Here is a 227,432-nt window from a genome sequence, read left to right on the forward strand (position 1 = left end):
CGTTGCCTGCAGCGGCGTCTCGTCGATGGGCGCCACAAAGTGAATGTCTCTACTGGTCATAACGAATCCTCGGGTCCAGCCAGGCGTACAGGAGATCAACGAGCAGGTTGGCAACCACAAACACCAGAACCAGCACACTGACGATGGAAACAATGGTGGGGCCCTCAGTCCGCAAAGTGGCCTGATAGAGCTTGTTGCCCACGCCTGGAACGTTGAAGATGGCTTCCGTGACAATCGCACCGCCCATCAGACCGCCTAGGTCTGCGCCAAGGAACGTCACGACGGGGATCAGCGAGTTGCGCAGGATATGTGCCAGCACAACGCGGGGCCGCGAAAGGCCCTTGGCGGTGGCTGTCCGCACATAGTCGGCATTCATGCTCTCGCTAACGGAAGCACGCGTCAGACGGAGTACATATGCGAATGACACGAGGCCAAGCACCGTTGCCGGCAGCAACAAATTTCCCCAATCAGCGTTAGCGCCGACTGTTGGTTTAGCCCAGCCCAATTGGACTCCAAAGACCAACTGGAAAACAAAGCCGAGAACGAAGGTGGGAACAGCGATGACCACGAGCGAGGCCACCAGCACGGTGGAGTCGAACCAGCCACCGCGACGCAGGCCAGCAAAGACACCAAAGGCCACGCCGAAAACAGTCTGGATAACCAGCGCCTCCAGTGCCAGCATCGCCGTTACCGGAAAGACCCGTGCAAGGGACGCCGAGATGGGCTGGCCCGTGAAGTCGTTGCCTAGATTGAAAGTAAAGATGTTCTGAAGGAAGAGGCCGTACTGGACCCAGAACGGTTCATCCAGGTGGTACTGGCTGCGCAACGTGTCGATGACAGCCTGCGGTGGCTGGCGGTCACCGAAGAGGGCCGCAATGGGGTCGCCGGGAAGGGCGAAGACCATGTAGTACACCAAGAGGGTGGTGCCAAGGAAGACGGGGATTGCCTGAAGAAGCCTGCGAAGGATAAAGCGGACCACTGGATCACCAGCCTTCGGGGAGCGAAGAGAGGGGGTTCATTTGTGCCTTCCTGCCGTACAGGAGAAATGGGGGCCCGGCTTTTGGCCGGACCCCCATAAGCCTGGCGGCAAGTTAGATCCTGGTGATTACTTGGCCGTGATGTTGTAGTAGAGGATTCCGCCATTCCAGCCGGTCTCGGCCTTCACAACGTTTTCACTCCATACGATCGCGCGTGCCTGGTCCCAGAGCGGCAGGCCGGGCAGGTCCTTGAAGAGGATCTCCTGGGCCTTGTTGAACTTGTCGTTCGCCTCAGTGGTGGACTTCGCAGCGAGGCCCTCCTGGAGCAGCTTGTCGAACTCAGGGTTCGAGTACTTCTCGTAGTTGGAGGATGCACCCGTTGCCCAAACTGGTCCGAGGAAGTTGTAGAGCGACGGGTAGTCGCCCTGCCAACCGGCGCGGGTCAGGCCCGGAAGGGACTGGGACTTGCGCAGGTTGAGTACTTCAGCGAACTTGGCGAAGGGCTGGATTTCAGCCTGGATGCCGAGGTTGTTCTTGAAGCCGTTTGCCACGGCGTCAATCCATTCCTTGTTGCCGCCGTCGGTGTTGGAGGCAATCTGGAGCGGCTTGGAGCCGTCGTAAGGCTGGATCTTCTCAGCCTGGGCCCAGAGGTCCTTGGCCTTGGCGGCGTCAAACTTCAGGACTTCGCTGCCCGGGATGTTGTCCTTGAAACCATCGATGACCGGCGGGGCGAAGGCCTTGGCCGGAGTGCGGGTCCCGTTGAAGACCACCTTGGCGATTTCTTCACGGTTGATGGCGTAGGAAAGGGCCTGTCGGCGCAGCTTTCCGGCTTCGCCCTGGAAGTTCGGGTTGTAGCCCGGAATGTTCAGCGTGGAGTCGGTGGCAACCGGCTTGGTGGAGTTGCGGTCCGGGAAGTCCGCGACGTAGGTCTTCAGTGCGTTGGAGGGCAGCACATCGGTGATGTCCAGGTTGTTGGCCTGAAGGTCCGTGTATGCGGGGCCCGGATCAGTGTAGAACTTGAAGCTCACGCCACCGTTCTTCGCTGCGCGGGGTCCACTGTAGTCAGCGTTCTTTACGAGGGAAATCGACTGGTCATGTACCCATGAGCCGGTCTTTTCGAACTTGTAAGGACCGTTGCCGACCGGGTTTTCGCCGTACGTCTTCGGATCCTTCAGCGCTGCGGAAGGCAGGGGGAAGAAGGCGGAGTAGCCGAGACGCAGCGACCAGTCAGCTTCCGGCTGGGCCAGCTTCACCGTCAGGGTGGAGTCGTCAGTGGCCTTCAGGCCGGACATGGTTTCGGCCGTAGGAGCCGGAGTTGTGGTGGTCTTGCCATCGGCGGACTTCTCGGTGGTCACTGCCGAGACATCTGCATAGCCCTCGATGGACTCGAAGAAGAATCCATTGTTCTGGAGGTTTTTGGAGTTTGCGGCGAAGTTCCAGGAATCAACGAACGTCTTGGCGGTGATCGCTTCCCCGTTGGTGAACTTCTGGCCCTGCTTGACCTTGATGGTCCAGTTCTGGGCGTCCGGCGACTCAATGGACTCGGCCATGGCGTTGACCGGCTTGCCGTTGGCGTCGTAGCTGCGAAGCCCCTCGAAGAGCAACTCAACGACGCGACCGCCATAAACTTCATTCGTGTTGGCCGGCAGCAACGGATTCTGTGGTTCGTTGCTGTACGCGGTGATGACCTTGTTGGGGTCGCCAGCGGATTGGCTGGCACCGTCATTGCTGCCGCCTCCAGCGCCGCAGCCGGTCAGGGCGAGCGCGGCGATTGCCACGATGCCCAGTGCTTTGGAAGTGCGCGTCAAACGCATTCCGCCTCCTATGAGTTGTAAGAGATATTCAGGGGAAATCTTTTGCTTCCCCGCAGCCTCGCCACAGTTTTCCACTGTGACGCAGACTACATATACGAGTAGCCTAACCGCATAGAGTCCAAATACTGGTACTCCGTTGCCAAACCGTAACCGGTTAATGATCATTAGCTAGCCGGGTCGCGGAAGTTGTGCAAGTCACATGCTACTCGCAGGTAGGGGTGACGGCGAATCGGCCCCGATATCTCCCTCTTGGCCGCTGTGCTGGCGGCTGGGCGCCTACTTCTGGCGCCACTCCCACACGTTCCACCACACACCCAGTGGGCCGCCACTGGGCTTCACGCCGGCGATGCGCCCTGCAACAGCGGTGGTTCCCGTGGTCTGGTATAGCGGCAGGCCGTAGTCGCTTTCCCACACCCTTTTATCGATGTCGGCCATCAGTTCGTCCTGCTTGGCCAGGTCCGTGGTGGTGGACAGCTGTTCCATCATCCTGTCCGCGTCGCCGTCGGAATAGCCATTGAAATTGCTGCCCGCACCGGTCCGGAAAATCTGCGGGACGCGGCCGACGCCCACGCCTGTGCTGATCCAGCCCAGAATGGCGGCATCGTACGTTCCACTGCCGAGGGTCTTGGCCCAATCGGCGCTGCCCTGCCCGGCGTCCAGGACACGGAATCCGGCGAGGGCCGCCGAGCTCCGGATGAGCTCAAAGGCCCGCGCCCGGTTGGGATTGTCCCGGTTGTACAGGATCCGGATGGTGGGTGTCGTCCCGTCCAGGAGCGAAGCGGCTCCTTCGATGTCCACGTCCGCGTATTCTTTGGAGCCGTTGTCCTTCACTGTGTCCGCGTATTTGGGGTGGGACGGCAGGAAAACGTGGGAGTCCAGGGGTTTTGCGTCGGGCACCAGGTCGCCGACGATTTCGTCCACGATGTCCTGCCGCGGGACGGTCTTGAGGAACGCCTCGCGGATCTTGCGGTCGGCGAACGGACCGGCAAAGTTCAGGTCGAGATGGTCATATCCCGCCTGGCTGTACCGTTGCACAGTGATCCCCTGCGCTTTCAGCCCGCTGAATAAACCCTCGGAGCCTGCGGATGGCTGGGGCGAGATGATGTCGGCCCGGCCAGTCTTGAGCGCGTCCACGGCAGCCGGCACTGCACCGGTGAACTGTATGGTGATGTCATCCAGGTAGGGTTCCGGACCCCACACGTAGTCCTTGTTCCGCACCAGCGTCACCGACGATTCCGGGACGATATCCCGCACGAGATACGGCCCGTTCGACAGGTACACCGCCGGATCCCCTGGCAGCGTCTTGGCGTCGAATCCGGAGTTCCAGAAGTTGCTGACCACTTGCAGGTCCGTATTCAGCGCCGGTTTTTTCGCGTCACCGCGTGGCGCATCGCGCAGCAGCTCAATGAGGTCGTCTTCGTCGTTCAGCCCGGCTTTGGCAGCCACCACGTGGGCCGGGAGACCGACGTCGAAGGCTACTTCCCAGTCGGCGTACGGCGATCCGTACTCCAGCGTGATGGAGCGGCCGTCTCCCCCGATTTCGGGAAAGCCGGTGGTGGCCAGGCCGCTGGTGTCCGATGCTGCCGAAAAGTACTTGGTTCCCGTGCCTGCAGCGGCGTCTGCATCGTCAAAGAAGCCGGACCCTGCGGCCCACGCCAGCACAAGGTCCCCGGCATCAACGGCCTCCCCGTCGGACCATTTCACGCCGTCATTGACCGTGTATTTCACCTTCAGCGGCTGGTCGGAGACCTTTTCATACCGCCCGAATTTCTCGTTCCGGACCACTCTCGCGGAGTCGTCCACATAGTAAAACCCGGAGTGCGTGGCGTACCAGACCTTCGAATTTATGTCCGTGTTGCCGTCCGTGCTGAACGGGTTGAACGAAGAGAGTGCGTTGACTTCAGCCACCGTGGCGCTGCCACCGCGTTTTGCCTCGCCCACCACGACGGGCACGGCTCCTCCGCCGCTGGAGCAGGCCGCAAGAAGCAGGGCCGCCGCCGCTGCACCGCTGATGAGCTTGACCAGACGCCTGAGAGGCATGCCGTCTCTCCTTATGTGTTCCCTCTGCCGGAGGGGCCCTGGAGTCGCCAGGATCACGTCCAATGTCCTTCAGTAAGGATACTTCGTATGGTGCGGGGCCAGCACCAAAAAGCTGCCCGGTTCATTGAACCGGGCAGCTGCCTGACTACACGTTGAAGCGGAACTCCACGACGTCGCCGTCGGCCATCACATATTCCTTGCCTTCAATGCGGACCTTGCCGCGGGACTTGGCCTCGGCCATGGAACCGGCCTCGATCAGGTCGTTGAAGGAAACCACTTCGGCCTTGATGAAGCCACGCTGGAAGTCAGTGTGGATGACGCCGGCCGCCTGGGGGGCGGTGTCTCCCTGGTGGATGGTCCACGCACGTGTTTCTTTGGGACCGGCCGTGAGGTAGGTCTGCAGGCCCAGCGTGTGGAATCCTACCCGGGCCAGCTGGTCAAGGCCGGACTCGTCCTGGCCGTTCATTTCGAGCATTTCCCGTGCTTCTTCCTCGTCCAGTTCCACGAGGTCGGACTCGAGCTTCGCGTCGAGGAAGACGGAGTCCGCTGGGGCCACCATGGCCCGCAGCTCTTCCTGCTTTTCCGGGCTGCCCAGGATGCCTTCGTCCGCGTTGAAGACGTAGATGAAAGGCTTGGCCGTCAGGAGGCTGAGCTCCTTGAGGTGTTCCATTTCCAGCTTGTCGCTCGTGATGGATGCGAAGATTGTGTCGCCGCGTTCCAGGACCGCCTGCGCAGCTTTGATGGCTGCCAGCTCGGCAGCTTCCCGCTTCTTGATCTTGACTTCTTTTTCGATCCGGGGAATGGCATTTTCGATCGTCTGCAGGTCAGCCAGGATGAGCTCGGTGTTGATGGTTTCCATATCCGAGCGGGGATCCACCTTGCCGTCGACGTGGATGACGTCGGGATCATCAAACACCCGGACCACCTGGGCGATGGCCTCGGCCTCACGGATGTTGGCAAGGAACTTGTTGCCCAGGCCTTCACCCTCCGACGCGCCCTTCACGATTCCGGCGATGTCCACGAAGGACACCGGCGCGGGCAGCAGGCGCTGCGAGCCGAAGATCTCCGCGAGCTGCTTCAGCCTCGGGTCCGGCAGGTTCACGACGCCGACATTGGGCTCGATCGTGGCGAACGGATAGTTCGCTGCGAGCACCTGGTTGCGGGTCAGTGCGTTGAAGAGAGTTGATTTGCCGACGTTGGGCAGTCCGACGATGCCAATAGTAAGAGCCACGAGCATTGATTCTACCCGCAGCAGGCCGCGAACCTTCCAGCGGCCGTCAATGGAGGCCGGCTGCACCGTGCGGACATACCGCCCGCCGGATTGGCGCTGCCCTAAATTGTCACAGGGGCATGCCAAAGTGAGGATATGGATGCTTTCGCCCTGATTCTTGCCCTATTGATGCTTCTGGTGGGCGCCTTTGCCGGTGCCGCCGCCACCTACTTTTCGTTCCGCCAGCGCGCACACGCGCTGGAGGAGGATTTCGACGCCGTCTCGTCCCGCCTTTCCGAGGTCAGCGCCCAGTTCGCGGCCGCCGACGCCGAACGCCGCCTCCTCAGCGTCCAGAACCGGGAGCTGGGCGACTCGCGCAGCCAGGACGGGAATGTGCTGCGTGCGCTCGCGCCGGTGGCGGAAAAACTGACTGCCGTGCAGCAGCAGGTGGCACTGCTGGAGCGTGACCGCCTCGAGCAGTACGGGCAGCTGGCACAGCAGCTCCAGGAAGCCCGGCTGTCCGATGCCCAACTGATCCGCTCCACGCACGCCCTCGAGTCCGCCCTCCGCTCCAACAGCGCCCGGGGGCAGTGGGGCGAGGTGCAGCTGCGCCGCGTGGTGGAGGCCTCAGGGATGCTCAAGCACGTGGATTTCCTGGAGCAGGTCCACAGTTCCGGAGCGGACTCCGCTATCCGCCCCGACCTCGTGGTCCAGCTGCCCGGGGAAAAGCAGCTGGTGGTGGACGCCAAGGTGCCATTGTCCTCCTACCTCGCCGCCCAGGAACTTGGTTCCGGATCAGGCACGGAACACCACAACCACTCGGAGAACTCCCAGCAGGCCCTGCTGGCCGCCCACGCAAAAGCCCTGCGCGCCCACGTGGACGCCCTCAGCAATAAGAAGTACTGGGACATTCCCGGCAACACGCCCGAGCTGGTGATCTGTTTCCTGCCTGCTGAATCGATTCTGGCGGCCGCGCTCATGGCGGACGCGACGCTCCTGGACCATGCCTTGTCCAGGAATGTGGTCCTGGCTTCGCCGAGCACGCTGCTTGCTGTGCTGAAATCGGTGGCCTTCACCTGGCGCCAGGATGTGCTGACGGACAGCGCCCGCGAACTGTTCGAGCTCGCCCATCAGCTGTACGAACGGATGGGAACCCTCGGCGATAGCGTAGGCAAGCTGGGATCATCGCTGAAGTCCTCAGTGGACCGCTACAACTCGATGATCGGCACGCTTGAGGCCCGGATCCTGCCGACCGCACGAAAGCTCAACGCCATGGACGGATCCGGCCTGGCGACGCCGCCTGCCCTGGAAGTGACGCCGCGTTCACTCGCGGCACCGGAACTTCAGCAGGACGAGGCCGCGGCCTGACGCTGGCCGGACTGGTCAGTCGCGCGGGCGGCGTCCGCCGAGCGCGCGACTGACGTCGCCGGCTTCCTTGAGTGTTGCGCGGAGCTCCTTCGGCAAGGAGAAGAGCAGGTCTTCCTCGGCCGTGACGACTTCTTCCACGGCACCGTAGCCATAGTCGGCGAGCAGCCGCAGGACATCCTTGACCAGGACCTCGGGCACGGAGGCGCCGGAGGTGACGCCAACGGTGGCCACGCCTTCAAACCATGCCTCGTCCACTTCGTTGGCAAAGTCCACGCGGTAGGAGGCCTTGGCGCCGTACTCCAGGGCGACTTCCACCAGGCGGACCGAATTCGAAGAGTTGGCCGAACCCACCACGATGACCAGCTCCGCCTGGGGCGAGATCTTCTTGATGGCCACCTGCCGGTTGGTGGTGGCGTAGCAGATGTCGTCGCTGGGCGGATCCTGCAGCGTGGGGAACCGTTCCTTGAGAAGCCGGACGGTCTCCATGGTCTCGTCGACGCTCAGGGTGGTCTGGGACAGCCAGATGACCTTTTCGGGGTCGCGGACTGTTACCTTGTCCACTTCATGCGGGCCGTTGATGATCTGGATGTGTTCCGGGGCTTCGCCCGCGGTGCCCTCAACTTCCTCATGGCCGTCGTGGCCGATGAGGAGGATGTCGAAGTCGTCCTTGGCGAACCGGACGGCTTCCTTGTGGACCTTTGTCACCAGCGGGCACGTGGCATCGATGGTGCGCAGTCCGCGGTCCTCTGCGGACTGGACCACGGCCGGCGATACACCGTGGGCGGAGAAAATGACCAGGGCACCTTCGGGCACCTCGTCGGTTTCGTCCACGAAGATGGCGCCCTGTTCCTCGAGCGAGCTCACCACGTGGACGTTATGCACGATCTGCTTACGCACATACACCGGCGGGCCGTAGTGCTCCAAGGCCTTTTCGACCGCTATCACAGCCCTGTCCACACCGGCGCAATAGCCGCGGGGGGCAGCGAGCAGGACCTTCTTGGGGCCGGTCACCGGTGCAGCGGCGGATACTTCCTCAGGGGAGCGCCGCCTTCGCGGGACGGTTGGCATCGAAAGGGAAACAGCAGAGGAAGTCATTTCTCCATGCTACCGGCTGAGGGCCCGGCGCCCCCGCGAAGCGATCCCGATCACAAAGCCGGCCGCGAGAAGCAGACCGCCGGCAACCGCGGCTCCGGCCGTCCAGGCCTGGAAGCTGCCGGACGCCGCCGCGGCAAACGTGTCCTTGAACATGTCGGCAACCTCGTTGCCACTGGGCGTCCCCACGACGGCGTCCCGAGCCAGCTGCGAGCCGTAGGTCCACAGCGCGGCCAGCAGAAGCGCCCCAACGCCCGCGCTGAAAACCACGGTCCAGCGCCGGCGTGCGGCCACCAGGGCAAGCGCCAAGGCGATTCCGGCGCCGATTGCCAGGGAATAGCCCAGTGGCGCGTACGCGGACACTCGTTCGATCCATTGCCGGTGTTCCGGCTGTCCAACGTTGATCAGGGTCTGCTCCGGCGCTTCCAGCGGCAGGCGGGTGGTGCGTGCAAGCTCCTCCGTCGCGAGCGCCACAAGTGGCGCCACGTCCAGCGTGAGAGATGTGGAGGTCTCCGCATCGGCCGGCGGCGACGCAGGGTCGGGAAAGCTCAGCCGATGGCTCTTCCTGAGCGTCTCCTCCCAGGCGGCCGGGTAACCCGGCAGTCCGGTCAGGGAACCGGCCGCCGCTTCGACCACCGGCCGGACGACGTCCGCCAGGGCATCCGGGACGGCGCCAGTGTCGATGGTTCCGACAGCTGCGGCCGCGAGCCGCTGCTGGAAGTCTGCGTCCTGGCCCAGCGGGCCCGACAGCGCCACAAAGCCGTCCTCGTGCACCACGTTGCGGTCAACCCAGATCGCGGGGACGGCGACGGCGGTCAGCAGGACGCCGATGATGAGGGCCACGGCTGAAACGAAGGTGCGCAAAGCAGGTCCTAACTGGTGGGAGGCTGAGGAGCCATCCTACGCATGAAGGCTGGACAGTGAATGTCCGCCTCCGGTGATAGAGCTTATGGATAAGGTTGATGACAGCCGCCATTCAACCACGAGCCACCATCTGCCCAGCAAAGGACCGCCATGCCGCCAGCCACAGCTTCCCGGGGCAGGGCGCATGCCTGAACAGGCTGCCCTGCCGGACACTGCTGCCAGCACGCTGCCTGCGACAGCCGCTGAAACCAGTCCGGACAATCCCTGGCCATTGCAGCTGCTGTCCCAGAAACTCAAGGCGCACATCGACCGGACGCCGTCGGCGTGGGTCGAGGGCCAGGTCATCGAAATGAACCGCCGCGGCGGAAATGCTTATCTGACCCTGCGCGATGTGGACGCGGAGGTTTCCCTTCCGGCCTCCGTCTGGACCAAAGTACTGGACCGGCAGAACATGCCGCTGGAGCGTGGATCCCGGGTGGTCGCCCTGCTCAAGCCCGAGTTCTGGCTGAAGACCGGCCGCCTCAACATGCAGGTCAGGGACATCAGGCCGGTAGGGCTTGGCGACCTGCTGGCGCGGATCGAACGCCTGCGCCAGGCCCTCGCAGCCGAGGGCCTGTTTGCCGACTCCCGCAAGAAGCCCCTGCCCCTGCTGCCCCACCGCATCGGCCTCATCACCGGTCGGGATTCCGATGCCAAGAAGGACGTCCTGCAGAATGCGGCGCTTCGGTGGCCGGCCGTCGAATTTGAGATCCGCGAGGTGGCCGTCCAGGGAAACACCGCCGTGTCCCAGATCGTCCGGGCACTCAAGGAGCTCGATTCCCGTCCCGACGTTGACGTCATTGTCATCGCCCGGGGTGGCGGCGCCCTGGAGGACCTGCTGCCGTTCAACAGCGAAGAGCTGATCCGGGCTGTCGCCGCCGCGGTGACACCCGTGGTCAGCGCCATCGGCCACGAAGCGGACCGGCCTCTGCTCGACGACGTCGCCGACCTGAGGGCTTCAACGCCAACGGATGCTGCAAAGCGGATCGTCCCGGACGTGGCAGAGGAACTGGCGGGCGTCCGCCAGGCCCGGGAACAGCTCCGCCGCTGCATCAGCCGGCTCGTGGACCGGGAGACCGACCGCCTGCACGCCCTGCAGTCCCGCCCGGTCCTGTCGGCGCCCGAAACCATGGTGACCGGCCGCTCCGAGGAGATCGAGCGCCTGCTGCGCCGGTCGTCCGCCGCGGTCAGCTCACTGGTGGTGCGTGCCGCCGACCAGCTGGTCCACCTGCAGGCCCAGGTGCGGGCACTTTCACCGCAAAAGACCCTCGATCGCGGCTACGCAGTGGTGGAACTTGCCAACGGCCGCCCGGCCCGGGCAACAGAAGCCGCCGGCCATGCCGTCGTCCGCGACCCGTCGGAGGCGCCGTCCGGAACCGCGCTGTCGGTGCGCGTCGCCCACGGCCTCTTTGGGGCCACATCCACAGGGGAACTTCAACAAGGAGAAGCACATGCCCGAAACAAAGCCTGATCCGGAAATTGACGCGCTGAGCTACGAGGAAGCCCGCGAGCAGCTCATCAGTGTAGTCGGCAAGCTGGAGGCCGGCGGGGCCAGCCTCGAGGAGTCACTGGCCCTTTGGGAACGCGGCGAAGCCTTGGCCAAACGCTGCGAGGAATGGCTCGAAGGCGCCAGGAAGCGCTTGGCTGCGTCCCGGGACCAGCCCCTCTGACCAACCCTCGGACCACCAAGTGCGGGACTACCCTTTGGAACAACCCGCCCCAGGTCAGGACCGATCAACCAGTTCCCGTTCGATGGGGACATCGAACTCAGCTTTGGGCCAATCCAGCTTCATGTCGGACAGCGCGCCCAACACCAACTGCTGCACCGCGATCCTGGCATACCATTTTTTGTTTGCCGGAACCACATGCCATGGTGCTGCTTCCGTATTGGTCTCATCGAAGGCAGCCTGGTAGGCGCCCATGTAGTCGCCCCAGAACGCCCGTTCCTTGAGGTCACTGCCGCTGTACTTCCAGTGCTTGGCGGGGTTGTCCAGCCGGGCAAGGAGCCGGGTCTTTTGTTCATCCTTGCTGATATTGAGCATCACCTTGATGATTTTGGTTCCGGCATCGGTCTGGCGCGCCTCGAACTCATTGATGGCCCGGTAGCGGCGCTTAAGTTCGCTAGGCGTGGCCCAGTTATGGACCCGGTGGATCAGGACGTCCTCATAGTGGGAACGGTCGAAGATGCCAACCATGCCGGCTCCGGGCACCTCTTTCTCGACCCGCCAGAGGAAGTCATAGGACTTTTCCTCCTCGGTGGGTGCCTTGAAAGCCTTGAACTGGACGCCCTGCGGATCCATGGCGGCCATGACATGCTTGACGATTCCGCCCTTGCCAGCGGTATCCATGGCCTGCAGGATCAGCAGAAGCCGTTTTTTCCCGCCAAAGCGCGACTCCGCGAACAGCTTTTCCTGAAGTTCGGCCAACGCGCCGTCCAGTTCAGCGAGGATTGTCTGGCCATCGGCTTTGTTGCCCTTGTAACCCGGCGTCGCGTCAGGGTCGGCGTCGGCCAGCGAGAAGCCTTTCCCGACTCTCAGCGTATCGACGGGGTGCTGCTTGAACTCAACCAAGTCGGCCATCGGTTTCCTTTGTCCGCAGTTTACGCGCGGGATGGCGCGTGAGGACAGGCTAGTTCCCCTGGTACCTGCTTAGGAAGTCCCCCATGCGGCCCACGGCTTCCTCGATGTCCTTGACGTTGGGCAGGGTGACCATCCGGAAGTGGTCCGGGCGCACCCAGTTGAAGGCACGGCCGTGGGATACCAGGATTTTCTGCTCGCGCAGCAGGTCCAGCACGAATTTCTCGTCATCGCGGATGTGGTAGACCTCGGGGTCCAGCCGGGGGAAGAGGTAGAGCGCGCCCCTGGCCTGCTGCGTGCTGACTCCGGGAATGGCGTTCAGCATGTCGTAGGCCTTGTTGCGCTGTTCCAGCAGCCTTCCGCCGGGAAGGATGAGGTCGTTGATGCTCTGGTATCCGCCCAGCGCTGTCTGGATGGCGTGCTGGGCGGGCACGTTGGCGCACAGGCGCATGTTGGCCAGCAGGTTGATGCCCTCCAGGTAATCGGCGGCTTCCTTTTTGGGTCCGGAAATGGCCATCCAGCCAGCGCGGTAGCCGCAGACACGGTAGGCCTTGGAGAGCCCGCTGAAGGTGAGGCACAGGACGTCGTCGCCGGTCAGCCCGGCCAGGTTTATGTGGACGGCGTCCTCGTAGAGGATCTTTTCGTAGATTTCATCGGCGAAAAGGACCAACCCGTGCTTCTCGGCAAGGGCCACGATCTTCTTGAGCGTCTCTTCGGGGTAAACAGCGCCCGTGGGATTGTTCGGGTTGATCACCACGATGCCCTTGGTGCGGGGCGTGATCTTGGCTTCCATGTCTTCAAGGTCGGGCTGCCAGCCGGACTCCTCGTCGCAGAGGTAGTGCACGGGCTTGCCGCCGGCCAGGGCCACGGATGCCGTCCACAGCGGGTAGTCCGGCGTGGGAATGAGGACCTCGTCGCCGTCGTCCAGCAACGCCATGAGCGACATGGTGATGAGCTCACTGACGCCGTTGCCGAGGTAGATGTCGTCAACGTGGATGTTCTGGATGCCGCGGGTCTGGTAGTACTGCGAGACGGCGGTGCGGGCCGAGAAGATGCCGCGGGAGTCGCTGTACCCCTGAGCATGCGGCAGGTGGCGGATCATGTCCACCAGGATGGCGTCCGGGGCTTCAAATCCAAACGGCGCGGGGTTTCCGATGTTCAGTTTGAGGATCCGGTGACCCTCCGCCTCCATCTGCTGGGCGGCCTGAAGAATCGGTCCACGGATGTCGTAAAGGACGTTGTGAAGCTTGGTGGACTGCCTGAATTCTGCCATCCATCAAATATGCCACAGGAAGGATGTACTTCCGTTGAGACCTCGCCCACACCCGCGGCGCATGTACGACGGCGGCTGCCGGACTGGCGGAAGGCCGGCAGCCGCCGTCTTGGTGCTTCATCAAGGGTCAGGCGTTACTTGACGATGCCCTTGTCCTTGAGCCAGGCCGCCGCGGCGTCCTTGGCGTTCTGCTTCTGGCTGCCGCTGACCGCCCGGTTGAGGTTGACCAGGTCATCAGTGGTGAGGACGCGCGAAACGGCGTTGAGGGCTTCCTTGGCCTTGTCGGTCATCTTTGCCTTGTTGTACAGCGGCAGGACCTGCTGGGCCTTGAAGTTGTTCTTCGGATCCGCCAGCACCACAAGGTCGTTGTCCGCGATGGACGGGGTGGTGGTGTAGATGTCGGCCACCTGGACGTCATCGGTCAGCAGGGCCTGCAGCGTCAGGTTGCCGCCGCCGTCGCTGAAGGGCTTCAGCGCCTTGAGTTCACAGCCGTAGTTCGCCTTGAGCCCCGGGAAGCCGTAGGCGCGGGTTTCAAACGTTGCCGGCGCAGCCATTGTCAGGTCCTTGCAGACCTTGGCGAGGTCCTCGATGGACTTCAGCTGGTACTTCTCGGCCGTGGCCTTGGTGACCACCATGGCGTCCTTGGACTCAGCCTTTGCTGCTTCCAGGACTGCCAGTCCGTCGGGGAGCTTCCCCGGCAGGGCCTTGTAGATGTCGTCGGCCGAGACCTCTGCGGCCTCCGGGTCCACGTGCGAGAGCAGGTTGCCGGAGTAGTCCGGGACGAGATCCACGGAACCGTCCTGCACGGCCTTGAAGTAGATCTCGCGGGAGCCGATATTTGGCTTGGTGGTGGCCGTGACGCCGGCAGCTGTCAGCGCGCCGGCGTAGATCTCGGCCACGATCTGGCTTTCCGGGAAGTCCGCCGATCCCACCACCAGCGAGCCGCCGGTTGAACCACCGGTTCCGGTGGTGCTGGGCGTCGACAGCGGGTCGCCGCCGCCACAGGCGGAAAGAGCGACGGCGATGCCGACGCCCGCCGCCAGGCCGGCGAGGCCCCGGCGGGTAATGGTTGTCCGGGCGGTTTTCTTCATGGGGTGCCTCCTTGAACAGCAGCTGCCGCAGGCGCGGCAACTGTGAGATCGGCGGTGGCCTTGTGGCCGCCGTGGGGATCGGTGGACAGGCCGGGCGACAGAAGCATTCTCTGCACCGCGGCGAGGATAAGGTCAACGGCGATGGCCAGGCCGGCGATGAGCAGCGAACCGGCAAGCATCCGGGGGAAATCCTGCAGGACCAGGCCGTCGAAAAGATACCGGCCGAGGCCGCCCAGCGGCAGGTACGCCACAACGGACACCGTGGCGATGACCTGGAGCACGGCCGTCCGGATGCCACCGAACATCACTTGCAAACCGTTGGGTACTTCCACCCGGAACAGGATCTGCAGTTCGGTCATCCCCATGGCCCGGGCAGCATCCACCACCGTCCGGTCAACGCTGGAGATTCCGGCATAGGTTCCCGCGAGCAGCGGCGGAACGGTGAGGATCACCAGCGCCCACACCGGTGGCATCAGGCTGCTGCCCGCGAGCAAGGCGAACAGGACCAGCAACCCCAGGGTGGGCAGCGCACGGAGGGCGCCGGCCAGAGCAACGGCAACCACCCGGCCGCGGCCGGTATGGCCGATGTAGAGCCCCGCGGGGACTGCGATGGCTGACGCGATCAGGAGCACCAGTCCGCTGTACTGGAGATGCTCCAGCAAGCGCACGCCGATGCCGGAGCTTCCGGACCAGTGCGCGGGGTCGGTCAGCCAAGCCAACGTATCAACGAAGATGTTGCTCATCCGGCCGCCCCCGCAATCCCGGGCAGGCCCGCGGCGTCAATCCGGTCCGCATCCCCTGCCGGCGATTTTGCAGCCCGCGTCCACGGCGTCAGCAGCCGCTCCAGCAGCACCAGCACGCCGTCCATCAGCAGGGCAAGCACCAGGATGGCAACAATGCCCACCACCACTTCGGTGACGAAGGTCCGCTGCAGGCCGTCGGTAAACAGCATGCCCAGGTTGCCCACGCCCAGCAGCGCGGCAACGCTGACCAGGGAGATGTTGCTGACGGAGACCACCCGGAGTCCGGCGAACATCACGGGGAGGGAGAGCGGCAGGTCGATCTGGAAGAAGCGCAGCCAGGGCTTGTAGCCCATGGCCACGGCGGCCTGGCGCAGGTTTTCGTCCACGGAGTCAAAAGCATCGAGGGCGGCCCGCACCAGGAGGGCCACCGCGTACAGGGTGAGGGCAACAATGACGTTCACCGGGTCGAGGATCCGCGTCCCGAGGAGGGGAGGCAGGATGATGAACAACGCCAGCGACGGGATGGTGTACAGCAGCGAACTCGCGGTCACCACAACGGACCTCAGTGTGGAATTCATCCGGGCGAGCTGGGCAAGCGGAATGGAAATGACCAGCCCGAGGACCATCGGAATCAGGGCAAGGACCAGATGCTGGCCTGCCCGTTCCAGGACCATGCCGCTGTTTGCCAGGAACCAGTCCATCAGAGTGCAGCCTGCCGGACCTGGCGGGCTTCCTCAATGACGGCAAGGACTTCGTGGGCCCTGATGGTGCCCAGGACGCGGCCCTCCCGGTCAACAGCCACGCCCAGGCCCGACGGCGAGGAGAGCGCCGCGTCCAAGGCCCGGCGGAGGGTGTCGCCGGGGCGGAACAGGGAGCCGCCGGGAATGAGTTCGGTGTCCGTACCCGGGCTCGCCCAACCCAGGGGACGCATTCCGGCGTCCACCACCAGCTGCCAGCCGGACACGGCGTCGGGATCCCCGGCGAAGGCTGAGTCCTCCTGGACGAGCGTGGGCACCGGGTGGATATTCACGCCGTCGGACGCTGTGAATCCCAGGTGGCGGAATCCCCGGTCCCTGCCGACGAAAGCCGCGACGAAGTCGTTGGCGGGGGCACGCAGGATCTCCTCGGGCGTGGCGTACTGTGCCAGTTTGCCGCCCACGGCAAACACTGCCACCTTGTCCCCCAGGACCGTGGCTTCGTCAATATCGTGCGTGACAAAAACGATGGTCTTGGCGAGGTCTTTCTGCAGCCGGAGGAGCTCCTGCTGAAGCTCGTCCCGCACCACGGGATCCACGGCACTGAACGGCTCGTCCATCAGGAGCACGGGCGGGTCGGCGGCGAGCGCGCGGGCCACGCCTACGCGCTGCTGCTGTCCGCCGGACAGCTGGGAGGGGTAGCGCCTTCCGAGGGTGGAGGCCAGGCCGACGACGTCGAGAAGCTCTTCGGCGCGTTTGCGCGCCGCTGCCTTGGAGACGCCGTTGAGCCTGGGAACGGTGGCGATGTTGTCCAGCACTGAACGGTGCGGCATGAGCCCGGAAGACTGCATCACATAGCCCATGGAACGCCGGAGTTCCGCCGCGGGAACGGACGTGACGTCCTTGCCGTCCACGGTGATGACGCCGGACGTCGGCTCGACCATGCGGTTGATCATCCGAAGCGACGTTGTCTTGCCGCAGCCGGACGGGCCCACGAAGACGGTGATCGCACCCCGGTCGATGGACATGGTCAGCTGGTCCACGGCCGGGTGTCCGCCCTGATACTGCTTGGTGACGCTTTGGAACTCAATCATGGCCTGGTCCATTGCGGGACTTACCTGTTCTGTTGGACGGCATCGGAGTGGGGATCGACTCGATCACAAGCGCACTGATGATCACGGTAACCCTCATCCGACCCCAGCTTAACCAGTGGCGCACCGAAAGTGGGCGAAGGAATCCCTACTGTAATCATTCGGAGACCTCGACTGTGCGGATGGGCCGTCCGGGGAAGTACGCCGGCGGCGGCGCCCGCAGGCGGCTTGGAGCCGGCACCGACCGGGGGCGGCGGTGGGCCTAGAGTTGGACTGTGACCAATCTCGAAGTGACTCCCGAGCAGGAAATTTGTCCCCCGGCGGCCCCGGAGGAGAGCTCGGGCCCTTGCCTGCAGCTCTGGCCGGAACGGGAAGTTCCGCTGGGCGGAGTGCGGGCCATGAATGTCCGGCGCACACTGCCCCAGCGCGGACTGCCTACCATCGGAGCCTGGTGCTTCCTGGACAGCTTCGGCCCGGACCGCACAGCCATGTCGGTGCTCCCGCACCCGCACATCGGGCTGCAGACCGTGACGTGGCCGCTGGCAGGGAACATCCGGCACCGGGACAGCGTCGGCAGCGACGTCGTGGTCCGCCCCGGCGAGCTGAACATCATGACGGCGGGGCGGGGCGTATCCCACTCGGAGTTCGCTGTTCTTCCGTCGCCTCTGCCGGCGTCCGACGGCGGCGGGCGGCTGCCGCTGCAGCGTGGCCTTCAGCTCTGGGTGGCGCTCCCGGACAGCCAGCGGCACCGGGAGCCTGCCTTCGAGCAGCACCGCGAACTTCCCACCGTGACCGGTGAAAATTTCACGGCCACCGTAATGGTGGGCGAATTTGCCGGCGCAACGTCGCCGGCAACCATGTACTCCCCCATTGTCGGCGCAGACATCACGTGCGCGGGCCCCGTCGTCCTGCCGCTCAACCAACACTTTGAACATGCCGTCCTGGTACTCGATGGCGGGCTGGTGGTGGACGGGCAGGAGATTCCGCCCGGGCCCTTGGGCTACCTGGGCGTGGGCCGCTCCCTGCTGTCCATCCAGGCACTCCCGGACACACGCTTCGTGATCATCGGCGGTGAACCGTTCCAGGAGGAACTGCTGATGTGGTGGAACTTCGTGGCCCGCACCCATGAGGAAGTGGAGGAAGCCCGCGAGGCCTGGCAGGCCCAGGACGGCTTAACCGATGCGGAGGCCCGGGGCGCCCGTTACGGGCTGGTCGACGGGCATGGGCCGGAGGCGGGCGCTGAGGCCGGCCGCATCCCGGCGCCTATGCTGCCCACCGTCAGGCTGACGGCGAGGAAGCGAGCGCACCCCTGACCGGCCGGTCCACCGGACTTTATTCCTGCTCGGAGACCAGCTGCAGGACACCAAACACCGGTTCCTGGTCCAGTACCCGCACGTCGGTGATGCCGGCCGCGGCCAGGTGCCTGCGGAAGGCATCCTGGAGCGAGACCACGTTCATGCCGAGACCGCCACCCAGGATGACAGGACCAGCAATGCCGAGCTTTCCGAGTGCCTGCGCGGCCAGGCCGGCAAGGTCGCTGCCCGCCTGGTCCAAGAGCTCCAGGCTCGCCAGGTGGCCGGCGGCGGCGGTTTCCACCACGGGACGGGCCTGCTGTGCCCAGAAGCGGCGGCCCGTGTCAGGGGAATGGAACAGGGAGATCAGCCTGTTGGGATCATCCACGCCGCAGGATGCAAGGAGCGCCGCCGTCAGTCCGTCGACAGGCAGGCCCTGGTTCATCCGGCGCAGGCTGTAGCGGACCGCTTCGCGCCCCAGCCAGTAGCCGCTGCCTTCATCACCAAGGAGGTAGCCCCAGCCGCCGGCCCGGGCCTCGTCTCCGCCGGCGTTCCTGCCCCACGCGGCTGAACCCGTTCCGGCAATCACCGCAACGCCTGTGCTGGCGCGTCCGGCCGCCAGGAGCAGGCGGGAGTCATGGACCACGGTGATCCTGGCTCCGGGAACATGGGGTTCGATCAGCGCTGCGAGCGCTGCGGCGTCGTCGTCCGTGTCGATGCCGCCGGCGCCGGCATAGACCTGGGACACCTGGCCGCCGCCGATCCGGGCGAACAGGTCAGCCAGGTTGAAGGCAGCGTCCTCACGGCTGACGTTCTGGACGTTGGAGCTGCCGGCGGACTCATCCGCGACTGCCTTCCCGTCCTCGAAGCGCACGCCGCGGGTCTTGGTGCCCCCGATGTCCAGTCCGATGATGACTCCCGACAGCGGGCCAGGCCTCACGGTGCCGTGTGCTTCAGAAGGTGCGGTGTGTGGGTTTTCGGTGTAAGTCACGTCACCAGCCTACTGAGGCTGACGCTGGAAGCCCGTGCCGCCGTCGCCATATTTCACACGCCGCCGGACCGGGACCGGACCAGGCCTGCCAGCAACTGGGGACCCTCCTGGAGCACCATCTCGCGGAAAAGCCGGACAGCGTCGGATTCCGCATCGGGGCCAGGCTTCCGAACCCGCCATGCCAGCCCGATCTCGCGGGATGCCAGGTCCGACTCAATCGCGAGTTCAACCCAGCCCAGGTTGCCAGTCTCCGGGCTGACCTCACGCCCCGGGCCGTTGCCGCCGGGCGGGAGGATGCTCACGCCGAGCCCGGCCGAGACCAGCCCCCGCACCGTGTGCGAGTCCTGGCTTTCAAAGGCGATGCGCGGCCGGAAACCCGCTTCGCGGAATAATGCATCCGTCAGGGACCGCAGGCCGTACCCGGACCCCATTGCCACAAAGGGATCGCTCCTGATGTCCCGGATCCGGACGCTGCGCCGGGACGCCAGCGGGTGGGCGTGATGGACCACCAGCCGCAGCGGTTCACGGTAGAGGGCTGCCGACGAGACTGTGCGGCCCGCCGGCGCCACCGGAGCCGTCAGGGCAAGGTCAGCCGCGCCGGATGCGAGTTCCGCGAGGCAGCTGTCCCGGGCACCCTGGCTGAACGTGAAGCCGGCTTCCGGATGCCTGCCCCGGAAGGCGCTGATCAGCAGCGGCAACGTGGCCTCACCGAAAGTGTGCTGGAACGAGATGGAAATCCTTCCCCGCACCACATCCGATTCGTGCCGGACCAGGTCCAGCCCGGCCTGGAACTCAGCCAAAGCCGCTTCGATGAACGGCAGCAGCGTCCGGGCGGCGGACGTCAGCCGCACTCCCCTGCCGTCCCGGATCAGGAGTTCGGTTCCGACGGCGGCGCTGGCGCGGCTGAGCGCACGGCTCACGGTGGACTGCGGCACGCCCAGCAGCTCCGCCGTTTCGGTGACGTGCTGTGTCCGGCCCAGCTCAGCGAGCAGCGGCAACAGGGGCAGCAGTTGGGCCAATTGTTTGTGGTCAGCGTCCATGGGGCCGCCCTTCCAGGTCGGTTTACTGTTCCATATTTGATATGAAATTTTATTCAACCATGCATTGGAAGCATACATTCCCCCGGGTCTAGGGTGGAGAAATGGGCACACATCCGCGTACAGCAGGCAATGGGGCGTCTACTCCGAAAGCGTGGGACGGCCACCCGAAGGGTTCTGCTGCGTACGGCAAGGTGCTGGCCGGCCTGGCCTTTGCCGGCGTGGCCACGTTTGCCCAGCTCTATTCCACCCAGGCGGTGTTGCCCATCATGGCGGCGGAGCTGCAGATTACGGCTGCCGAAGCAGGCCTGACCATTTCGCTGGCCACCGTCGGACTGGCGGTCACAGTTATCCCGTGGTCCTTCCTGGCGGACAGGATCGGACGGGTCAAAGCCATGGCCATGGGGATCACGGCGGCCACGGTCCTCGGCCTGCTGGTGCCGCTCGCCGGAAGCTTCGGGATGCTCCTTGGGCTGCGGCTGCTCGAGGGCATGGCGTTGGGAGGGATCCCCGCGATCGCCATTGCGTACCTGAATGAGGAAGTAAACAAGGCACATGCTGCCCTGGCGGCCGGCAGCTACGTCGCGGGAACCACCCTGGGCGGCCTCGCGGGGCGGCTTGTTGCCGGACCCGTCGGCGAACTGTGGGGCTGGCGGGCGGCCGCGCTTGCCGTTTCCCTGCTGGCCACCCTCGCAGCGGTACTGTTCCTGCTGCTCGTCCCCAGGGCGCGGGGATTCACGCCGGCCAAGGCGGCCGGTTTGCGGGGTGCGTGGCGGACCCTCGCCGGGCATGTCCGCAACCGCAGGCTGCTGGCCCTGTACGTCCAGGCCTTCCTCCTGATGGGCGGCTTCGTGGCGGTCTACAACTACCTCGGCTTCCGCCTGGCCGGTGCGCCCTTCGCCCTGCCGGCCACGCTGATCAGCCTGATCTTCCTCGCGTACCTGTCCGGAACGTTCTCCTCACGGTGGGCAGCGGCGCTGACACTGAGGTTCGGGCGGCGGAACGTGCTTCTGGCCGGGGTCATCCTGATGGTGGCCGGGCTGGCCCTGACCCTGACCCAACTGCTGGCCATCATCCTGCTGGGCCTCGTCGTCTTCACCGGAGGGTTTTTCGCTGCCCACAGCATCGGCGCAGGCTGGACGGGCAGCATCGCTTCCACGGGCCGGGCCCAGGCGGCCTCGCTCTACAACCTTTCCTATTACCTGGGCTCCAGCGTCATCGGCTGGGCCGGTGGACTGGTCTTCCAGTCTTGGGGCTGGCCGGCACTGGCCGGGACCGTGATGGTCCTGGCCTGCCTCACGGCGGTGACTGTGGCCGTTGCCCATCCCTGGCGCGAAACCCGCTCAGCCGCCGCGCCCGAGGCTGGGCGGCCGGAAGCTGCCGCCGCCTAGGAGTGAACTATCCTCTGCCAACGGCCTGATCTTCTGGCGAATATTCGGACTGAAGGACCGGAACGGGGGTGAACTGCCGGAATTGGGCGTCTAGGATGAACTCAGAACACTTTGAGGAGATCCCATGAGCAGTAACGGCAAGAATGTCCGGCCCGGGCAGACCGAACCCCTGGATGCCATCGACGAGCGGCTGCTCGCAGCCTTGGTGGACGACGCCCGGATCTCGAACAAGCAGCTGGCCGAACTCGTGGGCATCGCCCCCTCGACGGCACTGATGCGCACCCGGGCACTCTCCGAACGCGGCATCGTCCAGGGCTTTGAAGCCAAACTCAGCCTGTCCGCCATCGGACGGTCTGTCCAGGCGCTGGTGGCCGTGCGGCTGAGGGCCCATGACAGGGACCAGATCGACCGCTTTACGGCACGGGTTCCGCATCTTCCGGCTGTGCTCTCCACGTTCCACACCTCAGGCTCCGTGGACTACCTCCTGCACATCGCCGTGGCCAGCACCGAGGACCTGCGTGACTGGGTGCTGGACAATTTGGCGACGGACCCCGTGGTGGGCCATACCGAGACAACCCTTGTCTTCGACCACATCCAGGGAAACCACGGGCCGCTGCCCGAGTAGGCCGGCCTGACCGCTGCTAGCGGCGGGCGCGCAGCCGCATCGCCGAACGCATGGTGACTGCGGCGAGCACCAAAGCCGCCGCGCTGCACAGCACCACAAACCCGGCGACGGACGCCTGCAGCCCGAACACCGCCGTCGCCCACCCGAGTCCCAGGACGGGCACCGCGCTGCCAAGGTATGTGATCACATACACCGTGCTGATGATCCGGGCGTGATGGGACGGCTCCACCTTGCCGGCAACGTCGTTGAAGACAGTGCGGAACGCCACCCCCTGGCCCAGCCCGGCACAGATACTGGCCACCACCAGCACCAGCGGACTGTTCCACGCCGCCGAGGCAGCCAGCAGCAGCACCGAAATGCCCAGGACGGCCAGGCCTGCCGGGACCGCGTAGCGGCCACGTACGCTGAGCAGCTGGCTCAGGGCAGATGCGCCCAGGGTGATGCCAGCCAGGGCGCCGATGACGGGGCGCGACTCTGCGTGCACTATCTGGGCAAAATAGCCCGGCGCCAGGGACAGGCAGAAGCCAAAAACGGAAAAGCTGAGGAAGCCGACGGCGGCCGCGAGCCAGAAGGCACCCCTCGCCTCGGTGGAAACGGACGGCCGACGCGGCGCCAGCGCCTTGAATGGCTTGGCGGCGTCCGCGGGCATGATTGCAGGCCGCGCCTGGAGTAGGTAGAGGGGCACGAGCAGGCAGGCAAGTACCGCGGAGTGCACGTAGTACGGCGCCGTCGTCGGCCCGGGCAGCATCGACAGGACGCCGCCAATGACCGGGCCTGCCGCCACACCGCCGGCAGAGGCGAGGAGCGTAAAGCGCGAGGCCCACTCGGGGCGGGAGGGCAGCAGTTCACGCAGGGCGGCTGCGCTCGCGCCGGTGGCGAGGGCCACGGCCACTCCCTGCAGGGCGCGTCCGGCGGAAAGGCCTGCCAGCCCCTCCGCATGGGCGAAAATCCAGCCGCCCGCGAGCCCCACCACCACGGCGAGGATCAGGGTAGCCCGCCGGCCTATGTAGTCCGACCAGTGCCCCGCGAGCATGAGCGTGGATACCAGGGCGAGGACGTAGCTTGCGAACGCGATGGTGATCCCGAACGTCGAGAGCCCCAGGTTTTCCTGCAGCAGCGGATACAGGGGCGTTGCCAGGTTCGCACCCACCAGCAACGTAAAGATGACGGTTCCCGCCATCACCAGCCGCGCGGTGGTGGAGGCGTCCCACCCCGCACGCCCGGCGGTGGCGGGCCGCATGCGGAGTTCACTGAAGACGGTCATCGGCGTGCCTTTGTTTCGACCGGCGCCGGGTGTCCTTGTGGGTTCCGGCGCCCTGGTAAAAATGGATACGTACAGATTGCGGCATTTCTGCCCTATCGGTCATCCGTACATGAAAGAATTGATCAAAATCATCAATTCTTGGGTGCCAGTCATGGCAGAAAGTGACAGTTTGAATAATCTGGACCCCACCGACCTGAAGATCCTGCTGGAACTGATCCGCGATCCCCGGGTGCAGATCGGCGAGCTGAGCGAATCCCTGGGCATTGCCCGCAATACGGCACAGTCGCGCATCCGGCGGCTGCTCCGCACCGGCGTCCTGCACGACGGCGGGCGGGAGATTGACCTCGAAGCGGTGGGGTACGACGTCGTTGCCTTCGTCACTATTGAGGTGACGCACCGGGAACTCGACGGTGTGGTGGCGGCACTGCGGCTCCTCCCCCAGGTCCTGGAAGTCCACGAAATCTCAGGCCGGGGAGACGTATGGTGCCGTGTGGTGGCCACCGACACGCATAACCTGCAGGCCGCCCTCCGCCAGATCCTCAGGATCAAGGGCGTCATCCGGACCGAAACCGTGCTGGCGCTGCACACCCACATCCCGTACCGGACCGAACCCCTGATCAGCAGGCTGGCCCAAGGCGGACCGGCCCAGGCAACACGGGCTGTCCGGGCCTCCACAGCCTCCCGCGGGCAGCCAACCGACTAGGCTTTCGAGCATGGATTGGCTCTCATATATCTCGCAGATCAATTGGCTGGCCGTGCTGCTTGCCTTCGTCGCCAGCATGGCTATCGGCTTCGTCTGGTACCTGCCCGCCGTGCTGGGCAACCGGTGGATGGCCGCCATTGGCAAGACGGAAGAGGACCTGAAGAACATCAGCGGCGGCGCCCGCATCTGGGTCCCCATGATGGTGGCCGCGGCCCTGACAGCCATCCTGCTTGCTGTCCTGATCAGCAAACTGGGCCTGGACAATGCGCTGGCCGGAGGCTTCTTTGCGTTCGTCCTCGCCCTGGTGTTCCGCGCCGGCGGCCATGTGATCCACAATGGCTTCGCCGGCCGCCCCGTGGCCGTCACCCTCATCGACTCCGGCCACGACCTGCTGGCAATGACCGTTGCCGGCGCGATCATCGGAGCCATGTCCTGAACCCCCGGCACCCTTCCGTACAGACGGGCCGCTCCCTCCCATGACCATCATCGACAACGCCGTTTACGTGGACGGTGTCCGCAGCGCGGAACCGGAATCCCTGGAACAGACGTTCGAGACGCTCGCCGGGCACGGCGGGATGGCCTGGATCGGGCTGTACCGGCCGACGGCGGCAGAGATGTCGGCCGTCGCCAGTGAATTCGGCCTTCACGCACTGGCCGTGGAGGACGCCATCTCCGCGCACCAGCGTCCCAAGCTGGAGCGGTACGAGGACAACCTCTTCACTGTGCTCCGGCCTGCCCGCTACCTTGATGCCACCGAAACCGTGGAATTCGGCGAGCTCCATATCTTCACCGGCAGGAACTTTGTGGTCACTGTCCGGCATGCTGAAATGGCAGGCGTGGCCACCGTGCGGAGACGGCTGGAATCCCGGCCCGACCTTCTCAAGCACGGCCCGGAAGCAGTCCTCTACGCCCTGCTGGACAAAGTGGTTGATGATTACGCCCCGGTGGTGGCCGGGCTCGAGAACGACATCGACGAGATCGAAGACCAGCTGTTCAGCGGCGACAGCACGGTCTCCCGGCGGATCTACGAGCTTGCCAGGGAGGTCATCCAGTTCCAGCGGGCGATCCACCCGTTGCCGGGCATGATGCAGCAGCTCAAGCGCGGCTTCGAGAAATACGGCGTGGAGACGGAACTGCAGCACAGCCTCCGGGACGTGGAGGACCATGTGGAGCGGGTCATCTCCCGCGCCGACTCGTTCCGGGACCTCCTGCAGAACGCCCTGACCCTGGACGGGACACTCACAGCCAACCGCCAGAACGAGGCCAGCGCCGAGCAAAACGAACAGGTCAAGAAGATCTCGTCATGGGCCGCGATCTTTTTTGCGCCCTCGTTCGTGGCCGGCGTCTACGGGATGAACTTCGACCACATGCCTGAGCTCCACTGGGCTGTGGGCTACCCGATGGCCATCGCGCTGATGGCCGGAACAGCTGGCCTGATGTACGGCATCTTCAAGAAGAAGGGCTGGCTCTGATGCCGGCCTCGGCGGCCGACGGCGGGCCGGCACCGGCGCTGGTGAATGGCCGGATCATCACTCCCGGCACAGAGCACCAGCTGGGCACCTACGGCCTGTTTCCGCCGTCGGCCGCCCAGCGGCGCACGGTGACGCCCGGCGCCGTGCCGCTCACGGCCAGGAACGCTGAACCGGAACTGCTGTGGATCGGCTTCGCCGAGCTCTGCGGCGGCGCCGCAACGCGCGCGGACTACCGGACATTGGTAGACCGGCACTCCACGTGGGTCATTGACGGTGTTCCTGACCCCGAAGCCGTTTCGGCGGAAGAGGCACCAGCGTGGCGCCGGTTCGGGGATGCCGTCGAAGCCCTCTGCGAGCAGGGCAGGACGCTGTTCGTGGTCAGCGCCCACGCCCCTCACTGGGAACGCGCCACGGTGGCCTGGCAGGGCGCCAGCATCCCGGGTGCTGCGGACGTTCCGGAGGTGATGGCGGGGATTGCCCGCCGCCTGTCAGGCCTGGTGCGGGTGGAATCCACTAGCGGGGCGGTTCCGGAGGGCGTCTCCGGAAGTTAGGCCGCGTGAACGCCGATGTCCGCGCTGTCCTCAGTGAAGACAAGACGGCGGTTGGCGACTTTGTCAGTGAAGAACCGGTCGTGGCTGACCACGACGACGGCGCCGGGGAAATGCAGCAGTGCACGTTCCATCACCTGCGTGCTGGAGAGGTCCAGGTGGTTGGTGGGCTCGTCCAGCAGCAGGACCGAGGCTCCGGAGAGCAGGCACTGGGCCATGGCCACGCGGGCACGCTGGCCACCGGAGAGGTTGCCGATCCGCTGCTTGAGGTCGGCGTCCGAAAACTGGAACATCGCCAGGAACCGGTGAACGGATTTTTTCGTCGCCGTCAGTGCCAGGCTGTCCGGCATCGCATTGACCGCATGGGTGACCGTGTCGTCGTCGTTAAGTTCTTCAAGCACCTGGTTGTAGGAAACCATGCCGGCACCCTTCGCCCAGGTGACCGAACCCGAATCGGCGGGCTCCTCGCCCGTGAGGGCGCGCAGCAGCGTGGACTTGCCGCTGCCGTTGGCGCCGATCACGGCGATCCGGTGCCCGCGGCCGATCTCGAAGCTCAGGTCCTGGAACAGCGTCCGCCCGTCGTAGGCCTTGCCGAGCGAATCCACCCTGCAGAGCACATCCTTGACGTACAGGCCGCCGTAGATCTCCGTGATGATCTGGTCCACGGGCCTCGGCGTACGCGACTTCTTGATCTTGGCCAACTGGTTGGCGAGCCCCTTGCCCGCCGCCTTGGCAGCCTCACGGCGGTCCGAGATGCCTTCGGCTTCGAACGCCAGCAGCTCGGACTCGTGCAGAAACTGGCTTTCCAGGCTCTTGAGCCGGAACTGCTTTGCCACGACATACTCGGCGAAGTTGCCCGGATATTCGTGGAGGTGGAAGTTCTCCACCTCCACGATCCGGGTGACAACGGCGTCCAGGAAGGTCCGGTCATGCGAGACGACGATCGCGGCGCCCTTGAAGGTCCGGAACCAGCCTTCCAGCCATTCGACCCCGGCGACGTCGAGGTAGTTGGTGGGCTCGTCCAGGAGGAGCACGTCAGGGGCCTCAAGCAGGATCTTTGCCAGCGCGGCGCGGTTCCGCCAACCACCGGAGAGTTCATCGATGGAGCAGGCCCGGTGGGCGTCGCTGAAGCCCAGTGTGGTGAGCACCTTGTCGATGCTGCGCTGGTAGTCCCAGCCGTCCAGCCGGTCCATGTCTTCGAAGAGCTCCGACTGGCGGTGGATCAGGCCGTCCAGCTGGGAGTCCCCCGGGCCCGCTGCTATGGCGGCGTCGATGGCCGCCAGTTCCGCTTCAATGTCCTTGATGTGGGCGAACAGCCCGTCCAGGACCTCAAGGATGCTCGACTCGCCATTCAGTTCCGAGAACTGTGAGAAGTAGGCGGTGGTGACGCCGGGGTCCAGGCTTATGCTCCCGGCATCCGGGGCAACCTGCCCGAGGATGAGCTTGAGGATGGTGGACTTGCCCGATCCGTTCCTGCCGATGAGGCCCACGCGGTCCCCCGGTTCGAGCCGGAAGAATGCTTCACGGAGCACAGGGGTTTTGTCGAAACTGACGCTGACGTCGTTCAGCCGGATCAAACTCATTGACTCTGTCCAATCCAGGGAGTTCAGGCGCCGAAGATCCCGATTGGATCAGGCAGCCATGGTGTGGAGCTAAGGAGATTCGAACTCCTGACCTCTTCGATGCGAACGAAGCGCTCTACCAACTGAGCTATAGCCCCGGAACAGCCCGCTCTCCGGTGGGAGCCGCGGGGCCGGTGACCCTAGGCTACAAATTTTCCGGCCACTTTACCAACCGGGACCGCAAATGCCCCTGCGGCGGTAACGCCGGTGGCCTCCAGGGTGTCAGGCGCGCCGGCGCTGCAGGACGTCGTCGAGGTTGCTCAGTGCGCTCTGGGCTTTGGTCAGCGGCTTCGGCGCCGGTCCGGCAGCGGGTGCGGCGACAGTGCCCTGCTTCAGTGACGGCTTCCCGACGGCTTTGGGTGCCTCGGGGAGGTCCAGGGGCTCGGGTGCCGGCCGTTCGGCCTTCGCGGCCTCGACGTAAACCGGCTTGGGAACCTCAACAGGCTCCCAGGTTTCACCGGCAGATCCAGCGTCCACCGCGGTCCTGGCGCTGGTGTCGCCGGCCTCGAGGGCAACGGCGAGTGCAGCTTCGCGCAGTTCAGCGGCGGTCAGCGGCTTGGCCTTGGGCTGGTGGGCCTCGGCGTCGAACAGGGGCCGTTCCGGCTGGGACGCAGGCTTGGGTGTGTTGAGGGGAGTCCGCTCCGGCTCACTGTGTCGGCGGGCCGGCGAACCCATAGCGGCACGGAACGCGGCGTTGACCTTTTTCCTGCGGTCACGGACTGCCAGGCCGCGGAGCAATGCCAGCGATCCGAAGGCCACCAGGAAGGCAGAAACCGGCAGCAGCCCGCTGCCCAGTCCAAACGGGAGAAGCATGCCGGCAATGAGCGCGGTCAGGAGTGAGACCAGGGCCGCGAGGGCGAGTGCCGTGCGGCCGTAGCGGATCTTGAATCCACTCGGCGCCGGCCTGTCGCCGGGCTCCGGTGCGGCGGTGTCCGCTGCGCCGGCGCCTGCTGCGGCAGCGGGGCTCTTCCTGATGTCCATGGCTTTCTCCTGCTGGGCGGTGATGTTCATGACCGTCCCGGCTCTCGGGTCCGATGAGTCAGTAGCTGGTGCGTCCGCCGTCATCTCACCTGCAGCCTGAAACTGGTGCCGGCGGTTCCGGAGAACATACGGGGCAACCCAGACAATCCAGAGCACAACGGCAACCACAAGGATCACTGAGCTGCTAAGGGGGAAGTCCACAATCAAAACCGTATGAGCATTAAGTCAGCCCCTGCGGCATTAGCCACGGTGTGTCGTCGGCAACGTGGCAAATCAATGGAATTATGACGGCCCGGGACTCAGGACTGGCGGGAGGCCAGCCACCGGGGCAGCAGCCCGTCAGGGACTTCTTCCGAGGTCAGGGCAAAGGTCCGGTGGTCGGCCCACTCGCCGTTGATATGCAGGAAACGGGGCCGGTAACCCTCGTCCCGGAAGCCCAGCTTTTCAACCACCCTCAGGCTGGGCCCGTTCTCCGGACGGATGTTGATCTCCATGCGGTGCAGCCCCAAAACCTGGAAGCAGTGGTCCGTGGCCAGGGCCACGGCCGTAGGCGCAATGCCATGTCCTGCCCGCCCCTGGTCCACCCAGTACCCGAGCGTTGCCATCATGGCTGAGCCCCACACAATGGATGACACGGTCAGCTGGCCAACTATGGCTGGAGCCGCCGCGCCGGGCCGCCGCTCGGTGATGAGGAACGGCAGTGCCGTCGACTGCGCGGCCTGGATCTTGAGGGACCGCACCATCTGCCGGTAATCGGGCAGGCCTCCCCCGGGCGCCGGGTTGGACGCCTCCCACGGAGCAAGCCATTCGCTGTTGCGCCCCCGGACTTCGGTCCATTCCTTCCTGTCCCGGTACCGGATGGGACGCAGTACCAGGTCGCCGCACTCCAGCGTGACGGGCCAGATGGGGCCTGCGCGCACGGTGCGTTAGTGGGAGAGGCCGGCGGTGAAACCGGGCAGCCACTCGCGCAGACCGGGACCAAGGTCATCGCTGTCGATGGCCAGCTGGACGCAGGCCTTGAGGTAGCTGAGCTTGTCACCGGTGTCGTAGCGGCGTCCACGGAACACGACGCCGTAGACTCCGTGGCCTTCCCCGTCGCCGGCAGCCAGTTCCTGCAGGGCGTCGGTGAGCTGGATCTCGCCGCCGCGCCCCGGTCCGGTGCGTTCGAGCACCTCAAAGACCGCAGGGTGCAGGACGTAGCGTCCAATGACGGCGAGGTTGGAGGGCGCATCTGCGACGTCGGGCTTTTCCACCAGCTCGTTGATCCGGACATAGCTTTCGCCGTCGATTTCCTGGATGTCCGCGCAGCCATAGGCGCTGATCTGGGACGGTTCCACCTCGATCAGGGCCACAACCGAGCCACCGGTTTTCGCCTGGACGTCGATCATGGTGCTCAGCAGTTCGTCCCGGGCGTCTATCAGGTCATCGCCCAGCAGGACGGCGAACGGTTCGTAACCAACGTGCTGCTTGGCACGAAGCACCGCGTGGCCAAGGCCGTTGGGGTCGCCCTGGCGGACGTAGTGGATGTCACCGAGGTTGCTGGCGGCCTGGATGGATGACAGTTTTGCTGTCTCACCCTTGTCCGCCAGGGTGGCTTCGAGTGCCGGGACCCTGTCGAAGTGGTCTTCGAGGGCGCGCTTGTTGCGGCCGGTGATCATCAGGATGTCGTTAAGGCCAACCTTGACGGCTTCCTCAACGACATACTGGATGGCCGGTTTGTCGACTACCGGGAGCATTTCCTTCGGCATGGCCTTGGTGGCAGGCAGGAACCTGGTGCCGAGTCCCGCAGCGGGAATGACGGCCTTGCGTACTGTCTGGTTAGTGGTAGTCACCGGACTAATCTAGCGGAGGGAACATACAGACAGTAATTATTGGACGGGAGAAACCCGGCCGGGACAAACAGGAGGAGCAGCCACTATGACTGCTGGCAGCAGCTCAGCCAAGGAAGAGATCCGTGCACTGCACCGGGCTGTCCGCGCCGCCATGGACCCCGCCGCCCGCGAGGCGGCCGGTGCCGGCATAGCGCGCCACGGCCTCGACTGGGCTGACCATCTTTCCCCGGGGAGGCCGTCGACGTTTTGCGTTTACCTCGGCGTGGGTTTCGAGCCGCCCACAGGCCCGCTCATTGATGCTCTTCACGGCCGGGGCCACAGGATTCTGCTGCCGGTCTGCGAAGCCGGACGCCGGCTCAGCTGGGTGTTCTGGGCACCGGGCGGGGAGCTCGTCCGCAGCACGTTTGCCCCCATCCTTGAGCCGGCGGGGACCCGGCACGGGCTCGACGTGATGGCCGGCGTCTCCGGGCTCTTCCTGCCGGCCACCGCCCTGGACCACAACGGCCACCGCATCGGACAAGGCGGTGGCTACTACGACGTTTTCCTCGATGCGCTCGACGGCGTCCGGCCCGGCCTTCCCTCGGCGGCGATCGTGTACGACCGGGAGGTACTGCCTGCCGGCAGCATTCCCGCCGAGGACTTCGACCGGAAAGTACCGGACGCCCTCACTCCCTCGGGGCTGGTTCACCTGGGCCCGGAGCGGGCCTAACTTCCGACGCCGGCCAGCCTCCCCGGCGGGGATGATAGAATTGGCACTCAGGCCCTGCGACTGCTAATGGACGGAAACGTTCGTCCTGGCAGCACGGGACCTCTCGTTTGTCCAAGAGGAGGAGCACCAGTGCCAACGTATGCGTACGCCTGCAAGGATTGCAGCCATGCCTTCGATATTGTCCAGTCGTTCACGGACAGCACACTGACGTCCTGCCCCGAGTGCCAGGGCACCTTGCGCAAGAAGTTCAACAGTGTTGGCGTGGTCTTCAAGGGCTCCGGTTTCTACCGCACCGACTCCCGGGATGCCAAGGGAAGCACGGTTTCGGCCGCCCCGTCGGCGCCCGCCGCGCCGGCACCCGCCCCCGCCACGGCCGCTGCCGCAAGCTGACGCGCCAGGCCTGTTCCCAGGCCCCGCATTGCCGCGACATCCTCAGCGCTGCCCGGTCCGGTTGTCCACATAGCCTTAGACCGGTCTGTTCTCTGTGTCCGGCCCGAAATAGCGTGGGCCCATGTCCGCCACACTGTTTCGCCCTCATCGAAGAACTCCCACCAGCCGAAAGAACCCTGAGCCCGGGCGTCCGTCACGTGGTGCGCGTCCGCTGTCGGCTGGCCGACCGCCGGGCCGTCGGCTTGGCCCGTGGCTGGCCCGCAACCGCCGTCTCGCCATAGCGTTCCTGCTCTGCGTTGCAGCCGCCGTGGCGGTCCATCAGCTCACTCCGGCGCCTGCGTATTCGGTGACGGCCCTCGCCGCGGCCCGGGACCTTCCGACCGGTTCCACACTGGCGCCCTCGGACGTGGCCGAAGTACAGGTTCCGCCGGGCATGATCGCCGCCGGATCCCTTCAGGTCACCTCCGAGGCAGCGGGAAAGCAGTTGGCAGCCCCGCTCCGCAAAGGGCAGCTCCTGACGGACACCCAGCTGCTGGGCCCCGGTTTGCTTGCGGGGACTCCGCCGGGTTCTGCAGCTGTGCCGCTGCGGATGGCGGACGCTTCCTCCATCCAGCTCGTGTCACCGGGGCAGCTGGTCAACGTGGTGCTCACGTCCGCGAACGGCTACGACCAGCAGGCTGCCTCGGAAGTGCTGGCGACGGCCGTGCCAGTGCTCTGGACCTCGGGCCAGGGCGGTAAAACCGGAGAATGGCTGGGAACAGGCGAGACAGACGGCCTCATCGTGGTGGCGGCCGACCCCGGACAGGCTGCACGGCTGGCAGGCGCCTCCACGCAAGGCAAACTGTTTTTCGTCCTTGTCGGGCCGCCGTGAGGGTGACACGAGGGGCCGTCGGCGGGGTGACCCGCCCGCGCCCGCTGGTGAGGCCCATGGCGCGGTGGGGCGCCGGTCCATCACCCCCAGTGCGGCGGTTTCTGTTCCTTCAGCCATGCGTCGTGGTCGTCATCGGGGCCATCGCCCCAGCGCCGGGGGTCGTCCTCCGCGGCTTTGTTGGGCAGGATGCCCTCTGTTCCGGTGGCAGCCTGGCCGTACGGGGCAGGCGTTTTGGCTTCCTCGCGGGCGTTTTCCTGGCCTGTGCCCTGGCTTGGCACCTGGCCGTCGGCGGCTTCTCCGCCGGCGCGGGCGTCAGCGTTGTGTGTTGGGGCCACGCGGACCGCCTCCTCCTCATCCGGACGTGCCGCCCGGTTCTGGTAGTTTTCCGGCGCAGCAGGCTGTCCCTGCCGCGTGTGGTCAGCCCGGCTGGGAAGGTCATCCTCCCGGCTGAGGCTCCCATAGGCTTCAAGTGAGAGCGGGTCCACGTCGTCGTCGAAGAAATTTGCGGATGCCGTGGCCCGGCCCGGCAGGACCACTTTCTCCAGGCCCAGGTAACCGGCAATGCGGTCAGCGCACGCCGAAGGGTCGGTGAAGACCTCGATGGTCCACAGTGGCATGTACCGCCAGCCCATACGCTCGAGGAGCTGCGGCCGGAGCCGGCTCCGCTCCCGGACACTCATGGTCCGGTACTGGTCGGTGCCGTCTGATTCGATGGCCACCGGCCACGGCGTCTCGGGGTCGTCCTGGCCCATGGTGCTGAGCGGGTCGGCTGCGGCCACCATGTCGATGACGCCGTCGTACTGGTGCCAGACGCGCGCGCCGCGGGCACGCAGGCGGTCCCCGAGGTCAGCAACCAGCGGATCCGCTCCGAGCGCCTGCTCGCTGGCGGCCGCCCGGGAGGCAGGGGTGCCGAGGTTGGTGTTCCCGGCAATCTCCCGGTCCAGAAGCTCGTAAAGGTCGACGGCGCCGTGGGCCAGCCTGGTGTGGTCCAGGTCTTCCGGCCGGAAGCAGGTCAGGACGTGCAGGGACCGGCGCGCCCGGGTCATGGCCAGGGCGAACTTTTCCCGGCCACCCTCGGCGGACAACGGACCGAAATTGTGCAGGGCGCGGCCATGCGGCGTCCGTCCGAAGCCGGGTGAAAAAATCACGTGGTCCCGGACCAGGCCCTGTGCACGTTCAAGGTCCACGACGCGGAAGGATTCGGGACCTGCGCCGAAGAACCCGGCAAGGCCGGGGTGGTTGGGCAGCTGCAGCCGGATGGATTCGCCGATCCTGGCCGCGTGCCTCAGGCTGGCCGTGACAACGGCGAGGGACGTGCGCGGGCGGAGCCGTGCATGTTCGAAGACAAGGTGCACCACCCGGTTCACCTCTGCCACGACGGATTCAACACCTTCGTGGTCGGCGCTCGGCAGCCCGGTGCCGTCCGGCAGGTACTCAACCAGCAGGGCCCTGTCCAGGCCTGTGGCGGACTGGCCCTCCGGCAGCCGGCGGAGGCCGCCGTCGTAGAAATTCTTGCTGAGCTGGAGGACCAGGTCCTCGTCCACGGCCCGGTACACAAAGTTCAGCCGCCAGACCGGCAGCACGGCTGACAGTGCGGAGAAGGCGCTCTCCACGCGCTGGTGGGCCGTTTCGCCGGCCGCGAGCCGTTCCACTCCGACGGTGAAAGTGCGCGGGCTGGCAATCCGGGAATCGCCGAATGCAATGACCTGCTTGGCCCGGGCCATGGCTGGCAGGACCGCCTGGAGCGACGTTGCCTCGGCGTCCAGGACAACCACGGCATCAAAACGCTGCTCCGCCGGAAGCAGCCCGGTCATCAGGTACGGGCTCACGGACCAGACAGGCACCAGCATGGGCACCAGCGCCGGCGCCTGGGCGGTCAGCGCGGCAAGGGTCACCCGCCCGTCCTTGAGCAGACTTCGCAGCAGGGCGGCCTGGCGCGGGTTCTCGCCGATGGCTGCGCGCCACCGCTCGGACAGGTCCCAGCGGAGCCGCGCTGCGCCGCTGGCAATATGCGCGTTGTCGGCGAGCCGGTATTCAGCTTCCAGCTGCCGGAGGGCGTCACCGTCGGACATGGCGAGGTAGTCGTCGCCGCTGATCATGGCTTCCAGCGCGGACTGCCACCATGCGAGTTCAAGCTCCGCGGCCACGGATCCGGCCGGGACCTCCCGCTCGGCGAGGTCGGTGAGCAGTTCACCCAGGCCGTGTTCGCGCATGTTCTCCACCAGCAGCGTGCGCTCCGGCAGTGTTTTCAGGGTGTCCGTGTCCGCGACCAGCCGCTCGAGGCGTTCCATCAGCTCCGGGTACGGCGTGGTTGCCAGGGAACCGCCCGCCTCGGTGTGCCGCAGGGCCTCCCCCAGCTCCGTCAGTTCACGGTCCAGAGAGCGGTACATCATGTTCATCTCCGCCAGCCCGGACGGCACGGCGGGGTGGCGCTGCGTTGTGGCGTAGCCGGACCACAGTGCGCGCTGTTCCTGCACGAGCAGCAGTGAGCTGTGGAGGTCCGCGATGTGGACCCCGGGGCGGACGTATTCCTTCGCCACGCGGCGCAACCGGGAGCGCTGCATGGACGCCATGTCGATGTTCCGCTCACGCCGCCAGGCCGAGGATGCGGTCGCCGATATCAGGTCATGGACGGGCCGGTCGAAAATGTCCGGGGTGAACTTGTCCAGGCTTTCCCGCACCGCCATAAGGAGCTCAAGCTGCTCGCCCCATTCGGCAAATGACAGGCCAAGGCGGATCTCGGCGTGCTCCGCCACGGCGTTCATGCGGTCCCGCAGGACCGGCAGGGTTTCTTCCACGGAGCGGGCCAGCTGCTGGGCTTCTTCCGTTTCCTTGCGGGTGAGCAGCCTGGCCCCGTGCCAGGGGCTGGTGGTGGACGCACGGCTGAAACTGCCGAGTTCGGCGGCACGGTGGAGCCGGCCCGCGAGTTCGTTGCGGTCCCTGATGTTGTCCAGGACGCTCCGCTTGAGCCGGACAGTAGTGGCCGGGGCAGGCTGGATGGAGGTCAGTTCGGCCAGTGACTGCATGGCCTGATAGGGCGAGCACCCCCAGCGCTGCCGCACGTTGTGGAGGGACGCAACGTGGTCCGTCAGGGCGTGCCGGTGTTCGGTGAGGGTCTTATGCAGGTTCCCGAGCTGGGGCTGGAGGGACTTCTCGTTCCGGACGATGGCGCGCACCAGCTGTGCCTTGAACTGCTGCGGAGTGGCGGTGCCGGAGAGCTGGAACAGGATGGATTCAAGGCCGAGGGTCTCCAGCTGCGCCGACACCTCGTTGAGGCTGGCACGCCGGTCGCCAACCACCAGGACGGTTTTGCCGGCATCCACGAGCGCGCCGATGGTGTTGATGGCGGTCTGCGTCTGGCCGGTTCCTGGCGGACTGCTGACCAGGAGGGAATCACCGGCCCGGGCGGCGTCAAGCACGTACTGCTGGTCCGCGTCGGCGTCGAGCAGGAGCAGTTCATCCTGAGGGTGGCGCTGGTCCACGCCGGGAAAGCGCGAGGGGTCCGGTTCGTCCACGTCCACGACTGCACCGCTTGCGGCGGTGGCCAGGGCAGCCACCAGCGGGTTCGCTTCGTTGATCCAGGGGTCATCGAGGTTCCCGGACAGGTCGGCAAAGGTGGAGACCAGCAGGTTGTGCTGCGCCTCGGCACCGTGGATGGGCCTGATCAGCATAGCCAGCCGGTCAAGCACCGGCTGGGGGTCAAAGCGCGCGGTGCTGTACGCCAGGCGGGTCACCGCGTTGACGTCGAAGACGATCCCGTGGATGTTCTTCAGGTGACGGACCAGCGCCGGGTTGATGTGTGCCTGTTCCGTGAGCTGCAGCTCGTAGTCATCTTCGCCGGGGCGCACTGTCAGGGAGATCGCGGTCAGCATGACCGGGGCGGAAATCCGCTGCGGTTTGCCCCCGACGGCGGACGTCCAGACCACAGTGCCGGCGGACAGGTAGCCAGCGTCGATGCCGCGGTCATTGCCCAGTTCGAAGATCTTGGAGCGGATGTTCCGTGATGCGCGGGCCGCGACCACGTACTGCTGGCGGTCCCGGATCAGGGTGGAAAGCCGCGTGCGCCGGCCTGCCATCAGCTGGGCGAGGCCTGACGGGTGGGCGTGGGTCAGGTCGATGGAACCTTCAGGGGTCTTGGTGAAGCGCAGCATGGTGTCTGCCCCGGTGACGGGCTTAAGACCGGACAGCCATTTCCTGAACTCCTCGGAGCCCTCCGGGTGGCCTTGACCAACTGACACTACTGCCTTCTTTTCTGCGTTTTCACGTGACGCCCTGGACCATACCGGCATACTTTCGAGCGTAGCCGGAAAGATGCCGTAGTGAGAGACCGCAACACTGATCATGCCAAATTGCGGAGTAATTCCCCTCAAACGACCAGTGGCCGGCCTCCGTAACGGAGACCGGCCACTGTTATGCGGTTATTCCCATTCGATGGTTCCCGGCGGCTTGCTGGTCACATCCAGCACAACGCGGTTAACGCCTTCCACCTCATTGGTGATCCGGTTGGAGATCCGGGCCAGGAGGTCGTAGGGCAGCCGTGACCAGTCCGCCGTCATGGCATCCTCGGAGGAAACCGGACGGAGGACGATCGGGTGGCCGTAGGTGCGGCCGTCGCCCATGACGCCGACGCTGCGGACGTCGGCCAGCAGGACAACCGGCATCTGCCATACGTCGTTGTCCAGCCCGGCAGCAGTCAGCTCGGCGCGGGCAATGGCGTCCGCCTTGCGGAGCAGGTCCAGGCGTTCCTTGGTCACCTCGCCGACGATGCGGATTCCGAGGCCGGGCCCGGGGAAGGGCTGGCGTCCGACGATTTCCTGCGGCAGGCCCAGCTGGGCGCCGACGGCCCGGACTTCGTCCTTGAACAGTGCCCGCAGCGGCTCGACGAGCTCAAACTGCAGGTCCTCGGGAAGGCCGCCCACGTTGTGGTGGCTCTTGATGTTGGCTGCGCCTTCGCCGCCGCCGGATTCGACGACGTCGGGGTACAGGGTTCCCTGGACCAGGAACTTGATCTTTTCGCCGTGTGCGGCTGCCTCGGCGATGATGGCCAGTTCGGCTTCTTCAAAGGCGCGGATGAACTCGCGGCCGATGATCTTGCGCTTCGTCTCCGGATCGCTGACTCCGGCCAGGGCGGCCTGGAAGCGCTCCTGCTCGTTGGCGACGTAGAGCTTAACGCCGGTGGCGGCGACGAAGTCGCGTTCCACCTGCTCGGCTTCGCCTTCGCGCAGAAGCCCGTGGTCAACGAACACACAGGTCAGCTGGTCGCCCACGGCGCGCTGGACGAGGGCCGCGGCCACTGCGGAGTCGACGCCGCCGGAGAGGCCGCAGATGACCTTCGCGTCGCCGATCTGCTGGCGAATGCGCTCCACCTGCTCGTCGAGGATGTTCCCCGTGGTCCAGTTCGGTTCCAGCTTGGCGCCCTTGAAGAGGAAGTTCTCCAGCACCTGCTGGCCGTAGGCCGAGTGCTTCACTTCCGGGTGCCACTGCACGCCGTAGAGGCATTTTTCCTCGTTGGCGAAGGCTGCCACTTCGGCGCCGGCGGTGGTGGCCAGCACTTCGAAGCCTTCCGGAGCCTCGTGCACGGAGTCGCCGTGGCTCATCCAGGTGTTCTGGTGCTGCGGCATCCCCTCGAGCACTGAGCGGCCCTCGCCGAGGATGGTGGTCTGGGTGGAGCCGTACTCGCGCAGGCCGGTCTTGTCGACTTTTCCGCCGAGGGCGTTGGCCATGGCCTGGAAGCCGTAGCAGATGCCGAAGACCGGGATCCCGGCTTCGAAGAGGTCGGCGCCGACAGACGGTGCACCGTCAGCGTAGACGCTGGACGGACCGCCGGACAGGATGATGGCGGCGGGGTTCTTGGCCAGGAGCTGCTCGGTGCTGTAGGTATGCGGAACCACTTCCGAATACACATTCGCTTCCCGGACGCGGCGGGCAATAAGCTGCGCGTACTGGGCACCGTAGTCAACAACCAGCACCGGCTTCTGGGAAGTCTGGGATGCAGTGGGAGTAGTCACCGTACTAGCCTACTTTGCGCGGTTGCCCCGCCGCACATCCAGGGCCGCCGGTGTGACGGAGTGAACGTCCGATGGCGGGACAGCCTGGGCGCCGCCGCCCTAGTAGCGCTGGGGTGCCTGCGGGTTGTCTGCCAGCTCCGCCTCGACCTCGGCGTGGAACTTCTTCTCCACGATGAAGGACAGGAACGGAATAACGCCGCCCAGGGCCAGCAGGATGAGTTTGGCGAACGGCCAGCGCATCAGCGACCAGAGGCGGAAGTTGGACATCAGGTACACAACGTACATCCAGCCGTGGACGATCAGCACCGTGACGGAGATGTTGACCCCGCCGAGGACGCCCTTGGGTTCGGCGTCGGCGAACCCCAGGGCGAACGGCTCTCCCGTGACGGCGTTGGTCCCGCCGGCGAAGAGGTACTGGCCGAAGGCGTAGCGCGCAATGAGCTCGGCGCACAGCAGCAGCAGCATGCCGCCGGTGAGGTATGCGAGCACCTTGTAGAACTTCAGGGCCGAGCGGATCTGCTGCTCCGTGCCGCCGAAGCGGCGCTTTTTGCCTTTGTTGGCCGCTCCGCCGCTGGTCTGGCTGCTGTCACCGGACGGCTGTGCCTGCATGGCAGGTTTGGGTTCAATCATGGCTGTACCTTTTGTTGGGTCGGTTCAGAAGGTGTGGGGGCTGGGAGGTGGTCGTGGGCGCCGTCGGTGCCGTCGCCGCCGTCGTGCTGGTCCTCGAGGGTCCGGCGGTAGTCGTCCTTGACCAGGCGCCACCAGATAAACAGGGCAAAGCCGGCGAAGACCACCCACTCCAGGGAGTAGAAGAGGTTGAGCCAGTTGATCTTCTGGGCGGGCGGCTGGGGTCCGATGTTCAGCGGCTTGAGCGCACTGTCCGTGGCCCCGGCGCTGAGGTCTGTTCCGGCTGACACTTCTTCCGTGGCCGCGATGAACCCGGGGTAGCTGCTGACGTCCCAGTAGTTGATGAGTTCGGCCACGGACACCGCCGTGGCCCGCCCCGGGCCGGGAGCCGTTTGGGGCAAGGGCGCCTCGGACGGCAGGAGCCGTCCGGTCAGTTCAACAGTGCCCGACGGCGGTCCGGCAGCATCTGCGGGATCGGCCACCCAGCCGCGGGCCACGGGGATCCAGGTTTCCGGTGAGGCGCCGGCGCCGCTGAGGACGGGCGCTCCGTTGACGGCAAAGGCCGTCACCACCCAGTAGCCGGACTCGCCGTTGTGCAGTCGTCCGGGTATCAGGACCTGCTTGTCGGCGTCGTAGGTCCCGACTGCGGTGACCATCTGGTCCGCCACGGAGCCATGGAAAAATTCTCCGGGCTGGAGCGTGCCGGTCAACGACTGTGCCGTCTCGGTGGCGGGGTTGACGGGGATCTCGGCTTGCGTGGACCTGCCGAACTGCCATTGGCTGAGCAGGACGAAGACCCCGGAAACGGCAATCGCGAACACCAGGCCTGCGATCCATCGGGGTTTGAGGGCTGTTTTCCACACCCCTTAACCGTACTTCGTTCCGCCGTAGAACAACTAAACGCAGGGCTCTGGTCCCAATCTCAGTGGTCGAAGAAGACCAGGCTGGAGTTGATGAGCTCGGCGATAACTTCGGGGTCGTAGGCACGCCGCAGGGACTCACGGAACGATTCCTTGGACAGCGACCGGGCCAGGGTGGCCAGTACCTCCAGGTGGTCCGAGAAGGAACTCGCCGGCGTCGCGATCAGGAGAATGACGGTGGCCGGACCGTCGGTGGCGCCGAAGTCCAGTGCGTGCCCGTACTTGGTGATGCCGACGGCGATGGAGGTCCGGGACACGAATTCGCTCCGGGCGTGCGGCAGGCCGATGCCGCCCGGCAGGCCTGTGGCCAGCTGGTGCTCACGGGCGTGGACGTGCTCCAGGAAGCCCGGCAGGTCCGTCACCCTGCCGGCGGCGAAAAGACGCGCAGCGAGCTGCGATGCTGCGTCCACCTTGTCCGATGCCTCAAGCTCGAGGATCACCATTTCGGGCGTGGTGAGTTCGGCATCGTACCGGTCAAGTGGTTCCGCCAAGGCGTGTCCCTTCAGTGAGGCGAGAATGCTGGAGCAGGAGCCCCTCAGCGCAAGGGAACGATGTCGTCGACGCCCATTCGTGCGGCGTCGGCGGATTCATCATCGGGTTGCTGCTGGCTCAGCCGCTCGGCTTCTACGCGTGCAATGTAGTGCTTGATTTCGCTTTCGCGCTGCACATCGCTCCAGCCAAGGACTTCACCCATCAGTTTAGCGACTACCGGAACCGCGGAGACACCACGGTCCCACGCCTCGATCGAAATCCGCGTCCTGCGGGTCAGGACGTCGTGGACATGCCGGGCACCCTCGTGGGTGGCGGCGTACACGGCCTCGGCCTGGAGGTAGTCGTCGGCGCCGGGCAGCGGCTCCGCCAGCTCAGGCCTCTCCGCGATGATGGCGAGCACTTCCGGCGCCATCGATCCGTAGCGGTTGAGCAGGTGTTCGACCCGTGCCACGTGGACGCCCGATTCCTCAGCCGTCCGGTTGCGCCGGTTCCAGGCAGCCTTGAAGCCGCTGGCACCGAGCAGCGGGATGGTCTCCGTGCAACTCGGCGGCACGCGTTCGTCCATGGTGCGGGTGGCTTCGTCTACGGCGTCCTTGGCCATGATCCGGTACGTTGTCCATTTGCCGCCGGCCACCACCACGAGGCCCGGCACCGGGTGCGCCACGACGTGTTCGCGCGAGAGTTTGGCGGTGGAGTCGTTTTCGCCGGCCAGCAGGGGACGCAGCCCGGCGAAAACCCCCTCCACATCTTCCCGGGTGAGGGGCCGCTTCAGGACCCTGTTGACGCGTTCCAGGATGTAGTCGATGTCCTTGCTGGAGGCTGCGGGGTGGGCCTTGTCCAGGTTCCAGTCGGTGTCCGTGGTGCCGATGATCCAGTGCCGCCCCCACGGGATGACGAACAAGACAGACTTCTCCGTGCGCAGGATCAGGCCCACGGTGGACTGGAAGCGGTCCCTGGGCACCACGAGGTGGATGCCCTTGGAGGCGCGGACCTTCAGTTGGCCCCGTTCGGTCACCATGGCCTGGGTTTCGTCCGTCCACACACCGGTGGCGTTGATGACCTGCTTGGCGCGGATCTTGAACTCCGTGCCGTCTTCGTGGTTGACCACCTTGGCCCCGACCACGCGTTCGCCCTCGCGCAGGAAGTCCACCACCGCCATCTGGTTGACGGCGTGGGCGCCGTAGTGGGCAGCGGTGCGGATCAGGTTGGCCGCGTATTTGGCGTCATCGACCTGGCCGTCGTAGTACCGGATGGAACCGACGAAGGCGTCGTCCTTGAGGCTGGGCGCGGCGCGGAGGGTACCGCGCCGGGTCAGGTGCTTGTGGAAAGGCACCCCGCGGCTATGCCCGCCGGTGATGGACATGGCGTCGTAGAGGGCGATCCCGGCGCCCACGTACGGCCGCTCCAGGAACGGTTTGGTCAGCGGGTACAGGAACGGCACTGGCCTGGCGAGGTGCGGGGCGAGGACGGACAGGATCAGGCCGCGCTCGTGCAGGGCCTCCTTGACGAGGCCGAAGTCCAGCATTTCGAGGTAGCGGAGGCCGCCGTGGATGAGTTTGGAGGACCGGGACGAGGTGCCGGCCGCCCAGTCGCTGGCTTCCACGATTCCCACGCTGAGTCCGCGGGTCACGGCGTCCAGGGCCGCGCCGGTACCCACGATGCCGCCCCCGACAATGAGGATGTCCAGTTCCTTGCCGGGGTCAGTGGTGGCCCGGAGCCGTGCGATGGACTGCTCACGGGCCGCCGGGCCCAGGGTGCCGCTGGTGTTTGGAACACTCTTCATGGAACGCCTCCGATGCCGCTGGTGCAGGTAGTAATCCACACTACTTGCTAGCCGCACGGTTCGGCAGGCGGGTCCGGGTCCTGCACCCGGCCCGCGCCGGACGTCAGTTTCCTGAGTAGGGCGAGACGACGACGTCGACCCGCTGGAATTCCTTGAGGTCCGAATAGCCGGTGGTGGCCATGGAGCGGCGCAGCGCGCCGATCAGGTTTGACGTGCCGTTGGTGTGGTGGCCCGGCCCGAAAAGGACTTCCTCCAGGGGGCCGACGGTGCCAACGTTGGCCCGGTCGCCGCGGGGAAGTTCCAGGTGGTGGGCCTCTTGGCCCCAGTGCCAGCCCTTGCCCGGTGCCTCTTCGGCTCGGGCGAGTGCGCTGCCGAGCATTACGGCGTCGGCGCCCATCGCGATGGCCTTGACGATGTCGCCTGAGGTTCCCATGCCGCCGTCGGCAATCACGTGCACGTAACGTCCGCCGGACTCGTCCATGTAGTCCCGGCGGGCCGCAGCAACGTCGGAGATGGCCGAGGCCATCGGCGAGTGGATGCCCAGGGCGCGGCGCGTGGTGGTGGTGGCTCCCCCGCCGAAGCCCACGAGCACGCCGGCAGCGCCGGTGCGCATGAGGTGCAGTGCCGGGGTGTAGCCGGCGGCGCCGCCGACAATGACTGGCACGTCGAGTTCGTAGATGAACTGCTTGAGGTTCAGCGGCTCGTGGTCCTTGGACACGTGCTCGGCGGACACGGTGGTGCCGCGGATGACAAAGATGTCGACGCCGGCAGCCACCACGGTCTTGTAGTGTTCCTGGGTGCGCTGCGGGGTCAGGGAGCCGGCCACGGTGACGCCGGCGGCACGGATCTCGGCGAGGCGCGAGGTGATCAGTTCGGGCTGGATGGGCGCACGGTACAGCTCCTGCATCCGTCCCGTCACGGCGGGGCTGTTGACCTCGTCCTCGAGGGCGCCGATCTCTTCCAGGATCGGCTGCGGGTCCTCGTACCGGGTCCAGAGGCCCTCAAGGTCCAGGACCCCGAGTCCGCCAAGGCGGCCGAGGGCGATGGCTGTCTGCGGTGACATGGCCGAGTCCATGGGGGCGGCGATGACAGGCATGTCGAACTTATAGGCGTCGATCTGCCACGACACGGAAACGTCCTTGGGGTCGCGGGTACGACGGTTAGGGACAATCGCAATGTCATCCAGGGAGTAGGCACGACGCCCACGCTTGCCACGGCCGATCTCGATCTCGTAAGTCACTGGTCTAGGTTATCCTCCAACGGTGTCAACTGCGATTCGAACATCCTGAAGTAGCGGCCGCGCAGCGCCACCAGCTCCTTATGGGTGCCCTGCTCCACGATGCGGCCGTCTTCGAGCATGTACACGATGTCAGCCTTCTCGATGGTGGCCAGGCGGTGGCTGATGGCGATGATGGTGCTGCTGCGGTCAGCAAACAGCCTTGTGAAGATGCGGTGCTCGGCGAGGGCATCGATGGCCGAGGTGGGCTCGTCCATCACCATGAACGTGGCGTTGCGGTAGAAGTTCCTGGCCATGGCGAGCCGCTGCCACTGGCCGCCCGAGAGCCCGCTGCCCTTCCGTCCGCGCGGATCCTCCATCCAGTTGCTGACGTGGTTGTCCAGGCCGTTGGGCAGTTTGTTGATGAACTCCAGCGCCTCGGCATCTTCCGCCGACCGCCGGATCCGGCCGTCGTCCTTCGCCGAATCGACGTCCCCGAAGTAGATGTTCTCCGCTGCGGTGGCGAACTCGTACTTCAGGAACTCCTGGCTCAGCACCGCCAGGTGGCGGTGCCAGGAGGTGACGTCGACGGCGGCGAGGTCCACGCCGTCGAGCATTACCTGCCCTGAATCCGGGGCGTAGAGCCCGGCCAGGATCCTGATGAGGGTGGACTTTCCGGCCCCGTTCTCCCCCACGATGGCGATGTGCTGGCCTTCCCGGATGGTCATGCTGATCCCGCGGATCACCTCGATGTCGCTGCCGGTGTAAGTGAAGCGGATGTCCTTCAGCTCCACGGTCTTGGGGGCCTGCAGCAGCGGCGGCGCGTGCCTGGAGTGGACGGGCAACGCCATGAACAGTTCGTAGTCCTTGAGGTTCGCGAGGTCCTCGTCGATGGAGCTCAGTGACGACACCAGGTTGTTGGCGGTGGAGAGTGCACGGCTGACGATCTGCTGGACGTACAGGAACTGGCCCACCGGCTGGGCGCGTGCGATGATCTGCCCAACCACCCAGATCAGGGACACCACTTCGGCGCCGTACTGCAGGGCATCGGCGGCAAGCTGCTTCGGGATGTACCGCTTCTGGAAGTCCAGCCGGCGGCGCTCGTCCGCGTCCCGCAGCCGGGACCGGAAGTCCATCAGGTAGCCAACGATGCCGTACAGCCGCATTTCGGCGATGTGCTGCGGGCGCAGCAGGTTTGTCTCGATCATCCGGCGCTGGCGGCGCGAGTCCACCTGCGTGTTCCAGTGGGCGATCTGCTCCCGGGAAAGCTTGAACTGCAGGTAGACACTGGGCACGATCGCGACCAGGACGATGACGGCGATCCACCAGCTCACCAGCAGCAGGGCGCCGACGGCGAGAATCACCGACACGAGCTGGGTGAAGATCGCGGCGATGCGGTCCAGGACGCGGGCGTAGGAGTCAGAGAACCGCTTGGCACGGTCATAGAGGTCAACGGTCTCTTTGTCGTCGTACCGCCAGAATTCGAGGGCCAGGAACCGCTCGTACATGAGGTCGCCCACGATGGCGCCGACCTTGAAGCTCATGAGCTGCTGGATGTAGCGGTCCACGCTGCTGAAGGCACCCCAGAACATTCCCAGCGCCGCGGTGATGATGACGTAGACAATGGCCTGCTGGCCGGCCGCCGTGTCTCCGGAGTAGGCAGCCGCCAGGGCCGTGGTGGTCAGCGCAGCAAAATAGGTGGTGACCAGCGGAAGCAGCGCCGAGATCAGGGATCCGACCACTTTCATCACGACGGCGGCCGGTGAGGCCCGGAAGCTGACCCGCAGCACCTGCGCCACCGCACGGGCATAAGGCCGCACGGCGAGCTTCCGTTTAGGATCCCGCTTGGGGTTCAACTCAACGGGATGGCGGGGTCCAGGCATGAATACAGCCTAGTTCGGCCCGGTGGCTGAGCTGGTCGGCCCCGGTGGTTGAGCTTGTCGAAACCGGGGTTTCGACAAGCTCAACCACCGACACCGCCGGTCAGCGCGAACCGTAGTTCGGTGCCTCCACCGTCATCTGGATGTCGTGCGGGTGCGATTCCTTGAGCCCGGCCGGCGTGATGCGGACAAACTTGCCGCGCGCCTTCAGCTCCGGAATGGTCGGGGAACCGACGTAGAACATCGTCTGGCGGAGCCCGCCCACGAGCTGGTAGGCCACGGATGCCAGTGGCCCGCGGTAGGCCACCCGGCCTTCGATGCCCTCAGGGATCAGCTTGTCGTCGCCGGAGACGTCGGCCTGGAAGTAGCGGTCCTTCGAGTAGGACGTGTTCTTGCCGCGGGACTGCATGGCACCGAGGGAGCCCATGCCGCGGTAACTCTTGAACTGCTTTCCATTGACGAAGATCAGCTCGCCCGGGGACTCGTCGCAGCCTGCCAGCAGGGAGCCGAGCATCACGGTGTCGGCGCCGGCAACCAGCGCCTTGCCGATGTCGCCGGAGTACTGCAGGCCGCCGTCGGCGATCAGCGGAACACCGGCCGGGATGGCCGCCTTCGAGGATTCGTAGATGGCGGTGATCTGCGGGACGCCCACACCGGCCACCACGCGGGTGGTGCAGATGGAGCCCGGACCCACGCCCACCTTGATGCCGTCGGCGCCGGCGTCGATCAGTGCCTGCGCGCCTTCACGGGTGGCGGCCTGGCCGCCGATGATGTCCACGTGCGCCGCCACGGGGTCGGACTTCAGGCGGCGGATCATGTCCAGCACGCCCTGCGAGTGGCCGTTGGCGGTGTCCACGAAGAGGGCGTCGACGCCGGCGTCCACAAGTGCCATGGCGCGTTCCCAGCCGTCGCCGAAGAAGCCGATGGCTGCGCCCACGCGCAGGCGGCCTTCCTCGTCCTTGGTGGCGAGCGGGTACTGCTCGGCCTTGGTGAAGTCCTTGGTGGTGATCAGGCCCTTGAGGCGGCCCTGCTCGTCGACGAGCGGGAGCTTTTCGATCTTGTTGGTGGCCAGCTTGTGCGAGGCTTCCTCGCGGCTGATGCCCACGTGGCCGGTGACCAGCGGCATCTTGGTCATGACGTCGCTGACCAGCCGCAGCGGGAAGTCGGCTTCAGGCACAAAGCGCGTGTCGCGGTTGGTGACGATGCCCAGGAGCCGCATGCCCTCATCCACCACGGGCAGGCCGGAAACGCGGTACTGGGAGCAGATCTCGTCCAGTTCCGCCAGCGTGGCCTCAGGGCCGATGGTCAGCGGGTTGGTGATCATTCCCGACTCGCTGCGCTTGACCCGGTCCACCTGGTCGGCCTGGTCCTGGATGGACAGGTTGCGGTGCACCACGCCCAGGCCGCCCTGGCGGGCCATCGCGATGGCCATCCGGGATTCGGTCACGGTGTCCATCGCGGCGGACAGCAGCGGGGTCTGCACCGTGATCCGCTTGGAGATCCGGGAGGAGGTGTCGGCGTCGGAGGGGATGACGTCGGTGTGGCCGGGGAGCAGCAGGACGTCGTCGTATGTCAGGCCAACAAAGCCGAACGGATCGTGTGCGGGCTGGGTCATGAGTGCGCCTCTTACCTTGGTTGCGGGGTTCACGGGTAGGGGTTGCAGCTGATGACCAGCCCGTCATTACGGGACTGGTCCGTGCATGGGTTGCGGTGCGGGGGTACTTCGTACACGGGTTCAGTGCAGAAAGTGTTGAGTAAATATTAGAACCTCGGCGCCGATCCCCCTATTCCGGGGCGGCAATGTGAGCAACGGCACGATCCCCACCCGCTCCCTAGCCTCGCAAGCTCGGCCAGGGAACCCTGCGGGCGTGGGCCCGGCGCAACCTCAGGCCCAGCCGGTGGCCGCCAGCAGCCGCTGCTCAAACATGGGGATCATGCTCTGCACGTAGGTCTTGGTGAGGTGGTTGTCGTCCTTGTAGACGTAGACGTTCCCCACCACGGCCGGGCAGGTGCCGCCGGCGCAGATGAAGTCGCTCAGGTCCATCAGGTGGAGTCCCGCAATCTGGCCGCGGTAGCTGTCCAGCGGCGACGATTCGGCGAGGGACTCGTTCAGCGGCGCGTTGCATTCCGGGGCGTCCGCGCCATGTTTCTGGACACACTCCGGCATGTTGATACTGAACCGCGGGTTGTCCCGGACCCCCACCACGTCCATCCCGGCCTGGGTGAACTCGCGGATGCCGTCGAGGTAGCCGGGAACCTCGGTTTCGAACGGCGCCTCCGCGTGGGTCAGCGAAGCGACGGTGAATACGGCGTCCGGCCGGTGTTCCATCACGTAGGCGGCGCTGGCCTTGTTGAACGCGTTGCACTCAGCGTCCCGTTCGGGTGACTCAGCACCGAAGCGGCAGCTACCCCTGAGCAGCGTCACAACTTCCCAGCCGCGGTCTTTGGCGATCGGGCCGAGGGCGGCCATGTACTGCTGCGCGTGGGAATCGCCCAGCACCACGATCCGTTTGGTGACCGTCTCCGGTTTTGTGTTCTGCAGGCATCCGTTCAGTAAGGGATCGGATGGCACGTTGGCGTCGGTGCAGAGCCCGTCGATGTCCGCCCATTCGTCCTTCATCGCCGCCGGCGCCGGAATGATCCGGGCTTCCGGGGTGGGTTTGCCGGCGTTCTCCGGCGCAAGTGAAGCGGCCCCCGGCGTCAGCTCGCGGGGCTGCGCGGCCGCGGCGGCCTCCTCCGCGGTGATCGTGGTTTGCCACACGGCCACCGGGCCGGCGAGCACCCCGCAGCAGGCGGCGATGACGACGGCGGTGCGCCAGGACCGCTTCTGCGGCCAGTGCCAGTCCCGCAGCGGCTTCTCCACAAACCGGGTGGTCAGCACGGCGAGGACGACGGACGCGGCGACAACGGCCAGTCCCTGGCCGAGACCGGGCGTCCCGATCCCGGTGGCGGCCAGCGCCAGCACCAGCACTGGCCAGTGCCACAGATACAGGGCGTAGGAGTTGTCGCCGAGGGCAACCAGCGGCTTCCAGCTCAGGAGCCGGTCCACGCCGAACCGGCTGCCGCTCTGGCCGGCAACGATAATCGCCGCTGCGGCCAGGGTTGGCCACAAGGCAATGAATCCAGGGAAGGAGCGGTCCACGGTGAGCACCAGGCCGCAGGACACCATGGCGGCCAGGCCGGCCCAGCCGAGCATGACGCGCAGCGCCTTGCCCGGCTTCACGTACGGCAGGACCAGGGCCAGGAGGGAGCCGAGGGCAAATTCCCACAGGCGCGTCCGGGTGTCGAAGTAGGCATAGGCCTGGTTGGTGGCTGTCTGCTCGATCGAGTAGGCCAGCGATGCCAGGAAGATCGCGGAGAAGGCCGCCGCCAGGACCAGCCGGTAGCTGGCGTTGCTCCGGCGACGAAGCCACCGCCACACCATTGCGGCACCGGCGAACACCAGCGGCCACAAAATGAAGACCTGGCCCTGGATGGACAGCGACCAGAAGTGCTGCAGCGGGCTGGCTCCGGAGTGGTCCTGGGCGTAGTAGTCGACGGCGGTATCGGCCAGGAGCCAGTTCTGCCGGTAGAGCAGGGAGGCCCAGGCCTGGTCCAGGACGTCGGGCCAGCGGCTCTGCGGCAGGATCAGCCACGTGCCGGCCAGGATGCCCAGCAGAACCACGACGGCGGCAGGCAGCAGCCGTTTGAACAGGTGCAGCCAGTGCCGGATAAGGTTCAGGGGTTTGCCCGCTTCGACCTTCCTGATGAAGGAAAGTGTCAGCAGGAATGCTGAGATCAGCAGGAAGATGTCCACGCCGCCGGAGACCCGCCCCAGCCACACGTGGTACGTCACCACCATCAGTACTGCGAGCGCCCGGAGCCCCTGTACCTCGGGCCGGAAAGTCGCCTTGCGTCCTTTGGGGGCCGCTTCGCTCGCACGGCCGGGAGCGGCCGTGGTTCTCGCAGTCGACACAAAAGACCTCTCGCAGCGGGCAACCAAAGCATCCATGCTACCGAGCCGTATTTTCGATGACCAATCAGGGCGGGCCGGTCAAGGGTCCCCAAGCACCGGGAAACTATGCTGTCCCCAGGCCAGGAAAGGGATCTGACGTGATTGTCCAGATGCGTATTTGTGTTCCCGGAGAGCTCTCCGCCGTCGTGCAGGAATGCTGTACCGGGCAGACCGGATGCGCCGGGCTGGCAGTTTCTGCCGAAGCGTCCGTCCTGCCTCCCGGCGACGTCATCGAGGTCCAGATCGCCCGCGAGGCGGTCGAAGAGCTGCTGGAGAAACTGCACGTCCTGAAGGTGCACGAGACTGGGTCAATTTCCCTCTCCACGCCCGAACTGGTCCTGTCCCGGCGCGCGGACGAAGCGGAAAACGCAGCGCCGGGCGACGGGTCGGACGCCCTGATCTGGGACGAGGTGACGCGGCAGACCGGTGAGGACTCCCGGCTGACCTGGAGCTACCTCGCCTTCCTCGTGCTGGCAACGCAGCTGGCCGCCATCGGCATCGTGACCAACTCGACGATCGCGATCGTCGGTGCCATGGCGGTGGGGCCGGAGTTCGGCCCGCTGGCCGCCCTCGCCGTCGCCCTGGCAAGGGGACACTGGCGGCTGGGGCGCCGCGCCGCCGTCGCACTGGCCGTTGGTTTTCCGGTGGCCATGCTGCTGGCGGCGCTGAGCGCGTGGCTGTCCGTGCCGTTGGGGCTCTTTCCAGCAAATGTCCTGGACTCCGGCTCCGCGGTGGAGTTCATTTACCATCCGGGACCGTACTCGCTGATCGTTGCTGTGCTGGCGGGGGCGGCCGGAATGCTGTCGGTGATCAGCCGGCGTTCGGCCGCGCTCATCGGTGTTTTCATCTCGGTGACCACGGTGCCGGCGGCAGGATTCGTCGCAGTGGCGCTGGTCCTCGGTGAATACCAGAAAGCTGCAGGTTCGGCGCTGCAGCTTTTGGTCAACCTGGTGGGGATCGTGGCCGCTGCCGTGGCCGTGCTTGTCTTCTACCGGCTGGTGTCCAGCCGGTTGCCCGAGGACATGGCGCGCCGGCTTAGGTGGAAGATGCGGCGGACTCGCGGCTGACGGAAACCGGGATTCTTCCGGCCAGGTAGCGGGCGTCACGGCTGGCGCCCGGAAGCGTTGCCGATGCTGCCGCGAACATGAACTCCTGCCCCAGGAAGAACAGCCCGGGCGAGTCAAGCGCAACACCGCGTTCCTGCCGGGGCAGCCCGCCGTCGTCAAGAAGGGCCGGATCGATCCAGCTGAAATCATCCTTGAATCCCGTGCACCAGATGACGTTGGCGACTTCAAGCCGTGTTCCGTCCGCCAGGACGGGCATTCCGTTGTCCACTCCGGCGACCCGCGGCACGAGGCGGACGCCTGCGTTGGCGAGGTCTTTGGACTTTGTCCGGATGAGCGGAGCGGCGTGGGCTTTGAAGGCCGGAGCCGCTTTGCGTCCGATCGGCGTGTTGAGCGTGAGGACGTGCAGGCCCAGGAACCGCACTACCGGCAGGAAGTATCGCGCCGCGGTCCGGCCGTGCTTCACCGGAATCTCGCCGCCGGGCTTGCCAGCCACGGTGGTGGGATGTGTACGGGATACTTCGATGCCGATCTCCGCCCCCGAGTTCCCCAGCCCCACCACCAGGACCGGACCTTCCTGCAACTGCCGGGGGTTCCGGTACTCGCTGGAGTGGAGCTGCACGATGGACGGCGCCAGTTCGGCGGCGAAGCCAGGCACTTTGGGTTCCTGGCTGCATCCTGTGGCGACGACGGCGTTGCGCGCCTCCCAGCGCCGGCCGTTGGCGGCGGCGATGTAGCGGTCACCTTCCCGCCAGAGCCGTTCGATGCGGACGCCGTTGAGCACTGGCAGGTCGAACCGGGCGGCGTAGCCTTCAAGGTATCCGGCGACTTCATCCTTGGTGGGGAAGGTCAGCGGATCCGCCGGGAACGGCGCGCCCGGCAGTCCGTCGTACTTGGCGGGAGTGAACACCCGGAGCGAATCCCAGCGCTGGCGCCAGGCGTCGCCCGGCCGGACGTTGGCATCCAGGATCAGGAACTTCCGTTGTTGTTCGTTCAGGTAATAACCCATGGCCAGGCCGGCCTGGCCGCCGCCGATGATCATCGTGTCCAGCATGCCGGTCAGATCGTTGTCGTTCATCACTGCGCTCCTTTTTGACTGAGGTTGATTCTTACGGCTGAACCCTCTGTGCGATCTGTCGTCCGTCCGGCCGCTGTGCCGCCGTCGGCTTCGCGTCCCGTCTCCCTGTAGCGCCACCACCAGGCCAGCATCAGGGCGGATGCCAGGACGTAGGCCAGGTGGAGGGCCCAGATGGGGCCGGCGGGCAGGTTGAAGACGTAGATGGAGTGAACGGCATTGGCCACATTGCTCAGGACCAGGTTCCCCAGGCTGTACGAGGCGAGGTCCCGCGTGCGGGCCGCTTTCACCAGCATCGGCAGCATTCCCAACGCAAACAGCACCGTCGAAAGGGTGCCGGCAAGGACTGGAAGGTTCATGCTTTGAGGCTACGGTCGGGGCCAACCCGACCGCGTCGGGCAAAACATGCAACTCTGCCCGGGGGCGTTGTGGGTATTTTTGCGCAGGTGGCCCTAGCTGGCCAGCCCGTGCTCGAACGCATACCTCGTGGCGGCCGTGCGGGACGAAACACCCAGCTTCAGGAAGATGTTGCTGAGGTGCCGGGCAACCGTCTTTTCGCTCAGATACAGTTCGGCGGCTATCGCCCGGTTGCCCTCACCGGACGCCACAAGCCGAAGAACTTCCGTTTCCCTCGGGGACAGCGGGCCTTTGGCACCGGCGTCGGTGCCTTCCCGCATGAGCGAGGCGGCCCAGGCGGCGGCCGGCCCGGCGCCCAGCTCCAGGAGGTCGGCATGTGCTGCTTCGAAGTCCATCAGCGCCGACGGCTCATCGCCGAGCGCCCGGCACGCACGCCCGATAAATACCCGGCATCGGGCCGCCTCGTAGGGCACACCGAGTTCAAGCCACAGGTTCCAGGCCTGGCGCAGGGCTTGTGATGCACCCGCCGGGTCGCCCGCAGCGAGGCGGACAGCGCCGTCGGCCTGCGCGGCAACCGCCCGGACCATGGGCATGGGGCATTCGCGGGCAAAGGCCTCCAGCTCGTCCGCGCCCCGCCGTGCCGCCTCCAGGTCGGAGGCTGCCAGTTCGATCTCCACCAGTGCCGGCAACAGATTCCGGCGGGTGGCGACGTCGGCCACGCCGGCTGCCCTGCGGACCATCACCTGTGCCTGCTGCACGTCCCCCCGAGCCAACAGGAGGAGCGCAAGGCCAGGCTGGGGCTCATAGCCGCTTCGGGCCGCCTCACGGTAGGAAGCATCGGCGGCCTCCAGTTGGCCGGTGAGCCGCTGCACTTCGCCCTGCTGGTAGTAGCCCCCGTACATTGCCTGCGGGTCACCCCGGGTGGAACGCCCCTGGGCCGCGGCCGCAGCCTCCATCGCTTCGGCCCAGGCCCCGTGCAGCCGGAAGATTTCGGCGCGGTGTGACTGGCACTGGCCGCTGAATGCAACCATGTCGGGGCGGGCGTTGCACCAGCGGTCAAGTGCGGCAGTCCATTGCAGGGCCCGCTCCAGGTCGAAGGCCAGGTGGCAGTTGCCAATCACTGCGCAGTAGATAATTCCTGACGGGATCGCCGACAGCTCCCCCGCCGTCACGGCCACCATGACCTCGTCGAACATCCGGAGGCCCTCGTCGGGGTGTCCAAGCATCAGGGTCGCCTGGCCGGTCCCGAGGAGGGCCAGTGCGGACAGGTCTTTGTCCTGGAACCGTTGGCCGAATTCCGCAACCTGCGTGAAGACCTGCAGGGCGCCTGCCGGATCACCGCCGTAGAGCTTGCCCAGGCCCATCGGAACGAGCAAGAGGCCTTGTACGGCGTCCGGTTCGGCCAGTTCATCCACGAGCCTCTGGCCACGGGCAAACCAGCCCCCGGCCCGTGCCGCCTCCCCCACGTTCATCAGCTGCATCCCCATCCAGCCCGCACACCGGGCGGCGCCGACGACGTCGCCGACAACGAGGTATTCCTCGTGCGCCCGGGTGAGGGTATCCAGGCCAGCTGCCGTGTTGCCGGTCAGGATTTCCGCGATGGCGAGCCGGTCAAGGTCGGGTGCCGGCAGTCCGCCGCGCCGGTCGGCATCACGTAAGTTCTCGAAGGCATCGGTCCAGCGGTTCTCGCGGAATGCTGTCCTGCCTTGGTCGATGCCCGTCTCAGCAGACATCCGGCCTCCTTTCGGATACCTGCCCGCCCAGCCGGTTGGCTTTGCCGCACGATGGGCGCGGCGCTAGTTAAGCGCCACGGTACGCCCGCCGGGGAACCCGCACAACCTAGGGACGCAGCAGCGCGCGCAGCGTCTGAATGGTGTCTGCCTCAGCCGCTGCCTTGTCGTCGCGGTAGCGCTTGACGCGTGCGAACCGGAGGGCAATTCCGCCCGGGTATCGCGAGGAATTCTGTACGCCGTCGATGGCGATCTCGACCACGGTGACGGGTTCCACCCAGACGGTGCCCGCCGTCCGCCGCGTTTCGAGCTCCTGGAACTTTCCGGTCTGCCAGCGCAGCAGCGCGTCGGTGAGGCCCTTGAATGTCTTGCCCACCATCACGTAGCCGCCGGGTTCGCCGAACTCGCCGGTCGGGTCGAGTGCTCCGAGGTGCAGGTTCGACAGCAGCCCCGTGCGCCGTCCTGAGCCCCACTCGCAGGCCAGCACTACCAGGTCGTAGGTGAGAACCGGCTTCACCTTGATCCAGTTGGAACCACGCCGGCCGGCCGCGTAGGCCGATCCGACCGCCTTCACCACGACGCCCTCGTGGCCCGCGGCGAGCGCATCGCGCGACACCCGCTCGGCAACAGCCGCGTCCGCCGTGATCTCCCCCGGGATCCGGTGTTCCGGGGCGATGCGTTCGAGCACACCAATGCGCGTAGACAGCGGCTCGTCGAGCAGGTCGCGCCCGTCGATGTGCAGCACGTCGAAGAACCACGGATGCAGCACTGTAGCGCGCACCGCATCCGCGCCGAACCGCGACATCGTCTCCTGGAACGGCCGCGGTCCGCCGTCCTCGTCCAGGGCCAGGGTCTCGCCGTCGAGGATCACATCGCGGACCGGCAGTCCGAGAACCACCTCCGCCACCTCGGGCAGCCGGTGGGTCACGTCGGCCAGCGTGCGGGTGTAGATGCGCACCTCGTCGCCGAGGCGATGCACCTGGATGCGGGCGCCGTCGAGCTTGTACTCCACGGATGCCTCCCCCGTGGCCTCCAGCGCCGCGCTGGCGCTGGACGCGGTTGCGGCGAGCATGGGCTGCACGGGACGGCCGACGACGAGGCCGACGGCGTCAAGCTGGGCGGCCGTGCCTGTGATCGCGAGCAGGGCGGTCCCGCCGAGATCACCGGAGAGCATCGCCGCGCGGCGTACGGCCTCGACGGGCCGGCCGGCGGCGCGGGCAACGGCATCCGTCAGCACGCCCTCAAGCGCACCGGTACGCAGCTCACCGAGCAGCACGCCGGAAATGAATGCCTGCTCGCGTTCGGTGGCTGCCGCCGTGAGCGTCCGGAGTGTGGCGGCGCGCTCCGCCGCCGATCCGGTACCTGCGGTGACGAGCAGCCGGTCCAACGCAGCGTCGACGTCGGCGACAGTAAGGCCCGGCTCGGCGGCCGGCTCCCCCATGGCCGCTCCCACGCCTCGCCAGCCAACCCCTACCCGGCCCTGCCGCGGCCGGGCGATGAGCAGGCCGACGGCCGCAGGGATGTCCGCGGGCTCAAGCCGTCGCAGCAGGTCGGCCAGAGCTTCGACCTTCGCCAGCCGGGAGCGGGTGGCCGCGACGGCATCAGTGGTTCTCACGAGCTCGTCGAGCAGCATGGCACCAGTCTGCCACGCCGGCCGATGCTTGCCGCTGGCCGCTGGGTATGGACAGTGCCGGTACCCCGTTCCAGACTGGACGCATGGGCATCATCGTCGCGAACCTGTTCATCACCCTCGACGGCGTCTACCAGGCACCCGGCGGCCGCGAAGAAGATACTGAAGGCGACTTCGCTTTCGGTGGCTGGCAGGCGCCCGTGTCCGATGACGAAGCCGGCGCGGCCATCGGCGCCGAGGTCGAACGCATCGATGCCCTGCTTCTCGGCCGGAAGACCTACGACATCTTCGCCGCGTACTGGCCGCACCAGTCAGACGACATCGGCGGCACGCTCAACCGGGTGCCCAAGTTCGTTGTCTCCAAGACCCTGACGGCTCCGGGCTGGGCCGGAACCACAGTGCTGCCGGATGCCGCGGCCGCAGGCCGGCTTCGCGAGGAGTACGGCGAGGTGCATATGTTCGGCAGCGGCGTCCTCATCCGTTCGCTGCTGGCGGCAAACGTCATCGACCGCCTTCACTTCTGGCTCTATCCGGTCACCCTTGGGCAGGGCAAGCGCCTCTTCGACGCCGGGACTGTCCCCGCTTCCTTCCGCCTCGCCGAGCCGGCACGCACTTTCCCGAAGGGGGCGGTGTCGCTGGTCTACGAGCGCGCAGGCGACGTCGAGACGCAGGAGATGGGCGCGTAGTGCCGCAACCGGCCCAACGATACAAAAAACACAAAAAACCGGCCCAGCGGATGCTGGACCGGTTTTTTATGTGGCAGTTGCCGTTAGTGGCTGTGGCCTGCGTGCTCGTCTTCGTCAGCCGGCTTCTCCACCACGAGGGTTTCGGTGGTGAGGACCAGCGCGGCGATGGACGCTGCGTTGCGCAGGGCTGCACGGGTGACCTTGACGGGGTCGATGACACCGGCGCCGATCAGGTCCTCGTACACGCCGGACTTGGCGTTGAAACCGTTGTTGGTTTCGAGCTCTGCAACCTTGGCCGTGACAACGTAACCGTCGAACCCGGCGTTCTGGGCGATCCAGCGCAGCGGCTGGACCAGGGCGCGGCGGACGATGCCCACAGCGGCTGCGGCGTCACCTTCGAGGGCCTTGACGGCAGGGTCCTCGTCGAGTGCCTTGAGGGCGTGGATCAGCGCGGAACCGCCGCCGGCCACGATGCCTTCTTCGAGGGCGGCGCGGGTGGAGGACACAGCATCTTCGATGCGGTGCTTCTTTTCCTTCAGCTCGACCTCGGTGGCTGCGCCAACCTTGATCACGCCGATGCCGCCGGCCAGCTTGGCCAGGCGTTCCTGCAGCTTTTCCTTGTCCCAGTCGGAGTCGGTGCGGGTCAGCTCGGCGCGCAGCTGGGAAACCCGGGCTGCGACGTCTTCTGCGGAACCGGCGCCGTCAACGATGGTGGTGTTGTCCTTGGTGACCGTGATGCGGCGGGCGGTACCCAGCACCTCAAGGCCAACGGTGTCCAGGCTCAGGCCCAGTTCCGGGGAGACAACCTGCGCACCGGTAAGGGTGGCGATGTCCTGCAGCATGGCCTTGCGGCGGTCGCCGAAGCCCGGAGCCTTGACGGCAACCACGTTCAGGGTCCCGCGGATGCGGTTGACGATCAGCGTGGACAGTGCCTCGCCGTCGACGTCTTCGGCAATGATGAACAGCGGCTTGGAGCTCTGCAGCGCCTTCTCCAGCAGCGGCAGGAAGTCCTGGACCGAGGAGATCTTGCCCTGGTTGATCAGGATGAGGGCGTCTTCGAGGACGGCTTCCTGGCGTTCTGCGTCGGTGACGAAGTACGGGGACAGGTAGCCCTTGTCGAACTGCATGCCTTCGGTGAGGACCAGTTCGGTCTGCGTGGTGGAGGACTCCTCGATGGTGATCACACCATCCTTGCCGACCTTGCCGAATGCCTCGGCGAGGAGCTCGCCGATTTCGTCGCTCTGGGCGGAGATGGCTGCAACGCTGGCAACCTGGGTGCCCTCAACGGGACGGGCGTTCTCGAGCAGGCGGGCTGCGACGGCTTCGACGGAAACCTCGATGCCGCGCTTGATCTGGCCGGGGGCAGCGCCGGCAGCAACGTTGCGCAGGCCTTCCTTGACCAGTGCCTGTGCCAGGACGGTGGCGGTGGTGGTGCCGTCGCCGGCAACATCGTTGGTCTTCGTGGCGACTTCCTTGGCCAGCTGCGCGCCAAGGTTCTCGTACGGGTCGTCCAGTTCGATTTCACGGGCGATGGTGACACCGTCGTTGGTGATTGTGGGAGCGCCCCACTTCTTGTCGAGGACGACGTTGCGGCCGCGGGGGCCGAGCGTCACCTTGACAGTATTGGCGAGCTTATCGATGCCGGCTTCAAGCGACCGGCGGGCAGCGTCGTTAAACGCAAGCTGCTTTGCCATGGTTGTGTCCTTTCAAGACAGAAACCCCGCGCTGCCGGCCAGCAAAAGCATGACCAGCGGCACGGGGATCCAAAGAGTTACTTTACGACGATCGCCAGAACGTCGCGGGCGGACAGCACGAGGTACTCGGTGCCGCCGGTCTTGACTTCGGTTCCGCCGTACTTGGAGTAGATAACAACGTCGCCAACGGCAACGTCGATGGGAACGCGGTTGCCGTTGTCGTCAAAGCGGCCGGGGCCTACTGCAACAACTTCGCCTTCCTGCGGCTTCTCCTGTGCGGAGTCCGGGATGACCAGGCCGGAAGCCGTGGTCTGCTCGGCTTCGAGCGGGCGGACAACAATACGATCCTCAAGAGGCTTAATAGAGACCGACACTCGGACCTCTCCTTTTCGTCAGCAAATTCATGGACTGGAGAGCTGCCGCACCGTGGCTGGCAAACCGTCGTCGCGGTGCCGGCAGCAGCCTGGCTGGCAGCTCTTCATGTGTTAGCACCCTCCTAGGGAGAGTGCTAATGATGACTCTATGTAAGTGGTTAGCACTCGGTCAAGGCGAGTGCCAGAATTTTGCCCCCAGTGAACAGTCAAGGACCGTCTCAGCGCCCGGCGAGGTCATCGAAATCGACGTCCTCGTCACCTTCGTTGCCCTCGTCTTCGCCGTTGCCCCGCTGGAGATACAGGACGACGGCGCCGGCTGCAGCGGCCAGCAGCGAAACCACCAGCAGGATAATGCCGCCCAGCCGGGCCCCGGCGTAGAGGTCCCTGATGTCCCGTGCCTCGTCGGTGGCGTCCTGGATGTTCTTGCCGCCCACGGAGTAGACCGTGGCGTTGAAGGTGTCCAGGAAGAAGATGATCACCAGCAGGGTGGTGCAGACCACCGCCACGGCAGCGCCTGCGATCAGTGCGGGACGGGCGAACTTCACCAGGCCTGGGTGGTTCGGATGTGGCTGTTCGGACGGCTGTAGGCCTGCGCTGTCTTCCATGCCTTCAACCCTATCGGCATCTCCCCGTGGCGCTCCTCCACTACGCTTGAACCCATGGCTCAAGCACCGCAGGACCAGATCGCACCACTGCTCACGAGCGAAGGATGGGACCTGCTGGCGTCCCTTGGCCCGTACCGTGAGGACACCTCTTTCGAGCTGAATTCCTCGCTCCGCAAGGCCGGCCACTCCCCCGCACTGGTGTCCGCGGTCCTCACCCAGTCCAGGCTCCGCACCAAGGCTGAGCTGAAGTTCGGGGAATTCGCGCGGAGCATGCTGTTCACGCAGGCCGGGCTGGAACAGGCCACCCGGCTGCAGGTTGCCGCCCGGCACGCCGAACGGTTCGCGCAGGCCGGGATCGGCCACGTCGCCGACCTCGGATGCGGGCTGGCCGCCGACTCGTTGGCCCTCGCCTCGATGGACATCACCGTCACGGCCGTGGAAATGGATGAGACCACTGCAGCCTGCGCCACGGTGAACCTTATCCCGTTCCCCAACGCCACCGTCGTGCACTCGGACGCGACGTCAGTCCCGCTGGACGGGATCGACGGCGTCTGGCTGGATCCGGCACGCCGGGTCACCTCCACGTCGGGAACCAAGCGGATCTGGGACCCGGAGGCCTTCTCCCCGCCGCTGTCCTTTGTGGAGTCGCTGGCCGCGTCCGGCCGGGCCGTGGGGGTCAAAATGGGCCCCGGGATGCCGCACGAATCGGTGCCGGCGGACTGTGAGGCGCAGTGGGTCTCCGTGGGCGGCGACGTCACCGAGGTGACGCTGTGGTTCAACGCGGTGCGCCGGCCCGGAATCCGCCGGGCAGCATTGCTTTTGGGCACGCAGGGCGCCTCCGAAATCACCAGCGCTGAGGATTTCGACGGCGGTCCGGTCGCCCCGGTGGGCCCGGTAGAGGGCTATCTGTACGAGCCCGACGGTGCCGTGATCCGCGCAGGGCTGGTGGCCGATGTCGCCCTTGAACTGGGCGGGCACCTGGTGGACGAGCACATCGCCTATATTTGCGCCCCTGACCTCGTGGACACGCCTTACGCACGGGCCTACAAGGTCCTGGAGGTCATGCCGTACAACGTCAAGGCGCTCAAGGCCTGGGTCAAGGACAACGGCATCGGCGTGCTGGACATCAAAAAACGCGGCACGTCCGTCACCCCGGAGGAGCTGCGGAAGCAGCTGCTCCCCGCAGGGGGCAAGGGCAACAGCAAGGGCAGCAAGAAGGCCGGAAACAAAACGGCCACCCTGGTCCTGACCCGCATCGGGGAGGACCGGGTGGCCATCGTGGTGGAACCGGCCTGAAGCTACTGGGCGCGCGTGAATTCCTCGGCGGCCCGGACCTGCTCATCGGTGGGGCGGACCCCGGTGTACAGCACAAACTGCTCCAGTGCCTGGATGGTGGCCACCTCGGCGCCGGTGATCACCGGCTTCCCGGCGGCACGTGCGGCCTGGATCAGCGGCGTTTCGGCCGGCAGCGCCACGACGTCGAACACCACTTTGGCCGCTGCTATGGTCTCCTCCGGGAAGGACAGTGAGCCGGCTTCCGGACCGCCGTGCATGCCGATCGGGGTGACGTTGATGATCAAATCTGCCGTGACGCCGTCGAGCGCTGCGCGCCAGCGGAACCCGTACTGCTCGGCGAGGGGCCGCCCTGTGTCTTCGTTTCGCGCAATCACTGTGACGTCCGTGAAGCCGGCGTCGCGGAGGGCGGCGATGGTGGCTTTCGCCATTCCGCCGGCCCCCTGCACCAGGACTGAATAGCCCACGGGCACCGCGTTGCTCTTGAGCAGCTGCTCAATGGCCGTGTAGTCCGTGTTGTAGGCCTTGAGGTGCCCGTCGGTGTTCACGATCGTGTTGACGGAATCGATGGCCTTGGCCGAGGGGTCCATCTCGTCCACGAGCGCGATCACGTCCTCCTTGTACGGCATGGACACCGCGCAGCCGCGGATCCCCAGGCCCCGGACGCCGGCTATGGCCTGGCCAAGGTCCGTGGGGGCGAAGGCCTTGTAGATCCAGTTCAGGTCCAGCTGGTCGTAGAGGTAGTTGTGGAAGCGGGTCCCGTTGTTGCTGGGCCGCGCCGACAGCGAGATGCAGAGGGTCATGTCTTTATTAAGAATGGGCACCGCTCCATTAAACCGCTGCTGGTCCCGCGAACAGACTTGGCGCAGTTCGTTACGGGCAGCCGGTGCCGGCGGGGAAGCTCCCGACGGCGGCAGGCAGCTTCCCGGGGGCGGTTGCCTTGCCTGCCAGTACGGCCGCCAGCGCGTCGAAGGCGCCCGGACTGCGCCCGTACACGGCGACCTTGACCGGCGCGGCGGAGTCCTGCAGCGGCCAGGGCGCGTCCAGCGAAACGGCAATGTCCCCTGCGGCCGGGGCGCCGCCGTAGCCAATGAGGCTGACCACCGGCCCCTCGCCTACTGCGAGCCCGGCCTTGGCGGCGGCGGCCTCGAACCGGGCCCGGTCCTGCGGGGAGCCGCCGGCCACCCGGACACTGCCGGGAACCAGCGGGCCGCTGCAGGGTCCGGACAGGACCGTGACAGCTGCCGCAGATACCCGCGCGGAGATGTCCGCGCCGGTCCCGGCCGCGGACCCGGGAGGGACGGATGTCCTGCCCCGCCAAATCATCATGGTGGCCACCCGCTGCGCGGCCTCGTCCAGGCGCGCGGCCGGCAGGCTGCCGCCGGCCACGGCACCCACGATTGCCGCGTGTGCCTGTGCCACATCCGTGGGCATCAGCAAAAGGTCCGCTCCGGCGGCGAGCGCAGCAACAGCAGCTGAGCCGTCCGGATACTGCTTCTGGACCGCACCCATGTTGAGGGCGTCCGTCACCGCCACCCCGTTGAACCCCATGCCCCGCAGCGCAGCGTAGGTGGGCGCGGACAACGACGCCGGCACGCCGGGTTCCAGCGCGGGCACCGCGATGTGCCCCGTCATGACCATGGGCACACCGGCCGCAATGGCGGCCCGGAACGGCTTCCAGTCGCGGGCCTCGAGGTCGGCAATGCTTGCGGGCTGCACGGGCAGGTCCTGGTGCGAGTCAACCGTGACTGAACCATGGCCGGGGAAATGCTTCACGGCCGGCAGGACGCCCGACTCCTGCATCCCCTGCGAAAAGGCGATCCCCATCGCCCCTGCCGCATCCGGGTTCCCGGACATGGACCGCGCGCCGATGGTCGGATCCGCGGGGCCGATGGTGACGTCCGTGTCCGGCGCGAAGTCCACGTTGAAGCCCAGCGGTGCGAGCTCGGACGCCAATGCCCGGCCCGCGTCCTTCGTGAGCGCCGCGTTGCCCGCGGCGCCGTAGGCCATGGGCGACGGCCATTCGGTGAGGGGCGCACCGAGCCGCGCCACCATGCCGCCCTCCTGGTCCACGCCGATGAGGCCGGGCCAGGTCCGGCCGTCCGCGCGGGCTGCCTGGGCCAGGCGTGCGGTGGTTGCAGCCATGGCCAAGGGGTCCACCTGCTTCCGGGCGTCCACGGGAACGTTGTCCCCCATGATGATCGAGCCCGCCAGGTGGAGGCGCTCGATGGTGGCGGCGTGCGCCGCCGCGTCCGTGCCCGCGAAGAAGGGCATCAGGACCTGGCCTGCTTTCTGCTCCGGGGTCATCGCGGCGACCGCTGCCGCGGCCGCGTCCCTGTCACGCTGCTGCGGTCCCCAGCCGAGGGGCCTGGCTCCCGGGTCCGGTGCGGCAGACGATGGCGGGGGTGCCGGCGTCGTCCGTTGGGATGCCGAGGGTGACGCGCTGGGAGAAGGGGTCCCGGAAGAGGGCGCCGCCGATGGGGCGGGCACGCCCGTGCAGGCGCTCAGGGCGGTGAGGGTGGCCGCCGCTGCCAGGATGAGGGTGGTTTTGTGAAAACTGTCACGGGTCTGCGGGAACAAGGCCATCAATACGATGCTACCCCTGCACTAGACTTGAACCACCCGTTCGCCTGCCTGCCGCCGATTGCCAGGACACCCTTCCGGGGCGGCGTGCGCCAGGGACAACAGAACAGTTAGGGGAACGCATGAAGATTGATTTCGCTTCATCGAGGCAATCAACTCTTGGTGTGGAGTGGGAGCTGGCGCTCGTGGACGGCCAGACCGGAGAGCTGGCTTCCGTGGCCAACGAGGTGCTCCGTGGCGTCGCCGCCAAACACCCCGAGCTGAACGAGGACGACGAACATCCCCACATCAAGCAGGAACTCCTGCTGAACACGGTGGAACTTGTCACCGGGATCTGCGAGACCGCCGGCGAAGCCAAGGAGGACCTCAGCAGGTCCCTGGCCGCAGTCCGCGAGATCACCGACCCCATGGGCGTGGAGGTCTTCTGCGCCGGAAGCCACCCCTTCAGCCCCCCGCAGCTGCAGCCGGTCACGGACAAGGCCCGCTACGCCAAGCTGATCGACCGCACCCAGTGGTGGGGCCGGCAGATGGTCATTTACGGTGTGCACGTCCATGTTGGCCTGGACCGGCGCGAAAAGGCCCTTCCCGTGCTGGACGGCCTGGTCAATTACTTCCCCCATTTCCAGGCGCTGTCCGCGTCCAGCCCGTTCTGGGGCGGGGAGGATACGGGCTACGCCTCGCACCGGGCCCTGATGTTCCAGCAACTGCCCACCGCAGGCCTGCCGTTCCAGTTCCAGTCCTGGGACGAATACGAGTCCTACGTCCAGGACATGTTCACCACCGGCGTGATCGACACCCTGTCCGAGATCCGCTGGGACATCCGCCCGGTCCCCAACCTGGGCACCATCGAGATGCGCATCTGCGACGGCCTGGCAACGCTGGAGGAAGTGGGCGCCATTGCCGCCCTCACCCAGTGCCTCGTCGACGAGTTCTCCACCACGCTGGATAACGGCGGGACCATCCCCACCATGCCGCCGTGGCATGTCCAGGAAAACAAATGGCGTGCCGCCCGCTACGGCATGGAGGCCATCATCATCCTCGATGCCAAGGGCCGGGAGCAGCTGGTGACGGACCACCTCCTGGAGACCCTGAACCGGCTGGAGCCCGTCGCGGCCAAGCTCGGCTGCCCGGACGAGCTCGCCGACGTCGAAAAGATCATCAGCCGCGGGGCCGGCTACCAGCGCCAGCGCCGCGTGGCAGCCGAGCACGGCGGCGACTTGCAGGCCGTGGTGCTGGACCTCGTCAAACAGATGCGCAACGGCCCCACCGCCTGACCCCGCCCGCCCGAAACGGGGCACTCCGACACGGACACGCCCGCCGCCGTCGTGATTTACGACGACGACTCCCCCAAAGTGCCCCGCGACGGTTCGCCGGGTGGTCGAGAGTCCGGTCGGCGTCAGGCGGGGAGTGACACCGCGGTGACCGGCATCGACGAGTCCGGCGCGAAGCGGATGCCGCTGGGCGCCACCCCGGCCATGACCAGCTGGGCCCCGAGGGCGGCCACCATGGCACCGTTGTCCGTGCAGAGGTCCAGCGGCGGAACATGGAGCCGGATCCCGGCGGACGCACAGCGCTGGCCGGTCAGCTCCCGCAACCTGGAATTTGCCGCCACGCCCCCGCCCAGCAGGACGTCCTTGATTCCGTTCTCGCGGCAGGCCAGGACGGCCTTGGACGTGATCACGTCCACCACGGCTTCCTGGAACGCCGCGGCGATGTCCGCCACCGGGACCTCCTCGCCGCAGGCTTCGAACTGCTCCACGCAGCGGGCTACGGCGGTCTTCAGTCCGCTGAAGGACCAGTCGTAGCGGTGCGGGCCTGGTTCCTCGGCGGAACCCATGTACTTGGGCTGGGTGAGGCCGCGCGGGAACCGGATGGCTTTGGGGTTGCCGGTCTTCGCCAGCCTGTCGATGGCGGGACCGCCCGGATAGCCGAGGCCCAGGATCCGGGCCACCTTGTCGTAGGCTTCGCCGGCGGCGTCGTCGATCGTTGATCCCAGCAGCTGGACGTCGTCGGTGATGCTGTTGATCTTGAGGATTTCCGTGTGCCCGCCGGACACGAGCAGGGCGCCGAGGTTCTCCGGCAGCCGCGGGGCGCTGCCTGGGGCCGCGCCGGCAGGCGAAGCGCCGGCAGGCGATTTGCCGTCGAGAAGTCCCACGCCCACGTGCGCCACCAGGTGGTTGATCGCGTACAGCGGCTTGCCAGTGGCCACGGCCAGGGCTTTGGCGGCGCAGACGCCCACCATCAGCGCCCCGGCGAGCCCCGGTCCCGACGTGACCGCAATGGCGTCGATGTCCGCGAGCTCCACGCCGGCGTCGTCGAGGGCCTGCCGCAGCGTGGGGACGAACGCATCCAGGTGCGCGCGGGAGGCGATCTCCGGGATCACCCCGCCGAAGCGCACGTGTTCGTCCATGGAGGAGGAAACGGTGTTGGTCAGCAGGGTGGTTCCGCGGACGATTCCCACGCCGGTTTCGTCGCAGGAGGATTCGATGCCCAGTACCAGGGGCTGCGGGCGGTTCATGGCTGGTCTGCTTCCGTGGTGGGGACCGGGTCGGGTATGAGCTGGAGCCGCATGATCAGCGCGTCCACGCCGTCGCGGTAGTACCGGCGGCGGACATGGATCTGCTCGAACCCGAAGCGCAGGTACAGCTGCTGCGCCCGCGGGTTGTCCGCGCGGACCTCGAGCAGGACGTCCTGGGCGCCGCGCTGTCCGGCTTCCCCAATGAGCCGGGTGAGCAGGGCCGAGCCGATCCCCCGGCCTTCGAATTCAGGCACGACGGCGATGGTCTGGACGTCCGCGATGGGCTCGATGCACATCAGGCCGGCGTAGCCCACGATCCCGGAGGCTGTCTCGGCCACCAGATACCGGCGGGTGTCCGTTTGCGACAGTTCCTCGAAGAACATGTGGAGGGGCCAGGCATCGGCGGGGAACAGCCTTTGTTCCAGGGCGTTGACAGCCGGCACATCGTCCAGCGTCATGTCGCGCAGGACCACCCTGTCGGCGCCGGGCACGGCCGGGGTGCTCACAGCGCCCGCTTCCGCGGCCCGGGGACCTGCGCGTCCGATTCGCGCAGGTACAGGGGTGTGGAATCGGGCAGCGGGTCGCCCGCAGCCAGCCGGGCCAGCGCGAACTGGCCCAGGTACAGGGCGTCGGGCTGTTCGGCGCTGAACGCGGGGTTGGCCTTCAGGACATCCGAGTACAGGCCCGCGCCGGCACCATAGGCGGGCAGGTCCGGGAGGTCCGCGGCGAAGCCCACGTGCGGGCCGTCTTCCAGCTGCGGCAGCTGCCCGTCCGCCAGGCTGTAGCGGGCCCAGTAGACCTCTTTCCGGCGCGCATCGGTGACCACCAGGAATTCGGGCACCGCATCGGTGGACTCGGCAACCTCCAGGGCCACGGCGTCCAGGCTCATCATGCCGTACAGGGGTTTGTTCCAGACGAAGGCCAGGGTCCGGGCCGTGGCGATGCCGGACCGCAGGCCCGTGAAAGGGCCGGGACCAACGCCGGTGACAATGGCGTCGACGTCGCTGCCCGAGACCCCAGCCGAGGCGAGCAGGTCGTCGATGCCCGGGGCGAGCACCTCAGCGTGGCTGCGGGTGTCCTCGGTGGCAAAGCTGGCCACGACACCTTCCAGGGCGTCGTCTGACACGAGCGCGGCGCTGGCCACGGCGGAAGTGTCGATGGCAAGTATGAGCATCAGGGTGTCCCTTCGATGATTCCGCCGAGGGCAGGCCTGGACGCCCAGCGCGGGCCGAAGCCGCGCATCACGATCGTGCGGGGCTCGTCGTCGTCGTCCGTATCAAAGTCCAGGACCCCGGCCTCCCCTTCGTGGACGCCGGTTGCCGGGTGCGGTTCCGTTGCGGGCAGGCCGATGGCCCGGTGCAGGTCAATCTCAAGCCGGCTGTCGCTCAGGTGTTCCACCCGGCCGCGGCCCCATTCCACCACGGTCACGGCCGAGTCCATGGTGTTCTCCAGGTCGATGTCGTCAATTTCCGACGCCGATCCCAGCCGGTAGGCGTCCACGTGGACCAGGTCCGGGCCGCCGGGGCGGGGACCGTCGGGCAGGTTGGGATGGATGCGGACCAGGACAAAGGTCGGCGAAATAACGCCGGACCGCACCCCCAGGCCCTCCCCCAGGCCCTGTGTGAACGTGGTCTTGCCGGCGCCCAGCTCGCCGGTCAGCACCAACAGGTCCCCGGCGTCCAGTTCCGATGCCAAAGCCGCACCAAGCTCATGGGTTTGGTCCGCCGTCGACACGCTGAGCGTCAGCTCCCAGTTGGCTCCGGAGCTGGCTCCCGCGCCCACGCCAGTGTCAGGCAGGCTCATGGCGTGGACTGCTTCCCGGATCCGGGAGCAACGAAGGCCTCGTTGATGAACCGGCGCGGAACCCGCGGACTGATCCGGGTCACGATCTCGTAGTTGTTCGTTCCGGCGGCGAGCGCCCAGTCGTCGGCTGTGGGACCGCCGTCGGACCCGCTGCCGAAAAGCTCCGCCTCGGCGCCCAGCAGGCCCGCACCGGCCGGGACTGCGTCGCCGAGGTCGATGACCATCTGGTCCATGGCGATCCGCCCCACCACGGGATACGTGTGGCCCGCCACCCGGACCGGACCGCCGGTGGCAACGCGCGGGATGCCGTCCGCGTAGCCGACGGGGATCAGGGCCAGGGTGCTGGGGCCGGTGGTGTGGTAGCGGAGGCCGTAGGAAACGCCCTGCCCCGCCGGCACGTGCTTGCACTGCGACACCAGAGTCCGCAGCGTCATTGCGGGGTGCAGGCCCAGCTCGGCGGATGTCTGGCCCTCGAATGGTGACAGGCCGTAGATTCCCAGTCCCACACGGACCAGGTCGAAGTGGGTGTCGGGCCGGGACAGCGTCGCGGGAGTGTTTGCAAGGTGGCGGACCTCGGGGTCCACGCCGGCATCCTCGGCCACGGCCAGCACCTCGCGGAAGGCAGCCAGCTGCTCGTCAGTTTCGGGCCGCTCGGGTTCATCGGCGACGGACAGGTGGGAAAAGATGCCCACGACGCGCAGGAGGCCCTGGTCCTGGTATTCGAGGGCCTCGCCCACCAGGTGGTCCCAGCCTTCGAGGGTGACGCCGTTCCGGCCCAGGCCGGTGTCCACCTTGAGATGGATCCTCGCGGGGCGTTCCTGTTCGCGGGCGGCGGCCACAATTTTGTCCAGCTCCCAGCCGGAGCAGCCGATGTCGACGCCGGCAGCCACGGCCGCGCCGAAGTTGCTTTCCGTGGTGTGCAGCCACGCCAGCATGGGCGCGTCGATTCCGGCGGTCCGCAGGGCGAGTGCTTCGGAGATGTGGGCGACGCCCAGCCAGGAGGCTCCTGCTTCGAGGGCGGCCCGGGCCACGGGAACGGCGCCGTGGCCGTACGCGTCGGCCTTCACCACCGCCATGACCTTTGCGGGCGATGCCGCGGCGGCCAGCCTGCGGACGTTGTGGCGGATGGCGTCGAGGTCGATGACGGCGGAGCGTTCGTAGAGCGGATCCGCTCCTGGGGCCGCGCTGAAGTCACCGGTTGCTACGGGGTAAGTCACCTTAGTGATTCTAGTGCGGGCGGCGCAGCCGCAAATCACAGCCGCAAATCACAGCCCGATAATTGCGGACCGCAGGCGCCTCGGCAAACCCGGGGCCTCAGGCGTCGGAGAGGTGGGCGATCGTGGCGGTGGCCCGGCGCTGGGCGGCCAAAGGGACGTCCCGGATGATCTCTTCGAGGAAGCCGTAGCGGCGGAGCCACTGGCTGCTCTGGCGTTCCCGCCGGGCGTTGGCCCGCTGCCACCAGTCGGCGATGTCGCCCCAGCCGGGGGCCGCGAGGGAACCGCCCACCTCCTGGACGGCCAGCGACGCGCACAGGTTGGCGAAGCGGAGCCGGTTCCCCAGCGGCCAGCCGGCGAGGCTGCCCACGATGAAGGCGGCGTCAAAGCAGTCGCCGGCGCCGGTGGGGTCGAACGCCGCGACCGGCAGCGACGGCACCCATTCCTCCTCGCCGGTCTCCGAGTCGACAGCCATGGCGCCCTGCGCGCCGAGCGTCACCACGGCCACGGGCACCCGGTCCGCCAGGGCATAGAGGGCGGCCCAGGGGTCGTCCTTGCCGGTGAATGCCATGGCCTCGCGCTGGTTGGGCAGGAACGCGTGGAAGTACTGCAGGTTTTCGAGCCGGACCGGGGACCATTTGCCGCTGGGGTCCCAGCCGACGTCGCCGAAGAGCTTGACCCCGGATTGGTGCGCTTCCACCGCCCAGGGTTCAATCTCAAGATCCAGCTCGGCAATTCCGGCGAGCGCCGGCGGCGGCGTGCCGATCAGTTCCGACGACGTCACCGGGGCCGGGTGCCCGTGCGTCACCAGCGAGCGGTCCTTCTGGACGCTCAGGGACACCGTGACCGGCGAGTGCCACCCGGGGATGCGGCGTGACAGGCTGAGGTCCACGTGCTCCTGCCCGGCCAGGATTTTCCAGTTGTAGTCGCCGTAGCCGTCGTCGCCGAAGGCCGCGGCCAGGCCAGTCTTGAGGCCCAGCCGGGCTGCTGCGATGGCCTGGTTGGCCACGCCACCGGGGCAGCTGCCCATGCCCTCGCTCCAGATCTCCGTTCCGGGTTCCGGTGCGTGCGGCAGCCCGGTGAATATGATGTCCTGGAACACCGTGCCGGCGAGGATCAGGTCGAACTCACCGTCCAACGGCGCGCGGACGGCGGAGAGCGGGTCGAAGCGGCGGGCGGGGATGGCGTCCATGTCCGGCACGATACGCCCTGCCGCCCGCCGGCGATAGGGGCGACCCGCCGTCGGGCCTAGACTGCTGGTTATGCGGCTCATGATCGCCGGCGGCGGCGGATTCCGGGTTCCCCTGGTGTACCGGGCGCTGCGTTCGGGCGCCTTTGCCGGGCTGGCCACGGAACTGGTGCTGTACGACGTCGACCCCGGCCGGCTCAGTGCCGTCGCTGCGGTCCTCGCGTCCATGCCCTCCCCGTCTGCCGGGGAAGGCGACCGGCCGCCGTCGATCCGGACCACCACGTCGCTGCCGGACGCGCTCCGGGGCACGGACATGGTGTTCGCCGCGATCCGGCCCGGCGGCACGGCCGGACGGGTCGCGGATGAACGCGTGGCGCAGGACCTTGGCCTGCTGGGACAGGAAACCACGGGAGCCGGCGGGATCTCCTACGCCCTGCGCACCATTCCACGGATGCTGGAACTCGCCCGGCACATGCGGGAGCTGTGCCCCGAGGCCTGGCTGATCAACTTCACCAACCCGGCCGGGATGGTGACCGAGGCCGTGCTGCCCGTCCTGGGACCGAAGGCGATCGGCATCTGCGACTCGGCCGGCGGGCTCGTCCACCGGGCCGCGCACGCCGTCGGGATTCCCTTGCGGGACGGAAGGCTCGACGGCGTGGGCTACTACGGGCTGAACCACCTGGGCTGGCTGTACCGGCTGGAGTCCGGCGGCGATGATCTGCTTCCCGGCCTGCTGTCGGACCCTGCGGCCCTCCACACTTTCGAGGAAGGCCGGCTGTTCCCGCAGCCCTTCCTGGCGGAGCTCGGCGCCCTGCCCAACGAATACCTCTATTACTACTACCGGCTGGACAGCGCCGCGGCGGCCATGCGGGCCATGCCGCAGACCCGCGGCGAGTCCATCCACGCCCAGCAGGCCGAACTCTATCCCCGGCTCTCCGCGGCCGGAACCCGCGCCTACCGGCTGTGGGACGCCGCCCGCCGCTCCCGCGAGGAAGGCTACCTGGCCGAAGCCCGTACCCAGGGTGAGCAGCGCGACGAGGAGGACCTTGCCGGCGGCGGCTACGAACGTGTTGCCCTGGCGGTGATGCGCGCTGTCGCGGGTGCCTCCGGTGACACCCAGCTGATCCTGAACACGCGCAACACCATGCCGGCAACCGGAGCAGCCCCGCCGAAACCGGCCATTCCGGGGCTGCCGGCGGACGCCGTCGTCGAGGTCCCCTGCACGGTGACGGCCGACGGCGCGGTGCCGCTCCCCCAGTCGCCCCCGGGCGGGAAGCAACTCGGGCTGATGCGCCGGGTCAAGGAGGTGGAGCAGCTCACCGTCGGCGCGGCCACCCACGGAGACCGGGCAGCGGCCCTCGACGCCTTCGCCCGGCACCCGCTGGTGGACTCCCCGGAACTGGCGGGTGCCCTGCTCGAAGGCTATGAACGGGCGTTCCCGTCGCTGAAGGAACTCTGGCGCTGAAATCCTGTGGCTGCATTCACACACGCCACGCGGGCCACCGCGCACCTGCCGGGAGGCCGCGCGTTAACGTCAGGAGTAGTGTTTTATCGGATGCACAACTGACGGCGCGCACGCGGCGCCGGCGCTGGAAGGAGATGCCGTGGCACTGATCCGCAGGGTCGCCTTGCTCTCCCTCCACACCTCGCCCATGGAGCAGCCGGGTTCCGGGGATGCCGGCGGAATGAACGTCTACATCCGCGAACTGGCCTCCGCCCTGGCCGAGACCGGTGTGGAAGTGGAAATCTTCACACGCTCCACGTCGGCCAGCCAACCCGCCGTCGAGCATCCCGACCCCGGCGTCTGCGTCCACAACGTCCTGGCCGGACCGCCGCACAAGGTTCCCAAGGAGGAGCTGCCCGGCCTGCTGCACAGCATGGTGGCCGAGATCGAGCAGATCCGCCTGCGCCAGCCGCATGGCAGGTACGACGTCATCCACTCGCACTACTGGGTGTCGGGCGTGGCCGGCCTGGAGCTCTCGGAGCTGTGGGGCGTGCCGCTGGTACACACGATGCACACCATGGCCAAGGTCAAGAACCTGCTGCTCGAGTCCGGGGAACAGCCGGAGCCGCGGCGGCGCGAGGTGGGCGAACACCGGATTGTCGACGGCGCCGCCCGCCTGATTGCCAACACTCCCGCCGAGGCCCAGGAACTGGTGTCGCACTACGGCGCCGACTACGACCAGATCGACATCGCCGCACCGGGGGTTGACCTCGCCACGTTCACGCCGGCGTTCCGCGCCAGGTCGAGGGCCGAGCGCGAAGTCCCCGCGGACACCTTCCACCTGCTGTTCGCCGGGCGCATCCAGCGGCTCAAAGGCCCGCAGATCCTGATCAAGGCGGCCGCGAAGCTGCGCGCCCGGCGCCCCGACATCAACCTGCGGCTCACCATCCTGGGAGCGCTCAGCGGCAACAAGGACTTTAACCTCCGCCACCTGATCACGGACGCGGGAATGGACGACGTCGTCACGCACCTCCCGCCGGTGGGCGCACCGGAGCTCGCGGCCTGGTTCCGGGCCGCGGACGTGGTGGTGATGCCCTCCTTCAGCGAATCCTTCGGGCTCGTGGCGCTCGAGGCGCAGGCGTGCGGAACGCCGGTGGTGGCCACCCGCGTGGGCGGACTGTCCCGGGCCATCTGCCACGGCCGGACCGGGCTCCTGGTGGACGGGCACCATGCCGAGGACTGGGCCGATGCCCTGGAAGCCCTCTACGACGACCCGGCAACACGGGTAGACATGGGGCGGGCGGCCGCCATCCGGGCCCAGAACTCCGGCTGGCAGCGCACCGCCGCCATCACGCTGGAAAGCTACCACGCCGCCGTCGACAACCACCTGGTGCGCCGGCTGATCCCGGCTGCACCGGCACCCTGAGGCGGACGCCACCGCGCCCGCCCGACCCGCCCGAACAAAGGACAAAGATGTCTGAATACATTCCGCTGACCGACCTTGAAATCGCGCGCCAGGCGACGATCAGGCCCATCGGCGAGGTGGCGGCAGCGGCCGGAATCAACGCTGACGCACTGGAACTCTACGGGCGGTACAAAGCCAAGATCGATCCCGCCCTGCTGGAAGCGCCCGCCCCGGCCGGGAAGGTGGTGCTGGTCTCCGCGATGTCCCCCACCCCCGCCGGCGAGGGGAAGTCCACCACCACCGTGGGCCTGGCCGATTCGCTGGCGCGGGCCGGCCACAAGGTCATGATCGCCCTGCGGGAGCCCTCGCTTGGACCCATCCTGGGCATGAAAGGCGGCGCGACGGGCGGCGGCTACTCCCAGGTGCTGCCGATGGACGAGATCAACCTGCACTTCACCGGCGACTTCCACGCGGTCACGTCGGCCAACAACGCGCTCATGGCGCTCGTGGACAACCACATCTACCAGGGCAACGAGCTGAACATCGATCCCCGGCGGATGACGTTCAAGCGGGTCCTGGACATGAACGACAGGTCGCTGCGGGAAGTGATCATCGGCCTGGGCGGGCCCACCCAGGGTGTGCCCCGGCAGGACGGTTTCGACATTACGGTGGCGTCGGAGATCATGGCGGTGTTCTGCCTTGCCACGGACCTGGCCGACCTCCGCGAGCGTCTGGGCCGGATTACGTTCGGCTACACGTACGACCGGTCCCCCGTGACCGTGGCGGACCTCGGCGTCCAGGGCGCTCTCACCCTGCTCCTCAAAGACGCCATTAAGCCCAACCTGGTGCAGACCATTGCCGGCACTCCCGCACTGGTCCACGGCGGGCCGTTCGCCAACATCGCGCACGGCTGCAATTCGCTGATCGCCACACAGACAGCGCGGCGGCTGGCGGACATTGTGGTCACGGAGGCCGGCTTCGGGGCCGACCTGGGCGCGGAAAAGTACATGGACATCAAGTCCCGGGTTGGTGACGTGGCTCCGTCCGCCGTCGTGGTGGTGGCCACTGTCCGGGCGCTGAAGATGCACGGCGGCGTGGCCAAGGACCGGCTGACCGAACCCAACCTCGAGGCGCTGCAGGCCGGCGTCGCCAACCTCCGCCGGCACGTGCACAACGTGGAGAAGTTCGGCGTGACGTCGGTGGTGGCGATTAACAGGTTTTCTTCCGACACTGCTGAGGAGCTGGACTGGCTGCTGGAGTGGTGTGTCGCGGAGGGGGTCCAGGCCGCCGTCGCCGATGTCTGGGGACGGGGCGGAGGCGGTGACGGGGGCGACGAACTCGCGGCCAAGGTGGCGGCGGTGGTCTCCGCGCCGAACAGTTTCCGGCACCTGTACCCCCTTGACCTGCCTGTGGAGGAGAAGATCCGGACTATCGTCCAGGAGATCTACGGCGCCGACGGCGTGGACTTCTCCGTCCCCGCCCTGAAGCAGCTGGCTGACATCGAAAAGAACGGCTGGACCGGGCTGCCCGTCTGCATGGCCAAGACCCAGTACTCCTTCAGCGACGACGCCTCCCGGCTGGGCGCGCCGAAGGGCTTCACCATCCACGTGCGCGACCTGATCCCCAAGACCGGCGCGGGCTTCATCGTGGCCCTGACCGGTGCGGTCATGACGATGCCGGGCCTCCCTGCAGCCCCCGCGGCGATGCGCATGGACGTGGACGGCGAAGGCAACCCGGTAGGCCTCTCCTGACCTATCAGGACCCTCTCTCACTTAATGTCGCTTTTCCGGCGACCCTCTCGCATTTGATGTCGCTTTTCGGGCGACCCTCTCTCACTACCTGCAGGTTTTGAGGGCACCCTCTCTCACTACCGGCCCGCCGGCCACGGGCCTGTGGATAACTTCTGCGGGACCGTGCCAATTCGAGTCACAATGCCAACATGCAAAAGCGCGACGTCCTCCCCCTGCATTTGGCTGCTGCTCCCTTCACGTTCGACTCCGCCCGGGCGTCCGGGATCCCTGGCAGCCGTCTGCGGCGCAGGGATGTGGCCCACGTCGGCCGCGGACTTTACCGCCCGTCGGACTGGAGCTTTGAGCTGGAGGCTGCAGCGCGGGCGTTATCTGCCGCATCGGCCGGCGCCTGGATCTCACACGTTACTGCTGCCAGGCTTCGCTGCCAGATACTTCCACCTTGGCTGTCGGATTCGACGGAGCTCCATCTAAGTAAGCCGCGCTCCTTGCCGTCGGTGCGGCGGAAGGGCGTGTTCGGCCACACTTTGCTCGCGCGGGACGATGAGATTGAAACAGTGGACGGCATCCGGATCAGCACGCGGTCACGGACGTGGCTGGATTTGGCGCGAACGCTGCCGCTGAGAGACCTGGTGTGCATGGGCGATCAGTTGATCCGCGTCCCGCGCGTGGATTTCGAGGGGCGGACGCGGCCCTACGACACGGTGGAGGGGTTGCGCTCGCTGGTTGGCCGTCATCCGAATTTGCAGGGCATCGTCCGGGCCAGGGATGCACTGGATTTGATGCGGGTGGGGTCCGATTCCGGACCCGAGTCGCTGCTCCGCATGGCGATGGCCGATGCCGGTCTCCCCGAGCCAGACCTTCAGCTGCCCCTACGAGCCGATGATCCCTTATCGCCGACGGCGGATCTGGGATACCGTCACAGGCGGATTGCAATCCAATACGACGGCGGACATCACCTTCTTGACGCCCAGGTCCTCAGCGACAAGCGGCGCGATAAGGCCTTCGAATCAGCCGGGTGGACGGTTCTGTTGTTCGACAAGGCCGATCTTGCCGACGACTTCGAGAAGGCTATCGGCAAGATCAAACACGGACTGCGCTCCGGCTGGGTTGACCACCCACTTGCGTCCGGCTTTGCCAGCCCCCAGTGAGACAGCGTTGCACCAAAGCCTGCAGGAAGTGAAAGAGGGTTCCGGCAAGTGGAGGCTCATCGCCGCCACAGGAACCCAGCGATCAATCCGTGGAGCTGATCCTGCTGACCAGGAGAATCAGCTGGTACACATACTCCGGCTTGCCTGATCCAGGCGGAGCGTTCCAGTCTCGGCTGATGTAGACGGATACCTGGGTGCGGAGGTCGTTGACCGGTGTGGTCTGACATCCGAAGTTGCTAATGCCGTTCTCGACCGGACTCATTTCGTCGACTGAAAAGTCCAGGCACTCCGAGAACTTCAGCAGGTAGCCGGACTCCGTAATCATCCTGATGGCATCGTCAGCCGTCGGAGCATCATAACGCTCCCAGATCCTCTGGATCCCCGGGCAACGGACGGCGACGCAATACGCTCCCGGCCCCTTGATGTTCTCTTTCGTCAAGGTCCATCCGTCAGTCACCACGAACTGGTCGGCGGCCGCCCTGACACGAGGGACCGCGGCTGCGCTCTTGTTGTAGTCCACCGCAAGAAACGCGGCAATGCCGGCGGCGAGGATGGCAATGACGGAGACCGCCGCGATGATGCCCTTGAGCCACCCCTTCATGCTGCTCCCCCGGTCAGCGACCCACTTCGGTCGGTTCAGTGTAGCGCCCGCGCATCCCGCCCCCAACGCAAAACGCTCCCCCACCAAAGTGAGAGAGCGTTAAGCCAAAACCTGCAGGAAGTGAGAGAGGATCGCCCGAAAACCTGCAGAAAGTGCGAGAGCGTCCGGGAGGGGGTTAGCGCTCCAGGTCTCCGCGGATGAAGGCCTCGACCTTTTCACGGGCGAGGTCGTCGTTGAACTGCTCCGGCGGGGACTTCATGAAGTAGCTCGAGGCCGACAGCAGCGGGCCGCCGATGCCGCGGTCCAGGCCGATCTTGGCGGCGCGGATGGCATCGATGATCACGCCGGCAGAGTTGGGCGAGTCCCAGACTTCCAGCTTGTACTCCAGCGACACCGGGGCGTCGCCGAAGTTGCGGCCTTCGAGGCGGACGAAGGCCCATTTGCGGTCATCGAGCCACTGGACGTAGTCCGACGGGCCGATGTGGACGTCCTTGGCAGCCAGTTCGGCTTCAACGTTGGAGGTCACGGCCTGGGTCTTGGAGATCTTTTTGGACTCGAGACGGTCGCGCTCCAGCATGTTCTTGAAGTCCATGTTGCCGCCGACGTTCAGCTGGTACGTGCGGTCCAGCGTGACGCCGCGGTCTTCGAAGAGCTTGGCCATGACTCGGTGCGTGATGGTGGCACCGATCTGGCTCTTGATGTCATCGCCCACGATCGGGACGCCGGCGGCGGTGAACTTGTCAGCCCAGGCCTTGGTGCCGGCGATGAACACCGGAAGCGCGTTGACGAAGGCTACCCCGGCGTCGATGGCTGCCTGCGCGTAGAACTCGGCGGCTTCCTGTGAACCAACAGGCAGGTAGCAGACCATAACGTCGGCCTTGGCGTCCTTGAGGGCCTGGACAACGTCGACCGGCTCTGCCGGGGACTGCTCGATGGTCTCGAGGTAGTACTTGCCGAGGCCGTCCAGTGTGTGGCCGCGCTGGACCGTGACACCGGTGGGGGGAACGTCGGCGATCTTGATGGTGTTGTTTTCGCTGGCGAGGATGGCATCCGCGAGGTCAACGCCGACCTTCTTGCCGTCCACGTCGAAAGCGGCAACGAACTGGACGTCGTTGACGTGGTACTTGCCGAACTCCACGTGCATCAGGCCGGGGATCGTGGCCTCGGGATCGGCGTCACGGTAGTAGTGCACACCCTGGACGAGCGATGCGGCGCAGTTACCCACACCGACGATTGCAACACGAATCGGATTTGAAGACACGGAACTCCTTTGAGGACAAAACATCAGCCGCCGGACGGTCAGTACAAGAACGTACGACGGCGGACAGCAGGCATGGCGCCATGCGGCGCCTTTTCATAGTACCCAACTGAGCGGGAGCCGGGATTGTTCCCCGGCGCCCGGCCCAGTTGGTTTATGTACAGATCGGAAGTGTTACTTCTTCTGCCAGAGGTTGATGTCCGATGCCTCCGCGAACTCGTCGATGGCGGTCAGCTCGTCGGTGGTGAACTTCAGGTTGTTGATGGCGGAGAGGGTGTCCTCCAGCTGCCTGACGCTCGAGGCCCCCACCAGGGCAGAGGTCACCGGCGTGCCCTTGGGCTGGTCGCGCAGGATCCAGGCGATGGCCATCTGGGCCAGGGACTGGCCGCGGCCCTCGGCGATCGAGTTGAGGCCGCGGACGCGGTCCAGTTTCTCCTCCGTGAGGGCCGCTTCGGAGAGGAAGCGCTCCTTGGCAGCGCGGGAATCGGCGGGGACACCGTTCAGGTACCTGTTGGTGAGCATGCCCTGCGCCAGCGGCGAGAAGGCGATGGACCCGGCGCCCACCTGTTCCAGTGCCTCGTAGAGGTTGGGGGTGCCGTCTTCGGTCCAGCGGTTCAGCATGGAGTAGCTGGGCTGGTGGATGAGCAGCGGCGTCCCGAGCTCCTTCAGGATCCGGGCGGCCTCAAGGGTCTGCTCGGGCGTGTAGGAGGAGATGCCGGCGTACAGCGCCTTGCCGGAGCGGACGGCGTAGTCCAGCGCGCCCATGGTCTCCTCCATCGGCGTCTCGGGGTCCGGCCGGTGGCTGTAGAAGATGTCCACGTAGTCCAGGCCCATCCGCTGCAGCGACTGGTCCAGGCTGGAGATGAGGTATTTGCGGGAGCCCCACTCACCGTACGGGCCCGGCCACATGTAATAGCCGGCCTTCGTGGAGATGGTCAGTTCGTCGCGGTAGGGCTTGAAGTCGTCCGCGAGGTGGCGGCCGAAGTTGGTTTCGGCCGAGCCGTCCGGCGGGCCGTAGTTGTTGGCGAGGTCGAAGTGGTTCACGCCAAGGTCGAACGCGCGGCGGAGGATGGCGCGCTGTTCATCAAAGCGCTTGTCGTCACCGAAGTTGTGCCAGAGGCCAAGCGAGATGGCCGGGAGCTTCAGTCCGCTGCGTCCGACGCGGCGGTAGGGCATGGATTCATAGCGGTCTTCCGCGGCTGAATAAGTCATACGTTCCATCCTGCCAGCTGTGGCGCAGGCTACAGCCTCCACAGCCGTTGTTACGCCGCGGGCTGACACAATCAGCCCGGGGCGCAGCAGCCGGTACTAGGGAGCCTTGACGACGGCGGCACTCCACGGACTGAGCGCCAGCGACCCACTGTCAGCGGCTGGCACTTCCTCGGTGGAGAGCAGCACTGTTCCCTCGGCGCGGTCGAGGGTGACCTTCTGCTCGGAGAGGTTTAGCAGCACCTCGACGGATCCGCGGCGGAAACGCAGCCAGCCGGCGTCGTCATCGAACTCCACCCCGGTCTCGGCAAACCCCAGGCCTGCCAGCTCCGGATGCTCCCGGCGCAGCGCGGCGAGTGAGCGGTAGAGCCCCAGGAGCCGCGCGTGGTCCCCTGCAGAAGCCTCGGCCCAGTTGAGTTTGGAGCGGCGGAAGGTTTCCGGGTCCTGCGGGTCAGGTACGACGGCGGGATCCCACCCCATCCGTTCGAACTCGCGGATCCGGCCTTCCGCCGTCGCCTTCCCCAGCTCGGGCTCCGGGTGCGAGGTGAAGAACTGCCACGGCGTGGACGCACCGAACTCCTCGCCCATGAACAGCATGGGCGTGAACGGCGATGTCATGGTCAGGACCGCCGCGACGGCCAGCTGCCCGTAGGACAGTGACTGGGAGAGCCGGTCCCCCGTGGCCCGGTTGCCGATCTGGTCGTGGTTCTGGTTGCAGACCACCAGGGCCGCAGGCTGCACGAGCGAGGTGTTGATGGGCCTCCCGTGGTGGCGGCCGCGGAAGCTTGAGTAGCTGCCGTCGTGCAGGAAACCGTCCTTGAGTACTTTGGCCAGCACCGTCAGAGACTGAAAGTCCGCGTAGTAGCCGGTGGTCTCCCCGCTGACATTGACGTGGACGGCGTGGTGGAAGTCGTCGCTCCACTGTCCGGCCAGGCCGTAGCCGTTGGCATCGCGCGGGTAGAGCAGCCGCGGGTTGTTCAGGTCCGATTCGGCGATCAGGGTCTTGGGCAGCCCGGTTTCGGCCGAGACCGCGTCACCCAGTGCGCCGAGATCCTCCAGAATGTGCACTGCCCGCTCGTCCCGGAGGGCGTGGACGGCATCAAGGCGCAGGCCGTCCACGTGGTAGTCCCGCAGCCACAGCGCGGCGTTGTCCAGGATGTACTCGCGGACCACGTCCGAGCCGTGGCCGTCCAGGTTGACGGAGTCGCCCCACGTGTTGGCGTCGCCCTGCTTGAGGTACGGCCCGAAGCGGGACAGGTAGTTGCCGCTGGGTCCCAGGTGGTTGTAGACAACGTCCTGGATGACTCCGAGGCCGGCGGCGTGGGCGGCATCCACAAATCGCTGGTAGGCCGCGGGCCCGCCGTAGCCTTCCTGGACGGCGTACCACTGGACGCCGTCGTAGCCCCAGTTGTGGGTTCCGTTGAAGCCGTTGACGGGGAGCATCTCCACGAAGTCCACACCCAGGTCCGCCAGGTAGCCGAGCTTTTCCGCGGCTGAATCCAGGGTTCCCTCCGGCGTGAACGTCCCCACGTGGAGCTCGTAAATGACGGAGCCGCGGAGTTCCTTCCCCTGCCAGCCGGCGTCCTGCCAGTCATGGTCGCGGGGGCTGAACGTCCGGGACAGTGCGTGCACCCCGTCCGGCACGCGGCGCGACCGCGGGTCCGGCAGCGGATGCGTGTCCCCGTCCAGCAGGTATCCGTAGTCCACGTCGCCTTCCGCGGGGGCATCGGGGGCGGTCCACCAGCCGTCAGCACCGGCGGCACTTTCCAGCTTCGCCATCGGGTAGTGCGTCCCGTTGGCCAGCAGGGTCACTGCGGATACGTCCGGCGCCCAGACGTCGAAGCGTCGGGAACCGGTGTGGGTCAGGCTCATGAGTCGTCTCCGTCCGCCGGTACCAGCAAGGCCACCGGGTAGGTACCCAGGATGTCTTCCACCGAAACGGTGCCGGGCCCGAAGGTGGTACCGGTGAGTTGGTCGCGCAGGGAGCCGGGGAGTTCGACGGCGGTGTCCCGCCACCCGCCCCCGGCCTCCAGACCGGCGGGAAGCCGGGTAGCCAGGGTTAACGCTCCGCCCCGGTCAAAGGCCAGCAGGTGTCCCGCTGCCGCCCCGGATGCCACGACGGGGGTGTAGCTGTCGAAAAGCCCGGGCCTGTCACGGCGGAGCCGGAGGGCGCGGGAGGTGACCAGCAGCTTGCTGGCTTCCGTGCCCGCGTCCGGCAACAGCCCGCCGTCGAGCCTGGCCAGCTCCTTTTCACGGCGCGTGAAGTCCACCGGGCGCCGGTTGTCGGGGTCGGTCAGCGACCGGTCCCAGAACTCCGTGCCCTGGTACACGTCCGGAACCCCGGGCATGGTCAGCTGGATCAGTTTGGCGGCCAGCGAGTTGGAGGCGGCGAAGGAATCCGTGCGTGCCACGAAGCTCTCGATCACGGAGGCGACCCGAGCGTCGTCGAAGGCGGCGTCAACAGCTGCCCTGACGGTCGCTTCGAAGTCCTCGTCCGGGTCGGTCCACGTGGTGGAATTGCCCGCTTCCCGGGCCGCCTTCTGCGCGTAGCCCTGCAGCCGTTCCCGGGAGGCCGGCCACGCGCCGACCACTGCCTGCCACAGCAGGTTGGCGAAGGGGCCGTCCGGAACCGGCGCCAGCTCCTGGAGCCTGCCGAGGGTTGCCGTCCATTCCCCGGGCACCTCGGAAATGACCGAAATCCGGGCCCGGGCGTCCTCGCTTCGCTTCGTGTCGTGGGTGGACAGCGTGGTCATGGATTCCGGAAGTTCCGCAAGCCGCCGTCGCATTCGGTGGTGGAATTCCTCCGGTGCCAGGGAAAACTCGGTAGGTTCAGCCCCCACCTCAGTGAGCGTGCCCAGACGGGTGTAGCGGTAGAACGCGGTGTCCTCCACGCCCTTGGCCATCACCATGCCGGAGGTCTGCTGGAAGCGGACGGCGATGGCGGTGCTGGGATCGAGCAGGAGGGGCAGGAGCGTGCCCACGGCCACCTCAAGGTCCGGACGGCGCGCCGCTGCCGACTCGCAGGCTTCCTTCAGCACCTCAGCGCCCACCGGCAGGTATGACCGGTAGACCGGGAACGCGGCGATGATTTCGGCGATGGCGTCGGCTGCCTGGTCTTCCGCCAGTCCGTGGGAGGCGGGAACCAGCCGGGCCAGCCGCAGCACCTCGGACCGCAGGATGCCGTCGGCGATCATCCGCTTGGTGCCGCGGATCATTTCGGCGTAATCCGCCGTGGAGCCGCCGCGCATACTAGCGTCCAGGGCATCCAGTCCTGCCTCGCCGGCCGGGTCAACCAGGACCCGGTCGATCTCGGCCAGGGCGTCGTAACCGGTGGTTCCTTCGCAGGCGAACTCCCCGGGCAGGACCTCGCCGGGTTCCAGGATCTTTTCCACCAGGATGTAGGCGCCGCCGCTGAGGTCCTTGAGCCAGCGCAGGTACCCGGCAGGGTCGGCGAGTCCGTCCGGGTGGTCCACGCGCAGGCCGTCCACCAGTCCTTCCCGGAACCAGCGGGCCACCTCGGCATGGGCTTCCTCAAACACGCCGGGGGTTTCAACGCGGATGCCCGCCAGCGTGTTGACTGCGAAGAAGCGGCGGTAATTCAGTTCGCTGTCCGCCCGCCGCCAGGAGACCAGCTCGTAGTGCTGGCGGTCATGGACGGCCCGCGGCGAATCGCCCTCAGTGTAGGAGCCCGCCGCCAAAGGAAAGCGGTGGTCGTAGTAGCGAAGCTCGCCGTCCTTGACCTCCAGCGCGTCCACGTCGTCATCGGAGCCCAGCACCGGAAGCCGGATCCGGCCGCCGCCGAACTCCCAGTCGACGTCGAACGCTTCCGCGTAACGCGAGGCCTGCCCCTCCGCCAGCAGCGACCACCACCATGGGTTCTGCGGCGGTGACGCCACGCCCACATGGTTGGGGACGATGTCCACCAGGACACCCATCCCGTGCTCGCGGGCAGCCTTGGAAAGGGCCAGCAGCCCCTCCGGGCCGCCGCGCTCGGGGTCGACAGCCGACGGGTCCGTGACGTCGTAGCCGTGGTCGGAGCCCTGCTCGGCCGTCAGGATGGGTGACAGGTAGAGCCAGTCGGCCCCGAGGGACTTCAGGTAAGGGACCTTGGCCGCCGCGTCAAAGAGGGTGAAGCTGCGACGGATCTGCAGCCGGTAGGTGGATGCCGGAACCCTCATTTTGCAGGGCCTTTCGGCTTGCTGACCTTCTTTGTTTTCTTGGGCTCCGGCACCGTGGGTGTGCTCAGGGCTTCGGTCTCACTGGTGCTCGTCTGGGTCAGGGCCGCCAGCGACGCAGCAACTGAATGGTCCGGCTCGGCTTCCTCCACCATGTGGGCCCGAAGGACCACCAGGGATTTCGCCTCAACGGGAATGGACTGCCCGGCCTTCACCGGTGCAGTGTCCGCGTTGTGGCCGGCGGTATCAATGATGATGTCCCACGCGGGAGCGTACTCATCGTTGGGAAGGGTGAACTTCACCGTGTCGTCGTGCGCGTTGAAGTACAGCAGGAAGTTCACATCGGTAATCCGGCGCCCGCGGACATCCTTGCCCTGGATCCCGTCGCCGTTGAGGAACATACCCACGGAACGGCCGAAGCCGCTGTCCCAGTCCTCGGGTTTCATGGTGTCGCCGTCGACGTCGAGCCATACGATGTCCGGCAGCCGTTCGCCTTCGCCCCGCAGCACGGGGCGCCCGTCGAAGAACCGGCTGCGGCGGAAGGTGGGGTGTTTGGCCCGCAGTGCGTTGACGGCGGACGTGAACTCCACGAGGGGCTGGTCGATGTTCTCCCAGTTGATCCACGTCAACTCGGAGTCCTGGCAGTACCCGTTGTTGTTGCCCTGCTGGGTGCGGCCCAGTTCGTCACCGTGCAGCAGCATGGGGACTCCCTGGGACAGCAGCAGGGACGCGATGAAGTTCCGCTGCTGGCGGGCGCGCAGCCCGAGGACAGCCGGATCATCCGTGGGGCCTTCCGCCCCGCAGTTCCAGGAACGGTTGTGGGATTCGCCGTCGTTGTTGCCCTCGCCGTTGGCGTCGTTGTGCTTCTCGTTGTAGGACACGAGATCGGACAGGGTGAAGCCGTCGTGGGCGGTCACGAAGTTGATCGACGCGACGGGGCGGCGGCCTGAGTGCTCGTAGAGGTCCGCGGAGCCGGTGATGCGCGAAGCGAATTCGCCCAGGGTGGCCGGCTCGCCGCGCCAGAAGTCGCGGACAGTGTCGCGGTACTTTCCGTTCCATTCCGTCCACTGCGGTGGGAAGTTGCCCACCTGGTAGCCGCCGGGTCCAACGTCCCACGGCTCCGCGATGAGCTTGACCTGGGACACTACGGGGTCCTGCTGGATGAGTTCGAAGAACGTGGAGAGCTTGTCGACGTCGTAGAACTCGCGGGCCAGGGTGGAGGCGAGGTCGAAACGGAAGCCGTCCACGTGCATTTCCGTGACCCAGTACCGCAGGGAGTCCATCAGCAGCTGCAGCGAGTGCGGCTGGCGGACGTTCAGCGAGTTGCCGGTGCCGGTGTAGTCCATGTAGTGCTTCTCGTCGCCCTCCATCAGCCGGTAGTAGGAGGCGTTGTCGATGCCCTTGAAGGACAGCGTGGGGCCGAGGTGGTTGCCTTCGGCGGTGTGGTTGTAGACCACGTCCAGGATCACTTCGATGCCGGCGCGGTGCAGGGAGCGGACCATGGCCTTGAAGTCCTGGACCTGCTGGCCGGTGTCGCCCGTGGAACTGTAGGTGTTCTGCGGCGCGAAGAAGCCGATGGTGTTGTAGCCCCAGTAGTTGTTCAGGCCCTGGTCCTGCAGCGTGCCGTCGTTGACGAACTGGTGCACCGGCATCAGTTCGATGGCGGTGACGCCGAGTTTCTGCAGGTGCGAGATGACCGACGGGTGCGCCACGCCGGCGTAGGTGCCGCGCTGCTCTTCGGGGATCTCGGGGTGGAGCTGGGTGAGGCCCTTGACGTGGGCCTCGTAGATGACAGATTTGTGGTATGGAACGCGGAGGTTGTGGTCGCCGTCCCAGTCGAAGAACGGGTTGATGACCACGCCCATCATCATGTGCGGCGCGGAGTCCTCGTTGTTGACCGAATCCGGCTCGCCGAGGTTGTAGGAAAAGAGCGCGGGGTCCCAGTCCACCTGCCCGTGCACAGCCTTGGCGTACGGGTCCAGGAGGAGCTTGTTGGGGTTGAACCGGTTGCCGGAGGCAGGGTCATACGGGCCGTGGACGCGGTAGCCGTACTTCTGCCCGGGCTGGACCTGGGGGATGTAGCCGTGCCACACGTAGCCGTCAACCTCGTCCAGCCCGAACCGCGTCTCGACGCCGTTGTCATCGAAGAGGCACAGCTCCACTTTTTCGGCGCGTTCGCTGAACAGCGCGAAGTTGGTGCCGGTTCCATCAAAAGTGGCTCCAAGCGGATAAGCCGATCCGGGCCAGATTTCCATGCATGCTCCTCATTGTTGTTCGGCAGCGCGGTCCGGACACTCCGGTCCACGCTGCCGTGCAGAACCTATGCCTACCGTAACGGGTGGCTGTGACTATTACGTTTCCGGGCCACCTATTAAGTAAGCATGCTGACTTTACCCCAAATGTCCGGTAGGGCGTCCGCAATCCGGCCCGCTGTCAGCGGTCCGCCGGCAGACGCGGCCGCTCCTGCCCGGCCGTGCAGGCTCGCCGCCATGGCGGCAATGGCGGCCCAGCGCTCGTCCGGATCGATGCCCGCATCACGGAAGCGGCCGACGTCGGACCCCAGCTGGGCGAGCAGCGCACCGATGATTCCGGCCAGGACGTCGCCGCTTCCTGCCGAGGCGAGCCAGGGCGTGCCGTCCGCCTGGCTGTAGAAATCCTGGAAGGGGGAAGCGACCAGCGTGGTGGCGCCTTTGAGGAGGACTGTGGCCTCGGTGAGGCCCGCGGCATGCCGGACGGCGCCGAGGGTGTTCGCCTCCACGGCGGAGCGTTCGGTCAGGGAGTGGTCAGCATCGAGCCGCCGCAGAAGGGACGCGAGTTCGCCGGCGTGCGGCGTGAGCACCACCTGCGGCGCCAGGATCAGCGGCAGCCCGGGAAGTGCTCCGGCGTCGGCGACGGTGGGGAGCCCCGAGTCAACGGCGTCCCATGCGCGCTGGAGCTGTTCGTGGTCCTCGGGGCCCATGCCTGGGCCTACCAGCCAGGCCTGGACGTGGGTGTCGGCCACCGCCCCGGTGCTGCACACCACCTCGGGACAGGCCTGCCGGACCAGGTCCGCCACCTCGGGCGGGCCGAGGTACCGCACCATGCCAACGCCAGCGGCCAGCGCGCCGCGGCAGGCCAGCACGGCCGCTCCGGGATAGGTAGCAGACCCAGCGACCACGCCCAGCACGCCACGGGAATACTTGTGTGAACGCCGCTGCGGCTGCGGGAGGAGCCGTGCCAGGTCAGCGGCTTCAAACCGCCGAAGGGCGGGCCATGGGAGATGCTCCTCGATCCCGATCGGCACCACCTCGACGCGGCCGGCGTGGTCGGCGCCCGGATCGGCCAGCAGGCCGGCCTTCGCGGCACCGAATGTCACGGTCAGGGCGGCGGACAGCACCGGCGAATGGGCCTCGCCGGTGTCGGCGTCAACACCGCTGGGCACATCACACGCCACCACCAGGGGCAGGCTATGGCCGGAAAGTGCGCTTACCAGGGCCGCAGCCGCCCCGCGGAGCCCGCCTTGGGCTCCCGTTCCCAGGATCGCGTCAATGACGACGTCGGCACTTGCCACGTGTGCCGCCAGCTCGCCGGCGTTGGAGTCGGTGAGCCGGTGCACGCGGCCGCCCGAACGCTCAAAGGCGGCCAGCGCTTCCGGATGCGCGGAGTCGGAGGTGAGCACCGCCGTCGTACGCATTCCCCGGGCAGCCAGGAAGGACGCGGCGAAAAGGCCGTCGCCGCCGTTGTTGCCTTTGCCCGCGAGGACGACGACGCCGGCACCATAGAGCCTCTGCCCGCGGGCCTGCAGCTCGCGGACAACGGCGATGGCCAGGCCGTGCGAGGCGCGCTGCATGAGGACAGCACCAATGCCGGCGCCCAGCAGGGGCTGTTCGGCCTCCCTGACCTGGGTTCCGGTGTAGGCGCTGATCATCGCGTCAGTCCCGCTGGCAGGTCCAGCCTTGGGGCTTTCAGCCTTCGGCCAGGACCGTTGCCGTGGCGATCCCGCCGTCGTGGCTTATGGACACATGCCACCGTTTGACGCCCTTGGCCTCAGCCACCGCAAGGACGGTGCCCTTGACCTGGATCGTGGGGCCGTGCTGGTCCAAACCGATCCAGCAGTCCTGCCAGTTCATGCCGGCAGGCGCGCCCAGGACCTTCGCCACCGCTTCCTTGGCCGCGAACCTTGCGGCCAGGGACCGCGTGTTCAGCTCCCGCTCCGCGGGCACGAACAGCCGGTCCCGCAGCCCTGGGGTGCGTTCAAGCTGGCGGCCGAACCGCTCGATGTCTACAACGTCTACGCCTATGCCAACAATCATGCGGCTTATTCTACGGTGACGCTCTTGGCCAGGTTGCGCGGCTGGTCCACGTCGTAGCCCTTGGCCGAGGCGAGTTCCAGTGCGAAGATCTGCAGCGGCACGGTGGCCAGCAGCGGGGCGAGCAGCGTGGGCGTCTCCGGAATGTAGAAGACGTGCTCGGCGTAGGCCTTCACGGCCTCGTCGCCTTCCTCGGCGATGACGATGGTCTTCGCGCCGCGGGCCCGGACTTCCTGGATGTTGGAGACGATCTTGGCGTGCAGCGAATCGCGGCCGCGCGGGGACGGAACCACTACGAAGACGGGCTGGCCTTCCTCGATCAGCGCGATGGGCCCGTGCTTCAGCTCGCCGGCCGCGAAGCCTTCGGCGTGGATGTACGCGAGCTCCTTGAGCTTCAGCGCACCCTCCATGGCCACCGGGAAGCCCACATGGCGGCCCAGGAACAGCACCGACTTCGCGTCCTTCATCGACCGGCCCAGTTCCTTGATCTGGTCCTCGTTGTCCAGGATCCGCTGGATCTTGGCCGGAATCTTGCCCAGGTCCGCCAGGATGTCCTTGATCTCGCCCTGGAACTTGTTCCCGCGCAGCTGTGCCAAATACAGGCCCAGCAGGTACGCGGCGGTGATCTGCGCCAGGAACGCCTTGGTGGAGGCCACCGCGATTTCCGGGCCGGCGTGGGTGTACAGCACTGCGTCGGATTCACGCGGGATGGTGGACCCGTTGGTGTTGCAGATGGACAGGGTCTTGGCGCCCTGCTCCTTGGCGTAACGGACGGCCATCAGCGTGTCCATGGTCTCGCCGGACTGCGAGATGGACACGATCAGGGTGTTGGCATCCACGATCGGGTCGCGGTAACGGAACTCGTGGGACAGCTCAACCTCGGTGGCGATCCGGCACCAGTGCTCGATGGCGTACTTGGCCACCTGCCCGGCATACGCGGACGTGCCGCAGGCCAGGACAATGATCTTGTTGACGTTCTTCAGCAGCGCCGGGTCGATCCGGAGTTCGTCCAGGGTCAGCTTGCCGTTGATGTCCGAGCGGCCCAGCAGCGTCTGCGCCACGGCGTCGGGCTGGTCATGGATTTCCTTCTCCATGAACGACGGGTAGCCGCCCTTCTCGGCGGATTCCGGGTCCCAGTCCACGTGGTATTCCTTGCCCTGGGCCGGGGCGCCGTAGAAATCGGTGATCTCCACGGAATCAGCGGTGATGGTGACGATCTGGTCCTGGCCCAGTTCCACCGCGCGGCGGGTGTAGTCGATAAAACCGGAGACGTCGGAGCCCAGGAAGTTCTCACCCTCACCCAGGCCAACAACCAGCGGCGAGTTGCGGCGCGCGGCCACCACCACGTCAGGCTGGTCAGCGTGCACCGCGAGGAGCGTGAAGGCTCCTTCGAGGCGCTGGCAGGCCAGCTGCATGGCCTTGGTCAGGCCGCCGTTGCTGGTGTCGCCGTTCAGTTTGGTGCGGAAGATGTCGCCGAGCAGGGCGGCGGCCACTTCGGTGTCCGTTTCGGAGGCGAAGGTGATGCCCTTGGCCGTCAGTTCGAGCTTGAGCTCGGCGAAGTTCTCGATGATGCCGTTGTGGATCAGTGCCAGCTTGCCGCCGTCGGCCAGGTGCGGGTGCGCGTTCTGGTCCGTGGGGCCGCCGTGCGTGGCCCAGCGCGTGTGGCCGATGCCCGTGAGGGTTTCGGGCAGCGGGTTGGCTTCCAGTTCGGCGAGCAGGTTGCTCAGTTTTCCGGACTTCTTGCGGGAGGAGATGACGCCGTCGGCAACAACAGCCACACCCGCAGAGTCGTAACCCCGGTACTCCAGGCGGCGCAATCCTTCAAGGACAACATCCAGCGCACTGTGACCGGCAATTCCCTGGCCAGTCGAACGGCCTACATATCCCACGATTCCACACATGGGGTCAAGCTTATCGGCAGCCGCAAGGGAGATCTAAACTGGACAGTGCCGGGCAAGCCGTCCTATCCGCCCGTGTTCGCCGCCGCCGCAGCAGCGGCAGGCCACGTCTTGCATTTCGCTCTCAGCCGCGCGAAGGGCAGAATCTCTAAAGTGACTGTGCAACGCAATGAAGCGAACGGCGAAGGTGTCTCCCCGTTCGTTGAGCTGGACCGGCAGACCTGGTCCCGGCTCGCAGCCCAGATGGAACAGCCTCTGAACGAGGAGGACATTGTCCGTCTGCGCGGCCTCGGCGATCCCCTGGATATGAAGGAGATCCGCGAGGTCTATCTGCCGTTGTCCCGTCTCCTGCATTTGTATGTCGAGGCGGCCGGCCAGCTTCATGCCGCCACCACCACTTTCTTGGGCGAACAGACCCAGCGCACCCCGTTTGTGATCGGTGTGGCCGGCTCGGTGGCGGTGGGCAAATCAACCATCGCCCGCGTGCTCCGGGAGATGCTCCGGCGCTGGCCGGGCACGCCCAACGTGGAGCTGATCACCACCGACGGGTTCCTGTACCCCCTGGCCGAACTCAAGCGGCGCCAGCTCCTGGAACGCAAGGGCTTCCCGGAGTCCTACGACCGGCGCGCCCTGCTGCGCTTCGTCAGCGAGATCAAAGGCGGCGCGGAGGAAGTCCGGGCCCCCTGGTACTCGCACGTCACGTACGACATCGTTCCGGACAAGGAAGTAGTGGTCCGCCGCCCGGACGTGCTGATCGTCGAGGGCCTGAACGTCCTCGCTCCCGCACGCCCGCGGCACGACGGCAAGCAGGGACTTGCCCTGAGCGACTTCTTCGACTTCTCCATCTATGTGGACGCCCCGACTTCCTACATCGAGGAGTGGTATGTGGAGCGGTTCCGCAAGCTCCAGAGCACGGCGTTCGCGCAGCCGGAGTCCTACTTCCACCGGTATGCCACGCTCTCCGAAGCGGAAGCGGAGACCACCGCGCGGGACATCTGGAAACGGATCAACGAACCCAACCTGGAAGAAAACGTGCTGCCCACGCGCGGCCGTGCCCAGCTTGTGCTGTCCAAGGATGCCGACCACTCCATCCGCCGCATGCTCCTGCGCAAGGTCTAGCACGCGTGTGCCACGACTGCGCCGCGCTTGACGGCACCCCGGCGGCAGGCGCCAGCCGCCGCAGCTTTGCCCGGTTCCTCGCGGCCGGTGCCGGGCTGACTGTCCTGGCAGCCTGCACACCCGACGCACCCGCCCAGGTGGCGCCGTCGTCGTCCTCCCCTTCAGCCGTTCCTTCTGCAACGTCCGCTTCTCCGGCTGCGGCGGCCGCGTCGGAAAGTCCGACGGCGGCCGTGGAGCCGGCGGCGCAGGCGCCTGTTGCGCCGTCCCCGGCGGCAGCACTCCCCCGGCAGTTCTCGCTGACGGATCCGGCGAGCCCGTGGCTGGTGGTCAATAAGTACCGGCCCCTGGCGCCGGCTGACTATGTGCCCGCGGGCCTGGTACAGCCCAACGTCCCGGTGACGGTTTCCGGCGAGGCGGCCCTGCTGAGCAGCACGACGGCGGCCGCCGCGGAAGCGATGTTCGCTGCGGCCGCGCAGGACGGCGTCAGCATCACGCTGGCGAGCGGCTACCGTTCGTACGGCACGCAGGTGACCACGTACAACGGCTATGTGGCGGCGCGCGGGCAGGCCGATGCGGACACGGCCAGCGCCAGGCCGGGCTATTCGGAGCACCAGACGGGCTGGTCATTCGACATCGGCGACGGCGGCGGGGCGTGCAGTTTCCAGCCCTGCTTCGCGGACCAGCCGGCGGCGGTCTGGGTCAAGGCGAACGGGCACCGGTTCGGCTTCATCGTCAGGTATCCATGGATGTTCCACCCGATCACGGGGTACTACTACGAGCCGTGGCACCTGCGGTACATCGGTGTCGAGGCAGCCACGGACATGGCCAACCGCGGCATCAGCACGCTGGAGGAGTACTTTGGCGTCGAGGCTGCGCCCGGGTATCCGTAAAGTACGCATGCTTGGTTCCCGACACGCAGTCAGGAATTAACAGTCCTGTCATGAGCGGCTAACCCACCTGCGCTAGCTTGGATCCTATGCTGACAGGATTCAAGAATTTCATTATGAAGGGCAATGTCGTAGACCTTGCCGTCGCAGTTGTGATGGGTGCCGCCTTCGGCGCTGTCGTCACCTCGATTGTCGAAGGCCTGCTCACGCCACTGATCGGACGTCTGTTCAGCGCCAAAGGCATTGAAGAAATGCAGTGGGAGGGATTCATGTATGGGTCCGTCATCTCCTCCATCATTTCGTTCCTCCTGATCGCCTCCGCCATCTACTTTGTGGTGGTTCTGCCGATGAACCACATGATCGAACGCCGCAACCGCCGGCTAGGTATCGACAAGGACGTCAAGGAGGAATCCGGCGAAGACCCGCAGATCGCCCTGCTGACTGAGATCCGGGACGCGCTTCAGGACCGGACTCCCTAGGTTTCGCTCCTACCCAAGAGCGGCCCGCTTCCTTTCGGAGGCGGGCCGCTTTCATATGCCCCTGGACCGGCCTCAGTAAGAAGCTGCCCGGGAATGCTCGGATGAATGAGAAGAAGATGCCGAAGCTCCGTCTGCTCCCCATGCGAATAACACGTATCCACTAGCCATCAACATGCCAAATCCCACGAGTGGCGCCGGGGAGTCCAACAGCAGAACGATCCCCAGATGGAGCCCCGCGCCCAGGACGAAGGCTAGCTTCCGAGTCCAAGGCAGCCAAAGCGCCACTGCAAGGAAGGCTTCCGTGACAATGCTGAGGAATGCAACTGCAGGCAACAGCGGATCGGGAATCGGTATCCAGGGGTGGAGGTAAGTGCCCATGACTTCACCGGACAGATACTGGGGATTGATCTTTGTTATCGCGGTCCATGCATAAAGCGTCGTAATCTGCGCCTTGATAAGGAAGGCTGGCCAGTACGGGACCATCGCGGCGCGTGGAGCCCTGGACACACTCAGGGTCTGGGCAGCGCCACTCAGGCCAAGGAACAACGCCAACATCATCAGCAGCACCAGGTGATTGCTGTACGTCTGCTGATCAACTAGGAGAACAGCAGCCACCGTTGCGGCCACCAGGATGGCCGGAAGCCGACTAGCCAGGCCAAGGACCATGGCAACGGAGGCACATATGGAAACGGCGAAAATCATCCATACGAAGCCGGGAGCAGGGGTAGACCAACCTTCGATTACCGGAATCGAAAGAAATTTGCCTGATGAGGCGCGCACAAGAACTCTCAACCATTCGAACGAGAACCCTGCGGCTACCAGGCCGACCAGAATTCGGCAGAGCGCGAGCGGACGAGGATCCATGAAGCAGCTCAGAACTGTTCGCATTCAACCACCACCTGATACTTGGGGTGTTGACGTGACATATGCACGGAGCTGACGTTCGGCTCCCTGCTGCAGATGAATCGTGCCACGGGATTGAAGTAGTCTATCTCCGGCCGAAAACCGGACGCGATGTTCCCAATAGTTCGCTTTTCGCGCGATCCGTCAGACAGTACGACGTCGATCTGGGGGAGGTCGACCGCCGCTGTATACATCTGCCACCCGAACTTTGCGGGCCGGGCGTCATCCAAGGCAGCTAAAGGCAGGATGGTCATCAGGCCCAACGCGCATAAGACGAGGCCGCATCGAAGTATTACAAAAGCTCGGCTCACCTCGGTCGCACCGAGGTCCACAATTGACTCAAGCACCCCTCCCCCATAGGCAGATGCTAGTTCAAAATGAGCGGCTCCGGTATGCCCAGGCCAAAATCATCACTCGTTGACGAGTTCCAGCGCTAGCTCGCTGCGGACCACCTGGGCGAGGTGCTCGGCAATGGACTGTGCGGTTGCCTCGTCGCCTGCTTCGACCATGACCCGGACCACCGGTTCGGTCCCGGAGGGGCGCAGCAGGACACGGCCGGTGTCGCCCAGTTCCGCCTCCGCGACGGCCACAGCCGCTGCGAGGGCTGCGGAGCTGGCGACCCGGGTGCGGTCCACGCCGCGGACGTTGATAAGGACCTGCGGGAGCTTGGTCATGACCGTGGCGAGCTGCTTGAGCGGCTGGCCGGTGAGGGCTATCTGCGCGGCGAGCTGCAGCCCGGTGAGGACGCCGTCGCCGGTGGTGGCGTAGTCGGCAAAGATTACGTGCCCGGACTGTTCGCCGCCGAGGTTGTAGCCGCCTTCGCGCATGCTTTCGAGGACGTAGCGGTCCCCTACTGCAGTTTCGCGGATGCTGATGCCGGCCTCGCGGAGGGCAATCTTTAGGCCGAGGTTGCTCATGACAGTGGCCACCAGGACGTCGTCCTTGAGCTTTCCTGATGCCTTCAGGGCCACGGCGAGGATGGCCATGATCTGGTCGCCGTCCACCTCGTTGCCTTCGTGGTCCACTGCGAGGCAGCGGTCGGCGTCGCCGTCGTGCGCGATGCCCAGGTCAGCGCCGTGCTTGACAACAGCTTCCTTGAGCGGGCCGAGGTGCGTGGAGCCCACACCGTCATTGATGTTGTGGCCGTCCGGGTCGGCGCCGATGAGCACGACGTCGGCGCCGGCGTCCTTGAAGACCTGCGGGGAGCAGCCACTGGCAGCGCCGTGGGCGCAGTCCAGCACCACCTTGATGCCCTCAAGGCGGTGCGGCAGCGTGCGCAGCAGGTGCACGATGTAACGGTCCTCGGCGTCAGAGAAGCGCTGGATGCGGCCCACGTCCCCGCCGACGGGACGCACGGGCTCGCTGCCCATCTGGGCTTCGATGGCGTCTTCGACGTCGTCAGGGAGCTTCTGGCCGCCGCGGGCGAAGAACTTGATGCCGTTGTCCGGTGCCGGGTTGTGCGACGCGGAAATCATTACGCCGAAGTCTGCGTCCAGGTCCGCCACGAGGTATGCGGCGGCAGGCGTGGGCAGGACGCCGGCGTCGTAGACGTCGATGCCTGAGCTGGAGAGCCCTGCCTCCACGGCTGCGGCGATGAACTCGCCGCTGGCGCGCGGGTCACGGGCCACTACGGCGCGCGGCCGGCTGCCGTTGGTATTGCGGTCGTGGCCAAGCACGACGGCGGCCGCCTGGGCCAGCTGCATCGCCAGCTCCGCAGTGAGCAGACCGTTAGCCAGGCCCCGGACACCATCTGTTCCAAATAATCTAGACATCGGGTCAAGTCTAGAGGATGGGGGCTTGACGCCTGCCTACCTGTTCCATCGGCCCCAATACCTGTCCTCGGTGAAGGCCGATCATGAGGACTACTTGGTTTTCTTGTTCTGTACCTGTCTTTGCCGGAAAGCCTCGCCCCCGACCTTTCGGCGCCCCTACTCTTCATGCATGACACCTAGCTATGGGGGCTTGGCGCTCGAAATTGTAGTACCGGTTTTCAATGAGGAAGCCGTACTCGAAAACAGCATCTCAAGGCTCGCCGAATATCTGACGCACGAAATGCCTTCGACGTGGAAAATAACCATCGCCGACAACGCAAGCACCGATCGGACTCCGGTGATTGCGACTCGACTCAGCGAGACGCTGCCAAATGTCGAGTATCGCCGCCTTGAGGTCAAAGGACGCGGATTCGCTCTTCGGGATGCCTGGGGCGCCTCCGAGGCGAAAGTCCTGGCGTACCTGGACGTGGACCTCTCTACAGACCTCGCCGCACTGCCTCCGCTGGTGGCTCCTCTGCTTTCGGGACATTCCGATATATCAATTGGAACGCGCCTTGGCCAAAGCTCACGGGTAAGTCGCGGACCTAAGCGGGAATTCATTTCACGGTTCTACAATTTCCTGCTTCGGCGGACAATGCAGGTCCGCTTTTCTGATGCGCAGTGCGGGTTCAAAGCGATTCGTGCGGATGTTGCCCGTCGTTTACTTCCGCATGTAGAAGACAACGGCTGGTTCTTCGATACAGAGCTGCTGATTATTGCCGAACGTTCCGGTTTGCGTATCCACGAGATTCCCGTTGACTGGGTGGATGATCCGGACAGCCGGGTGGACATCAAGCAGACCGCCCTCGACGACCTGCGCGGTATGGTCCGAGTCGCCGGCTCCCTGGTGAAGGGTTCCATTCCGGTACAGGCGATCTACGCCGAACTTGGCCGTCGGCCGATAGTGACTCCTGGCCGGCCAAGTTTCTTTGGCCAGGTGATCAGGTTTGGCCTTGTTGGTGTGTTCTCAACCCTGGCCTTCGCGCTGCTCTACTTGATGCTGCAAGGACCGTTCGGCGCCCAGGAAGCGAACTTCTTGGCCTTGCTTATCACCGCCGTGGGCAACACCGCGGCCAACCGGAAATTCACGTTTGGCATCAGCGGGCCAGCGAAACTGTTCACCCAGCAGTTCCAGGGGCTCATCGTCTTTTTGCTCGCGTGGACCATCACGTCCTCGTCGCTGTTGGTGCTTCATGCCGTAAATCTGGATGCTGGCCCGAGCGCAGAACTCCTAACCCTGACTGCCGCCAACGTATTCGCAACGCTGATGAGGTTTGTTCTCCTCCGGCTGTGGGTCTTCCGGGTCCGTCAGGTTGATGCACGCTCCGCGCTGTTGGCGCTGCGGCCTGCCACTGGACAGCCAATCCGTTGAGCACCACGGAGGCGGGCCGGGTAGCGGCCCCTGAGGGCGTCCAAACTGCTCCCAGTTCAGTGCCCTGGGACAAAGTCGGGCTAGTTGTCCTGCTGGTAGCAACAGCGGCATCATTTCTTTGGGGCTTGGAAAAGAATGGTTGGGCGAACCCCTACTACTCAGCGGCTGCACAGGCCGGATCTCAGGACTGGAAGGCCTTCCTCTTCGGATCTTTTGAGTGGGGCAACCTCATCACTGTGGACAAGACACCGCTCAGCATCTGGGTGATGTCACTGTCCGTTCGCTTGTTTGGTCTTAGCAGCTGGGCAATCATCGTTCCTCAAGCCATCATGGGCGTGGCCACCACGTTCCTTATCTACCGCATCCTTAGGCGCGGATTTGGCGCTGCACCAGCGTTGTTGGGCGGCGCAATATATGCCACAACGCCGGTAGTTTTCCTGATGTCCCGGTACAACAACCCCGAACCCCTCATGGGGTTGCTGACGGTCGCAGCCGTGGCCGTAACTATCCGGGGGATTGAGAGGGGCTGGCTGCGGTTTTTTGCCGCAGCCGGGCTTCTACTAGGCCTGGCTTTTATGGCCAAACAGATTCAAGCGTTCGTGGTGATTCCTGCCTTGTGTGTGACAGTCCTCGGTTTCGGCTCAGGGTCTATACCAAGCCGCCTTCGTCAGCTTCTAGTAGCGGCTTTATCACTGCTGGGAACTTCAGCGGCCTGGCTTGTAGCTGTTGAACTGACGCCCCCTTCAAGCAGGCCTTACATTGGTGGCTCCAGCACCAACAGCGCAATTGAATTGACGCTGGACTACAACGGCCTTGCTCGATTTATTCAGATTCCCATGAATATTAACGGGAGCCGGTCGTCATCGCAGGACGAGCTTGCTACATACAACGGGGGATTCTCTCGAATTTTCGACGGCAACTTTGCTCCAGAGATCGCTTGGCTCCTGTTTCCGGCTATTGCCGTATCCATCGTACTGATTGTCTTGAACCGGAGCCTGAACTTCAACAGACTAGCAAGGAAGGTTGCGGTTCTCGCCGTGACATGGTTCATAACCACCTTCTTATTGCTTTGTTTCATGGGTTCGATGATCCACACTTACTACACGTTCTCTCTGGCTGCTCCTATGGCTTTGGTACTGCCAATCGGTTTATCCGCGCTCTGGCGAACAAGAGACAGGTTGATCCTCCGCCTCGTGGGAGGAGTTATCGTAGGGTCCGCAACCTATATGACCATCCGTGTGCTCAATTACAGTGACGAATGGCCAGTATGGTTTCGCGTACTGGTAATCTCCGCTGGCGCTGTTGCCACCGCTGGTTGGTTGTGCGCCGCGTCTGTGCGGTCGTGCCGTGTCACCGCTTGCGTCGTTGCGGTCGGCTTCATGCTCGGGCCCGTGGGAGCGAACCTGTATACGCTTTCGGTCCCACAAAAGGGTACAAATCCACAGTCTGGTCCAGTTGCGAACGATCCAATGGCGATGTCGCGGCTGCTTCTGGCCGCTCGAGGGGGAAAGCCGGCGTGGGCCCTGCAGATTGCCTATGGCTCCACACCTCCGGCAGCTGTTGTGGGCTTAATCCGCCAAACCAGGGGTGAGCAAGTGTGGGGTGCGGCCACATACTCGGCGCAGAACGCGGCAATTTATCAACTCGAATCCGGCATGCCCGTCATCCCGCTCGGTGGCTGGCTTGGAACCGACCCTGCTCCTACACCGGCCCAATTCAGGGGCCTAGTCGCTGATGGACGGATCGGATACTTCATCTGGCAGCAGGATCTCATAGACAGGAACGAGCTGAGTGCAGAGACGCTTCAGATTTCGCGCTGGGTAGACGACAACTTTGAGGAGCAGATCGTTGACAACGTCAGAATCTACGATCTCCGGCACTGAGCCCGCCCGCGGGTCGACCCCAACTACTAGCGGCACCAAGTCCGCGACAATGTCGGGTGCAATCTTGGCCATTCGTAGAGTTTTCAAGGGCCCAGCGGATCACCCCGTCTGGGAGCGCCCCACCTTGCTCGTAATACTCCTCTCGAATGCTGTGCTATATATCGGCAACATCGGTATCAACGGCTGGGCAAATTCCTTCTATTCCGCGGCGGTGCAAGCGGGCACGATGGACTGGAAGGCCTTTTTCTTCGGTTCCTCCGACTGGGGAAATTCTATTACCGTAGACAAGCCTCCGTTGAGCCTTTGGATCATGGGAATCTCTGCAAGATTGTTTGGATTATCACCTGAGAGTGTTCTCATACCTCAGGCTGTAATAGGCGTGATGACCACACTATTGGTTTACTTAGTGATACGTCGCAGCTTCTCGCCGGTTGCCGCGCTTGCGTCCGCCTTGGTCTTCTTTACGACACCGATAATCACGCTGCTCTCTAGGTACAACAACCCAGATCCCTTGATGTTGTTGCTCATGGTGGCGGGTGCCTACTTGGTGATTCGAACGGTTGAATCTGGCAAAGCTAATTATTTCGCGTGGGCGGGGATTTTCCTCGGCCTCGGTTTCATGACCAAACAACTCCAGGCGATGATTAGCCTTCCCGCTCTGGCGGTTGCCTTCGTCGTGTGCAGCCCAACGGCGTGGTGGCACAAGATACGGACGTGCTGCGTTGGACTCGCAACCCTGACGGTCACCGCAGGTTTCTGGATGACCGCTGTGGAGCTTATTGCGCCCACTGACCGGCCTTACATTGGAGGCTCCACCAACAACAGCGCGGTTCAGCTCACTCTTGCCTACAACGGCCTCAACCGCATAATTCCCATGGCGAAGGATCCCACAGTGGGTCTCATTCCATCGCAATTCAAGTCCTCCGACAGCGACGCAGGACTCTTTCGCTTGCTCAACACCAACTTCTTTCAGGAGGCCGGCTGGCTACTGGCCGCTGGTCTTCTATCATGCTTGTGGATCGTGGTGGCATGGCGGAACCTTTCCGACAGTCCTACCCGCAGGGCCACGCTGATCATTTCCGTAACATGGTTCCTTACGACGTACTTCATGCTCTCTTTTATGGGTGACGGCATCCACACCTACTACACGGCAACACTGGCACCGCCGCTGGCCCTCATCATCGGCCTGGGCATCGAGTCGTTGCTCAGCCTAAAATCCAAGCTGTGGGCCAGGCTGATGGCATCGTTCACGGTACTAAGCGGCTCGCTCATTGCTTGGGCGCTCATGAACGCAGCGGAAGGGTGGCATCTAGGGCTGACAACCACCATTTTGACTGCGGGCCTGGCTGGAGCGGTACTTCTCGCCGTCAAGCCGCCTGCCAACTGGATCAACGTCCTTGCGTGCGCCTTATCCGCTGTCGGCCTAATCGCAGCCCCGTTGGCTACAGCGCTGTACACAACTACGGTCGCGCACAGCGGGTCGAATCCCTTGTCCGGCCCCGCTACTAAGAGTGCGTCATCGATCAGCAGGTTCTTGGAGTCGGTCAGCCAGCATGAGCCTGCATGGGCGTACGACATGGGGTTCGGATTTGATCCTGGACCACATTTGACCGCTTTAGCGAGAGACACGGACTCCTGTACATGGGGGGCCGCAACTTATCCGTCCCAATCCGCTGCCAAGCTACAGCTCGCTACGTCGCGGGCAGTGCTGCCCCTCGGTGGCTTTGCAGGCACCGACCCAGCACCAACTCTGGCGGAATTCCAACAAATCGTGGAACGAGGCGATATTTGCTTTCTTATATGGCATGAGGATCACCTAAACTTACCGGGCCGAAGCATCACGCTCATTGAAATTTCGGACTGGGTGAAATCTAGATTCGTATACACAGTTATTGATGGGACAACTGTGTACGATTTGCGCCTTCTCAAATCACAATAGAGCCAAAAATGCACTGGTCCCATAACCGGGTAGGGCCATGCCACGCGCGACTATTCACAGAATGCTCCTGTACGACAAAAGCCCGCCCCGCCAATGGCGGGACGGGCTTCCGTGCAAGCGGACTTAGCGCTTGGAGTACTGCTGAGCCTTGCGGGCCTTCTTGAGACCGGCCTTCTTGCGCTCGATGACGCGGGCGTCACGGGAGAGGTAACCGGCCTTCTTCAGCGTGGCGCGGTTGTTCTCGACGTCGATCTCGTTCAGTGAACGGGCGATGCCGAGGCGCAGGGCGCCGGCCTGGCCGGAGATGCCGCCACCGTGGATGCGGGCAATGACGTCGTAGGCGCCTTCGAGATCCAGGATCTTGAAGGGTTCGTTGACGTCCTGCTGGTGCAGCTTGTTCGGGAAGTAGTTGTCCAGCGCGCGGCCGTTGATAGTCCACTTGCCGGAACCCGGCACAACGCGAACACGGGCGACAGCTTCCTTGCGGCGGCCAACTGCTGCGCCGGCGACGGTCAGGGCCGGACGTTCCTTCTTCGGCGCAGCTGCATCTGCAGCTGAGCTTTCAGAGGTGTAGCTGGTCAGGGTTTCCTCAGCCTCAACGGCTTCGGTGGTCTCTTCGTTCTGAGCCACGGTTCTCCTTGTATAGATAAGTTGTTTGGTGGCCAGGACTACTGGGCGACCTGGGTGATTTCGAAAGTCTTGGGCTGCTGCGCGGCGTGGGGGTGCTCCGCACCGCGGTACACCTTCAGCTTGCCCAGCTGCTGTGCAGCAAGGGAGTTCTTGGGGAGCATGCCCTTGATGGCCTTCTCAACGGCGCGGACCGGGTTGGACTCCAGGAGTTCCGCGTAGTTGACGGAGGTCAGGCCGCCCGGGTAGCCGGAGTGGCGGTATGCGCGCTTCTGCTCCAGCTTGGCGCCGGTCAGAGCAACTTTCTCGGCGTTGATGATAATGACGAAGTCGCCCATGTCCATGTGGGACGCAAAGGTGGCCTTGTGCTTGCCGCGCAGCAGGATTGCGGTCTGGCTGGCAAGACGACCAAGGACAACGTCTGTGGCGTCAATGACGTGCCACTGGCGGTTGATATCGCCGGGCTTCGGGGTGTACGTACGCACGGTTTTTGCCTCGTTCTTGTTCTGGCGTTCTTGTTTAGGTGTCACTCATAGCGTGTGCACCTACTATCTATGCGCTACCGGAACAGAGGTGAGGGCTCTATGTAACCAGTCATCCTGAGGACTCGAATGTGCTCGTTGAGTAGTTATCCTGCAACCGGATTCTCAAGCGGGCACGCATCATCGAGAAAGGACACGCACAACGACTACCAATATTAGCTTGAAGCGGGCACCGGGGTCAAAATGGGGTAGCCGGAGGCTCATTCACAACCAACCGGCCTGACGCACGCGGGGGGACTAGGTGACTTCTTTGGAGCTAACCAGCGTAAACGGACTGCTTGTCGCGGCCGGCATGGGACTTCTGGGAGCTGCCCTCTCGATGCTCTCCGAACTACTGATCGTCAGGTTCCTCCCCCGACTTGGAGAGCTGCCTGAAGCTCACATCAGACTCATGACGGCGATACTGACTGGTCTAGTCAGCTGCGCATTCGTCTTCAGATTTGCCAGCGATCCCGCACTGCCGGCCTTCATGCTCTTGGCCGTACTTGGCGTCCAACTCGCACGCATCGATATAGCCCTGCACGTGCTGCCGAATCCCTTAGTTCTCATACTTGTTTTTGGCAGCGCATCTCTTTTCGCTTCGTCGATTCTTACTGGCTCCCCAGGGTCGGACATCGTCCGTGCGGCCGCCGGGGGTGCAATTCTGTTCGTCGCTTATCTTCTTCTTGCCCTCATTTCTCCCGGATCCGTCGGATTGGGAGACGTAAAGCTTGCGGCGCCTCTCGGCCTCTACCTGGGCTACCTAGGTTGGATGCACGTGCTGTACGGCGCACTGTTGGGCTTCGTCTTCAACGGGATCTTGGCGCTATTCGTTGTTACACGAAAGCGACCAGAACATGCTTCAGAGGTGGCCCATGGGCCATCCATGGTCGCCGCCGTCGCTGTCATCGCGCTCTTTGCGTCTTAGTGCCACGTTGCTTGCGCCACTTTTCCCGATTAAAGGGCCGGGTTCCGTCCAAGTAGTCCCGCGGAAATGAGAGATTTCTTCTGAGTACTCACTCTCCGCTTCCAAGTACGCGCTATAAGCGACCGTGAGAAAGTCGAGTACCACTACGCATTGTTGTCGTGAAATGCCAGTGCCAATCTTTTCTTAGCGAAGTCCAGCCGCTAAGGAATTATGGGGGCAGCTGGAAATTCGTTGAAAGTATCCAAATCAATTTCATCGAATTAAGGAAAATACAATGACTTCTCTCATGGTCTCAATGATGGCCTTCGTTGCCGGCGTCAAGGATCGTTTCTCCTCTGAAAAGGGTGCCACCGCGACAGAGTACTCACTGCTCGTCGGACTCATCGCCCTGGTCATCGTCGCCGGCGTGACGCTGTTTGGTACCAACCTCCAGACTTTCTTCAGCAGCCTCGCCGTCAAGGTCGGCAACTGGTAACCAGAAGTCGACTAGGAAGGCTCGGAATCGTGTCTAAGTTCACGTCTTCTCTTCAGCGGCTCGCCATTAGTGTTCGGGCGATCTTCTCCAACGAAAAGGGTGCTACGGCGACTGAGTATTCGCTTCTGGTGGGACTCATCGCGCTAGTGATCGTAGCCGGAGTCACACTTTTCGGAACTAACCTGCAGACCTTCTTTAGCAGCCTGGCTACGACTGTCGGCAACTGGTAGGTCAGGTCCAAAACGGTGTGCCGCGCCACGGCGCGGCACACCGCACTTATTTCAAGCTGCAACCGTCCAGGGGGACCCTTTGAAACGCAGCCACAGAACTTCCGATAACGGCGAACGAGGTGCAGTAGCCGTCGAATTCGCGCTCGTAGCTCCGATCCTCATCGCGCTGATTATCGCGGTTGTCGAGTTCTCGAATGCCTACAACGTCCAGGTTTCTGTGACTCAGGCATCCCGCGAGGCAGCCCGGACGATGGCTATTACAAAAGACTCGGTGAAGGCCACTGCCGCCGGCAAGGCAGGGGCACCTTCCATCAACAGCAATCTACTTACCTTCGACTACTCCGCCGCAACATGTCCCACGGCAACACCGACTGCGAATGCCGTCGTGACTGTGACCTACACCGGCACACCCCTAACGGGGTTCTTCGGGTCTTCGCTAACTCTCAACGGCAAAGGAGCCATGCAATGCGGCGGCTGATCAATCGGATAAGATCCATGAACTCTGGCGAAAGCGGAGCAGCGGGTGTGGTCGTCGCAGTTATGATGCTCGTACTCGTCGGAGCCGGCGCGGTGGCCGTAGACGTCGGCCAAATCTATTCCGAGCGAGCTCAGCTGCAGAACGGTGCCGACGCTGGAGCCCTCGCCGTGGCCCTGAGTTGCAAGCAAGGCACCTGCAATACCGCTTTGGCCGATAACTTGGCCGATTCCAACTCGAACGACGCCGCCAGTACCGCGGCCGTCGACCTCTCGCAAGCCGGCCTAGTTACGGTCACTACTTCCACAAAGAATGGCTCATCCAGCTATTTGACGAACCTGTTCGCAAATGCCATCAACGCCGGCCCAGTAACGGTGGGCGCTCAGGCGACGGCTGGCTTCGGCGTCCCTGGCAGTGGTTCCGGGTTCCCGTTGGCTTTATCTGACAACTGCTTCAACCTGACCTCAGGAAGCCAGACGGCGGACGTGCAGAAGATGTCCTACAAGCCAGGCGGTACGTGCACAGGCCCATCCGGAACGCAGATCCCGGGCGGCTGGGGCTGGCTGGATGAGAGCTCGCCTTGCGAAGCCACCACCCAGGTTGGCACCAACGAAATGGGATCAGATCCCGGCAACAACCCACCTAGCGGCTGCGCGACCATCCTAGGCACCTGGAAGACCACTCTGCTCGCCGGCGGAGAAGTCAAGGTACCTTTTCCTGTCTTCGATGTCGCTAGCGGCACAGGCCAAAACGCCACCTTCAATGTTATCGGCTACGCCACGTTCAAAATCTGGGGCTGGAAGTTCGGTAACAACGGAGTTTACGAGTTCCGTAACGCTGCCAACGACCCGGGGATGAACAGTGCCCTGGCCTGCAGCGGCGGCAACGACCGCTGCATTATCGGCCAGTTTGTCACGTTCACCGCCATTGGCTCCGGAAGCTTCGTCCCGGGTGGCGTTGACCTCGGCACCTCTGAAATCCGACTCATCAAGTAGTTCCAACTAAGGGGAAGTAGAAATGAAAGCACGCCTACTGGGAGGCATCGCCGCATTGGTTGTCGCAATCATTGGCACAGTCCTTCTATTCAATTACGTACAGGGCGCCGATCGTCGGGCTCTAGCAAATACCGAAACTGAAGACGTACTGGTGGTCAAGCAGGAAGTGCCCGCTGGCACGCCGGCCAGCCAGCTCGGTCAGTATGTCGTGGCCAAGGCAGTACCACGGACCGCAGTGGCTACTGACAGGGTTGACGACATTGGCGCCTTGGGTTCGAAGGTTACTTCCGTGGCCCTTGTCCCGGGGGAGCAACTCCTGAACAGCCGAATGGTTGACGCCAGCGCATTCCTGGGGCCTGCCCGTGTTGCTGTCCCAGCTGGGTTGCAGGAAATTACTGTTCGGCTCGGCATCGAGCGCGTCGTAGGCGGCCAAATCCAGGCCGGCAACACGGTTGGCGTGTTTATTTCCCTCGGCGATGGCGCAGCGGCTACTGCAGACGCTCCAGCCGCTAGCGGCAACGGGACGCAGCTGACCTTTCACAAAGTGCTGGTCACGGCAGTTCAGTTCAGTTCCGGCGCTCCGGCTCAAACACAGGCCCAAACGACACAGGCAAGCTCGCAGGGCGCGCTCAAGGCAGATAGCGACAACAAACAGACCTCCAGCGATTCTTACCTGATCACCTTCGCGACGAACGCCGTTGACGCCGAAAAGTTGGTGTATGCCACCGAGTTCGGGAAAATCTACCTCTCGAAGGAGCCAGCCGACGCGACCGAAGGCACCAGCGGAGTAGTCAATCAGACAAAGGTATTCCGATGAGCCGCTTCGTCCTGATCTCCCCATCGGCTGACTATGATCGGCGAGTCCGGGGTGCCATTGCCCCGCTCCGCGGTTCCCTGCAGTTTTATCAGGCGGCCTACCTGCCGGAAGCTCCTGAGGACATTCTTCGGCAGCAGACTGGAGAACCCCCCGAGGTCCTAATCCTAGGGCCAGGGCTTCCCCTGGATGAAGCCCTAAAGTTCGCAGCCGTCATGGACCTTCAGTATCCGGAGATCAGCATCGTTCTTACGTCCGAGGATGACGGCGAAACCGCATTGAATGCAATGCGATCAGGCATCAGGGACATCCTTTCACCGTCGGCCGACTCTGATGCTGTGCGGGCCCTGGTGGAAAGGGCTAGCCTCGCAGCGGCCGGCCGCAGGCGGGGTTTGGCCCCGACAGCATCTGAGGGTCCCAATGCCGAAGGCGGCCGAATCGTCGCGGTCATGTCTCCCAAGGGAGGGGTGGGCAAAACGACGATTGCCAGCAACCTGGCGATCGGATTGGGCCAGATTGCCCCCATGAGCGTCGTCATTGTTGACCTAGACCTCCAGTTCGGGGACGTCGCGAGCGGCCTCATGCTTGAACCGGAATTTACTATTACGGATGCGGTTGTTGGTGCAGCCAGCCAGGACTCAATGGTTCTGAAAACCTATCTGTCCGTTCATCCAGGAAGCATCTACGCGCTCTGCGCGCCGCGTAACCCTATCGACATGGACAGGATCAACGGCGAACACGTAAGCCATCTCCTGCGCCAGCTGCGTTCAGAATTCCAATATGTGGTTGTGGACACGGCGCCGGGTCTTGGCGAACATGTCCTGGCAACCCTGGAACAGGCAACGGACGCAGTGTGGGTGTGCGGCATGGACATTCCCAGCATCCGTGGACTACGCACTGGGTTCCAGATTCTGTCGGAACTCGATCTGCTTCCGGACAACAGGCACGTCGTGCTGAACATGGCAGACCGCAAGACCGGACTGACAGTCCAGGACGTCGAAGCGACCATCGGCGCGCCGGTCGATGTCGTCCTTCCCCGCTCCCGTGCTGTTCCGTTCTCTACGAACAAGGGCGTACCACTCCTACAGGACGGGAGCCGGGATGGTGCCGCGAAGGGCCTTCGGCAACTCGTCGAACGATTTAAACCCAATTGGGAAGCACCCCACAAGAAGCTGCACCGAAGGGTGGTAGTGTCATGAACCTTTCTAACCGATTTGCCAAGTTGCGCAATGACGACGTTGACGTGGCCCAGATCGACACGCCAACAGCGCCAGCGCCGCCACCATCCACCTTGAGCTCGATTCAGCAGGCCCAGGCCGCAGAGCAGGCATCGGCGGCACCTACGAGCTTTCAGGTCACCTCCGGGAATGCCAGCGAGGCGCTCACCGCGCTTAAAGAACGGGCGAGCCAGGCTTTGTACGAGCGTCTGGGGTCGCGGATTACCGATTCGTCAATGGAAGAGTCCGAGCTGCATCAGTTTGTGAAAGACGAACTGAAGGCAGTAGTTGATGAGGAACAAGTTCCCCTCTCCACCGGTGAACGGCAGCGCCTTACCCGCGAGATCATTGACGACGTCCTGGGCCACGGTCCTTTGCAGCGGTATCTTGACGACCCGAGTGTCACGGAAATCATGGTCAACCGTGCAGATCAGATCTATGTTGAGCGTCATGGTCAGTTGTTCATGACTGACACCAAGTTCGCCAACGAAGAGGCACTGCGAAAAGTCATTGAACGCATCGTCACGCGCATCGGACGGCGCATCGACGAATCCTCGCCATTGGTCGACGCCCGCCTGTCGGACGGTTCCCGCGTCAACGCCATCATCCCGCCTCTTGCTGTCAACGGGGCGTCGCTGACCATCCGAAAATTCGCACGGGAAGCGCTGACTGTTGAGAAACTTATTGGTTTTGGAAGCCTTTCCCCTGAGATGGCGGAACTGCTTCAAGCGTGCGTTTTGGCGAAGATGAACATCATCGTCTCCGGTGGTACCGGTACTGGCAAGACCACCATGTTGAATGTTCTGTCGTCATTCATCCCTGCCACGGACCGCATTGTGACCATCGAGGACGCCGTGGAACTGCAACTTCAGCAGGATCACGTGGTCCGTTTGGAAAGCCGCCCACCCAACATCGAAGGCAAGGGTGAAGTTTCAATCCGTGACCTGGTGCGCAACTCGCTGCGCATGCGACCTGATCGGATCGTTGTTGGTGAAGTCCGCGGTGGCGAGTCCCTGGACATGCTTCAGGCAATGAACACAGGCCACGACGGCTCGATTTCAACCGTCCACGCAAATTCACCCCGTGACGCTGTGGCACGTCTGGAAACCCTGGTATTGATGGCCGGCATGGACCTTCCCCTTCGGGCCATCCGCGAACAGATTGCCTCCGCCGTGAACTTGATTGTTCATATTTCGCGGCTCCGCGATGGGTCCCGCCGCGTCACGCATGTTACCGAGGTGCAAGGAATGGAGGGTGACATTGTGACCCTCCAGGACGCGTTCGTCTTCGACTACTCGGCCGGCATAGATGCCAATGGGCGGTTCCTTGGCAAGCCGATTCCTACGGGTGTTCGGCCGCGGTTCACGGACAGATTCGCTGAACTTGGGATAAAGATCTCTCCCTCAGTGTTCGGCGCACAGGCAGCCAGGAGCCGATGATGGAGGCCCCGGAAGTCCCGGCCAGCCTGTTCGTGGTTGGAATTCTGTTAGTCTTCGCGGCCGGCATTATCCTGTTCGCCGTCGTCCTGAAAAGCCAAAACGTGATACCCGTTTCGCGGCGTCGTCCGGATGAGGTTATGACGGCATCGGGACTGACGCGGCTCACGGATTCCGCAGTAGGTGTGATCAACAAGCGACTCAAGGCACGAAGCGGTTTCCTGGTGGATCGCGAAAAGCTGGAAAGGGCCGGCCTGAAAACCCAGCCTGCCAACTTCCTGCTGATGATGGGCGCTGGGGCATTTGTCGGCTCGGTTGTGGGATTTTTCTTAGGTGGAATTCTCGTTGCCATTCTTCTGCTCGGTGCCGTCCCCGCCGGGATGATGGCGTACTTGTCCCTGCTAACCTCCAAGCGGCAGAGCAAGTTCGATGAGCAACTGCCCGATACTCTGCAGATGCTGACCGGAAGCATGCGCGCCGGGCACAGCCTCCTTAGGGCTATCGATGCATCGGCGCAGGAGTCTGATGCCCCGATGTCCGAGGAACTCAGCCGAATCATCAACGAGACGAGGATTGGGCGGGACCTGGGGGAATCGATGATTGACGTCTCCAAACGAACAGGGAGCGAGGACTTCTCCTGGATCTCCCAAGCCATTGAGATTCACCGGGAAGTTGGCGGGGACCTGGCCGAAGTCTTGGACCACGTCGGCGAGACCATACGCGACCGCAACCAAATCACGAGGCAAGTGAAGGCACTTAGCGCCGAAGGCAAAATGTCTGCCGCGGTCCTCATGGGGCTTCCCATTGTGCTGTTCTTTGCACTGATTTTTATCAACCCCCAGTACTCCAAGACCTTTACCACCACGGTTCCGGGCTACCTGATGTTGGGCGCTGCCGGCGTGATGTTGACGGCTGGCGGATTCTGGCTCAGCCGACTTATCAAGCCGAAGTATTAGGAGGGGCAACATGTCACCCATAGCACTTGGCGCCATGCTCGCCATCGTTCTTCCCATCTCCTTCCTGGTATGGATGGCCTTTGCCACGGATCGCGTTGCCATCCGCAACATTCAGGCCAACCTGGGACAAAGGGCTCGAGACACCACGCGTCCGAGCCTCGCAATACAATTCAGCGGCATGACCCGCCGGATTACTCCAGGCAGCTATGCGGCCTGGTTGGACAAGCAGCTCGCTGGAGTCGGCCGTCCCAAGGAGTGGCCTCTTGAACGGCTTCTGGCCGTAAAGCCTCTGCTCGGACTTGGCGCAGGAGTCTTTGGACTCGTCTTTTTGCTGGCGTCGCCGAGTCCCATCCGCGTCGCTATCCTGCTTGCAGCCGTTGCGTTTGGCTACTTTGCTCCGGACCTGTTGCTGCGGAGCAACGCGGAGAAGCGCAGGAAGGCGATCCAACAGGAATTGCCAAACACGCTCGATCAGATGCTCATCTCCGTTCAGGCAGGGTTGGGCTTCGAAGCCGCCATGGCGCGCGCCTCCCAGAACGGTTCTGGGCCCTTGGCAGATGAGTTCATTCGCACGCTCCAGGACATGCAGGTAGGACGCTCGCGCAAGGAAGCCTACCTGGCAATGTCCGATAGGGCGGACGTGCCGGACCTCCGCAGCTTCATCCGCTCCATCGTTCAGGCCGACGCCTATGGCATCGCCATCGCGAAGGTGCTGAAGATCCAAGCGAAAGAAATGCGCATGAAGCGTCGTCAACGCGCTGAGGAGCATGCCATGAAGATCCCGGTGAAGATTCTGTTCCCGCTCATCTTCTTCATCTTCCCAACGCTGTTCATCATCTTGCTCGGCCCTGCGGTAATGAACATCGCCGCGGCATTCTCCTAAGGAGGAAGAAATGAAACACCTGTCAGAGCATCTGAGCTACGCCTGGACTCTTCTTAGGGGCATCTGGACCCCGGAGAAGGGCGCAACGGCTACCGAATACAGCGTCCTACTGGGGTTCATTGCCATAGTGATCGTTGCCGGAGTAGGCATTTTCGGAACGTCTCTCAACGGTGTTTTCATGGGCCTCTCCACAGGCGTGCAGACGGCCCTCGGAATTCCGTAACCCGACAGCCCGACCCACCGCGCCATCCGGCGCCCCAAGAACCGGACCCCCTCGGCACCCAGAACCGAGGGGGTCCGCCTGCGTGCCCGGACATTCTCAATTCCAAGCATTTCCACAGCATCACCCACCGAATCGCACAGCAAATGCGCATGAGGGAAAGCGTTTGCGCAGGATGTTCCAAGATCCCGTCAATGGGTCGAATCGGCTTGCTAACTTCGATTTAGAGCTGGTGCAGGGCCAGCCATCCGACTCGCTCAGGAGTTCAAATGCTTTCTCTTTACACCAACCTCATGATCCGCCTTCGCAACGAAGAGAAGGGTGCCACCGCCGTCGAATACGGCATCATGGTCGCGCTCATCGCCGTTGTCATCATCGTTGCCGTCAGCACATTGGGCGGAACTCTCGACGGGCTCTTTGACACCGTCGATACGAAGATCAAGACTCCGACGGCTCCCGCAACAACTCCGCCGGCAACGTAAGCGCACAGCGCCCATGTGCGGTGCAGGAGGCGTACCTGCACCGCACAAGCGCGCCCCGCCAAAGTGACCCAGCCCCAGCGGAAGATGAGCCCCGGATGCGTGACCGATCAGAACGCGGTGCAGTCGCCGTAGAGTTCGCCATCCTGCTTCCTCTGCTGCTGATGCTGGTCCTCGGAACCATAGAATTTGGCCGCGCCTACAACGCTCAGATCACGCTCACCAATGCAGCCCGCGACGGCGTCCGGGTCATGGCCATCGCCAACGACCCGGTCGAGGCGAAGAAGAAAGCCATAGCCGCCGCCGCGAGCGTGAGCTCCTCAATCCCCGCCTCGGACGTCACCCTCAGCACCAGCACGTGCAGCACTGGTGCCCAGGTGACACTCACGATCAAGTACAACCTGTCCACCATCACCGGCATCGCCGGACCATTCCCGATGACGGGCAAAGGAGTCATGCTGTGCGGCGGCTGAAACCAGCGGAATCCACCGAAGAAGGCGGCATCACAGTCATCGTGGCCCTTCTGATGGTGGCCCTCCTCGGCTTTGTGGCCATCGCCGTCGACGTCGGCGCCATCTACTCCGAACGTGCGCAGCTGCAAAGCGGTGCGGACGCGGCAGCCATCGCCACGGCCCAGAAGTGCGCCCGGGACTCCACTGACACGCTGTGTTCGACGACATCGACCCTCGCCGGCAGCCTCGCCAACCAGAATGCGCTGGATGGCTTGAGCAAGGTACACGACATCAACCTCGACAAAACGGCACGAACAGTGACCGTTCAGACGTCAGCAAAGGAAACAGGCGGCGTAGACAACTCTGTCTCCTTGTTCTTCGCAGGCGTCCTGGGCGTCCCCACCAAAGAGGTCGCAGCCCACTCGTCCGCCGTATGGGGCAGTCCCCAGGCCGGACGCACGGCCTTCCCCCTCGCCTTCTCCATCTGCCAGGTCAAGGGTTACGTGGGCGGTGCAATGCAACTCCTGCAGGACCATGGCAACAACGCCAACCCGGATTGCAATTATGGGCCCTCCGGTGCCGCGGTGGCAGGCGGCTTCGGCTGGCTGGCACCGGACGCCGGCAAATGCGGAGGCACCATCGACATCAAGGTCGGCGAGGGCGGCAGCGACACCGGCAACAACGCCCCGGGACACTGTGCCGCCGAGCTGAACCGGTGGGGCGCAGAAATCACGGCAGGCCGGAAAATCACGGTGCTGCTGCCGGTCTATAACAAAGTCACAGGAACGGGAGCGGGAGCCGTCTATAGCCTCATTTCCTTTGCCGCCTTCGAAGTCACCGGCTGGAAGTTCAGCGGAAACGCAGGCCTTCCCTACGAATTCCGCAGCGAAAAATCGACCGCTACCGGTGTCACCACGGCGACCGAATGCAAAGGCGACTGCCGCGGAGTCATCGGCAAGTTCGTCAAGTATGTCTCCCTTGCCGACGGTTACACGCTAGGACCGGTAGACGAATACGGCGCCACCGTGGTCCGCCTCAGCCTTTAGTTACACCCACAACGCAACCAGGAGTAAAAGTGAAGTCTCGCCTAGTGGCAGGAACGGCTGCGATTGCGTTGGCAGTTGTGGGTGCACTCATCATCGTCTTCTACGCCCAGGGTGCCGACCAGCGGGCCATGGCCACCACCAAGCCCGTGGACGTCCTCGTGGTCAAAACCGCCATCCCGGCCGGCACGCCGGTCAACGAGATGGCCGCCTCCCTGGTCATCGAGAAGGTGCCGGCCGCCGGCGTCGCAGACACCGCGCTCAGCAACCTGGACAAATCCGCGGGAACCGTCAGCGCGGTGGACCTCGTCCCCGGCGAGCAGCTCCTCGCCGAACGGCTGGTCGCCCCGGAAGAGGTTAAGACCGACGGCGGCGCCCAGGTTCCAGCGGGCCTGCAGGAAGTTTCCTTCGAGGTAGAGCCGAAACGCGTCGTCGGCGGACGCATCAACGTGGGCGACCACGTCGGCTTCTTCCTCTCCTTCGAAGCCGGGGCCTACAAAGCGAAGGCCGAGGACGCCACTACCCAACTCACCGTCCACAAAGCCCTTGTCACCGCTGTCCAGCGCGCCCCGCAGGCCGCCCCCTCGGAGAAGCCGGCGGACGGCACGGACCCGGCGGACACGGCCCTGCCGGAGGGCTCGCTGCTCCTCACCGTCGCGGTCAACGACGTCGACGCCGGCAAGATCGTTTTTGCCTCCGAGTTCGGCCGCATCTGGCTCACCAAGGAACCCCTCGACGCGCAGGACAACGGCCCCCGCGTCGAACGCAAGGAAGTGGTCTACAAGTGAGCCGCTTCATCCTTCTCTCCCCCAATGCCGAGTTCGACCAGCGCCTCCGCCACGCGGTGGCCAACGGCCTCCGCGGCACCGTCCAGACGATCGCGTCGGACATTCTTCCTGCCGGTCCCCAGGAGCTTTTTGCCCTCCTGAACCAGGAGCAGCCGGAGGTCCTCATCATCGGACCGGACGTGCCCCTCGACGAAGCACTGCGCTTCGCCAAGGTCTTCGACGTCCAGCTGCCCGGGCTCAGCCTGGTCCTGGTCAGCGAGGCTGATCCCGCCTACCTGCTGCATGCCATGCGGGCGGGAATCCGGGACATCCTCAGCCCCAACGCCGATGCCGCCGAAATCCGGGTCCTCCTGGAACGCGCCTGCCAGTCGTTCGCCACCCGCCATCGGAACCACGACGCCCCTCCCGCCGAAAACGCGGGAAAGGGCCTGGTCATCGGCGTATTCTCGCCCAAGGGCGGCGTGGGCAAAACAACCCTCGCCACCAACATCGCCATCGGCCTCGGCCAGATCGCGCCCATGAGCGTGGTCATTGTGGACCTTGACCTGCAGTTCGGCGACGTCGCCTCCGGCCTCTACCTCAACCCGGAACACACCGTCACCGACGCCGTCTCGCCGGCCGCAGCCCAGGACTCCCTGGTGCTCAAGGCCTTCCTCACGGTCCACCCCGCCGGCATCTACGCCCTGTGCGCCCCGCCGAACCCCGTCGACGCGGACAACATCACGCCTGATCAGATCACCCACCTGCTGGAGCAGCTGGCACAGGAGTTCCAGTACGTGGTGCTGGACACCGCCCCGGGCCTGCCCGAAATCGGGATCGCCGCGCTGGAACAGTGCACCGACGCCGTGTGGGTCAGCGCCATGGACATCCCCAGCCTCCGCGGCCTGCGGTCCGGCCTCGAGGTCCTGCGGCAGCTGGAAATCCTGCCAGAGTCCCGGCACGTGGTCCTCAACATGGCCGACTCCAAGGCCGGCCTCACCGTGCAGGACGTCGAGTCCACCGTCGGCGCCCCGGTGGACGTCAGCATCCCCCGCTCCCGCGCGGTCGCGCTCTCCACCAACCGCGGAATCCCCGTCCTGCAGGAATCCAAGAAGGACCCTGCCGTGAAAAGCCTCAAGCAGCTCGTCGAGCGGTTCAACCCGGTATGGCGGACCCAGGCCCAACGCAAGCTTCACCGAAGGGTGGTCATCTGATGAAACTCTCCGAACGGATCCAAACGGTCCAGGACCGGAACCAGGCCGCCCACCCGGCTGTCGCGGTACATCCTGCCGTAAAAGGTACGACGCCGGTACGCACCTCAGTGCCGCCGCATGCGGCGAGCGCCGCGCGGGTGGAGCCACCGGCTGGAACGCAGCCTGCCGCCGTCGTACTTTCACACGCCACTTCACCAGACCCGGCACCACCGGCGCAGGCACCAACGCCGCAGGCACCCAAAGCTCAGCCCGTGGACGTCTTCGCCGCCATGAAGCAGCGTGCGGCCACCGCCCTGTTCGCGCGGATGGGCGCGCGCTTTAACGACGCCTCCGTCACCGAACAGGAACTCCGGAGCACCGCCAAAGAGGAGCTCATCCGCATCATCGATGCCGAGCAGGTCCCCCTCACGCCGGACGAGCGCACCCGCCTGGTCCGCGACGTGGCGGACGACGTCCTTGGCTACGGGCCGCTGCAGCGCCTCCTGGACGATCCCTCGGTCACGGAAATCATGGTCAACCGGATGGATCAGATCTACGTCGAGCGCAAGGGAAAGCTGACGCTCACCGAGTCCCGGTTCAGCTCCGAGGAACACCTGCGGAAGGTCATCGAGCGCATTGTGTCCAAGGTGGGGCGCCGGATCGACGAGTCGTCACCGCTGGTCGACGCCCGCCTCGAGGACGGCTCCCGCGTCAACGCCGTCATTCCACCGCTGTCGGTAGGCGGATCGTCGCTGACCATCCGCAAGTTCAGCAAGGTCCCCCTCACGGTCCGCAACCTGATCGACTTCGGTACTCTGACGCCCGAGATGGCCGAACTCCTGGACGCCTGCGTCAAGGCCAAGCTGAACATCATCGTCTCCGGCGGGACCGGCACCGGAAAGACCACGCTGCTCAACGTCCTCTCCTCATTCCTCCCCGCCGACGAACGCATCGTGACCATCGAGGACGCCGTCGAGCTCCAGATCCAGCAGCAGCACGTGGTCCGGCTGGAAAGCCGCCCGCCGAACACGGAAGGCAAAGGAGAGGTGACCATCCGTGAGCTGCTGCGCAACTCCCTGCGTATGCGCCCGGACCGGATCGTAGTGGGCGAAGTCCGCGGCGGCGAGTCCCTGGACATGCTGCAGGCCATGAACACCGGCCACGACGGGTCGCTCTCCACGGTGCACTCCAACTCCCCCCGGGACGCGGTGGCCCGCCTGGAAACCCTGGTCCTGATGGCTGGCATGGACCTGCCGCTGCGGGCCATCCGCGAGCAGATCGCCTCCGCTGTGAACCTCATCGTCCAGATTTCCCGCCTGCGCGACGGCTCCCGCCGGATCACCCACGTCACCGAAGTCCAGGGCATGGAAGGGGACATCGTGACCCTCCAGGACGCCTTCGTTTTCGACTACTCGGCCGGGATGGACGCCCACGGCCGGTTCCTCGGCAAGCCCGTCCCCACCGGCATCCGTCCCCGGTTCATCGACCGCTTCGAAGACCTCGGCATCCACGTCTCGCCGGCCGTCTTCGCCGGTTCCCTCTCCCCGGTTGCGAGGTGACCTGATGCTTGCGATCGGAATCGCCGTTTTGCTGGCCGCTATCAGCCTGCTGGGCGTTGCCGTGCTTGTCCCCGGCATCCCCGAGGTTCCCCTGGAACGACGCCGTCCCTTTGAGCAGGATCCGGCCTCACCGCTGACCCGCTTCGCCGGATCCGCCGTGGCATCGTTTGAGCGGATCCTCGCCGGCCGAAGCCTCCGGCTGTTCTCGCGCAACGACCTGGAGCAGGCCGGGCTCCGGCTGAGCCAGGCAGAGTTCCTCATCCTGGTTGCGGCGGGCGCCTGCGTGGGCTTCCTCGTGGGCCTCGTCGCTGTGGGGCCGCTGGTCGGTCTGCTCCTGGCGATACTGTCTCCCTTTGTGGGCCACCTGGTCCTGTCGTTCCTGTCCGGGAAGCGGCGGGCCAAGTTTGACAGCCAGCTCGGCGACACGCTGCAGCTCCTCGCGGGAGGCCTCCGCGCCGGCCACAGTGTCCTGCGCGCCATCGATGCTGCCGCCAGCGAATCCCAGAAACCCACCTCGGAGGAAATGCGGCGCGTGATCACGGAGACCAGCCTCGGCCGGGACCTCCTGGCAGCGCTCAACGACACCGCCCTGAGGATGAAGAACGAGGACTTTGTCTGGATCGCCCAGGCCATCCAGATCAACCGCGAAGTGGGCGGAAACCTCGCCGACGTCCTCGACCAGGTCAACGAGACCATCCGCGAGCGCAGCGAAATCAAGGGCCACATCAAGGCCCTCGCCGCCGAAGGCAAGTTCTCCGCCTATATCCTCATCGCCATGCCTTTTGGCATTGTGGCCATGCTGCTTTCCGTCAGTCCCAATTACATGAACTCGATGTTCACCCATCCCCTGGGCTTCGTCATGATCGGGGCATCCTTTGTCCTCATGACGATCGGCGCACTCTGGATGCGCAAGATCATCGACCTGAAGTTCTGAGGACCCATGAGCCCCATCATTCTTCTCGCCGTCCTCCTGGTCTGCATCCCCGCGGCGGGACTGGTCTGGTCAGTCCTGACCGCCGACAAACAGGGACGCACCGCCACCGCCGAACTCCTCAACCGGGGCGTTTTTGTCGCGGCCGCGGCGCCTCCGGCGCGGAGGAGTCTCTTCGAGGCCATTGGGCGCGTTCTGACTCCGTCACGCTACGTGGCCTTCCTCGACCGGCTGCTTTCGCTGGCGGGCAGGCCTGCCTCGATGCCCCTGGGGAAAGTGCTCGCATCCAAGCTGGCCCTCGGACTGGTCTCTGTTGCCCTTGGCGCCTACCTCATCGCCGTGGCAAGCACGCCGATGATGAAGCTGGCCGGCATTTTTGTCCTGTTCCTTGGCTACTTTATTCCCGATCTGATGCTTTACAGCAAAGGCATGGAACGCCAGAAGGTCATGCAGCTCGAACTCGCGAACACCCTGGACCAGATGCTGATCTCGGTGGAGGCCGGGCTCGGTTTTGAAGGGGCCATGGCCCGCGCCGGTGAGAACGGCAAGGGACCACTGGCGGAGGAGCTGGTCCGAACACTGCAGGACATGCAGGTTGGCAGAAGTCGCCGGGAGTCATACCTTGCCCTCGCCGACCGCACCAACATCCCGGAACTGCGCAGCTTCGTCCAGGCCATAGTCCAGGCTGACACATACGGTATTGCCATCAGCCGGGTCCTCCGGGTCCAGGCCAAGGTGATGCGCGTGAAACGGCGCCAGCGCGCGGAGGAAAAGGCCATGAAGCTGCCCGTCATGATCCTTTTCCCGCTGCTGTTCTTCATCTTCCCGGTGCTTTTTATCGCAATTCTTGGTCCCGCCGTCATCAACACCATCGTGACGTTTAGCAGTCAGTAGCCATTAAGTCCCGCCAGGTCAAGGTCCCTCAAGCTTTCCTCAGGATCTCCCTAAATCAAGCTTTTGGAAATAATCAGGAAGTAGCCTTGTACCATGCACACTCCAGACTCAGGCACCGGCGATAAGGGAATCCCCGCGGTTCCCTTGCCCGCTGCCTCTGGAGGTATGGCGGACGCCGGAATCCTGCAGGAACTGGACGAACTTCTGCCGTTGGTGGACTCAGGCATTCTGGAGGACCTGGAGGAGCAGCTGGACGGTGCAGAACTCGCCCTTCGGTTCGCCCGTGATTACGCCGCTATGTGGGACCAGCGTTATAGCCGGCTGGCCCTCGCCGTGGAGAACCAGGACCGGGCCTCCGCCCTGGACGCCATCATCAGCCTGAGGATCACGTCCGCCATGGTGGGGGGCCTCCGGCTGGCCCGGCTGGCCGAGATGCTCGAAACCGTCATCCGGCAAGGCGACTTTGGCCAGGGCCAGGCCCTGATGGAGCGCGTCGCCGAACACGGGGACCGGACCGTCTCCGAGCTTCAGGCGAACTACCTGAAGAACGAATAGGCCCGGCCACCCCCTCCAAGCCAGGCACCGTGCCTAACGCTGCTCCGGCCGCTTCGGCGCCAGCCTGTAGCCGACTCCCCGCACGGTCTGCAGCCACCGCGGAGCTGCAGGATCCTCCTTCAGCTTGCGCCTGAGGTTGCCGATGTGGACCTCCACGGCCCGCTCGTCAGCCTCGCTGATGTAGGCGTCCTCCTCATAGAGATCACCCCGCACCGCGCGGACCAGGTCCGAGCGCGTACAAACGGCCCCGCCGCCGCGCAGCAGCACGTGGAGGAGGTCAAATTCGCTGCGCGTAAGCCCAAGCTGTTCTCCGTGAATGGCCACTGAACGCGTCCGGTGGTCAAGGATCAGCCCGTTGTGGTGGAGGACTCCGGTGTTTGCCAAGGGCGCGGCCTGCACGGGACCGGAAGGCCACGCCTCCGGATCCTGGACCTTGATTTCATGCCGCGGCCGGCGCATCATTGCCGCCACACGCGCCCGCAGCTCGCGTGGGCGGAACGGCTTCGAGATGTAGTCGTCGGCCCCCGCATTCAGCGCCGACAGCAGATCCGGCTCTTCGGTCCTGCCTGTCAGCATCACGACGTAGGCATCGCTGAAGTTCCTGATCCGACGCAGCACTTCAAAGCCGTCAATGTCCGGAAGGCCGATGTCCAGGGTCACGACATTGGCCTGCTTATGTCGGACCACTTCCACGCCTTCCCGCCCGTCCGCGGCGGTATGGACTTCAAAACCCGCCTGGCTGAGCACACCTTCAAGAAGGTTACGCACGTCAGCATCATCTTCGATGACTACCGCTACTCCAAGATCGTCCATTGCTATCCCCATGCCAGGTGAAAGCGGCCCCCCATCAGCCCAGCGCCAATGCCGTATTCACTCCAACTGCCTCTACGCTACAAGGGATGAACGTCTGATGACACGCCTTTTCGATATTCGCATGCGAAAAGTCAATTATCATGACAGCAAACGTACATTTTGGCCGGAGAGAGGGCATGCACGATGGGGTGTACCAATTCGTTGGCAATTTTGCTGGGCAATGCCTTTGATGCGGCATCAAAGGCAGGAGCATCGAATGCCTGAGGGGCTGCTGCTGCGGGGAACAGCGCGGTATTTCCGGAATTTGGGGCAACGCGCCCAAGTAGCTTTATGCCAACTGCCTCTGACATTGATTGTGCTGGTGCTGGCGGTTGCCACTCCCCTGGCCTGGCCGACCCTGATGCACAGCCCGCTCTACCTCTCTGGCCTGGTTCTCCATGGCCTTCTGCTCCTTGCCTGCTTCGTAACGCCGTGGGAGCGGCTGGGCCAGCATGCCTACCTGGCAGTGCCGGTCCTGGATCTCCTGGCCATCGGCCTGCTGCGCAACGGCGCATCCCCGCTCCTGCCCGGACTCGCCATCCTCGCCATCTTTCCTGTCATCTGGCTCTCGGCCTCGGGAATGCTGACCCGCACCAGCATCGTCTTGAGCGCGGTAGGACCGATGCTGATCATGCTCCCTTCGCTTTCGGGCAGGTTCCCCAACCTCACGGCGTCGGACATTACCTCCACCCTCCTATTCCCGCTCATGATGCTCGCCGTGTCCCTGGCAATCCGGTTCGCGAGCGTCCATATGCGAATTCAACAACGGCAGCTGCAGGAAAAGGACGTGGAACTCCGCGAATTGCTGGCTGCCAGCACGGAGAGGGAACGGCTGCTGCAAACAATCCTGGACGCGACCGACGTCGGAATTGTTGCCGTGAATTCGGAAGGCGGAATCCTGCTGACGAACAACCGGCAGCGGGACTTTGAGCGGATTGCCGGACCACGGGAAAGCCGGGCAACGGCCGAAGACCAGCAGCTGATCTTCGCGCAGGACAGAGTCAGCCCCATGCCGGCCGGCAAGCGGCCCGTCCGGCGGGCCATCGACGGAGAGTCCTTCGCGGACTACCTGGTCTGGATCGGGACAGGACCGGACCAGCGCGCGGTTTCGACGGCGGCACGTCCGTTAATGGACGACGGCGGGCGGTTCAGTGGCGCTGTCATCGTCTATACCGACGTCACGGGCCTGGTGGAGGCGCTCGCCGCCAACGAGGAGCTCGTCTCGAACGTTTCACACGAGTTCAGGACTCCGCTGAACTCCATCCTGGGGAACATCGACCTGGTCCTCGAGGATGTCCAGGGCACGTCCCCGCTGTCCGCCCGCCGGCTGGAGGTCGTCCAGCGCAATTCAGAACGGTTGCTCGCGTTGGTGTCCGACCTGATGGCATCGGCTTCCTCCGCCCTGAAAGTCCACCCGAAACGGACGGACCTCGCCAGCCTCGTGGAGACCAGCATCGGCTCCGCACAGCCGCAGGCGGAACAATCCAGGATCTCGCTGGTGGCCGACATCCAGTCGCCGTTGTGGGCTTATGCCGACCCGCTGCGCATCGGGCAGGCCCTGGACAACCTGGTGTCCAACGCCATCAAGTACTCCCCCGGCGGCGGCGTGGTGAACATCAGCGCCCAGGGATCGGATCACGGGGTCAGGCTGCAGGTGAAGGATTCGGGCATGGGCATGAGCCCGGAAGACTCGGCCAGGGTGTTCCGCCGGTTCTTCCGGACAGACACAGCCCGCGAAGCTGCCATCCCTGGTGCGGGCCTCGGGCTTTCCATCACCAAGGCGATCATCGACGGCCACGGCGGCGACATCTCCTGCACCAGCAACCCGGGCAAGGGCAGCACCTTCACGCTGACGCTCCCGGCCCCTCCCGGTGATTGAGCCAGTCGAAATCCCAGCCCAAAAACCGGTTTAGTGCTCCCGCATGGCCCGCGTGAGCTCGGCGCGTGCCAGCATCTCGCCGTCGGTCGGATAAGCGACTTCCTCCAGGACCAGAGGGTGGGGCGCGGCCAGGACTGACTTGGCGTCCCGCTTCTTCGCGAGGAGACGCTCATACAGCCACTCCGGTTCCTCCTCGCCCTCGCCCACAAACAGGGCCGAGCCCACCAGGGATCGCACCATGTTGTGGCAGAACGCGTCCGCCTGGACGGTGGCCACGATGACCCCGTCCTCGCCGCGCGCGAATTCGAAGCGCTGCAGTTCGCGGATGGTGGTGGCACCCTCCCGCGGCTTGCAGTAGGAGAGGAAGTTCTGCAGCCCCAGCAGCTTGGACGCGCCCTCATTCAACAGCGAAACGTCCAGCGGGTTCTTGTGCCACAGCGTGAAATAGCGTTCCAGCGGGTCCCAGAGTGCCGGGCCGTCCGCAATGCGGTAGCTGTAGCGGCGCCACAGAGCTGAGAACCGCGCGTCAAAGCCCTCGGGGGCCAGCGACACCCGGTGGACCTCGATGGACCCGGTCAGGTCGCCCAGGCCGCGGCTCAGTGCCCCGCGGATCCGGCGCAGCATGGCGACGCCGGGATCGAGTTCGTGCCCCCGGGGCAGTCCCAGCCACTCGGCTTCGGTGAGGTCCAGGTGGACCACCTGGCCGCGGGCGTGCACACCGGCGTCCGTGCGGCCTGCCACGGTCACGCGGACCGGCCGGCGGATCAGCAGTGCCACGGCCTCCTCCAGGACCCCCTGGACGGTACGCAGGCCCGGCTGGATGGCCCACCCGTTGAAGGGGCCGCCATCGTACGAAAGATCAAGCCGGATACGCAAAAACCCGCCGCCCCCTGTAACGGGGGCCGCGGGTTTTTGGTCGTTCATAGATCTAAGTCTATGCGAAGGAATCAGCGAATTACTTCGCGTCCTTTTCCTCAGCCTTGTCCTCGGCGGGAGCTTCCTCAGCGGCCGGAGCCTCTTCGGTTGCAGCCTCAGCCTCGGGAGCCTCAGCGGCTTCGGTCTCGACGACCTCTGCCTCGGGAGCTTCTTCTGCGGCCGGAGCGGCAGCAGCTGCTTCCTTCTTGTCGGCGTCGCGCTTTGCAGCAGAGGTAGCCTCGGCTACAACGGCCTGCTTGGCGGAAACCGGCTCGAGGACCAGTTCGATGACAGCCATGGGAGCGTTGTCGCCCTTACGGTTGCCGATCTTGGTGATGCGGGTGTAGCCGCCGTCGCGGTTCTCCACTGCCTGTGCAATGTCGGTGAACAGCTCGTGGACGACGCCCTTGTTGCTGATCAGGCCGAGTACACGGCGGCGGGAAGCCAGGTCGCCGCGCTTGGCGAAAGTCACCAGGCGCTCTGCGTACGGCTTCAGGCGCTTGGCCTTGGTCACCGTGGTGGTGATCCGCTTGTGCTCGAACAGTGCTGCTGCCAGGTTCGCGAGCATAAGACGCTCGTGAGCCGGGCCGCCTCCGAGGCGCGGACCCTTAGTGGGGGTAGGCATAATTGTTTCTCCTCATATGGAAGCCGGTGGTGGGCACACCATGGTGCCCGCCGGCCAAGATCTGTTTTAGAGTTCGTCGTCGCCGAAGGCGGCGTCGTCCTCTTCAATTGCTGCGGCGCGTGCTGCGAGGTCAAAACCGGGAGGCGAGTCCTTGAGGGACAGGCCCAGTTCAACCAGCTTTGCCTTGACCTCGTCAATGGACTTCGCACCGAAGTTACGGATGTCCATCAGGTCAGCCTCGGAGCGGGCTACGAGTTCACCCACGGTGTGGATGCCCTCACGCTTGAGGCAGTTGTAGGAACGGACGGTGAGGTCCAGATCCTCGATCGGCAGGGCCATGTCAGCTGCCAGGGCAGCGTCCGTCGGCGACGGGCCAATCTCGATACCTTCAGCTGCGGTGTTCAGCTCGCGGGCCAGACCGAAGAGTTCCACCAGGGTGGTACCTGCGGAAGCAACCGCATCGCGCGGGGCGATGGCCTGCTTGGTCTCGACGTCGACAATGAGCTTGTCGAAGTCAGTGCGCTGCTCAACACGGGTTGCTTCCACGCGGAAAGTAACCTTCAGCACCGGCGAGTAGATCGAGTCGACCGGGATACGGCCGATCTCGGAATCGCCGGACTTGTTCTGAGCTGCCGAAACGTAGCCGCGGCCGCGCTCGATGGTCAGTTCGAGTTCGAACTTGCCCTTCGAGTTCAGCGTGGCAATGTGCAGATCCGGGTTGTGGAATTCGACGCCGGCCGGCGGAGCGATGTCCGCGGCGGTGACGACTCCGGGGCCCTGCTTGCGCAGGTAAGCAACAACCGGCTCGTCATGCTCGGAGGAAACCGACAGGCTCTTGATGTTCAGGATGATCTCAGTGACATCTTCCTTGACACCCGGAACCGTGGTGAACTCGTGCAGCACGCCATCGATCCGGATGCTGGTTACAGCGGCACCGGGGATGGAGGAGAGCAGGGTACGGCGGAGGGAGTTTCCGAGGGTGTAGCCGAAGCCCGGTTCCAGCGGTTCAATGATGAAACGCGAACGGTTTTCGGAGACTACCTCTTCGGAGAGGGTGGGGCGCTGTGCAATGAGCACTTAGGTTTCCTTTCGGCGAGCATCCGCTATATGACGCAACACAGGTGGTGGAAATTCGGTCTGAAGACTTAACGCGGCTGGGCCTGCCCGGACCATCGACGGTCCGGGCAAGCTCCTGCTGCTGAAAAAGCCTTAGACGCGGCGGCGCTTCGGCGGACGGCAGCCGTTGTGCGCTGCGGGGGTGACGTCCTGGATGGAGCCAACCTCCAGGCCAGCGGCCTGCAGCGAGCGGATGGCGGTCTCGCGTCCGGAGCCCGGTCCCTTGACGAAAACGTCAACCTTGCGCATGCCGTGCTCCTGTGCACGCTTGGCAGCGGCTTCGGCAGCCATCTGGGCAGCGAACGGGGTGGACTTACGCGAGCCCTTGAAGCCAACCTCACCTGAGGAAGCCCAAGAGATAACAGCGCCGTTCGGATCCGTGATGGAAACGATGGTGTTGTTAAACGTGCTCTTGATGTGCGCCTGGCCAAGCGCGATATTCTTCTTGTCCTTCTTACGCGGCTTGCGAACCGCGCCACGAGTCTTCGGGGGCATTATTTCTCCTACAGAAAGTTATCGGGGAAAGGCGGGTTAATCCCTCAGGGATTAACGAGCCTTCTTCTTGCCGGCGACGGTACGCTTCGGGCCCTTGCGGGTACGTGCGTTGGTCTTCGTACGCTGTCCGCGTACGGGCAGGCCCTTGCGGTGGCGCAGGCCTTCGTAGCTGCCGATTTCAACCTTGCGGCGGATATCTGCTGCTACTTCGCGGCGAAGGTCACCCTCAACCTTGTAGTTGCCTTCAATGTAGTCACGCAGCTCAACCAGCTGGGCATCGGTGAGGTCCTTTACGCGGACGTCAGCGCTGATGCCAGTGGCAGCCAGGGTTTCGTGTGCACGGGTCTTACCCACGCCGTAGATGTAAGTAAGCGCAATTTCCAACCGCTTTTCGCGGGGAATGTCTACGCCAGCGAGACGAGCCATAGTGGCAGTACTCCTTGAATAAACCGGAGGTCGTAGGCAGTACACCCGTACGTTCCGTACGGCCCCAGCCTCCGACCGGGGGTTAGCTGTCCGGGCTCAATACGTCCCAGTTCAGCTTGTGCTGCCTTTTATTTACTTGCGTGGGTTAGCAACCCAGGATTTCCTTCAAAGAAGGAAATTTAGCCCTGGCGCTGCTTGTGGCGCGGGTTCTCGCAGATCACCATGACCCGGCCATTACGGCGGATCACTTTGCACTTTTCGCAGATCTGCTTGACGCTCGGCTTGACCTTCATGGCATTCCTTTGCGTGTAACAGTTGGTCAACTGGAGCAGCGTTCAGCGTGCGCTGAAGCTGCCCAGCAATTTACTTGTAGCGGTAGACGATACGACCCCGAGTGAGGTCATAAGGGCTCAGTTCCACCACTACCCGGTCCTCAGGGAGAATCCTGATGTAGTGCTGGCGCATCTTGCCTGAGATGTGTGCCAGAACGATGTGCTTGTTGGTGAGCTCAACGCGAAACATCGCGTTGGGCAGCGCCTCTGTCACAACGCCCTCGATCTCAATGACCCCGTCCTTCTTGGCCATACCCTCCGCTAACTGTTGTTGCCGCAGCCCTGCCGGATTGCACCGGACATGACCACGAACGTTTTTGTTGGATCGGTTGTCCCCACAGGCCCCAAACAGGGCACAGCTGGGCAGACAACCAACAGACAACACTACGCCACTTTGCGGCGAAAGTTAAATCCAGCAATGCTAGCGCATTCCTGCGCCGTACGCACCATAGTCACCGGCCGGAGTACTCACGGCCTCCGCGCTGGCCACGCCGTCCAGGATGGCCAGACGTACGACGTCGGCTCCCGCACTCTGCAGCGTGATGAGGCTTATCTGCCGGGCAGTTTCGGTGCTGCGGTCCAAGGCCACGGCGCCGGTGGAGAGGCAGAAGACCGTGTCGCCGTCGGCAAGGGTATGGGACGGGTTCAGCGCCCGGGCCAGCCCGGCGTGCGCTGCAGAGGCAGTCCGCTTGCACTCGGCAACGTCGAGGACGGCGTTCGTGGCCACAACGACGAGCGTGGTGTTGAGTCCGTCCCGGTGGTTGAGCTTGCCGAAATCCCCGGGTTCCGGCCGCTCCGGCGACGTGCCAAACGGCAGCCCCAGCGCATTGACCACCGCGATCGCCCCCACAACGACTCCGTTGTCCAGCATGACCGAGGCGGTGCCCACCCCGCCTTTGAACGTCCTGCCGATGACTGCACCGGTGCCGGCGCCCACATTGCCGCGGCCGACGTCGTGCCCTTCCGGTTGCGCTGCGGCGGCGGCTGTTGCCGCGTAGCCCATGCCGGCGTCGGGCCGTGCGCTGAAGTCACCGCCGCGGCCGAGGTCGAAGACAGCGGCAGCGGGGACGATGGGCACCACTCCCCCGGTCACAGCGAAGCCGCGGCCGTGTTCCTCGCACCAGCGTTGGGCGCCGTGGGCGGAGGCCAGCCCGTAGGCGCTGCCGCCGGTGAGGACCACGGCGTCCACGGTGGAAACCAGCGTGGTGGGGTCCAGCGCATCGGTCTCATGCGTGCCCGGGCCACCGCCCCGGACGTCCACGGAGCCGACCGTCCCGGGCGGCGGCAGGACCACTGTCACGCCGCTCAGCCAGCCGTCCCCGGTCTTCTGCTCATGGCCCACCCGGATCCCCGGCACATCAGTAATGGCTCCCATAGGCTCCATTGTGCCCCGTACGGTGGCTGGGATGGTCGAAACCTACGGGATGGGGACGGGCACGACGCCGAGCGGCACCAGGTGCTCCGCGCCGCCGTCGGGAGCGGAAAGAACCCAGATCCCCTTCTCGTGGACGGCCACCGAGTGCTCCCACTGGCAGGAACGCTTGCCGTCAGTGGTCACCACGGTCCAGTCATCCTCCAGCACCGCCGTATCGATGCTGCCGCGGACCAGCATGGGTTCAATGGCAAGGCACAGGCCCGGCCGGATCTTCGGGCCGCGGTGGCTGGTGCGGTAATTCAGGACGTCGGGGGCCATGTGCATTTCCGAGCCAATCCCGTGGCCGACGTAGTCCTCCAGGATGCCGAGCGGTTTGCCGGGGACCGACGACACATAGTCATCGATGGCGGCGCCGATGTCTCCTACATGGCTGCCGGACGCCAGCGCGGCGATGCCACGCCACATGGCAGCCTGCGTGACGTCGGACAGGCGCTGGTCCTCGGGGTCTGCTTGCCCCACAATGACGGTGCGGGCGGAGTCGGAGTGCCAGCCGTCCACGATGGCTCCGCCGTCAATCGAGATGATGTCGCCGTCGTTGAGGACGCGGCTGCCGGGGATCCCGTGCACCACTTCCTCATTGACGGACGTGCAGATAGTGGCCGGGAAGCCGTGGTACCCGAAGAAGTTCGACTTGGCGCCGGCTTCGTTCAGGACTGCGGCGAAGACGTCGTCCAGGTGCTTGGTGGTCACCCCGGGCACTGCGGCGGCAACAGCCGCGTCCAGCGCACGGCTCAGGACCAGGCCCGCCTCGTGCATGGTGCGCATCTGGGCGTTGGTCTTGTATTCGATACGGGGCTGGCCGAAAGCCATGGTGGGTCCTTTCAATGGCTGAGGCCCCTCCCGGAATCCGGGAGGAGCCTCGAATAACTTTTGCCGGGATCAGGCGGCCTGGGCTGCCTTGATGGCCTGCATGACGCGGTCGGTGACCTCGTCGATGCCGCCGATGCCGTCAACCTGGGTCAGGATGCCGCGTTCGGCATACTTGGCCACAACGGCTTCGGTCTGCTCGTGGTACAGGTCCAGGCGGTGGCGGATGACGGCTTCGTTGTCGTCGCTCCGGCCCGTCTCCTTGGCCCGGCCGAGCAGCCGGTGCACGAGTTCCTCGTCGTCGGCCGTCAGCTGCAGTACGACGTCGAGCTTCTCTTCGCCCTTGGCGAGGATCTCGTCAAGGTAGTCCACCTGGGCGGTGGTGCGGGGGTAACCGTCCAGCAGGAAGCCGCTTTCGACGTCGGCCTCGCTGAGGCGGTCGCGCACCATCTTGTTGGTGACGCTGTCCGGAACGAAATCGCCGGCATCCATGTACTTCTTGGCCTCGACGCCCAGCGGCGTCTCACCCTTGACGTTGGCGCGGAAGATATCGCCGGTGGAGATCGCAACGACGCCGAGGCGTTCGGAGATCCGTTCCGCCTGCGTTCCCTTGCCCGAACCCGGAGGTCCAATAATTAGCATTCTCGTCATCGCAAAAGCCCTTCGTAGTGACGTTGTTGTAGCTGCGCGTCAATCTGCTTGACCGTTTCCAGACCCACACCCACCATGATCAGGATCGACGTGCCACCGAACGGGAAGTTCTGGTTCGCGTTGATCAGGACCAGGGCGACGAGCGGGATCAGTGCCACGAAGCCCAGGTAGAGGGCGCCCGGCAGGGTGATCCTGGAAAGGACGTACTGCAGGTAGTCCGCTGTCGGCTTGCCGGCCCGGATGCCGGGGATGAAGCCGCCGTACTTCTTCATGTTGTCGGAGACCTCTTCAGGGTTGAAGGTGATCGCGACGTAGAAATAGGTGAAAAAGACAATCATGGCGAAGTAGAGCGCCATGTAAATCGGGTGGTCACCCCGTGTGAGGTTGTTGTTGATCCACTCCACCCAGGGGGCCATCTGCTCGCCCGCCTTGGGCTGGTTGAACTGGGAGATCAGGCCCGGCAGGTACAGCATGGACGACGCGAAGATCACGGGGACCACGCCTGCCATGTTGACCTTGATCGGGATATACGTGCTGGTGCCGCCCACCGTGCGGCGTCCAATCATCCGCTTGGCATACTGCACCGGGACGCGGCGCTGGGACTGCTCCACGAAGACCACCAGGGCGACGGTCACCAGGCCGATGGCCAGGACCATAAAGAACGTGCCCGGACCCTGCGAGGTCCAGATGGCGCCCAGCGAGGTGGGGAAGCCTGCGGCGATCGAGGTGAAGATAAGCAGCGACATGCCGTTGCCTACACCCTTTTCGGTGACGAGCTCGCCCATCCACATGATCAGGCCGGTGCCGGCCGTCAGCGTGATAATGATCAGGATCGTGGTGATCACGCTGGCATCCGGGATGATGTCCAGCGCACAGCCCGGAAGGAGCTGGCCCGAACGCGCCAGCGACACCAGTGTCGTGGCGTTAAGCAGGCCCAGTGCGATGGTGAGGTACCGCGTGTACTGCGTCAGCTTGGACTGCCCGGAGGCGCCCTCTTCGTACAGCTGCTGGAACCTGGGAATGACCACCCGGAGCAGCTGCACGATGATGCTGGCGGTAATGTACGGCATGATGCCCAGCGCGAAGATGGACACCTGCAGCAATGCACCGCCGCTGAACAGGTTAACGAGCTGGTAGAGCCCGCCTGCGGTCTGACCGTTCTGCAAGCATTGCTGGACATTCTGGTAGTTCACACCAGGCGAGGGAATGAAGGCACCCAAGCGGAAGATGGTGATGATTCCCAGCGTGAACAACAACTTGCGTCGCAGATCAGGCGTGCGAAAGGCCCGGCCAAATGCGCTAAGCAAGCGTCCTCCTGTGTTGTAAATAAAGAGTGGTGTGGTGGGGGTCAATAAATCCCAACAACCGAGTCTAACGGGTGTATGCGCGATGCGAACAATCCGCAGGTGCGCGCATGCGCCGAGCGGACCGAAATGGTCGGCTGGCGGATGTGAAAAAACTCCCGGTCTGCGGAGCCGGGGGGGCTCTGCAGACCGGGAGTTCACAACGGGCGTTCGCCCACCGCCTCGTTAGAGTGCGGTGGTGCTTCCGCCTGCTGCAGCAATCTTTTCAGCGGCGCTGGCCGAGAATGCGTGGGCGGTGACGTCAACCTTGACGGTGATGTCGCCGGTGCCAAGCACCTTGACGGGCTGGTTCTTGCGAACGGCACCCTTTTCGACCAGGTTCTCTACGGTGACTGCGCCACCTTCCGGGAACAGCTCGTTGAGCTTGTCCAGGTTTACAACCTGGAACTCAACCCGGAACGGGTTCTTGAAGCCGCGCAGCTTCGGCAGGCGCATGTGCAGCGGCAGCTGGCCGCCGGCAAAGCCAGCCTTGATCTGGTAGCGGGCCTTCGTACCCTTGGTACCGCGACCAGCGGTCTTACCCTTGGAACCTTCACCACGACCAACGCGGGTCTTGGCGGTCTTGGCACCCGGGGCGGGACGCAGGTGGTGAACCTTCAGTGCGTTCTGCTTCTCAGCAGTGGCGCTCTGTGCCTTTTCGGCGGTTTTCTTCTCTGCCATTTACTTCGCCTCCTCTACCTTTACCAGGTGCGGAACCGTGTTGAGCATGCCAACGGTCACGGCGTCGGCGGTGCGGACAACGGTGTGTCCGATCCGCTTCAGGCCGAGGGACCGAAGGGTGTCGCGCTGGTTCTGCTTGCCGCCAATGACGGACTTGATCTGAGTGATCTCCAACTGGGCGTCGGAGGGAGTCAGGTTCTTAGCCATAACTTAGACACCCGCCTTCTGGTTCAGGAGAGCCTTCACCATTGCCGGCGGAGCAACCTCGTCGAGGGGCAGGCCACGGCGTGCTGCCACTGCTGCCGGCTCTTCGAGGCGCTTCAGGGCATCAACCGTCGCGTGAACGATGTTGATGGCGTTGGAGGAACCGAGCGACTTGGAGAGGATGTCGTGGATGCCCACGCACTCCAGTACTGCACGGACCGGACCACCGGCGATAACACCGGTACCGGCGGAAGCCGGACGCAGCATTACGACGCCGGCAGCAGCCTCACCCTGAACGCGGTGGGGAATGGTGTTGCCAATGCGGGGAACGCGGAAGAAGGACTTCTTGGCCTCTTCAACGCCCTTCGCGATTGCGGCAGGAACTTCCTTAGCCTTGCCGTAGCCAACGCCAACCATGCCGTTACCGTCACCAACGACGACCAGTGCGGTGAAGCTGAAGCGACGACCACCCTTGACGACCTTGGAAACGCGGTTGATGGTGACAACGCGCTCTACGAACTGGCTCTTCTCAGCTTCACGGCCGCCGTCGCGGCCGCCACGGCCACCACGGTCGCCGCGGCCCTGGCCACGGTCTCCACGCTCGCCACGACGAGCGCCACCACGGCGGTCGTCGGCAGCAGCGGGAGCAGTGGTCTCAGTGGCCGGAGCAGCTACGGCTTCAGTCGCCTTCTGATCTGCAGACACAGTGTCCTTTTCCTTGTTTGCTTCCGTCACAGTGACAGCCCACCTTCACGTGCGCCGTCAGCGACGGCGGCGATCCGGCCGTGGTACTTGTTACCACCGCGGTCGAAGACAACAGCTTCGATACCGGCAGCCTTCGCACGCTCGGCGACGAGCTCGCCAACGCGCTTGGCCTTGGCAGTCTTGTCACCGTCGAATGCACGAAGGTCGGCTTCCAGAGTGGACGCGCTCGCTACGGTCAGCCCCTTGGTGTCATCGACAACCTGGACGAATACGTGGCGTGCGGAACGGTTGACGACCAGACGAGGACGTACAGCCGTACCGGAGATGCGCTTGCGGATACGAAGCTGGCGGCGGCTGCGCGAAGCAGACTTGCTCTTGTTCGTACGCTTCTTGTTAATTGAGATGGCCATGGTTACTTACCAGCCTTTCCGACCTTGCGGCGGATGACTTCGCCGGCGTAACGGATGCCCTTGCCCTTATAGGGGTCCGGCTTCCGCAGCTTGCGAATGTTGGCAGCAACCTCGCCGACCTGCTGCTTGTTGATACCTGAAACAGAGAGCTTGGTCGGGGTCTCAACTGCAAAGGTGATGCCGTCCGGTGCGGTGACATTTACCGGGTGGCTGTAGCCGAGAGCGAACTCAAGGTCAGATCCCTTGGCCTGAACGCGGTAACCAGTACCAACGATTTCAAGCTTCTTCTCGTAGCCCTTGGTAACGCCCTCGATCATGTTGGAGATCAGGGTGCGTGTCAGGCCGTGGAGTGAACGGGAGGCGCGCTCGTCGTTCGGGCGGGCGACAGTCAGGGTCTCTGCTTCCAGGGAAACCTCGATCGGGCTGGCCACAGTGTGGTTCAGCTCGCCTTTGGCACCCTTGACGCTGACGACAGAGCCGTCAACCTTGACCTCAACGCCGGCAGGAACGGTGATGGGGAGACGTCCAATACGTGACATTATTCTCTTCCTTTCCCGTTACCAGACGTAAGCGAGGACTTCGCCGCCCACGCCCTTCTTGCCGGCCTGCTTGTCAGTCAAGAGGCCGGAAGAGGTGGACAGGATTGCGACACCCAGGCCACCGAGCACGTGCGGCAGGTTGGTGGACTTTGCGTAAACGCGCAGTCCCGGCTTGGAAATACGACGAACGCCAGCGATGGAACGCTCACGGTTCGGACCGAACTTGAGCTCGAGGGTCAGCTTCTTGCCAACCTCAGCGTCTTCTTCTTTCCAGGAGGCGATGTAACCTTCAGCCTTCAGGATGTCGGCAACGCGTGCCTTGAGCTTGCTGTACGGCATGGTCACGGAATCGTGGTATGCCGAGTTTGCATTGCGCAGACGCGTAAGCATGTCTGCGACAGGATCTGTCATTGTCATTTGGGCTCTTGCCCTTCCTCATAACGGTTTCCTCGCTGCTGCCAAAAGCCTCAGCGAAGGACCTGTTACGTAGTTAGATTAGTCTTCGGCCTTGAACGGGAAGCCAAGCGCCTTCAGCAGCGCGCGGCCTTCGTCATCGGTCTTGGCAGTGGTAACAACCGTGATGTCCATACCGCGAACGCGGTCGATGGAATCCTGGTCGATTTCGTGGAACATAACCTGCTCGGTCAGACCGAAGGTGTAGTTGCCGTTGCCATCGAACTGCTTGCCGCTGAGGCCGCGGAAGTCGCGGATACGGGGCAGAGCCAGCGTGACGAGGCGATCCAGGAATTCCCACATGCGGTCTCCACGCAGGGTAGCGTGCGCGCCGATGGGCATGCCTTCGCGCAGCTTGAACTGTGCGATCGACTTGCGGGCCTTGGTTACCTGCGGCTTCTGGCCGGTGATCAGGGTCAGATCGCGGACAGCGCCGTCGATCAGCTTGGAGTCCTTAGCGGCATCTCCAACACCCATGTTCACAACGACCTTCACCAGGCGGGGAACCTGGTTGACGTTCTCGTACTTGAATTCCTCAATGAGCGTGCTCTTGATGGAATCGGCGTACTTGGTCTTCAGACGAGGAACGATCTTCGTTGCCGGAGTCTCGAGAGTCTCAGTCATTAGATGTCCTTCCCGGAGCTCTTGGCCACGCGTACACGCACTTCGCGCTTCACGCCATTGCGCTCAACGGTCTCGGTGCGGAAACCTACGCGAGTGGGCTTCTTGGTGGACGGGTCAACCAGGGCCACGTTGGAGATGTGGATCGAAGCTTCTACGACCTCGATGCCACCGGTCTTGGTGCCGCGCTGCGACTGACCGACCTTGGTGTGCTTGGTTACGCGGTTAATACCTTCAACCAACACGCGGTTGGTCTCCGGGAATACGCGCAGAACCTTGCCCTGCTTGCCTTTGTCGCCGCCGCGCTCAGCCTTGGCGCCAGTGATGACCTGAACGAGGTCACCCTTTTTGATCTTAGCCATGGACTAGAGCACCTCCGGAGCCAGAGAAACGATCTTCATGAACTTCTTGTCACGGAGTTCACGACCAACCGGTCCGAAGATACGGGTACCGCGGGGGTCACCGTCAGCCTTCAGGATCACAGCTGCGTTCTCGTCAAACTTGATGTAGGAACCATCCGCACGGCGGCGTTCCTTCTTGGTACGGACGATGACTGCCTTGACAACATCGCCCTTCTTTACGTTGCCGCCCGGAATTGCGTCCTTGACGGTAGCGACGATGACGTCGCCAATGCCTGCGTAGCGACGGCCAGATCCACCGAGAACGCGAATGGTAAGGATTTCCTTAGCACCCGTGTTGTCGGCGACCTTGAGTCGCGACTCCTGCTGAATCACTATTTACTCCTTGCGTCGCGCTGGTTCTCAGACCGAAAATCTTCCTACGGAATGAGCCTTGCGGAACGGTTGATCGGGGTGTCTCTTGACCTGCCTGGATTTTGCCAGACCAGGCCTAAACGCCAGTGCCAAAAACATTTGCTTCCCAGGCGGATTGGACGCAGTCCAAGCGCAAGGGGGCACTATGCCGTGGCACGATTGTTTACGAGGTTTGATGACGGCGCACAAAAGGCGCCATACAAACTCAATATCCTAGCACAGACCGGGCCACTCCCCCATATCACAAGGCGACGGTCCCTGCCCACTCGCCAGCCAACGGACGACGGCGTCACACAGGGCAGCCTCTTGGCGCATCATCGGTGCCGCTCCCCCGCCAAACCGGCCCGCCGGCGTCGTACGTTCCGTAAAACCGTGCTCCCCGTGACCCTCTCTCACTTCCTGCAGGTTTCCAGGCGACCCTCTCTCACTCCCTGCAGGTTTCCAGGCGACCCTCTCTCACCGCCGGCTAGCGGACAAGGGGAAGTGAGAGACCGTTCATGATTTTCGTGCAGGAAGTGAGCGAGCGTTGGTGACTTTTCGAGCGCCCATGCCCACCGCAAAAAGCGCGGACATGGAAGAACGACTGCGTCACGCAGGGCATGCTTTCGGCGCACCATCGGAGCCGCTCCCCCGCCAAACCGGCCCACCGCCGTCGTACGTTCCGGAAAACCGTGCTCCCCGTGACGCCCAGCCCGCCACCACACGAGCGCACCGCGGCAATAAATGAGGAAACCCCCGCTCCCAAAGGGAACGGGGGTTTCCGGTACAGCTACTGTTGCCAGCGGTGCTGCAGGTGTTACTTGGCCTTCTCGAGGATCTCCACGAGCCGCCAGTTCTTCGTGGCGGACAGCGGGCGGGTCTCGGCGATGACAACGAGGTCGCCGATGCCGGCGCTGTTCTCTTCGTCGTGAGCCTTGACCTTGGAGGTACGGCGGATGACCTTGCCGTACAGGGCGTGCTTCACGCGGTCTTCAACCTGGACAACGATGGTCTTTTCCATCTTGTCCGAAACCACGTAGCCGCGACGCGTCTTGCGGTAACCGCGCACCTCAGCCGTAGCTGCCGTAGCAGTTTCCGTCACGTTCTCGTCCTTTTCACTCACTTGGCATCCTCCTCGGTCTCAACCGTTTCAGCCTTGTCGGCCTTCTTGGTCGTTGCCTTCTTGGACTTCTTTTCTTCCTTGGCTTCCACAACCGGTGCGGCAACCTCGGCACGAATGCCCAGCTCGCGTTCACGGAGAACGGTGTAGATGCGTGCGATGTCCTTCTTTACCGCGCGCAGACGACCGTGGTTCTCCAGCTGGCCGGTGGCTGACTGGAAACGCAGGTTGAACAGCTCTTCCTTAGCCTTGCGAAGTTCTTCAACGAGACGCTCGTTGTCGAAACCGTCCAGCTGTGCGGGAGCGAGTTCCTTGGATCCTACTGCCATTTCTATTCACCACCTTCGCGACGCAGAATGCGTGCCTTCAACGGGAGCTTGTGGATTGCAAGGCGCAGGGCCTCGCGTGCCACTGATTCTTCGACACCGGAGATCTCAAAGAGAACCCGGCCCGGCTTGACGTTGGCGACCCACCATTCCGGCGAACCCTTACCGGAACCCATGCGGGTTTCGGCAGGCTTCTTGGTCAGGGGACGGTCCGGGTAGATGTTGATCCAGACCTTACCGCCACGCTTGATGTGGCGGGTCATCGCGATACGTGCAGACTCGATCTGACGGTTGGTTACGTATGCCGGGCTCAGGGCCTGGATGCCGTACTCACCGAAGGAGACCTTGGTGCCGCCCGTAGCAGCGCCGGAACGACCCGGGTGGTGCTGCTTACGGTGCTTGACTCGACGTGGGATAAGCATTTAAGCCTGTCCTCCTTCTACTGCAGCAGGTGCAGCCTCAACTGCCGGAGCCTCTGCAGCGGGAGCTGCTTCGGCGGCCGGACGGTCGGTACGACGGCGGCGGTCACCACGGTCAGCACCGCCCGGGCGGCCCGGACGGTCGCTGGCGCCGCGGCCACGGGACGGAGCAGCAGCTGCCTGCTGAGCCAGTTCCTTGGCGGTGACGTCACCCTTGTAGATCCAGACCTTCACGCCGATACGGCCGAAGGTGGTCTTGGCCTCGTAGAAGCCGTAGTCGATGTTCGCGCGGAGGGTGTGCAGGGGCACACGGCCTTCGCGGTAGAACTCCGAGCGGGACATTTCAGCGCCACCCAGTCGACCCGAGCAGGCGATACGGATGCCCTTGGCACCTGCACGCTGCGCGGACTGCATGGCCTTCTTCATCGCACGGCGGAACGCCACGCGGGAAGTCAGCTGCTCAGCAACGCCCTGGGCAACAAGCTGTGCTTCCATCTCGGGGTTCTTGACCTCGAGGATGTTCAGCTGGACCTGCTTGCCGGTGAGCTTTTCGAGCTCGCCGCGGATGCGGTCTGCTTCAGCGCCGCGGCGGCCGATGACGATGCCCGGGCGTGCCGTGTGGATGTCCACGCGGACACGGTCACGGGTGCGCTCGATTTCGACCTTGGCGATACCGGCGCGCTCCATGCCAACAGACATGAGCTGGCGGATACGGATGTCTTCGCGAACGAAGTCCTTGTACCGCTGTCCGGCCTTGGTGCTGTCAGCGAACCAGTGCGATACGTGATCGGTGGTGATGCCGAGTCGGAACCCGTGCGGGTTTACTTTCTGTCCCACTTAGCGAGCCTCCTCTTTCTCCGGGGTAGCGACTACCACGGTGATGTGGCTGGTGCGCTTCTTGATCTGAAATGCACGACCCTGGGCACGCGGCTGGAACCGCTTCATGGTCGGGCCTTCATCAACAAACGCTTCGCTGATGATGAGGTCACCTTCGTCAAACGCCACGCCGTCGCGGTCCGCGAGGACCCGGGCGTTGGAGATTGCCGACTGAACTACCTTGAATACCGGCTCAGAAGCTGCCTGGGGGGCAAACTTCAGAATTGCCAGAGCCTCGTTCGCTTGCTTACCACGAACAAGGTTGACGACGCGCCGGGCCTTCATAGGCGTTACGCGGATGTGACGCGCAATTGCCTTGGCTTCCATTGCTTTCCTTCTCTCGTCTTTGACGTAAGTGCAGGCGCCTAGCGGCGCTTGCCCTTACGGTCGTCCTTGACATGGCCGCGGAATGTCCGCGTGGGAGCGAATTCGCCGAGCTTGTGCCCGACCATCGACTCGGTGACAAACACCGGAATGTGCTTGCGTCCGTCATGTACGGCGATCGTGTGCCCGAGCATGTCGGGGATGATCATCGAACGGCGGGACCAGGTCTTGATGACGTTCTTGGTGCCCTTTTCGTTTTCCCTGGCTACCTTCACAAAGAGGTGCTGGTCAACGAAAGGACCTTTTTTCAGGCTGCGTGGCATGTGTCCAGGCTCCTATCGCTTGTTCTTGCCAGTACGACGGCGACGAACAATAAGCTTGTCGCTCTCTTTGTTGGGGCGGCGGGTGCGGCCTTCACGCTTACCGTTCGGGTTGACGGGGTTACGTCCACCGGACGTCTTACCCTCACCACCACCGTGCGGGTGGTCAACCGGGTTCATGGCTACACCACGGACGGTCGGGCGGACGCCCTTCCAGCGCATGCGGCCAGCCTTACCCCAGTTGATGTTCGACTGCTCAGCGTTGCCGACCTCGCCGACCGTGGCGCGGCAGCGCACGTCAACGTTGCGGATTTCGCCGGAAGGCAGTCGCAGCTGGGCGAAGCGGCCTTCCTTTGCAACAAGCTGGATCGATGCGCCGGCGGAGCGGCCCATCTTGGCGCCGCCACCCGGACGCAGTTCAACTGCGTGGATTACGGTACCCACCGGGATGTTGAGCAGGGGCAGGTTGTTACCGGGCTTGATGTCAGCACCGGGACCTGCCTCAACTACGTCACCCTGGGAGAGCTTGTTCGGGGCGATGATGTAACGCTTGGTGCCATCAACGAAGTGCAGGAGGGCGATGCGAGCCGTGCGGTTCGGATCGTACTCGATTTCGGCAACGCGGGCGTTGACGCCGTCTTTGTCGTGACGACGGAAGTCGATCAGACGGTACTGGCGCTTGTGGCCACCACCCTTGTGACGGGTCGTGATCTTACCGGTGTTGTTACGGCCGCCCTTTTTGGGCAGCGGACGTACCAACGACTTTTCCGGCGTCGACCGCGTGATTTCGGTGAAGTCCGCTACGCTCGAGCCACGACGGCCCGGGGTAGTCGGCTTATATTTACGGATTCCCATAATTTATTTCCTCGTTAAAGTGGTCTCCGCTACGCGAGCGGACCGCCGAAGATGTCGATAGTGCCTTCTTTGAGGGTGACAATCGCACGCTTGGTGTTCTTGCGGGTACCCCATCCGAATTTGGTGCGCTTGCGCTTACCGGCACGGTTGATGGTGTTGATCGAGTCGACCTTGACGGAGAAGATTTTCTCCACGGCCAGCTTGATCTCGGTCTTGTTCGAGCGGGGGTCCACCAGGAAGGTGTACTTTCCCTCATCGATCAGGCCGTAGCTCTTTTCCGATACGACGGGTGCAAGCACGACGTCGCGCGGGTCCTTGATGGTGGCTGCACTCACTTGGCATCCTCCTCGTTCTTTGCAGCCTTGTCAGCAACGAATGCTTCGTAGGCAGCCTTGGTGAAGACTACGTCGTCAGAAACGAGAACGTCGTAGGTGTTCAGCTGGTCTGCGTACAGAACGTGAACAGCCTCGAGGTTGCGCACGGACAGTGCTGCAACATCGTTGGCGCGCTCAATGACAACGAGCAGGTTCTTGCGCTCGGAGACGCCGCGCAGCGTTGCCAGTGCTTCTTTGGAGGACGGCTTGGAGCCGGCAACCAGGTCAGCAACGACGTGGATGCGTCCGTTGCGGGCGCGGTCAGACAGTGCGCCGCGCAGTGCAGCAGCAATCATCTTCTTGGGGGTGCGCTGGCTGTAGTCACGCGGTGTGGGACCGTGGACAACGCCACCACCGGTCATGTGAGGAGCACGGATTGAACCCTGACGGGCGCGGCCGGTGCCCTTCTGCTTGAACGGCTTGCGGCCTGCACCGGAAACTTCGGCGCGGGTCTTGGTCTTGTGGGTACCCTGGCGAGCAGCAGCGAGCTGTGCAACGACGACCTGGTGCAGCAGCGGCACGTTGGTCTGAACGTCGAAGATCTCTGCAGGCAGGTCAACCTTGACAGTGTTAGCCATTGAACTAGGCTCCCTTCACGGCGGTGCGTACGAGTACGACCTGGCCGCGGGCGCCGGGGACGGCACCCTTGATCAGGAGCAGCGACTTCTCGACGTCAACAGCGTGAACGGTGAGGTTCAGCGTGGTGTGACGAACGGCGCCCATGCGGCCGGCCATTTTCATGCCCTTGAAGACGCGGCTCGGGGTGGATGCGCCACCGATTGAACCGGGCTTACGGTGGTTCTTGTGGGCACCGTGGGAAGCTCCAACGCCGTGGAAGCCGTGACGCTTCATAACACCGGCGAAGCCCTTACCCTTGGTGGTGCCAATGACGTCGATCTTCTGGCCGGCTTCGAAGAGCTCAACAGAAAGCTCCTGGCCCAGCTCGTAAGAGTCAGCATCTGCAGTGCGCAGTTCGACGACGTGGCGGCGAGGCGTGACGCCTGCCTTTTCAAAGTGACCAGCCAGCGGCTTGGTGACCTTGCGGGGATCGATCTGGCCATAGCCGATCTGAACGGCGACGTAGCCATCGGTCTCTGCGTTGCGCAGCTGCGTGATGACGTTCGAATCTGCCTGGACCACAGTGACGGGGATGAGCTTGTTGTTCTCGTCCCAGACCTGGGTCATGCCGAGCTTCGTGCCCAGCAGGCCCTTTACGTTACGGGTTGCGGTCATAGTCTCTCAGCACCTCCCTACAGCTTGATTTCGATGTTCACGTCGGCCGGCAGGTCGAGACGCATAAGCGAGTCAACAGCCTTCGGCGTGGGATCGATGATGTCGATAAGACGCTTGTGCGTGCGCATTTCAAAGTGCTCGCGGCTGTCCTTGTACTTGTGGGGAGAGCGGATTACGCAGTAAACGTTCTTCTCCGTCGGCAGCGGCACGGGGCCCACTACCGTTGCGCCTGCGCGCGTGACCGTCTCAACGATCTTCCGTGCTGAAACGTCAATGACCTCGTGGTCATATGACTTCAGCCGGATGCGGATTTTTTGTCCCGCCATGTCGCCTGACTCTCTTTCAGTAAATGCTGCTCTGTTTACTTACCTGTTGTATGTGGCTGCCGAAGCATTTGAAGTCTTAACTACCACCCGCCGCACAAACTGAATCCGGATGAATCCGGGTTCCTCACCTTGCCGGCGTAACCGACCCCCGCGGTCGGGCGTGTCGCGATTTTCACGCATACAAGTCCGCAGTTCCATGGGGAGTGGGTTATGTTTGGTCTTCAACTTGGACCCTGACACCCGGCATTATCCGGATCGGGACACGAAGAAGCGCTTGAACAACTCATCTAGTATGCCGGATATTATCGGCAGAAGCGAATCTGCTTTACCTTTGCCCCTCCCGGATCATTGCCTTCGGCAACGTGCGAATGGATGATGGGGGCATGACGGTCGAAAATGCTGCTTCCGTACGCGATCTCGCCGGCCGGCTGCCGCCGTCCTTTACGTTGGGCGTTGCCGCAGCCGCGTTCCAGATTGAGGGGGCCCTGGCCGAGGACGGGCGTGGACCTTCCGGCTGGGATGCCTTTGTGCAGAAGCCCGGTAGCATCATGGACGGCCACTCCCCCGCGGTGGCCTGCGACCACTACAACCGGTTCCCCGAAGACATCGCGCTCATGCGTGAGCTGGGCATCGATTCCTACCGGTTCTCCCTTTCCTGGCCACGGATCCAGCCGGACGGCAGTGGCGCCATCAACAGCCAGGGCCTGGACTTTTACGACCGGCTGATCGACCAGCTCCTCGAAGCGGGCATCTCGCCCATGGCCACCCTGTACCACTGGGACACCCCGCTGCCCCTGGAGCACGCCGGCGGCTGGATGAACCGTGCCACTGCCGAACGGTTTGCCGAGTACTGCGCGGTGGCCGGGAAGCACTTCGGCGACCGCGTCGCCCAGTGGGTAACCCTGAACGAGCCCGTTTCAGTAACACTGAACGGCTATGCCCTGGGCGTCCATGCGCCAGGCAGGGCCCTCATGTTCGACGCCCTGCCGTCGATCCATCACCAACTGCTGGCCCACGGCCTGGGCGTGCAGGCCCTCCGTGCCGCAGGCGTGACGGGCGGTGTGGGAGTGACCAACCTGCACTCACCGGTGCGCCCCGCCAGCAGGAAGTTCGGCGACAGGCATGTCGCGAAGCTGTACGACCTGCTGATGAACCGGATCTACGCCGACCCCGTCCTGCTGGGACGGTACCCCAAGCTCCCGCTGGTGGCCCGGCCCTGGCTTCGGTCCATCGGGAAACTTTCAGATGCTGACCTCAAGACCATTCACCAGCCCCTGGACTTCTACGGCCTCAACTATTACTTCCCTGTGAAGGTGGCCATGAGCCGCGGCATCACCCCCATTCCCGCCGACACCCACAAGGCCGTGGCGCGGCTGCCGTTCCACGAAGTGGGATACCCGGAATATGGGACCACCGGGTTCGGGTGGCCCGTCGCCCCTGCCCATCTGGGCGTCCTGCTCGCCGAACTCCGCGACCGCTATGGGGATGCGCTGCCGCCCGTCTACATCACGGAAAGCGGGGCCAGTTTCCCGGAGCCGGACCGGGTCAGCGGCCGCCTCCAGGATGGGCGCCGGGTGAAATACATCGCTGACCACTTGCGGCAAGCACTGGACGCCACAGCCCCCGGCGGAATTGCCGAAGGGGTTGACCTCCGTGGGTACTACGTCTGGACACTGATGGACAACTTTGAATGGGCGGCGGGTTACTCGCAGCGCTTCGGGCTGATCCATGTCGATTTCGAGACGCAGGAGCGGACCCCCAAAGAGTCCTTCTACTGGTACCAGGCCCTCAGCAGGGAACGGAAAAGGCCGCCCGGCTGAGCGCCGGGCAACCTTTGCACCAAGGCTGGTAAGGGCCCTGTTTTTGCCGCTGCCTTACTGGTTCTTTTTCGCCCGGTTGATGCGTTTGGCGCGGTCGATTTCATTCCGGAAATACTTCTTCGCCCAAAAAACTCCGGCAACAATGGCAACCACCACAGCCAGGAAAATTAGCCATTCCATGATGCGCTCCTCTCGATGCAAGCAACAGTATCAGTGCTTGCTGAACGGCTTCCCGCTCTCCGGCTGCTCAGGCGAGGGCTGCCCGGCGGGCGGCTGCGCCGCCGGTTTCTCCACGGCCGTCCCGCGGTTCAGCCGCCAGAGTGCGAACCCGATAAGCCCGACGGCGATCAGCGCCAGGAGTGCGAAGGTGTACTGACGCATCGCCCAGAGAATGCAGGCCGCCACTCCGGCCGCTCCCCACCAGACAAACAGCCTGTCCCCAAGCCCCAGGCCGCCGAGCAGGAGCCCGGCGAACAGGACAAGCACCCACAATTGCTGGCTGGCGGTTCCCCCAAACACAACTCCCAGTCCGCTCAGCGTGAGCAGCCCTGCTGCAGCCCCCGCCAAGACCCTCCCGGCGCTCCGCTGTCCAGAGGCGAAGCGCAGTGCGGCCAGGCCGGTTCCGGCGAGGACATACCACTGGGCTACCCAGAACGGGTCAGGCAGGGCACTGGAAAGCCGGTAGTTCAGGCCGTACTGCCCGTCCAGCTCAAAGATGGCCGCCCGCTGTACCGCCGCCACCACCGCCACGAAACCTGCCTCGGCGACGACCCGGCGCACCGTCCCCGGCGCCTCGTTGTAGGCGACACCCACAGCCGCAGCGAGCGCAACGGCCGCTGCCCACGCCGTCGCGTCGGGCCGCACACCGGTCAACGCGACCAGGCAGAGCCCGGCAAAGGCGGCTCCGGCCAGCGACCAGCGGCGCACGGCGTCAGCTGTAAGCTGTCCGCGTCGATACAGCCGCGCAGAGTACAGCCCCACTGCCGCCAGGCCCGTCCCGCAAAGCCAAGGCAAATAGCTGCCCCATGCCCCCGGAACGTCCTGGAATATCGAGTCGCAGAGCGTTGAGCCGCCGGCCAGGACAGCCAGCGACGCCGGCGCGTACAGCCAGGGCAGTCCCTCAACATGAGAAGCAGCGAAGCACACCGTGGCGAGGACCAGCAGCGCGGCCCCGAGCACCCAGTCCGAGGCCATCGGTGCTACAGACAGTGCTGCCACAGCGAGGGATCCCGCCGCGGCAAGCCACAGCCAGTGGTCCACATCCGCCATGGGCACGTTCCGCCCGCGCCGCAGCACGCCGGCAACGGAAGCGAGCAACGCCACTGCCAAGAGCACCGCCGCTGTCCCGGTGTAGTCCAGCACGGGAGCCGCCAGGAACGCCGTGGTGCCAGGCTGTCCGGCGCTGGCGAAGCTGACCACCGGGCCCAGCGCCAGTACGCCAAACAACAGCCCGTAGACCCCGAAGTAAAGGGAGCCGCGTGCAGCAAAGTACCTGCTGGCCACGACGGCCGCGACCAGCAGCAGAACCAGCTCCAGAAGCACCACCCAGCGTCCGCCGTCGTCGTTGGAAACTCTTCCCCAACCGCTTTGCGCCTGCCAGGCGTAGGCGAGGGGAAGCAGAGCCTGGCCCGCCAGGGTGATCCAAACGGCCGCCTGCTGGAAAGGCACCTCAGCCAGCCGCGAACGCATGATCCAGCGGACGCCGTGCTGCGCGGCAAGGACAAAGCCGAAGGTGACTGAGACCGCCGTCGGAGATGCTGTGACGTCGTAACTGAGGACAGCAGCCAGGGCCGCCGTGAGCAGCCTGGCTGCTGCAAAATACCAGCCCTTTCGGGCCGGCTGGCCGGATGCCACCACCATGACCGCAGCGAACACGGCATAGATGCCCAGAAGCCCTTCAACAACCAAGAGCTCACCGCGGCTGAACACCATCAGCAGAGCCAACGACGACGGCGCAAACCAGACCGCGGTGGCGCTGGACCTGAAGACGTACCCCGCCGCCGTCGAGGACAGTGCTGTCACGGCAGCGGCGAAGGTGGCCTGCCATCCGTCCGGCTCCGTGGTCAGCAGCGCCGCGGACGCAGACAGCTGAAGCAGCAGTACGACGCCGGGATCGACCAAGACTCCCCGCGGGGCCTTTTCCCGGACGACCGCGGCGATCGGGAATACCAGTTGGATGGCCAGGATGAGGACCAGCACCGTGGCCGGTTGGATTTCGTCGCCAGCGATGACCGTTGGTCCGGCCTCATCCTGGAGAAGATCAAAAGCGGTCAGCACCAGCACCGTCGCCGCCAGGCGTCCGAGCCACCAGTAGGTCCAGCGGTGCTGCCGCACGCGCATCAGGACGCCGGAGGCGACCAGATAGCCCAACACCAGGAGCAGGGCGGTGTTCCCGGCTGCCTGGCTCACAGCCAGGAACGCCACGGGAACACTCAGTGTGGAGGCCGCCAGCGGCAGCGCCTCCCACACGGTTGCATTCCACTCAAGCTCACTCTCCGGCCGTGGCACAACGAACAGGCCGATCGCCAGCGCGGAGAGAAGTTGGATGATGACGGCAGCCCAGACCCACCCGTGCCCGGGTGTTGTGTCCAGGAGCACCAGCAGGATGACCATGGCCAGTCCGCCGGCTCCGAAGCCGGCAAGAGTGGCCTCCGGCGCCAGGGATCTGGCTCCTGAGCGCTGCAGGATCGCCGAGAACGCCTGCTGGCACACCAGTGCCAGCAGCAGGCCGAAAACTGAGGCGATGATGCGGTCCGGGCCGCCGTCAATTACCGCTGCGACAGTGAACGGTACCGCCAGGGTCACCGATATCCGGGCTCCGAACGCCAGGTTCTGCCGCAGTACGCCGGCCGCAAATAACGCGCGGGCGGTCCAGAAGAGGAACGCCAGTGCCAACATGATTGCCACAGGCCAGGCCCCTATTGCATCGCCAAGCCCTGCGGCGAGCAGCAGAGACGCCACCGGAGTCCACTCTGCTGCCCCGCCGAGTCGTGCGGCCAAAACAAAACTCGTGGCCAGCGCCACTGCCACGGGCACCCACAAAGGAACATCGCCCACCTGGCCGGGCGTCCCGTACCGGAAAAACTCCGCGGACAGGGTCAGGCTGGCGTACACCAGCGTGAGAAGTACCTGGATGCTGAACGTGGCCACCGCGTCCACAAGCCAACGGCGCTGCGCAACGCCCGCGGACGTTTCGGGCCCGTTCTGCGGACTTTCAGCTGGGGCGAACCAACGGCTCAACCTGGCAGCCGCGAAAGCCACGGCCACTCCCTGAACAGCGAGAAATCCTGCCGCGGCCAGAAAGGCATCACTCCCCCGGCCGGTCAGGTGCCAGATTTCGACGGCGGCGGCCAACGTCAGGGATATCCGCGCCGCGTAGAAGTTGGCAAGCCGGAGGCGGGTCGCGGGCACTGCCGCCACCAGGCCAAAGTAGCAACCGCACACGGCCATGATGAGCGCGTATTCAGCTTTGTCCAACAGCAGCGGAACGCACGTGGCTGCCGCTGCGACGGCCGGGACCACGAACGGGTGCAGGACCATCAGGGGCCGCACATAGACCGGAGGCAGCCAGCCTGGCCGGGCCAGGGCCAGCAGCGTGAGCATTACGGCCACACCGATCAGGGAAGCGAAATACCAGACCAGTGCGCCGCCCAGTACTGAGACGCCTGACCACGCCGTGGACGCCACGAAGGTCAGCGACAGGTAAACCAGCACGCGGCTCTCCAGGCGGACTGCCGCAGCCACGTACGCCACGGTGCCAACCAATGAGGTGATCAGCCAGGCCGTGGGGCCATGGTGGAGGGCGAAGTTGTAGAGGGCTAGTCCTGTGACCGGAACCAGGGCCAGGCCGGTACCCGCAAACGCGACGGCCGCTGGCCGCAGGCGTGGCGCCCGGGCGTGAAGTACGAACCCCGCGGCGTAGAACGCAGCCGTTACGGCGACGACTCCGGCGAAGCGAAGCATGGGAGGAAGGCTGGTACCAATGAAGAGTGCAGCTGCGGCGACCAGGAGAAGGCTGGCCACGTAAAGCGTGATGTTGATGTTCTGCCTGTCCCGCTTCTCCCGCCGTGCCTGCCGTTCAGCCGGCGTCTCAGCCTGAAGCGGAGCGGCGTAGCGGGTAAAGGGCGGCACGGGGCTGTCAACGTGCGCTACCGGTGCCGGCCGGGCGACGGGCAATTGGGAAGCCGGGCCAGGCTCGATAAGGGAACCAATAGAGTGGACCGCTGAGACTTTCGGAGAAACTGTGGGAACCACCAACGGCGGCGGTACCGGCACCGGAGAGCTGGTGGCCTGACGCGAGGCCTCCACTTTTGCCATGGCATCCAGCCACCCCTGAAGGTGGCCGGCGCGATAGCCCGCTTCATAAGATTCGTCCGGCATGGTGAACCCTCTCCGACGGGCAGGATGACTTCTACCCAATTAATCCAATGATTGGATTAATTGTAGCAAAGAACAGCCCCGCTGCACTAGCAGCGGGGCTGTTCCAAACTTCTCGTCAGGCCGTCAGACGGCCTTACCGATCAGCGGGATCAACAAGAATTACTTGATGATCTTGGTAACGCGTCCTGAACCAACGGTGCGCCCGCCTTCGCGGATAGCGAAGCCGAGGCCCTCTTCCATTGCGATCGGCTGGATGAGCGCAACGGTCATCTCAGTGTTGTCGCCGGGCATAACCATTTCCGTGCCTTCCGGCAGGGTGATAACGCCGGTTACGTCCGTGGTGCGGAAGTAGAACTGCGGGCGGTAGTTGGAGTAGAACGGGTTGTGACGCCCGCCTTCGTCCTTGGAGAGGATGTAGACGTTAGCCTCGAAGTCGGTGTGCGGGGTGATGGAACCCGGCTTGACGACAACCTGGCCACGCTCTACGTCATCGCGCTTCAGACCGCGGAGCAGGAGGCCACAGTTCTCGCCGGCCCATGCTTCGTCGAGCTGCTTGTGGAACATCTCGATACCGGTAACCGTGGTCTTCTGGACCGGGCGGATGCCGACGATCTCGACCTCGGAGTTGATGGCGAGGGTTCCACGCTCGGCGCGGCCCGTTACAACGGTGCCACGGCCGGTGATCGTGAAGACGTCTTCGATCGGCATCAGGAACGGCTTGTCACGGTCACGTACGGGGTCCGGAACGGACTCGTCAACGGCTTCCATGAGGTCCTCAACGGACTTGACCCAGACGGGGTCGCCTTCGAGGGCCTTCAGGCCGGAAACGCGAACAACGGGAGCGTCGTCGCCATCGAAGCCCTGAGCGGAAAGCAGCTCACGAACTTCCATTTCAACGAGGTCCAGCAGTTCTTCGTCGTCAACCATGTCCGACTTGTTCAGCGCAACCAGCAGGTAGGGAACGCCAACCTGGCGGGCGAGCAGAACGTGCTCGCGGGTCTGAGCCATCGGGCCGTCAGTGGCGGCAACCACGAGGATTGCACCGTCCATCTGTGCAGCACCGGTGATCATGTTCTTGATGTAGTCAGCGTGACCCGGAGCGTCTACGTGTGCGTAGTGGCGCTTCTCGGTCTGGTACTCAACGTGGGAGATGTTGATCGTGATACCACGCTGGCGCTCTTCCGGAGCAGAGTCAATCGACGCGAAGTCGCGCTGCTCGTTGAGAGTCGGGTACTTGTCGTACAGCACCTTGGAAATGGCGGCAGTCAGCGTCGTCTTACCGTGGTCAACGTGACCAATGGTGCCGATGTTGACGTGCGGCTTAGTCCGCTCGAACTTTGCCTTTGCCACAGGTTCCTCCTAGAACGTTTTCAAATGACTTACCCTTCAACCGCGCTTGTCGCGGCAGAAACTCAGGCAAGTCTACTTGGGGGGCTTTGGATTGGTGAAATTGCAGATTCAGGAACTAATACTAGTCCCTCGAGCCTGTTCGTGCAGGTGGCCGGAATCTGGTCTGGACCGGGCCCGGCCGCCTGCACCAGGTGAGTTTCCGTTAACCGGAAACGCACCCGAGTTTTTGCTGCGAAGTCGTAACTACTACTCGCCGCGGTTCTTCTGGATGATCTCGTCGGCAAATGCCTTCGGGACCTCGGCGTAGCTGTGGAATGTCATGGAGTACACAGCGCGGCCCTGGGTCTTTGAACGCAGGTCACCGATGTAGCCGAACATGCCGGACAGCGGAACGTGCGCCCGGATGACCTTGACGCCCTGTGCATCTTCCATGGACTGCATCTGGCCACGGCGGGAGTTGAGGTCACCGATAACTTCACCCATGTATTCCTCAGGGGTGCGGACCTCGACATCCATCAGCGGTTCGAGCAGGACAGGGTTCGCCTTGCGTGCGGCTTCCTTGAAAGCCATACGTCCAGCGATCTTGAACGCCATTTCCGAGGAGTCAACATCGTGGTACGCGCCATCAATCAGCGTCGCCTTGATGCCGACAACCGGGTAGCCGGCCAGGACGCCGTCGTTCAGTGCATCCTGGATACCAGCGTCAACCGAAGGGATGTATTCGCGAGGAATACGGCCACCGGTCACCTTGTTCTCGAACTCGTACAGCTCGCCCTCGGACGTATCCAGCGGCCCAATGGCAATCTGGATCTTCGCGAACTGGCCCGAACCACCGGTCTGCTTCTTGTGCGTGTAGTCGTGACGCGCAACAACATTCTTGATGGTTTCGCGGTACGCGACCTGCGGCTTGCCGACGTTTGCCTCGACCTTGAATTCGCGGCGCATGCGGTCCACCAGGATGTCCAGGTGGAGCTCGCCCATGCCGGCGATGATGGTCTGGCCGGTGTCTTCGTTGAGGGAGACCTGGAAGGTCGGGTCCTCAGCGGAGAGCTTCTGGATGGCCGTGGAGAGCTTCTCCTGGTCACCCTTGGTGTTCGGCTCGATCGCAACAGAGATCACGGGCTCCGGGAAGCTCATGGACTCGAGAACGATCTGGTTGGCGGAGTCGCACAGGGTGTCGCCCGTGGTGGTGTCCTTCAGACCGATCGCTGCGTAGATGTGGCCGGCGGTAGCGCCCTCAACGGGCATTTCCTTGTTGGCGTGCATCTGGAACAGCTTGCCGATGCGCTCCTTCTTGCCCTTGGTGGAGTTGACCACCTGTGCGCCTGCTTCCACGTGACCGGAGTACACGCGGATGAAGGTGAGCTGGCCGAAGAACGGGTGCGCGGCAATCTTGAACGCCAGAGCCGAGAACGGCTCCTCGGAGGAAGGCGCGCGGACGATTTCCTTCTCTTCGTCGCGGGGATCGTGACCGATCATCGGCGGGACGTCGAGCGGGTTCGGCAGGTAGTCGATGACAGCATCGAGCATCGGCTGAACGCCACGGTTCTTGAATGCGGAACCACAGAAGACCGGGTAGAGCTCGGAGTTGATGGTCATCTTGCGGATGCCAGCCTTGAGTTCCTCGACGGAAATCTCTTCGCCTTCGAGGTACTTCTCCATGAGCTCTTCGGAGGACTCGGCGACGGTCTCAACGAGCGCTGCGCGGTACTCTTCAGCCTTTTCCTTGAGGTCAGCCGGGATCTCCTGGACCTCGTACTTCGCACCCATGGTGACGTCACCCTTGGAGTCGCCCGGCCAGACCAGCGCGCGCATTTCCAGGATGTCGACGACGCCGACAAAGTCGTTCTCGGCTCCGATCGGCAGCTGCATAACGAGCGGCTTGGCACCGAGGCGGCCAATGATGGTGTCAACGGTGAAGTAGAAGTCTGCGCCCAGCTTGTCCATCTTGTTGACGAAGCAGATACGCGGAACGTTGTACTTGTCAGCCTGGCGCCAAACGGTCTCGGACTGCGGCTCAACGCCTTCCTTGCCATCGAAAACAGCGACAGCGCCGTCGAGGACGCGCAGGGAGCGCTCAACCTCAACGGTGAAGTCAACGTGGCCGGGGGTGTCGATGATGTTGATCTGGTTGTTTTCCCAGAAGCAGGTCACGGCGGCAGACGTGATGGTGATGCCGCGTTCCTTTTCCTGTTCCATCCAGTCGGTCGTCGAAGCGCCGTCGTGCGTTTCGCCGATCTTGTGGTTCACACCCGTGTAGAACAGGATGCGCTCGGTGGTGGTGGTCTTGCCGGCATCAATGTGGGCCATGATGCCGATGTTGCGGACCTTACTAAGGTCGGTAAGCACGTCCTGTGCCACGGTGTCTCCCTTTCGGATGGACTACACGTTCGCCGCCGGCTCGTGACGAGCCGGCGGCGTCCGGAAGTATTACCAGCGGTAGTGTGCGAAGGCCTTGTTGGACTCGGCCATCTTGTGGGTGTCTTCGCGACGCTTCACAGCGGCACCGAGACCGTTGGACGCATCCAGGATTTCGTTCTGGAGGCGCTCGGTCATCGTCTTCTCGCGGCGGGCCTTGGAGTAGCCAACCAGCCAGCGCAGTGCCAGGGCGGTGGAGCGGCCCGGCTTGACCTCAACCGGAACCTGGTACGTTGCGCCACCGACGCGGCGTGAGCGGACCTCAAGGGAAGGCTTGACGTTGTCCATGGCCTTCTTGAGGGCTGCAACGGGGTCGCCGCCGGACTTGGCGCGAGCACCTTCGAGGGCACCGTAAACGATGCGCTCTGCGGTGGACTTCTTGCCGTCAACCAGCACCTTGTTGATCAGCTGGGTGACCAGCGGGGAGCCGTAAACGGGATCTAGTACGAGCGGCCGCTTGGGGGCCGGACCCTTGCGAGGCATATTACTTCTTCTCCATCTTTGCGCCGTAGCGGCTGCGGGCCTGCTTACGGTTCTTCACACCCTGGGTATCGAGGGCGCCACGGACGATCTTGTAGCGGACACCCGGGAGGTCCTTCACGCGACCGCCGCGAACGAGCACAATGGAGTGCTCCTGCAGGTTGTGGCCTACACCGGGGATGTAAGCGGTGACTTCAATGCCACCATTGAGGCGCACACGTGCCACCTTACGGAGAGCCGAGTTCGGCTTCTTCGGGGTGGTGGTGTAAACGCGGGTGCAGACGCCGCGGCGCATGGGGCTGCCGTTAAGCGCAGGAGCCTTGGTCTTTTTGACCTTAGGCGTGCGGCCCTTGCGGACCAGCTGGTTAATCGTAGGCACTCTCGTGTTCTCCGTTGGTTTGATCTCTACCGTCACGCGCAGGCGCCAGCCTGGGCACGATGGTTTTGGCGTTGCTCCTTGCAGCTGCGGCCTCTGTAAACTTGCGCAGGCGTGCAAAAGCGTGGCATTCGTTGCGCACCTTACCCGCAACCCGGAAACAAGCTCCACCCAGCATCATGAGAACAAAACCAAAATGATGCTGCGGCGGCCTTCATCCACTGCCACACAGAACAATTACACAAAGTTTAGCACGGCTGGATCGCGGGCCTTGAACGGGTGTATGCGGAAGGCCCCGCCCCCACAGCGTGGGGACGGGGCCTTCCGTCTATCAACAGGACTGCCGGCTAGCGGAAGTCGTTGCCGAGATCGTAGTCATCCAGCGGGATGGCGTGGAACTCAGGTGCTCCGTCGCCGCCCAGGGTGTCGTACGAGAAGTCACTGAATGCGCTCGGGCCGGTGAACAGGTTGGCCTTCGCTTCTTCGGTGGGCTCCACGGTGACCTCGGTGTAGCGCGGGAGGCCCGTGCCGGCCGGGATCAGCTTACCGATGATCACGTTCTCCTTGAGGCCGAGCAGCGGATCGCTCTTGCCTTCCATGGCCGCCTGCGTCAGGACGCGGGTGGTCTCCTGGAAGGAAGCTGCGGACAGCCAGGACTCGGTCGCCAGGGACGCCTTGGTGATACCCATGAGCTCAGGACGTCCGGAAGCCGGAGTCTTGCCCTCGGACACCACGCGGCGGTTGGCTTCCTCGAAGCGGCTGCGCTCGGCGAGCTCGCCGGGCAGCAGATCCGATTCGCCGGACTCGATGACCGTGACGCGGCGCAGCATCTGGCGGACGATAACCTCGACGTGCTTGTCGTGGATACCGATGCCCTGGCTGCGGTACACGCCCTGGACTTCGTCCACCAGGAACTTCTGCGCGGCACGGGGGCCCATGATGCGCAGCACCTGCTTGGGATCCACCGGACCGTTGATGAGCTTCTGGCCCACGGTGACGTGCTCGCCGTCCTCAATGAGGAGGCGTGAACGGCGCAGGACCGGGTAAGCGATCTCTTCGGATCCGTCATCAGGGGTGATGACGAGGCGCATCTGGCGCTCGGACTCTTCGATGGCGATGCGGCCGGCTGCTTCAGCAATCGGTGCGACACCCTTCGGAGTACGGGCTTCGAAGAGCTCCTGGATACGGGGCAGACCCTGGGTGATGTCGTCGCCACCGCTGGCGGAAACAGCACCACCGGTGTGGAACGTACGCATGGTCAGCTGGGTACCGGGCTCACCGATGGACTGTGCGGCGATGATGCCCACGGCCTCGCCGATGTCCACGGTCTTGCCGGTTGCCAGTGAACGTCCGTAGCACAGGGCGCAGGTGCCGACGCTGGACTCACAGGTGAGTACAGAGCGGACCTTGACCTCGGTGATGCCGGCTGCGAACAGCTCAGCGATCACAACGTCGCCGCAGTCAGTGCCGGCCGGAGCCAGGACATTGCCCTTGGAGTCAACGACATCCACGGCCAAGGTACGGGCGTACGCGCTGTTCTCGACGTTCTCGTCCAGGACCAGCTCGCCGTTGGCGTCTGCGACGGCGATGGCCGTCACCAGGCCGCGTTCGGTACCGCAGTCCTCTTCGCGGACGATAACGTCCTGGGACACGTCCACCAGACGACGGGTCAGGTAACCCGAGTTGGCGGTACGCAGTGCGGTGTCAGCCAGGCCCTTACGGGCACCGTGCGTGGCGATGAAGTATTCCAGCACCGACAGGCCCTCGCGGTAGGAGGACTTGATCGGACGCGGGATGATCTCACCCTTAGGGTTGGCCACCAGGCCACGGATACCCGCGATCTGGCGGACCTGCATCCAGTTACCACGTGCACCGGAGGACACCATGCGGTTGATGGTGTTCATCGGGGACAGGCTGTCACGCATCGCCTGGGCGATCTCGTTGGTTGCCTTGTTCCAGATCTCGATCAGTTCCTGGCGACGCTCGTCGTCGTCGATCAGGCCCTTGTCGTACTGGCCCTGGATCTTGGCGGCGCGCTCTTCGTAACCGGCGAGAATCACCGGCTTGTCCTTCGGCACCTCGATGTCGGAAATGGCGACCGTCACGCCTGAACGCGTGGCCCAGTAGAAACCGGCGTCCTTCAGGTTGTCCAGCGTTGCCGCCGTGACCACCTTCGGGTAGCGCTCGGCGAGATCGTTGACGATCGTGGACAGTTCGCCCTTGTCCGCAACGTTCTCAACCCACGGGTAGTCGGCCGGCAGGGTCTCGTTGAAGAGAACCTGTCCGAGGGAGGTCTCGACCAGCGCGGTCTGACCCGGCTCCCAGCCCTCCGGAGCTTCCCATCCGGCGTAAGGGACAAAGCCCTCAAGGCGGATTTTGACCTTGGAGTTCAGGTGCAGCTCGTGCAGGTCGTAGGCCATGATGGCTTCCGAAACCGAACCGAAGATCCGGCCTTCGCCAGCTGAACCGACACGCTTGGTGGTCAGGTGGTACAGGCCGATGATCATATCCTGCGAAGGCAGGGTGACCGGGCGTCCATCGGAAGGCTTCAGGATGTTGTTCGAGGACAGCATCAGGATGCGTGCCTCAGCCTGGGCTTCAGGGCTCAGCGGCAGGTGCACTGCCATCTGGTCGCCGTCGAAGTCAGCGTTGAACGCGCCACAGACCAGCGGGTGGAGCTGGATTGCCTTGCCTTCAACGAGCTGCGGTTCGAACGCCTGGATACCGAGGCGGTGCAGGGTAGGTGCACGGTTGAGCAGCACCGGGTGTTCGGTGATGATCTCTTCGAGCACGTCCCAGACCTGCGGACGGTAACGCTCGACCATGCGCTTGGCCGACTTGATGTTCTGGGCGTGGTTGAGGTCAACCAGGCGCTTCATCACGAACGGCTTGAAGAGCTCCAGGGCCATCTGCTTCGGCAGGCCGCACTGGTGCAGCTTCAGCTGCGGGCCGACCACGATGACCGAACGGCCGGAGTAGTCAACACGCTTGCCGAGGAGGTTCTGGCGGAAACGGCCCTGCTTGCCCTTGAGCATGTCGCTCAGGGACTTCAGCGGACGGTTGCCCGGTCCGGTGACAGGGCGGCCGCGGCGGCCGTTGTCGAAGAGGCTGTCAACAGCTTCCTGAAGCATGCGCTTCTCGTTGTTGACAATGATCTCCGGAGCACCCAGGTCAAGCAGTCGCTTGAGTCGGTTGTTGCGGTTGATCACACGGCGGTAGAGGTCGTTGAGGTCGGAGGTCGCGAAGCGGCCACCGTCCAGCTGGACCATCGGGCGCAGTTCCGGCGGGATCACCGGGACGGCATCCAGAACCATGCCAAGCGGGCTGTTGTTGGTGGTCAGGAACGCGTTGACAACCTTCAGGCGCTTCAGGGCGCGGGTCTTGCGCTGGCCCTTGCCGTTGGCGATGATGTCGCGCAGCAGGTCAGACTCGGCCTGCATGTCAAAGCCCTCAAGACGCTTCTTGATGGCTTCGGCACCCATGGAGCCTTCGAAGTAGATGCCGTAGCGGTCGCGCAGTTCGCGGTACAGGCCCTCGTCACCTTCGAGGTCTGCGACCTTCAGGTTCTTGAAGCGGTCCCAGACCTGCTCGAGGCGCTCGATGTCGGCGTCGGCGCGCTTGCGCACGTTGGCCATCTGGCGGTCGGCGGAGTCGCGGGCCTTCTTCTTGTCGGCAGCCTTGGCGCCTTCACCTTCCAGGCGCGCAATTTCGCCTTCGAGGTCGCGGGCGATCGCCGCGATGTCGGAGTCGCGGTTGTCGATGAGCTGCTTCTTCTCGATATCGTGCTCAACCTGCAGGTTGGGCAGTTCCTCGTGGCGGGAAGCTTCGTCGACGCTGGTGATCATGTAGGCGGCGAAGTAGATGACCTTTTCGAGGTCCTTCGGAGCCAGGTCAAGGAGGTAGCCCAGGCGGGACGGAACACCCTTGAAGTACCAGATGTGCGTGACCGGTGCGGCCAGCTCGATGTGGCCCATGCGCTCACGGCGGACCTTGGCACGGGTGACTTCAACGCCACACCGCTCGCAAATGATGCCCTTGAAGCGCACGCGCTTGTACTTACCGCAGTAGCATTCCCAGTCACGGGAAGGGCCGAAGATCTTCTCGCAGAAGAGGCCGTCCTTCTCGGGCTTGAGCGTGCGGTAGTTGATGGTTTCCGGCTTCTTAACCTCGCCGTAAGACCAGCCACGGATGTCTTCCGCGGTGGCGAGGCCGATCTGCATGAGGCCGAAGGAGGATTCGCTGGACATATGGTCCCTGTTCTCTCTTGTTCTCTAAATTCTGAAGTCTTGGGTTACGGGAAGAGGGAGGCTGATGCCCCGGGAAAAGACAGCGCGGCGGGGCCGCCTGCTTTTCCCGGGACATCCACCTGCTAAACCTCTTCTACGGAACTGGGCTCTGCACGAGACAGATCGATGCCCAGTTCTTCCGCAGCCGTGAAGACTGCGTCATCAGAGTCACGCATTTCAATTGTGGTTCCGTCCGTGGAGAGTACTTCCACGTTCAGGCACAGCGACTGCATTTCCTTGATCAAGACCTTGAAGGACTCAGGAACGCCCGGCTCGGGGATGTTCTCGCCCTTGACGATTGCTTCGTAGACCTTCACACGACCATGGATGTCATCCGACTTGATGGTGAGCAGTTCCTGGAGCGTGTAGGCGGCGCCGTAAGCTTCGAGCGCCCACACTTCCATTTCACCGAAGCGCTGGCCACCGAACTGTGCCTTACCACCCAGCGGCTGCTGCGTGATCATGGAGTACGGGCCGGTGGACCGGGCGTGGATCTTGTCGTCCACCAGGTGGTGGAGCTTCAGGATGTACATGTAGCCGACCGAGATCGGGTCCGGGAACGGCTCGCCGGAGCGGCCGTCAAACAAGCGGGTCTTGCCCGAGGAGTTGATCAGGCGCTCACCGTCGCGGGTCACGTTGGTGGAATCCAGCAGGCCCGTGATTTCCTCTTCGCGGGCACCGTCGAACACCGGCGTTGCAACAGTGGTCTGGCCACTCTCGCGCGGCAGGTTCGGCAGCTGCTTGACCCACTCGGGCTCGCCTTCGATCTTCCAACCGGTCTTGGCAACCCAGCCGAGGTGCGTTTCCAGCACCTGGCCGACGTTCATACGGCCCGGAACACCCAGCGGGTTCAGGACGATATCAACGGGGGTACCGTCGGCAAGGAAGGGCATGTCCTCGATCGGAAGGATCTTGGAGATAACACCCTTGTTGCCGTGACGGCCGGCGAGCTTGTCGCCGTCGGTGATCTTGCGCTTGGCAGCCACGTAGACGCGGACCAGCTGGTTGACGCCCGGGGGCAGTTCGTCGTCGTTGTCGCGGTCGAAGACGCGGACGCCGATGACGGTGCCGGACTCGCCGTGCGGAACCTTCAGGGAGGTGTCGCGCACTTCGCGGGACTTCTCACCGAAGATGGCGCGCAGCAGGCGCTCTTCCGGGGTCAGTTCGGTTTCACCCTTCGGGGTGACCTTTCCGACCAGGATGTCGCCGGCTTCAACTTCGGCACCGATGTGGATGATGCCGCGCTCGTCCAGGCCTGCCAGGACTTCCTCGGACACGTTGGGGATGTCACGGGTGATTTCCTCGGCACCAAGCTTGGTGTCGCGGGCATCGATCTCGTGCTCCTCGATGTGGATGGAGGAAAGAACGTCCTCGGCAACAATGCGCTGCGAGAGGATGATGGCGTCCTCGAAGTTGTGGCCTTCCCATGACATGAATGCCACGAGCAGGTTCTTGCCGAGGGCGAGTTCACCCTGGTCCGTTGCCGGGCCGTCAGCGATGATGCCGCCAACTTCGAGGCGCTGGCCTTCGTTCACCAGGACACGGTTGTTGTAGCAGTTGCCCTGGTTGGAACGGGCGAACTTGTTGATGCGGTAGTTGGTCTCCGTGCCGTCGTCGTTGAGCATGATGACGAGCTCAGCGGAGACCTCGGTGACCACACCGGCCTTCTTCGCGATGGTGACATCGCCGGCGTCGACGGCTGCGGCGCGCTCCATGCCGGTGCCCACGAACGGGGCCTCGGAACGGACCAGCGGCACGGCCTGGCGCTGCATGTTGGCACCCATGAGTGCGCGGTTAGCATCGTCATGCTCGAGGAACGGGATCAGGGCCGTAGCCACGGACACCATCTGGCGCGGGGAAACGTCCATGAACTCGACGTCGGCGGCGGGAACCAGCACGGGCTCGCCTCCACCACCACGGGCGCGGACCAGGACGGTCTCTTCGGCGAACTTCTTGTTCTCATCCAGCGGAGCGTTGGCCTGAGCAATCAGGACCTCTGCTTCGTCGTCGGCCGTCAGGTACTGGACCTCATCGGAAACGACGCCCTCGGACACGAGGCGGTACGGGGTCTCGATGAAGCCGAACGGGTTGATGCGGCCGTAGGAAGCCAACGAACCGATCAGACCAATGTTCGGGCCTTCAGGGGTTTCGATGGGGCACATACGTCCGTAGTGGGACGGGTGAACGTCTCGGACTTCCATGCCTGCGCGGTCACGGGACAGACCACCCGGGCCAAGCGCGGACAGACGGCGCTTGTGGGTCAGGCCCGACAGCGGGTTGTTCTGGTCCATGAACTGCGACAGCTGGGAAGTTCCGAAGAACTCCTTGATGGCTGCAACGACCGGGCGGATGTTGATCAGGGTCTGCGGCGTGATGGCTTCGACGTCCTGCGTGGTCATACGCTCGCGGACAACGCGCTCCATGCGGGACAGGCCGGTGCGGACCTGGTTCTCGATGAGCTCGCCGACGGCGCGGATACGGCGGTTGCCGAAGTGGTCGATGTCATCGATCTCGACGCGCAGCTCGTGGTCCTGGCCGTCGCGCTTACCCGTGAGGGTCTTCTCGCCGGCGTGCAGGGCAACCAGGAACTTGATCATCGCAACGATGTCTTCAACGTGCAGGACCGAAGCTTCCTTGTCGCCAAGGGAGCGGTCGATGCCAAGCTTGCGGTTGATCTTGTAACGGCCGACCTTGGCCAGATCGTAGCGCTTGGAGTTGAAGTACAGGTTGTCCAGCAGGGACTGGGCAGCCTCGACTGTGGGCGGCTCGCCCGGTCGCAGCTTCCGGTAGATATCCAGCAACGCGTCTTCGCGGGTCTCGGTGGCGTCCTTCTCCAGCGTCGCGCGCATGGAGTCGTACTGGCCGAATTCTTCGAGGATCTGGCCTTCGGTCCAGCCAAGGGCCTTCAGCAGGACGGTGACGGACTGCTTGCGCTTGCGGTCGAGGCGAACGCCGACCTGGTCGCGCTTGTCGATCTCGAGCTCGAACCAGGCACCACGGGACGGGATGATCTTCGCAGTGAAGATGTCCTTGTCGCTGGTCTTGTCGGCGGTGCGCTCAAAGTAGGCGCCCGGGGAACGGACCAGCTGGGAGACGACGACACGTTCGGTGCCGTTGACGACGAAAGTACCCTTCTCCGTCATCAGCGGGAAGTCGCCCATGAACACGGTCTGCTGCTTGATTTCGCCCGTGTTGTTGTTCATGAACTCGGCCTTGACGTACAGCGGTGCCGAGTACGTTGCGTCCCGGTCCTTGCACTCGGCCATGGTGTACTTCGGATCAGCGAACTCCGGATCGGAGAAGCTCAGGGACATGGTGCCCTGGAAGTCCTCAATCGGGGAGATCTCTTCGAAGATGTCCGACAGTCCGGACGTGGTGGCGACGCTGAGGTCGTTTTCTTCTACGGCTTTCGCTACGCGTGCCTGCCAGCGTTCGTTTCCGACCAGCCAGTCAAAGCTGTCCGTCTGCAGGGCAAGAAGATTCGGAACGTCAAGCGGTTCGTGAATCTTTGCGAATGAGAGCCGGCGAGTGGCACCATCAGTGCTGTCGGCGGTGTTAGCGGTTTCGTTATTAGAGGTGCTCGAGGCGACCAAGAGGGATCCTTCCACAGACCTTCAGGCGTTTTCAGATCTCCCCCGCTGTGCACCCTGCAGAATGACTCCGCAGTGCTACCAATCCGGTTCCGCTATATGACCCGGGGCCCGCGCTGCCCATACAATGACGTTGTTGACGGCACGTTGATGGTCAGCTGCCAGGCAAAGCCCACCGCTATATGAAGGCTGAAGGTAAACAGGGAAGACGCAAATATCTACGATACGGCAAAACCGATTACGTGTCTACCCCACATCGTGCGTTATTGCAAGACCCATCTTTTTTGTTCAACAGACCGCCTCAGAGCCGGAGCGTAACGCCCTCGGCAGTGCACTCCTGGGCGTTGGCGAAGACCGCGTCACGGACCAGATCCTTTGACGCCTGATCCACCTCGCCGCCGCTTTGAACCGCCGAAGATCGGTCCAGGGACAGGACGCTGAGGGACGTAAACAGGCCCTTTTGGTTGCCGGAGACTGCATCTTTGGCGTCCTGGGCGGCGAAGTAGATGTCTTCGTAAGCGTTGGCGTCACCCTGGATGGCCTTGTACTCAGCGTAGAGCGCGTTGAACTGCTCGCAGGCGGCCTTGACCCCTCCCGCCTGGGGAGCCGGGGCGTCGGAAGAGCGCGACGGCGTCGGCTGCGAAGGTGCGGGGCTGGACGTCAGCGTCGAGGTATCGGGAGCAGGGGTAGAAACGGAGCAGGCAGTCAGCCCGGCGAGGCTGGCGAAAGCCGCCGCGGCGAGGATTCTTTTCACGATGCTGCTCCCTGTATGCGAAGTGTGTGTCGCACAGCGGACGGACTGTCCTTGCGCGTAAGTGCCCGCCGTCCACCCTACTGAGGCGTCCGCCGTCGTGCACGTTGCGGGGATGGGTAGTTCTCCCCTGCCGCGGCCAGATGGAATTGCCCCGCCCCGGCCGGCGTTTGGATAATTAGGTGAGGAAGCTCACGGTAGCCTTGGCCTACATCGTTTCAGATCGGGAGAGATAACAATGGGCAACTCCACAGACAACACTGACGTTGTCATCCTTGCAGCGGCGCGGACCCCACAGGGCCGGCTGAACGGGCAACTGGCGAGCTTCACCGCCGTCGAACTCGGGGCCCACGCCATCAAGTCCGCCATCGCGGCCAGCGGTGTGGATGCCGGCCGCGTCGACGCGGTAATCATGGGTCAGGTACTGCAGGCCGGGGCGGGCCAGAACCCTGCCCGGCAAAGCGCCATCGCAGCCGGCATCGGCTGGAATGTCCCGACGGTCACCATCAACAAGGTGTGCCTGTCCGGCCTGACCGCCGTCATCGATGCGGCCCGCCTCATCCGCAGCGGTGACGCCACGGTAGTGGTGGCCGGCGGACAGGAATCCATGACACGCGCGCCGCACCTGCTGCCCGGCTCCCGCCAGGGCTGGACGTACGGCGCGATCCAGGCCCTCGATGTCGCGGCGCACGACGGACTTACTGACGCCTTCGACGGCCAGTCCATGGGGCTCTCCACCGAGACTCGGAACCTCGCCCTCGGCATCGACCGGACATCGCAGGACAACGTCGCAGCCCAGTCGCACCAGCGCGCCGCGCTGGCCGAGAAGAACGGCGTTTTCGACGACGAGATCGCACCCATCAGCGTCAAGCAGCGCAAGGGCGACCCCCTTGTTGTCTCCACCGACGAAGGCGTGCGGCCGAACACTTCCGTCGAAACGCTGGCAGGCCTCAAAGCCGCCTTTGTCACGGACGGCACCATCACCGCCGGCAATTCCTCTCCCCTGTCCGACGGCGCCTCCGCACTTGTGCTCACGTCGCGGAAGTTCGCGGAAGACAACGGCCTGGAGTACCTCGCCGTCGTCGGGAAGCCCGGCCAGGTGGCGGGTCCTGATAATTCGCTTCACTCGCAGCCGTCCCACGCTATCCAGAGCGCCCTTGACAGGGCCGGCTGGAGCACGGCCGACCTGGACTTCATCGAGATCAACGAAGCCTTCGGTTCCGTGGCGGTGCAGTCGCTGAAGGACCTGGACTACCCGCTGGAGAAGTGCAACATCCATGGCGGCGCCATCGCGCTGGGCCACCCTATTGGCGCTTCCGGAGCCCGGCTGGCCCTGCATGCCGCGCATGAACTCAAACGGCGCGGGAGCGGCAAAGCGGCGGTCTCGCTGTGCGGCGGCGGAGGGCAGGGCGAAGCGCTCCTGCTCTACCGGGACTGATGGCTCCCTCTGCGGAAGCGGCCGACGGCGGCGGCAGGGCACGATTCCTCGCCGACGCCGCAGCGCGGGGCCTCGACGTCGAAATAGTGGAACGGCTGGCCGCCCACAGCCTGGAGGAGGCGGCGGGCATCCTCGGCATCACCCCGGCGGACATCGTGAAATCCCTGGTGGTCAAGCACAAGGACGGCAGCTTCCTGTTCGCCCTGATACCCGGTGACCGGCAGATCTCCTGGCCCAAGCTCCGGGGTTTGGTGGGGGTCAACAAGCTGTCGCTGCCGCCGGCCGACGTCGCGCTGGACGCCACAGGGTATGAACGCGGCACCATCACGCCGCTAGGCAGCACGAAGGCCTGGCCCGTGTACGCCGACCGGACCATCACCGGGCGTCGTATCTCCATGGGCGCCGGGCAGCATGGCTACAGCGCCTTTGTGGACGCGGATGCCCTCACCTCGGCGCTGGACGCCGTGGTCGCGGACATCTCGGACCCCAACCCCATTTAGGTACTTGGGTTAAAAGCAGGAAACCCCGTCCACCGAAGTGGACGGGGTTTCCTGTTGGAAAGCGAGTGTTACTTGAGGGTAACAGTGGCGCCGGCAGCCTCGAGCTGCTCCTTGGCCTTCTCGGCAGCTTCCTTGGTTGCACCTTCGAGGACAGCCTTGGGAGCGCTGTCAACCAGGTCCTTTGCTTCCTTCAGGCCCAGGGAAGTGATTGCGCGAACTTCCTTGATCACTGCGATCTTCTTTTCGCCAGCAGATTCGAGGACGACGTCGAAGTCGGTCTTCTCTTCGGCTTCTTCAGCAGCAGCGGCCGGGCCTGCAACGGCTACGGCAGCAGCGGTAACTTCGAAGGTCTCTTCGAAGAGCTTGACGAACTCGGAGAGCTCGATGATGGTCAGTTCCTTGAAAGCTTCAATGAGCTCTTCGTTGGTGAGCTTCGCCATGGTGTGGCGTCCTTCCTATAGGTGGTGCTTGGCGGCCTGGGCCATTGCCTTCACACCGGAGTCTGGTTTGAAGAAGAGTTAGTTCTCTTCGGTGGCTGCGGCCTCGGCCGGAGCTTCGGTCTCTGCTGCTTCTGCGGCCGGGGCTTCTTCAGCGGCGGGCGCTTCGGCAGCTGCCGGTGCACCGTTCTCTTCTTCAAGCTTGAGGCGCAGGGCGTCAATGATGCGTGCAGCGGCGGCAGCAGGAGCCTTGAGGATTCCTGCAACCTTGGCGAGCTGCAGCTCGCGGGACTCGAGTGCTGCCAGGGCAGCAACTTCGCTGGCGTTCAGTGCCTTGCCCTCGAAGTAACCGGTCTTGATAACCAGCTGCTTGTTGGTCTTGGCAAAATCCGTCAGGCTCTTGGCCGCTGCAACTGCGTCACCCTTGATGAACGCGATTGCAGTGGGGCCGGCGAGCTGGCCGTCGAATGCTTCGACACCAGCTTCCTTGGCTGCAATGGCGGTCAGGGTGTTCTTGACGACCGAGAACTTGGTGTCCTGGCCGAGAGAAACACGCAGCTGCTTGAGCTGTGCAACAGTGAGCCCACGGTATTCGGTCAGGACAGCGGCGTTCGATTCCTTGAAATCGTTAGTGATCTCAGCTACTGCTGAAACCTTTGCAGGCGTTGCCATAACCCTCCTTCCGGGGATAGTGCCGGTATTCGACGGTCCCCGCTCCAGGTGAGCTAAAACTAAAAACGCCCCGCGCAGATGCACGGGGCTTGGCTCAACACAGTTTCAAACCGTGGAGCTTTGCTTCGTTCACCTGCGCCGGCCGCCCTACGTTCAGGGTCCTTCGTCCAGAAAACCACTTGACCTCCAGCGCACAAACTACAGAGTTGAGCTGTGTTCAGGAGAGTGGATTTCCAACAACCGACGGTCTTTGGTAGTTCAAGCTTACGGGACGGGCCGCCCCTCTACCAAATCGAGCACTGCGGAGCTCAACTCTTGCTGGCACCCAGGTGCGGGAGTTCCTTTTGCCAGATGCCCGTCACGCCCGCCGTGGTGAACCCCAGCTGTTTGTTGACGGTCAGGAGGTACCTGTTCTCCGGCGCGTTCCAGGTATAGATGACCCTGGCGTCGGGGAACTGTTCAGTCAGCCGCTCCATGTTGGCCACCTTGATCAGCAGCCCCAGCTTGTTCCCGCGGTGTTCCTGCAGCACCAGGGTGTCGTCCTGGAACACAACGTCTGCCCGGTGAGCCAGGACGGTGATGGTGGTCAGGCCCACCAGTGCGCCGGTGGCGAGGTGTTCGACGGCGGTAACCACTGTCTGCCGGCCCTGCGCAATGGTGGCCTCTTCGGCCTCGCGGAGGATGCCGCCGTCGAACACCATGTCCTGCTCAACAGGAGTCTCCAGCGAAGGGTCGACGTCGGCGCCCGCCTGGTTTTCCAGCACGGCCACCGCCTCCAGCCACTGGTCCGGGCAACGGTCTGTCCAGTGATGCAGGCGGTACCGCCCGTTGTTGGCTTCGTCGGCTTCCACTTGCAGGTCCGCGACTAGCTTGGTGTCCAGCGGCAAGGCGCAGGAACTGAACTGTTCAATGTGCTGCAGCGTGTACCCGGTTTTCCGGGCGAACTCGACCTCACGGCTCTCCAGCGGCACAAAGCCCTGCCCCGAGCCGGGCACGAGCTGGGCTTTCTCAAACTCATGCAGCGACGCACCGGGGTGGTTGGTGTCCACCAGGATCATCGTCCGGCCCTCGGCCCGCGCCAGGTGTTCGGCGGCGAGCAGCAGCTTCCGGCCAACGCCCTGCCGCTGGAATTCGGGCAGGATGTCCAGCGTGAATTCGGCGAGGTCAAGGTTGTCCGTCAGCGGCAGGGCGATGTCCACCGTACCCACGATTTCACCGTCGACCTTGGCCACCAGGATGATCTGGCGTTCGTAGGGGTCCTCGAGCTCCAGCAGTTTCTCCAGGGGCGCGTACGCCAGGTCGTCGCTCCCCCAGGTCTGCATCCGGACTTTGCGCCCCACCTCGACGGCGGCAAGGAAGTCCGCTGCGTCCGGCGAGTCCAGCGAATCCGGGATAAAAAGCTGCTCGATCTTCACGTCGTTTGCCATAAGGGGCATCATCCCAGCCGTTTCTGCCACTCACCTTCATAGCCAGCAGGCTTGAATCCAAGCGAAATATTTATCGCCAGCATATGCTGGTTTTCGTTGGCATTCCATGTAAGGACCGACCGCGCGGCGGGCCACCGCTGCTGCGCCAGACGCAGGTTCGCGAGTTTGACCAGCATTCCCAGGCGGTGTCCCCGGTGCTCCGCGGACACCAACGTATCCTGCTGGATCACGGTTGCCGGCATGTCCGGGCGCCAATTCAGGACCGTGTACGCCGCAAGTCCGCCGGACGCACTGTGCACCGCGGCGGCGACCTGGACCTGGACGCCGCTGCGGGCAAGCGTCCGCTCCTCATCCCGGACACGCGCGATGTCCCAATCCTCGGCGCCCCAGTCCAATCCGGCGGTGGGAACGTCCGTGCTCATCCGGGCCTTCAGGATGGCATACTCCGCAACGAATTCGTCAGGGCACGACTCTGCCCAGGCAACCATCGTGTAGTCCCGCGCAAAGGCGGACGCCTCAGCCGCAAGCATTTCCAGATGCTCCGGCGGCACGGGCAACGCGAGGCGGCTGGACCTCTCCACCTGCTCCAGCTCATATCCGGCCCCGGACGCGAAGGCGGTTGAGGCCTCGTCCCGCGGGAGTCCGCCGGCACCTGATTTGGCCGGAAGCAATCCGGCCGAACGCTCCACCAGCTCCAGCGGGATCTCGCAATAGGAGTCCAGCGACGTGCGTCCCCGCCCCACGGCCACGGACTCTGCATACTCCAGCAGGCGGCGCCCCCACCCGCGGCGCCTGTGCGCGGGGGTCACCAGGACATCGATCCCGGCCGTGGAGGTGTTTTCACGCAGCGGCAGCGTGACTGAGCACATGCCCACCAGCTCCGTGCCCAGCCTCGCGATGTAGAGCTGCCGCTCCTCATACTCATTGCCCCGCCAGAATTCCATGGCTTCCGCCGGGGTGAGGCAACGGTCCAGGTCGCCCCACTTCTGAAGCTCGTGGGCTTCGCGGAGGGCCTGGCAGGCGTGGAAGTCCGCGGCACTGTCCGGGCGTTCCCCGCCGCCGGAACCGCCGCCGTCGGGCGTTTCCGGGATACGAACGGCGGTGATGGCCAGGTCGGTCATGCCCCCAGCCTAGCCATCGGTGCGATTTAGTCGAGGGAAGGGGTTAAGCAAAGGAACCGCCCGGCGCAAAGCCGGACGGTTCCCATGTATATGCCGGACGGAGCCGGCAGGCGCTGTTGAGGATTAGACCTCGGTCAGTACCTTGGTGACGTTGGGGTCAACGGAGATGCCCGGACCGAACGTGGTGGCCACGGTGGCCTTCTGGATGTAGCGGCCCTTGGAAGCGGACGGCTTCAGGCGAAGGACCTCTTCCAGTGCTGCTGCGTAGTTCTCGGCCAGCTTGATGGCGTCGAAGGAAACCTTGCCGATGATGAAGTGCAGGTTCGAGTGCTTGTCGACGCGGAAGTCGATCTTGCCGCCCTTGATGTCGTTGACAGCCTTGGCGACATCCGGGGTGACCGTGCCGGTCTTCGGGTTCGGCATCAGGTTACGGGGACCCAGCACCTTACCAAGACGGCCAACCTTGCCCATGAGGTCAGGGGTGGCTACGGCTGCGTCGAAGTCGGTCCAGCCGGCGGCGATCTTTTCGATCAGGTCATCGGAACCAACGAAGTCGGCGCCGGCAGCGATTGCTGCTTCTGCCTTGTCGCCCGTTGCGAAAACGAGGACGCGGGCGACCTTGCCGGTGCCGTGGGGCAGGTTGACCGTGCCGCGGACCATCTGGTCAGCCTTACGAGGGTCAACGCCCAGGCGGAAGGCAACCTCAACGGTGGCGTCGAACTTGGACGGGTTGGTGTCCTTGGCGAGCGTCACTGCCTCGAACGGCGCGTAGAACTTCTCCGCGTCGATCTTGGCGGCTGCTGCCTCATATGCTTTGCTGCGCTTTGCCATGCTGCTTACTTCTCCTTGTGCAGTTGTGGTCTGCGGACCGCGCTGGGCCCTGCCACAGTCGGGAATCCGGCATGGAATCCCAACATTTTAATGTTTCAGTGGTGCCGGTCGCCCGGCGGGTGAAGGCTCTTAGCCCTCGACGGTGATACCCATGGAGCGGGCGGTGCCGGCGATGATCTTCGCTGCGCCTTCGAGGCTGGTGGCGTTGAGGTCTTCCATCTTGGTGGTGGCGATCTCGTTGACCTGGGCCTGCGTCAGCTTGGCAACCTTGACGGTGTGCGGCGTGGGTGAACCCTTGGCAACGCCTGCAGCCTTCTTGATGAGCTCTGCAGCCGGCGGGGTCTTGGTGATGAACGTGAATGAACGGTCTTCGTAAACCGTGATTTCCACGGGGATGACGTTTCCGCGCTGGGCTTCTGTGGCAGCGTTGTACGCCTTGCAGAATTCCATGATGTTGACACCGTGCTGGCCAAGCGCAGGACCGATCGGCGGAGCCGGGTTAGCGGCACCTGCCTGGATCTGCAGCTTGATGAGGCCGGTGACCTTCTTCTTGGGAGCCAATGTAGGGTCCTTCTCTCAATAACGTCCTGGGACACAGGAGCGTGCCTCAGGTTTTTGGCCGCCATGGCGAGGCGGCCGGCCGTTCCGGAACTGCTAAGCGGGCAGCGCCGGAGCGAATTCTGTGCGTGGTGCTAGATCTTGGTGACCTGGTTGAACGCCAGGGTGACCGGGGTTTCGCGCTCGAAGATGGAGACCAGCACCACGAGGGTCTGGGATTCCACCTTGATCTCGGAGATCGTGGCCGGAAGGGTCTCGAACGGACCTTCCTTGACGATGACGGATTCGCCAACCTCGAAGTCGACGTCAACCGGGGTGGCAGCGTGCTTGACCGGCTTGCCCTTCTCGGCCTGCTCTTCTTCGAAGACCGGGGCGAGCATGGAGAAGACCTCATCGAGGCGCAGCGGCACGGGGTTGTGGGCGTTGCCCACGAAGCCGGTGACGCCGGGGGTGTGGCGGACGGCGCCCCAGGAGGCGTCCGTCAGGTCCATGCGGACCAGGACGTAGCCGGGGATGCGGACGCGGTTGATGACCTTGCGCTGGGCGTTCTTGATCTCAACGACTTCTTCCATCGGCACCTGGATTTCGAAGATGAACTCTTCCATGTCCAGGGTCTGGATGCGGGTCTCAAGGTTGGCCTTTACGCGGTTTTCGTAACCAGCGTAGGAGTGGATGACGTACCAGTCACCCTCCTGGCGGCGCAGTTTGGCCTTGAATTCCTCAGCGGGATCAACCTCTGCCTTGGCGGCCGCAGCGGCGAGGGCGTCGGCCTCTTCCGACGCTTCGTCGGAGTCGTCGCCGTCAACGTCTGCCTCTGAAGCGTCAGAGTCATCGTCGGAATCATCAGCGTCGTCAGAATCGGCGAAGTCGGATTCGGACGCAGCGGACTCAACCTCAGACTCTTCACCGGCTTCTGCCGTGACGTCCGTGGACTCTTCCAGCTCAGTCTCGGTTACCTCGAGCTCCTGCTCAGACACTTGGTCTCCTGCTTCCTCATTGCCTAACATGCCTATTTAAATGGCTCAATTCCGCACGCTGACGTGGCTTCCTCCGGTTTACCCGGACCAGACCACGCAGCCTGCGGACGATTCGCCTTAGCGGTCCCCGGGGGCTATCCCGCCGAAGACCCAGCTGACAGCGGTTCCAAAACCGATGTCCAGCAGGCTGACGATGACCATCATGATGGCCACGAACACCAGCACCACCAGTGTGTAATTGATCAGTTCCTTGCGGGTTGGTGCAACAACCTTCTTCAGTTCGCCGATGATCTGGCGGACGAAAAGTGCAATGCGAGCGAAGAAGTTTGCCTTGGCGGCCTTCTTAGCTGGGCGGCCCTTGGAGCTGCTGGCAGCTGTTTCGGTCACCTGGTCCTCACTCATCTTTGCAATGTTGGATTACCCGGTCCTGATCAGACCATGGTTGCTGCGCTTGCTCCGGCATTCCGCCGGAACAGCTTGCGCAGGGCAGACAGGACTCGAACCTGCAACCTGCGGTTTTGGAGACCGCTGCGCTACCAATTGCGCCACTACCCTATGGATCAAAAACCGCACCTGACGAAACTTCCGCAGTTTGCACTGGGGCGCACGCCATCATCCGTGTTTTCAACACCGGAGAACCAGTCTACGCAACAACTTCGTGTTCGTCGAACCAGCCTCATTCCGGGCCCTTCGCGCCCCTGGAATTGGTGACCTGACCTGCAGTCATAAATCCAATCCGGCAACCCGAACGATCCGGTGAACAGCATAGAGTAGATCACGTCGAATTCCACCATTCAGCCATCGAGCTGCAAGCGAAGAACGGACCCTGCCATGTCTGCCGCCCGCGTTTCCCAGCGCATTTCCGCCATTGCCGAATCCGCAACCCTGGCCGTTGACGCCAAGGCCAAGGCGCTGAAGGCAGCCGGCCGGCCGGTCATTGGCTTCGGCGCAGGCGAACCGGACTTCCCCACCCCGGACTACATCGTCCAGGCGTCGATTGAGGCCGCCAGCCAGCCCAAGTACCACCGCTACTCCCCCGCCGGCGGCCTGCCGGAGCTGAAGAAGGCCATTGCCGAGAAGACCCTCCGGGATTCCGGCTATGCCGTGGACGCGTCCCAAGTGCTGGTGACCAACGGCGGCAAGCAGGCCGTGTACAACACGTTCGCCACGCTGGTGGATCCGGGCGACGAAGTGATTGTTCCCACACCGTTCTGGACCACGTACCCGGAGGCCATCAGGCTCGCCGGCGGTGTCCCGGTTGAGGTCTTCGCCGGTCCGGAACAGGATTACCTCGTCACAGTGGACCAGCTTGAAGCGGCGCTCACGGACCGCACCAAGATCCTGCTGTTCGTCTCGCCGTCCAACCCCACGGGTTCGGTTTACTCCCCCGAGCAGGTCGCCGAGATCGGCAAATGGGCCGCAGCCAAGGGCCTCTGGGTGGTCACCGACGAAATCTACGAGCACCTGACCTACGACGGCGTCCCCTTCACGTCCATCGCCACCGCCGCCCCTGAACTGGGCGACAAAGTAGTGATCCTCAACGGCGTCGCCAAAACCTACGCCATGACCGGCTGGCGCGTGGGCTGGATGATCGGCCCGGCCGACGTCATCAAGGCTGCCACCAACCTGCAGTCCCACGCCACGTCCAATGTCTCCAACATCATGCAGATCGCGGCCCTTGCCGCCGTCTCCGGTCCGCTCACGGCCGTTGATGACATGAAGGTTGCCTTTGACCGCCGCCGCAAGGCGATCGTCGCCGGGCTGAACGCCATCGACGGTGTGGAATGCCCGACGCCGAAGGGTGCCTTCTACGTCTACGCGGACGTCCGCGGGCTGCTGGGGAAGGAATTCCCGACGGCGGCGGGCAGCGCCACGCCGTCGACCTCCGCTGAGCTGGCCACCCTGATCCTGGACGAGGTTGAGGTGGCTGTGGTGCCGGGCGAGGCTTTCGGCCCCTCCGGCTACCTGCGCCTCTCCTACGCCCTGGGCGACGACGACCTGGCCACCGGCGTAGCCCGGCTCCAGGACTTCCTGGGCAAGGCCAAGTAGGCACGCTCTCTCACTTCCTGCAGGAAAAACCGGAACGCTCTACCACTTTCCTTTGGAGAGTGATAGAGCGTTCCGGTTTAAGCCGCATCAAGTGATAGAGCGTCGTGGAAAAAGCCGCATCAAGTGAGAGATGGTTGGGGAAAAAGCCGCGTCAAGTGATAGGGCGTTGGGGGTTAGAGGAGGCGGCGTTCGGCGGCCCACTTGGTGAGCTCGTGCCGGCTGGAGAGCTGGAGTTTGCGCAGCACCGCTGACACGTGGGTCTCCACGGTCTTGATGCTGATGAACAGTTCCTTGGCCACTTCCTTGTAGCTGTAGCCGCGGGCGATGAGGCGCATGACTTCCAGCTCGCGGGCGGACAGCCGGTCCAGCTCGTCATCGGCAATGTCTGCCGGGGCGGTGCCGAAGGCGTCCAGCACAAAGCCTGCCAGCCGGGGCGAAAAGACGGCGTCGCCGCCCGCCACCCGGAAGACGGCGTCGGTGATTTCGGCTCCGGAGATGGTCTTGGTGACATACCCCCGCGCCCCTGCCCGGATGACCGCCACAACGTCCTCGGCCGCGTCCGAGACACTGAGTGCCAGGAACTTGGTGGACCCCAGGAGCGCGGCGGAACCGGCGATGACTTCGCGCCCGCCGCCGCCGAGGCCGCCGGGCAGGTGCACATCGAGCAGCACCACTTCCGGACGCTCCTGGGCGATCACGGCAATGGCCTGCTCCACCGTGGCGGCCTCGCCCACCACCTGGATGCTCGCGTCAAGGTCAGCCTTGAGGCCGGAACGGAAGATGGCGTGGTCGTCCACGATCACCACCCGGACCGGCTGCGCGGGGCGGATGGGTCCGGTCCCCTGTACGTTGCTCATGATTTCCCTTCCGCATTGTCCGTTTGGAGCGCCGGCAGGCCCAGCCGCACCTCAGTGCCGTCAGGGGTGCTGGTGATGGAGGCCGTGCCGCCGTGGCGCTTCATGCGTCCGATGATCGATTCCCGGACACCCAGCCTGTCCTCCGGCACGTCGTTGAGTTCGAAGCCCGGTCCGCGGTCCTTGACGAAGACCTCGGCGCGGCCCTCCGAGACCTCAACGTATACCGAGACGGACCCGCCGCCGTGCCTGGAGGCGTTCAGCATCGCCTCGCGGCTGGCCTGGACCAAGGCTTCGTGGGCTTCGGTCATGGCCGTGTCCCCGACGCTCACCACCTCCACGGCGTTGCCCAGGAAGTCCTCCACCTCGGCCGCGGTTGCCTTGATCCGTTCCGAGAGCTGGCCTGCGTCGCGGCCCGGGTCCTGGAACAGCCAGCCCCGGAGTTCACGTTCCTGGGCCCGGGCCAGGCGGACCACGTCGTGTTCGTTGCCGGCCCGCCGCTGGATCAGGGCAAGGGTCTGCAGCACGGAGTCGTGCAGGTGGGCAGCGATCTCGGCCCGTTCCGTTTCGCGGACCCTGCCGGCGCGCTCTGATTCCAGGTCCCGCCAGAATTTGAGTGCCCACGGGAGGAGCACCAGGACGACGCCGCCCAGCACCGCCACCGAAGCGAGCAGCGCCAGCCAGGTCTGTTCCCATGATCCGGAGCCGGACACCATCACCAGCACGCCGGCGACCACCAACGCGAGCCCCGCAGCGAGGCGTGCCCAGCCGCCGGCCTGGTCGGCCTTGGTTTTGTCCAGCAGACCGGCACGGCGGGTCTCGTCCAGCTGCATCCAGGCGATGGCGGCGCCGCCCAGCACGGCCGCAGCAGGAATGAGGGTCCCCAAGGGCACGTCGACGCCCAGGAGCTGCGCGATCAGGATTCCCGCCACCAGGAGGAGCCCGGCGCCCAGCAGGATCTCCTTGCCATACCGCATGCTGCGGAACCGGAACCACGGCGGCCTGCCAGCCTGGCCCGCCAGGGGCGGACCGTAGCCAGCCGCAGAGGGGCCAAGCGGCACCGCCGCGGTGCCGTAGCTGTTGGCTGGCCCCGCCCCGGCAGCGTAGGCAGCGGCGGGGGCGGCAGCGCCGGCGTCGGGCATGCCCCAGAGTGGCGCGCCCGCGGCCTGGCCCGCGGGCGGCGCAGCACCGAATGCCGGGTCAATCCGCACGGGCGGCACGAGGCTGACGGCGGGGGCGATGGGCGACGCCGGCCGCCTGGCGTTGCGCCGGGCGCTTTCGTCAGCAGTGGGCACCATGATCCACAGCCACGCGTAGAAGGCCAGCCCGGCACCGCCGGCGAGGGTTGCGAGCGCCATGCCGATCCGGACATTCTTCACCGGCCAGCCCAGATGCGCCGCGAGGCCGGAGCACACGCCCGCGATGATCCGGTCGCTGCTGCGGACCAGCGGTGGGCGGGTAAGGGCTGTGCTCATGTGTCAATCCAAGCACGGATCAGGGTTCCCCGGACCGGATCCGGGCCTGAACCGGGGGTAACTCAGGGACGGTTCAGGGTGTTCCCCAGTAGAGCGGGACAGCCCGGGACGGCAGGATCAAAGTATGAACTCGCACACCCCCACCCCCGATGACGGACAACCCACGGAACCACTCCCTCCCCGCGGAAGCGAACAGCCCACCGAGCCACTCCCTCCCCGCGGAGCAGAACAGCCCACCAAACCCCTGACGCCTGGTCCGGACGCCTCGCAGGACGCGCCCCCGGCCCCGCCGCAGGACGCGACGCAGGATGCACCGCAACAGCCGCCCTACGGCCAGCAGTCCGGCCCGTATGCAGGCCCTTACACCAGCGCCAAAGCACCAGGCCAGTCCACTGACTTCTTCCCCTGGATCCGGAGCCACGGCATCCAGCGCGGACGTGACCGCTGGATCGGCGGTGTCTCCAGCGGCATCGCACACCGGATGGGCATCGACCCGCTGATTGTCCGCGGCATCTTCATCGTCCTCACCCTCTTCGCCGGCATTGGCGTCCTGCTCTACGGCCTGGCCTGGGCGTTCCTCCCCGAGCCTGACGGCCGCATCCACGTCCAGGAGGCCGGCGCAGGACGGTGGTCCACCGGCATGACCGGTGCGCTGATCACCACCGTGGTGGGCCTTACCGGTCTCGGCGGCGGCTTCTGGGGCTGGAGCCGGAACGGCTTCGGTGGATTCATCTGGACCGTCTTCTGGGTGGGCGGCGCCATCTACCTCATCTACTACCTGACCCAGCGCAACAAGGCCCGGAACGGAGCACTCATGAACGCCACCCCGCAGCCGGCCGGATCCGGCGGAAACGCCGCCTACGCGGCCGCCTACCCCACCACCCCCTACACCTCGCCCTACTCTGCTACCGACACCGGCTCTGCCGGAACCCCTCCCTACACGCCCACACCGCCTTCCGGCCCCACCCCGCCCTACGGCAGCGGCGGCTTCCCGGGCGGAGGCAACTATGGCGGCGGCAACTACGGCGGCGGCTACCAGCCGCCACAGGGCCCGGCGCGCCCACCCAAGGTCCGCCCGGCCGGCCCCGGAGCCCCCGCAGTGGCAATTACCGCCGGGACGGCACTCCTGGGGGGCGGCGGGCTCAAAGCCCTCGACGCCGGCAACGTCATCAACCTCGGCGACTCCGCCAACGCCATCGTCTGGGCCAGCGCCGCGGCGGTCCTGGGCATCGGCATCCTCATCGCCGGACTGCGCGGCAGGACCTCAGGGATCCTCGGCTTCTTCGCAGTGGTGGCACTGATCATCGGCGGCATCTTCAACGTGGTGGGCAACGGTGACAGGGTCCGCTTCACCCAGGTGGACTGGACGCCCGCCAGCATTGAGCAGGCCAGGGACGGCTTCGACGTCACTGCCGGCCGCGGGACTGTGGACCTCACGAATCTGAAGGTCGCCGCCCCGCTGCCATCCGACGTCGTGGTTCCCTTGAAAATCACGGCAAGCAACGTCACGGTGACCATCCCCGACAACGTCCCCGTGGACATCAAAGCGGACATGACAATGGGCAACATCCACGAAGGCGCCAACCACCGCAGCGGCATCTCCACCAGGGAGAGCAGCTACAACACCGACCTGCCGGGCGCCCGCCTGGTGGTCGAGATCGACGGCACCTTCAGCAACGTCACCATCCAGGAAGGGAACTGACATGAGCAACGTTGATCCGGCACCGGATTCATTCACCAAGGAAACGCCGACTGCGGACGTCACCGGGCCTGCGGGCCCTGCACCCACCAGGGTGGGAACCGTGGTCTGGGGCCTCGTGGTCCTGGCCCTCGCCGTCCTGATCATCACCGCCCAGCTGGGCGTCGTGACCCTGAACGGCACCTATGTGCTGATCGGCCTCATGATCGGGGCCGGGGCCGCGCTGGTGGTTGGCGGGCTGCTCTCGGCACGGAAACGTGACAATGAACCCACAACAGGGAAGTCTTGAGCCATGGACAAGTTTTTCAGCATCGTCAGGGGCTTCGGCCTGAAACGCGGTCCCGAGCGCTGGCTGGGCGGCGTGTGCGGAGGGATAGCAGCCAAGCTCAACGTGGACGTGGCCTTCGTGCGGATCGCGTTCCTGGTCTTCTGCCTCCTCCCCGGACCCGCAGTGGTCTTCTACGTGGCGGCCTGGCTGATCCTTCCGGACCAGCAGAACTCGATCCCGCTGCAGTCCTTCCTCGACCGGCGGTCCATCAACGGATCCTGATCCCTGGCAAACAGGCCCCCGCTTCCCCGGAGAATCCTTCCCGAAGCGGGGGCCTTTCTGCTGCCCGTGTCCACCGGCCGGTGGACACCAGGTTCAACCGCCCGGGCCTGTTGGCCAGCGCCCGGTGGCTGCCACGCTGGATGCATGAACTCTTCTACCAGCCCGGGGCGGCCGCCGGCCCCCGACGCCATCACCGTCCGCGGCCTCAACAAGGCCTACCGGCTGCCCAAAGGCGGCACTCTCACGGCCGTGGACCACCTGGACCTCACCATCCGCGCCGGCGAAACGTACGCCCTCCTGGGCCCCAACGGGGCCGGCAAGTCAACCACCATCGAGATGCTCGAAGGTCACCGTAAACCGGACAGTGGCGAGGTGAGGGTCCTGGAAACCCGGCCCTGGAAAGCTCCGCCGTCCTTCCGCGCCAGGATCGGGATCGTGCTCCAGGAGGCCACCGACTCGGGGGAACTCCGGGTTTCGGAGGCACTGCGGTCACTGGCCTCCTGCTTTCCTGCGCCCCGGCAGGTGGACGAGGTCATCGACGCCGTAGGGCTCGGCGGCAAAGGCGGCGTCCGCATCTCCACACTGTCGGGCGGCCAGCGGCGCCGGCTGGACGTGGCGCTGGGGATCATCGGCAACCCGGAAGTCCTGTTCCTGGACGAACCCACCACGGGGTTCGATCCCGAGGCCCGGCGGCAATTCTGGGACCTCATCCGGCAGCTGAGCAGCGGCGGCACCACTATTGTGCTGACCACGCATTACCTGGACGAGGCCGAACAGCTGGCGGACCGGATCGGCGTGATCAACCACGGCCGGCTGATCGCCGAGGGAAGCCCGCAGGACATCGGCGGCCCCGGCCTCCGCGTGCCGCGCGTCCGGTGGCGGGATGCATCCGGCCTCCGTGAGGTGGTGACGGAGCAGCCGGCTGCACTGGTCAATTCGCTGTCCGACGGCGGCGCAACCGAGCCGGCGGAGCTCGCCGTCGTACGCCCCAGCCTGGAAGACATCTACCTCCAGCTGATCGGGGCGGCTGATGGGGCCGAGCGCCCAGACGGCACCGAAACGACGGCTGTCCCGGCGGCGCTGCCGGACTCTTTGCCGGACACGGCATCACCCTCCACGTCAGGAGCCCTCCGATGAGCACCACCTTCCCCCCATTCGCCGCCCACGAAACCGTCCGTGCGGCCTGGCGCCCATCAGTACTGCGCCTGGGACTTGGCCGGATCCTGCTGGAGATCAAACTATTTAACCGGGATGTGCTCTCACTGGTGCTGGTGCTGTTTTTCCCGATCCTGATGATGTCCCTGTTTGGCACCGTTTTCGGTGACGAGCCGGTCTTCGGGGCGGATCCGAACGGACAGGGCGGCATCACCCCGGCGCACTACTATTTGCCCGGCATGCTCGCGCTGAGCACCATCCTCAGCGGTTTCCAGAACCTCAGCAGCTATGTGGCCACTGAGCGTTTCAACGGCACGGTGAAACGGCTGGCCGGAACTCCCCTGCCTGCCGCCTCCTACTTCATCGGAAAAACGGGGCAAACCCTGTACCTGATCGTGGCGCAGACAGCCCTCCTGCTGCTGGCGGCCGCAGTCCTCTTCGACGTGCCGCTCCCCCGGGAAGCCGGCCAGTGGGGCCTGATGGCATTGCTCATGCTTCTTGCCACTGCTGCGTGGGCCACGGTGGCGATCGCCTTCACGGCGCTGCCCAAGTCTGCGCAGAGCGCCTCGACGCTCGCGGTCCTGCCGGTACTGCTGTTGTCTTTCACCTCAGGGGTGTACTTCCCGTTTTCCCAGCTTCCGGACTGGCTGCAGTCCATCAGCAACTTCTTTCCGCTGCGCTGGACGGCGAGCGCCTTCCGGTCGGTTTTCCTCCCGGCCGGCTTTGAGGCCGTGGAGCCGGGCGGAACGTACAACCTGCCGCTCACGTTCCTCGTGCTGGGATTGTGGGTGGCCGCGGGTGCAGTCGTGGCCCGGCTGGCGTTCAAGTGGCCGCCGCAGAAGTAGCAGGCTCCGTGGCGCACCAATCGTTGGTGTTGGTTGCCCGCCGCCCCGCCGATAAGGTGCACCCATGAGCTATATCAGCGGACGGACCGAGCGGCTGCTGCCCGCCCGCTCGGTGTGGACCACCTCCATGGTGTGGTGGCATGCGGGTTTCTACGCTGCCCTGGCCAGCGTGTCCTATCTCGCCCTGTTCGGCAATGAGCGGGAGTCCGGGACGCCGCTGGTGATCGGGGCGCTGCTGCTGCTGGGGATTGCCTACCCGTTCCTCACCCGCACCAGGGACCTCCGCACATCACGCCCCACCGTCTACGTGGCACTGCTGGTGGCTGTGGTGGTGTTCCTGTCGTTCGTCTACGACGGCGCCGGCGTCCTGCTCTTTGTGGCCTTCCCGCAGGTCTGGATGTTTACCGCCTCGCAGCGCCAGGGCGTGGCCGCCACGGCGATCCTCTGCGTGGGGGTGGCCGTTGGACAGGTCAGCCGATACGGGCTGAGCGGCACCGAGGTTTACGGCATTACCGCCCAGCTGGTGACGTCGTTCGTGGCCAGCTGCATGATCGGCCTCTGGATCTCGAAAGTCATCGAGCAGAGTGAACAGCGAGCCGAACTGCTGGCCGAGCTCGAAGCCACCCGCCATGAGCTCAACGTTGCGGAGCAGGCCCGTGGTGCCCTGGCCGAGCGGGAACGGATGGCCCGGGAAATCCACGACACCCTGGCCCAGGGCTTTACGTCCATTGCCATGCTGTCCGAGGCGGCGCAGGCCCAGCTCCGGGTCCAACCACAGGATCCCGCGGGGCTGCTGCGGAGCCTGGCGGCCATCTCGGACACCGCACGGGAGAATTTGACGGAGGCCCGCGCCCTGGTGGCTTCGGGCGTCCCGTCCGACGTCCAAGGCGGGGACCTCCTCGCCGCATTGCAGCGGCTCCCGGACACGCTGCACCTGGATGGCATCGGGCTGACCGCGGCATTGCCCGACCGCCTGCCACCTCTCCCGTCCACACAGCAGGTGGCCCTGCTGAGGACGGCACAGGAAGCCCTGAACAACGTCCGGAGGCACTCGGGGGCCACCTCCGCGGAACTCTTGGTGGAGATCCCGGCAGGCAGCCCGCCTCTGCTCCGGCTGACGGTGACGGACAATGGCCAGGGATTCGATACCGCGGCCGGCCACCAGGGCTTTGGCCTGAAATCGATGTCCGCCCGGCTGGACGAAATAGGCGGCCGGCTCCAGGTCACGTCATCACCCGCCGGAACGCGCCTGGTGGCTGAAGTCCCGACGGCGGCACCAGGGCTTCGCGGCGCGGACGCCGGGCTGGGGACGCACGCACGGGGAGCGGGGGCATGAGCGCCCCGGGAACTGTAACGGTGGTCCTGGCCGACGACCACCCCGTAGTCCGGAGCGGCCTTGCCGCGCTGCTGCACACGGCAGAGGGCATCGATGTGGTGGCGGCCGCGGCCAACGGGCAGGAGGCGGTGGACGCGGTCAGCCGGCTACGCCCCGCCGTCGTACTCATGGACCTGCGGATGCCCGTCCTTGACGGGGCCGGCGCCACCGCGCAAATCCGGGACCGGTTTCCCGACACCAAGGTGCTGGTGCTGACCACGTACGACGACGACTCCGACATCATGCGCGCCGTGGAGTCCGGCGCGGTGGGCTACCTCCTCAAGGACACACCCGGCGACCGGATCATCGAGGCCGTGCGCGCTGCCGCGCGTGGTGAGACGGTCCTGGCGCCGCCGGTTGCCGCCCGCCTGGTATCGCGCATGCGGTCGCCGGAGCTGCCCCGGCTCACAGCCAGGGAGGTGGAGGTCCTCCGCTGCGTCGCCCAGGGATTGAGCAATCCTGAGGCGGCTGCGCGGCTGCACATCGCTGAAGCGACGGTCAAAACCCACCTGCTGAGGATCTTCAACAAGCTGGATGTGGACGACCGGACCCGGGCTGTGGTCCTCGCCATGGAACGGGGCCTTTTGTAACCGGTTTGTGTCGTACCCCACACCGACCACTAGAATCTAGGGTGAGCTCAGCGTGGCGCTCTGCCTGTAAACCTTCACACCAGGATTTGAGCCGAGACATGAAAATTGGAATTCTTACCAGCGGTGGCGACTGCCCCGGACTGAACGCCGTCATCCGCGGAGCCGTCCTGAAAGGCATCGCCATCCACGGCCACGAATTTGTGGGGTTCCTGGACGGCTGGCGCGGCGTCGTTGAAGGCGACATCATCGACATCCCCCGCACCATGGTCCGCGGCATCGCCAAGCAGGGCGGCACCATCCTGGGAACGTCCCGCACCAACCCGTTCGAAAACGGCGGCGGCCCCGACGTTATCAAGGCCCACATGGACCGGCTGGGCATCGACGCGATCATCGCCATCGGCGGCGAGGGAACCTTGGCCGCAGCCAAGCGCCTCACCGACGCCGGGCTGAAGATCGTCGGCGTCCCCAAGACCGTGGACAACGACCTCGACGCCACGGACTACACCTTCGGCTTCGACACCGCGGTCCAGATCGCCACCGAAGCCATCGACCGGCTGCGCACCACCGGCGAATCGCACCACCGCTGCATGATCGCCGAGGTCATGGGCCGCCACGTGGGCTGGATCGCCCTGCACGCCGGCATGGCCGCCGGTGCCCACGCCATCCTGATCCCGGAGCAGAAGGTCAGCATCGAACAGATCACCGAGTGGGTGCAGGAAGCCCACGACCGTGGCCGCGCACCCCTGGTGGTGGTTGCCGAAGGCTTTGTGCCGGACCACATGGAAACGCCGCACTCCGAACGCGGCCTGGACACCTTCGGCCGTCCCCGGCTGGGCGGCATCGCGGACCAGCTCGCCCCCGAACTGGAGGCACGCACCGGCATCGAGACCCGGGCCACCATCCTTGGCCACATCCAGCGCGGCGGCGTCCCGTCCGCTTTCGACCGCGTGCTGGCCACCCGCCTGGGCATGGCCGCCATCGACTCCGTGGTGGAGGGCTACTGGGGCACCATGGTGGCGCTCAAGGGCACCGACATCGAGCACGTTGGCTTCGCGGAAGCGCTGGGCCAGCTGAAAACCGTTCCGCAGAACCGCTATGACGAAGCCGCGGTCCTGTTCGGCTAAAGCAGATCGGCGCGAACTGGCAGTTAATACCCTCAGTTCTGAGTTTTGGGGTCATTAGCTGCCAGTTCGCGCTTCCCTGTGCTGGGTAGGCTGGGGATATGACTCTTGACCCCGGTTCCGCCGCCATCATCCAGCTCGCGTGGGCCCGGCGGCTGGGACTCGACGACGGTGCTTTCGCTGCGGCACTGGCGTCCGGCGAGCGGATCGTCCGGGCAGACGACTCGGCGAAATCCGTTGAATTTGTCCGGCTCTTCGGCAGCTCGGCCCTGGTGGGCCCGCAGTGGGTGATTGACGCGGCCGCCGCAATCCCGGATGAAGAGATGGCCCAGCACGTCACCCTGCTGACCCTGACCCGGGCCCATGGCGGACACGGCCTGGGCGCGGCGGCGCTGTTCTTCGCCGACGACCTGCCCCTGAAGCAGCCGTCCGACGACCTGACCGTATCCCACGGCAACCCGGAAGCGATCGAACTGGAAGGCCTGTGCCCGCCGGACGACGTCAACGAAGTGGGGCTCTCGGACCTCGAAAACCGGTACACCATCGTCCATGAGGTGGACGGCCGCCGGGTCCCGGTAGCCTGCGGAGCCTACTCGGAGTGGGAAGGCCTGCTGGGCCACCTCGGCGTGCTGGTGGATCCGGAGTGGCGGCGGCGCGGGCTTGGCTCCTTGGCGGCATCCATCGCCGCGCACGAAGCGCTCGCGGCAGGCCTCACCGTCCAGTGGCGGGCCGAGGTCAGCAACACGGGATCGGTTGCCCTGGCCCGGAAGCTCGGCCTGTCCACCGGCGGGATCCACACCAGCGTGCACCTGGGCTGACCCCCGGCCCTCCCAAAAACGGCTATCCCGCCCGGGGTGCGCCCTCCGGGGCTTTAGCACCCGCGGAAGGGGCATGCTGTGCGCCCCAGCCATTCACTGCCTTGGGTTTGGCGAAGAACAGCGCCACGGCTGCCCCCACCAGGATCACAGCCGCCGGCAGCAGGATGGACTGGCCCATCGCCGTCGAGAATCCCTCATGGAGGGCTTCCGGAAGCCGGCCGGAGAATTCCATGCTTTCGCCGCCGGGTCCGGCCGGAAGTTCCGCAGCCAGCCGCGACTGGATCAGGACTGCAATGGCCGCGCTGCCCAGCACGGCACCGATCTGGCGGGTGGTGTTGTAGACGCCCGACCCGGCTCCGGCCTGCCGCGACGGCAGGTTCCGCGTCGCCGTCGAACTCAGCGGGGCCCAGATGCCGGCGTTCGCGAAGCCCAGCACGGCGCTGGGCAGCAGGAACAGCAGGATGGGCGTGTCCGGGTGCATCAGGACCGAGTTCCACACCAGCGCCACGGCCATCAGCACCAGACCGCCGGAGGTGATGTATTTGGGGTTGACGCGGTCGATGATCCTCCCGACCACGGGGGCGAGTCCGCCGGAGATGAGCGCCATGGGCACCATCATCAGAGCCGACTGCGTCGGGGTCATGCCCCGGACCATCTGGTAGTAGAAGATCAGCGGCAGCCCGAATGCGGTCACGGTGAAACCCACGGTGGTGATGCCGATGTTTGCCAGCGAGAAATTGCGGTCGCGGAACAGGTCCAGCGGCAGCAGAGGTTCACCCTTGTTGAACCGCTGCCAGGCGATGAAGCCGGCCAGCACAACAATGCCGGCGATGATCAGGCTCCAGACGCTGAGCGGCCCGGCAATGGTGCCCCAGTTGTAGGTCTCGCCTTCCTGGATGCCGAACACCAGCAGGAAGAGTCCGACGGCGCTGAGCAGCACGCCGGGGATGTCGAACCGGTGCGGGTGGGTGCTGAGGGACGGGACAAAGCGCCAGGCGAGGATAAAGCCCACGATCCCGACCGGGACGTTGATGAAGAAGATCCATTCCCAGCCGAGGCTGTCCACCAGGATTCCGCCCAGGATAGGGCCCACCAGGGTGGCCATGCCGGCGGTGGCTCCCCAGAGCCCCATGGCCGCGCCACGCCGGTCCGGAGGGAAGATCCTGGTGATGACGGCCATAGTCTGCGGCGTCATGATGGCAGCACCGAGGCCCTGCAGGACCCGCGCGGTGATCAGGGACTGGATGTCGCCGGCCAGCCCGCACCACAGCGACGCCAGGGTGAAAACCACCAGGCCCAGGAGGTACAGCTTCTTAGGGCCGAACCGGTCGCCAAGGCGGCCGGTGATCAGCAGCGGCACGGCGTAGGCCAGCAGGTAGGCGCTGGTCACCCAGATCACGGCGTTGATGTCCGTGCCCAGGCCTTCCATGATGCTGGGGTTGGCCACCGAGACGATGGTGGTGTCGATCAGGATCATAAAGAACCCGATCACCAGCGACCAGAGGGCAGGCCAGGGCCGGGCCACGTTTTCCACGGGTCAGTTACCCAGCAGCTCGAGAATTTCGGTGCGGGCGAACATCTGCGCCGCAGCCCGGGCCGACGGCGTGCCGGCGTCGGGATCGGCTCCGGCGTCCAGCAGTATGCGGGCAACATCCGTGTAGCCCTTGAACGCCGCGCCGGCCAGCGGCGTCTGGCCGCGGTCGTTGGCGGTGTCAGGCTCGGCCCCGTGCTCCAGGATCAGCTGCACTGTCTCAGCGTGGCCGTGGTAGGCGGCCAGCATCAGCAGCGAATCCCCGGCGGCGTTGGTCATGGTGGCCGGAGCCCCGGCGCTGAGGTAGCCGCGCAAGAGCCCGGTGTCGCCTTCCCTGGCGGCCTGGAACAGCTTGTGGGCGAGCGCGACAGTTTCGTCGTCAGGTGCCGGTGTGCCGGGTGTTGCCGGGCCGGGTGCGGTGTTTTCTGTCATTAGCGGGTCCCCCTCAGGAATCCAGTCTGGCGCCCCACCACCTGGCCGGCGTCGGGCGCAACAATCACTTCCTGGGCGGCGGTGTACGGTTCCTCGCCGTCCAGCACAGTCAGTATTTCATCGGGTGAAACGGACCTCTTGATGACAGCCAGGGCCACGGGGCCCATTTCAAAGTGCTGGGCCACGGAGGTCACCGTGCCGACTTTCCGCTCACCGAGCAGGACCTGGCTGCCCGGCGCGGGCATGGTGTGCTGCGACCCGTCCAGCTGGAGGAACACCAGCCGCCTTGGCGGATGGCCCAGGTTGTGCACGCGGGCTATGGTCTCCTGGCCCTTGTAGCAGCCCTTGGACAGGTGCACGGCGGTGCGGAGCAGGTCCAGTTCGTGGGGAATGGTCTTGTCGTCGGTTTCCGAGCCGAGCCGTGGGCGCCACGCAGCAACACGGAGGGCCTCGGCGGCCAACATGCCTGCGAGCGGCCTGTCCCCCACCGTCTGCTCCAGCTCGGCGGCCGGTACCAGGTATTCGAACCACGGGCGTTCCAGCCCGGGGTGGCCTTCTTCCGGAACCACCGCGTACGAATAGCCGCCGGCGCCCACATGGGGCCAGGGATCCCGCCACGACTGCAGGCCGGACCATTCCGGCACTTGCTTGGTGGACCCGAGCACTGCCCAGTCTCCTGAGACATCGGTGATTTCGACGCGCAGCATGAACTTCATCCTGTTCAGCCACTCAGCCAGCGGGCCCGCCTCGGCGGCCTCAACGATCAGCCAGGTGGTCCCGCCGTCGTCCACTACCCGGGCGTCAAACTCGATCCGGCCCTGAACGCTGAGCAGGAGCAGCTCGCTTGATTCGCCAGGCTGCAGGCCGGTGACCAGCTGCGAGGACAGCGTGTTCAACCAGCTGAGCCGGTCCGGACCGCTGACAGTCACCACGCCGCGGTGGGAGAGGTCGACGACGGCGGTGCCGGCCGCGAGCGCGCGCTGCTCGCGCAGCGGCTCACCGTAGTGGGATGCGACGCCGGCGTCAGCGCCGCCGCCCTCGACGGCGCCAGGGCGCGACAACAGGGGGCTGGGAGTAGTCATACTGGGGGCAACGTCCTTTGGTCAGTGTGTATTCCGGTTGCGGCCGCGGGCCGCGGGTGAGCAGTGGGGCCACGCCCGCCGGGTTCCCTGGCCGAGCTTGCGAGGCTAGGGTGCGGGTGGGGACTAGCGATATTCCGGGTTTTCGAAATCGAACCGTGTTCCGGCCTTCCATTCTTCAGGAAGGTTGCCGTACGCGGGAATCCCGCCGGCGTCCTTGAGCATCCTGGCGAAATGCAACAGGTTCCAGGTCATGAACGTGGTGTTCCGGTTGGTGAAGTCGGATTCGGGGCCGCCGGACCCTTCGTCCAGGTAGCTTGGGCCGGGGCCCACCGGACCGATCCAGCCGGCGTCGGCCTGCGGCGGGATGGTGAAGCCGATGTGCTGCAGGCTGTAGAGGACGTTCATGGAACAGTGCTTGATGCCGTCTTCGTTGCCGGTGATCAGGCAGCCGCCCACCTTGGGGTAGAACGCCCACTGCCCTTTGCTGTTCAGCTGCCCCGAATGGGCATAGAGCCGTTCAATGAGTTTCTTGGTCTGCGAGGAGTTGTCGCCCAGCCAGATGGGGCCGGCAACCACCACGATGTCCGCTTCCTGCACCGCCGGATAGAGCTCGGGCCACTCATCAGTGGACCAGCCGTATTCAGTCATGTCCGGGTACACGCCACTGGCGATATCGTGGTCGACGGTCCGGATGACGCGGGTGCTGACGCCGTGCTTCTCCATGATGAGCCGGCTGACGTTGATCAGGCCCTCGGTGTTGGACGTCTGCGGGGATTTTTTCAGCGTCCCGTTAAAGAACAGTGCCTTCAGATCGCTGTAGTCAGTGGTGTTCTGCGGTGCAGCCATGATGCTCCCTGTGATTCACTCGCGGGTGAAGCCTAGGAAACCAAGTGTACGGACGGTCAGGGCGGCGCAGGGGTCAGGAAACTTTTTTCAGGAACGCCGAGGCATGCGCTTCGAGACCCTTGCCCGGCTGCGAGGTGCCGCCGGTGGCGACGTCCCAGCGCCACAGCAGGTTGCCGTCCACCAGGCCGAAGATCCTGGTGGCGGCGCTGTAGTCCTTGGAGTGGCTGCCGCGCATCACCATGTCTGTGGTGAGCTGGATCTGCGGTCCCTTGATCTGGCCGTAGTACAGCTCGGAAATCCCGCCGGGATGCGCGATCGAGACGGAAATGTCGAACCCGCCGTCGTTGTTGCGCAGGGCCTCAACCTCGTCGGCGCTCTTGAGGGCCGGGACGATGTCCGCCGGGATCAGGCCAGGGCCGCCGTCGGCGTCGAGCTGTTTGCGTTCCAGTGCCCAGAAGCCGGTCTCAACGGTGAGCGGCCGCAGGCGCGTGCCGTCGTCGGCCGTTAACCAGCTCTCCGCGCGGTACTGCAGGTACGGCAGACCGTTGTGCGTGAAGGACACGTGCTGGAAGAAGTGTTCCGAGTCCTCGTCGCCGCTGCCGAGCCGGCCGCTGCCTTCCCACTCACCAATGAGCCAGGAAAGCGGAACGAGTTCAGGAGTCAGGTCTGTGGGAATCTCAATCGGCACAGCAATTACCTCGGGAAACGGCTAGCTGGTGGAAACGCTCTACTTCTGGCCTTTGAAGAGGCGGTAGACAACAAATCCCGCGAACCAGGCCATGGAAAGGCTGGCGATACCGAGCAGGACAAGGAAGAAAATTTCAAATGCAAGTACGGACATGATGCCATCCTAACGCTTAGTAGATGAGTAGTTTGTCTATGAAGTACGCCAGCGAACCCACGGCCGAAACCGGTGCAAGACCCATACTAAGAGCCGCCAGAAGATTAAGTGGAGCGCCCCGGAGTGTGACGAGCCGGCGGAAGCTGACCAGCACCGCCCCCACCACGACGCCGAAAATCGCTGCCGGAAGGACGGCGATGTCGGAGAAGACCAGGCCCGCCAGTGGCCCGGCAAGCCCCGCCATCACAATGCCCAGCGGCGCCACAATGCTGTCAGGCCAGCGGATGAGCCCTGCCAGCAGTGCCACGGCCGCGCTGACGGCGGCGACCAGCAGCATTTCCCTGACTCCGTTGAAGCGGGCCCCTGCGATCCAGCCGGCGCCAAGGCATGACAGCAGCACGCCGGCACAGCAGCCCAGGGTCGATTCGAGCCGCTGGGCTTGGCCGGTGCCGCGGATCAGCTGGACCACAAACACGGCCATCATCCCCAGCGCCATAAAGGCAGGCGTCCAGTCCAGGAATCCCGGGGCGGGGACGAATCCGGCGGCGAGCGCTGACCCGACACCGGGCAGTGCGATGACGGCGGCCAGGGTCTTTTTCGCAGGGATTCGGAGGAAGTGGGGCCAGCCGATACCGACTGCCAGCGCCACAATCACGGCGACAGCAAGCAGGGCCTCCGGGGAGGTGTACACCCCGGCGATGATGGCCACCAGGCCGGCCATGCCGAACGCCCCGATGGTCCACGACGCCAAGGAGCGGGACGGGGCTTGCAGATCCGCGCTCATGCGGGACCTGGCTCTGACGTGCGCGGCTTCAACTCTGCACCCAATTCGCGGCATTCCCATTCTGGCTGGAGACCGGGAAGGCGGTTCGGCCCCCGGCAGGGCACAGTGCCCTGTGGTTCAATCCTGCCTTATGTGACCGGCATGTGTCGCAAAACGGACACGTCCAAAGTCCTGATCACTGCCTGTTGCGGCGCTCTTGGGTATACTCAAAGCTCAGCTACGCTTCCTGCTACGGTTGCCGGCCGGATAGTTCCATCGACGGCCCAGACCGCAGCAGTGAGACAGTACCGGCCGGTGAAAACCCGGTTCAGTCGCCCAAAGATGCGCGGACGGCCCTTGGAGGAATAATGTCGCACATCCTGTTATTGACGAACAGCACCGGCTCATCGGTGGACATCCTGCCTGCCCTTGAACTGCTGAACCACCGCGTGCACATCCTGGCCGCTGAACCCACTGCCCTGCTTGAAACCGATCCGTGCGACATCGTGCTGCTTGATGCCCGCAAGGACCTGGTGGGCGCCCGCTCCCTGACCCAGCTCCTGAAGGCCACCGGCCTGAGCGCACCGCTGGTCCTGATCCTGACCGAGGGCGGCATGGCTGCGGTTTCCTCAGCCTGGGCCGTTGACGACATCGTGCTGGACTCCGCCGGGCCCGCCGAAGTGGAAGCCCGCATCAGGCTCTCCGTGGCACGGGCCGTCCCGGACGCCGACGACGCCCCCACCGAAATCCGGGCCGCGGGCGTTGTCATCGACGAAGCCAGCTACACCGCCCGCGTCAACGGTGCACCCTTGAACCTGACCTTCAAGGAATTCGAACTCCTCAAATATCTGGCGCAGCACCCGGGACGTGTGTTCACTCGCCAGCAGCTGCTGACCGAGGTCTGGGGCTATGACTACTACGGCGGCACGCGCACCGTGGACGTCCACGTCCGGCGCCTTCGCGCAAAGCTTGGCGCGGACCACGAAAACCTGATCAGCACCGTGCGGAACGTAGGCTACCGGCTCACCCTGGTGCGCCAGCAGGAAGACGAGCTCACGGAAGCCTGAGCTTCCAACGCAACTTGCCTGACAACACAACAGCCCCGGACCACTGGTCCGGGGCTGTTGCTTGTTGTGGAGGACATACGGGTCGAACGTATCGAGGCCACCCCACTGGTGGATCCCCCTCGCATCCGGCGATGACGCCTGATCGGATATCGACTATACGGTCCAGCCACGCACCTATCAAATCGGCACAGCCGCGCCCCGGGCGTATAGCCTAGCTTCATGACCCCAGCACATCCGGAAAAATGGCCCGTCCTCGTCGTCAAGGGCGGTGTGGATGACCAGCTGCTGAAAGATTTCAGGGGGCTCCTGTCCGCGGCGGAGGAATCCGACGGGAATCCCTCGCTCTCCGAGCAGACGGTGGTCACCCTCCGCGCCGGCGATTCGGCCGAGCACTCCCTCCTGAGCCTTGCGCTCTACGCTCCGGATGAGGATTCGGATCCCGCCACCGGCCAGGACCTCGCCGGGTTCGCGGTTGTGGTGGAAGAGTCCGACGGCGGCGGGGTGCTGGAGATCGCCGTCCACCCGACGTACCGGAACCAGGGTGTTGCCGACCGCCTGGTGGGGGCACTGAAAACAGCGCGCGGACTGGACGGCCTGAAGGCCTGGTCCCACGGCAACCACGAGGCCGCCGCGGACCTCGCCGCCCGGTACGGCTTCGGCCCCGTCCGGGAACTGTGGAAAATGCGGCTGGCCACTGCCTCCGCCGAGCTTCCCGACGCCGGCCTGCCGGACGGTGTCTCACTCCGGGCCTTTGTGCCGGGCCAGGACGAGGACGCCTGGCTGGCGGCGAACCGTGAAGCGTTCGCCCACCACCCGGAGCAGGGCGGGATGACCCGGGCCGACCTCGACGCCCGGATGGCGGAGGACTGGTTTGACCCGGCGGGGTTCCTCCTGGCCGTGGACGGGTCCGGCCGGCTGCTCGGCTACCACTGGACGAAGGTCCACCCCCGCCACGGCGGCCACCCGGCGATCGGTGAAGTATACGTCGTCGGCGTCTCCCCCGCGGCGCAGGGAATGGGCCTGGGCAAAGCCCTGACAGTGGCCGGCATCCGCCATCTCCAGAACCTGGGCCTCCACGCGGTCATGCTGTACGTCGACGCCGACAACGCCCCGGCAGTGCGGCTCTACCAGCGCCTGGGCTTCACGCGCTGGGACATGGATGTGATGTACGGGCCGGTTTCCGCGGGTTAGTCCAATCGACTGACGCACGGTTTCCGCCGCCCGAAATCTAGGGGTCCGCGCCGCTGAATGCTTGTAAGGTTGAAACAGAACCGCGCCGGCCGTGAAAGCCAGCATCCAGCGCCAGGTAAGAGGAGAACCCATGAAACCGGAACCCGCCGGAACAGTCACGTCCGAAGGTGCCGCAGCGCCGGTCAGGGCCCGTTTTGGTTCGTCCGAAGTTCCTGCGTCGCGCGCCACGCAGGACCGGATCGACATCCCCGAGTTCGCTCCCAACCTTGAGCCTGAGGGCGATATCCGGCCGGACCGCTTCCTGGACCGCGAACTGAGCTGGCTGGCCTTCAACTCCCGCGTACTGGAACTGGCCGAGGACCCCACCCTCCACTTGCTGGAGAGGGTCAGTTTCCTGTCGATTTTCGCGTCCAACCTGGACGAGTTCTTTATGGTCCGCGTCGCCGGACTGAAACGTCGCATTGCCACGGGACTGGCTGTGCCGTCCCCCGCCGGCCTCAGCCCGGTGGAAGTACTGGAAAAAATCGGCGAGGAAGCCCATCGGTTGCAGCAGCGCCACGCCCAGGTCTTCGCGGAGCAGATCCGTCCGGCCCTGGCGTACGAGCACATCCACGTCATGCACTGGGATGAACTGGACGACGCCGCGAAGCAGCAGCTGAGCGCCATGTTCGCGGAGAAGGTCTTCCCCATCCTGACGCCGCTGGCCGTGGACCCGGCGCACCCCTTCCCGTACATTTCCGGGCTGTCCCTCAACCTGGCAGTGGTGGTCCGCAACCCTGTCAGCGACAAGGAACTCTTCGCCCGCGTCAAGGTCCCGGACCAGCTTCCGCGGCTGATCTCCATCGACGGACCGCGTGCCGGCGCTGTTGCAGGCCGGGTTGCCCGGTTTATCGCACTCGAAGAAGTCATCGCCGTGCACCTGGACAAGCTCTTCGCCGGGATGGAAGTCCTGGAACACCACATCTTCCGCGTCACCCGCAACGAGGATGTCGAAGTGGAAGAGGACGACGCCGAGAACCTCCTGCAGGCGCTGGAGAAGGAACTGCTGCGCCGCCGGTTCGGCCCGCCCGTCCGCCTCGAGGTCACGCACGACATCAACCCCAACATCCGTGCCCTGCTGATCCGCGAACTCGGTGTGGAAGAGTCCGAGGTCTACTCCGTCCCCGCGCCGCTGGACCTCCGCGGCCTCTCCGTCATTGCCGGCATCGACCGGGCTGACCTGCACTACCCCAAACATGTGCCGCACACGTCCCGGTACCTCAACGAGTCCGAGACGTCCAAGGCCGCCAACGTTTTCGCGGCCATGCGCCGCCGGGACATCCTGCTCCACCACCCGTACGACTCCTTCTCCACCTCGGTCCAGGCCTTCCTGGAGCAGGCGGCCGCGGACCCGAAGGTGCAGGCCATCAAGCAGACCCTGTACCGGACCTCTGGCGATTCACCCATTGTTGATGCGCTGATCGATGCCGCCGAGGCCGGCAAGCAGGTTCTCGCCCTGGTGGAGATCAAGGCCCGCTTCGATGAGCAGGCGAACATCTCCTGGGCGCGGAAGCTCGAGCAGGCCGGTGTCCACGTGGTCTACGGCATCGTGGGCCTCAAGACCCACTGCAAGCTGTCACTGGTGGTCCGCCAGGAAGTGGACGGGCTCCGCCGCTACTGCCACATCGGCACCGGAAACTACCACCCGCGGACCGCGCGCTACTACGAGGACCTCGGCCTGCTGACCGCCAATGACCAGGTGGGCGAGGACCTTTCCAAGCTGTTTAACCAGCTCTCCGGCTACGCGCCCAAGTCAACGTTCAAGCGCCTCCTCGTGGCGCCCAGGTCGGTCCGCTCCGGGCTCATTGACCGGATCGAGACCGAGATCCGCAACGCCCGCGCCGGACTCGCGGCGCGGGTCCAGATCAAGGTCAACTCCATGGTGGATGAGGCGATCATCGACTCCCTCTACCGCGCGTCGCAGGCAGGCGTGAACGTGGACGTCATCGTCCGCGGGATCTGCTCGCTGCGCCCCGGCGTGCCGGGCCTGAGTGAGAACATCACGGTGCGCTCCGTCCTGGGCCGGTTCCTGGAACACTCGCGGGTGTTCGCCTTCGCGAACGGCGGCGATCCGGTGGTCTACATCGGCTCGGCGGACATGATGCACCGCAACCTGGACCGCAGGGTCGAGGCGCTGGTGCAGCTCGCCAGCCCTGATGACGTCACCTACGTCCTGGACCTGCTGCGCCGCTACATGGACCCGGAGACGGCCAGCTGGCACCTGGACAACCAGGGCGACTGGAACCGGCACCACATCGCCGACGACGGCACCCACCTTGACGATGTCCAGTCCTGGCTGCTCGCATCGAGGCCGCGCCAGCGCACCTTGAGCCGCCGGTAGGGCAGCGGTGTTGGCGAGCGATACACCGGTAGCAGACCAGACAGACCATCCCGGTGAGCCGGTGGCCGTTACGGCCGCCGGCGCACTGCCGTGGCGGATCACCAAAGACCGTCTGGAGGTCCTGCTGATCCACCGGCCGCGGTATGACGACTGGTCCTGGCCCAAGGGAAAGATCGACCCAGGCGAGACCATTCCCGAATGTGCCGTCCGCGAGATCCAGGAGGAGATCGGGCTTTCCGCCCAACTTGGCATCCCGCTTCCGCCGATCCACTACCACGTGGCGTCCGGGCTGAAAGTGGTCCATTACTGGGCAGTCCAGGTCAACGGCGCAACCCTCAGGCCTGACGGCAAGGAGGTTGACAGTGTGATGTGGTGCGCCCCGGAGAAGGCGGCGGCGCTGCTGTCCAACCCGTCCGACGTCGCGCCCCTTGAATACCTCATGGAGGCCCACAAACGCCAGGAACTGGCCACGTGGCCGCTCATTGTGGTGCGGCACGCCAAGGCCAAGCCGCGCTCGTCCTGGACCAAGGCCGAAGGCGAGCGGCCGCTCGCCGCCACGGGCATCAGGCAGGCCCAGTCCGTGGGGCGCCTGCTGCAGGCCTGGCGGCCACAACGGGTGGTCAGCAGCCCGTGGCTGCGTTGCGTTGCCACCATCGCGCCGTACGCCAAGGCCGTGGACGCCAAGGTCAAGCTCGTGGACGCGCTGACGGAGCACCGGCACGGGCGGAACCCGAAGAAAACTGCCGGCGTGGTGTCAGGGTTGCTGGACAAACAGCGCGGCGTTGCTGTCTGCACGCACCGCCCCGCCCTGCCCACCGTCCTGGACCAGCTGGGCAAGTCCATGCCTGGCCGCCTGCGCGGGCTCCTGCCGGATGCCGATCCGTACCTGGCACCGGGTGAGATCCTCGTGTTCCACGTGTCGCACCACAGCAAGCAGCGGATCGTGGCCGTGGAACAGTTCAAGCCGTTCGACGATTAGGGCCTGGCGGCTAAGGCCGAGCCTGCCTGGCATTGACCCCCGAGGCTTTGTATCAAATACTTGATACATTGACGCACAAATCTTGGGGGATAACGTGCCGAACGACGGTCTTGAATTCGCGGTCCACAATGTTCCGCCCATGCTCCTACTGGGACCCTTCCTGTTGGCTGCGGGCCTGTACCTGCTGCTGCGGTGGGTGATCCTGGCCCCGGGCGGAGGGACTACATCCGTCACGGTCGCCCAGCATTCGCTGTGGATCGGCGTGATCGGATGGCTGGCAAGCTCCCTGCAGTCCGCGGGAAGTGCCGGCATCCTTCCCGCCGGAAGCACTTCTCCCCCGCTGGCCACCTCCGCGAGCATCCTCGGTGCCTTGGCGTGGCCTGTCCTCGGCTGCCTCGCCGTCCATGCGATCGGCCAGCTGAGCTATCCCGGACCGCAACTCCCCCGCAGGCTGGCTTCGTTGGGAATCCGCCGCGTCCGGGACTTCCTGCCGCGCACCCTCGCGTGGACCGTGCTGGCGATTTTTGTGGGCTCGGCCGTGCACATTGGCTGGGTGGCCACGCTCCCCGGATATGAAGCCAACCCCTTCAACGGATTCGAGGAACGCAACCAGAACTTCAGCCGCATTGGCGGGGACGGACGGATCCAAGGTTCGGTCCTCGCGGCCTGCCTGGGTGCCGGATGGCTGGCACTGGCCCTGGGTACCCTCCTGGTGCTGACGCTCATCAGCCGCCGGAGGCAACTGGAGGCCTTGGACGCGGCGGAGAACGACCTGCTGAGGACCGTCGCCATGAACAGGCTCCTGCGGACCGTTGCGACCATCGCCACAGGACTGGCTGCGATTGCGGGAAACTTCGCGGCACGGCCAGACCCCTCGGCGAACGTCAGTAGCTGGACCAACCCAGCCGGATTCGCGGCATTCGTGGTGCTGCTGGTCATGTGGGGATGGGCTCCGCCGAAACTGCCGAGCGCGAAGGCAGGAGGGGCCGATACCCATATGGTGGAATCTCCCGCCTCCGCACATCCGGCCACGCGCCTGTCAGTTTCGCTCGGAGCAGCGATGGGACTGGCCCCGCTCGCCGCCGCCGCGCTGGGCTTCGTTCTTCCCGGCGCGGGCCCGGGGCAGCCGGTGATCCTGGTTGCGCTGATGGCAACAGCCATGCTGCTGGTCGCCGCGACCGGCGAGCTCCTGCTGCACCGCAACTACGGCTCCCCCGAAGCGCGCAGGACCTGGCCGCGGCAGGCGGTCAGCCCGGCCCTGCTCACGACGGCGATCGCCGCCGTCGCGCTTTTCGCGGTGATCCTGGTGGTTAACGTGGCGGGTGGGTGGAAGCTGCGCGAGGCAGGGCTCGACGTGTCCCGGGGCTGGGTAGTTGCAGCGCCGGCCACCGCCGCCGTTGCGGCCATCGCCTGCCTGCCCGTGGCCGCGGCGCGTGTACGACGCGGAATTCCCACCGACGTCCCCGGCCTCGACGCGGCGCTGCGGGCCATCACGGTTCATCGTGTGGTGCGGACAATCGCCACATACTGCCTGGCCCAGGCCGGGGTGCTGCTCATGACGGCAAGCAATGCCTTGCCGCCGCTGCTGGGACTGCCCGCGTCGACGTTCACCTGGCAGCCGGCAGTCGTCGCGGGCGCGGCGCTTGCGGCGGCCGGTGTGGTGATAGCAGTGATCCCGGTCAGGGGATTCGCCCGCGTTCCGGCAGCCCCGGCGCAGCCCGTTCCGGAAGGGTCGCGGTGAACGCCGGCATCTCTGTGGACCTGCGGTCGGCCACACCTCCGTATGAGCAGATCCGCTCGCAGATCAGCTCGCTGATCGCCATCGGGGCGCTCCCGGCCGGCAGCCGGCTGCCCACCGTCCGGAGTCTTGCCGCGGACCTGGGCATCGCCGCGGGGACCGTCGGCCGGGCCTACAAGGAACTCGAGGCGGCCGGCCTGATTGAATCCCGACGGCGGAACGGAACCATGGTTGCGCACACCCCGCCGGGCGGCGCCGGCCACGCAGGCGGCCCGGTGCCGGCAGCGGTGAGTGCCGCCGTCGACGTTCTGGTCAATGCCGGACGCGAGGCCCGGCTCAGCGATGAGCTGCTGCTCGATCTGGTCCGCGGGAGGCTGAGAAAGGGCTGACCGGCTGCATGGCCGTGGCGTTTTTCAGCTTCACCGCGATGTCATCGGCGGCCGCGGGCGGAGCGCCCCGGTAGACTTTAGCCGTGAGCATCCCTACGCCTTATGAAGACCTCCTGCGCGATGTCATGGCCCATGGCACGCACAAATCCGACCGTACAGGGACCGGCACCACCAGCGTGTTCGGCCGCCAGATCCGCTTCGACCTGGCCAAAAGCTTCCCGCTGATCACCACCAAGCGTGTCCATTTCAAGTCCGTCGCCGTGGAGCTGCTGTGGTTCCTGCGCGGCGAATCGAATGTGAAGTGGATGCAGGACCAGGGCGTCACCATCTGGAACGAATGGGCCGACGCCGAAGGTGAGCTCGGGCCGGTCTACGGCGTCCAGTGGCGCAGCTGGCCCACGCCGGACGGCGGCCACATCGACCAGATCGCCGAGCTCGTGGAGAACCTCAAGTCCAATCCGGACTCACGCCGGCACATCGTCTCGGCCTGGAATGTCTCGGAGCTCAAGGACATGGCGCTGCCGCCGTGCCACGCGTTCTTCCAGTTCTACGTTGCGGACGGCAAGCTGTCCTGCCAGCTGTACCAGCGCTCCGCGGACATGTTCCTGGGTGTTCCGTTCAACATCGCCTCCTACGCCCTGCTGACCCACATGGTGGCGCAGCAGGCCGGCCTGGATGTTGGCGAGTTCGTCTGGACCGGCGGCGACGTGCACATCTACGAGAACCACATGGACCAGGTCCTCAAGCAGCTGGAGCGCGAACCGTACGAGTCCCCGCAGCTGAGGATCACACGGAAGCCGGCGTCGATCTTCGACTACACGCTGGAGGACTTCGAAGTGGTCGGCTACCAGCACCACCCCACGATTAAGGCTCCGATCGCCGTATGAGCACCGAGAACACAGCAGACCCGCAGGCTTTTTCCGAGGAACTCGCCGCTTCCGTCACCGGCGTCGGCCTCGTGTGGGCGCAGACATCCGGCGGTGTGATCGGCAAAGACGGCGACATGCCCTGGCACCTGCCCGAGGACCTGAAGCACTTCAACCGGCTGACCATGGGGCACCCGGTGATCATGGGCCGCAAGACGTGGCTGTCGTTCCCGGATAAGTACCGTCCGCTCCCCGGCCGCACCAACATCGTCATCACCAGGCAAAAAGGCTGGGGCGAGTCACCCGAGGCGGAGGGCGCCGTCGTGGTTCCGTCCCTGGATGACGCGCTCCTTGAGTCCCAGTTCGTCGACGGCGGCGAGACAGTGTGGATCCTGGGCGGCGGCGAGGTGTTCCGCCAGTCCACCGATCTTGCCAACGTTGCGGTGGTCACCACCATCGACGTGGAGGCCGACGGCGACACGTTCGCTCCCGAGCTTGGCGAAACCTGGGAAGCGGCTGCTTCGGTTCCGCCGGACGGCTGGCTCAGGGCCGCCAACGGCACGCAGTACAGATTCACCAAATGGGTTAGGACGCAGGGCTGAGATGCTGAAGAAACCAGAGACCCTCTTTGTCCTGGGGTACATGCTGCTGCCGCTGCTGGCCCTGCTGTCCGCCATTGTTGGCCTGACGATGATCCTGGGCGGCAACAAAATCGCCGGGGCCATCGTGCTGGTGGTGGTGACGCAAGTGTTCGCGTTCGGCGCGTTCTACGCACTGCGGCTCCGCAAAGCGGCGGTGCTGGAAGAGAGCGAACGCGGCTGACGCGTGCTGCCCGTGGGTGGATGGGGAGTACAGCCCATCGCGGCCCCGCCATGCCGCTAATAGAGTGGTGCAGGCAGCCTGACGAAGATTTGCTGCGGAGATATTTGGGGGATGATGCCTTGTGGCAGGAAACATGTGGGGCGCCGACGTCGCCGGGCTCCGGACGCTGGCGCAGCAGTTCGGCAAGGCGTCTGACACCCTGCTCCAGCAGTCAACGCTGCTGAGCAACCAGATCAACAACAATCCTTCATGGAAGGGCCAGGACGCCGCCAGGTTCCGCTCGGACTGGAACGGCAGCCACCGGGCAATGCTCCAGCAGGCTGCTTCCGCTCTCAAGCAGGAGTCGAAGAAGCTCTTGGAGAACGCTGACCAGCAGGAGAAGGCCAGCAACGGGGCGCCCGGATCCGGCGGCGGGCCAGGTATCTCCGCAGGCGTTCCCGCCTCGCCCTTCGTTCCGTTGGGTGAGGAGTGGATGTCGAACGGAGACTCCCCTTTCCGCCAGGGCTGGGACGCCTACAACGGCGTCCTCGGCCTGAAGGCCGTTCCGCTGGGCCTTCGGGACATCTCACAGTTTGCCGCGCGGCACGGCGAGGAAATCCGGGCACTGTCCGCGGCCGGGCAGGACTGGAACGCCCTTAAGCGGGCCTTCAATACAGACCTCTGGGAAGCAGCTGCACGTGCAGACGGTTTGCGGGGTGCATTTTCCGGGACATCTGACCTGCTCAGCGGCAAATTCGGCGATTTCGCAGAGATGGCCCGGGGCGCCGGGGCAGCTGACATGGCCCCACTGGCAAAATTTGGACTGAACGCCGCGGGTCACGCTCTCGGCGGGATCAGTGTCGGCTTGGATGGCCTCGACACCATCAACGCAATCCGCGCTGGCGAAACCGGCGACGCCCTGAGATCGGGATTTAAGACAGCACTCGGCGTAGGCTCATTCTTCCCGCCACCGGTGGGCGTAGCGTGCATGGTGGTTGGCGGCGCGTGGGCGGCCGTTGAGCTGATTCCCGGAGCCAAAGACACGATTGACCACGTGTTCGATGCCGGTGGAGAAATTGCCGAAGACGTCGTAGAAAACATCGGCGAAGGCGTCAAGAACTTCTTCGGCTTCTAGCCAGCTCCTCACTCATAGGATGATAAACATGACTGCAGAACAAACAGAGACACACACTTCTGTCGGATTTGGCCAAGCCGAAATGGCCTACCTCCTGCACCTGCAACCGACGGCTGGATCCCGTGCCAGCGCCACGTGGCTACGCCTCAGCGAAGAATCCGGGAACCAGGAGCTTATCCGTGCAGGGCTGTCGTCCCTCATAGCCCGGGGCCTGGCAACCGTAGATGGCTCCGACGTCGACTTCGACATGCGGGTGGATATCGTGGCCTACACCCTGGCGAATGCCCAGAGGTGGACGCAGCTGGATTTGCTCGTAGACGCTGCGGAAGGCGACTCCGTGCTGCACGCCGAGTCAGACCGGACCAAGCTGCTTCTTCAGCCGAGAACCATGATGAGCTGGTTCGCCCTTCCGCAGGACCCCAACGTGTCCGCCGAAGCCGCCGAAGCCTACATAGTCCGCGACCACTTGACCAGGAGCCCGGACGGTGGCGTCAGGATCAGGACCGGACTGCTCCGCGGCGGGCGGCAGCTACTCATCCGAAAAGACAGCCGTGGCTGGGTTCACGCCGTCGCGCTCGATGACGTTGTTGGGGATGAATCACTGGCGCAGACCGACGACGAACTGACCGCCGCGCTGAGCGCTTTCAGGTCTGAAGCCGGGGCAGCTGATGGCATCTGATCCGTCGGTGCGAAGCATCATTGTTGACCGTCCATACTACTACGCCACCGGGATGGAACGAACGGTCTACGCCTATACACAGGACGAATGGGGCATCGGTGGCTCGCAGCCATCCGGAAACTACTCGGTCCACACCACGACAGGCCTGTACATCGTCACCATCCTGATGACGATACCCGCCATTGTTGCGCCGCTGGTTCTGATCATCGGAGTTGTCGGCCTCAACATCCTCCTTGGTCTCTTCGGGCTTGTGTTTACGGCGCTCTTCACCGGCGGGTGGCTCCTCGCGATCCGTAGCCTCCGCCGGGAATGGAAGGCGTCCAAGCTGCGGCGCCTGAAGGGGCTGCCCAAGCCCCGCTTCGCCCTCAACGACGACAAGGCCCGCAGCTGGTTCGAAGCCAACCCGTCCGGGATTGCCATTACCCGCGAAAACTTCCCCGACAGCACCCGTCCGTTCCCGGATGAATCGATCTAGGCGAAGCACACGAATGACACGCCCACTGACCCGGCCGGCGGCAGTGACGTAACCGACTGCGCCCCGCCGGTTCCGAAGTCTAAACTGTACGAATGACTACAGCAGCTACCCCGTCCGTTGGACTTGTCGGTTGGCGTGGCATGGTCGGCTCCGTCCTGATGCAGCGCATGCAGGACGAGGGCGACTTCGCCAACATCAACCCGGTGTTCTTCTCCACCTCAAACGCAGGAGGTGCCGCCCCGTCGTTCGCTGATGGGGCCGGCAAGCTCGAGGACGCGTTCGACGTCGACACCCTGGCTAAGCTGCCCATTATTGTCACCGCCCAGGGCGGGGACTACACCAAGCGCGTGCACACCGAACTGCGCGGCCGCGGCTGGGACGGCCTCTGGATCGACGCCGCCTCCACCCTGCGCATGAACGACGACTCGATCATCGTGCTGGACCCGATCAACCGCGACGTCATCGACAAGGGCCTGGTCAACGGCACCAGGGACTTCATCGGCGGCAACTGCACCGTGTCCTGCATGCTGATGGGCCTTGGCGGGCTGTTCAAGAACGGCCTCGTCGAATGGGGCACGTCCATGACCTACCAGGCTGCTTCCGGCGGCGGCGCCCGGCACATGCGAGAGCTGCTCAGCCAGTTCGGCACGCTCAACGCCGAGGTCAGCTCGGAACTGGACGACCCGGCGTCGGCCATCCTGGAAATCGACCGCAAGGTCCTGGCCCACCAGCGCACCGACATCGACGCCAGCCAGTTCGGCGTGCCGCTGGCCGGTTCGCTGATCCCCTGGATCGACGCGGACCTGGGCAACGGGCAGTCCAAGGAAGAGTGGAAGGCCGGGGTTGAGACCAACAAGATCCTGGGCACCTCGGACGAGAACCGCATCATCATGGACGGCCTCTGCGTCCGGATCGGCGCCATGCGCTCCCACTCCCAGGCCCTCACGCTCAAGCTCCGCGAGGACCTGTCCGTGGCCGAGATCGAGAAGCTCCTGGCCGAGGACAACCAGTGGGCCAAGGTCATCCCGAACACCAAGGAAGCCTCCATGGCCGAGCTGACTCCCGTGGCAGCCTCCGGCACACTGGACATCCCGGTGGGCCGTATCCGCAAGATGGAGATGGGCCCGCAGTACATCAGTGCGTTCACCGTCGGTGACCAGCTGCTCTGGGGCGCCGCCGAACCGCTGCGCCGCATGCTCAACATCGCCACCGGGAACCTGTAGCCCCAGCTTTTCCCTTCAGCGGCCCTGGCCCGCTTGGACTGTGCCGCCCAGCACCGTCCAAGCGGGCCAGGGCCGCTTTTGCGTTAGGGGCGTCGGTTCAGCTGTCGAGGAACGCCAGGTACTGCTGGGCGGCTTTGTTGAAGGCGGCGTCAGCCCCGGGTCCGAGCGGCCTGGCGTCGTCAAAGAGCTCAGGCACGACGGCGGCGCTCCTGGTGGTCCCGGCGCGCGCCCAGGTGCCGGTCACCTCTCCCCCGGCCACGATGGTCTTCTTGAACACTCCGTTGCCGCCGGGAACGATCTTGTTGGCGTGCTCCCGCGCCAGGACCAGGCTTCGGTCCTGGTAGCCGAGCACAAACTCGTCGAACCCGGGCAGCAGGAGGACGGACCGCTGGCCCGGAACACCGTCGTCGAGCAGCGACGCGGTCTCCGGTGACATCCAATAGCTCGTGTCGCCGAATTCGAGTTCGACCAGCTGCCCCCTGACCAGCTCAAACGCCGGCCGCACATCAGTCAGGGGGATTTGGGTCCACCATGCGAAGTCGCGGATGGTGGCCGGGCCGTGGCTCCGGAAGTAGCGCAGCATGAACTCGGCGATTCCCTCCTGCCGCTCAAGAGTCCGCGACACCGGGATCCATTCATCGAACGCCACCAGCAACTGCTGGTTTCCGGCCAATGGGCCTTGAACCAGCCATCCGTGCCGGCACAACGTCCCCAGGATGTGGATCCCGCGCTGGCCGGTGGTGGGCTGCCCCGCCGCCTCAAATACCCCGAAGAGCTCAGCCCTGCTCAAGGAACCGCCACCGGCCACGCGCTCCAGGGCAACATCGCGGCACTTTTCGATGTCCGCCCACGTGATGTCCAGCTCGCGGTGCCGGCCCGCAATGCTGCGGGTGAGCCGCTCGGCGGTAAGTCCCAGCATCCAGCGCAGGTCCTCCGGCGCCACCAGGTGGAGAGTTCCCCGCATCGGCCAGGAGCGGACCACGCTTCCGCTGTCCAGGGCTGCCCGGACGTCAGTCAGCCCGGATCCGGGAACGCGCAGTCCGATGGCCCACAGCGCCGCCTGCAGGTCCTGGGCCTGGGAGGCCGTCATCCAGCGCACAGCCTCTGCTGCAGAGCCCAGACCCGGTCCGAGAAGTCCCTGGGAGGCCAGCCGGAGCCTGCCCATGACCTTGCTGCTCACGCGTTGTGACGACGTTCCTGCCATCCCCTCATCCTAGGTTGTTGACGAAGTCCGCCGCATGGGCTGAATGCCCGGGTTTGGGCCGCCTGGCCGCCATGGTCCGCGCCCCAAGGCCTGGCGGATAGGGTAGGACCATGACTTTGGGGAGTTTGTGGCAGTTGTTCGCGCGCGAAACAAAAGGGTGGCTGGTGGGAGGGACCGTTTCGGTCCTGATTGGTGTGGCGGTGGGGGTTCCGGCCGTCACCGGGTTCCTGGCCAACGGCGAATCAGAACTCTCGCTGCTGCTGTCATCGCTGGCCTTCAGCCTCGGCGGAGGCTACGCCGTCCTCTTTCCCGGGATCCGGGTGTCCCGCGACACACTCCACATCCTCCGCGACTGGAAGCGCCACCCGCTCAGCGGGAAGGCCCTCTGGATCCTGTCACACGCCGTTGCCGTCACCGGCCTGGTGGTATGCATCCTTGCCGGCGGCGGAAATCCGTCCCTCCCCGGCCTCCTGGTCTGGCTGTTCATGGGCCCCTACCTCGCCCTGACCGGCTGGGGGGCGGCCGTGCTCGGGATGGCGGCGAACGTCCGGCTCCTAGCCGGAGAACGCGGCACGAACGACGACGCCGGCCTCCCGGATGACGCTAAAGCGCCACGCCGATAAGCAGCGGTTCCGGGTGAAGTTCAATGCCAAAGCGTTCGACGACGCCGGCACGCACCTCGCGCGCGACGGCCACCATGTCCGCGGCGCTGGCGGAGCCGCGATTGGTGATGGCCAGCGTGTGCTTGGTGGAAAGCGAAGCCCGTCCGCCGGACACGCTGCCGTCCTCCAGCCCGTAGCCTTTGCCGAAGCCGGACTGGTCGATGAGCCACGCAGCGGACAGTTTCACGAGCCCGTCAGACCCTGCCGGATACCGCGGTGCGGAATCGGGCAGCCGTGACGCCACCTCAACCGGAACGATGGGGTTGGTGAAAAACGAGCCCGTGGAATAGGTGTCCCGGTCGGCCGGGTCCAGCACCATCCCCTTGGAGGCACGCAGCCGCAGCACCTCCCGGCGGACATCATTGGAATAGGCCCGTTTGCCCGGCTCCACGCCCAGGGACCGGGCCAGCTCGGCATAACGGATGGGGGCGCTCATCCTGCCCAGCGGCAACTGGAACTCCACCGTCAGCACGACGTAGCGGGGCGATCCGTCGACGGTGGTCTGCTTGAGGATTGAATCCCGGTAGCCGAACTTCAGCTCGGAGTTGGTAAAGGTCTGGACCGCGTTCCGGGTCCGGTCCCACGTCCTCACAGCAGCGATGGTCTGCGAGACGTCCGAGCCGTAGGCCCCCACATTCTGGACCGGAGTGGCACCCGTGGCGCCGGGGATGCCGGCCAGTGCCTCAATCCCGGACCAGGCGTGCAGCACAGCGTGCTCCACCAGCGCATCCCAGTTATGCCCGGCCTGGACCACCACCGCAACGCCGCCGCAGGAGTCCTCCGCGTTCACGGTGAAACCCTCCGAAGCGATTTTGACCACCGTACCGGGGAACCCGTCGTCGGAAATCAGGAGGTTGGAACCGCCGCCGATGATGAGGACCTGCTCCCCCGCCGCGTCTGCCGCCCGCACGGCGTCGATGATCTCCGCCTCGGTCCTGGCCTCGATGTACTTGCCTGCGGGGCCACCGACGGCAGCCGTGGTCAGGGTAGAAAGGAGTGTCTGGGTCACCAAACCAGCCTAACGCAGGGGAAAGCTAGGGAATTTTCCGCGCAACCGGCGAGAGCAGGAAGCTCATCACCAGCATCACCATGACGGCCAGCAGCGAATGCAGGATGCCCACGTGTTCCGCCAGCAGGCCGAGCAGCGGCGGGCCGCACAGGAAGGCGCCGTAGCCGATCGTGGAGACCACCGAGACGCGGGCTGCTGCCTTTGCGGGGTCGTCAGCGGCGGCGGACATTCCCACCGGGAACCCCAGCGAGGCGCCAAGCCCCCAGATGGCCAGTGCCACGAAGGCGAGCCACGGCACCGGGGCGAACACAAACAGCCCCAGCCCGATCACGGCCAGGGCGGCGCACCAGCGCATCACCGGGACCCGGCCAAAACGGTCCAGGACCAGGGTGCCGGCGAACCGCCCGATGGTCATGAACGTGACGAAAAGGCCGTATCCGGCCGCACCGGCGGCGTCCGTCTGGCCGTGGCCGTCGGCGAGGGCCAGGGCAACCCAGTCGCCCGCCGCCCCTTCAGCAAGCGCCAGCCCCAGGACCATCACGCCGAGCAGCAGGGTGCGCCTGTCCCGCCAGGCCTGGGCGATCTTCCGCTTGTTGTCCAGCGGGACACGGTCGGCCTGCGCGGCACCGGGTGTGATGACGGGGATCGGTCCCGTGGAGGGGTCCCCGAACGTGTCCGGGGCATACGTCCGGTCCCCCGCCACCGGGGTGACATCAGCGCGGAACCAGGCGGCCGCCGTCGTCACCGACACCGCAACCACGGCGCCGGCCGCCGCAAGGTGCCAGAGGACCGGAACCGAGGCCGCAGCGGCCCAGGCGCCAAGCCCGGCGCCGGCCACCGTGCCCAGGCTGAACGCGCCGTGCAGCCTGGGCATGATGTGCCTGCCCACCGCGCGTTCCACCGCGGCGCCCTCCACATTGGAGGCGGTGTTCCAGCTGGCGGTGCCCAGGCCGATGATGGCCAGGCCCACGGCTACCGCCACGGGGGTGGCAAGGACCGAGGTCCCGAATCCTGCGATCGCGAGGCCGCAGCCCACCATGATGCTGCCGGTCCGGATGGTCCGTTTCGACCCAAGCCGGAGCACAATCAGGCCGGACGCGGACACTGAGATAAAGGAACCGAGTGTCATGCACAGCAGAAGCATGCCGATGTTGCCCGGCGTCAGGTCCAGTCCGTCCCGGATGGCCGGCAGGCGTGACACCCAGGACGCGAACGCCAGACCGCTGGCCCCGTAGGCCACCACCACGGCGTTGCGCCAGGCGGTGACCTCAGGAGCAACTGTTGCTGTGGTGGTCAAAGGCTCCCTGCGGTTCAGGAGAGCCTGACCACGGCCTGGGCCTTCATCAGAACTTTCTGGCCGGCCGAGACCACGGTGAGGTCAACGCGGGCGGTGCCGGCATCGGCGTCGAGCTTTCCAATGGCTCCGCTGACCTCGATGGTGGCCCCGGGCTCGGTGGTTCCGGTGGTGTCTGCCACGAGAACGGGCTTGGTGAAGCGGGTCTGGAAATCGACGACGGCGGCGGGGTCGCCTGCCCAGTCCGTCACCAGCTGGACAGCTGCACCCATGGTGAACATGCCGTGCGCGATGACGCCCGGAAGTTCGACGCCGGTGGCGAAGGCTTCGTTCCAGTGGATGGGGTTGAAGTCGCCGGACGCGCCGGCGTACTTGACCAGGTCCGTGCGGGAGACCTCGACGGTGCGGCTGCCGATGTCCTGGCCGGCCGTGAGTTCGCTGAAAGTGGGGCTCATGGTTACTGTCCCTCTCCGCGGACGAGGATGGATGAGGTGGTGGTGGCGACGCTCTCACGCGAATCGTCAGCGGCGAGGGCAAAAATTTCCTGGCGGGTGGTGATCATGGCCCCGCCTCCCATGGCGCGGACGCCGTCAACGTGCAGTTCCGCCACCAGCCGGTCGCCGGCGAAGATGGGGCGGTGGTGAATGAACCGCTGGTCGGCGTGGACCACGCGGGTGAAGTCGATACCGGCATCCGGATCCTCGATCAGCTGGGCGTCGGCGCGCTGGGCGATGATGATTGCGAACGTGGGCGGCGCCACCAGGTCGCTGTGGCCCAGGGCTTTGGCTGCCTCGACGTCGAAGTGGGCTGGGTGCGTGGCCTTGACGGCGCGGGCGAACTCGCGGATTTTCTCGCGGCCGACGTCGTATACCTCTGCGGCAGGGTAGCTGCGGCCCTGCAGGTCCGGATTGATAGTCATGGCGTCAAGCCTATCGTTGCCAGCGGGCCAAGGGGCCTTGCAGAATACTGATATGATGATTTCATCATTCCATCAAGTGATTTGAATCCTGTGTCCAGGAGTCCTTGGATGGTCCCCTATTCCGCCCAGGAGCACTCCGCATGTTGACTCCCGCCCAGGCTCCGTTGTACCAGATCAAGGCCAACCTGTTCAAAGCGCTGGCCCATCCCGCGCGGATCCGGATTTTGGAGCTGCTTGCTGCCGCGCCGGAGAACACGGCCGCGGTGAGCTACCTCCTTGCCGAGACCGGGCTGGAAGCTTCCCACCTCTCCCAGCATCTGGCCACGCTGCGAAAGCACAAGGTGGTGACGTCGGTGCGTTCCGCCAACGCCGTGACGTACCGCCTGGCCCACCCTGGCGTTGCGGAGCTCCTTGCAATCGCGCGCAGCTTCCTGCTGGACAGCCTCGCCGACTCCAACGAACAGCTCCGGCTGGCACAGCAGCTGCCCGCCGGGCACCTGCGGGCAGGATCAGCCCCGTGAGCCACGACCTGCGCCAAGCCTCACGCGGGCTGAAACGGTTCCTGCCTTCACGGAACGATTACACCGGACTCCGGCAGTCCTGGCGGGCGGATCTGCTGGCGGGCATCACCGTGGGGATCGTGGCCATGCCGCTGGCCCTGGCGTTCGGCGTCAGCTCCGGGGTGGGTGCCGAAGCCGGACTGGTCACGGCAATCGTGGCAGGGCTGGTGGCTGCGATCATGGGTGGATCCCCGGTGCAGGTGTCCGGGCCAACCGGCGCAATGGTGGTGGTCCTTGCACCGGTGGTGGCCGTCCACGGCACCGGCAGCGTGGCACTGCTGTCCCTGATGGCGGGTCTGCTGGTCTGCCTACTGGGAATCAGCGGCCTGGGCCGGGCGGTGGCATTCATCCCCTGGCCTGTGGTGGAAGGCTTCACACTGGGCATCGCCGCTATCATCCTCCTCCAGCAGGTTCCGCTGGCTACCGGCACATCGGGCATCCCGGGGCACAACACCCTCCTGGCAGCCGTTGAAGCCGCGTCCCGGGCAGAGCCGCCCACGGTCCTGCTGACGCTAGCGCTCGTGGCGGGTGTCGCCGTCGTAATGATCCTGGTGCAGAAGCTGTTTCGGGCCCTCCCCGCGAGCCTGCTCGCTGTGCTGCTGGCCACCGCAGCGGCCGAACTCCTCGAGCTGGAGATCCCGCGGATCGGTCCATTGCCGCATTCCCTGCCGTCCCCCGCTTTCCCCACACTTGATCTGGCCTCTCTGGGCAGCCTGGCGATGCCGGCCGTGGCCATTGCGTGCCTGGCAGCCATCGAATCCCTGCTCTCGGCGCGGGTTGCCGCGGGAATGAGAGGTCCTGACGGCACACCCAGCAGTGCCTACAGCCCTGACCGCGAGCTCACGGGCCAAGGCCTGGCCTCCGTCGCCGCCGGCCTCTTTGGCGGAATGCCGGCCACCGGCGCCATCGCCCGGACGGCCGTCAATGTGCGCGCAGGAGCCAAAACCCGACTGGCCGCAGCCATTCATGCGGCGGTCCTGCTGGGCATCGTCTACCTGGCGTCGGGGATGGTCAGCCGCATTCCGCTGGCAGCTTTGGGCGGCGTTCTGATGGTCACCGCCGCGCGAATGGTGTCCCGCCCGACCGTTGCCGCGATCCTCCGCTCAACGCGGTCGGACGCTGCGGTCTTTATCATCACGGCCCTCATCACCGTGGCTTTCGACCTGATCGTCGCGATCCAAATCGGGCTGGCCGCGGCGGCCCTCTTCACCCTCCGGAAGTTCGCCTCGCTGAGCAGCGTCCAGCGCGAAGAGATTGCAGGGCCGGGCACCGAAGGTGATGGGCATATTGCCATCTTCCGGCTGGACGGCGCCATGTTCTTCGGCGCGGCAGAACGCATTCTCCAGGAGATCAGCCAGGTGAAGGACATCCAGGTGGCCATCATCAGGCTCTCCCAGCTGCGGATGCTCGACGCCACGGGCGCCCATGCCCTCGTGGAAGTCATTTCTGCCCTGGAGCTGCGCGGCATTACGGTGTTACTCAAGGGAGTCCGGCCGGACCATCTGGCCTTGGTGACCAACGTCGGGGTAATCCGCTCACTCCGACACCACAAACATCTGTTCACTGACCTTCCGGCGGCTGTAGAGCATGCCCGCAGCCACGTGCGCCGGAGCGCGGCGGCACCTAGCGCTTAAGTTTCTTCCGGATGGCCTGGCCGCGGACCACGATCCCGGCGATGTGCAGCAGGAGGCCGAGCCCGATCAGCGGCAGGGACGCGGTGGCCAGGCCCTGGTTTCCGGAGGTGTTGCCGATCAGGTTCAGGATGATTCCGACGCCGATCAGCCCCATGGCGCTGAAGACCATGACCTTGTAGGCGGTGGGCGCGGTGTTCCAGAATTCGTTCAGCACCGTCCAAGTCTACCGAGCAGGCTCAGAACAACGATTCCTGCACGGCCGGCACGTCCGAGGCGAAGTCCCCCAGGACGATGGTCCGGGCAGCCAGCCGGCCGAGGTTCACCACAAAGGCGGCGTCCGTTCCGTCCAGCCGCGCCAGGGCGTTGGTCCCGCTGAGGGCCGCGATACCAAAGCCGTGCCGGCCGCCGTCGAGCGCGTGCGGGTAGGCGTGCCGCGCCGTGGATTCGCAGAGCCCGGTTGCCTGCGCCGGCCGCACCCACTGTTCGTCCACGATGCTGAAATGTTCGACGGCGGCGCGCGCCAACAGCGCACGGACCGAGGCCGCGTGGCGGGCGTTGATGGCGTCCAGCCCGGATCCGGGAAGGGGCTGCACGAGAGCCTCCTCCTTGGCCGCGGAACGGACCTGCTGGGTGAGTCCGGCTTCCTGGGTGACCATATCCTCCAGGATCCGCACTACCCGGCCGTCCTGTGCCATGGCCACGTACCTGGCCACCACCGCGCCCTGCTCCGCGAGCCGGTTCCATTTCCTCAGGTGGGACGCGGTTCCCACCTTGCTGGCGCCGCCCGCGAAGGTTGCGACGTACAGCCAGTGCTGCTGCATCAGGTAGGTCCGCAGTCCGGCCGGCACGCGGCCGCCGCGGTGGAAATCATGGATGAGCCTGGAGTCGTCCAGCACAAAGCAGCGCTCGCACTGCTTGCCTTTGGCGGCGGGAGCGGCGGCCGGGCACAGCACGTGGTCGCGGCGGGACTCCGAGTGGACCTTGTGGTGACCCAGGCAGAACCTGCCGCCGGAGGCCACCTGGAAGCCGAGCCTGGCACCCGGGTGGAGGCTGACCTCCCGGAATGCACCGGATGGCGGCTGAAGGCGCAGGACCGGACTGCCGCCGTCGTACTCCTGCCCCGGGGCCGGCTCCCCGTCCCAAAAGACCCCGTGCACCAGATAACGGGTATCGGTCACGGGGTCTCCTGAACTGGACTGGGCTAGAGCGCCGGCTGCACGCCAAAGGCTACCGCGAGCTTCATGATCTTCTCGGCGCGGCCCAGGCGGGGCAGGTCCGAGCCGTCACGGATGACGCGGCCGTTGGCCTCGAAGTCGGACATGAAGTCCGTGGCCCAGGCGACGTCCGACGGCGTGGGGCTGATGACCTCGTTGATGATGGCGGTCTGGTCGATGGCGAGGCACAGCTTGCCCGTCATGCCCATCATTACGGTGACTGCGGTCTGCTCGCGCAGGATGGGGTGGTTGGTGCCCACGGTGGGTCCGTCGATGGGGCCGGGCAGGTTGCCGACGCGGCTGGCAACCACCAGCTTGGCGCGGGGGTAGGCCATGGCTTCCTGGGTAGCTGCCATGCCGGTGTCGCGGCGGAAGTCGCCGGAGCCGAAGGCCAGGCGGAAGGCGCCCTGGGCCTTGGCGATGTTGTTGGCTTCCTCGATGCCGAGGGCGGATTCCACCAGCGGGATGACCGGCGTTTTGCCGTCCATGCGGTGGAAGCTTTCGGTGACCTGGTCAGCGGATTCGGTCTTGGCCAGCATTACGCCCAGCAAGCCGGGGGTGCCGCGCAGGCCGGCGAGGTCGTCGGCCCAGAACGGGCTGGTGGCATCGTTGATCCGGACCCAGGCCTTGCCGCCGCCGGAGAGCCAGTCCACCACGTGGCCACGGGCGCGGTCCTTCTGCGACGGGTCCACAGCGTCCTCGATGTCGAGGATGATCGAGTCGGCGCGGGAAATGGCCGACTGGTCAAAGAGCTCCGTTTTCATGGCATTGACGAGAAGCCACGATCGGGCGATCTCTGCGGGGATATTGCGTTCCGGCCGTACGGTCTCGGTGGCGGTGGTAGACGTCATGTATCTACCGTATCCGCCCGACAACCCGGACGCCGCAGAAAATGGCCCGCTTGTGAGGATCAATACGAACTAAACGGGATATGACCGGACCTGCTTGGGATCAGGGGAGGTTGCTGCCCCTCGCCGTGACCCACAGCCCGTACCACTGGGCCCTGGTCATGGCCTGGGCCACCCGGGCGGCGTCCGCGCAGGCGGCGATCCTTGCCGGGTTCACGGTGCCGATCACCGGCGCGATCCCCGCGGGGTGCTTCATCAGCCAGCCGAGGAGGACAGCCTCCCCGCTGGTGTTGTGTTCGCGGGCCAGCTCCCCCACCAGCTCGGCGGTGGCAGCCTCGGCCGCCGTGGGGTCGTCCGGGCCCGCCCCGGTGTACAGCCCCCGGGCCAGCGCGCCGTAGGCCTGCAGCGTAACGCCGTTGCTTGCGCAGTACTCCAGCGTCCCGTGCGGAAAGCTGTAGTCCAGCGACTCGGCATGGTTCACCAGGACGGTGCTCTCCAGCCAGGCGCGTTTCAGGAGGCTCATCTCCAGCTGGTTGGCCACCACGGGCACCTCCAGCCGGTCCTGCAGCGCCTGGATCTGCGCGCCGGACATGTTGGACACCCCAAGCGCCCGCACCTTGCCCTCGGCCAGCAACTGCCCGACGGCGGCGGCCACCTCCGCAACGTCCGTCAGCGGATCAGGGCGGTGCAGCAGGAGCACGTCCAGGTAGTCCGTCCGCAGCCTCTGCAGGCTGGCGCCGACCCGTTCCAGGATGGACTCCCGGCTGAGGTCATAGTGGCCGGCCAGCCCGGGCTCGCCCAGCCGGATCCCGCACTTGGTCTGCAGCCGGATCCTCTCGCGCAGCCCGGGCGTTGCCGCCAGGACTTCACCGAACACCGCCTCGGACTTGCCCCGGCGGTAGATGTCGGCGTGGTCGAACAGCGTGATGCCGGCAGCCAGCGCAGCCTCGACGGCGGCAGCGGCCTCGTCCACATGGACGGAACCGTGCGGCTCGTCGGACCAGCTGCCGCCGAGGCCCATGCATCCGTAGATGAGTTCCTGCGCAGAGGACGGGGTGTTGTGTTCGGTCATGGCGTCACTCTTTCATGAGTCGGGGCAGACGCACAGGTGGCGGGGCCCGGCCGGGCCCCGCCACCAGTGCGTGCGAAGGAGGTAGGTCAGCGCAGCCAGACGGTGCTGTTGGCGCCAAGTTTGCCGTCCTCCAGCGGGGAGCTGCTGACCAGCACGGTCCCTGCCGGAAGTTCGACGGCGGTGTCCCCGAAGTTGGTGACGGACTGCCAGCCGCCCGGGCGGCTGAAGTGCAGGACCTCGGGGTTGCCGGTCTCCACCCACTCCAGCTCCTCGTCGGCCTGGAGTTCCCGGCGCAGCTTCAGGGCCGTGCGGTACAGCTCCAGCGTGGAGTTTTCGGTGCCGTCCTGCGCCTCGACCGCGTACTTGCTGAACCAGTCCGGCTGCGGCAGGTGCGCGCCGCCGTCGCCAAAGCCGAAGGAGGTCCCTTCGACCTTCCAGGGCAGCGGCACGCGGCAGCCGTCACGGCCCACCTCAACGCCCTTGTTCCGGAAGAACGAGGGATCCTGGCGTTCGGCGTCGGGAATCTCCGCCACTTCCTGCAGGCCCAGTTCCTCGCCCTGGTAGAGGTATGCGGACCCGGGGACAGCGAGCATCAGCAGGGTGGCGGCGCGGGCGCGGCGCTCGCCGAGTTCCACATCCAGTTCCTCCTTGGGCCCGCCGGCCAGCAGCCAGTCCTTGCCGTCCTGGCCCTTGGCGTGCTTCTTGCCCTCGGACGTCTTCGGCAGGCCGTAGCGCGTGGCGTGCCGGACGACGTCGTGGTTGGAGAACACCCAGGTGGAGGACGCACCGGTGGCCGCGGCTTCGGCCAGGTTGTGGGTGATGATTTCGCGGAAATCATCGGCGCTGAAGTCGGCCTGGAGCAGGTCGAAGTTGAAGGCCTGGCCCAGGCCCTCGGGGCTGGCGTAGCGGGCGCGGCGGGTGGCGTGCACCCAGGCCTCGGCGACGGCGGTGCGCGGCGGGTTGTATTCGTTGAACACCTCGCGCCATTCGACGTAGATGTCGTGCACGTCGTCGCGGTCCCAGAAGGGGTGCGAGCCGTCGTCGAACCCGTCCGTGCCGGTGTTGGCCGCGCTCAGCTCCAGCTTGGAGAGCAGCGGTTCGGTGAGGTCCTTGGTGAGGGCGTGCGCCACGTCCACGCGGAAGCCGTCCACGCCGCGGTCGGACCAGAAGCGCAGGGTCTTGAGGAAGTCATCGCGGACCTCGCGGCTGGACCAGTTCAGGTCCGGCTGCTCCTTGGCGAAGATGTGCATGTACCACTGGCCGGGGGTTCCGTCCGGTTCCGTGATGCGTTCCCAGGCCGGTCCGCCGAACACGGAGTCCCAGTCCGACGGCGGGAACTCGCCGTTGGGACCCTTGCCGTCACGGAAGATGTAGCGGTCGCGCGCGGCCGAGCCCTTCGGCGAGGCGAGTGCTTCCTTGAACCATTCGTGCCGGTTCGAGGAGTGGTTGGGGACGATGTCGGCGATCAGCTTGATGCCCGCGGCGTGCAGGGCCTTGGCCATCTCGTCGAAGTCCGCCAGGGTGCCCAGCTTGGGGTCCACATCGCGGTAGTCGTCCACGTCGTAGCCGCCGTCGGCCAGGGCCGACGGGTAGAACGGGCTGAGCCACACGGCGTCGATCCCCAGTTCCTTCAGGTACGGGACCTTGGCCGTGATGCCCTTGATGTCACCCAGGCCGTCGCCGTTGGAATCGGAGAAGCTGCGCGGGTAGATCTGGTACACCGCGGCCTGGCGCCACCAGTTGGGATCGGCCAGGCGGTCAGAATCGGACAGGGTTGCCAGAGTGGCAGTGGTGGACAAAGGATGATCCTTTTCTTTTTGTTGGGTTGTTGTTGCTGGGTGGATTGTGATGGCTATTTAACTGCCCCGCGCATGACTCCGGACAGTACCCAACGTTGGGCCAGGATGTAAACCACCAGGGTGGGTGCCATGGCCATCAGGTAGGACGCGAACGCGAGGCTGTAGTTGGTGTTGAATTCGCCCTGGAACAGCATCTGCACCACGGGGAGGGTCTGCAGTGCAGGGTCGGCGATCATCATCTGCGGCAGTAGGAAGTCGTTCCACGAACCCAGGAAGGCGAAGATGCCCACCGTCGCGTTCATCGGGGCCAGCAGCGGGAAGATGATCTTGCGGAATACCTGCCACGTGGTGGCCCCGTCCATCCGGGCCGATTCCTCCAGCTCCACCGGGATGGACCGGACGAAGGCGATGTAGAGCAGCGCGTTGAACGAGATGCCGCCCAGCACGTGCAGGAAGACGACGCCGGCCGGGTTGTCCAGCCCAAGCAGTGCAGTCTGCTTGATCAGGGGCAGGATGATGACCGGAAACGGGATGAACATGGCCGAGAGCAGGTACACGAAGGACCCGCGGAAGAACCGGTGGTTCCAGTTCCGTGCGATCGCGTACGCCACCAGCGAGCTGCAGGCCAGTGAGCCGAGCACGCTGAGAACGGTGACGAAGGCCGTGGACATAAAGGCGCGCGGGAAGTTGGTTGCCACGTACGCTGCGGCGAAGTTTTCCCAGTTCATCGGGGTGGGCCAGGCAAGACCGGTACCGGTGCCGATCTGGTCCGGGGACTTCAGTGCCATGGCCACGGTGAAGTACAGCGGCAGCAGGACTGTCAGCGAGGCCGCCAGCATGAGGGCGGTGAGCCACCAGTTGACCTTGAAGCCTTCGCGGCTGGACCTGCGGTTCCTGCGGACTGTTGCCTTCGTCGCGGCGAGCGCGGAGCGGGTGAGAGTTGGTGAAGTCATTAGAGAGATACCCCCCGGCGCTGGATGAGGCGCAGCTGGATGACGGAGATCAGCAAGGTGATCAGGAAGTAGATGACCGCGTTGGCCATCTGGTAGGAGTAGTCGCCGCCCGTGAAGCCGGAGAAGATGCGCATGGCCACTGACTGCGTCGCCATGCCGGGTCCGCCGCCGGTGAGGCCCACGATGATCTCGTACGTCCCCAGGAATCCCTTGAAGCCGAGGATCACGTTGATCACCAGGTAGCCGAGGATGAGGGGCAACGTGAGGCTGAGGAACTGGCGGAAGCTGCCGGCCCCGTCCAGGTCCGCGGCTTCGTAAACTTCGGCCGGCACGCTCTGCAGCCCCGCGAGGTAAATGATGGTGGCACCGGGCGCGGCCTGCCACACAGTGACCAGCACGATCGCCAGCCAGGCGAGGTTTTCGTTGGCCAGGATGCTGGTGGCCAACGGGGTGACGCCGAACCGCTCAGCCAGGACCGGAAGCGTGTTCGAGAACAGGTAGTTGAACACGAAGGACACGATCAGGGCGGACAGCACCATGGGGATGAAGAAGACGGTGCGGATGCCGGTGCGCCACTTGATCTTGGCGTTCAGGCCAAGCGCGATGGCCAGTGCCACGACGTTGACCACCACGGTGGTGGTCAGGGCAAAGACGAACGTGAAGATGTACGACTGCAGGACCGCCGGATCCTTGAAGATGTTGACGTAGTTGGACAGGCCGATGAACTTCCAGTCGCCGTAGCCGGCGTAGTTGGTCAGGCTGAAGAACACACCCACGAGTGCCGGCAGGGTGATGAAGAAGGCGAAGAGTGCCAGGACCGGCACCACCATCCAGTAGTACGTGGGATCGATCCGGCCCTTGGACCGGACCGGCGGCGTTTCGGCAAAGTCGGTGCGCGTGGACGGGGCTGCCTCGGCCGCCAGGGAAGTTGTGGTCATGGGGGCTCCTGGAATCGGGGTGGGCATCAGACCGCTGTCCGTTCGGCGACGCGGCGCCATTCGTCGTCGAGAGCGGACAGGAACTGGTCGCCGTTCTTGCCGTACACAAAGGACTGGATGTAGTTGTTCACCGGAACTGAGGGCGGGAAGTACGTGACGGCGCCCTGGAAGTAGCGGGCTTCCGTGATGGAGTCGTTGAGTCCGCTGATCTGCGGGTTGGTCACGGCTGGGGCGTCCTTCAGCGGTGAGAAGGCGGCGTTCTTTTCGTTGTAGGTGTTCACCACGGCCGGCTCCAGCAGGTAGCTGACGAACCGCTGCGCCGCGGCCATGTTCGGGGTGTGCCGTGTGATGGAGAGCGCCATGTCCACGTTGACCCGGGCCTTGGTCTCGTCTGGGTTGTTGGTGACGGGCAGCGGGAAGGTGCCCAGCCGGATCGCCGGATTGGCGGCCACAAGCTGGGACAGCGCCCACGGGCCCTGCAGGTACATGGCGGCCTGGCCCTTGGCGAACGCCGCATTGCCGTCAGCGTAGTTCTTGCTGGCTGCGCCGTTCTGCGCGTAGGACGCCAGCTGCAGCATCTTGGGCAGGGCCGGTCCGAAGTTGTTGGTGAATGATTCGGGGGCGGCGGTGCTGATGTCGGCACCCGCGGCCGTGAGGTTCGTGAAGAATTCGGCGACGTCCAGCGAACCGCCGGCGACGTAGTCGAACATGCCCTGCGCAAGGGTCCAGGGGTCCTTGTAGGTCCCGTAAATCGGCGCGATTCCGGCCGCTTTGAAGGTCTCGCAGGCGGCCACGAATTCGTCCCAGGTGGTGGGGACGGCCACGCCGCTGGCGTCAAAGATGTCCCGGTTGTAGACGACTCCGGCCGCAGCCACCGAGAACGGCAGGGCGCTGGTCTCGCTGCCGTTGTACTGGCCCCAGGAGCTGATGAGCTGCTGCATCTCCGGGTTAATGGTGGAGGCTGCCGGGAGGTCGGCGAGGTCGGCGAAGATGCCCTTCTTCACGAAGTCGGCAGTGGCCTGGGCGAAGCCTCGGGTCACGACGTCGGGCGGATCGTTCCGCACCAGGCCGGGAACAAAGTTGCCTTCATTGAAGTCCTGGATGACCTTGATGTCCGGGTTCAGCGCTTCGAAGTCCTTGATCACCTGGTTGAAGTAGTCCACTACTTCGGGCTTGTTCTGCATAAAACGCAGGGTGGTGACGCCATCCTGCTTGCTGGCGCTGGCGCTGGCGCCGCAGCCGGTCAGGGGCAGGATGGCGGCCGCGCCGGCCAGGCCGGCGGCCCGGAGCAGGGAACGCCTGCTGAGCAGTGATGCGGGGACAGCGGCGTTCACTGGGCGGTGGCTGACGGACGGAACTGGCGCCGACGGGGCTGGGACTGGGGCGGGCAGTGCTTCGGGATGCAGTTCACAGTTGCTCCTTTGCAAAGGGCTGGTAGTAAAGCCAGTGGTCGGCGGCCGTCCGGCCCACCATGCTCTAAGTGTTTATTTGGAATCTAAATTTAGTTCCTCAAGTATTATGTGGTCTAAAGCACAGAGAGGTCAACACCATGTCGGAAGTTTCCTCGGCAACTCCCCAGCTGCTGCGGCGCGTGAGCGCCGGAGCCGTCCTGGACTTCATGCGCGCCTCGGACGCGGTGACGGTCACGGAGGTCATGGAGGCCACCGGGCTCACCCGTGCCACGGCCATTTCGGTGTGCGAGGACCTCATGGAGCGGGGCTGGATCCGGGAGCTGGAGAACCAGCGGGCGTTCGGCGGCTACCAGAAGGGCAGGCCGGCACGCCGGTTCGAGCTCAACGAACGCGCCGGCTACGTCCTGGGCATGGACATCGGCATCTCCAAGGCCACCGTGGTGGTGTCCGACCTCCGCGGAAAGGCACTCGGCAGGTCCAGCCAGCCCTTCGCCGACGCCGAAATTTCCGCCGAGGAACGCATATCGGTCATCGACCGCGCCTCCATGCTGGCCCTTCACAGCGTTGGGGCCACCCCCGAGTCTGTCCTTGCCGTCTGCGCCGGGATCGCGGCCCCGGTGGACCGCAACGGCGACGTGCTGGTGACCCAGCACTTCTGGGGCCTGTTCGACGTCGGCCTGAAGTCTGCCCTGCGCGACCGGCGGGGCTGGACGGTACTGCTGGAAAACGACGCAAACCTGGCCGCCCTGGGTGACCGCTGGCGGGGAGCTGCTGCCGGCGTCGACGACGTTGTGGTCATCCTCGCCAGTGAGCGCCTCGGCTCCGGAGTGATCGACGGCGGGCGGCTGCTGCACGGCCGCGGCGGAGGCGCCGGCGAGCTGGCCTTCCTGGACATGCTGGAGGGAGTGGGCGACACCTTCGGCATTGCGGCGCTGGCGCGCGGCTGGGCAGCCGATGCCCTCGCGGGCAAAGCCAGGACGTCGCTGCGGGATCATGCCGAAGGCGCAGAGGCTGAACAGGTGTTCGCAGCCGCCGCGGCCGGCGATGCAGTGGCGCTGAAGATCCTTGAGCGGATTGCCGACAGGATGGCCCGCGTGATCGGTGCCGTGGCCACCATCATCAACCCCGAACTGGTGGTCATTGGCGGCGCCGTGGCGAACTCCGCCGGTGTGCTGCTGGAGCCGATCGCCGAGCGCCTGACGAAGTACACCGTGACTCCCCCGCGGGTGGCGGTGTCCCCGCTGGGCGATTCGATCGTGACCGTGGGAGCCGTACGGTGCGCCCTGGACTACGTGGAGAAGAACACCCTGGACCTGGAGCTCGCCGCCCCGGCCTGACACGCCCCGCCCATTCCACCCCCAGAGCGCGACCGTACACTTGAGGCCCCAAAGCCACGCGCGAACTGGCAGATAATGCCCTTAAAACTCGGTTCTGAGGGCATTATCTGCCAGTTCGCGCGGCAGGCGGAGCCGGTCGGACGGCCTGCCCTGCCGTCCGGCGGGAGGTGGTGCTCCCCGTTTCAGCTTATCGGGGCCTCAACTGTACGTTCGCGCTTTGCTGTTCCGGCGCTGGGCTGCTGCGCTACGGCTGCGGCTCCAGGGCGGCGGCGATGGGCAGCGTACCGTCGCGGAATTCGATCGTCCGGTACGCCGTCTCCGGCAGGTCCAGGACCGCTGCGGCCACACTCGCGGTGTTGCTGCGGGACGTTTCCCGGCCGCCTCCGAGTACGGGGTCGACGTCGATCCTCCCGGTCCCCGGCTTGTCCGTCAGTGCGCCGGGGCCCAGGATGGTCCAGGCCAGCCCGGTGCCGCGCAGGTACTCATCCGCGGCCGCTTTGGCCTCCGCGTAGGCGAAGAAGCTGTGGTCGGCCGGGACGCCGTGGTCAGGCCCCGCGCCCAGGTAGGACACCATCACATACCGCGCCACGCCGGCCTCCGCCGCCGCGTCCATCGACCGGATGGCGGCGTCGCGGTCCACCGCGTACGTCCGCTCGGGATTGCCGCCGCCGGCCCCGGCTGACCAGACCACGGCGTCATGGCCTGCGAGGCACCCGGCGATCGCCGCCGTCGTCGAATTTTCAACGTCAAGGACCGACGGCGTTGCCCCCGTGGCCGCGACGTCGGCCGCGTGGTCCGGGTTACGGATGATCGAGGTGACGCTGTGCCCCTCTTCCGCGAGCAGGGTGGACAGGTGGAGGGCCACTTTGCCGTGGCCGCCGATGATTGCGATGCGGGTCATTCCCCCATTCTGCCCCTCCGGCCTATTCGCTGCCTTCAGGCGGCACCGTCAGGCGCTCCCGTCAGTCCGCGCGGTCAGGCGAGGGTGCGGTAGCGGAGGAAGACCACACCGTTTCCGAAGGTGCGCTCTTCGAGGAGTTCCAGCCGCAGGTTCAGCCCGTCCGGCAGGAAGCGCAGGCCGCCGCCCACCGCCACCGGGTTGAGGAAAAGCTGGCACTCGTCGACAAGCCCGGCGTCGAGCGCCGCAGCGGCCAGCGTGGGGCCGCCGATGCTGATGGTGCCGTCTGTGGCCGCTTTCAGTTCCCGGACGGCGTCGGGGTTGAAGGTCCGCTCGATCCTGGTGCGGGCGGTGTCCACGGATTCGAGGGACGCGGAGTAGACCACTTTGTCTGCCGCCTGCCAGATTCGGGCGAAGTCCTGGATCACGGGCGGCTCGTCGGTGGTATCCCATGATTCCCAGGCCGACATCACCTCATACATGCGCCGCCCCAACAGAAAGGTGCCAACCCCACGTTCGAGATCGTTGATGAAGGCGTGGACCTCCTCGTCCGGGGCGCTCCAGTCGAAGTTGCCGTCCCGGTCCGCGATGTAGCCGTCCAAGGATGCGATGCCTGAGTAGATGAGCTGGCCCATGCGCCTCATTCTGCCCCGGGCCGCGGCGGATGGACAGTCGCTGGCCGCCGCCCCGCGCCGTACCCTGCGGTGAGGGGTGGGCTCTCGGCGCTATGCCAAGGCCTGAGCGCCGAGACCTCACCCCTCATTTGATGGTGAACTGTTGTGCCATAGTCCAGAGGTTGGTGGTGGTCCAGTAGATCAGGACGCCGATCGGAAAGAAGACCCCGCCCACGGCAAAGACGACCGGCAGGATGTACAGGATCACCTTCTGCTGGCGCGCGAAGGCATTGTCCGGAGATTCGTCAGGCACGTTCCTGGCCATAATCCGTCGTTGCGTGATGACCTGCGAGGCCGTCATGGCCAGGATCATCAGGACAGTCAGTACTGCGACAGCCGCGGGGTCGCCGGGACCGCCGTGCAGCACGGACGCAGACAGCGGGGCACCAAAAATGCTTGAGGCATCGAACTGCAGCGCCTGGTCGTGGCTCATCGCTCCGATGCCCCGGCCCTGCCCGGCCGCGGCCGGGATGCCGGAGAGCACCTGGAACAGCGCGAAGAAGAACGGCACCTGGATCAACATCGGCAGGCAGGCGGAGAGAGGGTTGGTCCCGTGCTTCTTGTAGAGCGCCATCTGTTCCTGGGCCATAGCCTGCCGGGACAGCTGGTCAGTCTTGCCCTGGTACTTGTCCTGCAGCTTCTTCAGGTCCGGCTGCAGGAGCCGCATCCGGCGCTGGGCGCTGACCTGCCGCAGGAACACCGGAATCAGGGCGGCACGGATGATCAGCACAAGGCCGATGATGGACAAAGTCCACGTCCAGCCGCTTGCCGCAGGCATTCCGGCACGGCTCAGGACGTCGTGGAGCCACACCATAATGGCGGACACCAGCCAATTGAACGGCACCATTATTGTTTCGAAGAAGTCCACTAATATGCCCCATCGCCGGCTGCAGCAAAGCTACGGCGAAAAGGAGCGCTTGTCACGGCTTCGCACCGCGGCAGCCTTACGTCGTGCTGGGAAACAGAAAAGCCCCCGGAATCTCGGGGGATTCCGGGGGCTTAGCCTGTAGCGGTGGGGAGGCTCGATCTCCCGACCTCACGATTATGAGTCGTGCGCTCTAACCAACTGAGCTACACCGCCACGAATGAGAAAAACCTGCGCCAAGCCGGTCAAAACCGCCTTGACACAGGCCCTCATCCAGAGCCCCCCACCGGAATCGATCCGGTGACCTCGTTCTTACCAAGAACGCGCTCTACCACTGAGCTAGGGGGGCAACGAGTAAATACTCTACCGGAAGATTTCGCCACCAACAAATCGGCGCCCGGACGCGGCCTTGAGCCCGAAAAAGCGCGTAATTCCGGGCCTGAAAGTGCCTCCGGGGAGCCGATCCGGGCCTACCAGGGGCCGCTGCCGGGGCGGGTGTGACGAAGCGAACATGCGGCCTGGAGGATTGATGGGTTAAACGCCGATGGGCCGGCTCGAAAGCCGGCCCATCGGGTGGAACGCGTCAGGCTAGCTGACGGTTACCACTTGCCCTTGCGGTTGAAGTCGCGCTGTCCGCCCTCGTTGCCGTGGCGGGGCTTGCGTGAGCCGTCGCCGTGGCCGCCGAAGCGGGAGTCGCTGGCCTGGCCGCGGGTGGCGCCGCTGTCGGCACCAACGGGACGCTCGCTGTAGGAACGGCCGCCGCGGTCTGCGGAGGAACGCTCGCCATCGGTCTTGCGGAATTCCTTCTTGAACCCGCCGTTGCCCTTGAAGTTGCCGCCACGGTCGCCGCCGCCGGAGTAACCGCCACGGTCTCCGCCGCCACGGTTGCCCTGGTAGCCGCCGCGCTCGCCGCCGCCGGAAGGCTTGCGGCCGTTGTCCAGCTCGAGGTGGATCAGCTCGCCGCCGATCCGGGTGCGGGACAGGGCGCGCAGCTGCTCGGGGCTCAGGTCCGCCGGGAGCTCCACGAGGGAGTGGTCCGAGCGGATGTCGATGCCGCCGATCTGGGCCGAGGAGATGCCGCCTTCGTTGGCGATGGCGCCCACGATGGAGCCCGGCATAACGCGCTGGCGGCGTCCGACGGCGATCCGGTACGTGGCGTTGCCCTCGGTGAGCGTGCGGGTGGGGCCACGGGAGCCGAAGCCGTCCTTGGCGCGTTCGCGCTTCTGGAACTCGGGAGCCGCAGGCAGTTCCTTGACCAGCAGCGGCTGTCCGCCCTGGGCCATAACGGCCAGTGCGGCAGCGATCTCCGAGGCGGGAACGTTGTGCTCTTCCTCGTAGGAGGAGATGAGGTCGCGGAATGCGGCAACGTCCTCGGACTCGAGGGTCTCGGTGATGCGCTCGGCGAACTTACCCAGGCGCAGCGTGTTCACGGTCTCGGCCGTGGGCAGGTGCATCTGCTCCACCGGCTGGCGGGTGGCCTTCTCGATGGAACGCAGCAGGTACTTCTCCCGCGGCGTCATGAACAGGATGGCGTCGCCGGAACGGCCTGCACGGCCGGTGCGGCCGATGCGGTGGACGTAGGACTCGGTGTCGTGCGGGATGTCGTAGTTGACGACGTGGCTGATGCGCTCCACGTCAAGGCCACGGGCCGCGACGTCGGTGGCCACGAGGATGTCGATGCGGCCTTCCTTCAGCGCGTCGACAGTGCGTTCGCGCTGCTGCTGCGGGATGTCGCCGTTGATGGCGGCAGCCTGGAAGCCCCGCGCCTTCAGCTTGTCAGCCAGGTCCTCGGTAGCCATCTTGGTGCGCACGAAGGCGATGACGCCGTCGAACTCTTCAACCTCGAGGATGCGGGTCAGGGCGTCGAGCTTGTGCGGGCCCATGACCTGCAGGTACCGCTGGCGGGTGTTGGCGCCGGTGGTGGTCTTGGACTTCACCGAGATTTCGGCCGGGTTGTTCAGGTACTGCTTGGACATCCGGCGGATCTGGCTCGGCATGGTGGCGGAGAACAGTGCCACCTGGCGGTCAGAGGGGGTCTGCTGGAAGATCTGCTCCACGTCTTCGGCGAAGCCCATGCGCAGCATTTCGTCGGCCTCGTCCAGCACCAGGTACTGGAGTTCGGACAGGTCCAGGGAACCCTTGGAGATGTGGTCGATCACACGGCCGGGGGTACCGACAACAACCTGGGCACCGCGGCGCAGGCCGGCGAGCTGGGGGCCGTAGGCGGAGCCGCCGTAGACGGGGAGGACCGTGAAGTCATCGATGTGCTTGGCGTACGAGGTGAAGGCCTCGGCAACCTGGAGCGCGAGCTCGCGGGTCGGTGCCAGGACCAGGGCCTGGGTCTTGCGGGACGGGCCGTTGAGGTCGTGGAGCTCGGCCAGGCGGGACAGTGCCGGTACTGCGAATGCTGCAGTCTTACCGGTGCCGGTCTGGGCGAGGCCCACCACGTCGCGGCCTTCAAGCAGCAGCGGGATGGTTGCTGCCTGGATGGGGGAAGGCTTCTCGTAGCCGACATCCTGCAGGGCGGCCAGGACGCGGCCGTCGATGCCGAGGTCGGCGAACTTGATGCCTTCTTCTTCCTCTTCCTCAGCCTTGGCTGCGGGAGCGGCAGGCGTTTCCTCGGCCTGGACTGCGGCAGGCGCTGCGGTCTCGGTGGCGGGCTCAGCAGCCGGCTCGACGGCGGCAGCAGCTTCGGGAGCGGGAGTCTCGGCGGGCTCGGCTGCGGGAACAGCGGCCTCAGTGAACTCGATGGTGGCGGTTTCGGCGGTCACGGCTTCAGCGGTGGCGTCGTTCTGATTTTCGGGCATAGGGAAATTTCCTCATCCATAGGGGGCCAGGCGGCACTACCCGAGGTGAGCGGAGCCGCAGTACATGTGCCGTGGATGCCGGGCAAACATTGACCGGCCGGTCACGTAGAAGTCCGGCGCTTTCGCAATCCCGTGGCAGGACTTCCCGCTGCATCTCTTGGCTGCTATCCCAGCAGTCTGTACAGCGTTTTCTTTAGCCGGCTCTCCCTATGAAAATGCCCGCTTCACATTTGCGGGCCCCAACACTTGCCAGTCCTGCCTCAAAAATTGGGCAGGAATAAGGGATTTCCGGAGTGGGGGATGTTTCAAGTGTAAGGCACAGATCGGCCCAGCACTAAATTAACGGCCGACGGCGGCGGTGAGCTTGCGCACATGGCCTCCAGTTCCGGCCGCCCAAGGAGGCCCGGCTACTGCCCCAGCCGCCGCTGCAGTACCTCGAACTTGTCGTGGTATTCGGGCTGGAGCCGGATCTCGCCGTCGGCATCGGCATCCCGCAGCGCCTCCATGATCTCGAGGTCCGGCTCGCTGAACCACCGGCCGATAGTGATTCCGTGCTTGGGCACGTAGAGGCGGTGGATATGGTCGCCGGCCCGGATGGTTCCGGTCCGGATCACCCGCAGGTAGGTCCCCACCCGGCCCGCCTCCGTGAAGCGCTTGACCCATTGGGGTTCCCCCATCCGGCGCTGGAAGGCCGCGCACGGGACGCGGGGCGAGGTGACTTCCACTTCGACGTCCAGCCCGATCTTCCAGCGTTCGCCGATGATTGCCCCGGTGGTTTCGATGCCGGCAACCCGCAGGTTCTCGCCGAAGATCCCGGCCGGAAGATCCCGCTGAAGCTCCCCCGCCCAGTAGTCGGCGTCGGCCTGGGAGTAGGCGTAGATGGCCTGGTCTTCACCGCCATGGTGGATCCGGCTCGCCTGGACGTCACCGTGGATGCCGAGCTTGTGGACCTTGACGGGTCCTTCCACCGGCCGCTTGTCGATGGCGGTGACGCCCACGCTGCCTTCGTCGGGAAGGAGCTGGTGGACGCGGCAGACGGCTAGCACTGATGCGGTTTCCATGGCTCCAGTGTAGGTTCCCGGCGTTACAGCCAGCGCTGGAACCGGCGATGGGCAGTTCTCTCCCGTTTCGTGCTCGCAGCCGGACCGGGCAGAGACTACGCTGAATTCAGGATTCGAGATTTCGGCGCGCAGGTGCGCCCACATTCAACATGGACTACCGAGGGGGGACGCCGTGGACCCGAACAGGGATCCAGAGCACGATCCGCAGAAGGACCGGCCCGGCGAAGGCGCGCACGACGAAGCCCCGCCCACCACAGGTGCCGAAGACAGCGCAAGCCCCGCGACGCCGTCGGACGCGCCAAAACCCCCGCCGTGGCAGGTCCCCAAACCGGAACTGCACCCGGAACTCCTTAACACGCCGCCCACCGTGGTGGACCCGTTCGCCAAGGACCGCGAGCGCCAGATGCATGAGGCCGCGGCCCGCAAGAAGCGCTCCCAGCGCCGGACCGTCGTGGTGGGACTCGGGGTGACAGCGCTCCTGGCCGGCACGATCACCGCCGTCGTGGCCAGCAACCAGGACGAGGCGGATTACGCCCAGGTGTGTTTCAACGACGAAACCGGCGAGCGCGTGGAGGACACGCAGTGCAACAGCTCCGCCGGACGCAGCGGCGCGCTGTATGCCTGGTACTTCTACTCCCGCGGAGCCAGCGTGCCCGCGGTGGGCCAGAACCGCTCCGCTTACCCGAGCTACACCAGCACCATCCCCAGCGGCGCCAAGGCATCCACGGGGTACAGCACCAAGGGCGGAACCGTCAGCAGGGGCGGCTTTGGCAGCAGCTCCAAGGGCGGAAGCACGGGGGGCTAGGCGTGCAGCGGTTGTTATCGGAGCCCAGGCCCGGCTGGAAGCAGAAGATCGAAGAGCAGGGCCTGGTCTTCTCCACCACCACCATGCCCGACGGCCGGAAAATCGAGTACTGGCACGAAGCGGCCTACTACGAATTCACCATGGACGAGGTGGAAACCCTGGAGGTCACGGCCGAGGACATGCACAAGATGTGCCTGGAGGCGGCGAAGTTCCTGGCGACCGGCGCCATGGGGAACATCGGCATCGGCCCGCAGGCCCTGGAGCTCGCCGCGGAGTCCCTGCAGGCCGGCGACATGGATGTCTACGGGCGCTTCGACTTCATCTATGACGGCCAGGGCGGACCGGCCAAGATGCTCGAGTACAACGCCGACACCCCCACGGGCCTGATCGAGGCCGCCGTCGCGCAGTGGTTCTGGCTGCAGGACGTGTTCCCGGAGAAGGACCAATGGAACGGGATCCATGAGGCCCTGATCCGGCAATGGAAAAAGATGCAGTACCGCACCGGGATGAGCACCCTGCACATCGCCCACTCCGAGGCGGAGGAGTCCGGCGAGGACTGGATGACGGCCGCCTACATGCGGGACGTGGCCAGCCAGGCCGGCTGGACCACCATTGGCATCAACATGTCCGACATCGGCTGGGACCCCAACCTCAACCGCTTTGTGGACCTGGACAACTTCATGATCAGCACCATGTTCAAGCTGTACCCCTGGGAACTGATGATGAAGGAGCCGTTCGGGCACCGGCTGCTGCAGCGGGCGCACAATCCGCGCTGGGTGGAGCCGGCATGGAAGATGCTGCTCTCCAACAAGGCCCTTCTCGCCGCCCTCTGGCACCTCTACCCGGACCACCCCAACCTGCTGCCGGCTTATCTGAACGAGCCGGGACCACTGAAGGAATGGGTGGCCAAACCGCTGCACGGGCGCGAAGGCGACAACATCAGGATCCATGCCCCGGGCATCAGCCTGGAGCAGCCGGGCGGGTACGGCCGTGAGGGCTGGTGCTACCAGCAGTTCCATCCGCTGCCGGACTTCGACGGCAACCACCCGGTCCTGGGCCTCTGGGTGGTGGACGGCGAATCCGTGGGATGCGGGATCCGGGAATCGGACGGCCCCATCACCGACTACTTCTGCCGTTTTGTGCCCAACACCATTGACGCCCCGGCGCCGCTCTCAGCGCAGGCCCACTCCAACAAGGCAGGAATCGCCCTATGAGCCCCCTGACATCCCCGAGCCCGGTGGCCGCATGAGCGCGGAGACGACGACGGCGGGCGCCGGCTCCGGCGGACCGTCCGGGGGTGCCGTCCCTGCCAAAGGCCTCCGGGCCGGGATCCTGGACCTCGGCGACTCGGTCATGCTGGGCCTGGCCTCCACGGCGCCGGTGTATTCGCTGGCCGCCACGCTGGGCCTGATCGTGGCCGTCAACGGAAACTACACTCCGCTGATCCTGCTCCTGGGCTTTATCCCCGTCCTGTTTATCGCCTACGCGTTCCGGGAACTGAACAGCGCCATGCCGGACTGCGGCACCACGTTCACGTGGTCCCGCCGGGCCTTCGGTCCGTGGGCCGGCTGGCTGGGCGGCTGGGGCGTGGCCCTGGCGGGCATCGTGGTCCTCGCCAACCTGGCCCAGGTGGCCGGGCAGTACCTGTGGTTGCTGGTGGGTGACGGTTCGCTGGCGGAAAACAGCCTTCTGGTCACGGGCACCGGAGTGCTGTTCATCGTGTTTATGACCCTGGTGAATTACCGGGGCATCCGGCTGGGCGAGCACGTCCAGCGGGTCCTGACCTACGTGCAGTATGTCTCGCTGGGCATCTTCGCCTTGGCCATCATCGTCCGGATTGCGGGCGGTGCGCCGGAGGGCCAGGCCTTTGACATCGAGTGGTTCAACCCGGCCGGGGCCTTCGCGGATCCGGGCGCCGTAGTGCACGGGGCGCTCCTTGCCCTGTTCATCTACTGGGGCTGGGACACCTGCCTGGCCGTGAACGAGGAAACCGAAAACCCGGCCACCACCCCCGGCCGCGGCGCCGTCATTTCGGCGTTTGTCCTGGTGGCGATCTACGTCTCGGTGGCGCTGCTGGTGATGATGTACGCCACGGTCGGTACCGAGGGCATCGGCCTGGGCAACGAAGCGAACCAGGCCGACGTGTTCCTGGCCATGAAGGACGTGGTCCTGGGTCCGTGGGGCTGGCTCATTGTGGTGGCCGTGCTGGCCTCGGTCCTGTCGTCCACGCAGACCACCATCCTGCCCACGGCCCGCGGCACCCTGTCGATGGGGGTGCACGGTGCGCTGCCGCCGAAGTTCGGCGAAGTGCACCCGCGCAACCAGACCCCGGGATTCTCCACCCAGGTGATGGGCGCTGCCGCCGTGGTGTACTACGTGGCCATGAGCTTCCTCAGCGAAAACCTGCTTGCCGATTCCATCAGTTCCATCAGCCTGTTCATCGCCTTCTACTATGCGCTGACCGGCTTCGCGTGCGTCTGGTACTTCCGCGGCACGCTCCGGGAATCTGCCCGCAACCTCTGGTTCCGGGGCATCCTTCCCCTGCTGGGGGCACTGATGCTGACCGCGGCCTTCTTCATCTCCGCCGTCCAGATGTGGGACCCCGCGTACGGTGACACGCAGATCCTGGGCGTCGGCGGCGCCTTTGTCAGCGGCGTGGTGCTCCTGGCGCTCGGCGTTGTCCTGGCTGTAGTCTGCCGCTTCCTGCCGTCGACGCGCGGATACTTTACCGGCAGGCCCGCGGCCGCTGCCACCACCTCGACGCCGGCTTAGGGGATTTCCGAATGAGCGACGCCGATGAAGTCACCGCCGAATTTCCCGCCGAAGTGCCCGCCGCGCCGGATCCTTCCGACGTCCTCGCCCTCGATTCCCTCCTGAGCGTGGAGGAGCTGTCCCTCCGCCAGAAGATCCGCGACTTCACCGACCAGCGGATCAAGCCGGACATCGCGCGCTGGTATGAGGACGCCGTCTTTCCGCTGGAGCTGGCTCCGGAGCTCGGCGAGCTGGGCGTCCTCGGGATGCACCTGGAGGGCTACGGCTGCCCCGGCCGCTCCGCCGTCGAATACGGCCTCGCGGCGATGGAACTGGAGGCCGGCGACTCCGGGATCCGCACCTTCGTCTCGGTGCAGGGATCCCTGGCCATGACGGCGATCCACCAGTGGGGTTCGGAGGACCAGAAACAGGAGTGGCTCCCCCGGATGGCTGCCGGCGAGGTAATTGGCTGCTTCGCCCTGACCGAACCCACCGCCGGTTCGGACCCGTCGTCGATGACCACCTTCGCACGCCGCGACGGCACCGGGGACGGGGCAGGCTGGGTGCTGGACGGCGCGAAGCGGTGGATCGGGCTGGCGTCCGTGGCCGGCGTGATGGTGGTCTGGGCCATGACCGACGACGGCGTCCACGGTTTCCTGGTGCCGGCCGGAACCCCGGGCGTCACCGCCACGCCCATCGCGCAGAAGCTGTCCATGCGCGCCTCCATCCAGTGCGATGTGGTGTTCGACGGCGTCCGGCTGGGACCGGAGGCCCTGCTGCCGGCTGCCCGCGGCCTGCGCGGACCCTTCACCTGCCTGAACGAGGCGCGGTACGGCATCGCCTGGGGCGCCATGGGGGCGGCCCGTGATTCGTACCAGGCAGCCCTGGCCTATTCGCAGGGGCGGCTCCAGTTCGGCAAGCCGCTGGCGGCGTACCAGTTGACGCAGGAGAAGCTGGTCAACATGCTGCTGGAGATCCAGAAGGGCACCATGCTGGCCCTTCACCTGGGGCGGCTGAAGGACGCCGGCGCGCTGAAGCCGGAGCAGATCTCGCTGGGCAAGCTCAACAACGTCCGGGAGGCCATCAAGATCGCCCGCGAAGCCCGCTCCATCCTGGGCGGCAACGGCATCACGCTGGACTATTCACCGCTGCGGCACGCCGCGAACCTGGAGTCGGTCCGCACGTACGAGGGAACCGACGAGGTCCACATGCTCGTCCTTGGTCAACACATCACGGGCCTCGGCGCGTTCCGCTAAACTCCCTCCCGACCCAACTCAGTAGCAGCAGATGTCGTTTTGAGCCTTCATACCGACATGTGCTGCTACCTAGTTGGGAGGGGCGCGGCAAGAAACTCCGGCAGGGCACCTAAGCCGAGAAGCCGCCGTCGGACTTGATCAGCTGGCCCGAGACCCAGCGGCCTGCCGGGGAGACCAGGAAGGCCACCGTGCCGGCGACGTCGGCCGGGGTACCCAGGCGTCCGCCCGGCTGGCGGCGGGTGAGCTCCTCCCGCACCTCCCCGTCCATCCAGCCGGTGTCGACCGGGCCGGGGTTCAGCACGTTCGCGGAGATGCCCAGCGGCCCGAGCTCCCGGGCCGCGGCGATGACGATCCGGTCCAGGGCACCCTTGGAGGCACCATAGGGCAGGTTGAAGGCGGTGTGGTCGCTGGTCAGCGCCACGATAGCGCCGCCGTCGTCCGTGGCCTGCCTGGCGAACGCGGCTATCAGCTGCCAGCTGGCCCGCGTGTTCACGGCGAAGTGCCGCTCGAACGCCTCCACGGTGGTGTCCAGGACGCCGGAATCCACCGACTCGGCGTGGCTCAGCACCATGGCGGCCAGCGGTCCGGCCAGCTGGTTGGCTTCAGCCATGAGCCGGTCCGGGGCGGCGGGGTCCTGCAGGTCGGCCGGCACGGTATGGACGCGCGCGCCGATCGCTTCCAGCTCGGCGGTGAGGCGTACGACGTCGTCGGGCTGGCTCCCCCACGGCATCCTGCTGTCGTAATCGTGCCAGTAGCTCAGGACCAGGTCCCAGCCATCGGCCGCGAGCTGCCGCGCGATGCCGGCGCCGATGCTGGCAAGCCTGCCTGCCCCGGTGACCAGGGCTGCCTTCCGCGGGGTGGATTCAACGGGATGGGATTCCATCAGGTCAGCCTAGCGGCGCACTGTTCCGGCGGCCGCTTCGACCAAAGCCGCAGCCTGTACTGTATCCAACGGTTCGGCAGGGGCCAGGGCGCCCCGGCGGAGGACCGCCAGCCAGCACAGCAGGACAGCGGCGGCGCAGAAGACTCCGGCGCTGGAGGCCATGATCCACAGACCGGGCGTCTGGACGTCCAGGTTTTCGGCGTCGAAGGCCATTCCGATGGATTTCGGGGAGAAGAAGAACACCAGGACCGAAAGCAGCAGCACGGCCCTCATCCCCGCGCGCAGCCGCTTGTAGCGTTCCGGGGTTTCCCGCAGCGTCCAGGCGAAGGCGGGGAGGACCGCCGCGGCCCAGACCCAGTGGTGGGACCACGAGACGGGGCTGATCAGGAGCATGGCCAGGGCTGTCGCGGACATGGCCACCACCCGGGCGCCCTGGTCGGTGGCGAGCTTGATGACGGCGGCCGCCAGTGCCACGACCAGCAGGCTCAGCAGAATCCAGGGAACCGTGACGGCGGCCGCCGGGACGCCGAAGTGCAGGAGCGCGCCCTTGATGGACAGGTTGTCCACGTAGCCTGCGCCGCCGATCCGTGAGGTGTCCGGCAGGATTTCCAGCCAGAACTGCAGGGACTCTGCGGGGCGGAGGAGCCAGCCGAGCAGGACCGTGGCTGCGAAGCCGGCGCCCATGTTGGCCAGGCCGCGCCAGTCCTTCCGGACCAGGTAGTACAGCCCGAACACCAGCGGCGTCAGCTTGATGCCGGCGGCCACACCTACCAGGAAGCCGCTCCCGGGCATGCTCCGGTTCCAGCGGTGGTTCCGGGACAGCAGGTCCGCGGCCATGAGGCCCATCAGGAGGATGTTGACCTGGCCAAAAGCCAGCGTCTCCCGCCACGGGCCAAGGCTCAGCATCGCCAGGAGGACAGCGGCGGCGATCCACCGGCTGCGGGGCGTGTCGAAGGTCCGGCGCCAGTCCGCCTTGGCGTTCCAGTACCGTACGGCAAGGAGTGAGAGCCAGGCGGCCACCGCCACGCCGGCGGCGTTGAAGGCCTGAAGGGCGAGCGGCTCGGGGAGCCGGGCAAGCACGCTGAACACCAGGGCGGCGAACGGCGGATACGTGAACGGCAGGCCGGGACCGCCGGCCCATTCAACGGTCGGACCGTACAGCTCGGAGACTGCCCAGCCGGCGTCGTTCAGGATCTTGCCGCCGTGCCAGTACACGCTGAAGTCCAGGCCCTGCTTGTTCCACCCGGCCAGCAGGAACCAGACCGGTACGGCGACCACGACGGCGGGCAGCCACAAGGCCAAAGTCCTCCACAGCGCCGGTCCCCGAAGTCGTAGCCCGGAAGTATTCGGAGCTCCAGCTGTATCGACGTCCGCTGAATCCAGGTCAGGCTGTACCATCCGTTGTCCCCCAAGGTCGCTAGCTGCAGGCAGGCCGGGTCCGTAGGTTGCATCATTGGAACGGTGGCTGGCCGTAGCTACATACTACATATGCATGCGGAGGATTCCCGGCACGTGACCGGCAGGTTTAGGCGGCGGCCACCGGCTGGGGCTCCCGGGCGGCCGCGTCCTTGCGGATGGTGGCGCTGATGACGGCGGCGATGGTGCACATCGCTGCGGCCCCGAACCAGGCGTAGGTGTACTGGCCGGTGGCGTCGCGGATGGCTCCGGCGCCCAGGGCGGCGGCCGCCGCGCCCAGCTGGTGCGCGGCGAAGACCCAACCGAACACCACGCTGCCGTCCGCGCCGAACGTCTTGCGGCAGATGGCCGCCGTGGGCGGCACCGTGGCCACCCAGTCCAGGCCATAAATCACCACAAAGACGATCATGCTGGGCTGGACGGTGGCGCTCAGAAGCAGCGGCAGCACCAGCAGGCCGATGCCGCGGAACTGGTAATAGACAGCCAGCAGGATCCGGGGGTTGAAGCGGTCGGTCAGCCATCCGGACGCGATGGTGCCCACGATGTCGAAGATCCCGACGACGGCGAGCAGTCCCGCGGCCGTGGTTTCGGCCATGCCGTGGTCATGGGCGGACGGGATGAAGTGGGTGCCGATCAGGCCGTTGGTGGTGGCGCCGCAGATCGCGAACCCCGCCACGAGCGCCCAGAACGTCCGAACTTTGCTGGCCCGCTTGAGCACCTGGAGCGCCCGGACCGCGGCGTTGCTGCTCCGCCCGCTCTCGGGCTCAGCCGCGGACGGCGCAGCCGATCCCTCCTCAGGCGCCGTTTCACCGTAAGGCAGCACGCCGAC

Annotated in this window: 217 protein-coding genes, 4 tRNA genes and 1 pseudogene (2 of these 222 cut by a window edge); 82 read left to right on the forward strand and 140 right to left on the reverse strand. The window is 65.1% G+C overall.

The genetic code is table 11. The annotated features are described in order from the left end of the window. The 5 genes from ABV518_RS01825 to ychF all read right to left on the reverse strand — a co-directional run. On the reverse strand, nucleotides 1-60 hold the start of the coding sequence (locus tag ABV518_RS01825; protein ID WP_367765131.1) for an ABC transporter permease. The gene continues 885 nt to the left of window position 1, outside the view; 60 of the gene's 945 nt are visible here — the first part of the coding sequence; its start codon is at nucleotides 58-60; its stop codon lies off the left edge, out of view. Continuing rightward, entirely contained in the window at nucleotides 50-979 is a 930-nt protein-coding gene (locus ABV518_RS01830) for an ABC transporter permease (RefSeq protein ID WP_310161454.1), read from the reverse strand. Before ABV518_RS01830 ends, ABV518_RS01825 begins: the two co-directional genes overlap by 11 nt. Before the next feature lie 126 nt (nucleotides 980-1,105). Beyond that, nucleotides 1,106-2,791 carry an ABC transporter substrate-binding protein gene (locus tag ABV518_RS01835; protein ID WP_367765132.1) on the reverse strand — a complete coding sequence of 562 codons (1,686 nt, stop codon included), beginning with the start codon at nucleotides 2,789-2,791 and terminating at the stop codon, nucleotides 1,106-1,108. A gap of 276 nt (nucleotides 2,792-3,067) precedes the next feature. Continuing rightward, nucleotides 3,068-4,831 (reverse strand): ABC transporter family substrate-binding protein, encoded by a 1,764-nt coding sequence (locus tag ABV518_RS01840; protein ID WP_367765133.1) that lies wholly within the window; start codon nucleotides 4,829-4,831, stop codon nucleotides 3,068-3,070. Nucleotides 4,832-4,976: 145 nt separating this feature from the next. Next, on the reverse strand, nucleotides 4,977-6,062 hold the full coding sequence (gene ychF, locus ABV518_RS01845) for a redox-regulated ATPase YchF (protein WP_367765134.1): 1,086 nt from the start codon (nucleotides 6,060-6,062) through the stop codon (nucleotides 4,977-4,979). 135 nt (nucleotides 6,063-6,197) lie between these two features. Between ychF and ABV518_RS01850 the strand changes: the two genes are divergently transcribed. Then, nucleotides 6,198-7,409, forward strand: a complete 1,212-nt coding sequence (locus tag ABV518_RS01850; protein ID WP_367765135.1) for a DNA recombination protein RmuC — start codon at nucleotides 6,198-6,200, stop codon at nucleotides 7,407-7,409. A 15-nt stretch (nucleotides 7,410-7,424) separates the two neighbouring features. Here ABV518_RS01850 and ABV518_RS01855 read toward each other — a convergent pair whose 3' ends face one another. Together ABV518_RS01855 and ABV518_RS01860 are read right to left on the reverse strand one after the other, a co-directional pair. Further along, a complete protein-coding gene (locus ABV518_RS01855; RefSeq protein WP_367765136.1) occupies nucleotides 7,425-8,504 on the reverse strand; it encodes a 4-hydroxy-3-methylbut-2-enyl diphosphate reductase in 1,080 nt (359 codons plus the stop codon). A gap of 9 nt (nucleotides 8,505-8,513) precedes the next feature. Continuing rightward, nucleotides 8,514-9,365, reverse strand: a complete 852-nt coding sequence (locus tag ABV518_RS01860) for a hypothetical protein (protein ID WP_367765137.1) — start codon at nucleotides 9,363-9,365, stop codon at nucleotides 8,514-8,516. Nucleotides 9,366-9,549: 184 nt separating this feature from the next. Here ABV518_RS01860 and xseA point away from each other — a divergent pair, with 184 nt between their 5' ends. Both xseA and ABV518_RS01870 read left to right on the forward strand, forming a co-directional pair. After that, the gene (xseA, locus tag ABV518_RS01865; RefSeq protein WP_367765138.1) at nucleotides 9,550-10,875 is read left to right on the forward strand and encodes an exodeoxyribonuclease VII large subunit; all 1,326 of its coding nucleotides are present in this window, start codon (nucleotides 9,550-9,552) and stop codon (nucleotides 10,873-10,875) included. Then, nucleotides 10,856-11,074: an exodeoxyribonuclease VII small subunit gene (locus ABV518_RS01870; protein ID WP_367765139.1), complete on the forward strand. Its 219-nt coding sequence runs from the start codon at nucleotides 10,856-10,858 to the stop codon at nucleotides 11,072-11,074. The genes xseA and ABV518_RS01870 overlap by 20 nt, the downstream gene beginning before the upstream one ends. 54 nt (nucleotides 11,075-11,128) lie before the next feature. On the opposite strand, the gene ABV518_RS01875 is transcribed toward ABV518_RS01870, so the two are convergent. From ABV518_RS01875 to ABV518_RS01900, 6 genes are all read right to left on the reverse strand, one after another. Further along, the gene (locus tag ABV518_RS01875; protein WP_367765140.1) at nucleotides 11,129-11,983 is read right to left on the reverse strand and encodes a polyphosphate kinase 2 family protein; all 855 of its coding nucleotides are present in this window, start codon (nucleotides 11,981-11,983) and stop codon (nucleotides 11,129-11,131) included. 49 nt (nucleotides 11,984-12,032) lie between these two features. Further along, nucleotides 12,033-13,253 carry a pyridoxal phosphate-dependent aminotransferase gene (locus ABV518_RS01880; protein ID WP_367765141.1) on the reverse strand — a complete coding sequence of 407 codons (1,221 nt, stop codon included), beginning with the start codon at nucleotides 13,251-13,253 and terminating at the stop codon, nucleotides 12,033-12,035. A 134-nt stretch (nucleotides 13,254-13,387) separates the two neighbouring features. Then, a complete protein-coding gene (locus tag ABV518_RS01885) occupies nucleotides 13,388-14,344 on the reverse strand; it encodes an ABC transporter substrate-binding protein (protein ID WP_367765142.1) in 957 nt (318 codons plus the stop codon). Then, nucleotides 14,341-15,087: an ABC transporter permease gene (locus tag ABV518_RS01890; RefSeq protein WP_367765143.1), complete on the reverse strand. Its 747-nt coding sequence runs from the start codon at nucleotides 15,085-15,087 to the stop codon at nucleotides 14,341-14,343. The genes ABV518_RS01885 and ABV518_RS01890 overlap by 4 nt, the downstream gene beginning before the upstream one ends. Continuing rightward, a complete protein-coding gene (locus ABV518_RS01895; protein WP_367765144.1) occupies nucleotides 15,084-15,788 on the reverse strand; it encodes an ABC transporter permease in 705 nt (234 codons plus the stop codon). The genes ABV518_RS01890 and ABV518_RS01895 overlap by 4 nt, the downstream gene beginning before the upstream one ends. Beyond that, nucleotides 15,788-16,888: an ABC transporter ATP-binding protein gene (locus ABV518_RS01900; RefSeq protein WP_367765145.1), complete on the reverse strand. Its 1,101-nt coding sequence runs from the start codon at nucleotides 16,886-16,888 to the stop codon at nucleotides 15,788-15,790. The genes ABV518_RS01895 and ABV518_RS01900 overlap by 1 nt, the downstream gene beginning before the upstream one ends. A gap of 260 nt (nucleotides 16,889-17,148) precedes the next feature. Between ABV518_RS01900 and ABV518_RS01905 the strand changes: the two genes are divergently transcribed. Next, nucleotides 17,149-18,186 carry a pirin family protein gene (locus ABV518_RS01905; RefSeq protein WP_367765146.1) on the forward strand — a complete coding sequence of 346 codons (1,038 nt, stop codon included), beginning with the start codon at nucleotides 17,149-17,151 and terminating at the stop codon, nucleotides 18,184-18,186. 19 nt (nucleotides 18,187-18,205) lie between these two features. Here the strand turns inward: ABV518_RS01905 and ABV518_RS01910 are convergent, their stop codons facing one another. Together ABV518_RS01910 and ABV518_RS01915 are read right to left on the reverse strand one after the other, a co-directional pair. Continuing rightward, nucleotides 18,206-19,105 (reverse strand): N-acetylglucosamine kinase, encoded by a 900-nt coding sequence (locus tag ABV518_RS01910; protein ID WP_367765327.1) that lies wholly within the window; start codon nucleotides 19,103-19,105, stop codon nucleotides 18,206-18,208. A gap of 104 nt (nucleotides 19,106-19,209) precedes the next feature. Further along, nucleotides 19,210-20,196, reverse strand: coding sequence for a LysR substrate-binding domain-containing protein (locus tag ABV518_RS01915; RefSeq protein WP_367765147.1), 987 nt, complete (start codon nucleotides 20,194-20,196; stop codon nucleotides 19,210-19,212). Nucleotides 20,197-20,297: 101 nt separating this feature from the next. Here ABV518_RS01915 and ABV518_RS01920 point away from each other — a divergent pair, with 101 nt between their 5' ends. Beyond that, nucleotides 20,298-21,584: an MFS transporter gene (locus ABV518_RS01920; RefSeq protein ID WP_367765148.1), complete on the forward strand. Its 1,287-nt coding sequence runs from the start codon at nucleotides 20,298-20,300 to the stop codon at nucleotides 21,582-21,584. A 124-nt stretch (nucleotides 21,585-21,708) separates the two neighbouring features. After that, nucleotides 21,709-22,209, forward strand: coding sequence for an Lrp/AsnC family transcriptional regulator (locus ABV518_RS01925; RefSeq protein ID WP_367765149.1), 501 nt, complete (start codon nucleotides 21,709-21,711; stop codon nucleotides 22,207-22,209). Nucleotides 22,210-22,225: 16 nt separating this feature from the next. On the opposite strand, the gene ABV518_RS01930 is transcribed toward ABV518_RS01925, so the two are convergent. Further along, nucleotides 22,226-23,473: an MFS transporter gene (locus ABV518_RS01930; RefSeq protein ID WP_367765150.1), complete on the reverse strand. Its 1,248-nt coding sequence runs from the start codon at nucleotides 23,471-23,473 to the stop codon at nucleotides 22,226-22,228. A 151-nt stretch (nucleotides 23,474-23,624) separates the two neighbouring features. Between ABV518_RS01930 and ABV518_RS01935 the strand changes: the two genes are divergently transcribed. Genes ABV518_RS01935 through zapE form a run of 4 tightly spaced genes read left to right on the forward strand, consistent with a single transcriptional unit; the run spans nucleotide 23,625 to nucleotide 26,199 of the window. Continuing rightward, nucleotides 23,625-24,176, forward strand: coding sequence for an Lrp/AsnC family transcriptional regulator (locus ABV518_RS01935; protein ID WP_367765151.1), 552 nt, complete (start codon nucleotides 23,625-23,627; stop codon nucleotides 24,174-24,176). Nucleotides 24,177-24,186: 10 nt separating this feature from the next. Further along, nucleotides 24,187-24,612: a DUF1761 domain-containing protein gene (locus ABV518_RS01940; RefSeq protein WP_367765152.1), complete on the forward strand. Its 426-nt coding sequence runs from the start codon at nucleotides 24,187-24,189 to the stop codon at nucleotides 24,610-24,612. Nucleotides 24,613-24,652: 40 nt separating this feature from the next. Further along, nucleotides 24,653-25,648 carry a magnesium/cobalt transporter CorA gene (gene corA, locus ABV518_RS01945; RefSeq protein WP_367765153.1) on the forward strand — a complete coding sequence of 332 codons (996 nt, stop codon included), beginning with the start codon at nucleotides 24,653-24,655 and terminating at the stop codon, nucleotides 25,646-25,648. After that, complete coding sequence (gene zapE / locus ABV518_RS01950) at nucleotides 25,648-26,199, forward strand: AFG1/ZapE family ATPase (protein WP_367765154.1); 552 nt, start codon at nucleotides 25,648-25,650, stop codon at nucleotides 26,197-26,199. Before corA ends, zapE begins: the two co-directional genes overlap by 1 nt. Here the strand turns inward: zapE and ABV518_RS01955 are convergent. From ABV518_RS01955 to galU, 5 genes are all read right to left on the reverse strand, one after another. Continuing rightward, nucleotides 26,196-27,779, reverse strand: coding sequence for an ABC-F family ATP-binding cassette domain-containing protein (locus tag ABV518_RS01955; protein WP_367765155.1), 1,584 nt, complete (start codon nucleotides 27,777-27,779; stop codon nucleotides 26,196-26,198). The two genes, zapE and ABV518_RS01955, sit on opposite strands and share 4 nt — an antisense overlap. Before the next feature lie 64 nt (nucleotides 27,780-27,843). After that, nucleotides 27,844-27,916: transfer RNA gene (locus tag ABV518_RS01960), tRNA-Ala, on the reverse strand. A gap of 124 nt (nucleotides 27,917-28,040) precedes the next feature. Beyond that, complete coding sequence (locus tag ABV518_RS01965) at nucleotides 28,041-29,000, reverse strand: hypothetical protein (protein WP_367765156.1); 960 nt, start codon at nucleotides 28,998-29,000, stop codon at nucleotides 28,041-28,043. A gap of 98 nt (nucleotides 29,001-29,098) precedes the next feature. Continuing rightward, entirely contained in the window at nucleotides 29,099-29,719 is a 621-nt protein-coding gene (locus ABV518_RS01970; RefSeq protein WP_367765157.1) for a GNAT family N-acetyltransferase, read from the reverse strand. A gap of 6 nt (nucleotides 29,720-29,725) precedes the next feature. Then, nucleotides 29,726-30,631 (reverse strand): UTP--glucose-1-phosphate uridylyltransferase GalU, encoded by a 906-nt coding sequence (gene galU, locus ABV518_RS01975; protein WP_367765158.1) that lies wholly within the window; start codon nucleotides 30,629-30,631, stop codon nucleotides 29,726-29,728. 85 nt (nucleotides 30,632-30,716) lie between these two features. Between galU and ABV518_RS01980 the strand changes: the two genes are divergently transcribed. From ABV518_RS01980 to ABV518_RS01990, 3 genes are all read left to right on the forward strand, one after another. Next, a complete protein-coding gene (locus tag ABV518_RS01980; protein ID WP_367765159.1) occupies nucleotides 30,717-31,340 on the forward strand; it encodes a 5-formyltetrahydrofolate cyclo-ligase in 624 nt (207 codons plus the stop codon). Nucleotides 31,341-31,469: 129 nt separating this feature from the next. Next, the gene (locus tag ABV518_RS01985; protein WP_131131380.1) at nucleotides 31,470-31,730 is read left to right on the forward strand and encodes an FmdB family zinc ribbon protein; all 261 of its coding nucleotides are present in this window, start codon (nucleotides 31,470-31,472) and stop codon (nucleotides 31,728-31,730) included. 307 nt (nucleotides 31,731-32,037) lie between these two features. Further along, on the forward strand, nucleotides 32,038-32,601 hold the full coding sequence (locus ABV518_RS01990) for an RcpC/CpaB family pilus assembly protein (RefSeq protein ID WP_367765160.1): 564 nt from the start codon (nucleotides 32,038-32,040) through the stop codon (nucleotides 32,599-32,601). Between the two features lie 80 nt (nucleotides 32,602-32,681). Here ABV518_RS01990 and ABV518_RS01995 read toward each other — a convergent pair whose 3' ends face one another. The 10 genes from ABV518_RS01995 to ABV518_RS02040 all read right to left on the reverse strand — a co-directional run bounded on the left by ABV518_RS01995 (nucleotide 32,682) and on the right by ABV518_RS02040 (nucleotide 49,482). Beyond that, nucleotides 32,682-36,890: an AAA family ATPase gene (locus tag ABV518_RS01995; protein ID WP_367765161.1), complete on the reverse strand. Its 4,209-nt coding sequence runs from the start codon at nucleotides 36,888-36,890 to the stop codon at nucleotides 32,682-32,684. A 129-nt stretch (nucleotides 36,891-37,019) separates the two neighbouring features. Further along, complete coding sequence (guaA, locus tag ABV518_RS02000) at nucleotides 37,020-38,609, reverse strand: glutamine-hydrolyzing GMP synthase (protein WP_131131377.1); 1,590 nt, start codon at nucleotides 38,607-38,609, stop codon at nucleotides 37,020-37,022. A gap of 99 nt (nucleotides 38,610-38,708) precedes the next feature. After that, on the reverse strand, nucleotides 38,709-39,239 hold the full coding sequence (locus tag ABV518_RS02005; RefSeq protein WP_367765162.1) for a DUF3817 domain-containing protein: 531 nt from the start codon (nucleotides 39,237-39,239) through the stop codon (nucleotides 38,709-38,711). Then, entirely contained in the window at nucleotides 39,236-40,099 is an 864-nt protein-coding gene (locus ABV518_RS02010; RefSeq protein WP_367765163.1) for an SURF1 family protein, read from the reverse strand. The genes ABV518_RS02005 and ABV518_RS02010 overlap by 4 nt, the downstream gene beginning before the upstream one ends. A gap of 59 nt (nucleotides 40,100-40,158) precedes the next feature. After that, nucleotides 40,159-40,647 carry a PTS sugar transporter subunit IIA gene (locus ABV518_RS02015; RefSeq protein WP_131131374.1) on the reverse strand — a complete coding sequence of 163 codons (489 nt, stop codon included), beginning with the start codon at nucleotides 40,645-40,647 and terminating at the stop codon, nucleotides 40,159-40,161. Between the two features lie 44 nt (nucleotides 40,648-40,691). Further along, nucleotides 40,692-42,431: a glycerol-3-phosphate dehydrogenase/oxidase gene (locus tag ABV518_RS02020; protein WP_367765164.1), complete on the reverse strand. Its 1,740-nt coding sequence runs from the start codon at nucleotides 42,429-42,431 to the stop codon at nucleotides 40,692-40,694. Between the two features lie 103 nt (nucleotides 42,432-42,534). After that, complete coding sequence (locus tag ABV518_RS02025) at nucleotides 42,535-43,671, reverse strand: GuaB3 family IMP dehydrogenase-related protein (protein WP_367765165.1); 1,137 nt, start codon at nucleotides 43,669-43,671, stop codon at nucleotides 42,535-42,537. Then, complete coding sequence (locus ABV518_RS02030) at nucleotides 43,668-45,530, reverse strand: ABC transporter ATP-binding protein (protein WP_367765166.1); 1,863 nt, start codon at nucleotides 45,528-45,530, stop codon at nucleotides 43,668-43,670. The genes ABV518_RS02025 and ABV518_RS02030 overlap by 4 nt, the downstream gene beginning before the upstream one ends. 100 nt (nucleotides 45,531-45,630) lie before the next feature. Next, nucleotides 45,631-47,142, reverse strand: coding sequence for an IMP dehydrogenase (guaB, locus tag ABV518_RS02035; protein ID WP_131131368.1), 1,512 nt, complete (start codon nucleotides 47,140-47,142; stop codon nucleotides 45,631-45,633). A gap of 270 nt (nucleotides 47,143-47,412) precedes the next feature. Continuing rightward, complete coding sequence (locus ABV518_RS02040) at nucleotides 47,413-49,482, reverse strand: acyltransferase family protein (protein ID WP_367765167.1); 2,070 nt, start codon at nucleotides 49,480-49,482, stop codon at nucleotides 47,413-47,415. A 137-nt stretch (nucleotides 49,483-49,619) separates the two neighbouring features. Between ABV518_RS02040 and ABV518_RS02045 the strand changes: the two genes are divergently transcribed. Further along, complete coding sequence (locus tag ABV518_RS02045; protein WP_367765168.1) at nucleotides 49,620-50,588, forward strand: DUF389 domain-containing protein; 969 nt, start codon at nucleotides 49,620-49,622, stop codon at nucleotides 50,586-50,588. Here ABV518_RS02045 and ABV518_RS02050 read toward each other — a convergent pair. The 4 genes from ABV518_RS02050 to ABV518_RS02065 all read right to left on the reverse strand — a co-directional run bounded on the left by ABV518_RS02050 (nucleotide 50,557) and on the right by ABV518_RS02065 (nucleotide 55,380). Then, nucleotides 50,557-51,663, reverse strand: coding sequence for a flavin-containing monooxygenase (locus ABV518_RS02050; RefSeq protein WP_367765169.1), 1,107 nt, complete (start codon nucleotides 51,661-51,663; stop codon nucleotides 50,557-50,559). The two genes, ABV518_RS02045 and ABV518_RS02050, sit on opposite strands and share 32 nt — an antisense overlap. After that, entirely contained in the window at nucleotides 51,663-52,019 is a 357-nt protein-coding gene (locus ABV518_RS02055) for a hypothetical protein (protein ID WP_367765170.1), read from the reverse strand. The genes ABV518_RS02050 and ABV518_RS02055 overlap by 1 nt, the downstream gene beginning before the upstream one ends. A gap of 93 nt (nucleotides 52,020-52,112) precedes the next feature. Beyond that, nucleotides 52,113-53,750, reverse strand: coding sequence for a response regulator transcription factor (locus ABV518_RS02060; RefSeq protein WP_367765171.1), 1,638 nt, complete (start codon nucleotides 53,748-53,750; stop codon nucleotides 52,113-52,115). 106 nt (nucleotides 53,751-53,856) lie between these two features. Beyond that, a complete protein-coding gene (locus ABV518_RS02065) occupies nucleotides 53,857-55,380 on the reverse strand; it encodes an ATP-dependent DNA ligase (protein ID WP_367765172.1) in 1,524 nt (507 codons plus the stop codon). 83 nt (nucleotides 55,381-55,463) lie between these two features. On the opposite strand from ABV518_RS02065, the gene ABV518_RS02070 reads away from it, so the two are divergent. Next, nucleotides 55,464-56,063 carry a dihydrofolate reductase family protein gene (locus ABV518_RS02070; RefSeq protein ID WP_367765173.1) on the forward strand — a complete coding sequence of 200 codons (600 nt, stop codon included), beginning with the start codon at nucleotides 55,464-55,466 and terminating at the stop codon, nucleotides 56,061-56,063. 83 nt (nucleotides 56,064-56,146) lie between these two features. Here the strand turns inward: ABV518_RS02070 and groL are convergent, their stop codons facing one another. The 3 genes from groL to ABV518_RS02085 form a co-directional block, all read right to left on the reverse strand. Then, nucleotides 56,147-57,757 carry a chaperonin GroEL gene (groL, locus tag ABV518_RS02075; RefSeq protein WP_131131362.1) on the reverse strand — a complete coding sequence of 537 codons (1,611 nt, stop codon included), beginning with the start codon at nucleotides 57,755-57,757 and terminating at the stop codon, nucleotides 56,147-56,149. Nucleotides 57,758-57,834: 77 nt separating this feature from the next. Beyond that, complete coding sequence (groES, locus tag ABV518_RS02080) at nucleotides 57,835-58,131, reverse strand: co-chaperone GroES (RefSeq protein WP_018773735.1); 297 nt, start codon at nucleotides 58,129-58,131, stop codon at nucleotides 57,835-57,837. Between the two features lie 218 nt (nucleotides 58,132-58,349). Next, complete coding sequence (locus ABV518_RS02085) at nucleotides 58,350-58,736, reverse strand: hypothetical protein (protein WP_367765174.1); 387 nt, start codon at nucleotides 58,734-58,736, stop codon at nucleotides 58,350-58,352. A 54-nt stretch (nucleotides 58,737-58,790) separates the two neighbouring features. Here ABV518_RS02085 and ABV518_RS02090 point away from each other — a divergent pair, with 54 nt between their 5' ends. After that, nucleotides 58,791-60,032 (forward strand): SAM-dependent methyltransferase, encoded by a 1,242-nt coding sequence (locus tag ABV518_RS02090; protein ID WP_367765175.1) that lies wholly within the window; start codon nucleotides 58,791-58,793, stop codon nucleotides 60,030-60,032. Between the two features lie 2 nt (nucleotides 60,033-60,034). Here ABV518_RS02090 and ABV518_RS02095 read toward each other — a convergent pair whose 3' ends face one another. Both ABV518_RS02095 and ABV518_RS02100 read right to left on the reverse strand, forming a co-directional pair. Next, nucleotides 60,035-60,853, reverse strand: a complete 819-nt coding sequence (locus tag ABV518_RS02095; RefSeq protein ID WP_367765176.1) for a shikimate 5-dehydrogenase — start codon at nucleotides 60,851-60,853, stop codon at nucleotides 60,035-60,037. Nucleotides 60,854-60,902: 49 nt separating this feature from the next. Further along, entirely contained in the window at nucleotides 60,903-62,336 is a 1,434-nt protein-coding gene (locus ABV518_RS02100) for a glycoside hydrolase family 3 protein (protein ID WP_367765328.1), read from the reverse strand. A gap of 398 nt (nucleotides 62,337-62,734) precedes the next feature. Between ABV518_RS02100 and ABV518_RS02105 the strand changes: the two genes are divergently transcribed. Continuing rightward, nucleotides 62,735-63,886 (forward strand): glutamate--cysteine ligase, encoded by a 1,152-nt coding sequence (locus ABV518_RS02105; protein ID WP_367765177.1) that lies wholly within the window; start codon nucleotides 62,735-62,737, stop codon nucleotides 63,884-63,886. Nucleotides 63,887-64,008: 122 nt separating this feature from the next. Here the strand turns inward: ABV518_RS02105 and tsaD are convergent, their stop codons facing one another. The 6 genes from tsaD to ABV518_RS02135 all read right to left on the reverse strand — a co-directional run bounded on the left by tsaD (nucleotide 64,009) and on the right by ABV518_RS02135 (nucleotide 69,339). Continuing rightward, complete coding sequence (tsaD, locus tag ABV518_RS02110) at nucleotides 64,009-65,130, reverse strand: tRNA (adenosine(37)-N6)-threonylcarbamoyltransferase complex transferase subunit TsaD (RefSeq protein WP_367765178.1); 1,122 nt, start codon at nucleotides 65,128-65,130, stop codon at nucleotides 64,009-64,011. Continuing rightward, nucleotides 65,127-65,588, reverse strand: a complete 462-nt coding sequence (gene rimI, locus ABV518_RS02115) for a ribosomal protein S18-alanine N-acetyltransferase (protein WP_367765329.1) — start codon at nucleotides 65,586-65,588, stop codon at nucleotides 65,127-65,129. The genes tsaD and rimI overlap by 4 nt, the downstream gene beginning before the upstream one ends. Before the next feature lie 44 nt (nucleotides 65,589-65,632). Next, the gene (tsaB, locus tag ABV518_RS02120) at nucleotides 65,633-66,304 is read right to left on the reverse strand and encodes a tRNA (adenosine(37)-N6)-threonylcarbamoyltransferase complex dimerization subunit type 1 TsaB (protein ID WP_367765179.1); all 672 of its coding nucleotides are present in this window, start codon (nucleotides 66,302-66,304) and stop codon (nucleotides 65,633-65,635) included. Next, nucleotides 66,304-66,933, reverse strand: coding sequence for a tRNA (adenosine(37)-N6)-threonylcarbamoyltransferase complex ATPase subunit type 1 TsaE (gene tsaE / locus ABV518_RS02125; RefSeq protein ID WP_367765180.1), 630 nt, complete (start codon nucleotides 66,931-66,933; stop codon nucleotides 66,304-66,306). Before tsaE ends, tsaB begins: the two co-directional genes overlap by 1 nt. Then, nucleotides 66,930-68,150: an alanine racemase gene (gene alr, locus ABV518_RS02130; protein ID WP_367765181.1), complete on the reverse strand. Its 1,221-nt coding sequence runs from the start codon at nucleotides 68,148-68,150 to the stop codon at nucleotides 66,930-66,932. Before alr ends, tsaE begins: the two co-directional genes overlap by 4 nt. A gap of 97 nt (nucleotides 68,151-68,247) precedes the next feature. After that, on the reverse strand, nucleotides 68,248-69,339 hold the full coding sequence (locus ABV518_RS02135) for a carbohydrate kinase family protein (RefSeq protein ID WP_367765182.1): 1,092 nt from the start codon (nucleotides 69,337-69,339) through the stop codon (nucleotides 68,248-68,250). 70 nt (nucleotides 69,340-69,409) lie between these two features. Here ABV518_RS02135 and ABV518_RS02140 point away from each other — a divergent pair, with 70 nt between their 5' ends. From ABV518_RS02140 to ABV518_RS02155, 4 genes are all read left to right on the forward strand, one after another. Beyond that, nucleotides 69,410-70,801, forward strand: coding sequence for a 6-phospho-beta-glucosidase (locus ABV518_RS02140; RefSeq protein WP_367765183.1), 1,392 nt, complete (start codon nucleotides 69,410-69,412; stop codon nucleotides 70,799-70,801). A gap of 139 nt (nucleotides 70,802-70,940) precedes the next feature. After that, nucleotides 70,941-72,206: a D-inositol-3-phosphate glycosyltransferase gene (mshA, locus tag ABV518_RS02145; protein ID WP_367765184.1), complete on the forward strand. Its 1,266-nt coding sequence runs from the start codon at nucleotides 70,941-70,943 to the stop codon at nucleotides 72,204-72,206. Between the two features lie 47 nt (nucleotides 72,207-72,253). Next, a complete protein-coding gene (locus ABV518_RS02150; RefSeq protein ID WP_367765185.1) occupies nucleotides 72,254-73,936 on the forward strand; it encodes a formate--tetrahydrofolate ligase in 1,683 nt (560 codons plus the stop codon). A gap of 188 nt (nucleotides 73,937-74,124) precedes the next feature. Next, nucleotides 74,125-75,084: an endonuclease domain-containing protein gene (locus ABV518_RS02155; RefSeq protein ID WP_367765186.1), complete on the forward strand. Its 960-nt coding sequence runs from the start codon at nucleotides 74,125-74,127 to the stop codon at nucleotides 75,082-75,084. 82 nt (nucleotides 75,085-75,166) lie between these two features. Here the strand turns inward: ABV518_RS02155 and ABV518_RS02160 are convergent, their stop codons facing one another. The 9 genes from ABV518_RS02160 to glmS all read right to left on the reverse strand — a co-directional run bounded on the left by ABV518_RS02160 (nucleotide 75,167) and on the right by glmS (nucleotide 88,517). Next, nucleotides 75,167-75,685, reverse strand: a complete 519-nt coding sequence (locus ABV518_RS02160; RefSeq protein ID WP_367765187.1) for a hypothetical protein — start codon at nucleotides 75,683-75,685, stop codon at nucleotides 75,167-75,169. 175 nt (nucleotides 75,686-75,860) lie between these two features. After that, a complete protein-coding gene (locus ABV518_RS02165) occupies nucleotides 75,861-76,946 on the reverse strand; it encodes an inositol-3-phosphate synthase (protein ID WP_310161343.1) in 1,086 nt (361 codons plus the stop codon). A 171-nt stretch (nucleotides 76,947-77,117) separates the two neighbouring features. Then, nucleotides 77,118-78,155, reverse strand: a complete 1,038-nt coding sequence (gene mgrA, locus ABV518_RS02170) for an L-glyceraldehyde 3-phosphate reductase (RefSeq protein WP_367765188.1) — start codon at nucleotides 78,153-78,155, stop codon at nucleotides 77,118-77,120. 96 nt (nucleotides 78,156-78,251) lie between these two features. Then, entirely contained in the window at nucleotides 78,252-80,024 is a 1,773-nt protein-coding gene (gene treZ, locus ABV518_RS02175) for a malto-oligosyltrehalose trehalohydrolase (RefSeq protein ID WP_367765189.1), read from the reverse strand. Continuing rightward, the gene (gene treY, locus ABV518_RS02180; RefSeq protein ID WP_367765190.1) at nucleotides 80,021-82,330 is read right to left on the reverse strand and encodes a malto-oligosyltrehalose synthase; all 2,310 of its coding nucleotides are present in this window, start codon (nucleotides 82,328-82,330) and stop codon (nucleotides 80,021-80,023) included. The genes treZ and treY overlap by 4 nt, the downstream gene beginning before the upstream one ends. Beyond that, a complete protein-coding gene (gene glgX, locus ABV518_RS02185) occupies nucleotides 82,327-84,582 on the reverse strand; it encodes a glycogen debranching protein GlgX (protein ID WP_367765191.1) in 2,256 nt (751 codons plus the stop codon). Before glgX ends, treY begins: the two co-directional genes overlap by 4 nt. A 116-nt stretch (nucleotides 84,583-84,698) precedes the next feature. After that, entirely contained in the window at nucleotides 84,699-86,234 is a 1,536-nt protein-coding gene (locus ABV518_RS02190; RefSeq protein ID WP_367765192.1) for an NAD(P)H-hydrate epimerase, read from the reverse strand. Between the two features lie 37 nt (nucleotides 86,235-86,271). Beyond that, nucleotides 86,272-86,619: a holo-ACP synthase gene (locus ABV518_RS02195; RefSeq protein WP_367765193.1), complete on the reverse strand. Its 348-nt coding sequence runs from the start codon at nucleotides 86,617-86,619 to the stop codon at nucleotides 86,272-86,274. Nucleotides 86,620-86,624: 5 nt separating this feature from the next. Beyond that, a complete protein-coding gene (glmS, locus tag ABV518_RS02200) occupies nucleotides 86,625-88,517 on the reverse strand; it encodes a glutamine--fructose-6-phosphate transaminase (isomerizing) (protein WP_367765194.1) in 1,893 nt (630 codons plus the stop codon). A gap of 150 nt (nucleotides 88,518-88,667) precedes the next feature. On the opposite strand from glmS, the gene coaA reads away from it, so the two are divergent. The 3 genes from coaA to mscL all read left to right on the forward strand — a co-directional run bounded on the left by coaA (nucleotide 88,668) and on the right by mscL (nucleotide 90,999). Next, on the forward strand, nucleotides 88,668-89,633 hold the full coding sequence (gene coaA, locus ABV518_RS02205) for a type I pantothenate kinase (protein ID WP_367765195.1): 966 nt from the start codon (nucleotides 88,668-88,670) through the stop codon (nucleotides 89,631-89,633). A gap of 5 nt (nucleotides 89,634-89,638) precedes the next feature. After that, on the forward strand, nucleotides 89,639-90,523 hold the full coding sequence (locus tag ABV518_RS02210; RefSeq protein ID WP_367765196.1) for a D-alanyl-D-alanine carboxypeptidase family protein: 885 nt from the start codon (nucleotides 89,639-89,641) through the stop codon (nucleotides 90,521-90,523). A gap of 86 nt (nucleotides 90,524-90,609) precedes the next feature. Further along, entirely contained in the window at nucleotides 90,610-90,999 is a 390-nt protein-coding gene (gene mscL / locus ABV518_RS02215) for a large conductance mechanosensitive channel protein MscL (protein ID WP_310161324.1), read from the forward strand. A 72-nt stretch (nucleotides 91,000-91,071) separates the two neighbouring features. On the opposite strand, the gene ABV518_RS02220 is transcribed toward mscL, so the two are convergent. Together ABV518_RS02220 and glmM are read right to left on the reverse strand one after the other, a co-directional pair. Next, entirely contained in the window at nucleotides 91,072-91,887 is an 816-nt protein-coding gene (locus ABV518_RS02220; RefSeq protein WP_367765197.1) for an HTTM domain-containing protein, read from the reverse strand. Nucleotides 91,888-92,312: 425 nt separating this feature from the next. Further along, nucleotides 92,313-93,674, reverse strand: a complete 1,362-nt coding sequence (glmM, locus tag ABV518_RS02225; RefSeq protein ID WP_367765198.1) for a phosphoglucosamine mutase — start codon at nucleotides 93,672-93,674, stop codon at nucleotides 92,313-92,315. A gap of 169 nt (nucleotides 93,675-93,843) precedes the next feature. Here glmM and ABV518_RS02230 point away from each other — a divergent pair, with 169 nt between their 5' ends. From ABV518_RS02230 to ABV518_RS02240, 3 genes are all read left to right on the forward strand, one after another. Further along, entirely contained in the window at nucleotides 93,844-95,085 is a 1,242-nt protein-coding gene (locus ABV518_RS02230) for a glycosyltransferase (protein WP_367765199.1), read from the forward strand. Beyond that, nucleotides 95,082-96,968: an ArnT family glycosyltransferase gene (locus ABV518_RS02235; RefSeq protein ID WP_367765200.1), complete on the forward strand. Its 1,887-nt coding sequence runs from the start codon at nucleotides 95,082-95,084 to the stop codon at nucleotides 96,966-96,968. Before ABV518_RS02230 ends, ABV518_RS02235 begins: the two co-directional genes overlap by 4 nt. A gap of 151 nt (nucleotides 96,969-97,119) precedes the next feature. Then, nucleotides 97,120-98,907, forward strand: a complete 1,788-nt coding sequence (locus tag ABV518_RS02240) for an ArnT family glycosyltransferase (RefSeq protein WP_367765201.1) — start codon at nucleotides 97,120-97,122, stop codon at nucleotides 98,905-98,907. A 123-nt stretch (nucleotides 98,908-99,030) separates the two neighbouring features. Here the strand turns inward: ABV518_RS02240 and rpsI are convergent, their stop codons facing one another. Both rpsI and rplM read right to left on the reverse strand, forming a co-directional pair. Then, nucleotides 99,031-99,537: a 30S ribosomal protein S9 gene (gene rpsI / locus ABV518_RS02245; protein ID WP_050684362.1), complete on the reverse strand. Its 507-nt coding sequence runs from the start codon at nucleotides 99,535-99,537 to the stop codon at nucleotides 99,031-99,033. Nucleotides 99,538-99,575: 38 nt separating this feature from the next. After that, entirely contained in the window at nucleotides 99,576-100,019 is a 444-nt protein-coding gene (gene rplM / locus ABV518_RS02250) for a 50S ribosomal protein L13 (RefSeq protein ID WP_015937805.1), read from the reverse strand. 307 nt (nucleotides 100,020-100,326) lie between these two features. Here rplM and ABV518_RS02255 point away from each other — a divergent pair, with 307 nt between their 5' ends. The 20 genes from ABV518_RS02255 (at nucleotide 100,327) to ABV518_RS02350 (ending at nucleotide 116,557) form a co-directional block, all read left to right on the forward strand. Beyond that, complete coding sequence (locus ABV518_RS02255) at nucleotides 100,327-100,983, forward strand: prepilin peptidase (protein ID WP_367765202.1); 657 nt, start codon at nucleotides 100,327-100,329, stop codon at nucleotides 100,981-100,983. A gap of 274 nt (nucleotides 100,984-101,257) precedes the next feature. Beyond that, nucleotides 101,258-101,458, forward strand: a complete 201-nt coding sequence (locus ABV518_RS02260; RefSeq protein WP_367765203.1) for a Flp family type IVb pilin — start codon at nucleotides 101,258-101,260, stop codon at nucleotides 101,456-101,458. 29 nt (nucleotides 101,459-101,487) lie between these two features. Further along, nucleotides 101,488-101,688: a Flp family type IVb pilin gene (locus tag ABV518_RS02265; protein ID WP_367765204.1), complete on the forward strand. Its 201-nt coding sequence runs from the start codon at nucleotides 101,488-101,490 to the stop codon at nucleotides 101,686-101,688. A 79-nt stretch (nucleotides 101,689-101,767) separates the two neighbouring features. Continuing rightward, nucleotides 101,768-102,166: a TadE/TadG family type IV pilus assembly protein gene (locus tag ABV518_RS02270; protein WP_367765205.1), complete on the forward strand. Its 399-nt coding sequence runs from the start codon at nucleotides 101,768-101,770 to the stop codon at nucleotides 102,164-102,166. Beyond that, a complete protein-coding gene (locus tag ABV518_RS02275) occupies nucleotides 102,154-103,158 on the forward strand; it encodes a pilus assembly protein TadG-related protein (protein ID WP_367765206.1) in 1,005 nt (334 codons plus the stop codon). The genes ABV518_RS02270 and ABV518_RS02275 overlap by 13 nt, the downstream gene beginning before the upstream one ends. 22 nt (nucleotides 103,159-103,180) lie before the next feature. After that, entirely contained in the window at nucleotides 103,181-103,975 is a 795-nt protein-coding gene (locus ABV518_RS02280; RefSeq protein ID WP_367765207.1) for a Flp pilus assembly protein CpaB, read from the forward strand. Further along, on the forward strand, nucleotides 103,972-105,171 hold the full coding sequence (locus ABV518_RS02285; RefSeq protein WP_367765208.1) for a CpaE family protein: 1,200 nt from the start codon (nucleotides 103,972-103,974) through the stop codon (nucleotides 105,169-105,171). The genes ABV518_RS02280 and ABV518_RS02285 overlap by 4 nt, the downstream gene beginning before the upstream one ends. After that, nucleotides 105,168-106,628, forward strand: coding sequence for a CpaF family protein (locus ABV518_RS02290; protein WP_367765209.1), 1,461 nt, complete (start codon nucleotides 105,168-105,170; stop codon nucleotides 106,626-106,628). The genes ABV518_RS02285 and ABV518_RS02290 overlap by 4 nt, the downstream gene beginning before the upstream one ends. Next, nucleotides 106,628-107,581 (forward strand): type II secretion system F family protein, encoded by a 954-nt coding sequence (locus tag ABV518_RS02295; protein ID WP_367765210.1) that lies wholly within the window; start codon nucleotides 106,628-106,630, stop codon nucleotides 107,579-107,581. The genes ABV518_RS02290 and ABV518_RS02295 overlap by 1 nt, the downstream gene beginning before the upstream one ends. Before the next feature lie 10 nt (nucleotides 107,582-107,591). After that, nucleotides 107,592-108,464, forward strand: coding sequence for a type II secretion system F family protein (locus ABV518_RS02300; RefSeq protein WP_367765211.1), 873 nt, complete (start codon nucleotides 107,592-107,594; stop codon nucleotides 108,462-108,464). Between the two features lie 10 nt (nucleotides 108,465-108,474). Beyond that, nucleotides 108,475-108,687 carry a Flp family type IVb pilin gene (locus tag ABV518_RS02305; RefSeq protein WP_367765212.1) on the forward strand — a complete coding sequence of 71 codons (213 nt, stop codon included), beginning with the start codon at nucleotides 108,475-108,477 and terminating at the stop codon, nucleotides 108,685-108,687. Between the two features lie 266 nt (nucleotides 108,688-108,953). Next, entirely contained in the window at nucleotides 108,954-109,166 is a 213-nt protein-coding gene (locus tag ABV518_RS02310) for a Flp family type IVb pilin (protein ID WP_367765213.1), read from the forward strand. 95 nt (nucleotides 109,167-109,261) lie between these two features. Further along, nucleotides 109,262-109,636, forward strand: coding sequence for a TadE/TadG family type IV pilus assembly protein (locus ABV518_RS02315; RefSeq protein WP_367765214.1), 375 nt, complete (start codon nucleotides 109,262-109,264; stop codon nucleotides 109,634-109,636). Then, nucleotides 109,624-110,661, forward strand: coding sequence for a pilus assembly protein TadG-related protein (locus ABV518_RS02320; RefSeq protein ID WP_367765215.1), 1,038 nt, complete (start codon nucleotides 109,624-109,626; stop codon nucleotides 110,659-110,661). The genes ABV518_RS02315 and ABV518_RS02320 overlap by 13 nt, the downstream gene beginning before the upstream one ends. A 29-nt stretch (nucleotides 110,662-110,690) precedes the next feature. Beyond that, entirely contained in the window at nucleotides 110,691-111,446 is a 756-nt protein-coding gene (locus tag ABV518_RS02325) for a Flp pilus assembly protein CpaB (protein ID WP_367765216.1), read from the forward strand. After that, entirely contained in the window at nucleotides 111,443-112,639 is a 1,197-nt protein-coding gene (locus ABV518_RS02330; protein WP_367765217.1) for a CpaE family protein, read from the forward strand. Before ABV518_RS02325 ends, ABV518_RS02330 begins: the two co-directional genes overlap by 4 nt. Continuing rightward, nucleotides 112,639-114,177: a CpaF family protein gene (locus ABV518_RS02335; RefSeq protein WP_367765218.1), complete on the forward strand. Its 1,539-nt coding sequence runs from the start codon at nucleotides 112,639-112,641 to the stop codon at nucleotides 114,175-114,177. Before ABV518_RS02330 ends, ABV518_RS02335 begins: the two co-directional genes overlap by 1 nt. Before the next feature lies 1 nt (nucleotide 114,178). Further along, a complete protein-coding gene (locus tag ABV518_RS02340) occupies nucleotides 114,179-115,111 on the forward strand; it encodes a type II secretion system F family protein (protein WP_367765330.1) in 933 nt (310 codons plus the stop codon). Between the two features lie 6 nt (nucleotides 115,112-115,117). Further along, nucleotides 115,118-116,002: a type II secretion system F family protein gene (locus tag ABV518_RS02345; protein WP_367765219.1), complete on the forward strand. Its 885-nt coding sequence runs from the start codon at nucleotides 115,118-115,120 to the stop codon at nucleotides 116,000-116,002. Nucleotides 116,003-116,095: 93 nt separating this feature from the next. Further along, nucleotides 116,096-116,557 (forward strand): Hpt domain-containing protein, encoded by a 462-nt coding sequence (locus tag ABV518_RS02350; RefSeq protein ID WP_367765220.1) that lies wholly within the window; start codon nucleotides 116,096-116,098, stop codon nucleotides 116,555-116,557. A 33-nt stretch (nucleotides 116,558-116,590) separates the two neighbouring features. On the opposite strand, the gene ABV518_RS02355 is transcribed toward ABV518_RS02350, so the two are convergent. After that, the gene (locus tag ABV518_RS02355; RefSeq protein WP_367765221.1) at nucleotides 116,591-117,370 is read right to left on the reverse strand and encodes a response regulator transcription factor; all 780 of its coding nucleotides are present in this window, start codon (nucleotides 117,368-117,370) and stop codon (nucleotides 116,591-116,593) included. 361 nt (nucleotides 117,371-117,731) lie between these two features. On the opposite strand from ABV518_RS02355, the gene ABV518_RS02360 reads away from it, so the two are divergent. Continuing rightward, the gene (locus tag ABV518_RS02360) at nucleotides 117,732-119,288 is read left to right on the forward strand and encodes a sensor histidine kinase (protein ID WP_367765222.1); all 1,557 of its coding nucleotides are present in this window, start codon (nucleotides 117,732-117,734) and stop codon (nucleotides 119,286-119,288) included. A gap of 30 nt (nucleotides 119,289-119,318) precedes the next feature. On the opposite strand, the gene ABV518_RS02365 is transcribed toward ABV518_RS02360, so the two are convergent. The 31 genes from ABV518_RS02365 to rpsJ all read right to left on the reverse strand — a co-directional run bounded on the left by ABV518_RS02365 (nucleotide 119,319) and on the right by rpsJ (nucleotide 137,971). Next, on the reverse strand, nucleotides 119,319-120,212 hold the full coding sequence (locus ABV518_RS02365; RefSeq protein ID WP_367765223.1) for a tRNA pseudouridine(38-40) synthase TruA: 894 nt from the start codon (nucleotides 120,210-120,212) through the stop codon (nucleotides 119,319-119,321). 31 nt (nucleotides 120,213-120,243) lie between these two features. Next, on the reverse strand, nucleotides 120,244-120,828 hold the full coding sequence (rplQ, locus tag ABV518_RS02370) for a 50S ribosomal protein L17 (RefSeq protein ID WP_337346880.1): 585 nt from the start codon (nucleotides 120,826-120,828) through the stop codon (nucleotides 120,244-120,246). A 66-nt stretch (nucleotides 120,829-120,894) separates the two neighbouring features. Next, nucleotides 120,895-121,905, reverse strand: a complete 1,011-nt coding sequence (locus tag ABV518_RS02375; RefSeq protein ID WP_131131310.1) for a DNA-directed RNA polymerase subunit alpha — start codon at nucleotides 121,903-121,905, stop codon at nucleotides 120,895-120,897. A gap of 132 nt (nucleotides 121,906-122,037) precedes the next feature. Further along, entirely contained in the window at nucleotides 122,038-122,439 is a 402-nt protein-coding gene (gene rpsK / locus ABV518_RS02380; RefSeq protein WP_018769149.1) for a 30S ribosomal protein S11, read from the reverse strand. A 51-nt stretch (nucleotides 122,440-122,490) separates the two neighbouring features. Next, nucleotides 122,491-122,865: a 30S ribosomal protein S13 gene (rpsM, locus tag ABV518_RS02385; RefSeq protein WP_003803743.1), complete on the reverse strand. Its 375-nt coding sequence runs from the start codon at nucleotides 122,863-122,865 to the stop codon at nucleotides 122,491-122,493. Nucleotides 122,866-123,044: 179 nt separating this feature from the next. Continuing rightward, the gene (gene rpmJ / locus ABV518_RS02390) at nucleotides 123,045-123,158 is read right to left on the reverse strand and encodes a 50S ribosomal protein L36 (RefSeq protein WP_009358722.1); all 114 of its coding nucleotides are present in this window, start codon (nucleotides 123,156-123,158) and stop codon (nucleotides 123,045-123,047) included. Between the two features lie 70 nt (nucleotides 123,159-123,228). After that, the gene (gene infA / locus ABV518_RS02395) at nucleotides 123,229-123,450 is read right to left on the reverse strand and encodes a translation initiation factor IF-1 (RefSeq protein ID WP_009358723.1); all 222 of its coding nucleotides are present in this window, start codon (nucleotides 123,448-123,450) and stop codon (nucleotides 123,229-123,231) included. A 168-nt stretch (nucleotides 123,451-123,618) separates the two neighbouring features. After that, entirely contained in the window at nucleotides 123,619-124,572 is a 954-nt protein-coding gene (locus ABV518_RS02400; protein WP_367765224.1) for a P1 family peptidase, read from the reverse strand. 42 nt (nucleotides 124,573-124,614) lie between these two features. Then, nucleotides 124,615-125,442 carry a type I methionyl aminopeptidase gene (gene map / locus ABV518_RS02405; RefSeq protein ID WP_367765225.1) on the reverse strand — a complete coding sequence of 276 codons (828 nt, stop codon included), beginning with the start codon at nucleotides 125,440-125,442 and terminating at the stop codon, nucleotides 124,615-124,617. Between the two features lie 69 nt (nucleotides 125,443-125,511). Continuing rightward, a complete protein-coding gene (locus ABV518_RS02410) occupies nucleotides 125,512-126,081 on the reverse strand; it encodes an adenylate kinase (protein ID WP_207307663.1) in 570 nt (189 codons plus the stop codon). A 5-nt stretch (nucleotides 126,082-126,086) separates the two neighbouring features. Beyond that, complete coding sequence (secY, locus tag ABV518_RS02415; RefSeq protein WP_131131306.1) at nucleotides 126,087-127,397, reverse strand: preprotein translocase subunit SecY; 1,311 nt, start codon at nucleotides 127,395-127,397, stop codon at nucleotides 126,087-126,089. A 222-nt stretch (nucleotides 127,398-127,619) separates the two neighbouring features. After that, complete coding sequence (gene rplO, locus ABV518_RS02420) at nucleotides 127,620-128,114, reverse strand: 50S ribosomal protein L15 (RefSeq protein ID WP_066436888.1); 495 nt, start codon at nucleotides 128,112-128,114, stop codon at nucleotides 127,620-127,622. Further along, nucleotides 128,115-128,321, reverse strand: coding sequence for a 50S ribosomal protein L30 (gene rpmD / locus ABV518_RS02425; RefSeq protein WP_131131305.1), 207 nt, complete (start codon nucleotides 128,319-128,321; stop codon nucleotides 128,115-128,117). Between the two features lie 3 nt (nucleotides 128,322-128,324). Beyond that, nucleotides 128,325-129,053 (reverse strand): 30S ribosomal protein S5, encoded by a 729-nt coding sequence (rpsE, locus tag ABV518_RS02430; protein ID WP_066293261.1) that lies wholly within the window; start codon nucleotides 129,051-129,053, stop codon nucleotides 128,325-128,327. Next, nucleotides 129,050-129,433, reverse strand: a complete 384-nt coding sequence (gene rplR / locus ABV518_RS02435; protein ID WP_079596676.1) for a 50S ribosomal protein L18 — start codon at nucleotides 129,431-129,433, stop codon at nucleotides 129,050-129,052. The genes rpsE and rplR overlap by 4 nt, the downstream gene beginning before the upstream one ends. A gap of 2 nt (nucleotides 129,434-129,435) precedes the next feature. After that, complete coding sequence (gene rplF, locus ABV518_RS02440) at nucleotides 129,436-129,972, reverse strand: 50S ribosomal protein L6 (RefSeq protein WP_056344361.1); 537 nt, start codon at nucleotides 129,970-129,972, stop codon at nucleotides 129,436-129,438. An 18-nt stretch (nucleotides 129,973-129,990) separates the two neighbouring features. Then, entirely contained in the window at nucleotides 129,991-130,389 is a 399-nt protein-coding gene (rpsH, locus tag ABV518_RS02445) for a 30S ribosomal protein S8 (RefSeq protein WP_018773673.1), read from the reverse strand. Nucleotides 130,390-130,467: 78 nt separating this feature from the next. Continuing rightward, a complete protein-coding gene (gene rplE / locus ABV518_RS02450; protein ID WP_066293276.1) occupies nucleotides 130,468-131,049 on the reverse strand; it encodes a 50S ribosomal protein L5 in 582 nt (193 codons plus the stop codon). After that, on the reverse strand, nucleotides 131,049-131,408 hold the full coding sequence (rplX, locus tag ABV518_RS02455; RefSeq protein ID WP_131131304.1) for a 50S ribosomal protein L24: 360 nt from the start codon (nucleotides 131,406-131,408) through the stop codon (nucleotides 131,049-131,051). Before rplX ends, rplE begins: the two co-directional genes overlap by 1 nt. 3 nt (nucleotides 131,409-131,411) lie before the next feature. After that, on the reverse strand, nucleotides 131,412-131,780 hold the full coding sequence (rplN, locus tag ABV518_RS02460) for a 50S ribosomal protein L14 (protein WP_024366126.1): 369 nt from the start codon (nucleotides 131,778-131,780) through the stop codon (nucleotides 131,412-131,414). Nucleotides 131,781-132,615: 835 nt separating this feature from the next. Further along, the gene (gene rpsQ / locus ABV518_RS02465) at nucleotides 132,616-132,921 is read right to left on the reverse strand and encodes a 30S ribosomal protein S17 (RefSeq protein ID WP_367765226.1); all 306 of its coding nucleotides are present in this window, start codon (nucleotides 132,919-132,921) and stop codon (nucleotides 132,616-132,618) included. Beyond that, complete coding sequence (rpmC, locus tag ABV518_RS02470) at nucleotides 132,918-133,247, reverse strand: 50S ribosomal protein L29 (protein WP_367765227.1); 330 nt, start codon at nucleotides 133,245-133,247, stop codon at nucleotides 132,918-132,920. Before rpmC ends, rpsQ begins: the two co-directional genes overlap by 4 nt. Nucleotides 133,248-133,249: 2 nt before the next feature. Then, nucleotides 133,250-133,666, reverse strand: coding sequence for a 50S ribosomal protein L16 (gene rplP, locus ABV518_RS02475; protein WP_013601829.1), 417 nt, complete (start codon nucleotides 133,664-133,666; stop codon nucleotides 133,250-133,252). Further along, the gene (gene rpsC, locus ABV518_RS02480) at nucleotides 133,667-134,500 is read right to left on the reverse strand and encodes a 30S ribosomal protein S3 (RefSeq protein WP_131131302.1); all 834 of its coding nucleotides are present in this window, start codon (nucleotides 134,498-134,500) and stop codon (nucleotides 133,667-133,669) included. Next, nucleotides 134,501-134,866: a 50S ribosomal protein L22 gene (gene rplV, locus ABV518_RS02485; RefSeq protein WP_003803798.1), complete on the reverse strand. Its 366-nt coding sequence runs from the start codon at nucleotides 134,864-134,866 to the stop codon at nucleotides 134,501-134,503. It lies immediately after the preceding gene. Between the two features lie 38 nt (nucleotides 134,867-134,904). Then, the gene (gene rpsS / locus ABV518_RS02490; RefSeq protein ID WP_003803803.1) at nucleotides 134,905-135,186 is read right to left on the reverse strand and encodes a 30S ribosomal protein S19; all 282 of its coding nucleotides are present in this window, start codon (nucleotides 135,184-135,186) and stop codon (nucleotides 134,905-134,907) included. 12 nt (nucleotides 135,187-135,198) lie between these two features. Next, on the reverse strand, nucleotides 135,199-136,038 hold the full coding sequence (rplB, locus tag ABV518_RS02495; RefSeq protein WP_131131301.1) for a 50S ribosomal protein L2: 840 nt from the start codon (nucleotides 136,036-136,038) through the stop codon (nucleotides 135,199-135,201). A 29-nt stretch (nucleotides 136,039-136,067) separates the two neighbouring features. Then, a complete protein-coding gene (gene rplW, locus ABV518_RS02500; protein ID WP_066293292.1) occupies nucleotides 136,068-136,373 on the reverse strand; it encodes a 50S ribosomal protein L23 in 306 nt (101 codons plus the stop codon). Then, nucleotides 136,370-136,990, reverse strand: a complete 621-nt coding sequence (gene rplD, locus ABV518_RS02505) for a 50S ribosomal protein L4 (RefSeq protein WP_131131300.1) — start codon at nucleotides 136,988-136,990, stop codon at nucleotides 136,370-136,372. The genes rplW and rplD overlap by 4 nt, the downstream gene beginning before the upstream one ends. Before the next feature lie 4 nt (nucleotides 136,991-136,994). Then, the gene (rplC, locus tag ABV518_RS02510) at nucleotides 136,995-137,645 is read right to left on the reverse strand and encodes a 50S ribosomal protein L3 (RefSeq protein ID WP_056626643.1); all 651 of its coding nucleotides are present in this window, start codon (nucleotides 137,643-137,645) and stop codon (nucleotides 136,995-136,997) included. A 17-nt stretch (nucleotides 137,646-137,662) separates the two neighbouring features. After that, the gene (gene rpsJ / locus ABV518_RS02515) at nucleotides 137,663-137,971 is read right to left on the reverse strand and encodes a 30S ribosomal protein S10 (RefSeq protein ID WP_003803825.1); all 309 of its coding nucleotides are present in this window, start codon (nucleotides 137,969-137,971) and stop codon (nucleotides 137,663-137,665) included. A 383-nt stretch (nucleotides 137,972-138,354) separates the two neighbouring features. Here rpsJ and ABV518_RS02520 point away from each other — a divergent pair, with 383 nt between their 5' ends. Beyond that, a complete protein-coding gene (locus ABV518_RS02520; protein ID WP_367765228.1) occupies nucleotides 138,355-139,791 on the forward strand; it encodes a GH1 family beta-glucosidase in 1,437 nt (478 codons plus the stop codon). 54 nt (nucleotides 139,792-139,845) lie between these two features. On the opposite strand, the gene ABV518_RS02525 is transcribed toward ABV518_RS02520, so the two are convergent. From ABV518_RS02525 to ABV518_RS02565, 9 genes are all read right to left on the reverse strand, one after another. Beyond that, complete coding sequence (locus tag ABV518_RS02525; RefSeq protein WP_269449497.1) at nucleotides 139,846-139,971, reverse strand: hypothetical protein; 126 nt, start codon at nucleotides 139,969-139,971, stop codon at nucleotides 139,846-139,848. 30 nt (nucleotides 139,972-140,001) lie between these two features. Further along, nucleotides 140,002-143,922 (reverse strand): hypothetical protein, encoded by a 3,921-nt coding sequence (locus tag ABV518_RS02530; protein ID WP_367765229.1) that lies wholly within the window; start codon nucleotides 143,920-143,922, stop codon nucleotides 140,002-140,004. 408 nt (nucleotides 143,923-144,330) lie between these two features. Beyond that, complete coding sequence (tuf, locus tag ABV518_RS02535) at nucleotides 144,331-145,521, reverse strand: elongation factor Tu (RefSeq protein ID WP_078027241.1); 1,191 nt, start codon at nucleotides 145,519-145,521, stop codon at nucleotides 144,331-144,333. A gap of 246 nt (nucleotides 145,522-145,767) precedes the next feature. Beyond that, on the reverse strand, nucleotides 145,768-147,882 hold the full coding sequence (gene fusA, locus ABV518_RS02540; protein ID WP_131131297.1) for an elongation factor G: 2,115 nt from the start codon (nucleotides 147,880-147,882) through the stop codon (nucleotides 145,768-145,770). Nucleotides 147,883-147,951: 69 nt separating this feature from the next. Beyond that, nucleotides 147,952-148,422, reverse strand: a complete 471-nt coding sequence (gene rpsG / locus ABV518_RS02545; RefSeq protein WP_026531948.1) for a 30S ribosomal protein S7 — start codon at nucleotides 148,420-148,422, stop codon at nucleotides 147,952-147,954. Nucleotide 148,423: 1 nt separating this feature from the next. Beyond that, nucleotides 148,424-148,798, reverse strand: a complete 375-nt coding sequence (gene rpsL, locus ABV518_RS02550; RefSeq protein WP_018773658.1) for a 30S ribosomal protein S12 — start codon at nucleotides 148,796-148,798, stop codon at nucleotides 148,424-148,426. Nucleotides 148,799-149,142: 344 nt separating this feature from the next. After that, nucleotides 149,143-153,042, reverse strand: coding sequence for a DNA-directed RNA polymerase subunit beta' (locus ABV518_RS02555; RefSeq protein WP_367765230.1), 3,900 nt, complete (start codon nucleotides 153,040-153,042; stop codon nucleotides 149,143-149,145). 122 nt (nucleotides 153,043-153,164) lie between these two features. After that, entirely contained in the window at nucleotides 153,165-156,674 is a 3,510-nt protein-coding gene (gene rpoB, locus ABV518_RS02560; protein WP_131131295.1) for a DNA-directed RNA polymerase subunit beta, read from the reverse strand. A gap of 298 nt (nucleotides 156,675-156,972) precedes the next feature. Further along, the gene (locus tag ABV518_RS02565; protein WP_367765231.1) at nucleotides 156,973-157,425 is read right to left on the reverse strand and encodes a hypothetical protein; all 453 of its coding nucleotides are present in this window, start codon (nucleotides 157,423-157,425) and stop codon (nucleotides 156,973-156,975) included. A gap of 235 nt (nucleotides 157,426-157,660) precedes the next feature. Between ABV518_RS02565 and ABV518_RS02570 the strand changes: the two genes are divergently transcribed. Together ABV518_RS02570 and ABV518_RS02575 are read left to right on the forward strand one after the other, a co-directional pair. Next, nucleotides 157,661-158,860: an acetyl-CoA C-acetyltransferase gene (locus tag ABV518_RS02570; protein WP_367765232.1), complete on the forward strand. Its 1,200-nt coding sequence runs from the start codon at nucleotides 157,661-157,663 to the stop codon at nucleotides 158,858-158,860. Further along, nucleotides 158,860-159,360: an aminoacyl-tRNA deacylase gene (locus ABV518_RS02575; RefSeq protein ID WP_367765233.1), complete on the forward strand. Its 501-nt coding sequence runs from the start codon at nucleotides 158,860-158,862 to the stop codon at nucleotides 159,358-159,360. Before ABV518_RS02570 ends, ABV518_RS02575 begins: the two co-directional genes overlap by 1 nt. A gap of 68 nt (nucleotides 159,361-159,428) precedes the next feature. Here the strand turns inward: ABV518_RS02575 and rplL are convergent, their stop codons facing one another. The 9 genes from rplL to ABV518_RS02620 form a co-directional block, all read right to left on the reverse strand. Further along, complete coding sequence (rplL, locus tag ABV518_RS02580; protein ID WP_050684404.1) at nucleotides 159,429-159,800, reverse strand: 50S ribosomal protein L7/L12; 372 nt, start codon at nucleotides 159,798-159,800, stop codon at nucleotides 159,429-159,431. Nucleotides 159,801-159,878: 78 nt separating this feature from the next. Continuing rightward, a complete protein-coding gene (rplJ, locus tag ABV518_RS02585; RefSeq protein WP_028269591.1) occupies nucleotides 159,879-160,469 on the reverse strand; it encodes a 50S ribosomal protein L10 in 591 nt (196 codons plus the stop codon). A gap of 308 nt (nucleotides 160,470-160,777) precedes the next feature. Further along, nucleotides 160,778-161,896: a GNAT family N-acetyltransferase gene (locus tag ABV518_RS02590; protein WP_367765234.1), complete on the reverse strand. Its 1,119-nt coding sequence runs from the start codon at nucleotides 161,894-161,896 to the stop codon at nucleotides 160,778-160,780. Between the two features lie 8 nt (nucleotides 161,897-161,904). Continuing rightward, nucleotides 161,905-163,017 carry a GNAT family N-acetyltransferase gene (locus ABV518_RS02595; RefSeq protein ID WP_367765235.1) on the reverse strand — a complete coding sequence of 371 codons (1,113 nt, stop codon included), beginning with the start codon at nucleotides 163,015-163,017 and terminating at the stop codon, nucleotides 161,905-161,907. A 123-nt stretch (nucleotides 163,018-163,140) separates the two neighbouring features. Beyond that, nucleotides 163,141-163,848: a 50S ribosomal protein L1 gene (gene rplA, locus ABV518_RS02600; protein WP_131131289.1), complete on the reverse strand. Its 708-nt coding sequence runs from the start codon at nucleotides 163,846-163,848 to the stop codon at nucleotides 163,141-163,143. A gap of 129 nt (nucleotides 163,849-163,977) precedes the next feature. After that, nucleotides 163,978-164,409 (reverse strand): 50S ribosomal protein L11, encoded by a 432-nt coding sequence (rplK, locus tag ABV518_RS02605; protein ID WP_024365990.1) that lies wholly within the window; start codon nucleotides 164,407-164,409, stop codon nucleotides 163,978-163,980. A gap of 131 nt (nucleotides 164,410-164,540) precedes the next feature. Continuing rightward, nucleotides 164,541-165,383, reverse strand: coding sequence for a transcription termination/antitermination protein NusG (gene nusG / locus ABV518_RS02610; protein WP_367765236.1), 843 nt, complete (start codon nucleotides 165,381-165,383; stop codon nucleotides 164,541-164,543). 117 nt (nucleotides 165,384-165,500) lie between these two features. Beyond that, nucleotides 165,501-165,785, reverse strand: a complete 285-nt coding sequence (gene secE / locus ABV518_RS02615) for a preprotein translocase subunit SecE (RefSeq protein ID WP_310161201.1) — start codon at nucleotides 165,783-165,785, stop codon at nucleotides 165,501-165,503. 80 nt (nucleotides 165,786-165,865) lie between these two features. After that, nucleotides 165,866-165,938, reverse strand: a tRNA-Trp gene (locus ABV518_RS02620). 276 nt (nucleotides 165,939-166,214) lie between these two features. Here ABV518_RS02620 and ABV518_RS02625 point away from each other — a divergent pair. Further along, nucleotides 166,215-167,432: a pyridoxal phosphate-dependent aminotransferase gene (locus tag ABV518_RS02625; RefSeq protein WP_367765237.1), complete on the forward strand. Its 1,218-nt coding sequence runs from the start codon at nucleotides 166,215-166,217 to the stop codon at nucleotides 167,430-167,432. A 173-nt stretch (nucleotides 167,433-167,605) separates the two neighbouring features. On the opposite strand, the gene ABV518_RS02630 is transcribed toward ABV518_RS02625, so the two are convergent. Together ABV518_RS02630 and ABV518_RS02635 are read right to left on the reverse strand one after the other, a co-directional pair. Continuing rightward, nucleotides 167,606-168,289: a LuxR C-terminal-related transcriptional regulator gene (locus ABV518_RS02630; protein WP_367765238.1), complete on the reverse strand. Its 684-nt coding sequence runs from the start codon at nucleotides 168,287-168,289 to the stop codon at nucleotides 167,606-167,608. Beyond that, on the reverse strand, nucleotides 168,286-169,761 hold the full coding sequence (locus ABV518_RS02635; protein WP_367765239.1) for a PspC domain-containing protein: 1,476 nt from the start codon (nucleotides 169,759-169,761) through the stop codon (nucleotides 168,286-168,288). The genes ABV518_RS02630 and ABV518_RS02635 overlap by 4 nt, the downstream gene beginning before the upstream one ends. Before the next feature lie 124 nt (nucleotides 169,762-169,885). On the opposite strand from ABV518_RS02635, the gene ABV518_RS02640 reads away from it, so the two are divergent. The 9 genes from ABV518_RS02640 to ABV518_RS02680 all read left to right on the forward strand — a co-directional run bounded on the left by ABV518_RS02640 (nucleotide 169,886) and on the right by ABV518_RS02680 (nucleotide 177,914). After that, the gene (locus tag ABV518_RS02640; RefSeq protein WP_367765240.1) at nucleotides 169,886-171,463 is read left to right on the forward strand and encodes a PspC domain-containing protein; all 1,578 of its coding nucleotides are present in this window, start codon (nucleotides 169,886-169,888) and stop codon (nucleotides 171,461-171,463) included. Between the two features lies 1 nt (nucleotide 171,464). Then, nucleotides 171,465-171,749 carry a hypothetical protein gene (locus ABV518_RS02645; protein WP_367765241.1) on the forward strand — a complete coding sequence of 95 codons (285 nt, stop codon included), beginning with the start codon at nucleotides 171,465-171,467 and terminating at the stop codon, nucleotides 171,747-171,749. A 3-nt stretch (nucleotides 171,750-171,752) separates the two neighbouring features. Then, nucleotides 171,753-172,010, forward strand: a complete 258-nt coding sequence (locus tag ABV518_RS02650; RefSeq protein WP_131131283.1) for a PspC domain-containing protein — start codon at nucleotides 171,753-171,755, stop codon at nucleotides 172,008-172,010. 144 nt (nucleotides 172,011-172,154) lie between these two features. Continuing rightward, the gene (locus ABV518_RS02655) at nucleotides 172,155-173,147 is read left to right on the forward strand and encodes an ABC transporter ATP-binding protein (protein WP_367765242.1); all 993 of its coding nucleotides are present in this window, start codon (nucleotides 172,155-172,157) and stop codon (nucleotides 173,145-173,147) included. After that, complete coding sequence (locus tag ABV518_RS02660) at nucleotides 173,144-174,010, forward strand: ABC transporter permease (RefSeq protein WP_367765243.1); 867 nt, start codon at nucleotides 173,144-173,146, stop codon at nucleotides 174,008-174,010. Before ABV518_RS02655 ends, ABV518_RS02660 begins: the two co-directional genes overlap by 4 nt. 64 nt (nucleotides 174,011-174,074) lie before the next feature. Then, nucleotides 174,075-175,346, forward strand: coding sequence for a sensor histidine kinase (locus ABV518_RS02665; RefSeq protein WP_367765244.1), 1,272 nt, complete (start codon nucleotides 174,075-174,077; stop codon nucleotides 175,344-175,346). Beyond that, nucleotides 175,343-175,975 carry a response regulator gene (locus ABV518_RS02670; RefSeq protein ID WP_367765245.1) on the forward strand — a complete coding sequence of 211 codons (633 nt, stop codon included), beginning with the start codon at nucleotides 175,343-175,345 and terminating at the stop codon, nucleotides 175,973-175,975. The genes ABV518_RS02665 and ABV518_RS02670 overlap by 4 nt, the downstream gene beginning before the upstream one ends. 98 nt (nucleotides 175,976-176,073) lie before the next feature. Continuing rightward, nucleotides 176,074-177,099 (forward strand): ATP-dependent 6-phosphofructokinase, encoded by a 1,026-nt coding sequence (locus ABV518_RS02675; protein ID WP_367765246.1) that lies wholly within the window; start codon nucleotides 176,074-176,076, stop codon nucleotides 177,097-177,099. Between the two features lie 98 nt (nucleotides 177,100-177,197). Then, complete coding sequence (locus tag ABV518_RS02680; RefSeq protein ID WP_367765247.1) at nucleotides 177,198-177,914, forward strand: GNAT family N-acetyltransferase; 717 nt, start codon at nucleotides 177,198-177,200, stop codon at nucleotides 177,912-177,914. Nucleotides 177,915-177,936: 22 nt separating this feature from the next. Here the strand turns inward: ABV518_RS02680 and ABV518_RS02685 are convergent, their stop codons facing one another. The 6 genes from ABV518_RS02685 to ABV518_RS02710 all read right to left on the reverse strand — a co-directional run bounded on the left by ABV518_RS02685 (nucleotide 177,937) and on the right by ABV518_RS02710 (nucleotide 183,430). After that, a complete protein-coding gene (locus ABV518_RS02685) occupies nucleotides 177,937-179,448 on the reverse strand; it encodes a DHA2 family efflux MFS transporter permease subunit (protein WP_367765248.1) in 1,512 nt (503 codons plus the stop codon). A 3-nt stretch (nucleotides 179,449-179,451) separates the two neighbouring features. Further along, nucleotides 179,452-179,877 (reverse strand): ankyrin repeat domain-containing protein, encoded by a 426-nt coding sequence (locus ABV518_RS02690; protein WP_367765249.1) that lies wholly within the window; start codon nucleotides 179,875-179,877, stop codon nucleotides 179,452-179,454. Further along, a complete protein-coding gene (locus tag ABV518_RS02695; RefSeq protein ID WP_367765250.1) occupies nucleotides 179,877-180,959 on the reverse strand; it encodes a folate-binding protein YgfZ in 1,083 nt (360 codons plus the stop codon). Before ABV518_RS02695 ends, ABV518_RS02690 begins: the two co-directional genes overlap by 1 nt. Nucleotides 180,960-181,082: 123 nt before the next feature. Further along, nucleotides 181,083-181,805 carry a flavodoxin family protein gene (locus ABV518_RS02700; protein ID WP_367765251.1) on the reverse strand — a complete coding sequence of 241 codons (723 nt, stop codon included), beginning with the start codon at nucleotides 181,803-181,805 and terminating at the stop codon, nucleotides 181,083-181,085. A gap of 73 nt (nucleotides 181,806-181,878) precedes the next feature. Further along, a complete protein-coding gene (locus tag ABV518_RS02705; RefSeq protein ID WP_367765252.1) occupies nucleotides 181,879-182,493 on the reverse strand; it encodes an FABP family protein in 615 nt (204 codons plus the stop codon). 169 nt (nucleotides 182,494-182,662) lie between these two features. Then, nucleotides 182,663-183,430 carry a permease gene (locus ABV518_RS02710; RefSeq protein WP_367765253.1) on the reverse strand — a complete coding sequence of 256 codons (768 nt, stop codon included), beginning with the start codon at nucleotides 183,428-183,430 and terminating at the stop codon, nucleotides 182,663-182,665. 347 nt (nucleotides 183,431-183,777) lie between these two features. Between ABV518_RS02710 and ABV518_RS02715 the strand changes: the two genes are divergently transcribed. The 13 genes from ABV518_RS02715 (at nucleotide 183,778) to asd (ending at nucleotide 196,332) form a co-directional block, all read left to right on the forward strand. Next, on the forward strand, nucleotides 183,778-184,476 hold the full coding sequence (locus tag ABV518_RS02715; RefSeq protein ID WP_131131270.1) for a response regulator transcription factor: 699 nt from the start codon (nucleotides 183,778-183,780) through the stop codon (nucleotides 184,474-184,476). Between the two features lie 219 nt (nucleotides 184,477-184,695). After that, nucleotides 184,696-185,667, forward strand: coding sequence for a mycothiol synthase (mshD, locus tag ABV518_RS02720; RefSeq protein ID WP_367765254.1), 972 nt, complete (start codon nucleotides 184,696-184,698; stop codon nucleotides 185,665-185,667). Between the two features lie 130 nt (nucleotides 185,668-185,797). Then, nucleotides 185,798-188,047 (forward strand): RNA degradosome polyphosphate kinase, encoded by a 2,250-nt coding sequence (locus ABV518_RS02725; protein WP_367765255.1) that lies wholly within the window; start codon nucleotides 185,798-185,800, stop codon nucleotides 188,045-188,047. 10 nt (nucleotides 188,048-188,057) lie between these two features. Beyond that, nucleotides 188,058-189,026, forward strand: a complete 969-nt coding sequence (locus tag ABV518_RS02730; RefSeq protein WP_367765256.1) for an NUDIX domain-containing protein — start codon at nucleotides 188,058-188,060, stop codon at nucleotides 189,024-189,026. A gap of 139 nt (nucleotides 189,027-189,165) precedes the next feature. Continuing rightward, nucleotides 189,166-190,767, forward strand: a complete 1,602-nt coding sequence (locus tag ABV518_RS02735; RefSeq protein WP_367765257.1) for a hypothetical protein — start codon at nucleotides 189,166-189,168, stop codon at nucleotides 190,765-190,767. Next, nucleotides 190,764-191,153, forward strand: coding sequence for a GntR family transcriptional regulator (locus ABV518_RS02740; RefSeq protein ID WP_367765258.1), 390 nt, complete (start codon nucleotides 190,764-190,766; stop codon nucleotides 191,151-191,153). The genes ABV518_RS02735 and ABV518_RS02740 overlap by 4 nt, the downstream gene beginning before the upstream one ends. A gap of 83 nt (nucleotides 191,154-191,236) precedes the next feature. Beyond that, nucleotides 191,237-192,040: a thymidylate synthase gene (locus tag ABV518_RS02745; RefSeq protein WP_367765259.1), complete on the forward strand. Its 804-nt coding sequence runs from the start codon at nucleotides 191,237-191,239 to the stop codon at nucleotides 192,038-192,040. Next, the gene (locus tag ABV518_RS02750) at nucleotides 192,037-192,621 is read left to right on the forward strand and encodes a dihydrofolate reductase (RefSeq protein ID WP_367765260.1); all 585 of its coding nucleotides are present in this window, start codon (nucleotides 192,037-192,039) and stop codon (nucleotides 192,619-192,621) included. Before ABV518_RS02745 ends, ABV518_RS02750 begins: the two co-directional genes overlap by 4 nt. A 1-nt stretch (nucleotide 192,622) precedes the next feature. Further along, on the forward strand, nucleotides 192,623-192,841 hold the full coding sequence (locus ABV518_RS02755; protein WP_367765261.1) for an NF038396 family protein: 219 nt from the start codon (nucleotides 192,623-192,625) through the stop codon (nucleotides 192,839-192,841). 121 nt (nucleotides 192,842-192,962) lie between these two features. Then, entirely contained in the window at nucleotides 192,963-193,955 is a 993-nt protein-coding gene (locus tag ABV518_RS02760) for a WXG100 family type VII secretion target (protein ID WP_367765262.1), read from the forward strand. Nucleotides 193,956-193,983: 28 nt separating this feature from the next. Next, nucleotides 193,984-194,634, forward strand: a complete 651-nt coding sequence (locus ABV518_RS02765) for a hypothetical protein (protein ID WP_367765263.1) — start codon at nucleotides 193,984-193,986, stop codon at nucleotides 194,632-194,634. Nucleotides 194,635-194,641: 7 nt separating this feature from the next. Continuing rightward, entirely contained in the window at nucleotides 194,642-195,109 is a 468-nt protein-coding gene (locus tag ABV518_RS02770; RefSeq protein WP_367765264.1) for a hypothetical protein, read from the forward strand. A 92-nt stretch (nucleotides 195,110-195,201) separates the two neighbouring features. Further along, a complete protein-coding gene (gene asd, locus ABV518_RS02775) occupies nucleotides 195,202-196,332 on the forward strand; it encodes an aspartate-semialdehyde dehydrogenase (RefSeq protein ID WP_367765265.1) in 1,131 nt (376 codons plus the stop codon). A 97-nt stretch (nucleotides 196,333-196,429) separates the two neighbouring features. Here the strand turns inward: asd and ABV518_RS02780 are convergent, their stop codons facing one another. Further along, entirely contained in the window at nucleotides 196,430-197,536 is a 1,107-nt protein-coding gene (locus ABV518_RS02780) for a winged helix DNA-binding domain-containing protein (protein ID WP_367765266.1), read from the reverse strand. A gap of 110 nt (nucleotides 197,537-197,646) precedes the next feature. Here ABV518_RS02780 and ABV518_RS02785 point away from each other — a divergent pair, with 110 nt between their 5' ends. Next, on the forward strand, nucleotides 197,647-198,159 hold the full coding sequence (locus tag ABV518_RS02785; protein WP_367765267.1) for a hypothetical protein: 513 nt from the start codon (nucleotides 197,647-197,649) through the stop codon (nucleotides 198,157-198,159). Here ABV518_RS02785 and ABV518_RS02790 read toward each other — a convergent pair. From ABV518_RS02790 to ABV518_RS02805, 4 genes are read right to left on the reverse strand one after another with little or no spacing between them, the layout of a single operon-like run. Further along, the gene (locus tag ABV518_RS02790; protein ID WP_367765268.1) at nucleotides 198,140-199,207 is read right to left on the reverse strand and encodes a UDP-N-acetylmuramate dehydrogenase; all 1,068 of its coding nucleotides are present in this window, start codon (nucleotides 199,205-199,207) and stop codon (nucleotides 198,140-198,142) included. The genes ABV518_RS02785 and ABV518_RS02790 overlap by 20 nt on opposite strands. Nucleotides 199,208-199,232: 25 nt before the next feature. Next, on the reverse strand, nucleotides 199,233-200,504 hold the full coding sequence (locus tag ABV518_RS02795; RefSeq protein WP_367765269.1) for a sugar MFS transporter: 1,272 nt from the start codon (nucleotides 200,502-200,504) through the stop codon (nucleotides 199,233-199,235). A 14-nt stretch (nucleotides 200,505-200,518) separates the two neighbouring features. Further along, nucleotides 200,519-200,956, reverse strand: coding sequence for a MaoC family dehydratase (locus tag ABV518_RS02800; protein ID WP_367765270.1), 438 nt, complete (start codon nucleotides 200,954-200,956; stop codon nucleotides 200,519-200,521). A 2-nt stretch (nucleotides 200,957-200,958) separates the two neighbouring features. Next, nucleotides 200,959-201,420 (reverse strand): MaoC family dehydratase N-terminal domain-containing protein, encoded by a 462-nt coding sequence (locus ABV518_RS02805; RefSeq protein WP_056344520.1) that lies wholly within the window; start codon nucleotides 201,418-201,420, stop codon nucleotides 200,959-200,961. Nucleotides 201,421-201,560: 140 nt separating this feature from the next. On the opposite strand from ABV518_RS02805, the gene ABV518_RS02810 reads away from it, so the two are divergent. Both ABV518_RS02810 and ABV518_RS02815 read left to right on the forward strand, forming a co-directional pair. Next, the gene (locus tag ABV518_RS02810; RefSeq protein WP_367765271.1) at nucleotides 201,561-201,941 is read left to right on the forward strand and encodes an ArsR/SmtB family transcription factor; all 381 of its coding nucleotides are present in this window, start codon (nucleotides 201,561-201,563) and stop codon (nucleotides 201,939-201,941) included. Further along, complete coding sequence (locus ABV518_RS02815) at nucleotides 201,938-203,614, forward strand: SulP family inorganic anion transporter (protein WP_367765272.1); 1,677 nt, start codon at nucleotides 201,938-201,940, stop codon at nucleotides 203,612-203,614. The genes ABV518_RS02810 and ABV518_RS02815 overlap by 4 nt, the downstream gene beginning before the upstream one ends. Here the strand turns inward: ABV518_RS02815 and ABV518_RS02820 are convergent. The 8 genes from ABV518_RS02820 to ABV518_RS02855 form a co-directional block, all read right to left on the reverse strand. Further along, entirely contained in the window at nucleotides 203,604-203,828 is a 225-nt protein-coding gene (locus tag ABV518_RS02820; RefSeq protein WP_367765273.1) for a DUF3188 domain-containing protein, read from the reverse strand. The two genes, ABV518_RS02815 and ABV518_RS02820, sit on opposite strands and share 11 nt — an antisense overlap. A gap of 22 nt (nucleotides 203,829-203,850) precedes the next feature. Then, nucleotides 203,851-204,792: a DUF2797 domain-containing protein gene (locus ABV518_RS02825; RefSeq protein WP_367765274.1), complete on the reverse strand. Its 942-nt coding sequence runs from the start codon at nucleotides 204,790-204,792 to the stop codon at nucleotides 203,851-203,853. Nucleotides 204,793-204,815: 23 nt separating this feature from the next. Continuing rightward, nucleotides 204,816-205,679, reverse strand: coding sequence for a CoA ester lyase (locus ABV518_RS02830; RefSeq protein WP_310161117.1), 864 nt, complete (start codon nucleotides 205,677-205,679; stop codon nucleotides 204,816-204,818). A gap of 100 nt (nucleotides 205,680-205,779) precedes the next feature. Then, entirely contained in the window at nucleotides 205,780-206,748 is a 969-nt protein-coding gene (locus ABV518_RS02835; RefSeq protein WP_367765275.1) for an aldo/keto reductase family oxidoreductase, read from the reverse strand. An 86-nt stretch (nucleotides 206,749-206,834) separates the two neighbouring features. Next, nucleotides 206,835-208,547, reverse strand: a complete 1,713-nt coding sequence (locus tag ABV518_RS02840; RefSeq protein WP_367765276.1) for a glycoside hydrolase family 13 protein — start codon at nucleotides 208,545-208,547, stop codon at nucleotides 206,835-206,837. Between the two features lie 53 nt (nucleotides 208,548-208,600). Continuing rightward, entirely contained in the window at nucleotides 208,601-209,500 is a 900-nt protein-coding gene (locus ABV518_RS02845) for a carbohydrate ABC transporter permease (RefSeq protein WP_367765277.1), read from the reverse strand. After that, a complete protein-coding gene (locus ABV518_RS02850) occupies nucleotides 209,500-210,330 on the reverse strand; it encodes a carbohydrate ABC transporter permease (protein ID WP_367765331.1) in 831 nt (276 codons plus the stop codon). The genes ABV518_RS02845 and ABV518_RS02850 overlap by 1 nt, the downstream gene beginning before the upstream one ends. A gap of 134 nt (nucleotides 210,331-210,464) precedes the next feature. Continuing rightward, nucleotides 210,465-211,772, reverse strand: a complete 1,308-nt coding sequence (locus ABV518_RS02855; RefSeq protein WP_367765278.1) for an ABC transporter substrate-binding protein — start codon at nucleotides 211,770-211,772, stop codon at nucleotides 210,465-210,467. A gap of 215 nt (nucleotides 211,773-211,987) precedes the next feature. Here ABV518_RS02855 and ABV518_RS02860 point away from each other — a divergent pair, with 215 nt between their 5' ends. After that, nucleotides 211,988-213,187 carry an ROK family protein gene (locus tag ABV518_RS02860; RefSeq protein WP_367765279.1) on the forward strand — a complete coding sequence of 400 codons (1,200 nt, stop codon included), beginning with the start codon at nucleotides 211,988-211,990 and terminating at the stop codon, nucleotides 213,185-213,187. 244 nt (nucleotides 213,188-213,431) lie between these two features. Here the strand turns inward: ABV518_RS02860 and ABV518_RS02865 are convergent, their stop codons facing one another. From ABV518_RS02865 to ABV518_RS02895, 7 genes and pseudogenes are all read right to left on the reverse strand, one after another. Further along, nucleotides 213,432-214,088, reverse strand: coding sequence for an NAD(P)H-binding protein (locus tag ABV518_RS02865; protein WP_367765280.1), 657 nt, complete (start codon nucleotides 214,086-214,088; stop codon nucleotides 213,432-213,434). A 74-nt stretch (nucleotides 214,089-214,162) separates the two neighbouring features. After that, complete coding sequence (locus ABV518_RS02870) at nucleotides 214,163-214,720, reverse strand: dihydrofolate reductase family protein (protein WP_367765281.1); 558 nt, start codon at nucleotides 214,718-214,720, stop codon at nucleotides 214,163-214,165. Nucleotides 214,721-214,850: 130 nt separating this feature from the next. Then, a pseudogene (gene yidC / locus ABV518_RS02875) lies at nucleotides 214,851-215,627 on the reverse strand (membrane protein insertase YidC); the annotation flags it as partial. A 139-nt stretch (nucleotides 215,628-215,766) separates the two neighbouring features. Beyond that, nucleotides 215,767-215,840 (reverse strand) — tRNA-Met (locus ABV518_RS02880). Between the two features lie 61 nt (nucleotides 215,841-215,901). Continuing rightward, nucleotides 215,902-215,973 (reverse strand) — tRNA-Thr (locus ABV518_RS02885). 250 nt (nucleotides 215,974-216,223) lie between these two features. Next, on the reverse strand, nucleotides 216,224-218,431 hold the full coding sequence (locus tag ABV518_RS02890) for a DEAD/DEAH box helicase (protein WP_367765282.1): 2,208 nt from the start codon (nucleotides 218,429-218,431) through the stop codon (nucleotides 216,224-216,226). A 407-nt stretch (nucleotides 218,432-218,838) separates the two neighbouring features. Further along, nucleotides 218,839-219,492: an MOSC domain-containing protein gene (locus tag ABV518_RS02895; RefSeq protein WP_367765283.1), complete on the reverse strand. Its 654-nt coding sequence runs from the start codon at nucleotides 219,490-219,492 to the stop codon at nucleotides 218,839-218,841. Between the two features lie 172 nt (nucleotides 219,493-219,664). Between ABV518_RS02895 and ABV518_RS02900 the strand changes: the two genes are divergently transcribed. The 4 genes from ABV518_RS02900 to ABV518_RS02915 are packed head-to-tail and all read left to right on the forward strand — an operon-like array spanning nucleotide 219,665 to nucleotide 224,304. Next, nucleotides 219,665-220,297: a Tat pathway signal protein gene (locus ABV518_RS02900; protein WP_367765284.1), complete on the forward strand. Its 633-nt coding sequence runs from the start codon at nucleotides 219,665-219,667 to the stop codon at nucleotides 220,295-220,297. Nucleotides 220,298-220,299: 2 nt separating this feature from the next. Beyond that, entirely contained in the window at nucleotides 220,300-221,511 is a 1,212-nt protein-coding gene (locus tag ABV518_RS02905) for a glutathionylspermidine synthase family protein (RefSeq protein WP_367765285.1), read from the forward strand. Nucleotides 221,512-221,542: 31 nt separating this feature from the next. Further along, nucleotides 221,543-223,069: an APC family permease gene (locus ABV518_RS02910; RefSeq protein WP_367765286.1), complete on the forward strand. Its 1,527-nt coding sequence runs from the start codon at nucleotides 221,543-221,545 to the stop codon at nucleotides 223,067-223,069. Between the two features lie 11 nt (nucleotides 223,070-223,080). Next, entirely contained in the window at nucleotides 223,081-224,304 is a 1,224-nt protein-coding gene (locus ABV518_RS02915; protein ID WP_367765287.1) for an acyl-CoA dehydrogenase family protein, read from the forward strand. Between the two features lie 109 nt (nucleotides 224,305-224,413). On the opposite strand, the gene ABV518_RS02920 is transcribed toward ABV518_RS02915, so the two are convergent. From ABV518_RS02920 to ABV518_RS02930, 3 genes are all read right to left on the reverse strand, one after another. Beyond that, nucleotides 224,414-225,187 (reverse strand): SDR family oxidoreductase, encoded by a 774-nt coding sequence (locus ABV518_RS02920; protein WP_367765288.1) that lies wholly within the window; start codon nucleotides 225,185-225,187, stop codon nucleotides 224,414-224,416. Between the two features lie 9 nt (nucleotides 225,188-225,196). After that, a complete protein-coding gene (locus ABV518_RS02925; protein ID WP_367765289.1) occupies nucleotides 225,197-226,483 on the reverse strand; it encodes a glycosyltransferase 87 family protein in 1,287 nt (428 codons plus the stop codon). A 229-nt stretch (nucleotides 226,484-226,712) separates the two neighbouring features. Continuing rightward, nucleotides 226,713-227,432, reverse strand: partial view of an MFS transporter gene (locus ABV518_RS02930; RefSeq protein WP_367765290.1) — the 3' portion only. The gene runs 597 nt beyond the window's last position; 720 of the gene's 1,317 nt are visible here — the last part of the coding sequence; its start codon lies beyond the right edge, outside the window — the gene reads right to left on this strand; its stop codon occupies nucleotides 226,713-226,715.

This window comes from Arthrobacter sp. HS15c (assembly GCF_040812005.1).
Taxonomy (GTDB): Bacteria; Actinomycetota; Actinomycetes; order Actinomycetales; family Micrococcaceae; genus Arthrobacter.

Excerpts from the sequence above, each read along its gene's own strand:
- ABV518_RS02850 (WP_367765331.1), bottom strand. The coding sequence starts at position 210,330 with ATGGTGGTGCCGGTCCTGGCACTCTTCGCCTTCTTCATCACCCTGCCG.
- ABV518_RS02895 (WP_367765283.1), bottom strand. The coding sequence starts at position 219,492 with ATGGAAACCGCATCAGTGCTAGCCGTCTGCCGCGTCCACCAGCTCCTT.
- ABV518_RS02865 (WP_367765280.1), bottom strand. The coding sequence starts at position 214,088 with ATGACCCGCATCGCAATCATCGGCGGCCACGGCAAAGTGGCCCTCCAC.
- ABV518_RS02625 (WP_367765237.1), top strand. The coding sequence starts at position 166,215 with ATGTCTGCCGCCCGCGTTTCCCAGCGCATTTCCGCCATTGCCGAATCC.
- ABV518_RS02680 (WP_367765247.1), top strand. The coding sequence starts at position 177,198 with ATGACTCTTGACCCCGGTTCCGCCGCCATCATCCAGCTCGCGTGGGCC.
- ABV518_RS02410 (WP_207307663.1), bottom strand. The coding sequence starts at position 126,081 with ATGCTAATTATTGGACCTCCGGGTTCGGGCAAGGGAACGCAGGCGGAA.
- xseA (WP_367765138.1), top strand. The coding sequence starts at position 9,550 with ATGCCTGAACAGGCTGCCCTGCCGGACACTGCTGCCAGCACGCTGCCT.
- ABV518_RS02575 (WP_367765233.1), top strand. The coding sequence starts at position 158,860 with ATGGCTCCCTCTGCGGAAGCGGCCGACGGCGGCGGCAGGGCACGATTC.
- rpmD (WP_131131305.1), bottom strand. The coding sequence starts at position 128,321 with ATGGCTAAGAACCTGACTCCCTCCGACGCCCAGTTGGAGATCACTCAG.
- glmS (WP_367765194.1), bottom strand. The coding sequence starts at position 88,517 with ATGTGTGGAATCGTGGGATATGTAGGCCGTTCGACTGGCCAGGGAATT.
- ABV518_RS01900 (WP_367765145.1), bottom strand. The coding sequence starts at position 16,888 with ATGGACCAGGCCATGATTGAGTTCCAAAGCGTCACCAAGCAGTATCAG.
- ABV518_RS02300 (WP_367765211.1), top strand. The coding sequence starts at position 107,592 with ATGTCACCCATAGCACTTGGCGCCATGCTCGCCATCGTTCTTCCCATC.
- glmM (WP_367765198.1), bottom strand. The coding sequence starts at position 93,674 with ATGTCTAGATTATTTGGAACAGATGGTGTCCGGGGCCTGGCTAACGGT.
- ABV518_RS02260 (WP_367765203.1), top strand. The coding sequence starts at position 101,258 with ATGACTTCTCTCATGGTCTCAATGATGGCCTTCGTTGCCGGCGTCAAG.
- ABV518_RS01955 (WP_367765155.1), bottom strand. The coding sequence starts at position 27,779 with ATGAGTTTGATCCGGCTGAACGACGTCAGCGTCAGTTTCGACAAAACC.
- ABV518_RS01925 (WP_367765149.1), top strand. The coding sequence starts at position 21,709 with ATGAGCAGTAACGGCAAGAATGTCCGGCCCGGGCAGACCGAACCCCTG.
- ABV518_RS01895 (WP_367765144.1), bottom strand. The coding sequence starts at position 15,788 with ATGGACTGGTTCCTGGCAAACAGCGGCATGGTCCTGGAACGGGCAGGC.
- treY (WP_367765190.1), bottom strand. The coding sequence starts at position 82,330 with ATGAGGGTTCCGGCATCCACCTACCGGCTGCAGATCCGTCGCAGCTTC.
- ABV518_RS01885 (WP_367765142.1), bottom strand. The coding sequence starts at position 14,344 with ATGAAGAAAACCGCCCGGACAACCATTACCCGCCGGGGCCTCGCCGGC.
- ABV518_RS01875 (WP_367765140.1), bottom strand. The coding sequence starts at position 11,983 with ATGGCCGACTTGGTTGAGTTCAAGCAGCACCCCGTCGATACGCTGAGA.
- rpsK (WP_018769149.1), bottom strand. The coding sequence starts at position 122,439 with ATGCCCCCGAAGACTCGTGGCGCGGTTCGCAAGCCGCGTAAGAAGGAC.
- ABV518_RS02090 (WP_367765175.1), top strand. The coding sequence starts at position 58,791 with ATGGCTCAAGCACCGCAGGACCAGATCGCACCACTGCTCACGAGCGAA.
- treZ (WP_367765189.1), bottom strand. The coding sequence starts at position 80,024 with ATGAGCCTGACCCACACCGGTTCCCGACGCTTCGACGTCTGGGCGCCG.
- mshD (WP_367765254.1), top strand. The coding sequence starts at position 184,696 with ATGACCCCAGCACATCCGGAAAAATGGCCCGTCCTCGTCGTCAAGGGC.
- infA (WP_009358723.1), bottom strand. The coding sequence starts at position 123,450 with ATGGCCAAGAAGGACGGGGTCATTGAGATCGAGGGCGTTGTGACAGAG.
- ABV518_RS02060 (WP_367765171.1), bottom strand. The coding sequence starts at position 53,750 with ATGTCTGCTGAGACGGGCATCGACCAAGGCAGGACAGCATTCCGCGAG.
- ABV518_RS02310 (WP_367765213.1), top strand. The coding sequence starts at position 108,954 with ATGCTTTCTCTTTACACCAACCTCATGATCCGCCTTCGCAACGAAGAG.
- rpsM (WP_003803743.1), bottom strand. The coding sequence starts at position 122,865 with ATGGCTCGTCTCGCTGGCGTAGACATTCCCCGCGAAAAGCGGTTGGAA.
- ABV518_RS02690 (WP_367765249.1), bottom strand. The coding sequence starts at position 179,877 with ATGACAGAAAACACCGCACCCGGCCCGGCAACACCCGGCACACCGGCA.
- ABV518_RS02195 (WP_367765193.1), bottom strand. The coding sequence starts at position 86,619 with ATGATTGTTGGCATAGGCGTAGACGTTGTAGACATCGAGCGGTTCGGC.
- ABV518_RS02290 (WP_367765209.1), top strand. The coding sequence starts at position 105,168 with ATGAACCTTTCTAACCGATTTGCCAAGTTGCGCAATGACGACGTTGAC.
- rpsH (WP_018773673.1), bottom strand. The coding sequence starts at position 130,389 with ATGACAATGACAGATCCTGTCGCAGACATGCTTACGCGTCTGCGCAAT.
- map (WP_367765225.1), bottom strand. The coding sequence starts at position 125,442 with ATGGCTTTCGGCCAGCCCCGTATCGAATACAAGACCAACGCCCAGATG.
- ABV518_RS01835 (WP_367765132.1), bottom strand. The coding sequence starts at position 2,791 with ATGCGTTTGACGCGCACTTCCAAAGCACTGGGCATCGTGGCAATCGCC.
- ABV518_RS02755 (WP_367765261.1), top strand. The coding sequence starts at position 192,623 with ATGCTGAAGAAACCAGAGACCCTCTTTGTCCTGGGGTACATGCTGCTG.
- ABV518_RS02835 (WP_367765275.1), bottom strand. The coding sequence starts at position 206,748 with ATGACCGAACACAACACCCCGTCCTCTGCGCAGGAACTCATCTACGGA.
- ABV518_RS02675 (WP_367765246.1), top strand. The coding sequence starts at position 176,074 with ATGAAAATTGGAATTCTTACCAGCGGTGGCGACTGCCCCGGACTGAAC.
- ABV518_RS01840 (WP_367765133.1), bottom strand. The coding sequence starts at position 4,831 with ATGCCTCTCAGGCGTCTGGTCAAGCTCATCAGCGGTGCAGCGGCGGCG.
- ABV518_RS02005 (WP_367765162.1), bottom strand. The coding sequence starts at position 39,239 with ATGATTGAACCCAAACCTGCCATGCAGGCACAGCCGTCCGGTGACAGC.
- secE (WP_310161201.1), bottom strand. The coding sequence starts at position 165,785 with ATGAGTGAGGACCAGGTGACCGAAACAGCTGCCAGCAGCTCCAAGGGC.
- ABV518_RS02140 (WP_367765183.1), top strand. The coding sequence starts at position 69,410 with ATGCGGCTCATGATCGCCGGCGGCGGCGGATTCCGGGTTCCCCTGGTG.
- guaB (WP_131131368.1), bottom strand. The coding sequence starts at position 47,142 with ATGACCCAGCCCGCACACGATCCGTTCGGCTTTGTTGGCCTGACATAC.
- ABV518_RS02280 (WP_367765207.1), top strand. The coding sequence starts at position 103,181 with ATGAAAGCACGCCTACTGGGAGGCATCGCCGCATTGGTTGTCGCAATC.
- rplA (WP_131131289.1), bottom strand. The coding sequence starts at position 163,848 with ATGGCAAAGCGCAGCAAAGCATATGAGGCAGCAGCCGCCAAGATCGAC.
- ABV518_RS02805 (WP_056344520.1), bottom strand. The coding sequence starts at position 201,420 with ATGACTATCAATCCGGACCTGCAGGGCCGCAGCTACCCTGCCGCAGAG.
- mscL (WP_310161324.1), top strand. The coding sequence starts at position 90,610 with ATGCTGACAGGATTCAAGAATTTCATTATGAAGGGCAATGTCGTAGAC.
- rplR (WP_079596676.1), bottom strand. The coding sequence starts at position 129,433 with ATGGCCATCTCAATTAACAAGAAGCGTACGAACAAGAGCAAGTCTGCT.
- ABV518_RS02660 (WP_367765243.1), top strand. The coding sequence starts at position 173,144 with ATGAGCACCACCTTCCCCCCATTCGCCGCCCACGAAACCGTCCGTGCG.
- ABV518_RS01995 (WP_367765161.1), bottom strand. The coding sequence starts at position 36,890 with ATGCCGGTATGGTCCAGGGCGTCACGTGAAAACGCAGAAAAGAAGGCA.
- corA (WP_367765153.1), top strand. The coding sequence starts at position 24,653 with ATGACCATCATCGACAACGCCGTTTACGTGGACGGTGTCCGCAGCGCG.
- ABV518_RS02020 (WP_367765164.1), bottom strand. The coding sequence starts at position 42,431 with ATGAAGAGTGTTCCAAACACCAGCGGCACCCTGGGCCCGGCGGCCCGT.
- ABV518_RS02365 (WP_367765223.1), bottom strand. The coding sequence starts at position 120,212 with ATGAACGACCAAAAACCCGCGGCCCCCGTTACAGGGGGCGGCGGGTTT.
- rpmJ (WP_009358722.1), bottom strand. The coding sequence starts at position 123,158 with ATGAAGGTCAAGCCGAGCGTCAAGCAGATCTGCGAAAAGTGCAAAGTG.
- ABV518_RS02230 (WP_367765199.1), top strand. The coding sequence starts at position 93,844 with ATGACACCTAGCTATGGGGGCTTGGCGCTCGAAATTGTAGTACCGGTT.
- ABV518_RS02220 (WP_367765197.1), bottom strand. The coding sequence starts at position 91,887 with ATGCGAACAGTTCTGAGCTGCTTCATGGATCCTCGTCCGCTCGCGCTC.
- rpsG (WP_026531948.1), bottom strand. The coding sequence starts at position 148,422 with ATGCCTCGCAAGGGTCCGGCCCCCAAGCGGCCGCTCGTACTAGATCCC.
- rplQ (WP_337346880.1), bottom strand. The coding sequence starts at position 120,828 with ATGCCTACCCCCACTAAGGGTCCGCGCCTCGGAGGCGGCCCGGCTCAC.
- ABV518_RS02785 (WP_367765267.1), top strand. The coding sequence starts at position 197,647 with ATGACTTTGGGGAGTTTGTGGCAGTTGTTCGCGCGCGAAACAAAAGGG.
- ABV518_RS02315 (WP_367765214.1), top strand. The coding sequence starts at position 109,262 with ATGCGTGACCGATCAGAACGCGGTGCAGTCGCCGTAGAGTTCGCCATC.
- zapE (WP_367765154.1), top strand. The coding sequence starts at position 25,648 with ATGCCGGCCTCGGCGGCCGACGGCGGGCCGGCACCGGCGCTGGTGAAT.
- ABV518_RS02635 (WP_367765239.1), bottom strand. The coding sequence starts at position 169,761 with ATGAGCACAGCCCTTACCCGCCCACCGCTGGTCCGCAGCAGCGACCGG.
- ABV518_RS02065 (WP_367765172.1), bottom strand. The coding sequence starts at position 55,380 with ATGCTGCTCGACGAGCTCGTGAGAACCACTGATGCCGTCGCGGCCACC.
- ABV518_RS02780 (WP_367765266.1), bottom strand. The coding sequence starts at position 197,536 with ATGGCAGGAACGTCGTCACAACGCGTGAGCAGCAAGGTCATGGGCAGG.
- rplB (WP_131131301.1), bottom strand. The coding sequence starts at position 136,038 with ATGGGAATCCGTAAATATAAGCCGACTACCCCGGGCCGTCGTGGCTCG.
- glgX (WP_367765191.1), bottom strand. The coding sequence starts at position 84,582 with ATGGAAATCTGGCCCGGATCGGCTTATCCGCTTGGAGCCACTTTTGAT.
- ABV518_RS02285 (WP_367765208.1), top strand. The coding sequence starts at position 103,972 with ATGAGCCGCTTCGTCCTGATCTCCCCATCGGCTGACTATGATCGGCGA.
- ABV518_RS01915 (WP_367765147.1), bottom strand. The coding sequence starts at position 20,196 with ATGGACGCTGACCACAAACAATTGGCCCAACTGCTGCCCCTGTTGCCG.
- rpmC (WP_367765227.1), bottom strand. The coding sequence starts at position 133,247 with ATGGCAGTAGGATCCAAGGAACTCGCTCCCGCACAGCTGGACGGTTTC.
- mgrA (WP_367765188.1), bottom strand. The coding sequence starts at position 78,155 with ATGACTTATTCAGCCGCGGAAGACCGCTATGAATCCATGCCCTACCGC.
- ABV518_RS02520 (WP_367765228.1), top strand. The coding sequence starts at position 138,355 with ATGACGGTCGAAAATGCTGCTTCCGTACGCGATCTCGCCGGCCGGCTG.
- ABV518_RS02650 (WP_131131283.1), top strand. The coding sequence starts at position 171,753 with ATGGACAAGTTTTTCAGCATCGTCAGGGGCTTCGGCCTGAAACGCGGT.
- rplO (WP_066436888.1), bottom strand. The coding sequence starts at position 128,114 with ATGGCAGAGAAGAAAACCGCCGAAAAGGCACAGAGCGCCACTGCTGAG.
- ABV518_RS02345 (WP_367765219.1), top strand. The coding sequence starts at position 115,118 with ATGAGCCCCATCATTCTTCTCGCCGTCCTCCTGGTCTGCATCCCCGCG.
- ABV518_RS02870 (WP_367765281.1), bottom strand. The coding sequence starts at position 214,720 with ATGGGCCAGCTCATCTACTCAGGCATCGCATCCTTGGACGGCTACATC.
- ABV518_RS01890 (WP_367765143.1), bottom strand. The coding sequence starts at position 15,087 with ATGAGCAACATCTTCGTTGATACGTTGGCTTGGCTGACCGACCCCGCG.
- ABV518_RS02710 (WP_367765253.1), bottom strand. The coding sequence starts at position 183,430 with ATGAGCGCGGATCTGCAAGCCCCGTCCCGCTCCTTGGCGTCGTGGACC.
- rplF (WP_056344361.1), bottom strand. The coding sequence starts at position 129,972 with ATGTCACGTATTGGACGTCTCCCCATCACCGTTCCTGCCGGCGTTGAG.
- rplP (WP_013601829.1), bottom strand. The coding sequence starts at position 133,666 with ATGCTTATCCCACGTCGAGTCAAGCACCGTAAGCAGCACCACCCGGGT.
- rplX (WP_131131304.1), bottom strand. The coding sequence starts at position 131,408 with ATGGCTAAGATCAAAAAGGGTGACCTCGTTCAGGTCATCACTGGCGCC.
- ABV518_RS01930 (WP_367765150.1), bottom strand. The coding sequence starts at position 23,473 with ATGACCGTCTTCAGTGAACTCCGCATGCGGCCCGCCACCGCCGGGCGT.
- ABV518_RS02670 (WP_367765245.1), top strand. The coding sequence starts at position 175,343 with ATGAGCGCCCCGGGAACTGTAACGGTGGTCCTGGCCGACGACCACCCC.
- ABV518_RS02050 (WP_367765169.1), bottom strand. The coding sequence starts at position 51,663 with ATGAACGACAACGATCTGACCGGCATGCTGGACACGATGATCATCGGC.
- ABV518_RS02655 (WP_367765242.1), top strand. The coding sequence starts at position 172,155 with ATGAACTCTTCTACCAGCCCGGGGCGGCCGCCGGCCCCCGACGCCATC.
- ABV518_RS02135 (WP_367765182.1), bottom strand. The coding sequence starts at position 69,339 with ATGGACGCCATCCCCGCCCGCCGCTTCGACCCGCTCTCCGCCGTCCGC.
- rplE (WP_066293276.1), bottom strand. The coding sequence starts at position 131,049 with ATGACTGAGACTCTCGAGACTCCGGCAACGAAGATCGTTCCTCGTCTG.
- ABV518_RS02295 (WP_367765210.1), top strand. The coding sequence starts at position 106,628 with ATGGAGGCCCCGGAAGTCCCGGCCAGCCTGTTCGTGGTTGGAATTCTG.
- ABV518_RS02830 (WP_310161117.1), bottom strand. The coding sequence starts at position 205,679 with ATGACGTCTACCACCGCCACCGAGACCGTACGGCCGGAACGCAATATC.
- rimI (WP_367765329.1), bottom strand. The coding sequence starts at position 65,588 with ATGACGCTGGACGATGTGCCGGCTGTCAACGCCCTGGAACAAAGGCTG.
- ABV518_RS02695 (WP_367765250.1), bottom strand. The coding sequence starts at position 180,959 with ATGACTACTCCCAGCCCCCTGTTGTCGCGCCCTGGCGCCGTCGAGGGC.
- ABV518_RS02765 (WP_367765263.1), top strand. The coding sequence starts at position 193,984 with ATGACTGCAGAACAAACAGAGACACACACTTCTGTCGGATTTGGCCAA.
- rplC (WP_056626643.1), bottom strand. The coding sequence starts at position 137,645 with ATGACCGCAACCCGTAACGTAAAGGGCCTGCTGGGCACGAAGCTCGGC.
- ABV518_RS02275 (WP_367765206.1), top strand. The coding sequence starts at position 102,154 with ATGCGGCGGCTGATCAATCGGATAAGATCCATGAACTCTGGCGAAAGC.
- ABV518_RS01935 (WP_367765151.1), top strand. The coding sequence starts at position 23,625 with ATGGCAGAAAGTGACAGTTTGAATAATCTGGACCCCACCGACCTGAAG.
- ABV518_RS02190 (WP_367765192.1), bottom strand. The coding sequence starts at position 86,234 with ATGATCAGCGCCTACACCGGAACCCAGGTCAGGGAGGCCGAACAGCCC.
- ABV518_RS02555 (WP_367765230.1), bottom strand. The coding sequence starts at position 153,042 with ATGTCCAGCGAATCCTCCTTCGGCCTCATGCAGATCGGCCTCGCCACC.
- ABV518_RS02100 (WP_367765328.1), bottom strand. The coding sequence starts at position 62,336 with ATGACCCCGGAGCAGAAAGCAGGCCAGGTCCTGATGCCCTTCTTCGCG.
- tsaB (WP_367765179.1), bottom strand. The coding sequence starts at position 66,304 with ATGCTCATACTTGCCATCGACACTTCCGCCGTGGCCAGCGCCGCGCTC.
- ABV518_RS02155 (WP_367765186.1), top strand. The coding sequence starts at position 74,125 with ATGCAAAAGCGCGACGTCCTCCCCCTGCATTTGGCTGCTGCTCCCTTC.
- ABV518_RS02860 (WP_367765279.1), top strand. The coding sequence starts at position 211,988 with ATGTCGGAAGTTTCCTCGGCAACTCCCCAGCTGCTGCGGCGCGTGAGC.
- ABV518_RS02845 (WP_367765277.1), bottom strand. The coding sequence starts at position 209,500 with ATGACTTCACCAACTCTCACCCGCTCCGCGCTCGCCGCGACGAAGGCA.
- ABV518_RS02640 (WP_367765240.1), top strand. The coding sequence starts at position 169,886 with ATGAACTCGCACACCCCCACCCCCGATGACGGACAACCCACGGAACCA.
- ABV518_RS02305 (WP_367765212.1), top strand. The coding sequence starts at position 108,475 with ATGAAACACCTGTCAGAGCATCTGAGCTACGCCTGGACTCTTCTTAGG.
- ABV518_RS02335 (WP_367765218.1), top strand. The coding sequence starts at position 112,639 with ATGAAACTCTCCGAACGGATCCAAACGGTCCAGGACCGGAACCAGGCC.
- ABV518_RS02525 (WP_269449497.1), bottom strand. The coding sequence starts at position 139,971 with ATGGAATGGCTAATTTTCCTGGCTGTGGTGGTTGCCATTGTTGCCGGA.
- ABV518_RS02810 (WP_367765271.1), top strand. The coding sequence starts at position 201,561 with ATGTTGACTCCCGCCCAGGCTCCGTTGTACCAGATCAAGGCCAACCTG.
- ABV518_RS01980 (WP_367765159.1), top strand. The coding sequence starts at position 30,717 with ATGACTGCTGGCAGCAGCTCAGCCAAGGAAGAGATCCGTGCACTGCAC.
- ABV518_RS02800 (WP_367765270.1), bottom strand. The coding sequence starts at position 200,956 with ATGAGCCCCACTTTCAGCGAACTCACGGCCGGCCAGGACATCGGCAGC.
- ABV518_RS02665 (WP_367765244.1), top strand. The coding sequence starts at position 174,075 with ATGAGCTATATCAGCGGACGGACCGAGCGGCTGCTGCCCGCCCGCTCG.
- ABV518_RS02890 (WP_367765282.1), bottom strand. The coding sequence starts at position 218,431 with ATGCCCGAAAATCAGAACGACGCCACCGCTGAAGCCGTGACCGCCGAA.
- ABV518_RS02910 (WP_367765286.1), top strand. The coding sequence starts at position 221,543 with ATGAGCGCGGAGACGACGACGGCGGGCGCCGGCTCCGGCGGACCGTCC.
- ABV518_RS02355 (WP_367765221.1), bottom strand. The coding sequence starts at position 117,370 with ATGGACGATCTTGGAGTAGCGGTAGTCATCGAAGATGATGCTGACGTG.
- ABV518_RS02105 (WP_367765177.1), top strand. The coding sequence starts at position 62,735 with ATGAAGATTGATTTCGCTTCATCGAGGCAATCAACTCTTGGTGTGGAG.
- ABV518_RS02350 (WP_367765220.1), top strand. The coding sequence starts at position 116,096 with ATGCACACTCCAGACTCAGGCACCGGCGATAAGGGAATCCCCGCGGTT.
- ABV518_RS02400 (WP_367765224.1), bottom strand. The coding sequence starts at position 124,572 with ATGGGAGCCATTACTGATGTGCCGGGGATCCGGGTGGGCCATGAGCAG.
- ABV518_RS02055 (WP_367765170.1), bottom strand. The coding sequence starts at position 52,019 with ATGAACCTTCCAGTCCTTGCCGGCACCCTTTCGACGGTGCTGTTTGCG.
- ABV518_RS02750 (WP_367765260.1), top strand. The coding sequence starts at position 192,037 with ATGAGCACCGAGAACACAGCAGACCCGCAGGCTTTTTCCGAGGAACTC.
- ABV518_RS02715 (WP_131131270.1), top strand. The coding sequence starts at position 183,778 with ATGTCGCACATCCTGTTATTGACGAACAGCACCGGCTCATCGGTGGAC.
- ABV518_RS02725 (WP_367765255.1), top strand. The coding sequence starts at position 185,798 with ATGAAACCGGAACCCGCCGGAACAGTCACGTCCGAAGGTGCCGCAGCG.
- tsaD (WP_367765178.1), bottom strand. The coding sequence starts at position 65,130 with ATGAACCGCCCGCAGCCCCTGGTACTGGGCATCGAATCCTCCTGCGAC.
- ABV518_RS02595 (WP_367765235.1), bottom strand. The coding sequence starts at position 163,017 with ATGACCGACCTGGCCATCACCGCCGTTCGTATCCCGGAAACGCCCGAC.
- ABV518_RS01880 (WP_367765141.1), bottom strand. The coding sequence starts at position 13,253 with ATGGCAGAATTCAGGCAGTCCACCAAGCTTCACAACGTCCTTTACGAC.
- tsaE (WP_367765180.1), bottom strand. The coding sequence starts at position 66,933 with ATGAGCCTGCCTGACACTGGCGTGGGCGCGGGAGCCAGCTCCGGAGCC.
- ABV518_RS01870 (WP_367765139.1), top strand. The coding sequence starts at position 10,856 with ATGCCCGAAACAAAGCCTGATCCGGAAATTGACGCGCTGAGCTACGAG.
- groL (WP_131131362.1), bottom strand. The coding sequence starts at position 57,757 with ATGGCAAAGCAGCTTGCGTTTAACGACGCTGCCCGCCGGTCGCTTGAA.
- rpsS (WP_003803803.1), bottom strand. The coding sequence starts at position 135,186 with ATGCCACGCAGCCTGAAAAAAGGTCCTTTCGTTGACCAGCACCTCTTT.
- ABV518_RS01850 (WP_367765135.1), top strand. The coding sequence starts at position 6,198 with ATGGATGCTTTCGCCCTGATTCTTGCCCTATTGATGCTTCTGGTGGGC.
- rplD (WP_131131300.1), bottom strand. The coding sequence starts at position 136,990 with ATGGCTAACACTGTCAAGGTTGACCTGCCTGCAGAGATCTTCGACGTT.
- ABV518_RS02085 (WP_367765174.1), bottom strand. The coding sequence starts at position 58,736 with ATGGAAGACAGCGCAGGCCTACAGCCGTCCGAACAGCCACATCCGAAC.
- asd (WP_367765265.1), top strand. The coding sequence starts at position 195,202 with ATGACTACAGCAGCTACCCCGTCCGTTGGACTTGTCGGTTGGCGTGGC.
- ABV518_RS01855 (WP_367765136.1), bottom strand. The coding sequence starts at position 8,504 with ATGACTTCCTCTGCTGTTTCCCTTTCGATGCCAACCGTCCCGCGAAGG.
- rpsJ (WP_003803825.1), bottom strand. The coding sequence starts at position 137,971 with ATGGCGGGACAAAAAATCCGCATCCGGCTGAAGTCATATGACCACGAG.
- ABV518_RS02070 (WP_367765173.1), top strand. The coding sequence starts at position 55,464 with ATGGGCATCATCGTCGCGAACCTGTTCATCACCCTCGACGGCGTCTAC.
- rplV (WP_003803798.1), bottom strand. The coding sequence starts at position 134,866 with ATGGAAGCCAAGGCAATTGCGCGTCACATCCGCGTAACGCCTATGAAG.
- ABV518_RS02030 (WP_367765166.1), bottom strand. The coding sequence starts at position 45,530 with ATGCCTGGACCCCGCCATCCCGTTGAGTTGAACCCCAAGCGGGATCCT.
- ABV518_RS02645 (WP_367765241.1), top strand. The coding sequence starts at position 171,465 with ATGAGCAACGTTGATCCGGCACCGGATTCATTCACCAAGGAAACGCCG.
- ABV518_RS02570 (WP_367765232.1), top strand. The coding sequence starts at position 157,661 with ATGGGCAACTCCACAGACAACACTGACGTTGTCATCCTTGCAGCGGCG.
- ABV518_RS02630 (WP_367765238.1), bottom strand. The coding sequence starts at position 168,289 with ATGAGCAACGTACAGGGGACCGGACCCATCCGCCCCGCGCAGCCGGTC.
- ABV518_RS02590 (WP_367765234.1), bottom strand. The coding sequence starts at position 161,896 with ATGGCAAACGACGTGAAGATCGAGCAGCTTTTTATCCCGGATTCGCTG.
- rplL (WP_050684404.1), bottom strand. The coding sequence starts at position 159,800 with ATGGCGAAGCTCACCAACGAAGAGCTCATTGAAGCTTTCAAGGAACTG.
- ABV518_RS02915 (WP_367765287.1), top strand. The coding sequence starts at position 223,081 with ATGAGCGACGCCGATGAAGTCACCGCCGAATTTCCCGCCGAAGTGCCC.
- ABV518_RS01920 (WP_367765148.1), top strand. The coding sequence starts at position 20,298 with ATGGGCACACATCCGCGTACAGCAGGCAATGGGGCGTCTACTCCGAAA.
- ABV518_RS02735 (WP_367765257.1), top strand. The coding sequence starts at position 189,166 with ATGCTCCTACTGGGACCCTTCCTGTTGGCTGCGGGCCTGTACCTGCTG.
- ABV518_RS02160 (WP_367765187.1), bottom strand. The coding sequence starts at position 75,685 with ATGAAGGGGTGGCTCAAGGGCATCATCGCGGCGGTCTCCGTCATTGCC.
- rplJ (WP_028269591.1), bottom strand. The coding sequence starts at position 160,469 with ATGGCAACGCCTGCAAAGGTTTCAGCAGTAGCTGAGATCACTAACGAT.
- ABV518_RS01940 (WP_367765152.1), top strand. The coding sequence starts at position 24,187 with ATGGATTGGCTCTCATATATCTCGCAGATCAATTGGCTGGCCGTGCTG.
- ABV518_RS02150 (WP_367765185.1), top strand. The coding sequence starts at position 72,254 with ATGTCTGAATACATTCCGCTGACCGACCTTGAAATCGCGCGCCAGGCG.
- ABV518_RS02700 (WP_367765251.1), bottom strand. The coding sequence starts at position 181,805 with ATGGCTGCACCGCAGAACACCACTGACTACAGCGATCTGAAGGCACTG.
- ABV518_RS02920 (WP_367765288.1), bottom strand. The coding sequence starts at position 225,187 with ATGGAATCCCATCCCGTTGAATCCACCCCGCGGAAGGCAGCCCTGGTC.